Below are 230,686 nucleotides of genomic sequence, written 5' to 3' on the forward strand. Positions count from 1 at the left end.
GGATGACCCGCTTGACCACGCCGGTCTCGGTTCCCAGCACGATCGGCTGCTCCGAGGTCAGCGAGACGATCGCCAGCACGCGCTCATCGCGGTTCGGGAGCGAGAGGTACTCGCCCATCCGGACTCCGGCCGCGAGCTGGATGGAGGCCGCCGGCACCGCGGGGAGGTCGAGCGGGGTGAACCGGATGACGCGACCGAGACTCGTGACTGCACCGAGTTCGGTGCGGCTCGTGGTCTCGACGACGCTCAGGATCGCATCGTGCTTGCTCCGTCGACCGGGTCGTGGTGCGGGTGCGTCCTGCTCGAGGTCGACGCGGAGCGCCCGTCCGGTCGCGCTGAGGTAGACGCGGCACGGGGTGTCGGCGAGCTCGAGGACCGGGGCGCTCTTCCCTCGGCCCGTCGTCGCGACGCTCGGCTTCGCGTTCGTCAGCATGGTCCGGCGCGGTGTGCCGAACTGCTCGGCCGCCGAAGCGAGCTCTGCGGAGACCGCCGCGCGGATGAGTCGTTGGCTCCCGAGCAACCGCTCGAGTTCGGCGATCTCGGCCAGCAGCTTGTCGCGCTCGGCCTGGAGCTCGATCCGCGAGAACTTGGTGAGTCGTCGGAGACGGAGTTCGAGGATGTACTCGGCCTGGAGCTGCGAGAGGTCGAAGACCTCGATGAGGCGCGCGCGGGCCTGTTCGGAGTCGTCGCTCGCGCGGATGACCTGGATGACCTCGTCGATGTCGAGGATGGCGATGAGGAGCCCCTCCACGAGGTGGAGGCGTTCCTTGCGTCTCGCCAACCGGAACCGGCTCCTGCGGGTGACCACGCTGATGCGGTGGTCGACGTACACCTGCAGCAGGTCCCGGAGGCCGAGCGTCTGCGGGCCACCGTCGACGAGCGCGACGTTGTTGATGCTGAAGGAGTCCTCGAGTGGTGTGTAGCGGTAGAGCTGCTCCAGGACGGCCTCGGGGGAGAATCCGGTCTTGATCCCGATCACGAGGCGGAGCCCGTGGATGCGGTCCGTCAGGTCGGTGACGTCGGAGATGCCGTTGAGCTTCTTGGAGCTGACGCCGTCCTTGATCTTCTCGATGATCTTCTCCGGACCGACCAGGTAGGGCAGTTCGGTGATGACCAGACCGGTCTTCCGCGCGGTGACCGCTTCGACGGAGACCTTGGCGCGGGTCTTGAAGGAGCCGCGACCGGTGGCGTAGGCGTCCTTGATGCCGTCCAGTCCGACGATCGTGCCGCCGGAGGGCAGGTCGGGACCCGGGACGAACTCCATCAGGTCCTCGAGGGTGGCCTGGGGGTGCGCGAGGAGGTGCCGTGCGGCGCCGATCACCTCGACGAGGTTGTGCGGCGCCATGTTGGTCGCCATACCGACCGCGATACCACTGGCGCCGTTCACGAGGAGGTTCGGGAACGCGGCCGGGAGGACCTCGGGCTGCATGAACTGGTTGTCGTAGTTCGGGACGAAGTCGACGACGTCCTCGTCGAGGTCGGCCGTCAGGGCGAGCGCGGCGGCGTCCAGCCGGGCCTCCGTGTACCGCGGCGCGGCGGGCCCGTCGTCGAGTGAGCCGAAGTTCCCGTGCCCGTCGATGAGCGGGACGCGGAGCGTGAAGGGTTGTGCGAGGCGGACGAGGGCGTCGTAGATCGCCGTGTCGCCGTGCGGGTGCAACTTCCCCATCACCTCGCCGACGACGCGGGCCGACTTCACGTGGCCACGATCCGGGCGCAGGCCCATCTCGGTCATCTGGTAGAGGATGCGGCGCTGCACCGGCTTCAGGCCGTCGCGCGCGTCGGGGAGGGCGCGGGCGTAGATGACCGAATAGGCGTACTCCAGGAAGGAGGTCTGCATCTCCGACGAGACATCGATGTCCTCGATGCGCTCGCCACTGGTCTCCGTCGGCGGGGTCTGCTGTTGGCGGGTCATTCCGTGTCTCTGCTGAGGGGAGTCGAGCCGGTGCTCGGTGAGGATGGCGGGGCGTGGTCGTCAGCGCGGTGTGCGAGACTGAGCCCGATGACCACCATGCTACCGACGGTCGATCCGGAGTCACGCAGCCTTGCCGGTGTCCTCCCGGATTGCCTCGCATCCCTGACGGTGGGCGGTGGATCGCTGCCCGCGGCCGATCATGCCGTCGTCGTCCTCGTCGACGGCCTCGGCGCCGCGAACCTCCGTGGAGCAGCCGCCCACGCTCGGTTCCTCGCGCCGCGCCTCGGTCCGCGCTCCACCACGACGTCGGCGTTCCCGTCGACGACCGCTGCCGGGATCGCGACGCTGACCACGGGGGCGTTGCCGGGTCGGCACGGCCTCGTCAGCTACCGAGCACGGGACGTGGCGGGCGACCGGGTCGTGAACCAGCTCAGCGGCTGGGACGCCGGCATGGTGCCCGAGACCTGGCAGCGCCTCCCGACCGTGTTCGAGCGGGCGAGAGCCGAGGGCGTCACGACGACGGTGATCGGTCAGGAGCGATACCGCAACTCGGGCTTCACCCGAGCCGTGCTCCGAGGGGCGGACTACCGGGCAGGACGCTCGATGGCGGACCGCCTCGACGCGGCCCGCGAGATCGCGTCCACGACCGCCGGACCCACACTCAGCTACGTGTACGTCCCCGAGCTCGATCAGGCGGCGCACGAGTACGGGTGGGAGTCGGGACGCTGGACGGCGCTCCTCGAGGAGCTCGACGGCGATCTCAAGCGGTGGTCGTCCCGTCTGCCCGCGTCGACCGGCGCGCTCGTCACCGCCGACCACGGGGTGATCGACGTCGCACCCCATCAGCACGTGCTCTTCGACCAGGTGCCCGAGCTGGTCGCCGGTGTCCGCCACATCGGCGGGGAGCCGCGGTGCCTCCACCTCTATCTCGACGCCGACGCGGGTCCAGCGGATCGGGAGCGCCTGGCTGAGGCCTGGCGAGCCGAGGAAGGCGGCCGCGCCTGGATCGCGACACGCGAGCAGGCGGTCGACCACGGCTGGTACGGGGAGGTCGACCCTGAGGTGCTGCCGCGCATCGGCGACGTCATCGTCGCCGCCCGCAAGCGCATCGCCTACTACGATTCACGTCCCGCCGATCAGACCGCGAGGGGCATGATCGGACAGCACGGCTCGCTCACTGACGACGAACGCCGGATACCGCTCCTCGGCCTCGGTCGTTACGAGCCCTGAAATCCTGACCGATCAGACCGGGTCGTCGTCGGACTTCGCACCGAACACGATCTCGTCCCAGGACGGCATCGACGCTCGGCCGCGGCGCGCCTTGGCCCCGGACGGCGCGCCACCATCGGAGGATTCGGTATCGCCCGCGCGTCGCTGCTGCGCCGCCTCGAACTCACCGGTGTCGAACACCGCCAGCGGCGTCTGCTGATCCGGGACGGCGTGCGGCGCACTGGGGCGCTCGGCAGGTTCGGGTTCGCTGGGGGCGGCCTCCCGCTCGCCACGGCGCTTGCGGAGCGCCTCCAACAGGTCGGCGGTCTGGTTGTGCTGCTCGGGGCTCGACGCCTCACGGTTGATCGCGGCCTGGGTCGCAGCCTTCGAGGACGGTGCACGGCCGAAGCCCGTGTCGGCCGCGAACGGCAACGGCTCGATCGGACGCGTCTCGGCGGGCCGGTCGGTCTCGGTCTGCTGCGGCGTCGACACCCGGTCCAGGGAGAACGCGCCGCTGTCGAAGCGTGAGGTGTCGGGGGAGTCGTCGGTGTCGACCGCACGCAACCGGGGGATCAGCGCGGCCGGCAGGTCGCCCTGACGCGAGAGGGTCGTGGCTTCACTCCCGATGGGCGTGAGGGCGAGCTTCTTCGGCTCGAACGCCCAGCGGGCGTCGTGGTCGACCTGGTCGGCCGTGAAGGACAGCTTGACGATCCAGCCGCCCTCGGGTTCCTTCCAGCTCGTCCACCGTTCGTCGGTCGCGCCGAGCTTCTCGAGTCGAGCCCGGATGACGTTCCCGAAGGTGGCCTCGATGTCGTCGGCCGACGTGTCGGTCGTCGGCAGGACGGCGACGCCGAGGGCGGTGCCGACGATGTGCTCGCGCTCCGCCATCACCGGACCCTCGAACCGCTGCACGTACTCCAGCGAGGCACCGGTGACCGCTGCGACGTCCTCGGCGGAGAGCCCGCTGCGGATGTGCGCCTGCACTTCCCTCGGAGAGATCTTGGTGTTCCCACCGATCGGCGCACCGGCCGGCTTCGCCCGCCGCAGGTGGACGTGGAACGAATCGTCGACGATGAGGCGGTATTCCTCCTCGTTCCGATCTGCAACGATCAGAGCGCCGAGCTCCGCTCCGACTACCTTCAATTCCTGCATGATGAATGCCTCTCAGCGTGCCACGTGATTGACCCACGTTCTCACGGATCGCGGGCGTATTCGGGGAATACGCCGGGCGTGCCGTCAGTTGCACGGGAAGGTTCCGCACACCCTCCCGAACACGGTTTGCAATTCATGCGGAACTGATGCAAACTGTGCCCGCCGATTTTGTTCCGACGGCATCGAGAAGTGGATAGGCATGGCAACTGATTACGACGCTCCCCGCAAGACCGACGACGATTCCGAGTCGATCGAGGCCCTGAAGGAGCGCGTTCCAGACAAGCTGTCCGGAGTCGTCGACTCCGAAGACGCTGACAACCCGGGTGACTACAACCTGGGTGGATCCGACCTCTCCGACCTCGACCTCGACGTCGTCGTGCTCCCGCCCCAGGCGGACGAGTTCACCTGCATGGAGTGCTTCCTGGTGAAGCACCGCTCGCAGCTCGACCACGAGGGCAAGTTCGGCCCGATCTGCGCGGAGTGCGCAGCCTGACAGCATCGCCGCGCGAGCGGCAGACAGAACCCCTCCGGATCACGATCCGGAGGGGTTCTGTCGTTGCGGATTCGAGCGGCGGCAGCCTCAGGCGTGCGTGCGCGCGCTGGCGATCGCGTCCGCGAGGGCCTGCGGGCGACGGGACGACAGCAGCCAGTACGGCGTCGGATCGGCCGGATCGACGATCTCCACCTTCACGAGGCTGTGCACCCACCCGCGGATCATGAGCCAGGCGCGTGCATCGAGCTTGGTGCGGAGCTGAGCGGTCGCGTCCGTCCCGGTGTACACCACGACCTCACCGATGAACCCGAGCGGGATCGACGCCTTCCCGACCGAGAGGCTCGACTCGGAGACCTGGATCCTCGGCGCCGTCCCGAACGCCAGCGCAAGGCATCCGCCGTACAGCACCACCGCCCCGACGACCCCCGCCGCGAGTGAAACGGGCGCGAGGACGAGCATGGTCGCCGGCACCACGAGGGCGAGGGCGATGATGACCCAGGGGCTGGGCCAGAGGGTTTCACGGTACGGCTGCATGTCTGCCTTGTCTCAGAGAACTGCACTACCCTCGATTCGTGACCGAAAGCGTTGACGTACTCATTATCGCGCCGGATCTGCCCGGCTATGCACACCCCGGCGATGCGGGTGCGGATCTCGTGTCCGCCGAGCACGTCGTGCTCGAACCGGGTGAGCGCGCCCTCGTCGGCACCGGCGTCTCGATCGCCCTGCCCGACGGCCATGCCGCGTTCGTCGTCCCGCGAAGCGGCCTCGCGGCGAAACACGGCATCACCGTCGTCAACTCACCCGGCACGGTCGACGCCGGATATCGCGGCGAGATCAAGGTCACGCTCCTCAACACCGACCGTCACACCTCCTTCACCGTCGAGCCGGGCGACCGCATCGCCCAGCTCATCGTGATGCCGGTGTCCCGGGCCAACTTCATCCCGGTGGAGCGATTGCCAGGCAGCGCTCGTGGAGCCGGAGGCTTCGGTTCGACCGGCGTCGGCTCGCTCGCCGCGTCACCGGCCGCCACCGACCCAACCATCAGCACCGACGGTGCCGCGCAGACAGGAACCCTCGCATGAGCGAACTCGAAGACCTCCCCGACCTCGACCTCGACGCGGAGCTGCCCGACGACGCGAAGTCCGCACCCGAGGACCGCGAGACCGCCGGCCCGTTCGACGAGAGCGAGGCCAACCCCGTCCGCCCCTACATCGACCTCGGTGGCGTCAAGGTGCTGCCGCGGGAAGGTCTGAACCTCCGCCTCGAGGTGGAGGAGGCGACGAAGCGCGTCGTCGCGGTCGGCCTCGACTACGCCGGTTCCACCCTGCAGGTCCAGCCGTTCGCCGCCCCGCGGTCGACCGGTCTGTGGAACGAGACCCGCGCGCAGATCGCCGAGCAGATCGCCCAGCAGGGCGGCACCGTGACCGAGCGCGAAGGCGAGTTCGGCCCGGAGCTCGTCGCCGAGGTGCCGACCGGTGGTGCCGCAGGCACCGACGCGACCCACCTGGCACGCTTCATCGGCGTCGATGGTCCGCGCTGGTTCCTCCGCGGCGTCGTCGCGGGGGAGGGCGCGTCGAAGCCGGACGCCGCAGCGCTCGTGGACGACCTCTTCCGCAGCCTCGTCGTCGTCCGGGGCAACTCGCCCATGCCGCCGCGCGACCTCATCCCGCTGCGCATGCCGACGGCCACGAGCGCGTAGTCGATGACGGACGCACGAGAACCGGAGTCCCGCGGAGTCGACCCGATCGAGCGCAGTGACGCGTCGGATTCCCCTGACGCCACGGGTGACGCGGATCGGCAGCGGCTCGGTGAATCGATGTCCGCCGCGTTCGGTGCCGCCGCACGCAAGTCCGGTCTGGGCGCGATGGCCGAGGGCGACGCCCCCACCGGCAAGGCACTGCTGCGCGCCATGGGCGGCGTGCGCGGCATCGTCGAGGCGATCCTGCCCGGACTCCTGTTCCTCGTCGTCTACACGCTGACCCTCGACCTGGTCCCGTCGATCATCGCTCCGGTCGCACTCGGGGTCCTCTTCTCCGTGGCACGCCTCGTCCAGCGGCAGCCGGTCACGCAGGCCGTCGGCGGCCTCCTCGGGATCGCACTCTCAGCGGCCCTGGCTCTGCTGTCCGGGCGCGCGGAGGACTTCTACGTCGTCGGGTTCTGGACCAACGGCGCCTACGCCGTGGCCCTCCTCGTCTCGGTGCTCGTCGGGTGGCCCGTCGTCGGGCTCGTGGCCGGCTACCTCATGGGCAGCGGCACGAGCTGGCGGTCCCACCCCGGACAACGACGCGCCATGCGGTGGCTCACGCTGGTGTGGGTGGCAATGTTCGCCGCACGACTCCTCGTGCAGCTGCCCCTCTACTTCAGTGGGAACGTCGAGCTCCTCGGGACGCTCCGGCTCCTCATGGGCATCCCGCTCTACGCGCCGCTACTCGTCCTCAGCTGGCTCGTCGTCCGCGCCGTGTTCCCGAAGGCGCCGCAGGCATCCACCGAGTGATCCGCCGAGAGCCCGGCCCGACGCGTCAGCGCGTCTCGGGCCGGGCTCTCGTCATGTCGGGAGGACCTCATCCTCGATGCTAGAATTGTCTCGACATCAAGATAGATGAGCGATGCCGAGATGACACGACGCGCCCGAGCCTGTAGTTAGGCAAGCCTTGCTAGCCGCGGAGCACCCGCCAGCAGCAAGATTGGTCGGAACGCACGTGAGTGAGCACTCGCCGCCGCCAACGAAGGAGAAGACGATATGTCCACCGTGAACAGCTTCGGGGCGAAAGACACCCTGACTGTCGGGACGACCGACTACGAGATCTATCGCATCGACACGGTGGAGGGTCACGAGAAGCTGCCGTTCAGCCTCAAGGTGCTCCTCGAGAACCTGCTGCGCACCGAAGACGGTGCCAACATCACCGAGGCGCACATCCGGGCTATCGGCGACTGGGTTCCGACCGCGGACCCCGACACCGAGATCCAGTTCACCCCGGCCCGTGTCGTCATGCAGGACTTCACCGGCGTGCCGTGCATCGTCGACCTCGCCACCATGCGCGAAGCGGTCGAGGCACTCGGCGGTTCCGCCGACAAGATCAACCCGCTCGCCCCGGCCGAGATGGTCATCGACCACTCGGTCATCGCCGACCTCTTCGGCAGCGAGAACGCGCTCGAGCGCAACGTCGAACTCGAGTACGAGCGCAACGGCGAGCGGTACCAGTTCCTCCGCTGGGGTCAGACGGCGTTCGACGACTTCAAGGTCGTTCCGCCGGGAACCGGCATCGTGCACCAGGTCAACATCGAGTACCTCGCTCGCGTCACCATGACGCGCGAGGTCGGCGGCGTCCTGCGCGCCTACCCCGACACCTGTGTCGGCACCGACTCGCACACGACCATGGTCAACGGCCTGGGCGTGCTCGGCTGGGGCGTCGGCGGCATCGAGGCGGAGGCCGCCATGCTCGGCCAGCCCGTCTCCATGCTCATCCCGAAGGTCGTCGGCTTCAAGCTGAACGGCTCCATCCCGACGGGCGTCACGGCGACGGACGTCGTCCTCACCATCACCCAGATGCTCCGCAAGCACGGGGTCGTCGGCAAGTTCGTCGAGTTCTACGGAGCAGGCGTCGCCGAGGTGCCGCTCGCGAACCGCGCCACCATCGGCAACATGAGCCCCGAGTTCGGCTCGACGGCCGCCATGTTCCCGATCGACGACGTCACGCTCGATTACCTGCGCCTCACCGGCCGCAGCGAGGAGCAGATCGCGCTGGTCGAGGCCTACGCCAAGACCCAGAAGCTCTGGCACGACGCGGACGTCGAGCCGGTCTTCAGCGAGTACCTCGAACTCGACCTCGCCACCGTCGTGCCGTCGATCGCTGGCCCGAAGCGCCCGCAGGACCGCATCGAGCTGAGCGACGCCAAGTCGCAGTTCGAGCGGGACCTCGTCGACTACGCCACGGTCGAGCACGACATCGTCGACCTCGTCGGCGCCGGTTCCTTCCCCGCCTCCGACCCGGCCGGCACCACGCCGCAGGACGAGGACGAGAACAACCACCACCACCACACGCACCGCAGCCACGCTCCGGCGTCCCTCTCGAAGCCGACCCAGGTCACCCTCGAGGAGAACGGGGTCGACTTCACCCTCGACCACGGCGCCGTCGCTATCGCCGCGATCACCTCGTGCACCAACACCTCGAACCCGTCGGTCATGCTGGCCGCAGGCCTCCTGGCCCGGAACGCGAGCAAGAAGGGCCTGAAGGCGAAGCCGTGGGTCAAGACCACGCTCGCTCCGGGGTCCAAGGTCGTCACCGACTACTACGCGAAGGCCGGTCTCACCGAGTACCTCGAGGACCTCGGCTTCTACACGGTCGGCTACGGCTGCACGACCTGCATCGGCAACTCCGGTCCGTTGCTCGACGAGATCTCGACCGCCGTCCAGGACAACGACCTCGCCGTCACCGCCGTCCTCTCGGGCAACCGCAACTTCGAGGGCCGGATCAACCCGGACGTCAAGATGAACTACCTGGCGAGCCCGCCGTTGGTCATCGCCTACGCCCTCGCGGGGTCGATGAACTTCGACTTCGAGGTCGACGCCCTGGGTGTCGACGCGGACGGCAACGACATCTTCCTGAAGGACATCTGGCCCGACGCGGCAGAGGTCCAGGACACGATCGACACCTCCATCAACAAGGAGATGTTCGACCACGAGTACAGCGGCGTCTTCGACGGCGACGAGCGCTGGCGTTCGCTCCAGACCCCCGAGGGCTCGACCTTCGAGTGGGACGAGGAGTCGACGTACGTGCGGAAGCCCCCGTACTTCGACGGCATGACCATGGAGACGACCCCCGTCTCCGACATCGTCGGTGCGCGCGTCCTCGCGAAGCTCGGCGACTCGGTCACGACCGACCACATCAGCCCGGCCGGCAACATCAAGGCCGACTCGCCCGCAGGCCGGTACCTCGACGAGCACGGTGTCGGTCGGAAGGACTACAACTCCTACGGCTCGCGCCGCGGCAACCACGAGGTCATGATCCGCGGCACGTTCGCGAACATCCGCCTGAAGAACCAGCTGCTCGACGGCGTGGAGGGCGGCTACACCCGCGACTTCACGCAGCCCGACGCACCGCAGTCGTTCATCTACGACGCGTCGCAGAACTACCAGGCCGAGGGCACGCCCCTCGTCATCTTCGGTGGCAAGGAGTACGGCTCCGGTTCCTCCCGCGACTGGGCGGCGAAGGGCACGAGCCTCCTCGGTGTCAAGGCGGTCATCACCGAGAGCTTCGAGCGCATCCACCGCTCGAACCTCATCGGTATGGGAGTCGTCCCACTGCAGTTCCCGGAAGGCGAGAGCTGGGCCTCCCTCGGACTCGACGGCACGGAGATCGTGTCGATCGCCGGTCTCGAGGAGCTCAACAACGGCACCACGCCGAAGACGGTCCGCGTGAGCGCCGTCCCGAGCGAGCACTCGGCTCCCGGCAAGGAGCCGGTCGAGTTCGACGCGGTCGTCCGCATCGACACGCCAGGTGAAGCCGACTACTACCGCAACGGCGGCATCCTGCAGTACGTGCTCCGCAGCCTCGTCTGACGACGAGGCTCTACCACCAGGCCGGTCCCGACAGCAACCGTCGGGGCCGGCCTGCGGCGTTCGCCGCCCACCCCGCCCACGACGCGTACACTCGAAAGACGGGCTCCGAGCGATCGGTCGGCCCACGGTGGAGGGACGACAGCGTGACAGTGCTCGATCAGGTGAACGGACCCCGGGACCTCGACGGCCTCTCCGAGGCGGAGCTCGTCGAACTCGCCGGCGACATCCGCGCCTTCCTCATCGCGAACGTCTCGAAGACCGGCGGACACCTCGGTCCGAACCTCGGCGTCGTCGAGCTCACGATCGCGATGCACCGGGTGTTCGACTCCCCGACGGATCCGATGGTGTTCGACACCGGTCACCAGTCCTACGTCCACAAACTCCTGACCGGCCGTCAGGAGTTCTCCGGGCTGCGGACCCGCGGCGGTCTCGCCGGCTACCCGCAGCGTTCCGAATCAGAGCACGACATCGTCGAGAGTTCGCACGCCTCGAGCTCGCTCAGCTGGGCGGACGGTATCTCCCGCGCCTTCCAGATGACCGGGCAGGACGAGCGCCATGTGGTGGCGGTCGTCGGCGACGGCGCGCTGACGGGCGGCATGACGTGGGAAGCGCTCAACAACATCAGCGACGACAACACCCGCCGGCTCGTCATCATCGTCAACGACAACGGCCGGTCCTACGCGCCGACCATCGGCGGTATGGCGCGGTTCCTGAGCGGCGTGCGGACCCGCCGGAGCTATCGCGACCTGCGCGAGCGCAGCCAGCGGGCCTTCAACCTCCTCGGCGGTCCGGGACGTGCGCTCTATCGGGGTGTCCGCGGAGGCGCCCACGGGTTCCTGTCCCGTCTCACGAACAACGAGGCGCTCTACTCCAACCTCGACATCAAGTACATCGGGCCGGTCGACGGACACGACATCCACGCGATGGAGGAGGCCCTGACCCAGGCGAAGCACTACGGCGCACCGGTGATCGTCCACGCGATCACCGAGAAGGGTCGTGGCTTCCAGCCGGCACGGGACGACGACGCCGATCAGTTCCACGCCGTCGGGGTGATCGACCCCGAGACCGGGGAGCCCGTCGGGGCGGCCGCCCGCCCGTCCTGGACGGCCGTGTTCAGCGAGGAGATGCTCGCGGTGGCCGAGGCCGACGACCGCCTCGTCGCCATCACCGCCGCCATGCTGCGACCGGTGGGGCTCCACGCCTTCGCCGAACGCTTCCCCGAGCGCGTGCACGACGTCGGCATCGCCGAGCAGCACGCCTTCACCTCGGCGGCCGGGCTCGCCTTCGGCGGGCTGCACCCGGTGGTGGCCGTGTACGCGACGTTCGTGAACCGCGCCTTCGACCAACTGCTCATGGACATCGCGCTGCACCGTGCGGGAGTCACGGTCGTCCTCGACCGCGCCGGCGTGACCGGCCCCGACGGACCGAGCCACCACGGCATCTGGGACCTCGCGATCCTGCAGGTCGTGCCGGGTATCCGGATCGCTGCACCGCGTGATGGCGAGCGGCTACGCGAGGAACTGCGTGAGGCCGTGTCGATCGACGACGCCCCGACCGTCATCCGGTTCCCGAAGGGCAGCGCCCCCGCCGAGCTCCCGGCCGTCGAGCGTCTCCACGACGGCGTCGACGTCCTCCGGACGACCGAGCAGCCGGACGTCCTCATCGTCGCCGTCGGCCCGATGGCGCCCATCGCGATCGACGTGTCGGACCGACTCGCCCAGCAGGGCATCGGCGCGACCGTCGTCGACCCCCGCTGGGTGGTCCCCGTCGCCGAATCGCTCGTCGAGCTCGCCGCGGCGCACCGGCTCGTGATCACGATCGAGGACGGCATCCGCGTCGGAGGCATCGGCACCCGCATCAGGCAGACCCTCCGCGAGGCCGGCGTCGACACGGCCGTCGACGAGCTCGGCGTGCCGGACGAGTTCATCGACCACGCGTCCCGCGAGCAGATCCTCGAGGATGCGGGCCTCACGGCGCAGCAGATCGCCCGCGACGTCGTGGCACAGGTCCTTGGCAGCCGGATCCCCGTAGCCCGCCCGCTGCCTGACGACCGCGTCGAGCAGGACCCGTCTTCGGAGCGGAGCACGACGAGGCCGCACGGCGCCTGACCGCGGGCTGTGGCGCGCTTGACTTCGAGTGCGCTCGAAGTCGTATCGTGTGGACATGACCACTCTCCACGAGGGCTACGCCATCTCCGACGTCGCCGAACGAACCGGGCTGAGCGTCCACACGCTCCGGTACTACGAGCGCGCAGGGCTCATGCCACGTCCGATCGGCCGCAGCTCATCGACGCACCGCCGCTACAGCGAGGGCGACGTGTCCTGGGTCGTGTTCCTGACGAGACTCCGATCGACGGGCATGCCGATCGCGACGCTCCGCGAGTACACGGAATTGGCGCAGCGTGGCGACGACACCGCCGAGGCGAGGCTCGAGCTGCTGCTGCGGCATCGGATCTCGTTCCTGGCCCGCCTCGAGGAGATGCAGCAGTCGCTGGAGGTCATCGATCGCAAGATCGAACTCTACACAGAACAGGTGGCAACACGATGAAGCACATCACACTCGGCACGGCGGGACCAGACATCGCCCGGATCGGCCTCGGCTGCATGGGGATGTCGGCGTTCTACACCGGTGCCGCCCTCGACGATTCGGCGTCGACCGCGACGATCCACCGTGCCCTGGACCTCGGCGTCACCTTCTTCGACACCGCCGAGATGTACGGTCCCTACCTCAACGAGGAACTCCTCGGCGCTGCACTCGGATCACGCCGGGACGAGGTGACCCTCGCGACCAAGTTCGGGACGATCCGCAATTCCAGTGACGGACAGTTCGGCGCCGACGGCAGCGCCGCGAACGTGCGCCTGTCGATCGAGGGATCGCTGCGCCGGCTCGGGACCGACGTCGTGGACCTCTACTACCTCCACCGCGTGGATCCGGGCGTGCCCATCGAGGAGACGGTGGGTGCACTCTCGGAGCTCGTCACCGAGGGCAAGATCCGGTACATCGGTCTGTCGGAGGCGGCTCCGGACACGATCCGGCGTGCACACGCGGTGCACCCGATCACGGCTCTGCAGACGGAGTACTCGCTCTGGAGCCGCGACCCCGAGGCGGAGATCCTGCCGACCGTCCGTGAGTTGGGCATCGGTTTCGTCCCGTACTCGCCGCTCGGTCGCGGGTTCCTCACCGGCACGATCCGATCGCTCGACGTGCTCGACGAAACCGACTTCCGTCGCGCCAACCCACGCTTCGCGGGGGACAACCTCGCTGCGAACATCGCGATCGTCGAAGAGGTCGACCGGATCGCCGCGTCCCTCGAAGCGACACCGGCCCAGGTGGCGCTCGCCTGGTTGCTCGCCCAGGGTGACGACATCGCACCGATCCCCGGCACGAAGCGGATCCCGTACCTCGAGGAGAACCTCGGCGCCGACGAGCTCTCCCTGTCGGCCGATGCGCTCGCTCGACTCGACGCACTCCGTCTCCCGGCCGGCGACCGGTATCCGGACATGAGCACCGTCGACCGCTGAGCTCTGGCATTCGCTGAGGGCCGGCGTCGCTCGAGGCTCGACGACGAGAGCGGGGTGCCGTCCACCGATGGTGGAGGACACCCCGCTCTCGCGACATCGCGCGGACTACGCCTGGACGCCCCGGATGGGCGGGTGGTGGAAGGTGTCGCCGAAGGCACGCTCGCTCGCACCGACACGATCCAGGTACGGCGTCGCTCCGCCGTCCTGGAAGGGCCAACCCGCACCGAGGATGAGCCCGAGGTCGATGTCCTGGGCGGCTGAGACGACGCCCTCGTCCAACATGAGCTTGATCTCCGACGCGAGGCCGTCCTCGACCCGTCGCAGGATCTCGTCCTCGCTGAGCGGGCTGTCGCCCGTGACGAGCACCTTCTGAGCCTGCTTCGTGAAGCCGGTCACCTTGCCGCCCTTGTCCTTCTCGACGACCGAGTCCAGGCCTGCGAGCCGGTGGAGGTTCTCCGACGCGAAGAACCGGTCGGGGAACTTCCCGACCATCGTGTCCTGCACGTGCGCGGCGACCTTCCAACCGACGAGGTCGATGAGCTGGAAGGGCGTCATCGGCAGGCCGATGGGCGCGAAGGCACGTTCGACCGTCAGCAGCGGGGTGCCGGCGTCCAGGGCGTGCGCCGCCTCACCCATGACCTTCGCCAGGAGTCGGTTGACGATGAAGCCGGGAGCGTCGGCGGTGAGGATGGCACTCTTCTTCAGCTTCGCCGCAGTGGCGAAGGCCGTCGCGAGCGTCTCGTCGTCGGTCTGGGGTGTGCGGACGACCTCGAGCAACGGCATGACGGCGACCGGGTTGAAGAAGTGGAAGCCGACGAGCCGCTCGGGGTGCGCGAGCTTCCCCCCGATCTCCTCGACGGAGAGCGAGGACGTGTTCGTCGCGAGGACCGCCTGCTCCGAGACGTACTGCTCGACCTCGGCGAAGACGCTCTGCTTGACGCCGACCTCTTCGAAGACGGCCTCGATGACCCAGTCGCAGTCCGCGAAGTCGGCCTTGTCCGTGGTTCCGGACAGGAGCGCCTTCAGACGGTTCGACTCGTCGGGGGAAATGCGGCCCTTCCCGCGGAGGGTGTCGATCTCGCCGTGGATCCGGGCGACGCCGGCGTCGACGTGGCCCTGGTCGAGGTCGGTGATGACCACCGGCACCTGGAGTCGCCGGAGGAAGAGCAGCGCGAATTGACTCGCCATGAGCCCGGCACCGATGATGCCGACCTTGGTGACCCGTCGGGCGAGCTGCTTGTCGGGCGCACCCGCAGGACGCTTGGCCCGCTTCTGCACGAGGTCGAACGCGTACATGCTGGCCTGGAACTGGTCGCCGACGATGAGCTCGGACAGCGCCCGGTCCTCCCGCTCGAACCCCTGCGCTTTCGTGCCGCTGCGGGCGGCCTCGAGCAGGTCGAGGGCCGCGTAGGGCGACTTCGCGACGGTGCCGATCTTGCTCTCGAGCACCTTGCGGGCGGTGCTGATGGCGAGCGGCCACTTGATCGTCCGCTCCACCTTGCCCGGCACGTTCTTGCGCTGCACGGTCACCGTGCCACCGAGCACCCCGTCGGCCCACCGCAAGGAGTCCTCGAGGAAGTTGGCGGCGGGGAACATGACGTCGGCGATGCCGTAGGCGAGCGCGTCCTGCGCCTTGAGCATCCGGTTGTTCTTGAGCGGGTTGGAGATGACGACGTTGAGCGCGTTCTCGATGCCGATCAGGTTCGGGAGCAGGTAGGCGCCGCCCCAGCCCGGGATGAGTCCGAGGAACACCTCGGGGAGCGCGATCGCGGGCGCCGAGGCGTCGACGGTCCGGTAGTTCGCGTTGAGGCCGATCTCGAGTCCGCCACCGAGCGCGAGTCCGTTGATGAAGACGAAGGTCGGTACACCGAGGTCCTCGAGCTTGCCGAAGACATGGTGGCCGAGCTGCGCGAGCTTGGTCGCGACCTCACGGGACGGGATGTCGCCGACCTTGCTCAGGTCGGCGCCGGCCGCCAGGATGAACGGCTTGCCCGTGATGGCGACGCCGTCGATCTCGCCCGATGCGGCACGGGTCCGTTGCGCCTCGAGGACGCCGTCGAGCTCGAGCAGCGTGACCGGGCCGAGCGTGTTCGGCCGGGTGTGATCGCGTCCGTTGTCGAGGGTGATGAGCGCGATCGTGCGTCCGCTCGCCAGGCGCACGTCCTTGACGTAGGAGCGCGTCACGACCTCGTCGTCGCCGCTGATCGCGACGAGCTCCGAGAAGTCGATGGTCGTGTAGTCGGTCATCTACTTGCGTCCCTTCTTGCCGGTGAAGTACGGGTTCTCCCAGATCACGGTGCCGCCCTGGCCGAGGCCGACGCACATCGCCGTGAGGCCGTAGCGCACCTCGGGGTGCTCGGCGAACTGCGCCGCGAGCTGGATCATAAGTCGGACGCCGGAGGCTGCGAGCGGGTGCCCGACCGCGATCGCGCCACCCCACGGGTTCACCCGCGGGTCCTCGTCGTCGATGCCGAAGTGGTCGAGGAATGAGAGCACCTGGACGGCGAAGGCCTCGTTCAGTTCGAACAGCCCGATGTCCTCGATCGACAGACCGGCCTTCCGCAGCGCCTTCTCCGTGGAGGGGACGGGACCGATACCCATGATCTCGGGCTCGACGCCCGCGAACGCGAAGCTGACGAGGCGCATCTTCGGCGTGAGACCGAGCTCCTTCGCCGTCGAGGCGCTGGCGAGCAGACTCACCGTGGCGCCGTCGGTCAGCGGCGAGGCGTTGCCTGCGGTGACACGGCCGTGGGGCCGGAACGGCGTCTTCAGTCCGGCCAGCCCCTCCATCGTGGTCTCGGGCCGGAGTCCTTCGTCGCCGGTGGCGAGACCCCATCCGCTGTCGCTCCGGAGCGCGACCGGGACGAGGTCGGGCTGGATCCGTCCGGCTTCGTAGGCGGCCGCGACCTTCTGCTGGCTGCGCATGCCGAAACGGTCGGAGCGTTCCTTCGTGAGCTGTGGGAACCGGTCGTGGATGCGCTCGGCCGTCTTGCCCATGTTGAGCGCGTCCTCACTGACGAGGCGCTCGGCGAGGAACCGCGGGTTCGGGTCGGCGTCCAGCCCCATGGGGTGACGCCCCATGTGTTCGACGCCACCGGCGAGGACGAGGTCGTAGGCACCGAATGCGATGCCGCTGCCGAGCGTCGTGACCGAGGTCATCGCTCCGGCGCACATGCGGTCGATCGCGAATCCGGGGACGGACTTCGGGAGGCCGGCGAGCAGCGCGGCGGTGCGGCCGAGCGTGAGCCCCTGGTCGCCCTGCTGGGTCGTCGCCGCGATGGCGACCTCGTCGATGCGGTCGAGCGGCAGACCGGGATGACGTTCGAGCAGCCCGATGATCGCCTTGACGATCAGGTCGTCAGCCCGGGTGTTCCAGTACATGCCCTTTTCGCCGGCTCGTCCGAACGGTGTCCGGACTCCATCAACGAATACGACGTCGGCTTGTTCGGCCACGTTGCCTCCTCATTCTCGGGGTACGCCCCGATCCTAGGCGGCAGACACGGGTGGACACCCGGGTGCAGCGCTTCCTACGAAGCGTCCGGGTCAGGCTCCACCGGGGATTGGGCCGACTCGACAAAGGCGTCGGTGATCGCCCGGGCGGTCGCGTCGATCTGCCAAGGGCGTGCCTCGTGCTCGGCGAGTGCTTCGGCGACCGTCTCGACGGTGAGTGGTTCGGGCGGCGTCCAGGCCAGTCGGCGCAGCGTCTCCGGCGTGAGCAGGTTCTCCACCGGCATCGTCAGGAACTCCGCCGTCGCGAGGATCTTCGTCCGTGCCGCGGTGTACCTGGCGTGCGCGTCAGGATTCTTGTCGGACCAGCTGCGCGGCGGTGGCAGCGTATCGCTCGCCGGTCGGGCACCGGGGAGGTCCTCGGTGGTCTGGCCGGTGTGGATCGCGTTCCACCAGAGGTCGAGTTCGGTGCGGCTCGCGCGCCCACGGAAGTCCGAAAGGGCTGCGAGGTCGCGCTTCGAGCTGGGGTTGGCCTTCGCGGCCGCGGTGATCGAGGCGTCGGGGATGAGCCGCCCGGGGGCGGTGTCGCGGCGCTGCGCGAGTTCGTCACGCGCGATCCAGAGCTCGCGAGCGACGGCGAGGTTGCGTTGTCCGCGCACGGCGTGGAGTCCGGAGAGGCGGCGCCAGGGCTCGGCGCGGGGTGCCTTCGCCTCCCGGGCCAGCGTCGCCTGGAACTCCTGGCGCGCGATGTCGCTCTTCCCGGCATCCTCGATGCGGCCTGCCAGCTCCTCCGCGGCGTCGACGAGCAGCTCGACGTCGAGCGCCGCGTATTCGAGCCAGGAGGCGGGGAGCGGGCGGGTCGACCAGTCGGCGGCGGAGTGCTCCTTCGCCAGATGGACGCCCAACAGTTCCTCGACCACGGCACCCAGCCCGACACGCGGCAGCCCGAGCAGACGGGCGCCCAGTTCGGTGTCGAAGAGCTCGCTCGGGTCGACGCCCACCTCGCGGAGGCAGGCGAGGTCCTGGCTGGCCGCGTGCAGGATCGAGCGTTCACCCTGGATCAGGGCACCGAGTTCGGCCATGGAGCCGATCGCTGGCGGGTCGTAGAGGAAGACCCCGGCACCGCGACGGTAGACCTGGATCAGGTAGGCCCGCTGCGAGTATCGGTAGCCCGACGCGCGTTCGGCGTCGAGCGCGAACGGCCCGTGACCGGCGGCGAGCACCTCGAGTGAGGCGAGGTAGGCCTCGCGGGTGTCGGTGACGACCCGTGGTGCGGTCGGTGCGGGCGGCGGGACGAGCGGCGCCGATCCGGGCGCCGCGTCACTCACGGTGAGCTCGTTTGACGGACAACAGGGAGACCCCTTCGGTGGTCGGAGGCAAGCCGGCGAGCATGCACAGCAGCTCTCCCCATCCTTCCACGTGCGCCGCGACGTCGCTTTCCAGCGGTGTCCACGACGCTCGGAGCTCGATCTGTGCGCCGTCGCCCTGGCGGGCGAGCTCCCCGAAGCCACTCGAGATGATCTTCGTCGCGGTGCCGGACGCCGCCTGGTAGGAGGCGCCACGGGTGTCGAGGGCGTCCACGAGCCAGGACCAGGCGACCTCGGCCAAGAACGGGTCGAGTCCGATCTCGGTCTCCAGGGGAGCCTGGGCGAAGCAGACGACGCGGAAGCGTCCGCCCCAGGCGTCGGAACCGTCGGGGTCGTAGAGGAGGACGAACCGCCCCGTACCGAGGTCGGAGTCGGCATCGTGGCGACTCGGCGAGACGTCCGCCGCGAGGGCGATGGCGAACGGCGCGAGATTGCTCGGCGCGGGGATCTCCGTGACTCTCAGATCGGGCCGGACGGCTGCAGCGCGAACAGCGTCCACCGCTCGGGCGAACTCTTCGGGAACCTTTGCCGTCGTCGGACTCTCTACCACGACTGAAGACTAGAGTTACATCCCGATGAATGGGCAGAGGCACGCCGGGCGGAGACGCGGACCCCGGTCGCAGGCAGGCGGTCGAGGAGTGGCGGGCCCCGGCATCCGACGACGGGGTTCGGCGACGGATGCGATCGTCATCGCCGGCGGAGCCGCTGCCGCCGTCGGCGCCCTCGGACTCGCCGTCGTCGCGACCATCGCCCGCAAGGTGGTGGTCCCGGCTCGGGACCGCCCGAGCGAGGCACGCATCGTCGGCTTGGACCGTGCCGGAGGGACGATCGAACTCGTCGCGTCCCCGGACACGATCGTCCCGGGCCGCTACGGCAGCTGGGTGACGAGACGTGCCGCCTACGTGCAGCTGGGCGACATCCTCGAGGTGCGGCAGCACACGGTGGTCCGGACGCTCCTCGGCGGCGACGTCGACGCGCTCCGCGTCGGCCAGGAGGCCGAGTTCAGCGGGTGGTTCTTCCGCCGCCCGGAGGAGCTGGGTCTCGCCCACGAGGACGTGCTCGTCCCGACCCCGCTCGGGCCGGCGCCGGCGTGGGCGATCCACCCGGAGGACGGACCGTCCACCCGCTGGGCCGTCCTGGTGCACGGCCGGGGGACCACGCGATCCGAAGCGCTCCGAGCGGTGCCGAGCTTCCGCAACGCCGGGTACTCGTGCCTGCTCGTCTCCTACCGCAACGACGGCGACGCTCCGCCCGCGCTGGACTTCCGCTACGCGCTCGGCGACGAGGAGTGGCGCGACGTGGACGCCGCGATCGGTTGGGTGCGCGAACAGGGCGCCGCAGACGTCGTGCTCATGGGCTGGTCCATGGGCGGAGCGATCGTGCTCCAGGCCTCACGGCGGACGACGCACCCCGAACTCCTCCGCGCCGTCGCGCTCGATTCGCCGGTCATCGACTGGGTGGACGTCCTGCAGCACCAGGCCCGCGAGAACCGGATCCCGAGCGTCGTGGGTCGGGTCGCCCTGCTCGCCATCAGCCGCCGGTGGGGACGCCTCCTGACCGGGCAGGCGACGAGCATCGATCTCGGACGGCTCGACTACGTCGCCAACGCCGCCGACCTCGCGCTGCCGATCCTGCTGATGCACAGTGACGACGACGGTTACGTCCCGGCAGGGCCGTCGCGGGCGCTCGCCCTCGCACGACCGGACATCGTGACCTTCGTCCCGTTCACCGTCGCCCGTCACACGAAGCTCTGGAACTACGACCCGGAGCGTTGGACCGCCGCGGTCTCGGACTGGCTCGACGAGCTCGTGCCGCTACCGCCCGGGCACTGACCGACGGACCGACGACTCAGGCGAGTTCGCGGAGGCGGCGCTTCGTCCTGCCGAGCAGCGCCGACATCCCGCGCAGTCGCAGGGGCGACACCGCCCGGGAGAGTCCGATCATCTGCGGGAAGTCGTCGGGAACGGCGAGGACCTCGTCGACGGTGAGTCCCGCGAGCCCCTGGACGAGGATGCTCGCGAACCCGCGAGTGGTCGGCGCTTCCTCGGGAGCCGTGGCGAACAGGTGCACGATGCCGTCCTCGTCGACCTCGACGAAGAAGAACACGGGCGCCTGGCACTCGAGCACCCGCTCCATGAGATCGGGGTGGTCGCGATAGCGCTCCGGGAGGTCCGGCAGCTCGTCGCTGAATTCGAGGAGCAGCTGCAGCCGTGAGCGTTCCTCGACGGCGAGGAACTCATCTCGGATCTCGGCGAGGTTCGGGGCGAGGAGGGAATCGGTCATGGTCACTCCAGTATCGCAGCCGGGAACAGCGGACCGCCCTCCCGCACCGTGACGCCGTGCGGAAGGGCGGTGGGTGGACGGGCTCAGCGCGTCGGTGCGTCGCCCGGCTCGGCGCCCTGCACGATCGGCACGCGCACGGCGCTGCCCCATTCCGTCCAGGACCCGTCGTAGTTGCGGACGTTGTCGAACCCGAGCAGGTGCTGCAGGACGAACCACGTGTGACTCGACCGCTCGCCGATGCGGCAGTAGGCGATCACCTCGTCACCTTCGGCGAGGCCCGCGCCGTCGCGGTAGATCGCGTCCAGCTCCTCCGCCGGCCGGAAGGTGCCGTCCTCGGCGACCGCCTTGCCCCACGGGACGCTCCGCGCACTCGGGATGTGACCGGCGCGGAGCGCACCCTCTTCGGGGTAGGCGGGCGCCGTGGTGCGTTCACCGCTGTACTCCTCGGGGGAGCGGACGTCGATGAGCGGCTTGCCGAGGTGGGCGAGCACATCGTCCTTGTAGGCGCGGAGGGCCGTGTCGTCGCGCTCCACCACGGGGTACTCGACGGCGTCGCGCTCCGTGGCGTCGCGGGTGACCGCCCGGCCGTCAGCGATCCACTTGTCGCGTCCACCGTCGAGCAGCCGGACGTCCTCGTGTCCGAAGAGGCTGAAGACCCACAGGGCGTAGGCGGCCCACCAGTTGTTCTTGTCGCCGTAGATGACCACGGTGTCGTCTCGCGAGATCCCCTTGGACCCCAGCAGCGCGGCGAAGGCGGCTCCGTCGATGTAGTCGCGCTCAACCGGGTCGTTGAGGTCGGTGTGCCAGTCGACCTTCACCGAGCCGGGGATGTGGCCGGTCTCGTAGAGGAGGACGTCCTCATCGGACTCGACGACGACGAGACCGGGTTCGCCCAGGTGCGCTTCGAGCCACTCCGCCGTGACGAGGCGCTCGGGGTGGGCGTAGGCGGTGAACTTGGTCGAGGTCGAATCGGCGTCGACGGTCATGGGTACCTCCGGTCGTGCAGCTGGCTGCGGTGTGGCTCGGGTGTCGTGCATCTAGGCTGGAAGCCTGTCCCTTCGACAGTACGCCGTCCGCGCCACCGAACCACACCGATGCGTCAGACGCCGTAACCCAGCACCCATGCAGAGCCAGAGGTTTGCCGTGACCACGCCTTCCGTCCCGACCGGATTCCGCAGCCTCGCCGACCGTGTCCCCACGGTCAGTGGCGCCGAGATCGTCGCGAGCCTGACGCCACCCCGGCAGTTCGAGCAGGCGAGCTTCGACTCGTACCGTCCGGATCCCGATTTCCCTGGCCAGGCGGCCGCGGTCGAGAAGCTCCGCGCCTTCTTCGCGCCCCAGGCCGGTGTCGGTGGCGGCTTCTTCGGACGGCGGAAGCCCAAGGTGTCGGCGGCCAAGCCGGGCATCTACCTGGACGGTGGCTTCGGCGTCGGCAAGACCCACCTCCTGGCCGCGCTCTGGCACGATGCGCCCGGTCGGAAGAAGTACTTCGGCACCTTCATCGAGTACACGGCCCTCGTCGGAGCGCTCGGCTACGCGGCGGCGGTCGCGCAGCTGACGGGCGCGACGCTCATCTGCATCGACGAGTTCGAGCTCGACGACCCGGGCGACACGATGGTCATGACCCGACTGCTCGGGGAACTCGTCGCGACCGGGACGAGGATCGCGGCGACCTCCAACACGCCGCCGAACGCCCTGGGGGAGGGCCGCTTCGCCGCAGCCGACTTCCTCCGCGAGATCCAGGCCATGAGCGCCAATTTCGAGACCCTCCGCATCGACGGCACCGACTACCGCCGTCGCAGCATCGAGGGGCACGCCGTGGTGAGCTCCGAGGAGCGGTTCGACGCCCGCACCGAGGAGGCGGCGGCCGCCGGCCGGAACGTCACGGTCGACACCTTCGACGGTCTCATCACGCACCTCGCCGCCGTCCACCCCTCACGGTTCATCGGACTCCTCGACGGCGTCGACCTGATCGCGCTCCGCGACGTCCACGAGTTGACCGACCAGGGCCAGGCGCTCCGGCTCGTCGCGTTCATCGACCGGGTGTACGACGCACAGATCCCCGTGGTCACCACCGGCACCGCCCTCGACGAGGTGTTCGGCGGCGACATGCTCAGCGGTGGGTACCGCAAGAAGTACCTGCGCGCGATGTCGCGCATGATCGCCCTCACCTCGATGGACTGACCGGTCCCGCCCGGTCACGAAACACGCTGTTTACCTGGGCGGCACTCGCGTAACACATCGGAAACACGCTGACAGTCGTGCGGAAACCTCCGTTCCCCAGACTGGTCGCTGTACCGAGTCGGACGGCGAGGCCGAGCTCAGCCGGTCCTCACCATCTCGGGCACCCGTTGCAAGACCACGATGTGTGAGGAAGATCCAATGGATACAGGCAGTATCGCTTGGGGAGTCACGGCAACCGCTCTGGTGCTGTTCATGACCCCCGGCGTCGCATTCTTCTACGGCGGCCTCGTGAAGGCGAAGAGCGTCGTCAGCATGATGATGATGAGCTTCGGCGCACTGGGCCTCATCAGCGTGCTGTGGATCCTCTACGGCTTCAACATGTCGGCCGTCGGCAGCCCGCTGGAGTTCGCGGGCAACCCCTTCTCCGACTTCGGGATGACCGCACTCGCGAGCGGCGAGACCGCGAACACCGACCTGGTGGGGGCGACCTACGGCGCCACCTTCGCGATCATCACGATCGCGCTGATCTCCGGCGCCATCGCCGACCGCGCGAAGTTCGGCTCCTGGATGATCTTCGCCGGTCTCTTCGCGACCATCGCGTACTTCCCGATCGCCGCGTGGGTCTGGGGCGGCGGCTGGATCATGAACCTCGGCACCACGCTGTTCGGTGAGGATGCCGGTATCGGTGTCATCGACTACGCGGGTGGCACCGCGGTGCACATCAACGCCGGAGCCGCAGCACTCGCCCTCGCGCTGGTGCTCGGCAAGCGCATCGGCTTCCAGAAGGGCATCACGAAGCCGCACAACGTGCCGCTCACCCTCCTGGGTGCCGCCATCCTGTGGTTCGGCTGGTTCGGTTTCAACGCCGGCGCCGAGTGGCTGAACGAGCTCGCGAACGTCGGACTCATCGTCGTCAACACCGTCGGGGCCACCGCTGCCGCCATCATCGGTTGGATCGTCGTCGAGAAGTTCAAGGACGGCAAGGCCACCTCGGTGGGCGCCGCTTCCGGTGCCGTCGCTGGTCTCGTCGCCATCACCCCGGCATGCGCGAACCTGACGCCTGGCTGGGCGCTGCTCCTCGGCATCGTCGCCGGCGCCGTCTGCGCCATCGCCGTCGAGCTCAAGTTCAAGCTCGGCTTCGACGACTCCCTCGACGTCGTCGGCATCCACCTCGTCGGTGGTCTCATCGGCACCCTGTACCTCGGCTTCTTCGCGACCGAGACCGGCCTCTTCGTCGGCGGCGGCATCGAGCAGCTCGCCGTCCAGGCCATCGCCGCCTTCGCCGTCCTCGTCTACTCCTTCATCGTGGCCTTCGTCATCGGCTTCGCGATCGAGAAGACCATCGGCTTCCGCGTCAAGAACGAGGATGAGATCGCCGGCGTCGACACCTCCGTGCACGGCGAAGAGGGGTACGCGCTCGTCGACTGACCTCGACCACCATCGATTCGCCGAACGGGCGTCGTCCATCAGGACGGCGCCCGTCCGTCGTTCGCTGGGGTGGCGGCCGCGGACGGTAGGGTGACGGCGTGTCAACCTTCACCTCGATCATCCGTCGCGTCGCGAACGCACTCCTGGGCCCCTCCACCCGCGCCGCCTCCAGTGCGGTGCGGACCGCCGGCCTCGCGACGCCACCGACCACCACCGCCGCTTCACCCGGACGCTCGGGCCGGACGGCGACGGTCGAGGTCGATCCGCGGACGGTGGGCGCCGTGTCGATCGACTACGCCCCGGCTGTCGACGGCGATCCCGACCCAGGCGAGATCGTCTGGACCTGGGTGCCGTACGAGGAGCGCGACGGACGTGGCAAGGACCGCCCGGTGCTCATCGTGGCGCGCTCGACCGGAGGCTGGGTGCTGGCGGTGCAGCTGACGAGCAAGGATCATTCGCAGGACGGTGAGTTCGTGCCGCTCGGCACCGGCGGATGGGACAGCGCCGGCCGTCCGAGTTGGGCGAACCTCGACCGCGTCTTCCGCGTGCACCCCGACGGCATGCGACGGGAAGCGGCTCAGGTCCCGCGGGATCGCTTCGCCCGAGTCGCCAACGGGCTCCGGTCGCGGTACGGGTGGCGCTGACCGAGCGGTGACCAGCCGCTCAGGCGTACCGGTCGCTCCGTCGCGGCGCTGCGTCCCACGGGACCTGCCCGTGCTCCCAGGCGTCCGCGGAGCTGGGAGTGGCCGGTGCGGCGGACCGGCGTCCACCCGGCACGGCGCGCTCCGCCTCGGCGAGCGTCGCGAACCGACCGATCAGTCGGCGGTCCTCTGACCGCGGAGCCCAGGTGACGCAGCGGAAGTAGGCCGGTGCGCCGCTCGGCGCGAAATACTTCACGAGACCGGCCGGCCGGTCGGGCACATCCCGCATCACGATCCACTCGGCCTCGCCGATGCGGATCGGCGGGGCGGCGGGCCGATCGGACATGGTTCGAACATATGTTCGAACACGCGTCGTGTCAAGTCACGCCGCGATCGATTGAGATCGACGGAACAGCGCTATCCGACGCGTTCGAGCGGCTCGGCCGGGGCCGACCGCTCGATCTCGGCGACCCAGGCGTGTCGGGTCTGCGGATCCTTCCGGATCGACAGGAGCCGGTCCATGTAGGGCTCGAGCGCCGTCACCTTGTCGAGCGGCGCACCGATGACGAGCTGGAAGCCGAGCCGCAGCCAGGCGACCACTGCGCGGCCGGCGAACTCCGAGTCCGCCTTGATGAAGCCCTCGTCCAGCAGCACCGGCGCGAACCTCGGACGTGGGCGGTCCTCGTCACCGAGCTGGTAGCGCAGGGCGGCGCCGACGATGAACGCGACGAGCTCCTGGGTCTCGCCACCGCTCTTGTCGCCGAGCGAGGAGTAGACGCTGACGTCCTGCCCCGACGTGTCGTACCGTACGGCGGTGATCTCGACGTGACGGCGCACGTCGAGCACCTGGTCGCGGGTCGACTGGGCGCCGGCGCCCGTGTCGCGCATCGACTCCATGAACCGGCGGAGCCGCTGGAACCGGGCCTCCAACTCGTCGTCGCCGAGGTTCGCGGTGACCTCGCTCGACAGGGCGCGCAGCTCGCGCCGGAAGGCGGAGGCCTCCTCGCGATGCACCCGGCGGAGGACGATCTTGAGACGATCGTGCGCCGGTCCGAACGGCAGGTCGCGCAGGATGTCGTTGACCGGGACCAGGCGGTCCTCGATCTCCTCGACGGCGCTGTCGAACGCGCTGCTGAGGGGGACCAGGTCCTCGCCGCTCCATTGGGACAGCCGGCGGCGCCACTCCTGGCGGCGCTCGGGGAGACCGGTGCCGAGGATGCCGTCGAGGATCGCCCGGTAGTCGCCGTAGGACTCGAGCGTCGTGCCGAGGTTGGGGTCGTGCCAGATCGACTGGTACTGCTCGAACACGTGCACCTGTGCGAGCGCGGCCTGCTCCGCCTGGCGGACGGCCGACGACAACTCGTCACCGAGCCGGGCGCGGAGCCGCTTCATCGCATCGCCGAACCCACCGAGTGACGGCACGCCTCCCACCGCTGCGAGGGCGGCTTCGATCCGCTCGACGTCGGCGGGGGAGACCTCCTCCACCTCGGAGCGCTCGAAGCGGTCGATGACCGTCGTCGCCGCGTCCTGCTGATCGACGAGCACCCCGTGCTCTTCGTCGAGGCGTCTGACACGGTCCTCGGCCGGGAACCGCTCCGCGTTGGCGGCGTCGAGTTCACGTTGGGCGGCCGCCACCGAGCCCTGAAGCTCCTGCAGGACGTCACTGGCGTCGAGTAGACGCTCCAGCTCGGCCGCGGCGGCGTCACGAAGCGCTGCTGCACCGGCGACGTCGATCCGGGCCCACTCGGTGTCGAGTCGGTACCGGTGGGCGGCCCGCTCGGCCTCACGACGCGACAGCCGCTGCTGGATCCCGGCCTGTCGACCGGCGATGACCTCGAGTCGCCCGCGGATGTCGGCCGTCTCCGCCTCGATCGACGCGATCCGCGCCTCATTGGTGAAGCCGAGGATCGGTGCGCCGCCCGTGTCGCCGTGAGAGCCGCGGCGGCCGTCACGCAGCTGGCCGTTCACGGTCACGCGGCGACCTCCGCCCGAGAGCTCCGACGGTGTCTCCACACACCGCGCGTCGATCCGGTCCGAGGTGACGCGCTGCTCGATCCACGTACTGAACGGGGAGGTGCGGTACGTGACGCGGCCGGAGATGAACGCGGGGTCGCCCGCGTCCGGGGAGGACGGCTCATGCAGCGGGACACCCTCGAACTGCAGGCGGACCGGGATCCGGACGGCGTCGATCGCGCGGCCGAACGCGTCGAGGTGTTCCTCGTCGACGAGGACGGTCCTCGCGAGACCGTGGAGGGTGACCTCGATCGCGGGACGCCAGGCGGCATAGGCGGGAGCGACGTCGATGAGCTCGGCCACGAACGGCAGCTGTTCGGGATCGAGTCCGGCCGCCTCGGCGAGGGCGAGCCTCGCCCGGTGGAGTCGATCGGGGACCGCGCCGTCACGGCCGCGAAGCGACTGCAGCTCACGGCGGAGCTCGGTGTTGCGCTCCTCGAGGGGGAACGCTTCGCGATGCAGCTGGGCGCGATCGGTCTCGATGGCGTCGAGCGCGGTGTCGTCGTCGGCGAGGAAGTCCTCACTGCGGCCCAGCGCACGCCGGAACGAGGCTTCATCCTCGATCGGATCGTCGAGGACCTCGGTGCGCTCGTCGAACAGCGACCTGGCTCGTGCCACCTCGGCGTGCGTCGCCTCCGCGGCCTCACGGCGTTCCTCGGCACGCCGCAGCGCGCTCCCGCCCTGCTCCGACACCTGACGCTCGAGCTCGCGGACGCGGACACCTGCGGCAGCAGCTCGTGCCCGCGCCGCTTCCAACGTGGCCCCGGCCTCGAGCTTCTCCCGCCGGTTCCTGGAGACCGCTTCGTCGAGCAATGCCTCGTGTGCGCGACTGCGCCAGACGGTGAAGGGGGTCGTGCCGTCCTCGGTGAAGCCGAGGCGCTCGAGGTCGGCCGCCGCCCGGTGCCCGTCCTCGTAGTCGCGACGCAGCTCACCGAGCCGCTCGAGCACCCGAGCCTTACGGCTCTCGGTCTCCATCGCGAGGTACGCCTCGTCGAGCGCTTCGAAGTGCGACAGCGCCCGGTCGGCCGCGTCGTACGTGCTCGGACGCTCCAGCACCATCGACTTGTACAGGCCGTCGACCGTCGGCAGGTGCTGGCCCGCCTGGATCCTGGCCAGCAGACGCATCGCCCGTCCACCGTCGCCACCGGCACCGATGCCGAGACGAGTGTGCAGCGTGTAGGACAGCTCCGCGTAGGTGTCGCGGACGACGAATCCGGGGATGCGACCCTGGAGCTCACCGGCGTCGAACCGTTTCGGCACGAACGCCTCGAGGTCCATGAGCTCGAACGGCCCGTCGACGGTCGCCATGGTCATCGACAGGTCACCGGTGCGCAGCGCACGTCGCGGGACGAGGTAGGCGCGCACGACGGTGAAGCGACGGTCGTCGTCGTTGAGGAACGTCACCGCCACGGCACCCCAGGTGAGCTGATCCGTGCCGCGCAGGTTGATGTCGCGCATCGCCCCGGTCTGCGGGTCCCGTGCCGAGTCGACCTTGCCGCGGAGATACGTGAGCAGGTTGCGCTGGTCGGGATTCCGCGCCCGTCCGACCGCCGCGTCGTTGGAGGCTCCGTTGAACGGCACGTCCGACGGCATCATGACCGCGAGATACGCGTCCATGAGCGAGCTCTTCCCGGTTCCGGAAGCGCCGGAGATGAGCGTCGCGCGGGAGGCGAAATCGACCGATCGGTACCCGTCGAACCCACCCCAGTTGATGACCTGCATCCGTTCGATGCGCCACTGCTCGACGAGGTCCAGCAGGGTGTCGGTGTCCGTGGAGCGGCTCATCGGTCGTCCTCTGCTGCTTGTGGCTGGGTCTGGTCGTCGGGGGAGTCCTGCGACTCGGCCACGGTGCCGTCGGGCTCGTCGTCCGAGTCCGCGTCGGCATCGGTTCGCGGCTGTTCGGAGGCCGGATCGACCGCTGCGGTCTGCGTCTCGAGCCACTCCAGGAGTTCCTGGAGGCGCTCGAGGGGGAGGAGCGTCTCCACCACCGACGCGATCCGGTGGCGGCGGGCGTCCTTGGTCCGCAGCAGGACGCGCGCGGTCAGCAGCTTGTCGATCGCGCGCTCGACGCGTCCGTCGTCGCGGGCGCGATCAGTGGCGTGCTCGGGCCGGAAACTCGCGACGAAGCCGAGGAGCTCGTCGTGTTCGACGATCGCGGCCCGTGCGCCGTTGGCCAGTTCGGTCCGGAGACGCGTCCGCAGGTAGACGAGCAGGATCGTCTCCTCGCGGCTGTAGCTGGTGTCGTGCAGCAGGGTCGGGAAGGGACGCCGCCCGCTCTCCGAGCCCGCCTGGCGCTTGAATGCGACCTCGGCCGAGCGGTCCACCTCGAGCTCCAGGAACAGCTCGTTGAGGCGGGACCGCAGCAGCGACTCGGACTCGAGGACCGTCCGCCACTCGGCAGGCTGGAGCGCGGGGCTGACGTAGCGGTGCTTCAGCAGAGCGACCAGCGCACGACGTTGAGCGGCGTCGAGGCGTCCCTCGTCCCCTTCGAAGAGGGCGAACGAGTCGTCATCCGGGTCGGCGACCGGCGCCTCGGCGGGTGCGAAGGCGTCGAGTCCGTCCGTCGTCAGGTCGACCGACGTCGAATCGGTCGTCGCCGTCACGGTGGGATCCGTCTCGGAGGTCATGTCATTCCGTTCCGCGCCCGGCCTGGTCGGCCGGAACAGTCGTCGTGGTCGTCGTGGCTCGCGTCAGCGCTGCGACACCGGCCTCACCCAGTGGGAAGGCCGGGAGTTCGAACCCGGTGGTCGTCCCGTCCGGACGGACCGTCTCGTAGCGACGGCGTGGTGCCTGCTCGTCGTACGTGCCCAGCTGGGTCATGAGGTGGACGAGGCCGAAGAGCTCCACAGGTCGTCGGAGTTCCGGATCGAGCGCCGAGAACGCCGCATGGGCGTCCTCGGCACCGGAGGTCACCGCATCGAGGAGTCCGGCCCGGAGCTCGTCGAGGAGCGGACCACCCTGCGACCGGAGGGTGTCGAGCGACATCGCCGCGCCGTCGATCCGTTCGACGGACGTCGCGATCGGCGGCGGTGCGACCTCGACGTCCGGATCGTAGAACCGCTCGCGCAGGTGCTCGATGTCGATGGTCTCGGGGAGGAGCGGCAGGTCGACGGAGGCGCGTGGTCCCGCGGTCCGCATCCAGATGCCGAGGCGCTGGTTCAATGCTCGCAGGGTCGTGTCGAGCTCGCGGTCCTGCACGACGTCGTGATGCACGATGTGGTCACGGAGCGTCGCGGTGAGCCGCCGACGCTGCGCGAGGACGTCGTCGATCCCCTGTCGGATGATCCCGACGGCACCCCGGAAGCCACGGAGCTCCGCGGGCCCGAGCCTGGCCGAGAAGGGGTGGTCGAGGATCGTGGAAAGGTCGCGCTTGAGGTCCTGGAGCAGATCGTCGTTGCGGAGGAGCTCGAAAGCGCCCTCGAAGGCCCGACCCTCTGCCGTCGCCGTCATCAGCTCGTCGGTGCGCCGGAGGTAGTCGTCGAGGATCTCGCCGATCGGTCGGGTGTCGTTCCGGAAGTCCTCGACGATCCGCCGGTGCATCGCGATGACCGACTCCTCGACCCGGCGGAAGTCGCTCGGGAGCTGACGGATGAGGTCGGCGATGTTGGCGTAGCCGTCCTGCATCCGGTCGTCGCTCGCCGCCACGACGGTGCCACCGGCCGCGACCCGTTCGCGTTCCGCCTGGAGCTCGGCGAGCTGCGCGTCGATACGACGCAGATGCTCGTCACGGTCCGGGTCGGCCTGCAGCGCCCATCGGCGCACCGAGTCGAGGATCATGGTCAGGCGCGACTCGCTGATGAGGGCGCGGTCGTGTGCGAGGCCGTCGACGAGCGAGACCGCTTCGAGCGCGTGCGAGGTGAGCGAGTACTGTTCCTCGCCGTCGTCGGTGCTCGTCCGGACGAGCCACTGGTCGTGCACCCACTCCCGGCAGAGGGACCGTCCGCCACCGCGTTCATCGCCGCCGGCCGGGATCCGAGCACCGCGAGCCGCGAGTTCGCCGAGGTACTCCTCGACCTGCAGATGGAAGCGGTCCGCTGCGACGAACTGGACGTCGCGGCCGAACGTGGTGCGGAAGATCGCGACCACCGCCGGTGCGGTCGGGCGACTCAGGAGCCGGATCGCGGGACGCTCCAGCGCGTCCCGGACGCGGCCGAACTCTCCGTCGATCTCTCCCACTGCACTCCTCGATCGTCCGGGCACACGAACACCCCGAGGCCACCGCAGCTGCCAGATTATCAGCGCACCGCACCCGTGGTGAGCCACGCCGAGCATCGTCGGTCCCGATCAGCCCGGGTCCGGTCCGGCCGCTGTCAAGGTCCAGGGTGAGGCCGGGTGGTCCGGTTACGGTGAGGACATGGGAACAGAGCGACGCCCCCAGGTCCTGCGGGGAGACGGTTGAGCCACGCGAACGGTGACCACCGGTGATCCGGTCCGCGCTGCGGACACTCGGCTGGTGGGCGCGCGACTACGCCTACGCGCTCGTCTGGCAGCTCCGGGCGTTCGTCAGCCGCACCGATCCGCATGAATTCCTGTCCGGCGACCGGTCGCCGATCGTGGTCCTCCCGGGCGTCTACGAGACCTGGCGGTTCCTCGAGCCGCTCATCCGCCGACTCCACGACGACGGGCACCCGGTGCACGTGATCGACCCGCTCGGGCGCAACGACCGCGCGGTCCCGGTGGCGGCACGACTCGTCGCCGACTACCTCGAGGCGAACGGGCTCGGCGACGTCGTCCTCCTCGCGCACAGCAAGGGCGGGCTCGTCGGCAAGTTCGTCATGTCGCTCGGCGGCGGCGGAGCCCGGATCTCGGGGATGCTCGCCGTCGCGGCGCCGTTCGCCGGATCGCGGTACGCGAGGCTCATGCTCCTCCCGAGCCTCCGCATCTTCACCCCCGACGACCCGACGATCCTCGCGCTCTCCCGCGAGGCGACCGTCAATCCGAGGATCGTCTCCGTCTACGGGCGCTTCGATCCGCACATCCCGGGCGGCAGCCGACTCGAGGGCGCCAAGAACGTGGAACTCGACACCGGCGGTCACTTCCGGATCCTCGCCCACCCGCGGGTGTTCGCGGAGGCACAACTGCTGGCGGATGGGCGAGACGCATGACGGTCGAGACGCACGAGACCGCAGTCCACCCGCCCATGACCGTGGACGTGGTCGTTCCGGTGAAGGACGACGCCGCGCTCCTGCGCCGCTGTCTGCGCTCCCTGCGCGCGCAGCACACCGGACCCGCATCGATCATCGTCGTCGACAACGGCAGCCGCGATCGTGCCGACGTCGCGGCCATCGCCGAGCGGTATTGCGCGGTCCTCATCGATGAGCCGATGCCCGGTATCCCCGCGGCGAACGCAGCCGGCTTCGACCACGCGACGGCGACGGTCGTCGCGAGACTCGACGCGGACTGCGTGCCGCCGCCGGACTGGTTGACCCGGATCACCGAGGCGTTCGCGACGGACCCGGAGCTGGAGGCGCTCACCGGCCCCGCCGTCTTCATCGACGGTCCCCGCCCGCTCCGAGCACCGCTCGCCGGCCTCTACCTCGGGGCGTACCGGCTCTTCGTCGGGGCCGCCCTCGCCCAGGTCCCGATCTTCGGGTCCAACTGTGCGATCCGACGCGAGACGTGGGAGCAGATCGCCGAGACGGTGCACCGCGAGGATGCGGAACTGCACGACGATCTGGACGTGTCGGCCCACCTGGGTCTGCACCGACGCGTGCGCTACGACCGGTCGCTCAAAATGGGGATCTCGATGCGCCCGTTCACCGATGCCGGTTCACTCGCCCTCCGGATGCGTCGCGGCTGGACCACCCTGCGTGTGCACTGGCCGGAGGATCTGCCCGCCGTCCGATGGCTCCAGCGCAGCACACGACTGCGCAGCGGTCCACCGGGTGCGATTCGTCGCTGACGAGTGACGCCCGGGCAGTGGCCGATGAGACGGCACTGTCCCGTCGACCGTTATGCGCCGGAGCCCGTCGCCATCGCGCTGGTGGTCGCGGTCGGCTGAACGCGGACCCAGTCCTCACCCACCCGCCGCACGGCGCCGGCCTGAGCGAACGCCTCCAGCCAACCGGTCATCGGCCAGGTTCCCCACCGGTCGGCGAACCGCGCGCCGTTCCGGAGGATGTCGTCGAAGTGCTGCCAGGGCGGGCGCTGCGTCTCGTGGTGTTGGTGGTAGGCGTGCGCGCCTCCGACCCACACGAGTGGTGTCCCCGCCGCGCTCAGGGCGAACGCGAAGTCTGTGTCCTCACCGCCGTAGCCTTCGTAGCCCTCGTCGAACCCTCCGGTCCGGGACCACGTCGACGCAGTCGTCGCGAACGACAAGGACCAGAACAGCGGGTACTCGTCCTCGGAGGCGACACGCTCCGCGCCGTCCTCCGGGTTCGGTCTCGCGGCATGTGGAGCCGTCGCCGCCGCCAACGCGTGGTGGTCGGCGACGTCCACGCCGGGCTGCAGATAGGTCACCGGTCCGCAGAGGATGGCCCCCGGATGGCGAGCTGACGCTTCGCGGTACCGGTCGAGCAGTGCGGGCCCGGGGACGCAGTCCGCGTCGAGGAACACGATGAGGTCGGCACCGCGCTCGACGGCCAGCGCGGCACCGAGGTTCCGACCTGCCGCGAGACGGAGCCCGTCGGGCCCCGGTGGGAGGTGGACCGTCAGCTCCGCCTCGAGAGCCGGTGGTGCGTCGTCGCCGATCCACACGACGAGTCGCTCCACCACGTCACCCGACGTCGGTATGAACGCCCTGACGGCCTCGAGCTGCCGTTCGAGGTGCCCGAGTCGTGGGCGCGAGCACAGGGTCACGATCGACGTCCTCATCGCCCACCCCTTGCATTATCGCCGGCCGCGACCGCCTCGATCGCCTCAGCCGCCCGTCGGGCGGCGCCCGCCACCTGCCAACGCGACCAGTCGGGGTCGAGCTCCGCAGCCCGGTCGAGGACGGCCGGCCAGTCGGCAGCGTCGGGCCAGGACGCCCGCACGACCGCCAGCTCGTTGGCTTCAAGTGCACGGGCGGTGGACACCTGCTCGTCGAACGGGCGTTCCTGTGGGACCACGACGGCCGTGACGCCGGCCGCGGCGAGATCGGCGATCGCGTTCTGACCGGCCCACGACACCACCACCTCCGCCCGGCAGAGCGCGTCCCACGGGTCGTCGGACCAGACAGACCCGGCACCGGTGCCGAGCGAGGTCCAATCGCGACCGCTGGCGCGTACGGCTTCCTCCACGGCATCCCGTGATACCGCGGAACCCCCGGCACCGGCGAGGAGGAGCACCCCGCTGCGCCCGGCTTCCGCGGACATCCGCTCCCGTCCCTCGAAGCGACTGATGCCGCCGGTGTACACCACCTTGTCCTGCACGGGACGCAGGTGCTCCAGCTGCAGCACACCCTGAGGCCATGGGGCGATGATCGTCGACGCCGCACGGAAGGCGAGCGCGTGCGGCTCGTCGTCGCGATGGCCCGGCTGTGCCATGACGACGGTGGGGACACCGAGCAGGCGTGCGAGGAGCACCACCTCGACGGAGACGTCCACCACCATCGTGTCCATCTGCTGCTGCGCGAGAGCGGCGGCGATGGTCGCAAGACGAGCACGGTGACCGGCATGGCCGAGTGGCGCCCAGTGCAGCAGCCCCTCCGCGGTCGGATCGCAGTCGTCCGGGGAGACGCGCCGTCCGGCACGTCGTCATCCCGGTCGAGCACCACCCAGGAACAGTTCGAGGGGAGTCCCACCGGAGCCGGGAACGAGCTGAAGCAGACGATGTCGGCGTCGAGGTGGGGTGCGACGGCGAGCAGACGCGTCACGTGCCCCCGTCCGTGGTGGTGCACGTACCAACCGATGCGCGGCCTCACGAGCTGAACTCGTCCACGCGACCGGAACCGAGCACGGGCGAGTCGCCGAGGAGCGCCGCGAAGTGCTCCTCGAGCCGGCCCACCCTGGCGTCGAGCGAGAACCGGGCGAGGGCGGATGCCCGGATCGAGGCGCGGAACCCTCGGTCCAGCTCCGACTGCCGGATCAACCCGTCCACGCGGTCCGCCATGGCGGCCAGGTCTCCTGGCTCGACGACCTGCATCCCGACGCTGGCCTGGGCGATTTCGGGCACACCTCCGACGGCGAAACTGACCACCGGTGTCCCGGTCATCAGCGCCTCCGGCGCGACGAGACCGAACGGCTCGGCCCACGCCGGCGTCGAGACCGCTGCCGCGCTCCGTCCGACGAGCGTGGCGAGTCGCGCCGGGTCGAGCGGCCCGACATGTCGGACGTCGCGTCCCAGCAGCGGCGACAGCACGCGCTCGGCGTACACCGGATCACCCACGCGACCGGCGATGACGAGCCGGCGACCGAGTCGGCGGGCGACGTCGACCGCGAGGTGCGGGGCCTTCTCCGCGACGACCCGTCCGAACCACACGAGGTCCTCGCCGCCTCGGCCGGCCCGCCAGGCATCCGGATCGATGCCGTTCAGGAGCACCTCGGATTCGACACCGGCCGCCGCCCAGGTGCGCTTCGTGAACTCGCTCACCGCCAGGAACCGGCTGCCGTCGGAACCGGCCAGGCTCGCGGCAGCGGCTACGGCCTCGTCGACCGGTGTGTGCAGGGTGGTGATCATGGGGACGCCCAGCTCGGGCGCCAGTTCCACCGGCAGCGCGTCCAGGCAGTGGTTGGAGACCACGTCGTATCGCCCTGGCCGAGCGGCGATCGCCTCGAGCGCACGGCGCAATGCCGGGACGGATCGGGTCATGTGGCCCGGGGGATACCGCTCGTCGTCGGGGGAGGACCAGCGCGGCCACCGTAGTTCCGGTAGTTCGAAGACGCTGCCGCGCTCGACGAAGTCGGACCCGCGGACGCCGATGAACGTCACCTCGTGGCCTCGTGCGCGGAGCGCGGTGACCTCCGACCACACGGCGGATTCGAGCCCGCCGGCGTGTGGACGACGGATGGGGAAGCGCAGCGGGGCGATGACGACGACGCGCAGTCGTGGACCGGCCGTCACGAGGCGTGCTCGGAGATGACTCGGCGGTACAGCCCGGCGTGCGCTGCTGCGCCGACGGCGTCGTCGACGACGCGACGGGCGCGGCGCTCGGCGACGGTGGCGCTCCGACCGGCGGAACCGGCTCGGGTCGCGCCATCCGCTTCGAGGAGCTCGCCGACGGCACGCTCGAGTGATGCTCCGTCCCCGAGGTCGTACGCGGAGACCGTGTCGTCGGGATGCTGCTCGAGGTACGCTCCGATCCCGGACGGGACGGCGACGGACACGCCGAGATCCCAGCAGAGTTCGAGCCAGCCGGAATGCGTGCCGTGCCGGTAGGGGAGCAGGCAGACGTCCAGGCGGCTGAGCGCGATGGCGAGTCCGAGGTCGTCGAGACGCTCGTGCTCGATGAGGAGCGCCGCTTCCGATCTGCCGACAAGCCGTCGGACGGTGTCGCGGGCCTCCGGATCGCGGACCACGTGGTGCATCCGGATCTCTGCGACGACGTCCGCTCCACGGCGACGCAGGCGTTCGACCGCGTCGATGAGGGTGGTGACGACACCGACCGCGTCCACATTGGGGCGCAGGTCCTTCAGATGCACGCCGACCCGAAACCCGGCCGACGGCAGCACGAGCGGGACGTCGACGTCGTCCGAGAGGAGTGACGGATGAGCGATGACCATCGCCTCGCGACCCCAGCGTTCCCGGATCCCCTCGGCGGCGCCGGGGTCAGCGTGACCAGCGCGTCGGCGCCGCGGACGAGCTCGTCGAGCTGCGCCCCGTACGCCCCCTGGTGCTCGAGCTGCGGGTGCTCGAGGTCGTGCACCGTGTAGACGACCGACCAGCCGACCTCGTGCGCGGCCTCGAGGCACGCGGTCACGTGTCCGGGTGGGAACGACTCCGTGCCGAAGTGGATGTGCAGGAGATCGGCATCGCCGGCGTGGTCGCGGATCCAGCTCGGATCGAGGGCCACGGGGGGCCACCAGACGCCCGATGGCGCTCCCTCGACCGGCGGATCGTCCAGGACGTCGATCTCGGGTGAGGCGGAGACCCGGCCGACGTAGGGGTGCGCGGCCGGGATCGAGACGACACGGATCGGGCGAGACGTCGGGTCGGCGACTCGAGCGGTGGGGTGCGTCGCGGTCGGCTGCATGGCGGGATCCCCTGTACGGATGCGGGCGCGAGACGCGCGGACGGGTCGGCGCGATGCGCGCGCCGTCCTCCGAACATAGGTCCGATGACGAGAGTGCCCGCGACCCTTGACGCAGGCCCCCCACTGCACCACCATGACGCAGGTGATCGCAGCCCCACCCCGTCTCCTCATGATCGGCCCACAGCACCACGGCGTCGTCCAGTACGCGATCGACGTCGCCGACGCCGTAATCACCACGGACCCTCGCGCGGAACGCTTGGACGCCCCGACCCCGTCCCACGCCGTGCACCTGCTCGACGGCGTGGGCCGAGCACACGTCCACGTCACCGACCGCCTGTTCGGCCGGTCGCCCGAGGAGGCGGCGGACGCCGTCGAGCGCCTCGCAGACGCCACCGAGTTGACGGTCACCCTCCACGACGTCCCGCAGACCTCGGACGGCAGGATGCTGGACCGCCGCATCGCCGCCTACGCACGGTTCATCGCAGCCGCCCACGCGACGGCCGTCAACAGCAGGCACGAGCAGGCGCTCGCCGAGGAGTTCCTCGGTGTCAGTGCCTCGGTCGTTCCATACGCCATCCCGCTCGGCTCCCGGATCGCATCCGCTCCGGCCACCGTGGACGATGCGTCGCAGCGCGGAGTGTCCCGTCCGCTCACTGTCCTCATCGCCGGGTTCATCTACCCGGGAAAGGGCCACGCAGCGGCGATCCAGGCGGCATCGAGAGCGGCGGAGGATCTCCGTGCCACCGGTCACCCGATCGCCGACGTCGTCGTCCGTGCCATCGGCGCCCCCTCGGCCGGCCATGAGGACGACGTGCTCGACCTCGAGGCGGAAGCACGCGCCGCCGAGGTCTCGTTCGAGGTGACCGGATACCTCGACGATGCGGCGTTCGCCGCGCAGATCTCGCTTCCTGGCATACCGCTCGCCGCGCACGGCCATGTCTCCGCGTCGCGCTCGATGCTCGACTGGGTCGAGGCAGGCCGCCGGCCGCTCGTCGTCGACTCGCGCTACGCGGCGGAGATGGAGCAGTTGCGGCCGGAGACGATGGTCCGCTACGACCCGTCGACGCTGCACACCGAGTTGGCCGCGGCCTGGCTGGATCCCTCCCGGACGCGCCTGCCCGCCGGTCGTAGCCTCCGCCCCGCGCTGCCGGACACCGCGAGCGCGTACCTCGACTGGTGGGGCGCGGCGGCCGGTACCGGTCGGCACCGCCCGCCGACGCTCTAGCACGCTCGCAGGAGCGACGCACCACCCTGGCCTCCGGTCGCTCGACCTGGGATCTTGGGACGATGACGCACAACGCACGGGACGGGTCGACGACGGACAGCTGGCGGCCTCGCGACACGAGCGAGCCGGTGTCCGAGCGGAGCATCGAACAGGTCGACGCCTGGTGGCGCGCCGCGAACTACCTGTCCGTCGGGCAGATCTACCTGCTCGACAACCCGCTCCTCCGCCGCCCGCTCGAAGCCGCTCATGTGAAGCGCCGACTCCTCGGCCACTGGGGGACCGCTCCGGGGTTGAATCTGACCTATGCGCATCTCAACCGCGTGATCACGGAGCGCCACCAGTCGGCGATGTTCATCGCCGGGCCCGGGCATGGCGGGCCGGCGATCCTGGCGAGCGCCTACCTGGACGGCACCTACGGCGAGATCTACCCTGACGTCGCCGAGACCGAAGCAGGGTTGACCCGGTTCTTCCGTCAGTTCAGCTTCCCCGGCGGGGTACCGAGTCACGCGGCTCCCGAGACGCCAGGCAGCATCCATGAGGGTGGCGAGCTGGGGTACGTCCTGAGCCACGCGTACGGCGCAGCCTTCGACAACCCCGATCTCCTCGTCGCGGCGGTCGTCGGCGACGGTGAAGCGGAGACCGGACCGCTCGCGACCAGCTGGCATTCCAACAAGTTCATCGACCCGGTCCAGGATGGCGTCGTCCTGCCCATCCTGCACCTGAACGGCTACAAGATCGCGAACCCGACGGTCCTGGCTCGCATCCCACGCTCCGAACTCGAGAGTCTCCTGCGTGGATACGGACACGAACCGTTCTTCGTCGAGGGCGGGTTCGACGGCGAGGATCCGATGGAGGTACACCGCAGGTTCGCCGAGGTCCTCGACGTCGTGTTCGACCGCATCGCGGCCATCAAGTCCCGGGCCGCCACTGGAGACACCGGACGGCCGGTATGGCCCATGATCGTGCTGCGCACACCGAAGGGCTGGACCTGCCCCGAGGTGATCGACGGCGTCCGGGTCGAGGGGACGTTCCACGCGCATCAGGTTCCGCTCGCCGACGCTCGGGACACCGAGGAGCACACCCGGATCCTGGAGTCCTGGATGCGGAGCTACCGGCCTGAGGAGCTATTCGACGAACAAGGCGCGGTGGTTCCGCTCGTGCGGGAACTCGCTCCGCGCGGGGAGGCCCGGATGAGCGCGACCCCGCACGCCAACGGAGGTCTGCTGCGCACGGAACTCGACCTCCCCGCGATCGACGACGCCGCCGTCGTGGTGGACGCCCCGGGTGGTCGCGACGCCGGGGCGACGGGAGTCCTGGGGTCGTGGCTCACGGAGGTGATCCGGCGTAACCCGACCACCTTCCGGATCTTCGCTCCCGACGAACTCGCCAGTAACCGACTCCAGGCGGTCTTCGAGGTGACCGAACGGCAGTGGAACGCCGAGACCGTCCCGGACGACGAGCATCTCGCCCGCGCCGGCCGGGTCATGGAGATGCTCAGCGAGCACCAGTGTCAGGGCTGGTTGGAGGGCTACCTGCTCACCGGTCGGCACGGCCTGTTCACCTGCTACGAAGCCTTCATCCACATCGTCGACTCCATGTTCAACCAGCATGCAAAGTGGCTGAACGGTTCACGTGAGTTGCCGTGGCGGCGCCCGGTGGCGAGCCTCAACTACCTCCTCACGAGTCACGTCTGGCGTCAGGACCACAACGGCTTCAGCCACCAGGACCCCGGGTTCATCGACCACGTCGTGAACAAGAAGCCCGATGTCATCCGGGTGTATCTGCCGTTCGATGCGAACACCCTCCTGGCCGTCTCGGAGCACTGCCTGCAGAGCACGGACGAGATCAACGTCATCGTCGCGGGTAAGGACCAGGAACCCGTGTGGCTCGGCGTCGACGAGGCCCGCGCACACTGCGCCCGCGGGCTCGGCATCCTGCCCTTCGCCGGTTCAGAGCGTGCGGGGGAGCGCCCGGACCTCGTCATGGCCTGTGCCGGGGATGTCCCCACGCTCGAGACGCTGGCCGCCGTGAGTATCCTGCGCGAACGCATCCCGGAGCTGTCGGTCCGAGTCGTGAACGTGGTCGACCTCATGCGACTCATGGGTGAGGATCAGCATCCGCACGGCCTCTCCGACGCCGAGTACGACAGCGTGTTCACGACGGACCGTCCAGTCGTCTTCGCCTACCACGGGTACCCGTGGCTCATCCATCGGCTGACGTACAAGCGCCACGGGCACGATCAGCTGCATGTCCGCGGGTACCTCGAGAACGGGACCACCACGACACCGTTCGACATGGTGATGCTCAACGAGATCGACCGGTTCTCGCTCGTGTGCGACGCGATCGACCGGACGCCGGGGCTCGGCGAGCGGTTCGCGGGTCTCCGTCAGGAGATGCAGGACGCCCGGCTCCGGGCCCGAGCGCACACCAGGGAGTTCGGCGAGGACGCACCCGAGATCACCGGCTGGCGCTGGCCCGCTGTCGGTTAGGACCGCCCCGTGACGGGTCGCCCGAGCTCTCGGAGGAGCGTCGGGAACTCGTCCGCGAACTCGCGGGCGAGGGCTCCGAGAGGGCCGATCCGGTCTGCGAGCCGATCGCCGGAGGCGGCGTGCAGCACGGTACCCCAGCAGCTCGCCGCGAGCGGGGAGAGTCCGCGTGCCGCGAGCCCGGCGATCGCTCCGGCCAGGACGTCACCGCTCCCCGCCGTCCCGAGGGCCGGACTCCCGCTGGGCACGATGAAGTCCCGCTCACCGTCGGAGACCCTGCCCTGACAGGTGACGACGGCGCCGTACCGTCGCGCCAGTTCGAGCGCCGCCGTGTCCGGGTCGGCCTCGTCCACGTCGAGGAGGATCGCGGCCTCGGCCACGTTCGGGGTGAACACGAGGCGACCTTCCAGCCCCTTCGAGAAGTCGGGAGCGTGTGACAGGGCACCGAGCGCGAAGGCGTCGAGCACCACGACGGTGTCGGCGCCCAGGAGCGGGCGCAGGCTGTGGAGGAGTGCCACGGCTTCGTCCACGTCGTCGAGGCCAGGACCGAGCAGCAGACAGTCGGCGTCCAGGACGTCCTCGAGGCGGCCGACCTCGTCACCCCGGACGGCTCCGGCGCTGGTTTCGGCCAACCCGATGACGCCTGCCTCAGGGAAGGCGATCGCGAGTGGCGACGATGCTGACGCACCGACCGCGAGCGTGATCCGACCCGCGCCGACCCTGAGGACGGCCAGGCCCGCCAAAGCGACCGCCCCTGGCGTCATCCGCGCGCCACCGACGACGAGCGTCGACCCACGATCGTCCTTCGACGATCCGGGATCGGGGAGCGGCCAGTCGGCGAGGACCTCAGGCGTGAGCATAGTGGGGTCAGCTCTGGACATCGGTCGCCCCCGAGTGCTCGGTGACCGCCACCTGCGCCTGCTGGAGGTGTGCGGTCGCATTCGCCGCGCGTGCTCTCCAGGCCCGTCCGTCGTGGACGAGGTGGGTGAAGGAGGCGTTCGGTGTCGGACGGAGTGCGGCCTCCTCCAGGACGCGACGCTCATCCCACCCCTCGCAGATGTAGCGGAAGAGCGAGATGACGGCGTCGTGACAGACCACCAGGGCCCGCGTGCGGTCGGCGTGCCGGTCCAGGTCGCCGATGAACGAGCGGAGGCGGAGGGCCACATCCGTCCACGCCTCACCTCCAGGCGGTCGGTAGTAGAACTTGCCGAGGGACCGTCGTCGAGCGGCCTCCTCCGGGAACTCCGCATCGACGCCGACCGAGGTGAAGGTGTCGAGAATCCCGAGTTCGCGATCGCGCAGCCGTTCGTCGACGACCGGCCGAAGCTCATCGGCGTCGAACGCGGCGGTCCGGAGCGCGACGACGGCCGTCTCGTGCGCTCGCCGATAGGGCGAGCTGAACACGATGTCAGGGCGGTCGGCGGGAGCGAGGGTGGCGAGTCGACCGCCCACCGCGGCTGCCTGCTCGACACCGAGGGCCGAGAGGGGTACGTCGGCGTCACGATCGGGGACGGCGATGCGGTGGGATCCGGCACGATCGGCTTCCAACGCGGCCAGGTTCCCGGTGCTTTCACCGTGGCGGACGAGGATCAGTTCCGTGATGGCCATGCGTCCACGGTAGCCAGCACGATTCGGTGCACGGGGAGCTTGACGATCCGGCGATGATCCTCCATAGGGCGTCGCCGCCAGCCGGCCCTCGACGGTGATGACACCGCTCGATGATTGCGACAAACCGACGATGCCCGGGCCGCGACGGCGTCCTGTCGTTCAACCATGTCTTCGCCCTCGGCAATCCCATCGTCGCAACCGTCGGCATGGACGCCGATCGCCATCACCGCTTTCAGGGTGCTCTGGTTCGCCCAGCTGGGGAGCAATATCGGCACGGCCTTCGGCGCCCCCGTCGTGTTCGGTGTCAACGCGCTGAGCTTCGTCGTGGCCGTGATCGCCCTCGTCTGGTGGAAGCGACCCTCGCAGACGGGTCTCGACGACCACGAGCGTTCGGGGCAGCGTTGCGAGCGGGGTCCGGTACGTCGTGTCCGCGCACCTCGTCCGCCGGATCCTGCTGCGTTCCGCGCTCTTCGCGCTGCAGCTCACCCTGCCGCAGTGGGTGCGGTCCCGCGGAGCCTCGACCTGCATCCTCATCTTCATGCGCGCGACGGCCACCGGCTCGATCGGCTGGGGCGTGGCTGCGCAGGGACTCGGCACGCCGCTCGCGTGCAGACACTGCTTCCCGAGCGATCCCCGCCGGACAGGGGCTGCCAGGGCGGAACGTCTTGATCTCGCGGAGTGAGTCGCCGCAGTGGAGGGTGGTACACCCCGGGCGATGGTGGATGATGTGGGCGATACCGGACTCGAACCGATGACCTCTTCCGTGTGAAGGAAGCGCGCTACCAACTGCGCCAATCGCCCGCAGGTCGTCCGCACCGGAGAGGTGCCGAACAGCCGCGAGTCACGATACTAGCCGATGGCGGGGGACGAACGCACATCGGCGGCGTTGTCGACACCGTACGCACGCCGGTTTGAACATCGGTCCCGGTTTCGGCTAGAGTCGTTCGAGCACGCAGTGATGCGGGCAATGCGGATGTGGCGCAGTGGTAGCGCATCACCTTGCCAAGGTGAGGGTCGCGAGTTCGAATCTCGTCATCCGCTCGAGTGTCAGTGGTGTTGTTCCGGCAGGAGCCCTACTCGGCAGTGTGTTCGGTCACACATGGTGGCGTGGCCGAGAGGCTAGGCAGCGGCCTGCAAAGCCGTCCACACGGGTTCGAATCCCGTCGCCACCTCACCTCAGCAACACAGTTCCACCAGCAACATCCCGGCGTCGTGTCCACACACGCCACCCGGGCGATTGGCGCAGCGGTAGCGCGCTTCCCTGACACGGAAGAGGTCACTGGTTCGATCCCAGTATCGCCCACCACAGAAAGCCTCCGGACACCGGGGGCTTTCGTCGTTCGCGTGCACCTTGGCCGCCCCGCGCCAAGCAGCCCGGTGACGTCGTATCTCCGCCTGTCGAAACGCCCGCGAGCACCCCTCGGGTCCCTGAGCCTGTCGAAGGGCACATGGAGAACCCCCACGAATCCGGCACCCTCCCTCCGGTCCCCGAGCCTGTCGAAGGGCACACGGATAACCTCACGAATCCAGCGCTCCTCCTCCCGGTCCCTGAGCCTGTCGAAGGACACACGGAGAACCTCACGAGTCCGGCGCCCGTCCTCAGGTCCCTGAGCCTGTCGAAGGGCACATGAGGAGACGTCCACAACCGCACTGACTCCGCATCTGGAATGTCAGTGGTCCATGGTGGACCTGTCCTATGACCGAGACCACCCTCACCGCGATCCGCGCGAGCGACGAGTACGCCGCGCAGCTCGCGGAGTTCTCGGACGAGTGGGCGGACCTCCACCGCCAGCAGGCTGTCCTCGACGCACGCAAGGCGCGCCTCCTCGCCCGCTCCGCCGCCTACGCGGACGCCTACGCCGACGCCACCGTCCCGGCGATCTTCCCGCCGGCGGAGCGCCAGGCGCTCTCGCGCCGCTCCACCTGCGCGGCCCTCGCGATGGCGACCCGGCATCGACCCCGAGACCGCAGCACGGATCGCGGTGAACGCGCCGAGCTTCACCCGGATCCTCGTCCAGCCGGAAACCGGTGCGGTCCTCTCCGTCGGCCGGAACCGGTACCGGGTGCCGGCCGATCTCCAACGTGCGGTGCGGCTTCGGGACGGCACCTGTCGCGCACCAGGCTGCGGCAGACGAGCCCGGGCCTGCGATCTCGATCATTCCGTCGCGTGGGACGACGGAGGCACCACAGATGTCGACAATCTCGCCTGCCTGTGTCGACATCACCACCGCATGAAGCACCTGCCGGGGTGGAACCTCGACCATCCGCCGGGCGGGGTCCTCGAGTGGACGACACCCGACGGCAAGCAGTATCGGACCGAGCCAGATCCCGCACCATTCTGACCCCGCCGACGAAGGCTCCTTCGTGGGCACTTCGACAGGCTCAGTGACCGGGAGAGGTGTGCCCGACCCGTCTCGGTCACTGAGCCTGTCGAAGGGTTGCTTGTGGGCACTTCGACAAGCTCAGTGACCAGGAACAAGCTCAGTGACCGGGGGAGGGCCACCGTGCTGCTCCGGTCCCTGAGCCTGTCGAAGGGTGGTTCGACCCTGGACGCCGACGCGCCGGGCGACATCGATTTTCAGCCCGATTTTCCGCGGAACATCAAGGGTTGGGCCGACTCGCCCGCACCGAGGTGTCAACGAGCGCCGTCAACATCGGCTAGAGTTTCCAAGCACCCGGAAACGGGATGCAATGCGGATGTGGCGCAGTGGTAGCGCATCACCTTGCCAAGGTGAGGGTCGCGAGTTCGAATCTCGTCATCCGCTCGAGTGTCAGTGAGAACGTGCAAGCGTTCCACTCGACAGTGTGTTTCATCACACGTGGTGGCGTGGCCGAGAGGCTAGGCAGCGGCCTGCAAAGCCGTCCACACGGGTTCGAATCCCGTCGCCACCTCGCTGGCAACACCACTCACCTGGGCGATTGGCGCAGCGGTAGCGCGCTTCCCTGACACGGAAGAGGTCACTGGTTCGATCCCAGTATCGCCCACAGGAACACGAAGGGCCCGAGCGAACAGCTCGGGCCCTTCGTCGTTGCACAGGCCACCTCTTGCGCAGACCACCCGTCGCACGCCCGGACGTCCGTTCAGACGGCGAGGACCGCCCGCTCCCGGCGACGCAGGACCTCCGCGACGCCCCACACGATGATGCATTGGCCCGCGGCGTATGTCGCCATGATGATCTCGTCTGCCGCCCAGATCGTCACTGCAGGCACGAAGCGGTCGAGCCCGATCAACGAGTCGGAGACCAGGAACAGCGCACCGCCCACGGCGATCGTCGGGGTCGTCATCGTGGAAGACGCCGCCATGGCCCCGATCACGACGGCATACAGGACGACCGCCGGATACAGCGCCCCCATGTCCTGCTGACTGAGGAGCGCGATACCGGCGACGAGCCACACCAGGAACACGAGCGCCCAGACCGGCGGGCGGTTCCTGGTGCGCAGATGCCGCACGAAGAGTAAGACATAACCGGCCTGAGCGAGCATGAAGAACAGGATCCCCACGCCGAACGCGAGTTCGCCCGGAACCATGAGGGCGACGTCGCCCAGCCAGCTGCACATGATCGCGACGAGCGCGGTGACCGCAGCGGCAGACAGCCGTCGGACCGACCACACGAGCGCCAGCGCGAGGACCAGCATGATGAACGGCTTGGTGAGGAGCGACAGCCACTCCTGACCGGAGGCGAGGGCGATGATGTGCACGAGTGCGACCACGGGCAGCGCGGCGAACAGCGCCGTCGCAGCCCCGCTTCTCTGCACAACCGTCATCAGCGCCACCCCCGTCACGTCGTAGGCCTTCACTCTAGCGATGCGCCCGAGCACGAACCATGGCCGCCGACCGCCGGCAGCGTCTCCTCGTCGTGGACGACGATAGGCTTGCACGGCCAAGGTTTCACCTGAGAAAGAGAGATCATCCGTGAGTGACGGGTTCGCACTGTTCACCGACCGATCCGTGGTCGCCATGCGCGTCAACGGCGAACTGAAGGACCTCGCCGCCACGGTGACGGAGACGGACACCGTCGAGCCGGTGCACCTCGACTCGCCCGACGGTCTCAACATCCTCCGCCACTCCGCAGCCCACGTGCTCGCGCAGGCCGTGCAGCAGGTCGACCCGCACGCGAACCTCGGCATCGGCCCGCCGGTCACCGACGGCTTCTACTACGACTTCGACGTCGCCGCACCGTTCACGCCTGAGGCGCTCAAGGTGCTGCAGAAGACGATGGACCGCATCATCCGCCAGGGCCAGCGCTTCGTGCGACGCGTCGTCACCGAAGACGAGGCTCGCGAGGAACTCGCGGGGGAGCCCTACAAGCTCGAGCTGATCGGCCTCAAGGGCGGATCGGCAGCCGACGACGAGAACGTCGAGGTGGGCGGCGCGGAGCTGACCATCTACGACAACGTCGACCCGAAGACGGGGGAGACGGTCTGGAAGGACCTCTGCCGCGGTCCGCACCTGCCGAACACGCGCATGATCGGTAACGGCTGGGCCTTGACGCGTCTCGCCGCGGCGTACTGGCGGGGGAGCGAGAAGAACCCGCAGCTGCAGCGGATCTACGGCACCGCTTGGGCGACCAAGGACGAGCTGCGCGCGTATCAGACTCGGATCGAGGAGGCGGCCAAGCGCGACCACCGCAAGCTCGGTGCCGAGCTCGACCTCTTCAGCTTCCCCGAGGAGATCGGCTCGGGTCTCGCGGTGTTCCACCCCAAGGGCGGCATCATCCGCAACGAGATCGAGAACTACATGCGCGAGCGCCTGCTCGCGTCCGGCTACGAGCTGGTGAACACCCCGCACATCACGAAGGGGCACCTGTTCGAGGTCAGCCAGCACCTGGCCTGGTACAAGGACGGCATGTTCCCGGCGATGCACCTCGACCAGGAGGTCGACGCCGACGGCCACGTCACCCGTCAGGGCCAGGACTACTACCTGAAGCCCATGAACTGCCCGATGCACAACCTGATCTACCGGGCCCGAGGGCGCAGCTACCGCGAACTGCCGCTCCGACTCGCCGAGTTCGGCACGGTCTACCGGTACGAGAAGAGCGGCACGCTCTCCGGGCTCACGCGCGTCCGTGGCCTCACGCAGGACGACGCCCACATCTACGTGACCGACGACCAGGTCAAGGACGAGGTCGGCCGCCAGCTGCAGTTCGTCCTGGAGACCCTCCGCGGATACGGTCTCGACGACTTCTACCTGGAGCTCTCGACGAAGGACCCCGACAAGTACGTCGGTACCGACGAGGTCTGGGACGAAGCGACCGAGACCCTCCGCCAGGTGGCGGTCGAGTCCGGTCTCGAACTCGTCCTCGACCCCGCCGGCGCAGCCTTCTACGGTCCGAAGATCTCGGTCCAGGCGCGCGACGCGATCGGCCGGACCTGGCAGCTGTCCACCGTGCAGCTCGACTTCAACCTCCCCGAGTTGTTCGAGCTGGAGTACACGGCTGCCGACGGCACGCGCAAGCGTCCGGCGATGATCCACCGCGCACTCCTCGGCTCGATCGAGCGCTTCTTCGCGATCCTGCTCGAGCACTACGCAGGTGCCTTCCCGGTGTGGCTCGCCCCCGTGCAGGTCGTCGGTATCCCCGTCTCCGAGCAGTACGAGGAGTTCCTCGGCGGAGTCGTCGCCGAGCTGCGCTCGTCCGGGGTCCGTGCGGAACTCGACGCCTCCGACGATCGGATGCAGAAGAAGATCCGGAACCACACCAAGGCGAAGACCCCCCTGCAGCTGATCGTCGGCGAGGAGGACCAGGCCAACGGCGCGGTGAGCTTCCGATTCCGCGACGGCACCCAGGAGAACGGTGTCCCGGTCGCCGACGCCGTGCGCCGAATCCGCGCCGCCATCGCTGCGAAACTGCAGGTGAACACCGCAGCGGATCTGCCGGCATGACCCCGGGCACCGAGCCGGAGTCGTTCGAATCGATCGACACCTCCCACCTGGTGGGCGTCCCGGACGCGTTCCAGCGTCTCTGGACGCCCCACCGGATGGTCTACATCAAGCAGGGCCAACCATCCGACGACGGTTGTCCGTTCTGCATCGCGCCGACGCTCGACGACGAGTCAGCGCTCATCGTGCATCGGGGCGAGCACGCCTTCGTGCTGCTGAACCTCTTCCCGTACAACTCCGGGCATCTGCTCGTCTGCCCGTACCGCCACGTCGCGATGTACGACGACGCGACGACGGAGGAGGTCGCCGAGATCGGCGCTCTGACGCAGACGGCGATGCGGGTCGTCCGGTCCGTCTCGAGGAACGACGGTTTCAACCTCGGCATGAACCAGGGTGCCGTGGCCGGCGCCGGGATCGCGGCGCACCTGCACCAGCACATCGTGCCGCGCTGGGCGACGGACGCCAACTTCTTCCCGATCATCGCCCAGACCAAGGCGCTCCCGCAGCTGCTCGGCGACGTCCGGCAGTCGATCGCGGACGCCTGGCCGACCTCGGCCTGATCCGGCGTGGGCCGGTCCAGGTGGACCGGCCCAGCCAAGTCCAATTTCCGGCCTGTGGACGGAGCACCGTCAGGCCACCCGGCGGTACGCTCGCCGTCATGACCGAGAGCAGCACGACCACTGGACAGCACGGCTCGAACCGCGTGAAGCGCGGACTCGCGGAGATGCTGAAGGGCGGCGTCATCATGGACGTCGTCACCGCCGAGCAGGCCCGTATCGCGGAGGACGCCGGAGCCGTCGCCGTGATGGCCCTCGAGCGCGTCCCGGCGGACATCCGGTCCCAGGGCGGCGTGGCTCGGATGAGCGATCCCGACCTCATCGAATCGATCATCGACGAGGTGTCCATCCCCGTCATGGCGAAGGCTCGCATCGGCCACTTCGTCGAAGCGCAGGTCCTCCAGGCGCTCGACGTCGACTACATCGACGAGTCCGAGGTCCTGAGCCCGGCCGACTACGTGAACCACATCGACAAGTGGGGCTTCGACGTCCCGTTCGTGTGCGGCGCCACCAACCTCGGAGAAGCACTGCGGCGCATCAACGAGGGTGCCGCCATGATCCGCTCGAAGGGCGAGGCCGGCACCGGCGACGTGTCCGAGGCGACGAAGCACATCCGCAAGATCCGCTCCGAGATCGCGCACCTGTCGTCGATGTCGAAGGACGAGCTGTACGTCGCGGCGAAGGACCTCCAGGCCCCATACGACCTCGTCGTCGAGATCGCCGAGACCGGCAAGCTCCCGGTCGTGTTGTTCACCGCCGGGGGTGTGGCGACGCCGGCCGACGCCGCGATGATGATGCAGCTGGGTGCCGACGGCGTGTTCGTCGGATCCGGCATCTTCAAGTCCGGCAATCCGGCTCAGCGGGCGGCGGCCGTCGTCAAGGCGACGACCTTCTTCGACGACCCTCAGGTCATCGCCGAGGTGTCCCGCGGTCTCGGTGAGGCGATGGTCGGCATCAACGTCGCCGACCTCGCCGCACCGCACCGCCTCGCCGAGCGTGGCTGGTAGCCCCGCGTCCGCCCTGAACCAGGTGACGTCGTGACCGGGGCGGCACGCGTCGGCGTCCTCGCCCTGCAAGGGGACTTCCGCGAGCATGCGGCCGTCCTCACCGGCCTCGGGGCGGACGTCAGCCTCATCAGGCGTCCCTCGGAACTGACCGGCATCGACGGACTCGTCCTGCCCGGCGGCGAGTCGAGCGTGATGGACAAGCTCGCTCGCTCCTTCGACCTCGCCGGACCGTTGCGCGAAGCGATCACCGCCGGGTTGCCCGTGTACGGCACCTGCGCCGGGCTCATCCTCCTAGCCGACCGGATCCTCGACGGGATCGCCGGCCAGCAGAGTCTCGGCGGGCTCGACGTCTCGGTCCGGCGCAACGCCTTCGGGTCGCAGCTCGACTCCTTCGAGACGGACCTGTCGATCCCGGTCCTCGGCGACCCGCCCGTGCACGCCGTGTTCATCCGCGCGCCGGTGGTCGAAGCCGCCGGTCCGTCGGTGACACCCCTCGCCTCGCTGCCCGACGGTCGGATGGTCGCCGTCGAGCAGGGTAGCCTCCTCGGCACGTCCTTCCATCCCGAGGTCACGGGAGACACCCGTTTCCACGCCTACTTCCTCGACAAGGTCGAGCGATCCCGCTGAGGCGCTGGCGCCCGATCCCGTGGCCCGTCGCGGCGTGATCGCGAGTTCCGGGTCGCTGGCCTAGACTGGTCAGGTTCTTTTCACGCAGTTAGGGAGCACATGTCCGGACACTCCAAGTGGGCGACGACCAAGCACAAGAAGGCGGTCATCGACGGCCGTCGCGCGAAGTCGTTCGCCAAGCTCATCAAGAACATCGAGGTCGCGGCCAAGATGGGCGGCGCAGACCTCGCGGGCAACCCGACGCTGCAGGACGCCATCCAGAAGGCGAAGAAGACCTCGGTCCCGAACGACAACATCGACCGCGCCGTCAAGCGCGGTGCCGGCCTCACCGGTGAGGTCGTCGACTACACCACGATCATGTACGAGGGCTACGGTCCGAACGGCGTCGCCCTGCTCGTCGAGTGCCTCACCGACAACAAGAACCGTGCAGCAGCCGATGTCCGGACGCTGATGTCCCGCAACGGCGGCACCATGGCCGATCCGGGCTCCGTCGCCTACAACTTCCAGCGCAAGGGCCTCATCGTCGTCCAGGCCGAGGGGACCACGGAGGACGACGTCCTCGGCGCCGTCCTCGATGCGGGCGCAGAAGAGGTGAACACCGAGGGCGAGACCTTCGAGGTCGTCACCGAGCCGAGCGACATGGTCGCGACCCGGACCGCCCTGCAAGAGGCCGGTATCGATTACGACTCCGCCGATGTCGCCTTCGTCCCGAACCTCAAGGTCGAGATCGACGCCGACACGGCGCGCAAGATCTTCAAGCTGATCGACGCTCTCGAGGACAACGACGACGTCCAGAACATCTACAGCAACTTCGACCTCACCCCCGAGGTGCAGGCCGAGCTGGAGGCCGACGACGAGTAGTCCGGCACCCGTGCCGCGCGAAGCCCGTTCGAACGGATGTACGACACTCCGCCCTCGCGGAGCGTCCGGCGCATCGCCCGCGCTTAGGGTCGGAACATGACTCTGCGTGTCCTCGGCATCGACCCCGGCCTGACCCGATGCGGGGTGGGGGTCGTCGACGTCCTGCCGGGACGGCAGGCCACGATGGTCGAGTACGGCGTCATCCGGACGGACGCGCACGCCCCACTCGAGCAGCGACTCCTCATGATCGCGCAGGGTATCGCCGCGGCGATCGAGCGCACTTCGCCGACCGCGATGGCCGTCGAGCGGGTGTTCGCGCAACACAACGTCCGGACGGTCATGGGCACCGCCCAGGCGAGTGGGCTCGCACTGCACGCTGCGGCCGCGAACGGGATCCCCGTCGGCCTGCACACCCCGAGTGAGGTCAAGGCCGCGGTGACCGGATACGGCCGGGCGGACAAGCTCCAGGTGCAGACCATGGTCGCCCGGATCCTCGGTCTCGACGAACTCCCGAAGCCGGCTGACGCCGCCGATGCGCTCGCACTCGCGATCTGCCACGCCTGGCGACCCGTCGTGTCGACGGCAGCGACAACCGTCGGCGCTCCGCCGCAGGGGAATGGAGCACTCACTCCGGCCCAGCGTGCGTGGGCGGCGGCGGAACGCGGCGGCGCTCCGCGCGAGGCGGCCGGCCGGGCCCGGGCAGCGCGGAGCCCTAGGCTGGAAGCATGATCTCCTCCCTCCGCGGCACCGTCCTGAGCGCGGTCGGCAACCTCGTCGTGATCGAGGTGGGCGGCGTCGGATTCGCCGTCCAGGTCACGCCGGCCCATGCCCTCTCCCTCCGGGTCGGCACGGAAGCGCTCCTCTCGACGACACTGATCGTGCGGGAGGACTCGCTCTCCCTGTTCGGGTTCCGATCCGCCGAGGAGCTGTCCGTGTTCGAGCTCCTGGTGAGCGTCACCGGGGTCGGCCCGAAATCGGCACTCGGCGTCCTGGAGGCGCTGACGCCGGAGCAGATCGCCGCCGCCATCTCCGCTGACGACGACGCCCCGTTCCGCAAGGTCTCCGGGATCGGGCCGAAGACGGCGAAGCTCATCACCGTCTCGCTCGCCGGCAAGCTCCGCGTCACCAGGACGACGCCTGAAGCTCCGGCGACCACCGTGAACGCCGCCGCGATCGCCGACCAGGTCGTCACGGCGCTCATCGGGCTCGGTTGGCCGGAGAAGACGGCGACGCAGGCGGTCGTCGAGGCCTCCGCCTCCGCGAGTGCGGCCGACCTCTCGACCGTGCCGTCGCTCATCCGCCTGGCCCTCGGCAGACTCGGCCCGGCGCACGCCGGAGGCCGTACCTCGTGACGGACGCTCCAGAAGACCTCACCAATCCAGCCGCCGAGTCCGACGCGGAACTGGCGTTCGAAGGGGCCCTCCGTCCGCGGTCGCTCTCCGAGTTCGTCGGTCAGTCCAAGGCACGCGGTCAGTTGCAACTCCTGATCACGGCCGCCGGGATGCAGAACCGCACCCCGGACCACATCCTGCTGGCCGGCCCTCCTGGACTCGGCAAGACGACCCTCGCGATGATCGTCGCGCACGAGACCGGGAAACCGCTCCGGCTCACGAGCGGTCCGGCCATCCAGCACGCCGGCGACCTCGCCGCGGTCCTGTCGTCGCTGACCCCGGGCGAGGTGCTCTTCATCGACGAGATCCACCGCATGGCCCGCCCTGCCGAGGAGATGTTGTACCTCGCCATGGAGGACTTCCGCATCGACATCATGGTGGGCAAGGGTGCCGGCGCGACGAGCATCCCACTCGAGCTGGCACCGTTCACCCTGGTCGGGGCGACCACCCGCTCCGGTCTGCTGCCGAACCCGCTCCGCGACCGCTTCGGGTTCACCGCGCACCTCGAGTTCTACGACGAGCCGGAACTGCAACAGGTGCTGCACCGTACCGCCGACATGCTCGGGCTCGACATCGACGCTCGGGCCGTCGCCGAGATCGCCGGGCGCTGTCGGGGTACGCCGCGCATCGCCAACCGCCTGCTCCGCCGCGTCAGGGACTACGCACTCGTGCACGGTGGCCGCGCGGACCTCGAGACCGTCCAGGCCGCGCTCGAGCTCTACGACGTCGACGCCCTCGGTCTCGACCGACTCGACCGATCGGTCATGGAAGGCATGCTCGACCGCTTCGCCGGAGGTCCGGTCGGGCTCAGCACGCTCGCGGTCTCGGTCGGCGAGGAAGCGGAGACGATCGAGTCCGTCGTCGAGCCGTTCCTCGTCCGGATCGGCCTCATCACGCGCACGCCACGAGGCCGCGTGGCGACCCCGGCCGCCTGGCGGCACTTCGGCAGAACACCTTCTCAGCATGGCTCGACCCTCGATGGCCTATAATTTCCCTTTGGCGGTGCGTTCCCAACGTCTCCCGCCCTCAATCTCCTCTGGAAGGTTCCCATCGTGGATGCAATGACCCTCGTCCTGTTCGGCCTCGCCGGCGTCATGATCGTGTTCATGATGGTGAGCAACAACAAGCGGAAGAAGCAGGCCGCGGAGACGGAGCAGAAGCTCGTCCCCGGCGCCGAGGTGCTCACCGGCTTCGGTGTCTACGGCACCCTCATCTCGATGGACCGCGACTCCCGCAAGGCCGATGTCGAGATCGCCCCCGGCGTCATCGTCACCATCGACCCCCGCTACGCGGGTGCGGTCGTCGCCCCGACGGTCGCCGAGACCGCGGAAGAGGCTCCGGTCGTCGAGTCCATCCCCGACGACGCCTCATCGCTCGACCTCTCCAAGCCCGAATTCGGCCAGCGCGTCGAGGACACCTCGAAGCCGCAGAAGAGCGACGACTAGTCCCAACCCCTTCCCGGGCGGTGGCCGTCGTGCCACCGCCGGCAGAGAAAGCTGAGTTCCGAGTTTGGCAAAGTCGACTCCGGTCAAGAAAGCGTGGCGTTCGCTCACCTGGCTTGGCGTAATCCTCATCGGTTTGTTCGCGATCAACGCGGCCGGGGTCCTCTGGGGGAACAGCTCATGGGCGCCCAAGCTGGCCCTCGACCTCGAGGGTGGCACCCAGATCATCCTCGCGCCGAAGCTGGAGTCCGGCCAGACGGTCTCCAACGAGCAGCTGAACCAGGCCGTGGCGATCATCCGCCAGCGCGTCGACGCGTCCGGCGTCTCGGAGGCGGAGATCACGACGCAGGGTCAGAACGTCGTCGTCTCGATCCCGGGAACCCCCGACGAAGCGACGCTGAACCGCATCGAGAGCTCCGCGAAGCTCGAGTTCCGTCCGGTCCTCACCTCGCAGCAGCTGACTCCCGGTCAGCCGTCCAACACCTTCATCGGTGAAGACGGCGCCTCGACCCCGTATCCGACGCCGGATCCGGGCCTCGAGAGCACGCCGACCGCGTCGCCGACCAACGCGAGCGACCTGTCGCAGGTGACGCCCGCGCTGTACGCCGCCTTCCAGGCCTACGACTGCGCCGCGAACGCGGATTCGCTCGACGCCACCGCAGCGCCCGCTGCCGACCCACTCATCACGTGCGACGTCGACGGCACCTTCAAGTACGTGCTCGGCCCGGTCGAGGTGTCCGGAGAAGACCTGTCCGACGCGAGCGCCGGCATCAAGACGACGTCGTCGGGTGCGAGCACGGGCGAGTGGGCGGTGTACCCGGTCTTCAACGAGAAGGGCACTGCGCTCTTCGCCGACGTCACCGGTCGTCTGACCTCGCTGCAGAGCCCGCAGAACCAGTTCGCGATCGTGCTCGACGGCAACGTCATCTCCGCACCCCAGTCGCTCGCCGTCATCTCCGACGGCAAGCCGGAGATCAGCGGCTCCTTCACCGAGGAGTCCGCCAAGACCCTCGCCGATCAGCTCAAATTCGGCGCACTGCCGATCAGCTTCGTCGTGCAGAGCCAGGACACCATCTCGGCGACCCTCGGCTCGACGCAGCTGGAGAGCGGCCTCATCGCCGGTCTCATCGGGCTCATCCTGGTCGTCATCTACACGCTGTTCCAGTACCGGCTCCTCGGCACCGTGACCATCGCCTCGCTCGTCGCGGCCGCGGTGCTCACCTATGTGGTGATCCTGCTCATGTCCTGGCGTCAGGGCTTCCGGCTCTCTCTCGCCGGCATAGCGGGCCTCATCGTCGCCATCGGTTTCACCGCGGACTCGTTCATCGTGTACTTCGAACGCATCAAGGACGAACTCCGCGACGGCCGGGGTCTGGAGTCCGCCGTCGAAGCCGGCTGGAAGCGCGCCAAGCGCACCATCTACGCGGCGAAGGGTGTCAACCTCCTGTCCGCCGTGGTGCTGTACGTCCTCGCGATCGGCAACGTCCGCGGCTTCGCCCTCACCCTCGGCGTGACCACGATCATCGACGTCATCGTCGTGCTCCTGTTCACGCACCCGATGATGCAGCTCCTCGGCCAGACGAAGCTCTTCAACAGCGGCAAGCCGTTCACCGGTCTCGACCCGTCGGCGCTCGGCGCCATCTACCGTGGTCGCGCGGAGTTCCGGAAGCCCGTCTCGGTGCCCGGCGCCAAGGCCGCATCCAGCAGCCGCGAGGCGGCCAAGCGCCAGACGATCGCCGAGCGCAAGCAGGCGGCCCTCGTCGGAGGCGGCTCCGACACCAGAGCAGACGATCTGCCGACCGATGGGAAGGACTCCTGATGGGTGCGTTCGCACGGTTCGGAAACGAGCTCTACACCGGGAAGCGCTCCTACGACTTCGTCGGCAAGCGCAAGATCTGGTACACGATCGCCATCGTCGCGGTCGTCCTCTCGGTGTTGATCCCGGTCGTCAAGGGCGGATTCAACTTCGGCATCGAGTTCCGCGGTGGTTCCCAGTTCCAGATCGCCGACGTCAAGAGCACCGATCAGACGTTGGCCGAAGACGCCGTCGCGTCCGTCGTCAGCGGCGCGACCACCCACGTGACCGTCGTGGGCGGCAACTCGGTCCGCGTGCAGACCGACCAGCTGAAGAACGACAAGGTCACCCAGCAGGTGTCGGCAGCCTTGGCCGAGGCCTACGGCGTCGAACAGTCCGACATCACGAGTTCGTTCATCGGCCCGTCATGGGGTCAGGACGTCTCCAAGCAGGCGATCGTCGGCCTCATCGTGTTCCTCGTGCTCGCGGCGATCCTCATGGCCCTGTACTTCCGCACCTGGAAGATGTCCGCGGCCGCGCTGCTCTCCCTCATGCACGACCTCATCATCACGGCCGGTGTCTACGCCGCGACGGGCTGGGAGATCACGCCGGCCGCCATGATCGGCTTCCTCACCATCCTCGGCTTCTCGCTGTACGACACCGTCGTGGTGTTCGACAAGATCCGCGAGAACACGACGCTCGACGCCGACGGCGCGGCCCGGACGTTCGGGGAGTCGGTCAACCTCGCGGTCAACCAGACCCTGGTGCGCTCGATCAACACCGGCGTCGTGGCGGCGCTCCCGGTCGCGGCGATCCTGTTCTTCGGTGCCTTCGTCCTCGGTGCCGACACGCTGCGCGACATCTCGCTCGCCCTGCTCGTCGGTATCCTCGTCGGCACGTACTCGACGATCTTCGTCGCCGCACCGCTCTACGCGAACTTCCGGCACAACGAGCCCCGCATCGCCAAGCACGACAAGCGCGTGCTGCAGGCGCGCGATCGCGCTCAGACCTCGGATGACGCCGAGGGCGAACGCACGGAAGCAGACGCGCCGCTGGCGCGTTGACCCTGACAGCGACCGACAACCGCGTGCACGAGCGCAGGGAGGCCTGAGATGGCGGACACCACGACATCCTCGACGGCCTCCCTGCGCCGTCTCGTCCCACGGATCTTCTCGAAGGCGCAGCCGGCCGGCGCCGTCGACACCCTGATGCGGACGGTGCGGCAGCACCATCCGAAGGCCGACCTGGCGCTCATCGAGCGTGCGTACACGGTCGCCGAGCGGGCCCACTCCGGCCAGAAACGCCAGAGCGGCGAGCCGTACATCACGCACCCGGTCGCCGTGTCCCAGATCCTCGCCGACCTCGGCATCGGACCGAAGACGATCGTCGCCGCCCTCCTCCACGACACCGTCGAGGACACCGACTACTCGCTCGACCAACTCCACGCCGACTTCGGTGACGAGGTCGCCATGCTCGTCGACGGCGTCACGAAGCTCGACAAGGTCAAGTACGGCGACAGCGCACAGGCCGAGACGGTCCGGAAGATGATCGTCGCGATGTCGAAGGACATCCGCGTCCTCATCATCAAGCTCGCCGATCGGCTGCACAACGCCCGGACCTGGGGATTCGTCCCGGCCGAGAAGGCGGCGAAGAAGGCCACGGAGACCCTCGAGATCTACGCACCGCTCGCGCACCGCCTCGGGATCCAGGCGATCAAGTGGGAGCTCGAAGACCTGTCCTTCGCTGTGTTGTACCCGAAGCTCTACGCCGAGATCGAGTCGCTCGTCAAGCAGCGCACACCGCAGCGCGAGGAGTACGTGCAGCACGTCATCGACGCGGTGAACGAGGACCTCAAGGCGCAGAAGATCCGCGGCAAGGTCGCCGGTCGCCCGAAGCAGTACTACTCGATCTACCAGAAGATGGTCGTCCGCGGCCGCGAGTTCGACGACATCTACGACCTCGTCGGCATCCGTGTCCTCGTGAACTCGCTGCGCGACTGCTACGCGGTCCTCGGGTCGATCCACGCACGGTGGACGCCCGTCCCAGGGCGTTTCAAGGACTACATCGCCACGCCGAAGTTCAACCTGTACCAGTCGCTGCACACCACCGTCGTCGGACCGGGCGGGAAGCCCGTCGAGATCCAGATCCGCACGAACGAGATGCACCAGCGGGCCGAGTTCGGCGTCGCCGCGCACTGGAAGTACAAGGAGCGGATGAACAGCGGGAAGGCCGCGTCCTCCGCTGAGCCCGACAGCTCGATGGCCTGGCTCGCCCACATCTCCGACTGGCAGGCGGAGACGGCGGACCCGGGGGAGTTCCTCGACTCGTTGCGGTTCGAGATCGGTGCGAAGGAGGTCTACGTCTTCACCCCGAAGGGGCGTGTCGTCGGCCTGCCCGCCGGCGCGACGCCGGTCGACTTCGCCTACGCCGTCCACACGGAGGTCGGCCACCGGACGATGGGCGCCCGGGTCAACGGGCGGCTCGTGCCGCTGGAGAGTTCACTCAACACCGGCGACGTGGTGGAGGTCTTCACCTCGAAGAACCCCGACTCCGGTCCGAGCCAGGACTGGTTGAACTTCGTCAAGAGCCCTCGGGCGCGGAACAAGATCCGCCAGTGGTTCACGAAGGAGCGTCGCGACGAGGCGATCGAGCAGGGGCGCGACGCGATCGCACGGGCGATGCGCAAGCAGAACCTGCCGCTCCAGAAGCTCATGAACCAGGACTCGTTCGCCGAGGTCGCGGCGCAGCTGCGCTACGAGGACGTCACGGCACTCTATGCGGCCGTCGGCGAGGGCCACGTCTCGACGCAGTCCGTGCTCGAGAAGGTGGTCGCGCTCCTGCAGAAGGACGCCGACAGCGAGCACGCCGAGTACACCGTCCCGGTGCGCGGGAGCCGCCGTGAGCGGCTGCAGAACAGCGACTCCGGGGTCCTCGTGCTCGGCGCTCCCGACATCCTGGTCAAGCTCGCGAAGTGCTGCACCCCGGTGCCTGGTGATGAGATCGTCGGGTTCGTCACGCGGGGCTCCGGCGTCTCCGTCCACCGTTCGGACTGCCACAACGTCCAAGGCCTCCTGCAGGAGCCCGAGCGCATGATCGATGTGGAGTGGGCGCCGTCGTCGAAGAGCGTGTTCCTCGTCCAGATCCAGGTCGAGGCACTCGATCGAGCTGGACTGTTGTCGGATGTGACGCGGGTGCTGTCCGAGTATCACGTCAACATCCTGTCGGCGACGGTGAACACCTCGAGCGACCGCCTGGCCATCAGCCGCTTCGTGTTCGAGATGGGCGACACCACCCACCTCGACCGAGTGCTGAACGCGGTCCGGCGGATCGACACCGTCTACGACGTCTACCGGGTCAACGGCGGCTGAGCGGGAGCGACCAAGACGCCAGTTCGCTCCGAGTCGGCTCGAGGCCGGGGAGCATCACCTCGGTGGCACTCGACACGACACGGACGATCCGTGTGCCGCCGAGGACCCGTGGGACGGAGCGGACCCATGCGACGACCTCCTCAGGGGTGGTGAGCCCGAGCAGGAAGTAGTTGCGGATCGTCGTCATGGCCTCCTCCGCGTCCGCCCCGGTGCGCCGTGCCAGATCCGCGACCGTGCGCGTGGGGGTCGTGACCCGCAGTGCGCCGCACCGCTCGCTGTCGTCGGCGCGGAGTGACACCTGACGCAGACGCAACCGGGGCGAACGCGCGCTTCGCCGTTCCATCGACACGAAGCCCGTGTGGACCCTCGGTGCGATGAGCGCCGCGCCGTGCAGCCAGGCGGCACTCGTCTCAGCGATGACCGCGCCGGCCAGCCCGGGCAGCTGTTCGAGGACCGCCGCGCGCAGCCGGACGGTGTCGGGTTCGTCGACACTGCAGTAGCCGTCTTCGAAGGCGAAGAGCTCGCCGTCGAGCCGCGCGGCGGCGAGCTCGGCGACGGAGAGCTCGGGTGGCTGGAGGTAGGCGGGGAGGCGGCTCGTGGAGGCCGATGGATCCGTCGCGCAGCCTGGCTCGATGGGGGAGGAGGTCTGGAGTGCCGTGGACATACGACGATCCTCCTGCAGCCGTCCGGCAGCAGGAGGATCGTCGACGGATCTGTGGAGAACCGCGACCGTCATGCGGTTGGTGGAGCGGATCCGCCTAGCGGATCGCCCCGAGCCACGCCTTGCGTGCATCCAGCGCCTCGATGGCCGCGGTGAGCCGGTCGGCGTCACCGGAGGCTCGCGCCGCCTCGACCTCGTCCTCGAGCTTGGCGATGGCGTCGGCGAGCTGGCTCGCGAGCCTCTCGGTGCGCGCCTTCGTCTCGGGGTTGTTGCGCTTCCAGTGCTCGTCCTCGAGCTGCTTGACGTGGGCCTCGATCTTGCGGAGACGGTCTTCGACGACGCGGACCTGCTCGCGCGGGACCTTGCCGATCTCGTCCCACCGACGCTGGATGTCGGTGAGCGCCTTGCGCGCCGAGTCCCGGTTCGTGTCGGCCAGGATCGGCTCGGCATCCGCCAACACCGCGAGCTTCAGATCCAGGTTGCCCTGGAACTCCTCGTTGTCGCGCGCGTCGATCTCGGCCTTCGCACCGTAGATCGCGTCGCCCGCGGCCTTGAACTTCGCCCAGAGCGCGTCATCCTGGCGCTTCCCGGCACGCGGGGAGGCCTTCCACTCGTCGAGCAGGCTGCGGTAGGCGGGGATGCCCTCGGCGCCCTTGGCGATGAGGGCCTCGGCGCGCTCGACGAGCTTCTGCTTGATCGCGCGTGCTTCCTTGTGGACAGAGTCGAGCTCCGTGTAGAACGCACGACGGTGCTGCTCGATCGTCGCGCGTGCCGTCCGGAACCGCTTCCAGAGGTCGTTGGCGTCGTTCTTCGCGAGACGAGGTCCGTCGTGCTGCTGGCGCTGCCACTCGGCGAAGAGTTCGTCGAGCCGCGCCGAGGTCTGCTTCCACTGCACCCGTGCCGGATCCTGCTGCGCGAGCTGCTCGGCCTCCTCGACGATCGCGAGACGCGCACGCGCCGCTTCCTCGAGGGCTGCCTTGGTCTCCTGGCTCTGCGCCTCGGTCAGCTCGCTCACGGTGCCGTCGAGCGCCGCGAGGCGGGTCAGGAGCGCCTGCAGGTTGCCGACCGCGTTGGCGGACTCGACCTGCTTGGTGATCGACTTCACGGCCTTCGCGACGTCCGTCGCCGGAGCACCGCGCTTCGCGCGCTGCTCGAGGAGCGTCACCTGTCCGGCGAGGTCCGTGAACTTGCGCTCGAAGTACGCGAGCGCCTCCTCCTTGGAACCGTCGGGGTACTGTCCGACCGCTCGTTCGCCGTCGGCCTCACGGACGTAGACGGTGCCGTCGTCGTCGACACGACCCCACGGTTCGATCTCTGGACTGGTCACGCGCATCACCCTTGCTGTGTGTTGACCGCCGTTCGTGGCGATCGTGATCGATCCACAAGCCTATTACCCCGAGTCCTGCTCGGGGCGACCGCTTGCGCCGGTCGGTTCCGTCTGGTGCAGGTTACTGCACGCGCTACTGGACCGTCACCGAGGTGATGGTGGCGGGGACCGCTGGAGCACCGTCACCGCTGCCGTCTGCGACACCGCCGGACACGACACCCGAGACGAGCTGGTCGAGACCGCTCGTGATCTGGCCGAGCACGGTGTAGCCGCCGGCGGCGTCGGACGGGATGGTCGAGTCCTGGTACACGAGGAAGAACTGCGAGCCGTTGCTGTAGCCGTTCCCTCCCTGGCGCGCCATGGCGATGGTGCCGGCCGGGTAGACGTCGTCCGTCGGTGCGTTCTCGACCGGGCCGTAGCTGTACCCGGGGCCGCCGGTGCCGGTGCCGTCGGGGTCGCCGCACTGGAGGACGTAGATGCCGCTCGTCGTGAGGCGGTGGCAGGTGACGCCGTCGTAGAAGCCGGACTGGGCGAGGGAGATGAAGGAGGAGACGCCCTGCGGCGCGCAGGCTCCGTCGAGGGTGAGGTTCATGACGACGTCGTTGATCGTCATCTCACCGCTCCAGTCGCGGTCCTCGGCGATCGTGCTCGCGGGGACTTCGCCGGTGTTCGCGCCGTCGGTGGCCCCGGTGACACCGCAGGCCCCGGCGTCGGCGGAGGCGGTGGGCGTCGCGACCGGGGTGCCCGGACCGCCGGCGAAGAAGAACACCTGCGCAGCCGTGGCACCGGCGAGGACGACGACGAGCGCCGCAGCGGCGATCACGTTGTCGCGGACGCGGCGCTTGGAGCGGTGCTCGTGCACGGTGCGCCGGGCGTTGTAGGCGCGCAGCCGTGCGCGTGCTGCGCGTGCCTCTTTGTCCGGACCCTTGCTCGTTGCCACGTCGTTCCCTCCAGGTGCCGTCGGCCGAGCGGCGGCATCGCGCTGTCATCTGGCACCACGCCCGCGGCGGACTGCCCAGGAGAACCTTACGGGGAGCGCTCCGCGCGGACCAAACGGCACACGACGGCGGCTACCCAGTTCTGCAGCGGGTCCGCGTGTCGCAGGCTGCGGCTAGCCTGGTGGAATGTTCAGTCGAGGACCCGGCATCGCCGGCGCACCGGTCCCGCTCGCGGTGCGCATGCGGCCCCGCAGCCTCGAGGAGGTCGCCGGCCAGCAGCACCTGCTCCGTCCCGGCTCGCCGCTCGTCCGCCTGGCGAGCGACAACGAGGGGACGCAGGCGGCCGTGTCCGTCATCCTCTGGGGCCCACCGGGCACCGGGAAGACGACGCTGGCGCAAGCCATCGCGCACAGCTCCGGTCGCCGGTTCGTGGAGCTCTCGGCCGTGACGGCGGGCGTCAAGGACGTCCGGCAGGTCATGGAGGAGGCGATGTCGAGCCGCGACCTCTACGGCAGCTCGACCGTCCTCTTCCTCGACGAGATCCACCGGTTCACGAAGGCCCAGCAGGACGCCCTGCTCCCCGGCGTGGAGAACGGCTGGGTCATCCTGGTCGCCGCGACGACCGAGAACCCGTCGTTCTCCGTCATCTCCCCGCTGCTGTCGCGTTCGCTGCTCCTCACGCTCGAGCAGCTGAGCGACGACGACCTCGGCATCCTCATCGACCGCGCCGTGACCGACCCGCGTGGCCTGGCCGGTCGCTTCACCGTGACGCCGGAGGCCCGCGCCGCGATCATCCAGTTGTCCTCCGGCGATGCCCGACGTGCCCTGACGGCGCTCGAGGCCGCCGCGATCGCCGCCGACTCCGATCTCGGCGCTCCGGTCGACCCCGACGAGCTCGATCTCGACGACGCAGGTCTCCTCGACGTCGGCGATGATGACGACGAAGACGACGAAGACGGGGTGGACGACGACTCCGACACCGCGACGCGGGCGCCCCGCGGCCCCGTCATCACCGACGAGCTCGTCTCGCAGGCGGTCGACCGAGCCCTGCTCCGATACGACCGCAACGGCGACGAGCACTACGACGTCATCAGCGCGTTCATCAAGAGCATCCGCGGATCCGACGTCGACGCCGCGCTGCACTACCTCGCTCGGATGATCGAGGCGGGGGAGGACCCGCGCTTCATCGCCCGCCGCATCATCATCTCCGCGGCCGAGGACATCGGCATCGCCGACCCGCAGGCGCTGCCCATCGCCGTGGCGGCCGCCGACGCCGTCCAGTTCATCGGCATGCCCGAGGGTCGCATCCCGCTCGCCGAGGCCGTGGTGTACCTGGCCACGGCCGCCAAGTCGAACGCGGCCTACGTCGCCATCGACCAGGCCATCGCCGACGTCAGGGCCGGAGCTTTCGGACGCGTACCGAAGCCGATGCGCGACGCCCACTACGCGGGCGCCAAGCGCCTCGGACACGGCAAGGGCTACCGCTACCCGCACGACCACCCGATCGGCGTCGTCGCCCAGCAGTACCTGCCCGACGAGCTGCGCGACGTCCGGTACTACCAGCCCACCGACCACGGCCACGAACGCGACATCTCGGCGCGGTTGGACAAACTCCGGAAGATCGTCCGGGGCGAGTGATCGTCTGGTCACGGCGGCCCGGCGACCGGGGCACATCGTGCTACTATTGATCCGCCTAGAACCGGTGTGACTGCGCGGCTGCTCGATCACCGTGTTCGACGGGCGTGTTCTGTAGCCGAACAGCCCCGGCGGACCCCTCTGACTTTGTCCGGTGTGATTCCGGATCACCGACGCGTCTTCGCGCCGGTCATTCATCGTTTGAGACTTCATCGAAAGGAAACCGTGTCTACCAAGTCACGTACCCGCAGCAAGACCCGCCTCTCGCGGGCACTCGGCATCGCCCTCACCCCGAAGGCCGCCAAGTACCTCGAGAAGCGTCCCTACGCTCCTGGTGAGCACGGCCGCACCAAGCGCAAGGCCGACAGCGACTACGCCGTCCGTCTGCGCGAGAAGCAGCGTCTGCGCGCCCAGTACGGCATCCGCGAGGCTCAGCTCAAGATCGCCTTCCAGGAGGCACGTCGCACCCAGGGCCTGACGGGTGAGAACCTCGTCGAGATCCTCGAGACCCGTCTCGACGCGCTCGTCCTCCGTGCCGGCTTCGCCCGCACCACGGCTCAGGCCCGCCAGATGGTCGTGCACCGCCACATCATGGTCGACGGCCAGCTCGTCGACCGCCCGTCCTTCCGCGTGAAGCCGGGTCAGCTCATCCACGTCAAGCCGCGCTCCGAGGGCACCGAGCCCTTCCAGGTCGCCGCTGCCGGCGGTCACGTCGACGTCCTGCCGAAGGTGCCCGCGTACCTCTCGGTCGAGCTCGACAAGCTCCAGGCACGTCTCGAGCGTCGCCCGAAGCGCGCCGAGGTCCCCGTGACCTGTGAAGTGCAGCTCGTCGTCGAGTACTACGCAGCCCGCTAGGACTGCGGCCCGGCTCCGGGCACCACACGAAGAGGCATCGGCTCCGGCCGGTGCCTCTTCGTCGTCGTACGACGCCATCGGTCCACCGCGCTCGACTACGATGGATGCTTGGTACGCCCGGCGACGCCCGGGTGGTCGCACCGCAGATGAGGAGTTCCCCATGAAGAACGTGTTCTGGCTGATCGTCGGCATCGGCGCCGGCTTCGTCGTCGCCCACGAGATCAACAAGACACAGTCCGGCAAGCGGTTCTTCTCCGAGCTGGACTCACGCGTCAGAGAGTTCACCGACACCGTCGGCGACGCCTACAAGGAGCGCGAGGCGCAACTGCGCGACACGGCGGAGTCCGTCGTCGCGCGCGTCGAGGACGCCGCAGAAGACCTCACCAAGCCGTAGCGGCACGCCCGGACGGGCATCGCCGCAGCGCACGAACATCGACACGCACACCCCTGACGTACGGACACCATGGACACCGCTGACATCCGCTCCCGCTGGCTCACCTTCTTCGGCGATCGGGGGCACACCGTCGTCCCCTCCGCCTCCCTCGTCAGCGACGACCCCTCGCTCCTCTTCACGGTCGCCGGCATGGTGCCGTTCGTGCCGTACCTCACCGGTGTGGTCCCCGCGCCGTTCGACCGCGCCACGAGCGTCCAGAAGTGCATCCGCACCAACGACATCGAAGAGGTGGGCAAGACGCCCCGGCACGGCACCTTCTTCCAGATGAACGGCAACTTCTCCTTCGGCGACTACTTCAAGGAGGGGGCGATCACCTACGCGTGGGAGCTCCTGACCGGCAGTGAGTCGAGCGGCGGCCTCGCCTTCGACGAGAAGGACCTCTGGGTCACCGTGTACAAGGACGACGACGAGGCGATCGACCTCTGGAAGCGCGTCGCAGGGCTCCCCGAGCACCGCATCCAGCGGCTCGACAAGGACACGAACTACTGGTCGACGGGTCAGCCAGGACCGGCCGGCCCGTGCTCGGAGATCTTCTTCGACCGCGGTCCCGCGTACGGCGCCGACGGCGGCCCGGCGACCGACGACGACCGGTACGTCGAGATCTGGAACCTCGTGTTCATGCAGTACCTGATCGAGAACGTCCGCGGCAAGGTCGACTTCGACATCGTCGGCGAACTCCCGAAGAAGAACATCGACACCGGCATGGGGCTCGAGCGGGTGGCCTTCCTCAAGCAGGGCGTCGAGAACATGTACGAGATCGACCAGGTGCGCCCGGTCCTCGATCGCGCCGCCGAGTTGAGCGGACGTCGCTACGGCGCCGACCACGACGACGACGTCCGGATGCGCGTCATCGCCGACCACGTGCGTTCCTCGCTCATGCTCATGAGCGACGGCATCACGCCGTCGAACGAGGGACGCGGGTACATCCTCCGCCGCCTCATGCGACGGACGGTCCGTGCGATGCGTCTCCTCGGCGTCGACACCGCGACGTTCCCCGAGCTGTTCTCCGCGTCCCGCGACGCCATGAAGGCCGCCTACCCCGAGGTCGAGACCGACTTCGGCCGGATCTCGCAGAGCGCCTACGCCGAGGAGGAGACCTTCCTCCGGACGCTGGCCAGCGGCACGACCATCCTCGACCTCGCGCTCGAGCAGACCAAGGGCACGGGCCGGACGGCCCTCGCCGGGGATTCCGCGTTCCTCCTGCACGACACCTACGGGTTCCCCATCGACCTGACCCTCGAGATCGCGGAGGAGGCCGGCCTCTCCGTCGACCGCGACGCGTTCGATTCGCTCATGACCGCGCAGCGCCAGCGCGCGAAGGCCGACGCGAAGGCGAAGAAGAGCGTCCTCGCCGACCTCTCGGTCTACAGCGACATCCGCGCCAAGGGGGAGACCGTGTTCACCGGCTACACCGAGCTCGAGACCGAGAGCCGTATCCTCGGCATCATCGTCGGCGGCCACCCGGTGCAGCGCGCGGTCGCCGGTGACATCGCCGAGGTGATCCTGGCGGAGACCTCGCTGTACGCCGAGTCCGGCGGGCAGGAGGCCGACCAGGGCGTCATCGTCGGACCCGGATACGAGCTCGAGGTGCTCGACGTCCAGAAGCCGGTGAAGGGTCTCATCGCGCACAAGGTGCAGGTGAGCCAGGGCGAGGTGGGCGTTGACGCACCGGCGACGACCATCGTCGACGCGAGCTACCGCCGCGGCGCCCAGCAGGCGCACTCCGGTACGCACATCATCCACGCCGCCCTGCGGCAGGTGCTGGGCGACAGCGCCCACCAGTCCGGTTCGTCGAACAAGGCCGGGTACCTGCGGCTCGACTTCACCTGGAACCAGCCGCTGTCGCCGGCGACGAAGTCGGAGATCGAGGAGATCTCCAACAACGCCATCCGCGACAACCTGCAGGTGACCACCCGCGAGATGGCGCTCGACGACGCGAAGGCACTCGGCGCCATGGCACTGTTCGGCGAGAAGTACGGCGAGACCGTCCGCGTCGTCGACATCGGCGGGCCGTGGTCGCGTGAGCTGTGTGCGGGCACCCACGTCACCTCCAGCGCCGAGATCGGGTTGATCAACCTCGTCAGCGAATCGTCTGTCGGCTCGACGAACCGTCGGGTGGAGTCGCTCGTCGGACTCGAGGCCTTCCGCGACCTCGCCGCCGAGCGCGCGCTCGTGTCACAGCTCTCCGGCAGCCTCAAGACGCCGAAGGAACAGCTGCCCGACCGCATCGCCGAACTCGTCGCGAACCTCAAGGCGGCTGAGAAGAAGATCGCCGCGTTCGAAGCCCGTGGGCTGAGCGAACGTCTCCCGGCACTGGCGCAGACCGCTCACCGCGTCGGCCCGGTGTCGCTCGTCGCCGAGCACCTGGGCGAGCTCGGGTCACCGAACGACGTCAGGACGCTCGTCACGCAGCTCCGCGAGCAGCTCGGCGCGAGCCCGGCGGTCATCGCCCTGGGCGCGGTCGTCGGTGGGAAGCCCGCGATCGTCGTCGCGACGAACCAGGGTGCCCGCGACGCCGGACTCAAGGCAGGCCTCCTCGTCCGGGTCGCGGCCGGCGTCCTCGGCGGCAACGGTGGTGGGAAGGACGACCTCGCACAGGGTGGCGGCGTCGACGCCACCGCGCTCGGCGACGCCCTCGCGGCGATCGCCCGCGAGATCGCCTGACATGACGGACGGGTTCCGTCGCGGTGTCCGACTCGGGATCGACGTCGGGAAGGCCAGGGTCGGGGTCGCGAGAAGCGATCCCGACGGCCTGTTGGCCACGCCGGTGGAGACGGTCACACGGGACCTGGGCGGCGACGCCGACATCCGGGCGATCGCGGTCATCGCCGAAGAACTCGGCGCCGTGGAGCTCGTCGTCGGTCTCCCGATCGCCCTGTCGGGGAAGGACACGGCGTCCACACAGGACGCCCGGGAGTTCGCCGCCCGGCTCAGGTCGATCACCGGTGTCCCGGCCCGTCTCGTCGACGAGCGGCTGACGACGGTGACCGCCCACGGCGCCTTGCGCTCCGCTGGGAAACGACAGAAGCAGACGCGCTCGATTGTCGATCAGGTGGCGGCCGTCATACTCTTGCAGTACGCCCTCGACGCCGAACGCGGTTCGGGGCGACCCCCCGGAAGCCCCGTCGACCCGTGAACAGGACGTGCCTGTGTCGAATCTGACACCTCAGAACAACCCAGCAGACGATCCGCTCGCCGACCTCTTCACGTCCGAACGGAACGCCGCGGGGGAGCAGCCGGTACCACTGTCCCGACGCGAGGCACGTCAGCGGCGGGAGGCCGCCGAAGCCGCCTCGACGCCGCCCGAGCCCGTCGATGAAGACGCGGCGAGCGACACGGCCGAACCGGCCCCGGCCGGCTCCAGATCGGTCGACGCCACGTCCGTCGACGCCCCCTCGACCGCCGCGTCGTCCGGTCACTCCAGCGTCGGCGAACCGGCCGCGAGCGCCACACCTTTGAGCGCGCCGACCTCGCGCGCACCTGAGTCGGACGACACCGACTCCTCGGTGTCCCGGGCCAGGACCATGACCATCCCCGCGTTCGAGGACCTGCTCGCTGAGGACGACACGGCGAACGACAGCGGGCCGCAGCCGATCCATCGGGGGCGCCGTCGTGCGCTGGCCGGTGGGGAACCGCCGAAGCGCCGTCGTGGTCGTCGCGGGCTCATCGCGCTCATCGTGTCCATCGTGGTCGTCGGGGGTCTCGTCGCGTGCGCCGCGGTCGTGTGGACGAGTTACGAGCCGCAGATCCGCAAGGTCCTCGGCTGGGAGGAACCGAACGACTACGAGGGTGCCGGCAGCGGCGAGGCCGTCGTCATGGTCAACGAGGGCGACATCGGCGAGGACATCGCGACGAGCCTGCACGACGCGGGGGTCACGAAGTCGTTCGACGCCTTCTACGACCTCCTCCTCGCACAGCCCACCCAGCCGGAGTTCTTCCCTGGTGCCTACAAGCTGAAGCTCAAGATGAGCGCCAAGTCCGCCCTTGCAGCCCTGACCGATGAGGCGAACCGCATGGAGGACACCTTCGTCATCCCCGAGGGCACCGCTGAGCAGGACGCCCTGCCGTCGATCGCGGAGGGCACCGGCATCCCGCTGGAGGAACTCCAGGCGGCGGCCGCCGACGTCGCGTCCTTCGGTCTCCCCGCCGAGGCGACCTCGCTCGAGGGGTTCCTCTTCCCGGCGACCTACAGCCTCCCCGACGGCGGCGATGCGCACGCGGTCCTCCAGACCCTCGTGAACCGGTCGTTCCAGGCGCTCGACGACGCCGGGGTGAAGCCCGAGGATCGCTGGAAGACCATCGTCCTGGCCTCGCTCATCCAGAAGGAGGCGGGCCTCCGCGACGACTACTACAAGGTGTCGCGGGTCTTCCTCAACCGGCTGGACCCGGCCCAGTGGGAGAGCGGTCTGCTGCAGTCCGACGCGACGGTCGCGTACGGGACGGGCAACACCCACCGGGTGTCAACCACGGACGCCGAGCGCGCCGACGCTTCGAACCCGTACAACACCTACGTCCATCCGGGCATGGTCGTGCGACCGATCTCGAACCCGGGCGACCTCGCGATCGATGCCGCGCTGCACCCGGCCGACGGCCCCTGGCTCTACTTCGTCACCTGGAACCTCGATTCCGGTGAGACGATCTTCTCCACCACCCAGGAGGAGCACGAGGCCGCGGTCGACAAGTGGCTGTCCTGGATGGACGAGCACCCCGAGTACCAGTAGCGGGAGCGTGGCGCACATGCGTGAAACGGGGCCGGGTCACGGCCAGGACGGGCAGCCGCGGCTCGCCGTGCTCGGCGCGCCCATCGCCCACTCCAAGTCGCCGGCACTGCATGAGGCCGCTTACCGGGTGCTGGGGCTCGACTGGGACTACGGTCGCCACGAACTCGAGGCGGCTGAGCTCTCGGCCTTCCTCGACGGCCTCGGCTCGGACTGGCGGGGGCTCTCGCTGACCATGCCACTGAAGCATCGCGCGCTCGAGCTGGCCGACGTGGCCGACCGCGCCGCAACCGAGACCGGGGCGGTCAACACGCTGCGTCTCCGACGAGCCGAGGACGGGTCCCGTCGGATCGAGGGGTTCAACACCGACGTCGGCGGCATCGTCCGCGCGATCGGGGCGGCCGGTGTCGACACGATCGCGTCCGCGATCGTCCTGGGCGGGGGAGCGACGGCTTCCTCGGCGATCATGGCGGCGGCGGACCTCGGTGCCGAGCACGTCCACGTGGCGCTCAGACGACCGGCCCAGGCGCGACCACTCGAGGACCTCGCCGGCAGGCTGGGGCTGCGGTTCGCCTCAGGGCCGTTCGACGGTGAGACGCCTGACGCACCACTCGTGATCAGCACCCTTCCGGGCGGCGCCCTCACTGAACCGGGTCCGGTCCTGTCCCATGCTCCAGGCGCGCTCCTCCTCGACGTCGCGTACGACCCGTGGCCGAGTGTGCTCGCGGAGGCGTGGTCGCAGGCCGGCGGGTCGGTCCTCAGCGGGCTGTCGATGCTCGTGCACCAGGCGTTGCTCCAGGTCCGGATCTTCGTCCTCGGCGATCCGCTCCTGCCGCTCGACGACGAGACGACGGTGCTCGGGGCGATGCTCGGAACGGTCCACCTCGATCACACCGGGGCGCCGGTCGCCTCGCACTGACCGCTCCGGACGCATCCGTCGCCCATCTGCACACCCGCCGGGCCGTCGACCGAAGGCGCACGGTCGCGTCCCGGCTCTATGGAAGGATAGGACCATGCTTCGTTGGCTCACTGCCGGAGAGTCTCACGGCCCGGAACTCATCGCCGTCCTCGAGGGACTCCCGTCCGGCGTCCCCATCTCCATGGACGGCGTCCGCGCCGACCTCGCCCGACGGAAGCTCGGCTACGGCCGAGGATCCCGAATGAAGTTCGAGGAGGACGAGCTCAACCTGTCCGGCGGCGTCCGCCACGGCTTCTCCATGGGCAGCCCGATCGCGATCCGCATCGGCAACACCGAGTGGCCGAAGTGGGCCGAGGTCATGAGCCCCGAGCCGACCGAGATCTCCGACAAGTCGCGTGGCCGCAGCGCCGCGCTCACCCGTCCGCGTCCCGGCCACGCCGACCTGACGGGCATGCAGAAGTACGGCTTCGACGAGGCGCGTCCCGTGCTCGAACGCGCCAGCGCACGCGAGACCGCTGCGCGCGTCGCCCTCGGCGCCGTCGCGCGCTCCTTCCTCGGCGAGCTGGGCATCACCCTCGTCAGCCACACGCTGTCGATCGGCCCGGTGCGCGTTCCCGAAGACAGCCCGCTGCCGGTCCCGGCCGACGTCGACGCGCTCGACGCCGATCCGCTGCGCTGCTTCGACAAGGCGACCTCGGAGCGCATGGTCGCCGAGGTCGACGCGGCCAAGAAGGACGGTGACACCCTCGGCGGCATCGTCGAGGTCCTGGCCTACGGACTCCCACCGGGACTCGGCTCCTACGTCCACTGGGACCGCCGACTCGACGCACGCCTCGCGGCAGCGCTCATGGGCATCCAGGCCATCAAGGGTGTGGAGGTCGGCGACGGCTTCCTCACGACGACGCGTCGCGGCTCCGCGGCCCACGACGAGCTCGTCCAGGAGAGCGACGGCATCGCCCGACAGAGCGATCGCGCCGGCGGCACCGAGGGTGGCATGACCACCGGTACCGTCCTCCGCGTGCGCGCCGGCATGAAGCCGATCGCGACCGTCCCGCACTCGCTCCGCACGGTCGACGTCGCGACGAGCGAGGCCGCCACCGCGCACCACCAGCGCTCGGACGTCTGCGCGGTCCCGGCCTCCGGTGTCGTGGCCGAGGCGATGGTGGCCCTGGTCCTCGCCGAAGCGGTGCTGGAGAAGTTCGGTGGCGACTCCGTCCCCGAGACGAAGCGCAACCTCGACGGATACCTGGCAGCGATCCCGTCGAACCTGCGCACGCGAGGCGACCACGCCTCCAGCGCCGATGCCTGAGCAGGCCGCCGATCTCCGACTCCCCGTCGTCCTCATCGGACCGATGGGGTCGGGGAAGAGCCGCGTCGGCAAGCAGCTGGCGAAGCGCCTGGGCCTGCCGTTCGTCGACACCGACAACGTCGTCTCCGGCGAGCACGGAGCGATCGCGCGCATCTTCGAGCGACACGGCGAGGCGCACTTCCGCGCCCTGGAGCGGGCGGCGGTCGCCGCCGCACTCGAGCAGCCGGCGATCGTGTCGCTCGGCGGGGGAGCGGTGCTCGACGAGGACACGCAGCGTCAGCTCGCCGATGCACGCGTCGTGCTGTTGACGGTGACCGAAGAGGCCGTGCTGGCACGAGCCAACCTCGACAAGCGTCCACTCCTCCGTGACGACCCCGGCGCGTGGTCGCGCATCGCCGCCGCCCGGCGTCCCGTGTACGAACGACTCGCGGATGTCACCTTCGACACCTCGCACCGACCCATCTCAGGCATCGTCGACGAGCTCGTCGCCTGGGTGAAGGAGCCTGCATGAGCACCGAACCGACCACCCCGACCGAGCGGACCGTCATCGAGGTGACGGGATCCTCCCCGTACCCCATCACGATCGGGAGAGGGCTGGAGGACGTGCTCGTCGACGCCCTCGGGACCGGCGTGCAGCGGGTCCTCATCGTCCACCCGGCGACGCTGGGCGAGAAGGCGGCCAAACTGCGCGAGACCCTGAGCGACCGGTACCAGGTGCTGCTCGCCGAGGTGCCGGACGCCGAGGCCGGGAAACGGGTCGAGGTCGCCGCGTTCTGCTGGGGAGTCCTCGGGCAGGCAGACTTCACGCGCTCCGACGCGGTCATCGGGTTCGGCGGTGGCGCCGTCACCGACCTTGCAGGCTTCGTCGCCGCCACCTGGCTGCGCGGCGTCCGACTCGTGCAGGTCCCCACGACGGTCCTCGGCATGGTCGACGCGGCCGTGGGCGGCAAGACGGGCATCAACACCGCGGAAGGCAAGAACCTCGTCGGCGCCTTCTACGCCCCGGCAGCCGTCGTCTGCGATCTCGACACGCTCGACACCCTCCCGAAGAACGAGATCCTCGCCGGGTTCGCCGAGGTGGCCAAGGCCGGGTTCATCCGCTACCCGGAGATCCTCGATCTCATCGAGGCCGACGTCGACGCCGCGACCGACCCCGAGACACCCGCCTTCCGCCGCTGCATCGAGCTCGCGATCCGGATGAAGGCCGACGTCGTCAGCGAGGACTTCACCGAGCAGGGCCTCCGCGAGATCCTCAACTACGGGCACACGCTCGGGCACGCCATCGAGCACGCCGAGCGGTATCAGTGGCGACACGGTGCCGCGGTGGCGATCGGCATGATGTACGTCGCCGAGCTCTCCCGCCTCGCCGGCCGGCTGTCGGACGAGGTCGTCGACCGCCACCGTCGCGTCCTGGAGCTCCTCAGCCTGCCGATCGCCTATCCGGTGGGCCGCTGGAACACGCTGCTCGCGACGATGCAGCGCGACAAGAAGACGCGCGGTTCGATGTTGCGGTTCATCGTGCTCGACGACCTCGCCAAGCCGACCGTCCTCCAAGGGCCCGAGACCTCGCTGCTCTTCGCCGCCTACCAGGAGATCGGCTCCTGACCGACGCCGGTGCGCTCCGCGAGCGCTCGTCCCGAACGGATACCCTCGACTCATGACCACCGTACTCGTCCTCAACGGACCGAACCTCGGGCGCCTCGGCAGCCGTGAACCCGACGTCTACGGCTCGGCCGACCTCGTTGCGCTGCGCACCGTGCTCGAGGCCGACGCGGGCGACGGGACGCGGATCGACCTGCGCCAGACGGACGACGAAGGCGAGCTGATCGGCTGGCTCCACGAGGCCGTCGACTCCGGCACGTCCGTGATCCTCAACCCCGCGGCGTTCACCCACTACAGCTACGGGCTCCGTGACGCGGCGGCCATGGTCACGAAGGCTGGCCTCCTGCTCGTCGAGGTGCACCTCTCGAATCCGCACGCCCGCGAGGCCTTCCGTCACACGAGCGTGATCTCCGGTGTCGCGACCGGCGTGATCGCCGGTTTCGGCTTCGACTCGTACCGCCTCGCCCTCGACCTCGTGGTGCGCCGCAGCGCCGAGTGACGTGCGCGGCGCCCTGGTCCACCACGGGTGCATTGGTCACGGGTCCTCGCAGCGGTTACACTCGTTCGTTGGGTCGTATCCGGCCGCACACTTTCCACGAACGGACATTCTCGCGCATGGCTTCTACCGCTGACATCAAGAACGGCATCGTCCTGAACATCGACGGGCAGCTCTGGACGGTGATCGAGTTCCAGCACGTCAAGCCGGGCAAGGGTGGCGCGTTCGTCCGCACCAAGATGAAGAACATCATGACCGGCAAGGTCGTCGACAAGACGTACAACGCCGGCACGAAGATCGACGTCGAGAACGTCGACCGCCGCGACTTCACCTACCTGTACGCGGACGGCGACTCCTTCGTCTTCATGGACAAGAGCGACTACGACCAGATCACCATCCCCGCCGTCGTCGTCGGCGACACCAAGAACTTCCTCCTCGAGAACCAGGACGTCACGGTCGCACTCAACAACGGCAACCCGCTCTACGTCGAGCTCCCCGCGTCGGTCATCCTCGAGGTCACCTACACGGAACCCGGGCTCCAGGGCGACCGCTCGACCGGCGGCACGAAGCCGGCGACCGTCGAGACCGGCTACGAGATCCAGGTCCCGCTCTTCCTCGAGACCGGCACCAAGGTCAAGGTCGACACCCGTACGGGTGACTACCTCGGTCGCGTCAACGAGTGAGCGCTCGCACCAAGGCGCGCAAGCGCGCCCTCGATCTGCTGTACCAGGCCGACGTCCGTCAGCAGACCCTCGCTGAAGTCCTGTCCGCGGAAGCGTCTCGCGCCGTCAGCGAGCCCGACCGCCAGGCCTCGTGGTTGTATGCGCGAGAGATCGTCGACGGCGTCGGTGACCACGCCGAGGAGATCGACGAGCAGATCGAGACGTACGCGCAGGGCTGGACGCTCGCGCGGATGCCCACGGTCGACCGGGCCATCCTCCGGATCGCGATCTGGGAGATCCTGTTCAACGACGAGGTGCCGCACGGCGTCGCCATCGACGAAGCGGTTGAGGCGGCCAAGACCCTGTCGACCGACGACTCGGCCGGCTTCATCAACGGCCTGCTCGGCAAGATCTCGCAGATCAACCCGCGGTGACGATGAGCGACGAGACCGGTGCAGCCCTGCCGCTGAAGCGCGTGCACCATATCGCGATCATCGCCAGCGACTACGAGCGCTCCAAGCGCTTCTACACCTCGGTGCTCGGCTGCGAGCTGCTCACCGAGGTGTACCGGGCCGAGCGCGACTCCTGGATGGGCGACCTCGCCCTGAACGGTGAGTACCTCATCGAGTTGTTCTCCTTCCCTGACCCGCCGGCGCGCGCATCCGGGCCCGAAGCGCTCGGGCTGCGGCACCTCGCCTTCGCCGTCGACGACGTCGACGCCGGCCACGCGCGGCTGGTCGAGCTGGGTGTCCGCGTCGAAGACGTCCGGATCGACCCGCACACCTCGCGCAAGATGCTGTTCTTCTTCGATCCCGACGGCCTCCCGTTGGAGCTCTACGAGGCCTGATCCGACTGCTAGGCTCGGGTGTTGACCAAGACAACCTTTAAGACCGTCCAGAGAGGCGGAGAAGGGAGTCGGCGATGAGCGCACGTACCGTGCTGCACGAAGCTGACATCGCGCGGGCGTTGACTCGGATCTCCCACGAGATCCTCGAGTCCAACCGCGGAGCAGACGACCTCGTGATCCTCGGCATCCCGACGCGCGGGGTCATCCTCGCGAAGCGGATCGCCGCGACGATCTCCTCGATCTCGGGCGCGACCATCGTCTCGGGTGCACTCGACGTCACGATGTACCGCGACGACCTGGCGAAGCACCCGACCCGTGCACCGCAGCCCACGACACTGCCGCCGCAGGGGATCGACGGGCGCACGGTCGTCCTCGTCGACGACGTCCTGTACTCGGGACGCACGATCCGCGCCGCACTCGACGCGTTGACCGACCTGGGCCGCCCGCGCGTCGTGCGGCTCGCCGCGCTCGTCGACCGCGGGCACCGCGAGCTCCCGATCCGGCCCGACTTCGTGGGGAAGAACCTGCCCTCCTCGCAGGCGGAGCGCATCTTCGTCCGGCTCACCGAGTTCGACGGCGACGACTCCGTGACGATCGAGGGGAGCGGCGAATGAGGCACCTGCTGTCGACGAAGACCCTCACCCGCGACGAGGCGATCGAGATCCTCGACGTCGCGGAGGACATGGCCGAGACGCAGTTCCGTGAGGTCCGCAAGCTCCCGACCCTCCGTGGGAAGACGGTCGTCAACCTCTTCTTCGAGGACTCGACCCGCACGCGCATCTCGTTCGAGGCTGCCGCCAAACGGCTGTCCGCAGACGTCATCACCTTCAGCGCGAAGGGGTCGAGCGTCTCGAAGGGCGAGAGCCTCAAGGACACCGCACAGACCCTCGCCGCGATGCACGCCGACGCCGTCGTGATCCGACACTCCGCCTCCGGTGCGCCGCAGACCCTCGCCGACAGCGGGTGGATCGACGCCGGCATCCTGAACGCGGGGGACGGGACGCACGAGCACCCGACGCAGGCCCTCCTGGACGCGTTCACGATGCGCAAGCGCCTCCACGGCGAGCGTTCCCGCGGTCGCGCGCTCGACGGGGTGGCGGTGACGATCGTCGGAGACATCCTGCATTCCCGGGTCGCCCGCTCGAACGTCTGGCTGCTCGACACGCTCGGCGCCGAGGTCACCCTCGTCGCCCCGCCGACACTGCTTCCGGTGGACCTCGGCCCCTGGCCGGCCACCGTCCGCTACGACCTGGACGACGCGATCGCCCAGCGTCCCGACGTGCTGATGATGCTCCGGATCCAGTCCGAACGCATGCACGCCGCCTTTTTCCCGAACAGCCGGGAGTATTCCAGGCGCTGGGGGCTCGACGACGAGCGGCTCGCCCGCCTCGATCCGGCTAGCATTGTCATGCACCCCGGGCCGATGAACCGCGGTCTGGAGATCTCGTCCGGGGCAGCCGACTCACCCCGGTCGACCGTCCTCGAACAGGTCGCCAACGGGGTGTCGGTCCGGATGGCCGCGTTGTACCTGCTGCTGTCCGGCGATCGAGAGGAATCCACCCGTGTCTGAGCCCACTTCGAACCACGACGTCACCCTGATCACCGGAGCGACGCTCGCCGACGGGACACGCACCGACCTCCTTCTACGCGACGGACGGATCGCGGAACGCGGCTCCGGGCTGAGCGCCGTCGGCGCGACCGTCGTCGACGCGGACGGCCTCCTCGCTCTCCCCGGGCTCGTCGACCTCCACACGCATCTCCGGGAACCCGGGTTCGAGCAGAGCGAGACGGTGCTCACCGGTACGCGTGCCGCAGCCGCCGGCGGCTTCACCGCGGTGTTCGCGATGGCCAACACCTCGCCGGTGGCCGACACGGCCGGGGTCGTCGAGCAGGAACAGTCGCTCGGTGAACGCGCCGGGTACGCGACGGTGCAGCCGATCGGTGCCGTGACGGTCGGCCTCGCCGGAGAGCGGCTCGCCGAACTCGGCGCCATGGCCTCCTCACGTGCCGAGGTCCGGGTCTTCTCGGACGACGGTCTCTGCGTGTCCGACCCGCTGCTCATGCGCCGCGCGCTGGAGTACGTGAAGGCCTTCGACGGCGTGATCGCCCAGCACGCGCAGGAACCCCGGCTCACCGTCGGTGCGCAGATGAACGAGGGCGCCCTCTCCGGCGAACTCGGGCTCACCGGGTGGCCGGCGGTCGCCGAGGAGTCGATCATCGCCCGCGACGTCCTCCTCGCCGAGCATGTGGGTTCCCGCCTCCACATCTGCCACGTCTCGACGGCAGGGTCCGTCGACGTCATCCGCTGGGCGAAGGCCCGAGGCATCCACGTCACGGCCGAGGTCACGCCGCACCACCTGCTGCTCACGGAGGAGCTGGTGGCGAGCTACGACGCCCGGTACAAGGTGAACCCGCCCCTGCGACGGGCGGAGGACGTCCAGGCGCTGCGCGAGGCACTCGCGGACGGCACGATCGACATCGTCGCGACGGACCACGCACCGCACCCGGTCGAGGCCAAGGACTGCGAGTGGGACGCCGCCGCGAACGGCATGGTGGGCCTCGAGTCCGCCCTCTCCGTCGTGCATGCGTCGATGGTCGCGACCGGGCTCCTGGACTGGAACGACGTCGCCCGGGTGCTCTCGGCGACGCCGGCGAGGATCGGACGGATCACCGGGCATGGGGCTTCGATCGAGGCCGGAGCTCCGGCGGAGGTCGTGCTCTACGACACCGCCGCCACCCGTCCGTTCGGCACGGCCGACCTTGCCGGCAAGGGCGTGAACTCGCCCTACCTCGGCCTGGAGCTGCCCGGCCGCGTCGTCGCCACCTTCCACCGTGGCTACGCGACCGTCCTGGAGGGCGCCGTGCTCCCGACGGAGCAGGTCGCGGCCGCAGCACGCCGCGCCGCGCGATCCGCGGAGGTCGAGCGCTGATGGACGGGCGGATCCTCGCGGCCGTCCTCGTCGTCCTCGTCCTCCTCGGCATCCTCGCCCTCATGGCCTTCGCCTGGCGACGCCGCGTCGCGCGCGACGCCCAGGTCGGTCCCCTCGCAGAGCTCCCCGACCCGCGGCCGGTCCCGTCACTGACGGTCGAGGTCCTCTACGTCGCGACGTCGAAGCACGACCAGCCGCTCGAACGGCTGGCGTTGCAGGGACTACGCTACCGATCCCGCGTCACGCTCGAACTGGGAGCCGCCGGAGTCGTCGTCGACGTCCCGGGGGAGCGGCCGACGTTCATCCCGGCGACGAGCATCGTCGGCGTCGACCAGACCAACCTCACGATCGACCGGGTCGTCGAGCCGGGCGGGCTCATCCGCCTGAGCTGGCGTCCCGTCCCGCCGGTGATCGCGGACAGCACTTTCCGCGTCCTCGAGCAGGCGGACCGCGCCCGCATCATCGACATCGTCACGAGCATCATCCCCGCCGCGGACGCCGGACTCCGGCCGACCGCCACCTCAGACACCGTCGCCGACGTCACCTCGGCCGACGACTCCACCCCACCGCCTCACGAGAGGGCTTGACCATGACCTCCTTCACCCCACCCAGTCCAGCGGTACTCGTCCTCGAGGACGGCAACCGCTACGTCGGGCACGCCTACGGCGCGACCGGCCGCACGCTCGGCGAGGTCGTCTTCGCCACCGGCATGACCGGCTACCAGGAGACGCTGACCGACCCGTCCTACGCCGGACAGATCGTCCTGATGACCGCGCCCCACATCGGCAACACCGGCGTCAACCGCGAGGACATGGAGTCCGCCCGTGTCTGGGTCGCCGGATACGTGGTGCGCGACGCGTCGCGCGTCGTCTCCAACTTCCGAGCGGACCGCTCGCTCGACGACGAACTCGTCCAGGACGGCGTCGTGGGCATCAGCGGCATCGACACCCGCGCGGTGACGAGGCACATCCGTTCCGCCGGTTCCATGCGCGGCGGCGTGTTCTCCGGTGAGGACTTCGAATTGTCCGGCGCCGAACAGCTCAGTCTCGTCCGCGCCGGCGCGCAGATGGCCGGTCTGAACCTGTCGAGCCAGGTCTCCACGACCGAGCAGTACACCGTGCCGGCGGTGGGGGAACGCGTCGGTTCCGTCGCGGTCCTCGACCTCGGCGTCAAGACGTCGACGCTCAACCACCTCGCCGCTCGCGGCTTCGACGTCGTGGTGCTGCCGCAGTCGGTGACCTCGGCCGAAGTCCTCGCGCTCGAACCGTCCGCCCTGTTCTTCTCCAACGGACCCGGCGACCCGGCTGCGAGCGACGCGCACGTCGCCCTCCTGCAGGACGTGCTCCGCGCGGGCGTCCCGTACTTCGGCATCTGCTTCGGCAACCAGCTGCTCGGCCGCGCGCTCGGCTTCGAGACCTACAAGCTGCCGTTCGGCCACCGCGGGATCAACCAGCCGGTCCTCGACAAGGCGACCGGTCGGGTGGAGATCACCTCGCAGAACCACGGCTTCGCGGTCGACCTGCCGATCGAGGGCCGCCACGAGACGCCCGCCGGGTTCGGCCTCGCGGAGGTCAGCCACTACAGCCTGAACGACGAGGTCGTCGAGGGCATCAACTGCGTCGACATCCCCGCGTTCTCGGTCCAGTACCACCCCGAATCCGCCTCGGGTCCGCACGACGCGGTCTACCTGTTCGACCGGTTCCGCGACCTCGTGACCGGCCACGCCACCACTTCCAGCACCAAGGAGAACAACTAGTGCCCAAGCGCGACGACATCAACAGCGTCCTCGTCATCGGCTCCGGGCCGATCGTCATCGGGCAGGCCGCCGAGTTCGACTACTCGGGCACCCAGGCATGCCGCGTGCTGCGCGAGGAGGGCGTCCGCGTCATCCTCGTCAACTCGAACCCGGCGACCATCATGACCGACCCCGACTTCGCCGACGCGACCTACGTGGAGCCGATCACCTGGCAGGTCATCGAGACGATCATCGCGAAGGAGAAGCCCGACGCGATCCTGCCGACCCTCGGCGGCCAGACGGCGTTGAACGCCGCGATCCAGCTGCACGAGCACGGCATCCTCGAGAAGTACGACGTCGAGCTCATCGGCGCGAACTTCGAGGCGATCAACAAGGGCGAGGACCGCCAGATCTTCAAGCAGCTCGTGCTCGACGCGGGCGCGGACGTGGCCCGCTCGTACATCGCCCACACGGTCGAGGAGGCCGTCGGCTACGCCGAGGACCTCGGCTACCCGCTGGTCGTCCGCCCCTCGTTCACCATGGGCGGTCTCGGCTCAGGCTTCGCGTACACCGAGGCGGAACTGCGCCGGATCGTCGGTGACGGCCTCCACCAGAGCCCGACCACCGAGGTGCTCCTCGAGGAGTCGATCCTCGGCTGGAAGGAGTACGAGCTCGAGCTCATGCGCGACACGGCCGACAACACCGTCGTCGTCTGCTCGATCGAGAACGTCGACCCGGTCGGCGTGCACACCGGCGACTCCATCACGGTGGCTCCCGCCCTGACGCTGACGGACCGCGAGTACCAGAAGCTCCGCGACATCGGCATCGACATCATCCGCGCGGTCGGCGTCGACACCGGCGGCTGCAACATCCAGTTCGCGGTCGACCCGGCCGACGGCCGCATCATCGTCATCGAGATGAACCCGCGCGTCTCTCGCTCGAGTGCCCTCGCCTCGAAGGCGACCGGCTTCCCGATCGCGAAGATCGCGGCGAAGCTGGCCATCGGGTACCGACTCGACGAGATCCCGAACGACATCACGAAGGTCACGCCCGCGAGCTTCGAGCCCACGCTCGACTACGTCGTCGTGAAGGTCCCGCGCTTCGCGTTCGAGAAGTTCCCCGCCGCCGACCCGACGCTCACGACCACCATGAAGTCGGTGGGTGAGGCGATGGCGATCGGACGCAACTACGCCACCGCCCTGCAGAAGGCGCTGCGGTCGCTCGAGAAGCGCGGTTCCAGCTTCCACTGGAGCGATGAGTCCCGCAGCGTCGAAGAGCTGCTCGAGGTCATGAAGACCCCGACCGACGGCCGCATCGTCGTCGTGCAGCAGGCGCTCCGCAAGGGTGCCACCGCCGAGCAGGTCTTCGAGGCCACCAAGATCGACCCGTGGTTCATCGACCAGATCGTCCTCATCAACGACGTCGCCGACTGGATCGCCGCGGCGGACCGCCTCGACACCGAGGTGCTCCGGACCGCGAAGAACCACGGCTTCTCGGACGCGCAGATCGGTCAGCTGCGCGGGTTCGGCGAGCAGGAGGTGCGTGAGGTCCGCCACATCCTGGGTGTCCGCCCGGTCTACAAGACGGTCGACACGTGCGCCGGCGAGTTCCCGGCCCTCACCCCGTACCACTACTCGAGCTACGACACGGAGACCGAGGTGGTCGCGAGCGACCGCCGCAAGGTGGTCATCCTCGGGTCCGGCCCGAACCGCATCGGTCAGGGCATCGAGTTCGACTACTCCTGCGTGCACGCGTCCTTCGCGCTGCAGGCCGCCGGTTTCGAGACGATCATGATCAACTGCAACCCGGAGACCGTCTCGACGGACTACGACACGAGCGACCGGCTCTACTTCGAGCCGCTCACGCTCGAGGACGTCCTCGAGGTCATCCACGCCGAGAGCGAGTCGGGCGAACTCGTCGGTGTCGTCGTCCAGCTCGGCGGCCAGACGGCGCTCGGGCTCGCGAAGGGTCTCGAGGCCGCAGGCGTCCCGATCCTCGGCACCACGCCGACCGCCATCGACCTCGCCGAGGAGCGCGGCCAGTTCCAGGAGATCCTGGACGCCGCCGGCCTCGTCGCACCGAAGAACGGCACCGCGGTGGAGATCGAGGGTGCGCTGCGTGTCGCCGAGGAGATCGGCTACCCGGTCCTCGTCCGCCCGAGCTTCGTGCTCGGCGGACGCGGCATGGAGATCATCTACGACAGCGCATCGCTCACGGACTACTTCGTGCGCATCGAGGACCAGGGCATCGTGGGCCCGGCCCAGCCGCTGCTCGTCGACCACTTCCTCGACGACGCGATCGAGATCGACGTCGACGCCCTGTTCGACGGCGAGGAGCTCTACATCGGCGGCGTCATGGAGCACATCGAGGAGGCCGGTATCCACTCGGGCGACTCGAGCTGCACCCTGCCGCCCGTCTCGCTCGGTCGCGCCGAGATCGACCGCGTGCGGAACGCGACGCTCGCGATCGCCCAGGGGATCGGCGTGCGTGGTCTCCTGAACGTCCAGTTCGCGATCGGCGCCGGCATCCTCTACGTCATCGAGGCGAACCCGCGTGCGTCCCGCACGGTGCCGTTCGTGTCGAAGGCGCTCGGCATCCCGCTGGCCAAGGCCGCTTCGCTCATCATGACCGGCGCGACGGTATCCGAGCTCAAGGACTCGGGGCTCCTGCCCCCGGTCGACGGATCCCGCGTCCCGATCGACTCCCCGGTGTCGGTCAAGGAGGCCGTGCTGCCCTTCAAGCGCTTCCGCACGAAGGACGGCCAGATCGTCGACAGCGTGCTCGGCCCTGAGATGCGCTCCACCGGCGAGGTGATGGGCATCGACAAGGACTTCCCGCGCGCGTTCGCGAAGAGCCAGGAGGCGGCCTACGGCGGCCTGCCATCGAGCGGAACGGTGTTCGTCTCGGTCTCCGACCGCGACAAGCGCTCGATCATCCTGCCGGTGCTGCGCCTCCAGCAGCTCGGGTTCGACATCCTCGCGACCGACGGCACGGCCGAAGTGCTGAACCGGAACGGCATCAGTGCCCGGACGGTGCGCAAGTACAGCGAGACCACGGCTGCGGGCGAGGACGACTCGATCGTCGACCTGATCAACCGCGACGAGGTCGACATGGTCATCAACACCCCGAGTGGCCGGTCGGCTCGCGCGGACGGCTACGAGATCCGCGCGGCCGCCGTCGCGGCCGACAAGCCGCTCTTCACGACGATCGCGCAGCTCACCGCCGCGGTCGGCTCCTTCGAGGCGCTCGGCGGTGGCTTCGAGGTCCGCTCCCTCCAGGAGTACGCACTCGATCGGGCTGCGCGCTCGTGACGGCTTCCTTCGGAACCCGACTGGACGAGGTCTTCGTCCGGTCGGGCCGACTCTGCGTCGGCATCGATCCGCACCGCTTCCTGCTCGAGGCGTGGGGACTGCCCGACACCGCCGCCGGCGCGGGGGCCTTCGGCCTCGCCGTCGTCGAAGCCGCAGCCGGACGCGCCGGTATCGTCAAGCCGCAGGTGGCGTTCTTCGAACGGTTCGGGTCGGCCGGGTACATCGCCCTCGAAGGGGTCCTCGGAGCGGCACGCGACGCCGGGCTCCTCGTGATCGGCGACGCCAAGCGCGGCGAGATCGGGACGAGCATGGAGGGCTATGCCGAGGCGTGGCTGACCCCCGGTTCACCGCTGGAGGTCGACGCCCTCACCGTGAACCCCTATCTCGGCTTCGGCTCACTGCACCCGGCACTCGAGCTCGCCGAGCAGCACGGCAAGGGCGTGTTCGTGCTGACGGCGACCTCGAACCCGGAGGGTCGCGACGTCCAGCTCGCCGAGGACAGCGCCGGCCTCACCGTCGCGGCGTCGATGCTCGACGAGATCGACCACTGGAACGCACGGCACCACCCCGGGTCGACCGGTTCGATCGGTGCGGTCATCGGTGCCACGCTCCGTCTCGAGGAGTTCGGCCTGACGGCGGTACCGCCGACGACCACGCTCCCGATCCTGGCACCCGGTTTCGGCCACCAGGGAGCCGCGGTCGCCGACCTCGGATCCATCTACGGCGACCTCGCGCCGGGCGTCATCGTCGCCGAGTCCCGGAGCATCCTCGCCGCCGGACCCTCGGGGATCGCGGACGCCGTCGAACGTTCCGTCGCAGCCGTGAGGAGCGCCCGTGGTTGACCAGGAGCAGGACCAGCCCAGCAGGAACATGCCGGAGGTCGACCGGGCCGCCGCGTCACGTGAGGCCGTTCGCAAACGTCGCGCCCGCGCGACCGTCAAGGCCTCCATCGCCTCCGGCGCCCGCACCCCGTTGGAGGTGCTCGACGCCGCGACCGCCGATCCGGACGGCATCGAGGGCGGCATCCGCATCACCGAATACCTCCTCAGCATCCCGAGTGTCGGCGTCACCAAACTCGGGCGGATCCTCGAATCGCTCGGTATCTCCTCGGTCAAGCGCCTCGGCGGTCTCGGTCGACTGCAGCGGGATCGCCTCCGCGCCTTCATCGCAGAGCGCTACCCGGGCACGGCGCGCAGCCGACTCGTCGTGCTCGCCGGTCCGACGGCCGTCGGCAAGGGGACGGTCGCCGCGTACATCCGCGACCACTACCCGGAGGTGCACCTCTCCGTCTCGGCCACGACGCGCAAGCCGCGGCCTGGGGAGCAGCACGAGGTGAACTATTACTTCGTGACCGACGACGAGTTCGACGGCCTCATCGAGGGCGACCGCCTGCTCGAGCACGCCACGGTCCACAACGCGTACCGCTACGGCACGCCACGCGAGCCGATCGAACGTGCGCTCGCAGCCGGCGACAGCGCGCTGCTCGAGATCGACATCCAGGGCGCCAGGCAGGTCCGGGAGGCGATGCCGGAGGCGACCCTGGTGTTCCTGCTGCCGCCGAGCTGGGACGAACTGGTCCGTCGACTCGTCGGACGGGGCACCGAGGACGAGGAGGAACGGGAGCGCCGACTGCGTACTGCGAAGGTCGAACTGGCCGCCGCGGACGAGTTCGACCACCGTGTCGTCAACGACGACGTGGCCCGCGCGGCCCAAGAGGTCGTAGACTTGATGAAGATTCACGGGGATTGACGTCCGACGCGCACCCCGCATCGATCCGATCTTCCCCGAACACAACCACACGAGGAGTGTGAACCTGCATGGCTGACAAGCTCAAGGGCATCATCGACCCGCCCATCGACTCCCTGCTCACCAAGGTCGAGTCCAAGTACGCACTCGTGATCTTCGCGTCCAAGCGCGCGCGCCAGATCAACGACTACTACGCCGACCTCCACGAGGGCAGCCTGTTCGACAACGTCGGGCCGCTGGTCGACTCGTCCGTCGAGGACAAGCCGCTCTCGATCGCGATGCACGAGATCAACGAGGACAAGCTCCAGATCAAGCCGATCGCCGAATAACGCTTCACCACGACGAATCCGCCGGGCGCCAGACGACCGGCGGATTCGTCATGTCGGGCCCGTTCCCACCACCGCGACGCCCTGCGTCACAGGCGGACGACGTGTCCGAGGCCTCGACTAGAGTGATCAACGGTCGGGCCCCGGAACACCACGACGGCCGATCCCTCCACCATCGCATCACCACTTCCGACGGGAGACCGCATGACCGAGCTGCGCCTGTTCACCTCCGAATCCGTGACCGAGGGGCATCCCGACAAGATCTGCGACCAGATCTCGGACAGCATCCTCGACGCGCTCCTCGAGGTGGATCCGCGCAGTCGAGTCGCCGTCGAGACGCTCGTCACCACCGGGCTCGTCCATGTCGCCGGTGAGGTCTCCACGAGCGGCTACGTCGACATCCCGACGATCGTCCGCGAGCGCATCCGGTCCATCGGCTACACCTCGTCCGACATCGGATTCGACGGCGACTCCTGCGGCGTGAGCGTGTCGATCGGCTCGCAGTCCGCCGACATCGCCGCCGGAGTCGACCACGCCTTCGAGTCCCGCGAGCAGTCCAGCGTCGACGCCTACGACCTCCAGGGCGCCGGCGACCAGGGCATCATGTTCGGATTCGCGACCACCGAGACGCCGCAGTACATGCCGCTGCCCAGCTGGATCGCGCACCGTCTCGCAGAGCGACTCGCCGAGGTACGCAAGTCCGGCCAGCTCGACTACCTGCGCCCGGACGGCAAGACCCAGGTCACCATCGGGTACGACGGCTTCCTCCCGAAGACCGTGGAGACGGTCGTGGTCTCCACGCAGCACAATCCGGGTGTCTCCACGGAGCAGCTGCGCCGCGACGTCCAGCGTCACGTCATCGAACCGGTCCTCGCGACGGTCGAGCTCGACAGCTCGAACGTGACGCACCTGATCAACCCGACCGGCATCTTCGTCGTCGGTGGCCCGATGGGCGACGCCGGGCTCACCGGACGCAAGATCATCATCGACACCTACGGCGGAGCGGCTCGACACGGCGGTGGGGCCTTCAGCGGGAAGGACCCGTCGAAGGTGGACCGCTCGGCCGCGTACGCCATGCGCTGGGTGGCGAAGAACGCGGTCGCCGCCGGATTCGCCGAACGTCTCGAGGTGCAGGTCGCCTACGCCATCGGCAAGGCCGCGCCGGTCGGACTCTACGTCGAGACCTTCGGGACTGCCCATGTGCCGGAGGCCGACATCACGCGCGCGATCCGCGACGTCTTCGACCTTCGTCCGGCCGCGATCATCGCCGACCTCGACCTGATCCGCCCCATCTACGCCGCCACGGCGGCGTACGGGCACTTCGGCCGCGAGCTCCCCGACTTCACGTGGGAGCGTCTCGACCGAGTGGAGGCGTTGCGGTCAGCAGCCGGGCTGTAGCCGTGGTCGGCGCGAGGGTCGCGAGGGTGGTGCTCGACTCCCCGTTGCCACAGCTCGACCACCTGTTCGACTACGCCATCCCCGACGAACTGGCCGACGACGCCGTGCTCGGCGCGCGCGTCTCGGTCCCGCTGCGCTCGGCGGGTCGGTCGGCGAACGGGTTCATCGTCGACCTCGCCGACTCGAGCGAGTTCGGCGGAGCGCTCAGCCCCTTGAGCTCGGTCGTCTCGTCGGTGCCGGTCCTGACCCCGAGCCTGTGGACGCTCGCACGCCGTGTCGCGGACCGCAGCGCCGGCAGCGCCATGGACGTCCTGCGTCTCGCCATCCCGCCGCGACAGGTCCGGGTCGAGAAGACCTGGACCGCCGCGACCCCGCCGGAACCTCCGTCGGTCGAGCGGCGCACCGTCCCGGGGTACGCCCCCGGCACCCTCGACCGTCTCGCGCCGGGGGAGCGGTACGCGATCAGCGCGATCCCCACCCTGACCGCGACGAGCGCGGGCGTGTGGCTCCCCGACTGGTCCTTCACGCTGGCGGCTCTCGCCGTGAACCAGCTGTCCGAGGGGAGGAGTGCGATCCTGTGCGTCCCCGACTACCGGGACGTCGAACACCTCCTGGCGGCGCTCGACGACCTCGGTGTCGGTGCCGCGGTCGCGAGGGCTGATGCGAAGCAGACCCCGGCTGCTCGCTACCGCGCCTACCTGGACGGCCTGCATCCGGTGCCCCGGATCGTCGTCGGCAATCGGTCGGCCGTCTATGCACCGGCGCACGACCTCGGACTCATCGCCCTCTGGGACGACGGCGACCCCCTCCACCAGGAGCAGCTCGCCCCCTATGTGCATGCGCGCGACGTCGCGTTGACCCGGCAGGAGATGAGCGGCTCCGCCCTCGTCTTCGCCGCGCACTCACGCAGTACCGAGACGCAGCGACTCGTCGAACTCGGCTGGCTGCGCGAGGTCGCACCGACCCCGCCGATACGACCGAGAGTCGTCGTGTCCCGGGCGAGTGGCGACGACGCCATGACGAGCCAGGCGAGGATCCCGTCGAGCGCCTGGCGCGCGGTCGACGAGGCACTGCATCACGGACCCGTGCTGGTCCAGGTCGCGCGGCCGGGGTACGCGCCGCACCTCGCCTGTCGCCGGTGCGGGACGAGGGCCCACTGCTCGGTGTGCCACGGTCCACTCCAACTCGTCACAGCCCGTTCGCAGCCCTCCTGCCGGTGGTGCGGTCACCTCGCGGCTGGGTGGTCGTGCGAGACCTGTCACGACACCGCGTTCCGTGTCACGGCCGCCGGCACCGGCCGGACCGCCGAGGAACTGGGCCGGGCGTTCCCCCGGTACCGGGTCGTGGTGTCGGACGGCGACGCCCCCAAGTTCGAGGTCGGCCCGGAGCCGGCGCTGGTGATCGCGACCCGAGGCGCGGAGCCCGTCGCTGCGGGCGGCTATGCCGCCGTCCTCCTGGTCGACGCCGACCGCATGCTGGCGCGGGAGTCGCTCCGTGTCGCCGAGGACTGCCTACGGTGGTGGTCGAACGCCGCAGCCCTGGCCGCTCCACGCGCGCCGGTGCTGCTGATCGGCGTCGAGGCCCCCGTGGCGAACGCCTTCGCCCTCTGGCAGCAACCGCGGTTCGCGAGCGAGGAGCTCGCCGAGCGCCGAGAGCTCGGGTTCCCTCCCGCGGTCCGGAGCGCGACCCTCACCGGCACCCGCGACGCCGTCGATGCCGCTCTCGCCGCGCTGCCCGCCGAATACCGGAGCCGCGTGCTCGGCCCGACCGTCGACGAGGCGGGCGACAGCGTCGCGATCCTGCGGGTCGACTACGGCCATGCCAGGGCGGTCGCCGAGCAGTTGCGGGCGACCGTCGTCGCGCAGGCGGCGAAGCGTCGACGGCCGACCCCCGGCAGGCGGGCGCCGAAAGCCCCGCCTACACTCAGAGTACGATTCGACGATCCGGAGATGCTGTCATGATCCACCCCGTCCACGAAGTCCGAACCGCATGAGGCTGGTCTTCGCCGGCACCCCCGCCGTCGCCGTCCCGACGCTCGACGCCCTCGTCTCGGCCGGGCACGAGATCGCGGCCGTCGTGACCCGACCCGACGCCCCGCTCGGCCGCAAGCGGGTCCTGACCCCGTCGCCGGTGGCAGCGGCCGCCGAACGGCTCGGGCTCCCGGTCATCCGCGCTGCACGTCTCGACGACGACGCGACGGCGCGGATCGTCGCGCTCCGTGCGGAACTCGGCGTGATCGTCGCGTACGGCGGGCTCGTCCGTGAACCCCTCCTGTCCGCGCCGGCACACGGTTGGATCAATCTGCACTTCTCGTTGCTGCCGGCCTGGCGCGGCGCGGCGCCCGTCCAGCGGTCCGTGATGGCCGGGGACGCGGTCACCGGCGCGTCGGTCTTCCAGCTCGTGCCGGCTCTTGACGCCGGAGACGTCTTCGCCACCGTGGAGACGCCGATCGGCGAGGGCGAGACGTCGGGGGAGCTCCTCGACCGGCTCGCCGAGCTCGGCGCACCGCTCACTGCCGAGGTCGTCGCCGCCATCGCCGCCGGCACCGCGGTAGCGGCCCCGCAGCAGGGCGAGGTGTCCCTCGCGCCGAAGCTCGACGGCCAGGACGGCCGGATCGTCTGGGACCGCCCCGTCGCCGACGTGTGGTCGCAGATCCGCGGGGTCACCCCCGAGCCGGGCGCGTTCACCGTCCTCGACGAGGCGCGGGTGAAGGTGCACCGCGCCGTCCCCGTGTCGACCCTGCCGACGGATCCGCCGGCGCCCGGGACGATCGTGTCCGTCGACGGCCTCGTCCTGGTCGGCACGGCGGACACCCCGTTGCAACTCCTGGAGGTGCAGCCGGCGGGACGGACGGCGATGCCGGCCGCCGACTGGTGGCGCGGTGCGTCCACGGGAACCGATCGGCTGGTCACCGCGTGAGCGGCCAGCAGCCCGAGGGCCAGCGACGCCGCGACCGACTGCCCCGCGACGTGGAACCCCGTCGAGGACGCCAGCGTCCCACGCGTCCGCGTGACTCGGCGACCGTGCAGCCGGCACGCCGAGTGGCCTTCGACGTCATCCACGCCGTCAGCACCTCGGACTCCTACGCGAACCTCCTCCTGCCGCACCGGCTGGCCGAGGCGAAGTTGAGTCCGGCGGACGCCGGCCTCGCGACCGAACTGACGTACGGCACCCTCCGCCGACGCGGGTACTACGACCGGGTCATCGCGCACGCCGCCAAGCGTCCCGTGACCGAGATCGACGACGCGATCCTCGACGTCCTGCGGCTCGGAGCCCATCAGCTGCTCTCCATGCGCGTCCCAGGCCACGCCGCCGTGAACGAGTCGGTCGAGCTCGCCCGCTCCGCGGGTTCACGGTCCGCAGCCGGCTTCACCAACGGCGTCCTCCGCACCATCTCGCGGACCGAACCCGCCGAGTGGGAGCGGATCCTGCTGGCTGAGGCCACGAACGACACCGATCGCCTGGCCGTGAGCACCGCACACCCGGCGTGGGTCGTTCGGGCCATCAGACAGGCGCTCGATCTGCAGGACCGCGGCGACGAACTCGAGGACGCGCTGGCCGCGGACAACCTCGCCCCGCAGGTGAACCTCATCGCACTCCCGGGGCTCGCCGACCGGCCCGAGGACGCCGAACCCAACCGGTTCTCGCCGTACGGCTTCCGCAGCGCCGGCGGCGACCCGGTGCAACTCGTCGGGACCGGCGGCGGGCGCCTCCGCGTCCAGGACGAGGGCTCGCAGCTCGCCGCGCTCGCGCTGACGCGGGCGGCACCGGTCCGGTCCGGCGAGCGATGGCTCGACCTCTGTGCGGGGCCTGGGGGCAAGGCGGCGCTGCTGGCCGCCGAGGCCCTCGCCGGGGAGGCACGCCTCGACGCGAACGAACTGGTCCCCGCGAGGGCCCGTCTCGTGGAGCGCGCCCTCGCAGGTGTCCCGCTCGACGTGTCGGTCTCGACCGCCGACGGCACGACGCTCGCGGCAGCGCATCCCGAGACCTACGACCGCATCCTCCTCGATGCCCCGTGCACCGGGCTCGGCGCGCTGCGACGACGACCGGAGGCGCGGTGGCGGAAGACGCCGAAGGACGTCTCCGAGCTGACCCGTCTGCAGGGCTCACTGCTCGATGCCGCCATCACCGCGCTCGCTCCCGGCGGGATCGTGGCGTACGTGACGTGTTCGCCGCACGTCGGCGAGACGGCACTGATCGTGGAGAGCGCCCTGCGAGCCCATCCCGGGATGGAGCGGCTCGACACCTCCGCGGTGCTCGACCAGGTCACGACCGAACCGCTCGACGCCGCGGCACCCGGTGGCGCGGTCCAGCTCTGGCCGCACCGCCAGGGCACCGACGCCATGTACATCGCCCTCCTTCGCAAGCCTGCGGAGTCGGCCGGACCCGCTGTCGATCGATAGGCTCGAGCACATGTCCGCGCGCATCAACCCGAGCATCCTGTCCGCCGATTTCGTGAACCTCCAGGCCGACCTGGAGCGGATCGCGAGCGCCGACCTCGTCCATGTCGACGTCATGGACAACCATTTCGTCCCGAACCTCACGTTCGGTCCGCAGATGGTCGGTCGCATCCAGGACGTGTCTCCGGTCCCGCTCGACGTCCACCTCATGATCTCGGACGTCGATCGATGGGCTCCCGGCTACGCCGAGCTCGGGGCGTACTCGGTGACGTTCCACGCCGAGGCCACCAGCGACCCCGTCGCCCTCGCCAGACGCCTGCGTTCCATCGGGGCACGCGCCGGGATCGCCGTGAAGCCCGGCACGCCCATCGAGCCGTACCTGGAACTCCTGCCGGAGTTCGACCAGGTGCTCGTCATGACGGTCGAGCCGGGGTTCGGCGGACAGTCGTTCATGCCGGAGACCATGCCGAAGCTGCAGGCGCTGTCGGCCGAGGTCGCGCGCACCGGTCTCGACGTCTGGCTCCAGGTCGACGGCGGGATTTCCGCGGACACGATCGGGATCGCTGCCACCGCCGGCGCGGACACCTTCGTCGCGGGGTCGGCGGTCTACAGCGGTTCCGATCCGGCGTCGAACATCGCGCTCCTCCGGGCCGCCGCCGAGGCGTCGACGCACACCCACTGACCCGGCGGGCCGGTCGAGCGCGTCCGCGGCGCGCACCGCCGCCCGGAACCGGTACCCTGGAGCACGTGAAAACCTTCGACGAGCTGTTCGACGAGCTGCGCCTGAAGGCCGAGACCCGGCCGGAGGGTTCCGGCACCGTCCGCGAACTGGACACGGGTGTGCACGGCATCGGGAAGAAGATCGTCGAGGAGGCCGCCGAGGTGTGGATGGCGGCCGAGTACCAGAGCGACACCGAGACGGCCGAGGAGATCTCCCAGCTGCTCTACCACGTGCAGGTGATGATGGTGGCGAAGGGGCTCACCCCCGCCGACGTCTACCGACATCTGTAGGAGCTCGTCGCGGCGCATCCGCCGCGCCTCCTGATCACCCTGTCGAGACACCGTCGCACAACACGAAAGTCACCCCATGCTGAGAGTCGCCGTGCCCAACAAGGGCTCGCTGTCCGAGACCGCCGTCGAGATGCTGCAGGAGGCCGGCTACGCGACCCGTCGCGACACCAAGGAGCTCCACGTCGTCGACGCACGGAACGACGTCGAGTTCTTCTACCTCCGTCCGCGCGACATCGCGACCTACGTCGGTTCCGGCGCCCTCGACATCGGCATCACGGGGCGCGATCTGCTCCTGGACTCACACTCCGCCGCCACCGAACTCGCCGAGCTGGGCTTCGGCGGCTCGACGTTCCGCTTCGCCGGTCCGGCCGACGAGTTCTCCGAGCTCTCCGATCTTGCGGGGAAGACCGTCGCCACCAGTTACCCCGGCCTCGTCGGCAACTTCCTCCGCGACGCCGGTGTGGATGCCACGCTCGTCCACCTCGACGGTGCGGTCGAGTCGGCGGTCCAGCTCGGGGTCGCGGACGCGGTGGCGGACGTCGTGTCCACCGGCACGACCCTCCGGAAGGCCGGCCTCGGCATCTTCGGCCCGGTGATCCTCGACTCCACCGCTGTGCTCATCGCGTCGCCGGAGACGAAGCCCACCACGGCGACGCTCATCCGCCGCCTGCAGGGCGTGCTCGTCGCGCGGCAGTACGTGCTCGTCGACTACGACCTCCCGGTCCGGCTGCTCGAGCAGGCGACCGCCGTCGCCGGTGGCATCGAGTCGCCGACGATCTCGCCGCTCCGCGACCCAGAGTGGGTGGCGGTCCGGGTCATGATCCCTCGCGGCGACGCGAACGACGTCATGGACCGCCTCTACGAGCTCGGCGCACGCGCCATCCTCGTCACGGCCATCCACGCCGCCCGACTCTGAGTCGCCCCTCCATCATCACCCGCCCCAGTCGCCTTGCGGAGGCTTCCGTGTCACTCGCCACCCGAGTCATCCCCTGTCTCGACGTCGCCGACGGGCGCGTCGTGAAGGGCGTCAACTTCCTCGACCTCCGCGATGCCGGCGATCCGGTCGAGCTCGCGAAGCGCTACGCCGAGCAGGGCGCCGATGAACTGACCTTCCTCGACGTCACGGCCACCGTGGCCGAACGCGACACCACCTACGACCTCGTCAGCCGCACCGCCGAGCAGGTCTTCATCCCGCTCACGGTCGGCGGCGGGGTCCGCTCGACCCAGGACGTCTCCCGGCTGCTGGCCAGCGGCGCGGACAAGGTCGGCGTGAACAGCGCCGCGATCGCCCGGCCCGAGTTGCTGGGGGAGATCGCCGACCGCTTCGGCGCTCAGGTCCTCGTCCTCTCCCTGGACGTGAAGCGACACGCCGGCAGCGCATCCGGATGGATCGTCACGACACACGGCGGCCGACGAGAGACCGAGCTCGACGCGCTCGCCTGGGCGACCGAGGCGATCGAACGCGGTGCGGGCGAGCTGTTGGTGAACTCGATCGACGCCGACGGCACCAAGGCCGGGTTCGACACCGAGCTCATCAGCGCCATGCGCGAGATCAGCCGGGTTCCCGTCATCGCGTCCGGGGGAGCAGGCCGCCTCGCCGACTTCCCACCCGCCATCGCCGCGGGTGCCGACGCCGTCCTCGCCGCGAGCGTCTTCCACAACGGCGAGTTGACGATCGGCCAGGTCAAACAGGAACTCGCCGACGCCGGTTGGACGGTGCGGGCATGAGCGCGGACATCACCATCCCGGTGGGCGCCGACCCGGAGACCGCGATCGGCCAGCTCACCTTCGACGCGCATGGCCTGCTTCCCGCGATCGTGCAGCAGTGGGACTCACGCGAGGTGCTCATGCTCGGGTGGATGGACGCCGAGGCCGTCCGCCGGACGATGACCGAGGGGCGGGTCACCTACTGGTCCCGGTCACGACAGGAGTACTGGCGCAAGGGGGACACCTCCGGCCACGTGCAGTTCGTCCGGGCGCTCGCCTACGACTGCGACGGGGATACCCTGTTGGTGGAGGTCGATCAGCACGGTGCCGCCTGCCACACGGGGACGCGCAGCTGTTTCGACGGCCGAAGCCTCGACGTCGTCGCAGCACCGACGCCGACACCATGAATCGAGTTGGAGCATGACCGAGAGCACTGCAGCACCCCAGTCCGGACCGGTGGAGCCGCCGAGGCCCGACGAACCGTCCGCCACTGACGAGCTCGAGTCACGAGCTCTGCGCAGTCGTCAGCGCCGCCTGAAGACCCTGCTCCTCGTCACCGCCGTCCTCGCCGACGCGCTCATCCTCGCGGCGTGGACCCAGACCTGGCTCTCGATCAGCCTCGTCGGCGTCGGCCCACACTCCGGCGCGCTCGACGTGGTCGGCTCCGTCGCTGCTCCCGCTCTGTCCGCACTCGCCCTGGCCGGTCTCGCCCTCGTCGCAGCGCTGGCGATCGCCGGGCCGGTGTTCCGCATCATCCTCGGCCTGCTGGAGGCCGTGATCGGCGCCTGCGTCATGATCTCGTCGATCGCGGTGCTCGCCTCGCCGGCGACCGCGGGCGCGGCCGCCGTCACCGAGGCCACGGGCGTGGCCGGAAGTCAGTCGACCATCGACCTCGTCGCGGCGACCACGCTCACCGCGTGGCCGGCGATCACCCTGGTGCTCGGCGTCGTGCTCGGTCTCGCCGGGCTCGCGACCGTGCTCACCCACCGCCGGTGGCCCGGTCCGTCGAAGAAGTACCAGGCGGTCCGGTTTACCCAGGTGGAGACGGCCCCGAGCGCTGACCCGGTGGGCGCCTGGGACGACCTCAGCCGCGGCGACGACCCGACGCGCTGACCGCTCCGCCGACCCACGACGGCACCCCGGGCCACCTGGGAACTCGTGGCCCACGCACGGAACCGCGCACCGCTTGCCGGTACACTGGAACCCGCACTCGCACAGAAGGAGAACCATGAGCACCGACCCCTCGGACCCCGGCCACGGACACTCGCCCGCCGCCTGGACGGCCGTGATCATCATGTTGGTCGCGTTCGCCGCCGGTACGGTCTTCTTCTGGCTCGACATGCCCGTCCTCGTGTGGGCGTCGGCCGGCCTCCTCCTCCTCGGGTGGATCACGGGCGGTGTCCTCGCCAAGGCGGGGTACGGCGTCGGTGGGTCCAAGACCGTGGCGAAAGAGCACTGAACATGCTCGCCGACCTGATGGCCGGCGCGAAGGAGGACGCCCTCGGGCGCCTCGCGGGCCGTCCGGCTGCAGTCGTCGAAGCCGCTGCCGTCGAGGCCCCTCCGGCCGTCGACGCCCTCGCTGCGCTCGCCCCGGCCGACCAGGTCAAGATCATCGCCGAGGTCAAGCGGTCCAGCCCGTCACGCGGCGCGTTGGCCGACATCCCCGACCCGGCGCTCCTCGCCTCGCTCTACGAGCAGGGTGGTGCCAGCGCGGTCAGTGTGCTGACCGAGGGCCGGAGGTTCGGCGGTTCGCTGCAGGACCTCGAGGCCGTCCGGGCCGCGATCCGCATCCCGGTCCTGCGCAAGGACTTCATCTCCTTGCCGTACCAGGTGTTCGAAGCCCGGGCATCCGGCGCCGACCTGGTCCTCCTGATCGTCGCCGGACTCGATCAGGCCACGCTGTCGTCGCTGCACGAGCTCGTCGTGCAGCTCGGCATGACGCCACTGGTCGAGACCCATTCAGCCGATGAGCTGTCGAGGGCGAGCGACATCGGCGCCCGGCTCATCGGCGTCAACGCGCGGAATCTCAGCACCTTCGAACTCGACCAACACCTCTTCGGCTCGTTGACCGACCGTTTCCCCGCCGACGCCGTCAAGGTGGCCGAGTCCGCCGTGCTCCGCGCCACCGACGTCGCCGCCTACCGACGTGACGGCGCCGACGTCGTCCTGGTCGGCGAGGCGCTCGTCACCGGCGACCCCGTCGCCACCCTCGAACAGTTCCTGGGAGCCACCGCATGACCATGTCACCAGCCACCCCCGCCCACGCGGAATCGACGCACCTCCGAGACGAGGCAGGCCCGTTCTTCGGCGACTTCGGCGGACGCTACATGCCTGAGGCGCTCATCGCCGCGGTCGACGAACTCGCGACGGCCTACGAGGCCGCCAAGGCCGACGAGAGCTTCCAGGCCGAGCTCACGACGCTGCTCCGCGACTACGCCGGCCGCCCGTCGATCATCACCGAGGTGCCCCGCTTCGCCGCATCGGCGGGCGGCGCGCGCATCTTCCTCAAGCGCGAGGACCTCAACCACACCGGCTCGCACAAGATCAACAACGTCCTGGGCCAGGCGCTCCTCACGAAGCGCATCGGCAAGACCCGCGTCATCGCCGAGACCGGAGCCGGCCAGCACGGTGTGGCCACGGCCACCGCGGCCGCACTCTTCGGCCTCGACTGCACGATCTACATGGGCGAGGTCGACACCGAACGCCAAGCGCTCAACGTCGCCCGGATGCGACTCCTCGGCGCGACTGTCATCCCCGTGACGACCGGATCGCGGACCCTCAAGGACGCCATCAACGAGGCGTACCGCGACTGGGTCGCCTCGGTCGAGACGACGAACTACATCTTCGGCACCGCAGCGGGCCCACACCCGTTCCCCGTGATGGTGCGCGACTTCCAGAAGATCATCGGCGAAGAGGCCCGCGCACAGCTCCTCGAGTTGAACGGTTCACTCCCGGACGCGGTCGTCGCCTGCGTCGGCGGCGGCTCCAACGCGATCGGGATCTTCCACGCCTTCCTCGACGATGCGGACGTCGCGCTCTACGGGGTCGAGGCGGCCGGCGACGGCGTCGACACCCCACGGCATGCCGCGTCCATCGGCCGCGGTCGTCCGGGCGTCCTCCACGGTGCCCGCACCTTCGTCCTGCAGGACGACGACGGCCAGACCGTCGAGTCCCACTCGATCTCCGCCGGGCTCGACTACCCGGGCGTCGGACCGGAGCACGCCTGGCTCGCCGACACCGGGCGGGCGACGTACGTCCCTGCGACGGACGCCGAGGCGATGGAGGCCTTCCGGCTCCTGAGCCGCACCGAGGGCATCATCCCCGCGATCGAGTCCGCACACGCGCTTGCCGGGGCAATCGTCCTCGGCAAGGAGCTCGGCCCCGAGGCGACCATCCTGATCAACCTCTCCGGGCGCGGAGACAAGGACGTCGAGACGGCTGCGACCTACTTCGGGCTCCTCGACGAAGCCGGGCGGAACGCATGACCGCGGCCACCGGTCACACGACGGTCTCACCGGTCGCTTCGGCGATCGACGCGGCCTCCATGGACCGCCGCGGCGCCCTCATCGGATACCTCCCCGTCGGGTTCCCCGACCTCCAGACGAGCATCGACGCCGCCATCGCGCTCGCGCAGAACGGCGTCGACGTCCTCGAGCTCGGCGTTCCCTACTCGGACCCCGTCATGGACGGAGCGGTCATCCAGGCCGCGACGATGACGGCTCTCGCGGAGGGGTTCCGGTTGCGCGACGTCTTCACGGCGATCAGCGCCATCCGCGCCGCCGTGGACGTCCCGGTCCTCGTCATGACGTACTGGAACCCGGTGCTGCAGTACGGCGTCGAACGGTTCGCCTCCGACCTCGCAGCGGCCGGGGGAGCCGGGCTCATCACGCCCGACATCACCCCCGACGCCGCGGCGGACTGGCTCGACGCCAGCGAACGACACGGCCTCGACCGGGTCTTCCTCGCAGCCCCGACGTCGAGCGACGAGCGCCTGTCGCTCGTGACCGAACACTCCCGCGGCTTCGTCTACACCGTCTCCACGATGGGCATCACCGGTGCCCGGCAGGACCTCGACGCCGCTGCGAAGACCCTCGTCGGTCGGCTCCGCACGGCCGGGGCACAGCACGCGTGCGTCGGCATCGGCATCTCGACCGCGGAGCAGGTCCGCTCGGTCCTCGAGTACGCCGACGGAGCCATCGTCGGATCCGTGTTCGTCAAGGCACTCGCCGACGGCGGTGTCCCGGCGATCACCGAGGTCGCCCGTTCACTCGCGGCCGGCACCGCCCGCTGAGGGTATCCTCAGCACGTCCGCGATGCTGAAAGCCCTACACTCGATCAGAGTTCGTAACGAAAGGCGACCACTGCAGTGATTGCACCCCTCAGCATCCCGAGCCCGAACCCGGACATCGCGACCTTCAGCGTGGGCCCGTTCACGGTGCACATGTACGCGCTCTGCATCATCGCCGGGATCATCGCCGCCACCATCCTCACTTCCCGGCGGCTGACGAAGCGCGGTGCCGAGCCGGGCATCGTGCTCGACATCATCCTGTGGGCCATCCCCTTGGGGATCATCGGTGCGCGGATCTTCCACGTCCTGACCCACCCCGGCGACTACTTCTACCCGGGTGCGGACCTCCTGCGGACGCTCTACATCTGGGAGGGCGGCATCGCGATCTTCGGTTCGCTCATCGGTGGAGCAGTCGGCGCCTACATCGGCTGCCGCATGACGGGGATCCGGTTCTGGACCTTCGCCGACGCCCTCGCGCCCGGCCTGCTGCTCGCCCAGGCGTTCGGACGCCTCGGCAACTACTTCAACCACGAGCTCTACGGGCTCCCCACGGACCTGCCCTGGGGCCTCGAGATCGAGGCCAGCAACCCCGCGTTCCCGATCGGTCTGCCCGCCGGCACGCTCTTCCACCCCACGTTCCTGTACGAGATCATCTGGAACCTGCTGGGGGTGGCCGTCATCCTCTGGATCGGACACCGCTTCAACCCGCAGTGGGGCCGCCTGTTCGGTGTCTACCTCATCTGGTACGGAGCCGGTCGCACGGTCTGGGAGACCATCCGGATCGACCCGAGCGAGTACCTCTTCGGCATCCGCGCCAACGTCTGGGCCGCGATCCTCGCGATCGTCGTCGGACTCGCGATCATCGTCATCCAGTCGCGTCGCCACACGGGTGCCGAGCCGTCGCCGTACGTCCCCGGCCGTTCCTGGGCCGATCCGAAGGCTGCGGTAGACTACTACGACACCGACGCGGAGAACCTGGGGCTGCGCAGTGCCTCCGCCGACGACGATGCCGACGGATCAGACCGCACTGCGTCATCCACTCCGTCGTCCGAAGCCACGGTCGCCACAAGCAAGACCGGCTCTCGCTCCTAGGCTGAACGCACCCTCGTCGGCCCGGTGGATCCCGGCTCAGCAGGGGATCCATCACCCGTTTCATCCCAGGGCCAGCGACGTCCCCTTCTGATCCCCTTTCGTGAGGACGGTAATTCCATGGCGCATGCACCGTACGCTTCGTTCAGCTCGGTTCCGCCCAAGCAGGGCATGTACGACCCGGCGAACGAGAAGGACGCCTGTGGCCTGGCGATGGTCGCGACCCTGACGGGCGAGGCCTCGCACAGCATCATCGACGCGGCGCTCGGTTCGCTCCGCAACCTGGAGCACCGCGGCGCGATCGGTTCCGACGCCGGGACCGGCGACGGCGCGGGCATCCTCACCCAGATGCCCGACGCCTTCCTGCGCGGCGTCGCCGGATTCGAGCTGCCGCCGCTCGGTGCGTACGCCGTGGGCATCGCCTTCCTGCCCACCGACGCCTCCGAGCGCGCACAGCTCCAGACGCGCATCGCCGCGATCGCCGCCGAGGAGGAACTCACCGTCCTCGGCTGGCGCGAGGTGCCGGTCGACCCCGACGAGTTGGGGAAGCTCGCCCGTGCGGCCATGCCGGCGTTCGAACAATTGTTCGTCACGGGGACCGGCGCGTCGACGCCGACCGGGATCGCCCTCGACCGACTCGCCTTCCGGCTCCGGAAGCGGGCGGAGCGCGAGCTCGGGGCGTACTTCATCTCCTTGTCGAGCCGCACGCTCGTCTACAAGGGCATGGTCACGACGCTCCAGCTCGAACCGTTCTACCCCGACCTGTCCGACGAGCGGTTCGCGACCAAGCTCGCCATCGTCCACTCGCGGTACTCCACCAACACGTTCCCGTCCTGGCCGCTGGCCCAGCCGCTGCGCATGATGGCGCACAACGGCGAGATCAACACGGTCGAGGGGAACCGCAACTGGATGCGCGCGCGGCAGTCGCAGCTCGAGTCCGAGCTCATCGGCGACATCCGCCCGCTGCTCCCCATCATCACGCCCGGAGCGAGCGACTCCGCCTCGTTCGACGAGGTCCTCGAGCTGTTGACGCTGACCGGACGGTCCCTCCCGCACGCCATGATGATGATGGTCCCCGAGGCCTGGGAGAAGCAGACCGGGCTGTCGCAGGAGCGACGCGACTTCTACGAGTTCAACTCCATGCAGATGGAGCCGTGGGACGGTCCGGCCGCCCTCACCTTCACGGACGGCTCACTCGTCGGCGCGACCCTGGACCGGAACGGCCTGCGCCCCGGTCGGTGGCTGGAGACGACCGACGGTCTCGTCGTCCTGGGTAGCGAGATCGGCGTCCTCGACGTCGACCCGAGCCGGGTCAAGCGCAAGGGCCGCCTGCGTCCCGGGAAGATGTTCCTCGTCGACACCGAGGCCGGGCGGATCATCGAGGACGACGAGATCAAGGACGAGCTCTCGGCTTCGGCACCCTGGGGCGACTGGCTCGACGCCGGACGCATCAACCTGAGCGACCTGCCGGAGCGCGAGCACATCGTGCACACGCCGGCATCCGTCACCCGCCGCCAGCGGACCTTCGGGTACACCGAGGAGGAGGTGCGCATCCTCCTGCAGCCCATGGGCCAGAACGGTGCGGAGCCGCTCGGCGCGATGGGCTCGGACACCCCGATCGCGGTGCTCTCCGACCGCCCTCGGCTGCTGTTCGACTACTTCGTGCAGCAGTTCGCCCAGGTCACCAACCCGCCGCTCGACTCGATCCGCGAGGAGGTCGTCACCTCGCTGAAGCTCGGGCTCGGCCCTGAGCGCAACCTCCTCTCGTGGGGCCCCGAGCACGCCAAGCAGGTCGTCCTCGACTTCCCGGTCATCGACAACGACGAGCTCGCCAAGATCCAGCACATCGACCCGAACCCGGCGAGCCCGCTGACGACGACCGTCAAGGCGCTCTACCGCGTCGAGGACGGCTCGGCCGGACTCGAGACGCGCCTGCGCGAGATGTGCGACGAGGTCGACCAGGCGATCCTCGCAGGCTCGGAGTTCATCGTCCTGAGCGACCGCGACTCGAACTCCGACCTCGCGCCGATCCCGTCGCTACTCTCGCTCGCCGCCGTGCACCACCACCTCATCCGCGCCGAGAACCGGATGAAGGTCGGGCTCGTCGTCGAGGCCGGCGACGTGCGCGAGGTCCACCACGTCGCGCTGCTCATCGGCTACGGCGCCTCCGCCATCAACCCGTACCTGGCCATGGAGAGCTGCGAGGACCTCGTCCGCAGCGGCCTCATCCAGGGCGTCACCCGCGAGCAGGCCGTCAAGAACGTCATCAAGGCGCTCGGCAAGGGCGTGCTCAAGATCATGTCGAAGATGGGCATCTCGACGGTGTCCTCCTACGCCGGAGCACAGGCCTTCGAGGCCGTCGGCCTGAGCCAGCAGCTCGTCGACAGCTATTTCACCGGCACGGAGACGAAGCTCGGCGGTGTCGGCATCGAGGTGATCGCCGAGGAGAACGCGAAGCGTCACCGGTACGCGTACCCCGAGGACGCCGCATCGACGGCCCACGAGCGCCTGCAGTCCGGCGGTGAGTACCAGTGGCGTCGCGACGGTTCGCCGCACCTCTTCAACCCGGAGACGGTCTTCAAGCTCCAGCACGCGACCAAGACGCGCCGGTACGACATCTTCCGCGAGTACACCCACATGGTCGACTCCCAGGCGGCACAGCTCATGACGCTCCGCGGGATGTTCACCCTCCGCACCGGTGCCCGCCCGCCCGTCCCGCTCGACGAGGTCGAGTCGGTCGCCTCGATCGTGAAGCGGTTCTCGACCGGCGCGATGAGCTACGGCTCCATCTCGCGCGAGGCGCACGAGACGCTGGCCATCGCGATGAACAGCATCGGTGCTAAGTCGAACACCGGTGAGGGTGGCGAGGACGTCGACCGGCTCCTCGACCCGACGCGCCGCAGCGCGATCAAGCAGGTCGCCTCCGGCCGGTTCGGCGTGACGAGCATGTACCTCACGCACGCCGACGACATCCAGATCAAGCTCGCCCAGGGCGCGAAGCCCGGTGAGGGCGGGCAGTTGCCGCCGACGAAGGTCTACCCGTGGGTGGCGCGGACGCGGCACGCCACGGCGGGCGTCGGCCTCATCTCGCCGCCACCGCACCACGACATCTACTCCATCGAAGACCTCAAGCAGCTCATCTTCGACCTGAAGCGTGCGAACCCGAAGGCCCGGATCCACACCAAGCTGGTCAGCCAGTCCGGCATCGGTGCGGTGGCCGCGGGCGTCGCGAAGGCGCTCTCGGACGTCATCCTCGTCTCCGGTCACGACGGCGGAACCGGCGCGAGCCCGTTGAACTCCCTGAAGCACGCGGGCACGCCCTGGGAGCTGGGTCTCGCTGAGACGCAGCAGACCCTCATGCTCAACAACATGCGCGACCGGGTCGTGGTGCAGGTCGACGGTCAGATGAAGACCGGACGCGACGTCGTCATCGGGGCCCTGCTCGGCGCCGAGGAGTTCGGCTTCGCGACGGCACCGCTCGTCGTCTCCGGGTGCGTCATGATGCGCGTGTGCCACCTCGACACCTGCCCGGTCGGCGTCGCGACGCAGAACCCGGTGCTGCGCGAGCGGTTCACCGGCAAGCCGGAGTTCGTCGTGAACTTCTTCGAGTTCATCGCCCAGGAGGTGCGCGAGTACCTCGCCGAGCTCGGGTTCCGGACGCTCGAGGAGGCGATCGGCCACAACGAACTGATCGACGCCGACCGGGCGATCGATCACTGGAAGGCGTCCGGGCTCGACCTGGCCCCGGTCCTCGTGGGTCCCGTCTTCGCCGACGACGAGCCGCGGATCAACCGCCGGCCGCAGGAGCACGAGCTCGAGAAGCACTTCGACCAGCAGCTCATCACGGCCGCCTCGGAGGTGCTCGAACACGGTGGCCACTTCTCGGTCGACCTGCCCATCCGCAACACGGAGCGGGCGGTCGGCACCATGCTCGGCCACGAGGTCACCAGGCGGCACGGCGAGAACGGGCTCCCGGCAGGGAGCATCGACATCACCCTGCGTGGCTCGGCCGGGCAGTCCTTCGGCGCGTTCCTCCCCGGCGGCATCGCGCTGCGGCTCATCGGCGACTCGAACGACTACGTCGGCAAGGGCCTGTCCGGCGGACAGATCGTCGTCCGGCCATCCGAGCGCGCAGCCTTCGCGCCCGAGGAGAACGTGATCGCCGGCAACGTCATCGGGTACGGCGCGACCCAGGGCACCATGTTCCTGAGCGGGATCGTCGGCGAGCGGTTCCTGGTGCGCAACTCCGGCGCCACGGCGGTCGTCGAAGGCGTCGGTGACCACGCGCTCGAGTACATGACGGGCGGTCTCGCCGTCATCCTGGGCCAGACCGGCCGGAACCTCGGCGCGGGCATGTCCGGCGGCACGGCCTACGTGTTCGACCTCGAACGCGACCAGGTCAACCGAGACTCCCTCGCCTCGGGGGAGCTCACCCTGTCCGAACTCGACAGTGCCGACGCCGAGATCGTCCGCGACCTCCTCGAACGGCACGTCGTGGAGACCGGTTCTCCGCTGGCCGGCCGGCTGCTCGCCGACATCGAGGACTCACTCGCCCGGTTCGTCAAGGTCCTCCCGCGTGACTACGCGGCGGTCCTGGCGACCCGACAGACCGCACTCGACGAGGGGCTCGACCCCGACGGCGACATCGTATGGAACCGAATCCTGGAGGTGACCGGTGGCTGATCCCAAGGGATTCCTGAAGGTACCGGAGCGCGAGCTCCCGAAGCGCCGGCCCGTGCCGGTCCGCATCATGGACTGGAAAGAGGTCTACGAGCAGAGCGACCCCGCGACCGTCCGCAAGCAGGCTGGTCGCTGCATGGACTGCGGCATCCCGTTCTGCCATCAGGGCTGCCCGCTGGGCAACCTCATCCCGGAGTGGAACGACCTGATGTGGCGAGGCGAGGGACGCTCGGCCATCGAGCGGCTGCACGCCACGAACAACTTCCCGGAGTTCACAGGCCGTCTCTGCCCGGCGCCGTGCGAGAGTTCGTGCGTGCTGGGCATCAACCAGCCCGCCGTGACCATCAAGCAGGTCGAGGTGTCGATCATCGACCAGGCGTTCGCCAACGGTTGGGTCGAGTCCCACCCGCCGGAGCGGCTGACCGGCAAGACGGTCGCCGTCGTCGGTTCCGGTCCGGCCGGTCTCGCCGCAGCCCAGCAGCTGACGCGTGCCGGGCACACGGTCGCGGTCTACGAGCGCGACGACCGCATCGGTGGTCTGCTGCGCTACGGCATCCCCGACTTCAAGATGGAGAAGAAGCACCTCGACATCCGGCTGAAGCAGATGCAGGACGAGGGCACCCGGTTCCGCGCCGGCGTGAACATCGGGGTCGACATCAGCTGGGACGAGCTCCGCGCCCGCTACGACGCCGTCGTCATCGCCACCGGCGCGATGGTGCCGCGCGACCTGCCGATCCCCGGTCGTGACCTCTCCGGGGTCCACTTCGCGATGGAGTACCTCGTGCAGGCGAACCGCGTCGGCGCCGGCGACACGGTCGCCGACCAGATCACGGCGGAGGACAAGCACGTGGTGGTCCTCGGCGGCGGCGACACCGGTGCCGACTGCATTGGCACGGCGCACCGTCAGGGTGCCGCCTCCGTCACGAACCTCGCCATCGGCACGCAGCCGGCGGGGGAGCGGCCCGAGCACCAGCCGTGGCCCATGATGCCGACGCTCTTCGAGGTCGCGAGCGCACACGAGGAGGGCGGCAACCGCGAGTACCTGGTGTCGACCGTCGAGTTCCTCGCCAACGAGGCCGGCGAGGTGCGGGCGATCCGCGTCGCCGAGACGGAGTTCATCGACGGCCGTCGCGTGCCGAAGAGTGGCACCGAGCGGGAGATCCCGGCCGACCTCGTCCTGCTCGCACTCGGATTCACGGGCCCGGAGGGCGAGACCCTCGAGTCGCAGTTCCAGCTCCCCTTCACCGGGCGTGGCAACGTGGCGCGGGAGCACGATTACCAGACCAACCAGCCCGGCGTGTTCGTCGCGGGTGACGCCGGTCGTGGCCAGTCCCTCATCGTGTGGGCGATCGCCGAGGGCCGCGCTGCGGCGGCGGCCGTCGACCAGTACCTCGAGGGCGAGACCCAGCTTCCCTTCCCGGTCCGTCCCACGGACCAGCCCATCTCCCTCTAGGCTTTCAAGCGGACGACAAGCGTCGGACGCATCATGCCGAGCAGTGAGTACCGAAGCGCCTCGCGCGCAGAAATCATGGAGAACACACACACATGAGACGAGCCAAGATCGTCGCAACGCTGGGGCCTGCAGTCTCCAGCTATGAGAACATCCGGGCCATCATCGATGCGGGGGTCGATGTCACCCGGATGAACCTGAGCCACGGCAGCTACGACGTGCACGAGGCCATCTACGCCAACGTGCGCAAGGCCACCGAGGACTCCGGCCGTGCCGTCGCCGTCCTGGTCGACCTGCAGGGCCCGAAGATCCGCCTCGGCAAGTTCGAGGGCGGCCCGTACGACCTCGCCGTCGGCGACATCTTCAAGATCACGACCGAGGACATCCTCGGCACCAAGGAGATCTCCTCGACGACGTTCAAGGGCCTGCCCCAGGACGTCAAGCCGGGCGACTTCCTCCTGATCGACGACGGCAAGGTCAAGGTCGAGGTCGTTGAAGCGGACGACACCGTCGTGACCACGCGCGTCATCGTCGCCGGCCCCGTGTCGAACAACAAGGGCATCAACCTCCCCGGCGTCGCCGTCAACGTGCCCGCGCTCAGCGAGAAGGACGAAGCGGACCTCCGCTGGGGACTGCGTCTCGGCGCCGACCTCATCGCCCTGTCGTTCGTGCGCGACGCAGCCGACATCGACCGTGTCCACGAGATCATGGCGGAGGAGGGCCGCAAGGTCCCCGTGATCGCCAAGATCGAGAAGCCGCAGGCCGTCGAGAACCTCGAGGGCATCGTCGAGGCGTTCGACGCGATCATGGTCGCCCGTGGCGACCTCGGTGTCGAGCTCCCGCTCGAGGCCGTCCCGATCGTGCAGAAGCGTGCGGTGGAGCTCGCTCGCCGCATGGCGAAGCCGGTCATCGTCGCGACGCAGATGCTCGAGTCGATGATCTCCAGCCCCATCCCGACCCGCGCGGAGACCTCCGATGTCGCGAACGCGGTGCTCGACGGTGCTGACGCGGTCATGCTCAGTGGCGAGACGAGTGTCGGCGCCTACCCGGTGATCACGGTCCAGACCATGGCCCGGATCGTCGAGTCGACCGAGATCCACGGTCTCGACCGCGTTCCGCCGCTCGGCACGAAGCCGCGCACCCAGGCCGGAGCGATCACGTTGGCGGCCGTCGAGGTGGCGGACTTCGTCGAGGCGAAGTTCCTCTGCGTCTTCACGGAGTCGGGGGAGTCGGTCCGCCGCATGGCCCGTCTCCGCAACCGGATCCCGATCCTGGCGTTCACGCCCGACCCGGCCATCCGTCGTCGGATGGCGCTGAACTGGGGCGTTGAGTCCTTCGTCGTCGAGCGCGTGACGCACACCGACCAGATGGTCGCCCAGGTGGACGAGGTCCTCGTCGCCACGGGCAAGGCCGCCGTCGGTGAGCCGGTCATCATCATCTCCGGTTCCCCTCCCGGCATCCCCGGGACGACGAACGACATCCGCGTCCACAAGGTGGGCGACGTCCTCTAGTCGTCGACAGCAGCGAAGGCCGTGGTCCTCCCGTACGGGGACCACGGCCTTCGTCGTCCGCCGGGTGTGCGGTGGCACCGCGATTCCGGACGCCGTGGGTCTAGCCTGATGTCCATGAACCGTTCCGTCCTCGTCGACGACACCCTCCGCAGCGCCGTGGGCCTGGAGCCGGGAGGCGTCGACCGTGAGGCGACCGGTGCGGCAGGACTCCTGGCCTCCCGATTCGCTGTCCTGGAGCTCGCCGCGGTCGCCGTCGGTGCCGTGGAGGATGCCGCCGACCGACTCCGCATCGCCCTCGGATACGAGCCGATGCACCCGGCTCTCGACCTCGAGCGGATCGCCGCGGCCTACCAGAGCGACCGCCTGTTGCGGATCGACGGAGCAGCCGTGGACGCGTTCGCGCCACTGTCCGGCTTCTTCGCCGCGGCCGACGGCTGGGTGCGCACGCACGCGAACTACCCCCACCATCGTCGCCGCCTGAGCGCCATGCTCGGGATCGGCGACGAGGCCACCCGCGCAGAGCTCGCCTCGGCGATCGCCTCCCGCTCGGCCCTCGACCTGGAATCGGAGGCCGCCGGAGTCGGCGCACTGCTCGTCGCCGTCCGGAGCGCTACCGAATGGTCGTCCACACCGCAGGCCTCGGTCGGTGACGGACCGCTCGTCAGGCGCCACGGTGGCTCCAGCGGCTCGAGGATCGCCTCGTGGGTGCGGCCCACGCGCCGGCAACCCTTGCGCGGCCTCCGCGTCCTCGACCTGACGCGGGTGATCGCCGGTCCCGTGTCCACGAGGACCCTCGCGCTCCTCGGCGCGGACGTCCTGCGCGTGGATCCACCCCAGGTCCCCGAGATCCCCTGGCAGCACACCGACAGCGGCCAGGGGAAGCGGACGGCCACCCTCGACGCGTCGACGCCGCGTGGCCTCGCGACACTGCAGACGCTGTGCGACGAGGCCGACATCCTGGTGACGGGGTACCGGCCACACGCCCTCGAACGCCTCGGTCTGCGAGGTCGCGACGGTCTGGTCACCGGCTCCGTCGACGCCTGGGGTACGACGGGGCCCTGGGGTGATCGACGCGGTTTCGACAGCCTGGTCCAGGCCGCCACGGGCATCGCGCTGGTCGAGGGCGATGACGGCGCCCCGGGTGCCCTGCCGGCTCAGGCGCTCGACCACAGCGCGGGATACCTGCTGGCGGCGGCCATCGTCGACGACGTGGCGGCGGTCGTCGGCGGCGGTGATGCCGGCCGGTCGTCGGTGTCGCTCGCGCGCGTCGGTGCGGCGCTCCAGCGACTGCCACGATCCGAGGAACGCCCGCCGTCCGATCTCCCGAGAGCGCGGTGCCTGGTGACCCACGGTGCGGTGACGACGGCCCGCCCCGCGCTCAGCGCCTTCGACGATCACGCATCCCCGGCGGCGGTCCTGGGGAGCGCCGAACCGCAGTGGACCCCGCGCAGCTGATCCCGACACACTCCGCACCGGGAGATGACCGCCCTCCGGTCGCTCGCCTACCCTGGAGGTATGCGCCTCATCCTCATCAGACACGGTCAGACCTCGTCCAACGTCGCCGGCCTGCTCGACACCGCGATCCCTGGGGCCGTCCTCACCGAACTCGGCGAGACGCAGGCGGCCGCCCTCCCCAAAGCGCTCGTGGGGGAGCGGATCGACGCGGTCTACGCCTCCACCGCGGTGCGGGCGCAACAGACCGCCGCACCCGTCGCCGACGTCAGCGGGCTTCCCGTGATCGTCCGTGACGGACTCCGGGAGATCAGCGCCGGCGACAACGAGATGCTCGGGTCGCCCGAGGCCGTCCAGGTCTACATCGACACCATCGTGGCGTGGGCGATGGGCGACCTCGACACCCGGATGCCGGGCGGCGAGAACGGCCACGAGGTGTTCGCGCGCTTCGACGCCGTGATCGAGGAGCTCGAGGGCTCCGGACTGGAGAGCGTGATGGTCGTGAGCCACGGAGCGATGCTCCGGTCCTGGCTCGGGCTGCGCGGGGCGAACGTCGACGGACACTTCATCGGCACGCACCCCATCACGAACACGGGCGTCATCATCGTCGACGGGGACACGACGACCGGTTGGCGGGTCGACACCTGGACGGGCGACGCCGTCGGCGGACCGGAGCTGACGACGGAGGCCGACGGTCCGGCCGCCGCCGTCGAGCGCGGCTTCTGATCAGTTCGCGTCGTCGGCCGAGGTCGCGCCGTCCGTGAGGAACGGTCCGGGCTCCTCGCCGGGCTGACCCGGCAGTGAGCCGACGAGACGGTCGAGCTCGGCGGCGTCGACGTCGATGCCCTGGTCGCTGAGACGGTCCGCCAGCGCTGCCCGGACGTCGAGGTCCGGGGTGAGGGACCGGTCTGCTGCGACCTGCACCAGGATGCCCTGGAGCCGGTCGTCGGTGCTGGCGTCGTGGACGTCCTGGCGCGGGTCGGTGTGCTCTGCGGTCATGGTGTCGGGTCCCATCGTGTCGGCAGGTCGAGTGCACCCGGTGGGCCATCAGCTCGTTCCTGGTACCGGTGGTGGGACTCGAACCCACACGTCTTTCGACAAAGCATTTTGAGTGCTCCGCGTCTGCCATTCCGCCACACCGGCGCGTCCGCCGCACGGCGAACAGCAACCTGCATCAGAGTACCGTAGGATTTGAGGGTGACCGAGCAAGAGACCCCTCCCGCAGCCCCACGGCGCGTCGTCGTCGCTGAGGACGAATCCCTCATCCGCCTCGACATCGTCGAGATCCTCCGCGACAACGGTTTCGAGGTCGTCGGCGAGGCCGGCGACGGCGAGACCGCTGTCGCCCTCGCGACGGAACTCCGTCCGGATCTCGTGATCATGGACGTCAAGATGCCTCAGCTCGACGGCATCTCCGCGGCCGAGCGCATCGGTAAGGCGCACATCGCCCCGGTGGTCCTCCTCACGGCCTTCAGCCAGAAGGAGCTCGTCGAGCGGGCGAGCGAGGCAGGCGCCCTCGCCTACGTCGTGAAGCCGTTCACGCCGAACGACCTCCTTCCCGCGATCGAGATCGCCCTCTCGCGCTACCAGCAGATCATCACCCTCGAAGCCGAGGTCGCCGACATGGTCGAGCGCTTCGAGACCCGCAAGCTCGTCGACCGGGCGAAGGGCCTCCTCAACGAGAAGATGGGCCTCACCGAGCCCGAGGCGTTCCGCTGGATCCAGAAGGCCTCCATGGACCGTCGCCTCACCATGCACGATGTCGCGCAGGCCATCATCGAGCAGCTCAGCGCCAAGAAGTAGCGCTCCTCCCTCGTCGCAAGAGCGGCCCGTCCCCTCGGGGCGGGCCGCTCCGCTGTGTTCGGTGCCGGGCTCGTCAGGCGGTCGGTGCGTCCTTGATGAGGTTCGTGATGCGGATCGTGGAGCACCGTCGTCCCTGCTCGTCGGTGACGGCGATCTCGTGCACGGTGAGCGAGCGGCCGAGGTGGATCGGGGTGCAGACACCCGTCACGAGGCCCTCGGTGGCGGACCTGGTGTGCGTCGCGTTGATGTCGATGCCGACGGCGAGCTTGCCCGGGCCCGCGAAGAGGTTGGCGGCCATCGAGCCGAGGGACTCGCCGAGCACGACGTACGCCCCGCCGTGCAGCAGCATCGCGGGTTGGGTGTTGCCCTCGACGGGCATGGTGGCGACGGATCGCTGCACCGTGAACTCGGTGAACTCGATGCCCATCTTGGCGGCGAGTGCGCCGCTGCCCCTCGTCCGCAGGAACTCGAGTGCGTCGTCGGTCTCGTTCGTCATGTCCACCTTCGGATCGGGCCTGAGCCGTGTCGGCACCGGCTTGTAGGCTGGGCGCGTGTCGGAATCAGAAAAGCCTACCCTCCTCGTCGTCGACGGCCACTCGCTCGCATTCCGGGCGTTCTACGCCCTGCCGGTCGACAGCTTCCAAACCCGCGACGGTCAGCACACGAACGCCATCCACGGCTTCATCTCCATGCTGATCAGCCTGCTCAAGAACGAGAACCCGAGCCACATCGCCGTGGCCTTCGACATCTCGCGCCGTTCCTTCCGCACCCGCGAGTACCCCGAGTACAAGGGCACGCGCGGTGAGACCCCGGCGGAGTTCAAGGGACAGGTGCCACTGCTCGAAGAGGCGCTCAAGGCGATGAACATCACGACGATCAGCAAAGAGGACTACGAGGCCGACGACATCCTCGCCACCCTCGCCAAGCAGGGCGCTGAGGACGGCTTCCGCGTGCTCGTCGTCTCCGGCGACCGCGACACCATCCAGCTCGTCACCGACGACGTCACCCTGCTGTACCCGTCGAGCCAGGGCGTCTCCGCGCTCACCCGGTACGACGGCGCCAAGGTCTTCGAGCGCTACGGCATCCGCCCTGAGCAGTACCCGGAGATCGCGGCGCTCGTCGGCGAGACGAGCGACAACCTCCCGGGCATCCCGAAGGTCGGCGAGAAGACCGCCGTGAAGTGGCTCAACCAGTTCGGCTCCCTCGAGCAGATCCTCGAGCGCGCCGACGAGATCACCGGCAAGGTGGGGGAGAGCCTCCGCGAGCACAAGGAGAACGCAGTCCGCAACCGCCGCCTCAACCGGCTCCTCACCGACGTCGAACTGTCCGTCGGACCGAAGGACCTCGAACGCCGACCGATCGACGCGGACGCGGTGGCGGCCGTCTTCGGGCGGCTCGAGTTCCGCACGCTGCTCGATCGGGTCCTCAAACTCGACGGACTCGAGGCCAACACGGATGTGTCCGCACCGCAGGCGGGCGGCGTGGTCATGCCACCGCAGAAGGAGCTGCTCGACGAAGAGCTCGAGGCGTGGATCACCCGTGCCGTCGCCGCACATCCCGCCGGGATCGGTCTCCACCTCGACCTCGACGGAGGCCTTCCGGTCGCAGCCGGCCTCGCGACCCCCACGGAGATCGTCTCGCTCGCCTGGCGTCCCGGTGAGGCCGACTACGCCCCGCTCGAGGCGTGGTTGGCGAGCGACGCCCCGAAGATCATGCACGACGCCAAGCCGCAGCTCCAGGCGGTCACGCGCGCCGGCCTGACGGTCGACGGTCTCGGCTACGACACCGCGGTCGCCGGCTGGCTCCTGCGTCCGAGCGGCGGCGACAAGACGATCGCCGACCTCATCACGCGCTATCTCGACGAGACGATGCCCGTCGCCGACCCGAACCAGCTCGTCCCCGAGACCGACCCCGTCGGTGCCGGCGGCACCGCCTGGTACGCCCTCCGGGTCGCCGAGGCCACTCGCACGGCGCTCGACGCCGGGTCGCTCGGCGTGCTGCTCGACATGGAACTGCCGGTCCTCCAGGTGCTGGCCCACATGGAGCTCACCGGGGTGACGGTCGACCACGACATCCTGAGCGGCCTGTCCGAGCAGCTCGGGAACCGGGCTGCGGAGCTCGCGAGCAACGCGTATGCGGAGATCGGCCGCGAGGTCAACCTCGGATCACCGAAGCAGCTGCAGGAGGTCCTCTTCGACCAGCTCGCCATGCCGAAGACACGCGCCAACAAGACGGGCTTTTCGACCGACGCCGGCGCCCTGGCCGATCTCCAGGAGAAGAGCCCGCACCCGTTCCTCGGGCTCCTCCTCGAGCACCGCGATGCGACGAAGCTCCGCCAGATCGTGGAGACCCTCGACAAGGCGATCACGCCCGACGGCCGCATCCACACGACGTACGTCCAGATCGGGACCAGCACCGGTCGGATCTCCTCGACCGACCCGAACCTGCAGAACATCCCCGTGCGCACCGAGGAGGGACGCCGCATCCGCGCCGCCTTCCAAGCCGGCTCCGGGTACGAGACCCTGCTGACCGCCGACTACTCGCAGATCGAGATGCGGATCATGGCGCACCTCTCCGGCGATGCCGGCCTCATCGAAGCGTTCAAGTCCGGCGAGGACCTCCACCGTTTCGTCGGCGCGCGCATCTTCGGCGTCGCCGCCGAGGACGTGACCCCCGCGATGCGCAACAAGGTCAAGGCGATGTCGTACGGACTCGCCTACGGCTTGAGTGCGTTCGGGCTCTCGAAGCAGCTGCGGATCTCGAGCGCTGAGGCGAAGCAGCTCATGATCGACTACTTCGAGCGCTTCGGTGCGGTCCGCGACTACCTGCGCAACGTCGTCGAGCAGGCCAAACTCGACGGCTACACCGAGACGATCTTCGGTCGTCGCAGGCTCTTCCCCGAGCTCTCGAGCCCCAACCGACTGGTCAGGGAGAACGCCGAACGCCAGGCGCTGAACGCCCCGATCCAGGGTTCGGCCGCCGACATCATGAAACGCGCCATGATCGGCATCGAGTCTGAGCTGCGCTCCGAATCCCTCAGCTCGCAGATGATGCTGCAGGTGCACGACGAACTGATCTTCGAGGTCGCCGAGGGGGAGTGGGACGCCCTGGAGCGCATCGTCCGAGCACAGATGGCCGGTGCCGCCGAACTGTCGGTACCGCTGGAGGTCCAGATCGGCCGCGGTCACGACTGGGACGCCGCAGCCCACTGAGCGCGCCCTGCGGGTCCGCACCCGGGCGGCGGACGGGTGCGGACTAGGCTCGTCGTCATGTCCCACGAAGAACTTCGTCAGAGCACACCGATCGACGCCATCGCCGAGAGCTGGGTGGAGACCCTCGTCCAGCTGAAGCCGGAGGTCGGCACCTACATCGGCCGCACGGACGTCGGCGGACGGTACGGCGACTACTCGCCGGCCGGGCACGAGGCGTACGTCGAAGCCGCGTCGCGCACGCTTCGCGAGCTGCGGTCCGCCGCACCGGTCGACGCCGTCGACCGCGTCACCCAGACCGACCTCTCGGCGGAACTGGAGCTCGACCTCGCCTCGTCGGACGCCGGTCTCCAGTACCGCGACCTCAACGTGATCGCGTCGCCGTCGCAGGAACTGCGCGACGTCTTCGACCTGATGCCGACCGCGACGGTCGAGGACTGGAGCACCATCCGGACCCGCCTCGGCGCGTTGCCGGACGCGGTCGACGGGTACATCGAGACCCTGCGCGAGGGCATCTCCCGTGGGATCACCCCGGCAGGCCGCCAGGTGGCCGAGGTGTACGAGCAGGTCCTCCGCACCGGCGCCGACGACGGGTTCTTCATCGGTTTCGCCGCCAACGCCGGACCGGCGGACGGGCAGCTCCCGGCATCCCTCGCCGCCGAACTCTCGACTGGTGCCGGCGCCGCAGCCGTCGCCTACAACCGCCTGGCGGACTTCCTCGCGCACGAACTGCTGCCTGCTGCGACCCAGGAGGACGCCATCGGCCGCGAGCTCTACGCGCTGCAGTCCCGCCGCTTCCTCGGCGCGACGGTCGACCTCGACGAGAGCTACGAGTGGGGCATCGAGGAACTGGCGCGCATGGTGTCGGAGCAGGAGGCGATCGCGAACGAGATCCTCCCCGGCGCGTCCGTCGAGGAGGCGGTCGCATTCCTCGAACAGGATCCGGCGCGCAAGCTGCACGGCACCGACGCGCTCCAGCGGTGGATGCAGGAGACGAGTGACCGTGCGGTCGAGGAGCTGGGGCGCACGCACTTCGACATCCCGCAGGAGATCCGCGCGCTCGAGTGCATGATCGCGCCGACGCAGGAGGGCGGGATCTACTACACCGGCCCGACGGACGACTTCTCACGCCCTGGCCGCATGTGGTGGTCCGTCCCCGCCGGCGTCACCGAGTTCGACACGTGGCGCGAGCTCACGACCGTCTACCACGAGGGTGTGCCAGGACATCACCTGCAGATCGGGCAGGCCGTCGTCAACCGGAAGACGCTCAACCTCTGGCGCCGACAGCTCGCCGGCACCTCCGGCCACGCCGAGGGATGGGCGCTCTACGCCGAGCGCCTGATGGAACAGCTCGGATACCTCGACGACCCGGCGGACCGCCTGGGCATGCTCGACGGTCAGCGGATGCGCGCGGCCCGCGTCGTCCTCGACATCGGCGTACACCTCGGCAAGCCGCTTCCGGACGGCAGCGGGACCTGGACCGCCGAGTACGCCTTCGACTTCATGGGTCGCAACGTCAACATGTCGCCGGAGTTCGTCCGGTTCGAGGTCAACCGGTACCTCGGTTGGCCCGGCCAGGCGCCCTCGTACAAGATCGGCCAGCGCATCTGGGAACAGCTCCGCGACGACGCGGCCGGCCGCGCCGGAGACGCCTTCGACATCAAGGACTTCCACCGTCGGGCACTGGACCTCGGTGGCGTCGGGCTCGACACGCTGCGGACGGCGATGCTCGGATGACGGCTGAACGGATCGTCGTCGCCGGCGCGTCCGGGTTCATCGGGCGTCGTCTGGTCGAGTCGTTCCGGGCCGACGGCGCCACCGTATCCGTCATCGGGCGTGGTGCCGCCGACGCGCGATGGGGTGACCACGCGGGCATCGCCCGGCTGGTCGACGGCGCGGACCTCCTGGTCAACCTCGCCGGGAAGAGCGTGAACTGTCGCTACACCCCGTCGAACCGCGCCGAGATCCTCCGATCCCGCGTGGACACGACGACGGAGCTGGCGCGGGCGGTGCGTGCAGCCGTTTCGCCTCCGCCGCTCTGGATCAATTCGTCGACCGCCACGATCTACCGCCATGCCGACGACCGCCCGATGACGGAGGCCGACGGTGAGATCGGTTCCGGGTTCTCCGTCGACGTCGCGACCGCCTGGGAGCAGGCGTTCTTCGCGGACGAGCTGCCCGGGACACGACGGGTCGCCCTCCGCATCGCGATCGTCCTGGGGGACGGCGGAGCACTCACCCCGCTCAGGTGGTTGGCGCGTCTCGGCCTCGGCGGACCCCAACTGGACGGTCACTGGCCCACTTCCCGATCGCGTCGTGCCGCCGGCACGGATCACCGGTTCGGGACGCCGGGCGGGCGGCAGCGGTTCAGCTGGATCCACCTGGACGACGTCATCGGGATCGTCCGGTTCCTCCGTGGCCATCCCGAACTCGACGGCGTCGTCAACGTGACGTCACCGAACCCCACCGACAACCGCGGATTCATGCGGACCGTGCGGTACGTGCTCGGGATGCCGGTCGGCCTCCCCGCACCCCGCTGGTTGCTGGAGATCGGGATGTCCGTCCTGCGGACCGAGAGCGAGCTGGTCCTGAAGAGTCGCTGGGCGATGCCGGAGCGGCTGCTGCAGGCGGGCTACCGGTTCGAGCACCCGACGCTCGATCCAGCGCTGCGGGACATCCTCTCCGACCGCGGCTTGCCTGCAGACCCGGAAAATCGCTAGACTGGACTGTCACAATTGTGACGTCCTATCCGCCTGCCCGTCTCGCAGAGCGACACCGATCCCCGGATCGGTTCACACAACAGCATCGCTTCGATCAACGTCCGTGGTCATCCACGGGTCCGGAGCCGTGCGCGAGGCCGGCCTGAATCATTGTCCACCTGGAGCAATTACTACATGACAAGCGCAACGACCGCCCCCAAGCAGGTCGCAATCAACGACATCGGATCTGCTGAGGACTTCCTCGCAGCGGTCGAAAAGACTCTGAAGTTCTTCAACGACGGCGACCTCATCGAGGGCACCGTCGTGAAGATCGACCGCGACGAGGTCCTCCTCGACGTCGGCTACAAGACCGAGGGTGTCATCCCCTCGCGTGAACTCTCCATCAAGCACGACGTCGACCCCTCCGAGGTCGTCAACGTCGGCGACACGATCGAGGCTCTCGTTCTCCAGAAGGAGGACAAGGAAGGCCGTCTGATCCTGTCGAAGAAGCGCGCGCAGTACGAGCGTGCTTGGGGCGACGTGGAGAAGATCAAGGAATCCGACGGCGTCGTCACCGGTTCGGTCATCGAGGTCGTCAAGGGCGGCCTCATCGTCGACATCGGCCTCCGTGGCTTCCTCCCGGCTTCGCTCATCGAGCTGCGCCGCGTCCGCGACCTCACGCCGTACCTCGGCCAGGAGATCGAGGCGAAGATCCTCGAGCTCGACAAGAACCGCAACAACGTGGTCCTGTCGCGCCGTGCGCTCCTCGAGCAGACGCAGTCCGAGAGCCGCACCACCTTCCTCAACAACCTCCAGAAGGGACAGGTCCGCAAGGGCGTCGTCTCCTCGATCGTCAACTTCGGCGCGTTCGTCGACCTCGGCGGCGTCGACGGTCTGGTCCACGTCTCCGAGCTCAGCTGGAAGCACATCGAGCACGCCAGCGAGGTCGTCGAGGTCGGTCAGGAAGTCACCGTCGAGATCCTCGAGGTCGACCTGGACCGCGAGCGCGTCTCGCTGTCGCTCAAGGCGACCCAGGAGGACCCGTGGCAGGTCTTCGCCCGCACCCACGCCATCGGCCAGGTTGCACCGGGTAAGGTCACCAAGCTCGTCCCGTTCGGTGCGTTCGTCCGCGTCGCAGACGGCATCGAGGGCCTCGTGCACATCTCGGAGCTCTCCGGCAAGCACGTCGAGCTCGCCGAGCAGGTCGTGTCGGTCGGCGAAGAGGTCTTCGTCAAGGTCATCGACATCGACCTCGAGCGTCGCCGTATCTCGCTGAGCCTCAAGCAGGCCAACGAGGGTGTCGACCCCGAGGGCACCGAGTTCGACCCGGCCCTCTACGGCATGCTCACGGAGTACGACGAGCTCGGGAACTACAAGTACCCCGAGGGCTTCGACGCCGAGACGCAGGAGTGGAAGGAAGGCTTCGACGCCGAGCGCGAGAAGTGGGAGCAGGACTACGCTGCCGCCCAGGCTCGTTGGGAAGCGCACAAGAAGCAGGTCGCTGCCGCAGCCGTCGAAGAGGCCAACCAGGCTTCCTCCTCGACCGCGTCCTCGTCGGCCGGTTCCTCGTTCTCGAGCGACTCCGCCGGCGGCGGCACGCTCGCTGACGACGAGTCCCTCGCGGCCCTCCGCGAGAAGCTCTCGAGCAACTAGTCCCATCAGCACCGACCAGCGTCGGTGTCCAGCAGGGGGTCGCCTTCGGGCGGCCCCCTGCTGCGTTGTGCGAGGGGCGCTCGTCGAAGGCGCTGCACGCTCCGCGGGTACGCTGGCTGATATGTACCTCATCGGCCTCACCGGCGGGATCGCCTCCGGCAAATCGACCATCGCGGCCCGGCTCGCTGAACACGGCGCCGTCGTCATCGACGCGGACGTCCTCTCACGAGAGGCCGTCGAGCCGGGGACCCCGGGACTGGCCGCCATCGCGGAGCGCTTCGGTGCCGACGTGATCGGGCCCGACGGAGCACTCGACCGCGCGGCGCTCGGCTCGATCGTCTTCGCCGACGACCAGGCGCGGGCCGACCTCAACGCCATCGTGCACCCGGAGGTCAAACGGCGTTCACAGGCCCGGATCGCCGAAGCCTCGAACGACCCCGGTGCCGTCGTCGTCTACGATGTCCCGCTGCTCGTCGAGACCGGCCGCGCCGACGAGTTCGACCTCGTGGTCGTCGCCGCAGCTCCGGAGGGGGAGCGTGCCCGTCGGCTCGTCGACCTCCGCGGGCTCGACCGGGGCGAGGCGGAACGACGCATCGCGGCCCAAGCGACCGAGGAGCAGCGCGCAGCCGTCGCCGACGTGGTGATCGACACTTCCGGCTCGCTCGAGCACACCCTCAGCCAGGTCGACGCGGTCTGGCACCGCGCCGCCGCGATGGCCGTACCGGCGCCCGACCGCCAGGACGGCGTCTGAGCGCGCCGCCCCGCTCCGCTGTGGGCGAAGCGGGGCGGCGGTGTCGGTGGTCCTCCGTAGACTCGGAGCATGGAACCAACACGCGCCGTCCGCCCCTTCGAGGTGATCAGCGAGTACGAGCCGAGCGGCGATCAGCCCGCCGCCATCGAGCAGCTGTCCGGGCGCATCAACGCCGGCGAGACCGATGTCGTCCTCCTGGGTGCCACCGGTACCGGTAAGTCCGCGACGACCGCCTGGCTCATCGAAGCCGTCCAGCGCCCGACGCTCGTCCTGGCGCACAACAAGACCCTCGCGGCCCAGCTGGCGAACGAGTTCCGCGAACTCATGCCGAACAACGCGGTCGAGTACTTCGTCTCCTACTACGACTACTACCAGCCCGAGGCGTACGTCCCACAGACCGACACCTTCATCGAGAAGGACTCGTCCATCAACGCCGAGGTCGAGCGGCTGCGGCACTCGACCACCAACTCGCTGCTGAGCCGTCGCGACGTCATCGTCGTGTCGACCGTGTCGTGCATCTACGGTCTCGGTGCGGCGGAGGAGTACCTGGAGGCGATGGCGGCGCTGCAGGTCGGGCAGAACATCGGGCGCGACCGCCTCATCCGCAAGTTCGTCGGCATGCAGTACAACCGCAACGACGTCGACTTCTCGCGCGGCAACTTCCGTGTGCGCGGCGACACCATCGAGATCATCCCGGTCTACGAGGAGCTCGCGATCCGCATCGAGTTCTTCGGCGACGAGATCGAGGCCCTCTACGCCCTGCACCCGCTCACCGGCGACGTCGTGAAGAGGCTCGACGCGGTGTCGGTGTTCCCGGCCTCCCACTACGCCGCCAGCCCGCAGACGATCCAGCGCGCCATCGGCACCATCCAGGAAGAACTGGCGGAGCGGCTCCAGTCGCTCGAACGCGAGGGCAAGCTCCTCGAGGCGCAGCGACTCCGCATGCGCACCACCTTCGACCTCGAGATGATGCAGCAGATCGGCTTCTGCTCCGGCATCGAGAACTACTCGCGCCACATCGACGGCCGCTCGGCCGGCGAGGCACCGAACTGCCTCCTCGACTACTTCCCAGACGACTTCCTCACCGTCATCGACGAGTCGCATGTCACCGTTCCGCAGATCGGCGCGATGTTCGAGGGCGACGCCTCCCGCAAGCGCACCCTGGTCGAGCACGGGTTCCGACTCCCGAGCGCGATGGACAACCGCCCGCTCCGGTGGGACGAGTTCAAGAACCGCGTCGGCCAGACGGTGTACCTCTCGGCGACGCCGGGCAAGTACGAGATGGGCATCGCGGACGGCATCGTCGAGCAGATCATCCGCCCGACCGGCCTCGTCGACCCGGCGATCATCGTGAAGCCCTCCAACGGCCAGATCGACGACCTCCTCGAGGAGATCCGGGTCCGCGCCGAACGCGACGAGCGCGTCCTCGTGACCACCCTCACCAAGAAGATGGCGGAGGAGCTCACCGACTTCCTGACGGAGGCCGGCGTGCGCGTCCGCTACCTGCACTCCGACGTCGACACCCTCCGGCGGGTCGAGCTGCTGAGCGAACTCCGGCAGGGCGTCTACGACGTCCTCATCGGCATCAACCTGCTGCGCGAGGGGCTCGACCTCCCGGAGGTCTCGCTCGTGGCGATCCTCGACGCCGACAAGGAGGGCTTCCTCCGCTCGTCGACCTCGCTCATCCAGACCATCGGTCGTGCCGCCCGCAACGTGTCCGGCGAGGTCCACATGTACGCCGACGTCCTGACCGACTCGATGAAGCGCGCGATCGAGGAGACGGACCGTCGCCGGGAGAAGCAGATCGCCTACAACGAGGAGCGCGGCATCGATCCGCAGCCGTTGCGCAAGCGCATCGCCGACATCACCGAGGCGCTCGCCCGAGAAGGTGCGGACACCGCGGCGTTGCTCGCCGGACGCGACAACGGCAAGAAGAAGAGTCCGACGCCGAACCTGCGTCGGGAGGGCATCGCCGCCGAGGGCGCGAACGACCTGGAGTCGATCATCGCCGACCTCAACGCCCAGATGCTGGCCGCCGCGGCCGAACTCAAGTTCGAACTCGCCGGCCGCCTCCGCGACGAGGTCTCCGAACTCAAGCAGGAACTCCGACAGATGGCCAAGGCCGGGCACATCTAGTCCGCCGCTTCGCTGAGAGCGCAGTACCACAGACACCGCTCGGGAGTCCGGTGTCGGTGGTGCTGCGTAGACTCGAAGGGTGTCAATTGCCAAGGTAGATCACCACTCCACGCTCAGCGTCCGCGGTGCCCGCGTCCACAATCTTCAGAACGTCGACCTCGAGATCCCACGCGACTCGCTCGTCGTCTTCACGGGTCTTTCGGGCTCGGGGAAGTCCTCGCTCGCCTTCGACACGATCTTCGCCGAGGGCCAGCGACGCTACGTCGAGTCGCTCTCGGCGTACGCCCGCCAGTTCCTCGGTCAGGTCGACCGCCCGGACGTCGACTTCATCGAGGGCCTGAGCCCTGCGGTCTCGATCGACCAGAAGTCCACGAACCGCAACCCGCGGTCGACCGTCGGGACGATCACCGAGGTCTACGACTACATGCGGCTGCTCTGGGCGCGCATCGGGGTCCCGCACTGCCCGGTCTGCGGCGAGGTCATCCAACGCCAGACGGTGCAGCAGATCGCCGACCAGCTGATGGAGCTCGAGGAGCGACGCCGGTACCAGATCGTCGCCCCCGTCGTGAGCCAGAAGAAGGGCGAGTTCGTCGACCTCTTCAAGGAGCTCTCGGCCAAGGGCTTCGCACGCGCCATCGTCGACGGCGAGGCGATCCAGCTGGCGGAGCCGCCGACGCTCAAGAAGCAGGTCAAGCACGACATCGCGGTCGTCGTCGACCGCCTCGTCGCCGGGCCCGAGATCCTCGGCCGCCTGACGGACTCCCTCGAGACGGCACTGCAGCTCACCGACGGCCTCGTGACGATCAACTTCGTCGACGAGGAGGGCGACGAAGCCTGGCGCACCTTCTCCGAGAAGCTCTCCTGCCCGAACAACCACCCGCTGCAGCTGACCGAGATCGAGCCGCGGACGTTCTCGTTCAACGCCCCGTTCGGTGCCTGCCCGGAGTGCTCCGGCCTCGGCACGCGCATGTCGGTCGACGCGGAGCTGCTCCTCGGCGACGAGGAACTCAGCATCAACGAGGGCGTCATCGTGCCCTGGACCACGCAGGGCAAGGGGCTCTACCAGTACTACGAGAAGCTGCTCGACGGGCTGGCCCGCGACCTCGACTTCTCGCTCGACACCCCCTGGCGCGACCTGCCCTCCAAGGTCCAGGAGGCGGTACTCCGCGGCGACAACTTCAAGGTCAAGGTCAAGTGGAAGAACCGCTTCGGCCGTGAGATGAGCTACTCCTCGGGCTTCGAGGGCGTCATCCCCTACATCGAGCGGCAGTACCTCCAGGCCGACACCGACAGCCAACGGGTGCGGTGGTCGGAGTACCTGCGCGAAGTCCCGTGCCAGGTCTGCGGCGGTCGTCGCCTGAAGCCCGAGGTGCTCTCGGTCCTGATCCACGATCACAGCATCGCGGAGGTCGCCGAGCTGAGCCTCTCCGACGCCCGGAAGTTCATGGACCGCCTCGAACTGAGCGACCGCGAGGCCCACATCGCGGCGCAGGTGCTCCGTGAGATCAAGGTGCGTCTCGACTTCCTCATCCAGGTCGGGCTCAACTACCTCGACCTGGCCAGGACCGCCGGCTCCCTCTCGGGTGGTGAGGCGCAGCGCATCCGCCTCGCGACGCAGATCGGCTCGGGCCTCACCGGCGTGCTCTACGTCCTCGACGAACCGAGCATCGGCCTGCACCAGCGCGACAACCGCCGACTCATCGAGACCCTCGTCGCCCTCCGCGACCTCGGCAACACGCTGATCGTCGTCGAGCACGACGAGGACACCATCCGCACCGCCGACTGGATCGTCGACATCGGTCCCGGCGCGGGCGTCAACGGCGGCCGTGTCGTGCACTCCGGATCGTACGAGGCGCTCGAGGCCAACACCGAGTCCCTCACCGGTGACTACCTCTCCGGCCGCAAGGCCATCGAGATCCCGGCGAAGCGTCGCCCGATCGACACGAAGCGTCAGATCCAGGTGATCGGAGCGCAGGCGAACAACCTGAAGAAGGTCAGCGCGGACTTCCCGCTCGGAGTCCTCACCGCCGTCACCGGCGTGAGCGGCTCCGGGAAGTCCTCGCTGGTCAACGACGTCCTGTACCGGGTCCTGGCGAACAAGCTGAACGGCGCGCGCAAGCTGCCCGGCAAGCACACCAGGGTCACGGGTCTGGAGCACCTCGACAAGGTGGTCCACGTCGACCAGGCGCCCATCGGCCGCACCCCTCGCTCGAACCCCGCCACGTACACCGGCGTCTTCGACAAGATCCGCAACCTCTTCGCGGAGACGCAGGAGGCCAAGGTCCGCGGCTACCTCGCCGGGCGGTTCAGCTTCAACGTCAAGGGCGGCCGCTGTGAGGCCTGCTCGGGCGACGGCACGATCAAGATCGAGATGAACTTCCTGCCCGACGTCTACGTCGCCTGCGAGGTGTGCGGGGGAGCGCGGTACAACCGCGACACCCTGACCATCCACTACAAGGGCAAGAACATCGCCGAGGTGCTTGACATGCCGATCGCCGAGGCTGCCGACTTCTTCGAGCCGATCTCCTCGATCCACCGGTTCCTCAAGACGCTCGTCGAGGTCGGCCTGGGCTATGTCCGTCTCGGCCAGAGCGCCACGACCCTGTCCGGCGGCGAAGCCCAACGCGTCAAGCTCGCGACGGAGCTGCAGCGGCGGAGCAACGGGCGCAGCGTCTACGTCCTCGACGAGCCGACCACGGGTCTGCACTTCGAAGACGTCCGGAAGCTGCTGCTCGTCCTCGGCGGGCTCGTCGACAAGGGCAACACGGTCATCGTGATCGAGCACAACCTCGACGTCATCAAGTCCGCCGACTGGCTCATCGACATGGGCCCCGAGGGTGGAGCCGGTGGCGGGACGGTCCTCGCCACCGGAACACCCGAGCACCTCGCGACGGTCCCCGGCAGCCACACGGGCTTCTTCCTGAACGAACTGTTCGAGGCAGAGGCCGGCGGCAGCCGCAAGGCGGGCTGACGTGGCGGCCGTCCGCGGCGGAAGTGGTCTGGCGTACCGGCCGAAGGCGGGGGAGATCCCCACCATGCCCGGCGTGTACCGCTTCAGCGACGACTCGGGCCGGGTGCTCTACGTCGGCAAGGCGATGAACCTCCGGGCGAGGCTCAGCAACTACTTCGCGCCCCTGCACACCCTCCACGAGCGCACGCGCCGCATGGTGACGACCGCGACCGGGGTCACCTGGACGACGGTCGGCAGCGACGTCGAGGCGCTGCAGCTCGAGTACACGTGGATCAAGGAGTACGACCCGCCGTTCAACGTGAAGTTCCGCGACGACAAGTCGTACCCATATCTCGCGGTCACCCTCGGTGACGAGGCGCCGCGCGTCATGGTCACCCGGAACACCCGGATCCCGGGGGCCAAGTACTTCGGCCCGTACCCGAAGATCTGGGCCGTCCACGACACGGTCGACCTCATGATCAAGGTCTTCCCGATCCGCACCTGCTCCGACTCGGCGTACAAGCGGGCCATGGCCTCGGGGAAGCCCTGTTTCCCCGGGCAGATCGGGCGGTGCGGAGGGCCGTGCTCCGGCAAGGTCACCATCGAGGAACACCGCGCGATCGTCGACGACTTCGTCTCGTTCATGGTCGGCAACGACCGCCGGTTCACGACGCGCATCACCGCCGACATGAAGGCCGCCGCGGCCCGCCAGGACTACGAGTCCGCGGCCGTCTACCGGGATCAGCTCCAGGCGCTCGACCAGGTGCTCGCGAAGAGCGCGGTCGTCCTGCGCGACGCCGTGGACGCCGACCTGTTCGGCATCGACCACGACGAGCTCGCCGCGTCGGTGCAGCAGTTCATCGTCCGTGGCGGCCGCATCCGCGGTGTGCGGTCGTGGACCGTCGACAAGGAGCTCGACATGTCGACCGCCGAGCTCGTCGACAGCGTCGTCCAACGGGTGTACGCCGCCGCAAGCGGGACCGAGGTCCCGAGAGAGGTGCTCGTTCCGGAACTGCCGGACGACGCCGAGAGCCTCGAGGACTGGCTGGCCGAACGCCGCGGCTCGAAGGTCGCCCTCCGCGTCGCCCAGCGCGGCGAGAAGGCGACGCTCATGGAGACCGCGGTCGTCAACGCCAAGCAGGCCCTCATGCTCTACAAGACCCGGCGCAGCTCCGACTTCGTGGCCAGGACGCAGGCGCTCGAGGACATCCGCGATGCGCTCGGGATGCCCGAGGCGCCGCTGCGGATCGAGTGCTTCGACGTGTCGCACCTGAGCGGTACCAACATCGTCGCGTCGATGGTGGTCTTCGAGGACGGGCTGTCCCGGAAAGACGAGTACCGCCGCTTCGGCGTCGCCGAGTCCACCGACGACACCGACTCGATCTACCAGGTCGTCTCCCGGCGACTCGCGCACCTCACGTCGTCCGAGCCCGTCGAGACGGTCGACGAGACCACGGGGGAACGCAAGCGCCGGAAGTTCACCTATCCGCCGCAGCTCCTCATCGTCGACGGCGGGCAACCGCAGGTCGCCGCCGCCGCGCGTGCGCTGGAGGAGTCCGGCCTGACCGGGATCACCCTGTGCGGACTGGCGAAGCGACTGGAGGAGATCTGGTTGCCCGAGGACCCGTATCCGGTGATCCTGCCGCGGGGGAGCGAAGCGCTGTTCCTCCTCCAGCGGGTCCGCGACGAGGCGCACCGGTTCGCCATCAGCTTCCAGCGCCAGAAGCGGAAGCGCGACATCTCGACCGTCCTCGGCGAGATCCCCGGGCTCGGTCCGGCGAAGGTCCGCGAGCTGCTCAAACACTTCGGATCCGTCGCCCGCTTGAAGACCGCGACGCCGGCCGAGATCACCGAGGTCAAGGGCATCGGCGACAAACTGGCGGCCACGGTGCACGAGGCGTTGACCTCCGGCTCCGCACAGCCCTCGCAGGCCTCGCGGAATGGGTAGGCTGGGACTTCAGACCTTCGAGGAAAGCGTGTCGATGACCCCGGGCCAGCCGCAGCACCAGCAGGAAGTCCTCATCGTCACGGGGATGTCCGGCGCCGGACGCTCCACCGTCGCGAACGCGCTCGAGGATCTCGGCTGGTACGTCGTCGACAACCTGCCCCCGCAGATGCTCCGTCCCCTCGTCGACCTCGCCGAGCGCGCCGGATCACGTCTGCCGCGGATCGCCGCGGTGGTCGACGTCCGGGGCCGCGACTTCTTCAGCGAGTTGCAGGAGATCGTGCCGGCGCTCCGGGGCGGGACGCACCTCCGCATGATCTTCCTGGAGGCGACCGACGCGGCGCTCGTCCGCCGGTTCGAAGCCGTCCGCAGGCCGCACCCGCTGCAGGGCGAGGGCACGATCCTCGACGGCATCGTGGCGGAGCGTCACCGACTGAGCGAGATCCGTGAGTCGAGTGACGTCATCATCGACACGAGCGACCTCAACATCCACCAGCTCGCCACGACCACGCGTGAGCTCTTCGCCGGCGCGGAGACACCGGGTGTCCAGGTCACCGTGCTGAGCTTCGGGTTCAAGTACGGCCTGCCGCCTGATGCGGACCTCGTCGCCGACATGCGGTTCCTCCCGAACCCGTTCTGGGTTCCGGAGCTGCGTGCGTTGAGCGGTCAGGACCCCGAGGTCAGCGAGTACGTGCTCTCGCAGACCGGAGCCGCCGAGTTCCTCGAGAGCTATGCCCACGCCCTCGAGCCCGTCCTCGCGGGGTACCAGCGTGAGAACAAGCGTCACGTCACCATCGCCGTCGGCTGCACGGGGGGCAAGCACCGCTCGGTCGCGGTCGCCCTCGAGCTCGCCGACCGACTGCGGAACCAGTCCGGCGTCGCCGTGCACGTCCGGCACCGAGACCTCGGGCGCGAATGACGCCCACGGGCCCGACGCAGCCGCGGCGGAGCCCGAACGGTCCGAGGCACCACGCCTCCGGATCGCGAACATGCAGGATCGACGCCGCACTCCGACGGCGCGATCACGACAGATAGGAACCACCGTGGCCCTCACCGCCGACGTCAAGAACGAACTGGCGCTCGTCCGCGAGACCCGCAACTCGGTCCGAGCGGCCGAGCTCGCGTCCCTGCTCCGCTTCTCCGGCGGACTCCACACGATCTCCGGACGCGTGGCGATCGAAGCCGAACTCGACAGTCCGACCCTCGCCCAGCGGGTGCGTCGCGACATCGGCGAGCTCTACGGGATCCGCAGCGAGATCCTGGTGCAGAACCCCGGCAGCTCGGGCAAACCGAGCCTGTTCGTGGTGCGCGTCATCGAGGGAGGCGAGACCCTCGCCCGACAGACCGGACTCCTCGACGCACGACGGCGTGCGGTCCGCGGGCTGCCGAACCGGCTGACCACCGGGTCGCGCGATGAACTCGCCGCCGTCTGGCGGGGGGCGTTCCTCGCCACCGGGTCCCTCACCGACCCCGGCCGATCTGCGTCGCTCGACGTCGTGTGCCCCGGCAACGAGTCCGCGATGGCGCTCGTCGGTGCCGCCGGCCGCATCGGTGTCTCCGCGAAGGCGCGGGAGGTCCGCGGCATCCACCGGGTCGTCATCCGCGAGGGCGACGCGATCAGCGGCATGCTGTCGCTCATGGGTGCCACCGGCACGGTCACCTCCTGGGAGGAGATGCGGCAGCGTAAGGAGGTCCGGGCGACCGCGAACCGCCTCGTCAACTTCGACGACGCCAACCTTCGCCGCTCCGCCCAGGCGGCCGTGGCGGCCTGCGCGCGCGTCGAGCGCGCCCTCGAGATCCTGGGCGACGAGGTCCCCGACCACCTGCAGTACGCCGGTGCCCTGCGCCTCGACCACCGTGAGGCCAGCCTCGACGAACTGGGCCACTTCGCCGACCCTCCGATGACGAAGGACGCCATCGCCGGCCGCATCCGGCGCCTGCTCGCCATGGCGGACAAGCACGCGAGCGATCTCGGCATCCCGGGCACCGACGCCAACCTTCCGGCGGATTACGAGGACTGAACCAGCTCGCGAATCCTCGCCGACCCGCCATCGTCGCGGTTCGTCATGCTGGGAACAAGCCCCGACTCCCGACGGTTGCCGCTCACTAGACTGGGTGATGACGCTCAGAGCCGTGTGCAGACAGCGCACGGGACAACACGAGGAGATCACGAAGAATGGCTGTTTACTCACTGCCCGAATTGCCGTACGACTACAGTGCGCTCGAGCCGCACATCAGTGCGACCATCACCGAGCTCCACCACGACAAGCACCACGCCACCTACGTGGCCGGCGCGAACACGGCCCTCGAGAAGCTCGCTGAGGCCCGCGACGCCAACGACTTCACGAACGTCAACAAGCTCGAGAAGGACCTCGCGTTCAACCTCGGCGGTCACGTCAACCACACCATCTGGTGGAACAACCTCTCCCCGGACGGCGGCGACAAGCCGACCGGCGAGCTCGAGTCGGCCGTCGACGAGTACTTCGGCAGCTTCGACAAGTTCCAGGCGCACTTCACCGCCGCGGCGCTCGGCGTGCAGGGTTCCGGATGGGCCGCGCTCACCTGGGACACCCTCGGTCAGCGCATCAACATCCAGCAGTTCTTCGACCAGCAGGGCAACTTCCCGGCCGGTACCGTCCCGCTGCTGCTGCTCGACGTCTGGGAGCACGCCTACTACCTCGACTACAAGAACGTCCGCGCCGACTACGTCAAGGCGTTCTGGAACATCGTCAACTGGGCCGACGTCCAGGCACGCTTCGAGGTCGCGCGCAAGCAGACCAACGGCCTGCTGGTACTGTCGTAGTTGACCGGTCCGTCCCGGTCCCACGGGCCGGGACGGACCACCTTCCTCCTCACTCGGGGAGGGCGCTCACTCCGAGCAGACCGTACAATCGCGCCGTCTGGCGCCTCAGTATCAGGAGTCATCTGTGTCCGTCAAGATCGGCATCAACGGCTTCGGCCGCATCGGCCGCAACTTCTTCCGCGCCGCCCTCGCCAAGGGCAGCGACCTCGAGATCGTCGCTGTCAACGACCTCACCGACAACAAGGCGCTCGCCCACCTCCTGAAGTACGACTCCATCACGGGTCGTCTGGACGCCACGGTCGAGCTCGACGGCGACAAGATCATCGTCAACGGCAAGCCCATCATCGTGCTCGCGGAGCGCGACCCCGCCGACCTCCCCTGGGGCGAGCTCGGCGTCGACATCGTCATCGAGTCGACCGGTCGCTTCACGAAGTCCGACGACGCCCGCAAGCACATCACCGCCGGCGCCAAGAAGGTCCTCGTGTCGGCTCCCGCCACGGGCAGCGACGTCGCCACGATCGTCCTCGGCGTCAACGAGGGCACCTACGACGCCGCGACGCACGACATCATCTCGAACGCGTCCTGCACGACGAACTGCCTCGCGCCGCTCGCCAAGGTCCTGCTCGACAACTTCGGCATCGAGCGTGGCCTCATGACCACGGTCCACGCCTACACCGCCGACCAGAACCTGCAGGACGGCCCGCACAGCGACCTCCGTCGCGCACGCGCCGCCGCCGTCAACATCATCCCGACCTCCACCGGTGCAGCCAAGGCACTCGGCCTGGTCATCCCGGAGCTCGTCGGCAAGCTCGACGGCTACGCCCTGCGCGTCCCGGTCCCGACCGGTTCGATCACCGACCTCACGGTCGAGCTGACCAACCCGGCAACGGTCGAGGAGATCAACGCCGCGTACAAGGCCGCCGCCGAGGGCCCCCTCAAGGGCATCCTGAAGTACACCGAGGACCCGATCGTCTCGAGCGACATCGTGACCGACCCGCACTCCTCGATCTTCGACGCCGGCCTCACCAAGGTCATCGGCTCGCAGGTCAAGGTCGCCTCGTGGTACGACAACGAGTGGGGCTACTCGAACCGCCTCGTCGACCTCACCGAGTACGTCGCGGACCGCCTCTAACCAACCGGCTGTCTGCCGCACTCCTCACCCGAGCAGCCAGACACCGCATGGTCCGAACGGGCGTCCTGAATCATCTTCAGGGCGCCCGTTCGGCTTCGTCGGTGGTCATGGCTCAGCGCAGAGAAAGACCCTCCTCATGACCCTCCGCACCCTCGACTCGCTGGGCGACCTCAGCGGTCGCAGAGCCGTCGTCCGCCTCGACCTCAACGTCCCGCTGAAGGACGGCGTCATCACCGACGACGGCCGCATCCGCGCGGCACTCCCCACCCTGAACGCGCTCATCAACCAGGGTGCGCGTGTCGTCATCGTCTCGCACCTCGGCCGGCCCGACGGTACACCTGACGCGAAGTACAGCCTTGCGCCCGTCGCGCAGCGGTTGTCCGAACTCCTCGGCAAGCCGGTGACCTTCGCCGCCGACACCGTCGGCAGTGCCGCGACCGACGCCGTCGCCGCACAGACCGACGGCGACGTCGTGCTGCTCGAGAACCTGCGCTTCAACTCCGCCGAGACCAGCAAGGACGCCGGCGAACGCGAGGCGTTCGCCGCCAAGCTCGCCGCGTTCGGCGACGTCGTCGTCTCCGACGGCTTCGGTGTCGTCCACCGGAAGCAGGCGAGCGTGTACGAGCTCGCCAAGCTGCTCCCGAGCGCTGCCGGACTGCTCATCGCCGCTGAGCTCGAGGTCCTCGACCGTCTCACCGAGACCCCGGAGCGCCCCTACACGGTCGTCCTCGGTGGTTCGAAGGTGTCCGACAAACTGGGCGTCATCGGCCATCTGCTGCCGCGCGTCGACTCGCTGCTCATCGGCGGTGGCATGCTGTTCACCTTCCTCGCCGCCCAGGGGCACGCCGTCGGTTCGAGCCTGCTCGAAGCGGACCAGATCGAGACCGTCCGCGGGTACCTCGCGAAGGCCGACGAGCTCGGCGTGACGATCGTCCTGCCGACCGACGTCGTCGTCGCCTCGGCGTTCGGCGCCGACGCCGAGCACGTCGTGCGCCCGGCCGACGCCATCGAGGACACCCCGTTCGGTGCCGCAGGACTCGGACTCGACATCGGACCGGACACGGCCGCAGCGTTCGCCGAGATCGTCGCCGCGTCCAAGACGGTGTTCTGGAACGGCCCGATGGGCGTGTTCGAACTCGCGCCCTTCGCCGCCGGCACGCGCGCGGTCGCTGAAGCACTCACCCGCACGGACGGCCTGAGCGTCGTCGGTGGCGGTGACTCGGCCGCAGCGGTTCGTGCGCTCGGCTTCGATGATGACCAGTTCGGTCACATCTCAACTGGTGGCGGCGCCAGCCTCGAGTTCCTCGAGGGCAAGCGTCTGCCTGGACTGGAGGTCCTCGGATGGCAGCAGTAACCCCCGGGCGCACGCGTGTGCCCCTGATCGCCGGCAACTGGAAGCTCAACCTGGACCACCTCCAGGCGATCGCGCTCGTCCAGAAGCTCGATTGGACACTCAAGGACGGCAAGCACGATTACGCCGACGCCGAGGTGGCCATCTTCCCGCCGTTCACGGACCTCCGCTCGGTCCAGACGATCGTCGCCGCCGACAAGCTCAAGCTGGCCTACGGCGCCCAGGACCTGTCGCAGCACGACGCCGGCGCCTACACCGGTGAGATCTCCGGAGCGTTCCTCGCGAAGCTCGACTGCCGCTACGTGCTCGTCGGACACTCCGAGCGCCGCACCCTGCACAACGAGACCGACGAGGTCGTCCAGGCGAAGACGGCCGCAGCCGTGCGACACGGCCTCGTCCCCGTCATCTGCATCGGTGAGACCGCCGAAGACCTCGAGGAACACGGCCCGTCGGCCGTCCCCGTGGCGCAGCTCAAGGCTGCCATCGACGGACTCGCACCGGACGCGGAAATCGTCGTCGCCTACGAGCCGGTGTGGGCCATCGGGTCCGGTCAGGCGGCGACGCCCGACCAGGCGCAGCAGGTCGCAGCCGCTCTCCGCAGCACGCTCGCCGAGGTCCTCGGCGATGAGGCGGCGCAGCGCACGCGGATCCTCTACGGCGGTTCGGTGAAGGCCTCGAACATCGCCGGCTTCATGCGCGAACCCGACGTCGACGGTGCCCTCGTCGGCGGTGCGAGCCTGCTCGCCGACGAGTTCGCCGGGATCGCCCGCTTCTCGCAGCACGTCGGACTCTGACCGACCTGCTGCACCAGCAGTACCGACACGGCTCGGCCCGCGGCACCAGCCGCGGGCCGAGCCGTGTCCGCTGAACCGTCGAGGTATACTGGACGGCGGTTCAGCCCCTCTGAACGCGAATGCGAAAGGTCTCACGTGGAGATTCTCCAGGTCATCCTGCAGGTGCTGCTCGGCATCACCAGCCTCCTGCTCACCTTCCTGATCCTGCTGCACAAGGGCCGCGGCGGCGGTCTGTCCGACATGTTCGGCGGCGGCTCCTCCAGCAACCTCGGTTCGTCAGGGGTCGCCGAGCGCAACCTCAACCGCTTCACCGTCATCCTCGGCCTGACCTGGGGCGCCTGCATCGTCGTGATCGGGCTCCTGACGAAGTTCGCCGCCGCCTAGACCGGCCGCGAAGCCCCGATCCCGGGGACGCAACTCGACGCACCACACCCGAACCACTCTCGACAGTACGAGAAAGAGGAAACACCATGGCATCAGGCGGAAGCGCTATCAGGGGATCACGCGTCGGCGCCGGTCCCATGGGCGAGCAGGACCACGGCTACCACGCGGACCGCATCGCCATCTCCTACTGGGACGCCCTCGGCAACGAGACGGTCCGCCACTTCGCGGCGAACGTCCCCGACGAGGAGATCCCCGAGACGATCGACTGCCCGACGTCCGGTCTGCCGGCCGGTCGCGACAAGGCGAACCCGCCGGAGGTCGCGAAGCTCGAGCCGTACAAGACCCACCTCGCCTACGTGAAGGAACGGCGCACGGAGGAAGAAGCCGAGCAGCTGCTCGAAGAAGCACTCCAGCAGCTCCGTGCACGCCGCGGTACGGCAGCGAAGTAGCCGGACAGCACCACATATGCGGAAAGGCCGTTCCCCTCGGGGAACGGCCTTTCTGCATGCTGGCACCGGCTCGGCGGCCGGCCTCCGCTAGTACTCCGGGAGGATCAACGAATCTGGGACCTCGGCGGCAGCATCCTGGTCGACGAAGAACACCGTCCGTTTGCGTCCCTTGGCCCCGGCGGCGGGGACCTCGTTGTAGCTGGCACCCGCGAGGGCGAGGCCGAGTGCCGACGCCTTGTCGGTGCCGGCGAGGACGAGCCAGACCCGCACGGAGGAGTTGATGGCCGGCCGGGTCAGGCTGAGTCGTTCCGACGGCGGCTTGGGGGAGTTCCGCACCGGCACGACGGAGGTGTCGGTGACCGAGACCTCGGCCCGCTCCGGGAAGAGCGACGCGACGTGACCGTCGGGGCCGACACCCAGGAACGTGATGTCGAACCGGGGGTGGTCCTCGCCGGGTCGCGCGAACCGACGGAGCTCGTCCGCGTACCGCACCGCGGCGGCGTCGAGATCGATGCCGTCCTCCGGCGCCGGGTATCCGTGCACGTGTTCGGCGACGAGGCCACGCTCCGGAAGCGCGAGCAGGGTCTCCAGCAATGCCTCGCGTGCCTGCAACTCGTTCCGATCGGCGTCGTCCCGAGCGACCCAGCGCTCGTCCCCCCACCAAAGGTGCACCCGGGACCAGTCCACCCGGTCGCGGTCCTTCGACGCGGCCACGGCGGCGAGCGTGCCCGTGCCGACCGACCCGCCGGTCAGGACGACGTGGACCGTCTCCTGCGACTCGAGCAGTTCACGGGTTCGGGACAGGAACCGCTTGGCGACCGAGGTCGTCAGCTGGTCGCGGTCCTGATAGACGAGGACGCGTCGCTCGGTCGGCATCAGCTGGTCCGAGCGCGGAGCGTGACCGGCTCGCCGAGGCCGGGGAGGCCCACGGTGATCACCTGTCCGTACAAGACGTCCGGGTCGAGCGTGCGGAGCTCCTCGGCGAGGCAGTCGCGCAGACTGCGACGGGGGAGCGAGAGGTCGTGCGTCGGCTGTCCGGGCTGGATCAGCGTGGCGATGTCGGGAACGGGTCGCTCGAGGACGACGTTGCCGGACGCCCGCGTGAGGCGGACACCGTGGATGCCGCTCGACCCGTGGGCCATGCTGAGCTCGTGGGTCACGTCGACCTGCAACTGCAGCTGGAGCCAGGCGGCGAGCAGCTCGGTCGACGGGGAGTCCGATGCTCCGGACACCTCGATCGCCGTGACGGGCTCGTACGGCGGCTGGTCGAGCACCGCAGCGAGCTGGGCACGCCAGAGTGTGAGCCTGGTCCACGCGAAGTCCGTGTCTCCGGGGGCGTAGTTCGCCGCGCGACCGCGGAGGGCGGCGTGGGTGTCCGCCGCCGCGGACGCGTCGGTGATGCGACGCTGGGCGATGCGGCCGATCGGTGACGTCGAGACGCGTTCGGGTGCCTCACCGGGCCACCAGGCGACGACGGGTGCGTCGGGCAGGAGCAGACCGGTCACGAGGCTCTCCTCGTTCTCGGCCACCGCACCGTAGGCGCGGAGGATGACCACCTCGCTCGCTCCGGCGTCGCCGCCGACGCGGATCTGGGCATCGAGCCGGTCGCCGATGGAGGACTGCTGGTCGTCGTGCTCCGTGGAGAGGACGATGACCCGCATGGGGTGCTCGCGGGAGGCCTCGTTGGCGGCCTCGATGGCCTCCTCCTCGGCTCCGAGCCGAGTCGAGATCACCAGGGTGAGCACGCGACCCAGGGCGACGGCGCCGCCGTCCTCGCGGATGGTCACGAGCGCCTTCGAGAGCTTGCTCGTGGTCGTGTCTGGCAGGTCTACGATCATGGTCGTCTCCAGGTGCGTCCGTCGCGGTTCATGAGGTCGTCGGCCGAGGAGGGGCCCCAGGTGCCGGGAGCGTACTGCTCGAGGGGCGTGTCCTGAGCGGCCCAGTACTCCTCGATCGGGTCGAGGATCTTCCAGGAGAGCTCGACCTCCTCGTGACGGGGGAAGAGGGGCGGGTCGCCCAGCAGGACGTCGAGGATGAGACGTTCGTACGCCTCGGGACTCGCCTCGGTGAAGGCGTGGCCGTAGCCGAAGTCCATGGTGACGTCGCGGACCTGGGTGCCGGCACCCGGGACCTTCGAACCGAAGCGGATGGTGACACCCTCGTCGGGCTGGACCCGGATGACCAAGGCGTTCTGGCCGAGCGCCGAGGTCTGGCTCTCCGCGAACAGGTACTGCGGAGCACGCTTGAAGACGACCGCGATCTCGGTGACGCGGCGTCCGAGGCGCTTCCCGGCACGCAGGTAGAACGGCACGCCGGCCCACCGACGCGTGTTGATGTCGAGCCGCATGGCCGCGTAGGTCTCGGTCGTCGACTCCGGGTTCATCCCGTCCTCGTCGAGGAAGCCCAGCACGTGCTCGCCACCCTGCCAACCACCGGCGTACTGCCCACGGGCCGTCGCGGCCCCGAGGTCGTCGGGGAGGCGGACGGCCGCGAGGACCTTCTCCTTCTCAGCGCGCAGGTCTGCCGCGTTGAAGGAGATCGGCTCCTCCATCGCCGTGAGGGCGAGGAGCTGCAGCAGGTGGTTCTGGATGACGTCGCGCGCCGCTCCGATGCCGTCGTAGTACCCGGCACGACCGCCGACGCCGATGTCCTCGGCCATGGTGATCTGCACGTGGTCGACGTAATTGGCGTTCCAGATGGGCTCGTACAGCTGGTTCGCGAACCGGAGCGCCAGGATGTTCTGGACGGTCTCCTTGCCGAGATAGTGGTCGATCCGGAAGATCGAGTCCGACGGGAAGACCGACTGCACGATGTCGTTCAGCTCGCGAGCCGTCTTGAGGTCGCTGCCGAACGGCTTCTCGATGACCACCCGGCGCCACTGACCGTCAGCGGGCTCCGCGAGTCCCGAGCGACGGAGCTGCTCGGTGACCTGCGGGAAGGCCTTCGGCGGGATCGAGAGGTAGAACGCGTGGTTGCCCATCGTCCCGCGATCCGCATCGAGCTCCTCGATGGTCTCTTTCAGCTTCTCGAACGCCGCGTCGTCACCGAATTCACCGGGGACGAACCGGATGCCCTGGGCGAGCTGGTTCCAGACGTCCTCGCGGAACTCGGTCCGGGCGTACTGCTTGACGGATTCGTGGACGACCTCCATGAAGTCCTGGTCCTCCCAGTCCCGTCGGGCGAACCCGACGAGTGAGAAGCCAGGGGGCAGGAGGCCCCGGTTCGCCAGGTCGTACACGGCCGGCATCAGCTTCTTGCGGGACAGGTCGCCTGTCACGCCGAAGATGATGAGGCCGCTCGGACCGGCGATCCGATTGAGGCGTCGGTCGGTGTCCACCCGCAGCGGGTTGGACTCCGGGGTGATTTCCACCGGGGACATGAAGCTCCTTGTGCAGTGACGCGCTAGTCGTTGACGGCGTCGAAGAGGGTGACGATGTTCTGGTCCGGCGACGTGAGGGTCAGCGTGAGGACCGGACGACCGTGCTCGGCGAGGACGCGGGCGTCGCCGCCCGCCTGGGCCTCGATGAGCTGGCCGAAGGTGAACGGGCGCTCGGGGATCTCCAGGTCGACGGGGGCCGTCTCGGTGATCTGCAGGAACACGCCGTTCGCGGGGCCGCCCTTGTGGTACTGACCCGTCGAGTGCAGGAAGCGGGGACCCCACCCGAAGGTCGTGGGTCGTGCCGCCTTCGCCGCGACGAGGTCGCGGATGCTCTCGAGCTGCGGGGAGGCGAGACGGTCGACGTAGCCCTGGATCGCGACGTAGCCATCGGAGGGCAGCTGCGCGAGCAGTGCCTCGACGGCGCCGGACAGGGTGGTCACGCCGTCGAGCAGACCGGCCGAGCCTCGGACCTCGACACCGTCGGCGACGAAGGCGGGTGCCTCGGGCTCCGGACGGTTGTCGAGCAGCCCACGGGTGGCGACCTTCGCGGACTCGACGTCCGGCTGGTCGAACGGGTCGATGCCGATGAGGCGCCCGGCGACGACGGTCGCGTACTCCCACACCAGCATCATCGCGCCGAGGCTGCCGCTGACGAGGATCTCGCCCTCGTGGCGGTCGTGGCGCAGCAGATGGAACTCGTGGGCGTCGTCGACGATGCGGACGATCTGGAGGTCGGCCGGCTTCGACTCGAGCTCGGGAGCGAGCGGGTTGAGCACGACGGGCAGCAGACCGCGACCGGACTTGCCGGTCGATTCGGCGATGAGCTGTTCGGCCCAGTCCGGGAATCCGACGATGTGCGTCCCGTCGGTGATGAGACCGACCTTGTCGCGCAGCGGAACGGTGCCGCCGATCGCCGCGCCCAGGATGAGACCCGGGTTCGAAGCGTCGTCGATCGCGAGTTCACCGAGTACCGCGTCGGCCTCGTCGAGCAGCGCGCCGATGTCGACACCGGCCAGACCGGACGGCACGAGACCGAAGGCGGTGAGCGCACTGTAGCGACCGCCGACGTTGGGGTCGGCGTTGAAGACCCGGTAGCCGGCCTCGTTCGCCGCCGCCTCGAGCGGGGAGCCCGGGTCGGTGACGATGACGATGCGGCCGGCGGGGTCGATCCCCGCAGCCGTGAACGCGGCCTCGTAGGCACGGCGCTGGCTGTCGGTCTCGACCGTGGAGCCGGACTTCGAGGAGACGACGAGCACCGAGGTCTCGAGGCGGTCCGCCAGGGCCGCGAGGACCTGACCGGGAGCGGTCGAGTCGAGGACGGTGAGGTTGCCGCCCAGCGTGTTCGTGATGACCTCGGGTGCGAGCGAGGAACCGCCCATGCCCGCGAGCACGATGTGGTCGATGCCCTCGTCGTTGAACTGCTCACGGAGCGCGAGGATCGGCTCGACCAGCGGGCGGGAGATGGAGACCGCCTGGACCCAGCCGAGGCGCTTGGACGCCTCGGCCTCGGCCGCAGGACCCCACAGCGTGGGGTCCTGGTCCGTGATGCGCGACGCGACGAGGTCGCTGACGAGCGTGGGGACCACCGATGCGACAGCGGCTTCCGCCGCGCCGCTCACGCGGATCTTGAAGCTCACTTGGAGGCCTCCAGAGCCGTCTTCACGGTCTCGAGCAGCTCGTCCCAGGACACGATGAACTTCTCGACGCCCTCACGCTCGAGCAGCGCCGTCACCTCGTCGTAGGACACGCCGAGAGCGGCGATGGCGTCGAGGACCTCGTTCGCAGCCGTGTAGGAGCCGGTGACGGTGTCGCCGGTGATGACGCCGTGGTCGAAGGTCGCCTCGAGGGTCTTCTCCGGCATGGTGTTGACCACGCCGTCGGCGACGAGCTCGGTCACGTAGAGCGTGTCGGGGAGGTCGGCGGACTTGACACCCGTCGACGCCCAGAGCGGACGCTGCTTGTTGGCGCCGGCCTCGAGGAGCGCGGTGGCACGCTCGCTCGCGAACTCCTGCTCGAAGACCTGGTAGGCGAGCTGGGCGTTCGCGACGCCGGCCTTGCTCTTCAGTGCGGTCGCCTCGGGGCTGCCGATCGCGTCGAGACGCTTGTCGATCTCGGTGTCGACCCGCGACACGAAGAACGAGGCGACCGAGTGGATCGTCGAGAGGTCGTGGCCCGCGGCCTTCGCCTGCTCGAGACCGGTGAGGAACGCGTTGATGACCTCGCGGTAGCGGGTGAGGCTGAAGATCAACGTGACGTTGACGCTGATGCCGGCGCCGATGACGGCGGTGATGGCCTCGAGGCCCTCGACCGTCGCGGGGATCTTGATCATCGCGTTGGGTTGGTTGACCTTGGCCCAGAGCTGCTTGGCCTGCTCGATCGTCGCGGCGGCGTCGTGCGCGAAGCCCGGCTCGACCTCGATCGACACGCGGCCGTCGTACCCGTTCGAGGAGTCGTAGACGCCACGGAAGATCTTCGATGCAGCAGCCACGTCGTCGGTGGTGATCTCGAAGACCGCCTCGGTGACGTCCTTGCCGTCGGCGGCGAGCTGGGCGACCTGCTCGGCGTAGACGTCGCCGTTGCTGAGCGCGGACGCGAAGATCGTCGGGTTCGTCGTGACACCGACGACGTTGCGGTCGGCGATGAGCTGCTCCAGCCCACCGGACTGGATGCGTCCGCGGGAGAGGTCGTCGAGCCAGATGCTGACGCCGGCGGCGGACAGCTGGGCGGTTGGGGTTTCAGTCATGTTCTTCTGTCTCCTTCGCCCGGGCTACTTGCCGAGCGTCTCGTGTGCTGCGGAGACGACTGCCTCCGTGGTGATGCCGAACTCGCGGAACAGCGTCTTGTAGTCGGCGGACGCACCGAAGTGCTCGATCGACACGGTCCGGCCGGCGTCGCCGACGATGCTCTTCCAGGTCAGCCCGAGACCCGCTTCGACGGAGACGCGTGCGGTGACGGCCTTCGGGAGGACGGACTCGCGGTACTCGGCGGACTGCTCCTCGAACCACTCCAGTGCGGGCACCGAGACGACGCGGGCGTTGACGCCCTCGCCGCGCAGGACCTCGCGGGCCTCGACGGCGAGCTGGAGCTCGGAGCCCGTCGCGATGAGGATGACGTCCGGCGTGCCGCCGGGCGCCTCGGCGAGGATGTACGCACCCTTGGCGACGTTCGACGCTGCAGCGAAGGTCTCGCCGGTGGCGTCGCCCGTGCCGCGCTCGAACACCGGGATGTTCTGACGGGTCAGGGCGATGCCGGTCGGGCCGCCGCGACGCTTGAGGATCTCCAGCCAGGCGTAGGCCACCTCGTTCGCGTCACCCGGTCGCACGACGGCGAGGTTCGGGATGGCACGGAGCGAGGCGAGCTGCTCGATCGGCTGGTGGGTGGGGCCGTCCTCACCGAGGGCGACGGAGTCGTGGGTCCATACGAAGATGGACGGCACGTTCATGAGTGCGGCGAGACGGACGGCCGGACGCATGTAGTCGCTGAAGATGAGGAAGGTGCCACCGAACGCGCGGGTCGGGCCGTGCAGGACGATGCCGTTGAGGATCGCGGCCATGGCGTGCTCGCGGATGCCGAAGTGCAGGACGCGACCGTAGGGGTTCCCGGTCCACTCGTGGGTGGAGTGCTCGCTCGGGATGAACGACGCACCGCCCTCGATCGTCGTGTTGTTCGACTCGGCGAGGTCGGCGGAGCCGCCCCACAGCTCGGGGATGACCGGGCCGAGGGCGTTGAGTACCTTGCCGGATGCGGCGCGGGTCGAGACGTCCTTGCCGGCCTCGAACACGGGCAGCGCCGACTCGACACCCTCGGGGAGTTCGCCGGCCTCGAGACGCTCGAGCAGCGCAGCGCGCTCCGGGTTGGCCGCGGCCCAGGCGTCGAACGTCTGCTGCCACTCGGCACGTGCCTCGGCACCGCGGTCGATCGCCTTGCGGGTGTGCTCGATGACCTCGTCGGCGACGAAGAAGTTCTGCTCGGGGTCGAAGCCGAGCACCTCCTTGACGGCCGCGAGCTCCTCGGCGCCCAGCGCCGAACCGTGGATCTTGCCGGAGTTCTGCTTCTTGGGAGCCGGCCATCCGATGATGGTCTTCAGGATGATGAGCGACGGCTTGTCGGTCTCGGCCTTCGCCGCCTCGATCGCGTCGTTCAGCGCGTGGACGTCCTCGACGTACTCGCCGGTCTTCTTCCAGTCGACGACCTGGACGTGCCAGTGGTAGGCCTCGTAGCGGGCCTTGACGTCCTCGGTGAAGGCGATGTTGGTGTCGTCCTCGATCGAGATCTGGTTGGAGTCGTAGATCGCGATGAGGTTGCCGAGCTGCTGGTGACCGGCGAGCGAGGAGGCCTCGCTCGTGACGCCTTCCTGCAGGTCGCCGTCGCCGGCGATGACGTAGACGAAGTGGTCGAACGGGCTCGTGCCGGCCTCGGCCTCGGGGTCGAACAGGCCACGCTCGAAGCGGGACGCGTACGCGAAGCCCACGGCGGAGGCGAGCCCCTGGCCGAGCGGACCGGTGGTGATCTCGACGCCGTCGGTGTGGCCGTACTCCGGGTGACCAGGCGTGAGCGAGCCCCAGGTGCGGAGCGCCTCGAGGTCGGAGAGTTCCAGACCGTAGCCGCCCAGGTAGAGCTGGACGTACTGGGTCAGCGAGCTGTGCCCCACCGACAGGACGAAGCGGTCGCGTCCGAGCCAGTCCTGGTCCTTCGGATCGCGTCGCATGACCTTCTGGAACAGCAGGTAGGCGGCGGGGGCGAGACTCATCGCCGTTCCCGGGTGGCCGTTGCCGACCTTCTCCACCGCGTCGGCGGCGAGGATGCGCGCCGTGTCGACTGCTTTGCTGTCAATGCTTTCCCACTGCAGATCTGCCACTGAATACTGACCCTTCTCATCGGAACAGGAGGCCGACGAGCGGTCGAGCCTTCTTCTGTGCGTTCGCGGCCCACGTCGTCTTCGGCGTCCGAGCACACGACACCGCTCTTCGAACTGGGTGAAGGGGGGCGCACGCGTGCACAGTGGCTGGCGAGCACTTCCCAGCATAGCGAACCCCTGCAGCCGGGGGTCGATGTTCGACGAGCGCGAACACGCGACGTCACGGATCGTTGCAGCGCTTGCACGTCGGGCGTCACCTGGTGAGGGACCGTGCGCCTGCGCACCGTGAGTAGGGAGCCGCCTGCGCGTGTCGTAGAATCGTCTGCGGACCGCGCACCGGGCGAGCAGTGCGTGGTGAACCGAACGTTAGAGGAGCAATGGACGTCGCTGTAGCAGAACGTGTGTCGAGCCCCAAGCTCGGTTTCCGACGCAAGGCGAAGGCGTACATCGCCCTGACCAAGCCGCGGGTCATGGAGCTGCTCCTCGTGACGACGATCCCCGTCATGATCCTCGCGAAGGGCGGTCTGCCCGACTGGTGGCTCGTCATCGCGACCGTCATCGGTGGGTCCTTGAGCGCCGGCTCCGCAGCGGCGTTCAACTGCTACATCGACCGCGACATCGACGCGGTCATGGACCGCACGAAGAAGCGCCCCCTGGTGACCGGCGAGCTCACGCCGCGCGAGGCGCTCGTGTTCGCGTGGACGCTCGGCGTCGTCTCGACGGTCTGGCTCCTCGCCACCACCAACTGGCTCGCGGCCGCACTGTCCGTCGGCGCGATCCTCTTCTACGTCTTCGTGTACACGCTGTGGCTGAAGCGACGCACCCAGCAGAACATCATCTGGGGTGGGATCGCGGGCTGCTTCCCCGTCGTCATCGGCTGGGCCGCCGTCACCGGTTCGCTCTCGTGGGCTCCGATCATCCTCTTCGCGGTCGTGTTCCTCTGGACGCCGCCGCACTACTGGCCGCTGTCCATGAAGTACCGCAGCGACTACCAGGCCGTCGGCGTGCCGATGCTCGCCGTCGTCCGCGGTCGCGCGCAGGTCGGCCTCCAGGTCATCCTGTACGCGTGGGCGACGGTCGTCTGCTCGCTCCTGCTCATCCCGGTGGCCGACATGGGGCTGCTGTACAGCACCGTCGCCCTCCTGTCCGGCGGCTGGTTCGTCTACGAGACCCACCGTCTCTACAACCTCGCGATCCGTCACGAGCACGTCTCGCCGATGCGCGTCTTCCACGGGTCGATCACCTACCTGACCCTCCTGTTCCTCGCCGTCGGCATCGACCCGCTGCTCCCGTTCTGACCCGGTGGCTGACGCAGCGGAACGCGGCCGGCTGATCGCTGCGACGGGGGAGAGCCCCGACATCGTCTTCGACCGGTTCGTCTCCTGGGCCGAGGCCGGCGGACTCAGCCTGTACCCGGCACAGGAGGAGGCGCTCATCGGCATCGTCGACGGCGCCAACGTCATCCTCTCCACCCCGACGGGCACCGGCAAGAGCCTCGTCGCCGCCGGCGCACACTTCGCGGCGCTGAGCTCCGGTCGCCGCAGCTACTACACGGCCCCGATCAAGGCGCTCGTCAGCGAGAAGTTCTTCGCACTCGTCGAGATGTTCGGCGCTGAGAACGTCGGGATGGTCACCGGGGACTCCTCGGTGAACGCCGACGCGCCGATCGTCTGCTGCACCGCGGAGATCGTCGCCAACCTGGCGCTCCGGCACGGCGAGGACGCCGGCATCGACCAGGTCGTGATGGACGAGTTCCACTTCTACGCCGACCCCGACCGCGGGTGGGCGTGGCAGGTGCCCCTCCTCACCCTCCCGGACACGCAGTTCGTCCTCATGTCCGCGACCCTCGGCGACGTCGGCGACCTCGCGCGCGACCTCGAGCGCCGGACCGGCCGTGAGACCGCCATCGTGACCGGCGTCGAACGACCTGTGCCGCTCCATTTCTCCTACGCGACCACGCCGATCCACGAGACCGTGGAGGACCTCCTCCACACGGGACAGGCTCCGATCTACATCGTCCACTTCGCGCAGGCGGCGGCGCTCGAGCGGGCACAGGCCTTGACCAGCCTCAAGGTCGTCACCCGCGAGCAACGCGACGAGATCGCCGACGCCATCGGCGACTTCCGGTTCAGCACCGCGTTCGGCACGACGCTGTCCCGGCTCGTCCGCAGCGGGATCGGCGTGCACCACGCCGGCATGCTGCCGAAGTACCGACGCCTCGTGGAGCAGCTGGCCCAACGTGGTCTCCTCCGCGTCATCTGCGGGACGGACACCCTCGGCGTCGGGATCAACGTCCCGATCCGCACGGTCCTGTTCACGGCGCTCACGAAGTACGACGGCACGAAGATGCGCCAGGTGAACGCCCGGGAGTTCCACCAGATCGCCGGTCGTGCGGGTCGGGCCGGCTACGACACCGCGGGCACCGTCGTCGTCCAGGCTCCCGAGCACGAGACCGAGAACCTCAAGCTCATCGAGAAGGCCGGCGACGACCCGAAGAAGCGCCGCAAGATCATCCGGAAGAAGGCGCCGGAGGGGTTCGTGTCCTGGGGGGAGCCGAGCTTCCAGCGCCTCGTCGCGGCCGAGCCTGAAACGCTGACCAGCCACATGCAGCTCACCCACGCGATGATGCTCAGCGTCATCGCACGCGGCGGCGACAGCTTCGGCACCATCCGCTCCCTCGTCTTCGACAACCACGAGCCTCGGGCGAGACGCTTCGCCCTGGCCAGGCGGGCGCTCGAGATCTACCGCACCCTCCGCACGGCAGGGGTGATCACCCAGACGATCGACCCCGAGACGGGTGAGGTCGTCATCGGTCTCACGGTCGAACTGCAGCCGAACTTCGCGCTCAACGCTCCGCTGTCACCGTTCGCCCTCGCCGCGTTCGAGCTGTTGGACCCCGCGGAGCCCGGCTTCGCCCTCGACGTCATCTCGGTGGTCGAATCGACGCTCGACGATCCGCGCCAGATCGTCATGGCCCAGCAGCACCTCGCCAGAGGCGAGGCGGTGCAGGCGATGAAGGCCGAGGGGATCGAGTACGACCAGCGCATGGAGCTCCTCGAGGCGGTCACCCATCCGAGACCGCTGGCCGAACTCCTCGAGGCGGCGTTCACGAGCTACACCGCCGCGCAGCCGTGGGCACTCGACCTCGAGCTCCGCCCGAAGGCGGTCGTGCGCGACTTCATCGAGCGTGCACTGAACTTCAGCGAGTTCGTCTCGTTCTACAGTCTCTCGAGGTCCGAGGGACTCGTTCTGCGGTACCTCTCCGACGCCTTCCGGGCGATCCGACAGAGCGTGCCGGACGAGTTCAAGGACGAGGAGCTCCAGGACCTCATCGAGTGGCTCGGCGAACTCGTCCGACAGGTCGACTCGAGTCTGCTCGACGAGTGGGAGGAACTGTCCCACCCGGACCCCGAACGCCATGCGGAGGCGAGTCGGTCACTCCCGCCCACGCCACGGAGCGTCCTCGCCAACCGCCGGGCGTTCACCGTCCTCGTCCGGAACGAACTCTTCCGCCGGGTCCAGCTCGCGTCGCTGGAGCACTACGACGCGCTCGGCGAGCTCGACGCGTCGGCCGGATTCGACGCCGACGCCTGGGCCGACGCCATGGATCCGTACTTCGAGGAGCACGGTGAACTCCCGACCGGTGCTGCAGCACGGAGCCCGGCGCTGCTGGTCGTCGACGACGAGGACGAGCGCCCCGTGGGCGACACGGGCGGTGTCTGGCGGGTGCGTCAGGTGTTCGCCGATCCGGCCGGCGACCACGACTGGGGGATCAGCGCCGTCATCGACCTCGACGCCTCCGACGAGACCGGGACCGCGGTCGTCCGGGTGACCGCGGTCGGGATGCTCTGAGTCATCAGCAGGCGCGCGGAGCCCTCAGCGGGAGAGCGTCTGAGCCATCAGCGGGAGACGCTGAGGGATGCCGACTCCTCGACGCGTGACGTGGTCCGGACCGGGATCCGCTGCTGCAGCACGACCCAGGTCATCGCGGCGACGAGCAACCCGGCGAGCACCATGTGCAGCCCCACGAGCACCTCGGGGAGTCCGAGGCGGGCCTGGGTGAGCCCCACGATGATCTGCACCACTTCGACCGCCAGCAGGGTCGAGACCGCGGTGCGCACCCCGCGCGACCCGCGGCGGGCGCCGAGCGCGATCACGCCGACGAGCAGCACGATGGTGCCGGCGAGCGTCGCGTAGGCGGGCCAGCTGTGGAGGTGCTGGAGGAACTCGGGGTCGAACCCGTTGCGCGGCGCCGGCACCTCCTTCGAGTTGTCGCCGGCGTGCGGGCCCGAGCCCGTCGTCAGGATGCCGAACACGACGGTGACGGCGACGAAGAGGCTCGTCAGGTGGACGACGCCGAGGTACCAGCCGGGCATGACCTTCACCGCGCCACGGGGACCGCGGTAGACCCGATGGACGAGCATCGTCGCGAGGGCGACCAGGACGATGGAGATGACGAAGTGCAGCCCGACCACGTACGGGTTCAGCCCGGTGAGGACCGTGATGCCGCCGAGGACCGCCTGCGCGGGGATCGACAGTCCCTGGAGCAGGGTCAGCCGGAAGAGGTCGGGGCGCTGCCGACGCATACGGATCACCGCGAGGAACGCGGCGATCACGATGGCCGCGAGGACGAAGGTGAGGAGGCGGTTGCCGAACTCGATGAACCCGTGGATGCCCATCTCCGGTGTGTTGACGAAGGAGTCGTCCGTGCAGCGCGGCCACGTCGGGCATCCGAGCCCGGAGGCCGTCAGGCGGACGGCGCCCCCGGTCCCGATGAGGACGAGCTGGAAGGCGAAGGAGAGCCAGGCGACGACACGCACGCGCTTGTCGATCGTCGTCGGCAACCACTGCCAGAACCGGGTGGCACGCACCCGGTCGGGAAGGGACGGTGCCGGCGTCGGTCGACCGGCGGTCTTGGAGTGGTGTGACACGGGTCGATCCTTCGGTTCGCGGTGGCCACGGCTGCGGTATCCACCGTCCTCACCCACAACCCACAGGAAGCTGTAGGATTATGAGGTTCACGGTGCGCGCGAGAAGCGCCATGGTTCATGAACATTGTAGGTTCGCGAAGAAGCCGCCCGCACATCCCCTCCCCAATCCGCTCCGATCAGGCGCGTGCCATGGGAGGGAATGACGACCTCCAGCCGGTGGTTGTCTCCAGGGAGGAAAGAGGGACACATGTCAGACATCCTGATCGATCGCCCGGAGCTCGCCGGACTCGGCCAATACGAGTTCGGATGGCACGACGGCGACGTCGCCGGCGCTTCAGCGCGCCGCGGCATCTCCACCGAGGTCGTGGCCGACATCTCCGCGCTGAAGAGCGAACCGGAGTGGATGCTGCAGCGCCGCCTCAAGGCCCTGCAGCTGTTCGAACGCAAGCCCATGCCGACGTGGGGCGCCGACCTCTCCGAGATCGACTTCGAGAACATCAAGTACTTCGTCCGGTCCACCGAGAAGCAGGCTCAGACCTGGGAGGACCTGCCGGACGACATCAAGAACACCTACGAGAAGCTCGGCATCCCCGAGGCGGAGCGCCAGCGCCTCGTCTCCGGCGTCGCCGCGCAGTACGAGTCCGAGGTGGTCTACCACCAGATCAACGAGGAGCTCGAGGCGCAGGGTGTCATCTTCATGGACACCGACACCGCGTTGCGCGAGCACCCCGAGTTCTTCGAGGAGTACTTCGGCACGGTCATCCCGTCCGGCGACAACAAGTTCGCCGCGCTGAACACCGCCGTATGGTCGGGTGGCTCCTTCGTCTACGTGCCGCCCGGCGTGCACGTCGAGATCCCGCTGCAGGCCTACTTCCGGATCAACACCGAGAACATGGGTCAGTTCGAGCGCACGCTGATCATCGCCGACGAGGGCAGCTACGTGCACTACATCGAGGGCTGCACCGCGCCGATCTACAAGTCGGACTCGCTGCACTCCGCGGTCGTCGAGATCATCGTCAAGAAGAACGCCCGCGTCCGCTACACGACGATCCAGAACTGGTCGAACAACGTCTACAACCTGGTCACGAAGCGCGCCACGGCCGCTGAAGGAGCGACCATGGAGTGGATCGACGGCAACATCGGATCCAAGGTCACGATGAAGTACCCGTCCATCTACCTCATGGGCGAGCACGCCAAGGGCGAGACCCTGTCCGTCGCCTTCGCCGGTCCCGGCCAGCACCAGGACGCCGGCGCGAAGATGATCCACATGGCTCCGTACACGCAGTCGTCAATCGTCTCCAAGTCGATCGCCCGAGGCGGCGGACGCGCGGGATACCGCGGCGAGGTCCGGGTGGACGCCAACGCCCATCACTCGGCCAACACCGTGCGCTGCGACGCGCTCCTGGTCGACACCATCTCCCGGAGCGACACGTACCCGGCGATCGACATCCGCGTGGACGACGTCCAGCTCGGACACGAGGCGACGGTGTCCAAGGTCAGCGAGGAGCAGCTCTTCTACCTCATGAGCCGCGGCATGCCGGAGGACGAGGCCATGGCGATGATCGTCCGCGGCTTCATCGAGCCGATCGCCCGCGAACTGCCCATGGAGTACGCACTCGAACTCAACAAGCTCATCGAGATGGGCATGGAAGGATCCGTCGGTTAATGACGACTGCAGCACCGACTCAGACCGAAGGACAGCACGGCATCACGGCACACAGCGACGGCGCAGGACGCGTCATCCCGGTGCAGACCCGTTCGGAGCGCTTCAGCTCCTATGATGTCGCCGACTTCTCAGCGGTGACGGGACGCGAGGCGGTCTGGAAGCTCAGCCCGGTCGCGCAGTTCACCGACCTCACCGCGGGGGAGCTCGACGGCTCGCCCACCCCGATCACGCACGACGACGTCGACGGATTCAGCGTCGAGTGGATCAGTCGCGACGACGCGCGCGTCGGCTCCGCCGGCGTGCCGGAGGAGCGCGCCTCCGCGAACGCCTGGTCGAGCTTCGACCAGGCACTGGCGATCTCGGTCACGGGTGAGGAGTCCAAGACCCTGCGCCTCGAGCGGAGCGGACTCGGCGACGGCGCCCGCGCTGCGCACACCGTCATCACCGCCGCGCCGTTCAGCCGCGGCCTCGTCATCATCGAGAACGCGGGCGCCGCCCGCCTCACCGAGAACGTCGAGATCGTCGTCGGCGAGCAGGCCGACGTGACCGTCGTGACCGTGCAGTGGTGGGACGACGACGCCGTGCACCTCGCCAGCCACTTCGCGTCCATCGGTCGCGACGCCCACCTCAAGCACGTCGTGGTGTCGCTCGGCGGCAAGGTCGTCCGGGTGAACCCGACCCTGCACCTCGCCGGTCAGGGCTCGGACCTCGACTCGCTCGGCGTGTACTTCTCCGACGCGGGTCAGCACCTCGAGCAGCAGGTCTACATGCACCACGACGCACCGAACACCCGCGGGCGCGTGACCTACAAGGGCGCACTGCAGGGCGAGGGTGCGCGGTCCGTGTGGATCGGCGACGTCCTCATCAGCAACCGTGCCGTCGGCACCGACAGCTACGAGCAGAACCGCAACCTGGTCCTCTCCGACGGCACCCGTGCCGACTCCGTGCCGAACCTCGAGATCGAGACCGGCGACATCGCCGGTGCCGGTCACGCGAGCGCGACCGGACGCTTCGACGACGAGCAGCTCTTCTACCTGCAGGCTCGAGGCATCCCTGAGGACGAGGCACGACGACTCGTCGTCCGCGGCTTCCTCGTGGAGATCATCCAGCAGATCGGTGACACCGAGCTGCAGGAGCGCCTCTCGGCGGCCATCGAGGCCGAACTGCTCGGCGCCGACGGACAGGGCACCGGCGGAGCGCAGCACTGATGGCGACGAAGGTGTGCTCGTTCGACGAGCTCGCCGTCAACCAGGCCAAGCGGGTCGTGGTGGACGGCGTGCCGATCGCCCTCGTGCGCGACGCGTCGGACGAACTGTTCGCGATCGGCGACGTCTGCACCCACGGCGACATCTCGCTGTCCGAAGGCTTCGTCGAGGACGGCAATCTCGAATGCTGGGCACACGGCTCACAGTTCTCGCTCACGACGGGCAAGCCGCTCACCCTTCCGGCCTACGAGCCGGTCCCCGTCTACACCGTCGAGCTCATCGACGGCGACATCTACATCGACCCGACCGCAACGAAAGAGATCTAGCACCATGTCAGTCCTCGAAATCCGCGACCTGCACGTCAGCGTCGAAACCGAGCAGGGCACCAAGCCGATCCTGCGTGGCGTCGACCTCACCATCCGGAAGGGCGAGACGCACGCGATCATGGGTCCGAACGGTTCGGGCAAGTCCACGCTCGCGTACACGATCGCCGGCCACCCGAAGTACACCGTCGACAGCGGATCCATCACGCTGGACGGCGAGGACGTCCTCGCGATGAGCGTCGACGAGCGCGCCCGTGCCGGACTCTTCCTCGCGATGCAGTACCCCGTCGAGATCCCCGGAGTCACGGTCACGAACTTCCTCCGCACGGCGAAGACCGCCGTCGACGGCGAGGCGCCCGCGATCCGCGGCTGGATCAAGGACGTCCGCGAGTCGATGAAGAACCTGCGCATGGAGCCTGCCTTCGCGGAACGCAACGTCAACGAGGGCTTCTCCGGTGGCGAGAAGAAGCGTCACGAGATCCTCCAGCTCGAGCTGCTGAAGCCGCAGTTCGCAGTCCTCGACGAGACCGACTCCGGCCTCGACGTCGACGCCCTCAAGATCGTGTCCGAGGGCGTCAACCGCGCCAAGGAGAACACGGGCCTCGGTGTCCTGCTCATCACGCACTACACGCGCATCCTCCGCTACATCAAGCCGGACTTCGTGCACGTCTTCGTCGCCGGCAAGATCGCTGAGCAGGGCGGTCCCGAGCTCGCCGACCGCCTCGAGAACGAAGGCTACGACCGTTTCCTCGTGGACGCCGTCGTCGCCCCGGAAGGTGCCTGAAGCCGCGCCAGCGGTCTAAGATAACGACATGGTAACAACGCTCAGTCCGCAACGATTCGACGAGGTCGAAGAGGCGCTCAAGGACGTCATGGACCCCGAGCTCGGGGTGAACGTGGTCGACCTCGGTCTCATCTACGACCTGGGTTGGGATGACGAGAACGACGCGCTCATCATCCACATGACCCTGACCTCCGCCGGATGTCCGCTCACGGACGTCCTCGAGGAGCAGACGGGTCAAGCGCTCGACGGCATCGTCGACGCCTTCCGCATCAACTGGGTGTGGATGCCGCCGTGGGGCCCGGAGCGCATCACGGACGACGGGCGCGACATGATGCGTGCCCTCGGCTTCTCGATCTGATCGATCCTCCACGACGACGGACGGCTGCAATGCAGCCGTCCGTCGTCCTGTTCCCGGCGGCGTCACCCGGCTGATCCCGGATAGGGTCGACGCATGACCGAGATCGTGTCCGCCGACCCCCTCGACGTCCTGCGCAGCCGGACGAGCGAGAAGTGGTCCGAGTACCCCGACGACGTCCTGCCCATGTTCGTGGCCGAGATGGACGTCCCGCTGTCACCCGTGGTCCGCGAGGTCCTACACGCGGCCATCGACCGCGGCGACGCCGGGTACGTCGCGAGCCGCACACGGCTCCCACAGACGTTCGCCGACTTCGCAGCGCGACGCTGGGGTTGGGATGTGGATCCCGGCTCCGTGTTCACCACCGCCGACGTCAGCATGGGCATCGTCGAGATCCTGCGTCGCGTCATCTCACCCGGCGAGGGCGTGGTGATCACCTCGCCGGTCTACCCGCCGTTCTTCGACCTCGTCACCGAGGCCGGGGGAGTCGTGGTGGACGTCCCCTTGCTCGGGTCCAGCCGCGCCGACGATCCCGCCGGAGACTGGCGGCTCGACCTGGACGGTGTCGAAGCCGCGTTCCGCGACGGAGCGAAGGCCTTCCTCCTCTGCAACCCGCACAACCCGATCGGTCGGCCGCACACGGTCGACGAACTCCGCTCGGTCGCAGCACTGGCAGCGCGCTACGGGGTCACGGTCGTGAGTGATGAGATCCACGCTCCGCTCACCCAACCGGGCGAGCGGTTCGTCCCCTACCTCAGCGTGTCCGACGAGGCCGCCGAACACGGGTACGCCGTCCTGTCGGCGAGCAAGGCCTGGAACCTCGCCGGCCTGAAGTGCGCGGTGATGGTCACCGCCGCACCCGGACCGCGGAGCGTGGTCGCGGGGATGCCGGTCGAGGTGTTCTGGCGGACGGGCCAGTTCGGAGTGCTGGCTTCGGTCGCCGCCTTCGAGTCGGGAGAGCCCTGGTTGGACGGGCTCCTCTCGTTGATCGACGGCAACCGGCGGCTGCTCGGTGAGCTGCTGGGTGCCGAGCTGCCCGAGGTCGGCTACCGACCGCCTGCCGCCGGGTACCTCGCCTGGCTGGACTGCACCGGGCTCGGTTGGACGGAGCCCCCGGCGCGGCGCATCCTGCGCGAGGCGCGCGTGGCCCTGCAGGAGGGAGCCCCGTTCGGGCCCGGAGGCGTCGGCCACGCACGGCTCAACCTGGCCTGCTCGCCCGAGCTCCTCACCGAGGCGGTCGGACGGATCTCCACCCTGCGTTGACGGACGTCCGGCCGCGCCGGGACCCTGCCGGAACGGCCGCGGTGCTGAGCATCGGATTCACGATTTATACTGGGAGGCTGACCCCCACCCTCCGCGTTGTCGAAACGCACCCGAAGAAATGGACTATGCCTGTGCTGAGTGTGCACGACCTCGAGATCCGCGTGGGGGCACGCGTGCTCATGGAGCACGTGAACTTCCGCGTGTCCGCCGGCGACAAGATCGGCCTCGTCGGCCGTAACGGTGCCGGGAAGACGACCCTGACCAAGACGCTGGCGGGGGAGACCCTCCCGACGAACGGCAAGATCGATCGCGGTGGCGAGATCGGGTACCTGCCGCAGGACCCACGCTCCGGCAACCCGGAGGACCTCGCCCGCACCCGCATCCTCGATGCGCGTGGTCTCGGCCAGCTCGCTCTCGGCATGCACGAGTCGAGCATGGCCATGGCGAGCGACGACCCGAAGGTGGCGGAAGCCGCCATGAAGAAGTACGGCAACCTCACCGACCGGTTCAACGCGCTCGGCGGGTACGCCGCAGAGGCCGAGGCGGCCTCGATCGCGTCGAACCTGAACCTGCCCGATCGCATCCTCGATCAGCAGCTGAAGACGCTGTCGGGCGGACAGCGCCGCCGCATCGAACTCGCGCGCATCCTCTTCTCCGACGCCGAGACGCTCATCCTCGACGAGCCGACCAACCACCTCGACGCCGACTCCGTCGTCTGGCTGCGTGAGTTCCTCAAGCAGTACAAGGGCGGGTTCATCGTGATCTCGCACGACATCGAGCTCGTCGGCGAGACCGTCAACCGGGTCTTCTACCTCGATGCGAACCGCACCGTCATCGACATCTACAACATGAACTGGAAGAACTACCAGCGTCAGCGCGAGGCCGACGAGGAGCGCCGGAAGAAGGAGCGCACCAACGTCGAGAAGAAGGCGACCGCGCTCCAGCTCCAGGCGGCCAAGTTCGGTGCGAAGGCCAGCAAGGCTGCTGCGGCCCACCAGATGGTGGCTCGCGCTGAACGGATGCTCTCCGGGCTCGAGGAGGTCCGCGCGCAAGACCGCGTGGCCAAGCTGCGGTTCCCGACCCCGGCGCCCTGTGGCCGGACGCCGCTCATGGCGAGCAACCTGTCGAAGAGCTACGGCTCGCTCGAGATCTTCACGGCCGTCGACCTCGCGATCGACCGTGGCTCGAAGGTCGTCATCCTCGGATTCAACGGTGCGGGCAAGACGACCCTGCTGCGGATCCTCGCCGGAGTGGACCAGCCCGACACCGGGCAGCTCGAGCCCGGGCACGGCCTGCGGATCGGCTACTACGCGCAGGAGCACGAGACGATCGACGTGAAGCGCAGCGTGCTCGAGAACATGGTCTCCTCGTCGCCGAACATCACCGAGATGGAAGCGCGCAAGGTCCTCGGCTCGTTCCTGTTCACCGGCGACGACTCCAACAAGCTCGCGGGCGTGCTGTCCGGCGGCGAGAAGACGAGACTCGCTCTCGCGATGATCGTCGTCTCGGGCGCGAACATGCTCCTCCTGGACGAACCGACCAACAACCTCGACCCGGCCAGCCGTCTGGAGATCCTCGACGCGCTCGCCCACTACGAGGGTGCCGTCGTGCTCGTGAGTCACGATGAGGGCGCCGTCGAGGCGCTCAACCCCGAGCGGGTGCTCATCCTGCCCGACGGCGTCGAGGACCACTGGAACAAGGACTACCAGGACCTCGTCAGCCTGGCCTAGCGCCAGCGGGCCAGCGCGCTCGGTCCGTGAGCATCACCGGCCGGGTACGCCCCGTCCGTCGACGGCTCGTCGCACTCGCGTCAGCGACTCGCTTCGAGGATCTCATCCTCGATGTCGGCGTCGGACCGTGCCTTCGCGGCGAGCCGTTCGGCGCGTGCAGCCGCACGCCGCTGCTCCTTCGGGTCGTCGGAATTCAGGATGCGGTACTCCTGACGGATGGCATAGGCGAGGAAGATGAAGCCCATCAGCGCGAAGACCACCCATTGCAGCGCGTACGAGAGGTGCATCCCCTCGTTCGGCTCGGGCTTGATCGGACCGAGCGGCGCCGCTTCGGCCGGCGCCGGGCTCTCCGAGAGGAGCATGCCGTACGCACCGGAGTAGAGCGTCTCGCCGCGGAGTTCGGCGATCTGCGGGAGGTTGATCGTGGCCACCTGCCCGTCGGCGGCCCCGCGGCCCGGGAGCGTCGGTTCGCCGGGTCGGATGCGGACGACGACCGAGACCTCTCCGCTCGGAGGCGCCGGGACCGACTCGGGTGCTTCGAGTGAATCGTTCGCGGCGACCCAGCCACGGTCGACGATGAACACGTCTCCGTCGGCGAGTCGGAGCGGCGTGAGGACGTTGAAGCCGGCCTGGTTGTTCCTGGGACGGTTCCGCACCAGCAGCTGCTCGTCAGGCAGGTAGGTGCCACTCATCGACACCGGGTGCCATTCGTCGGCCACGCTGAACGAGTCGAGCGACGGCAGCGCTTCGTCGAGCGGGATCGGGGTCGCGTCCCAGTTGGTCTCGATGCGCTGGACCTCCTCCTCCTTCTCGCTCGCCCGAGCGAGCTGCCAGTTGGAGAGCAGGACGCACACGATCGCGAACACGATCGCGACGCCGAGGTAGCCGAGCCAACGGCGGCTGAAGGCGAACCGCCAACCCGCGCTCATGAGCCGACCACCGATGTCAACGGACGCCGCTCGAGGGGGAAGGAGCGGGCTTCGAGGAAGGCCTCCAGGAAGTCGACGTGTTCGTCGCAGGCGGTCCAGACCTTCACGCGGTCCTCCGCGTGGATCTTCGGATTGCGCCACTCGATCCGACAGCTCGCCGCCGCGCGGCAGCCGGCCCGGGAGCAGATCACGCCGTCGGGCTCGGCACCGAACCCGATCATGCCTGGTCGGTGGGACGAGGCGGAACCGAGTCGTCGACGATGATCGGCCGCTGGGACACGACGACACCGGTGGGGCGCTCGATGGCCCCCTGCGACGGCAGCGATCCGGCGTTCGCGATGATGACGGCGACGTACGGCAGGAAGATGGCACCGGCCGCGACCGCGAACATCCAACCGCCCTGGACGAACGGGAGCGCAGCGAGGCAAAGCAACCGGACACCCATGGTGATCGAGTACTTGATGAACCGCTGCCGGCGCTCCTGTTCGGGAGCCGGTGGGAGGGAGGTGATGCTCTGCTGCTTCATGCCACGACCAGCCTACGCGCTCGGCGGGTGGGCGAAGCCCCCAAATCACCGGGAGAACCGGAGGACCCCCATATGCTGGTACGGGTCCGCGGCCGGAACGCCGTGCGCCCCGACGGCCGCCGCACGAGTCGGCCGGTATCGCCGCAGGAGAGGAATCGACCATGACCGCACCACGCACCGTACTCGTCACCGGAGGCAACCGGGGGATCGGCTTCGCCATCGCCGAGGAGTTCGTCGCGCAGGGTCACCGCGTCGCCGTCACCGCTCGATCCGGCGAGGGCCCAGCGGGCACGTTGACGGTCCGCGCGGACGTCACCGATGCAGCCTCCGTCGACGCGGCGTTCAGCGAGATCGAGTCGGAGCTCGGGCCGGTCGAGGTGCTCGTCGCGAATGCGGGCATCACGAAGGACACCCTGCTCATGCGGATGAGCGAGGACGACTTCGACCAGGTGGTCGACACGAACCTCGGCGGCTCCTTCCGCGTCGTCAAGCGCGCGTCCAAGGGCATGCTCAAGGCACGCTTCGGACGCATCGTGCTCATCTCCAGCGTCGTGGGCCTCTACGGGTCGGCCGGTCAGGTCAACTACGCGGCCTCGAAGAGCGGCCTCATCGGCATGGCGCGGTCCATCACCCGCGAGCTCGGTGCACGTGGGATCACGGCGAACGTGATCGCCCCGGGGTTCATCGAGACCGACATGACCGCCGAACTGCCCGCCGAGACCCAGGCCGAGTACAAGAAGAGCATCCCGGCAGCGCGTTTCGCGAGTGCGAACGAGGTCGCGAAGGTCGTCACGTGGATCGCCGGTGACGACGCGGGGTACATCTCCGGCGCCGTGATCCCGGTCGACGGCGGCCTCGGCATGGGTCACTGACCCGGGCAGCACCGCACCGAGCAGAACCCGACCTCGGGCGCTGACCCCCGACGCGCGGATCAGAGCCCGAGGAGCGGGAGGACGCCGGCGAGGTCGACCCGCCCGGCGACGACGTCGGCATGGCGGCGGACGATCGGCTTCGCGTTGAACGCGACCGAGAGCCCGGCGACGGCCATCATCTCGAGGTCGTTGGCTCCGTCGCCGATCGCGATCGTCCGTGCCAACGGCACGCCGTCCGCGTCGGCCCACTCCTGCAGTGCGGCCGCCTTCGCCGCCGCGTCGATGATGGGACCGCTGAGGCCTCCCGTCAACCGACCGTCGGCCGTCTCGAGGCGGTTCGCCCGCACATGGTCGAGGCCGAGTGCCTCGGCGAGCGGGTCGAGCAGTTCATGGAACCCGCCGGACACGACACCGATCCGTGACCCGTGCGCATGCAGCCGGCCGATCAGCGTCTCCAGGCCGGTCGTCGTCCGGATCCGTTCGGCGATCACCGGGATCCGGTCGACGGGCAGGCCCGCGAGCGTCGCGACCCGGGCCCGGAGGCTGTCGGCGAAGTCGAGGTCACCGCGCATGGCACGCTCGGTGATGGCGGCGACCTCGGGGAGGCTGCCGACCTCCTCGGCGAGGAGCTCGATCACCTCGTTCTCGATGAGCGTCGAGTCGGCGTCGAGGACCGCGAGGAACCGGACGCCTCGTCCGGCCTGTGGGGGGAGTGCTGCTTCTGGATCCGCCACTGCCGAACGCTCGGTACTCATGGAACGACGCGTACTCCCTTGCCAACCACGGTGAGACCGGATTCGGTGACGGTGAAGCCGCGAGCGCGGTCACGGTCGTGGTCGACACCGACGCTCGCGCCGGAGGTGACCACCACATCCTTGTCCAGGATAGCCCGCTTGACGACGGCGTCCGGTTCGATGTGGACCTTGTCGAACACGACCGAGTCGGAGACGTGGGCGCCGGATTCCACGAGCGCCCATGGCCCGAGGACACTGCGCTCGATGTGGGCACCGGACAGCAGCGAACCGAGGGAGACGATCGAGTCGATGGTCTGGCCGAGGTTGCCCTTCGCGTCCCGCACGAACTTCGCCGGCGGCGAGTTCAGCTGAGAACTGAAGATCGGCCAGTCCCGGTTGTACAGGTTGAAGATCGGGAGGGTCGAGATGAGGTCCTGGTGGGCTTCGTAGAACGACTCGATCGTCCCCACGTCGCGCCAGTAGTAGCGATCGCGATCCGTCGATCCGGGTACATCGTTCCGCTGGAGGTCGTAGACGCCCGCCTCGCCGCGATCGACGAAGTACGGGACGATGTCGCCACCCATGTCGTGGTTCGAGCTCGTCACCTCGCCGTCGTCGATGACCGCCTGCATGAGGGCGTCGGCGTCGAAGACGTAGTTGCCCATCGAGGCGAGCACTTCACCGGGGGAGTCGGGCAGGCCCGGCGCGTCGAGCGGCTTCTCGAGGAAGCGGGCGATGGTCGTCGGGTCGTCCGCGTCGACGTCGATGACGCCGAACTGGTCGGCGAGGGAGATGGGCTGACGGATCGCGGCGACCGTCGCCTTCTTGCCCGAGGCGATGTGCGCCTCGATCATCTGCGCGAAGTCCATGCGGTAGACGTGGTCGGCGCCGACGACCACGACGATGTCGGGCTTCTCGTCGCGGATCAGGTTGAGGCTCTGCAGGATCGCGTCGGCGGATCCGCTGAACCAGCGCTTCCCGAGACGCTGCTGCGCCGGCACGGACGCGACATAGGAGTCGAGCAGGCCGGACAACCGCCAGGTCTGCGAGACGTGGCGGTCGAGGCTGTGGGACTTGTACTGGGTGAGGACGACGATCTGGGTGAGTCCGGAGTTGATGAGGTTCGACAGCGCGAAATCGATCAGACGGTACTGCCCGCCGAACGGTACGGCCGGTTTCGCGCGGTCTGCGGTCAGCGGCATCAACCGCTTCCCTTCCCCACCAGCGAGGACGATTCCGAAGATCTTCTTTGAGGCGGCCATGGCTTCACAATAGATGCCGGACGAGACCTGTACTAGCGTCTAGACATGCGAGTTGATCTTGTGACAAAGGAGTACCCGCCGGAGATCTACGGCGGCGCAGGCGTCCACGTGTCGGAGCTGGTGAAATCCCTCCGTAGCGACATCGACGTGACCGTGCGCTGCTTCGGCGCTCCACGCGACGAGGCCGACACCGTCGCCTACGGTGTCCCGGCCGAGCTCCAGGGGGCGAACGGCGCCCTCACGACACTCGGGACGGACCTCCTGATCGCCCAGGACGTCGCCGGAGCCGACCTCGTGCACTCGCACACCTGGTACGCGAACGGTGCCGGTCACCTCGCGTCGCTGCTGCACGGCATCCCGCACGTCGTGACCGCGCACAGTCTGGAGCCGCTCCGGCCGTGGAAGGCCGAGCAGCTCGGCGGCGGGTACCGCGTGTCCAGTTGGATCGAGCAGTCCGCCTACGAAGGCGCCGCGGCCGTCGTGGCGGTCAGCGACGGCATGCGCCGCGACATCCTGCGGTCGTATCCGAGCCTCGACCCGGCCAAGGTGCAGGTCATCTACAACGGCATCGACCTGACCGACTGGCAGCCACGCGTGGACGACGAGCTGCTGCGGTCGCTCGGCATCGACCCGTCCCGTCCCTCCGTCGTCTTCGTCGGTCGGATCACCCGTCAGAAGGGGCTGCCGTACCTGCTCCGCGCGGCCCGCCTGCTGCCGCCCGACGTGCAGCTCATCCTGTGCGCCGGCGCTCCCGACACCCCCGAGATCCTCACCGAGGTCAAGGGGCTCGTCGAGGAGCTGCAGCGCGAGCGCACCGGGGTCGTGTGGATCGAACGGCTGCTCCCGCGTCACGAGCTGTGCACCGTCCTCACCGCCGCCACGACCTTCGTGTGCCCGTCGATCTACGAGCCGCTCGGCATCGTCAACCTCGAGGCGATGGCCTGCGGTGCCGCCGTGGTCGGGACGGGGACCGGCGGCATCCCTGAGGTCGTGCAGGACGGTGTGACCGGGAGGATCGTCCCCCTCGCGCAGGCGTCCGACGGCACCGGCACCCCGCTCGACCCGGAGCGTTTCGTCGCCGACCTCGCCGCCACCCTCACCGAGGTCGTCCAGGATCCCGCCCAGGCGAGGGCCTACGGGGCCGCTGGTCGCCGACGCGCGGAGTCCGACTTCAGCTGGTCGCGCATCGCCACCCAGACGGCGGAGCTGTACCGCAGCCTGGTCTGAACCACCTGCGGACGCCTCGGAGGACGGCGACGCGCGACGAGTCTTGGCGGATAGGCTAGGACCATGCCGAGCGTGTTGCAGTTCTCCGATGTGTCCGTCGTCCGCAATCTCAACCCCATCCTCGATGGCGTCGACTGGACGGTGACGGGCGACCAGCGATGGATCGTCCTCGGCCCGAACGGCGCAGGCAAGACGACGCTCCTGCAGCTCGCGGCGACGCTCATCCACCCCTCGAAGGGCACGGTCTCCGTGCTCGACGAGACGCTCGGCCGGGTCGACGTCTTCGAGCTGCGACCGCGCATCGGCTTCGCGTCCTCCGCCCTCGCGAAGCGGGTGCCGCCGGAGGAGACCGTCCTGGACGTCGTGCTCACGGCGGCCTACTCGGTCACCGGCCGCTGGGTCGAGCAGTACGAGGACATCGATGTGAAGCGGGCCTCGCGGGTCCTCGCCGAATGGAAGCTCGACCACCTCGCCGACCGCCGTTTCGGCACGCTCAGCGACGGCGAGCAGAAGCGCGTGCAGATCGCGCGGGCCATCATGACCGACCCCGAACTCCTCCTGCTCGACGAGCCGGCCGCGAGCCTCGACCTCGGCACGCGCGAGGAGCTCGTCGAGCTGCTCGGCGGCTACGCGAGCGCCGACGACTCACCGGCGATCATCATGGTGACCCACCACGTCGAGGAGATCCCCGTCGGCTTCACGCACGTCCTGCTCGTTCGCGACGGCGGCGTCGTCGCCGCCGGACCGATCGCCGAGACCCTCACGGCCGAGCACCTCAGTGAGACCTTCGACCTCCCGATCGAGCTGACCGAGGAGGACGGACGCTTCCACGCCCGCTCCGCCCGCGCCGGACGCTCGGCTGTCGCCCCCTCCTGACGGCCGTACCTCGGCGGGTCGACCTCGGCAGGCGAGCAGATGCGCGCCGAGTCTGGTAAAGTCGACCTTTGGCTCGCGGAGCCAAGAGCTTTCTGCCTCGTGCCTGGAGTTCCGAGCGCGGGTACTACCCACACCATCCACTCAACAAGGACTGCTGATGAAATCTGACATCCACCCCACGTACGAAGCCGTCGTCTTCCGCGACCTCGCCTCCGGCGCGACGTTCCTCACGCGCTCGACGGTCTCGTCGGGCAAGACGATCGACCTCGACGGCGTCACCTACCCGGTGATCGACGTGGAGATCTCGTCCGAGTCGCACCCGTTCTACACGGGCAAGCAGCGCATCATGGACTCCGCCGGTCGCGTCGAGAAGTTCAACCAGCGCTTCAAGGGCTTCGGCAAGTAGTCCTTCCGCTGTCATACACGAACGCCCCGATCCTCGGATCGGGGCGTTCGTCGTCGTGGGGAGTCCGTGCGACTCAGATACCGATGGGCAGCTGGTCCGCTGGGACGATGACCGGCGTCTCGGGTCGAGCGGCAGGGCGTCCGGTGCGAATGGGCCAAGCGCCTTCGGCGACGAATTCGGGGTCGCGCACGCGGCGCATGTAGGACTGGAAGCTCTCCGCCTGCTCGAGCGACCAGGTCCGCTGAGCCTCGTGCAGCTCGTCCACGCTCGTCGGCAATGCGTCGGCGTAGCGTCGGCCGATGGCCTGAGCGACGCGTCCGGCGGCGACGGCGTCCACGCCCGCGTCGTGCGCACCTTCCAGTGGAACGCCGTGCAGGGCGGCGACGACCTCGAGCGTCCGCTTGCCGCGGCGGAACGTGTCGAGCCGTCGGTCGAGGATCAGCGGGTCGACGACGGGGGACGGGGCGGTGATCGAGGTCACCCCGTGTCGCTCCGCCTCGAAGTGCAGGAGAGAGAAGTCGTAGGGCGCGTTGTAGGCGACCACCGGGGTCCGTGCGGCGAACAGTTCGGTGAGGACGGACACGATCTCTCCGACGACGGCCGGTGCCGGACGCCCCTCCGCCCGGGCACGCTCCGTCGTGACGCCGTGGATCTCGGCGGCGCGAGCAGGGATCTCGACCCCGGGGTCGGCCATCCACGACCACGAGCGTTCGACCGAACCGTCCGCGGTGATGACACCGACGAAGGCGGTCACGATGCGACTCGTCTCCACCTCGATGCCGGTCGTCTCGAGATCGAAGACCGCCAGGCGGTCCGTCCAGTGGGGGTTCGCGTCGACCGTGTTCACGCCTTCACCCTATGACGCACCTCCGACAGGGGCCTGTGCCACGCCGGGACGGCACGCTCCGCGTCGTCGGGTGAACGCGGAGCCGGACTGCCTAGACTGAGTGGATGCCCGTCGAATCACCGTACGCCGACCAGCTCGACCGCATCCCCGTCCGGGAGCGCTCGCTCATCGTGGACGGAGCCGAGACCCGGTTCTGGGACTACGGCGACCGAGAGGCATCGACGACGATCGTCATGGTGCACGGGTTCCGCGGCGACCACCACGGCCTCGAACCGGTCGTCGCGCAGCTCTCCGGATTCCGGATCATCGCTCCGGACCTCCCCGGCTTCGGCAGCTCCGCACCCTTCCCCGACGCCACCCACTCCGTCGAGGGGTACGCAGCCTGGCTGGGACGGTTCATCGAGGAGCTACACCTGACCGGCCGGGTCGTCCTGCTCGGGCACTCGTTCGGCTCGATCGTGTCGAGCGCCGCCGTCGCCGGGGGACTCCGACCGGACGACCTCGTCCTCGTGAACCCGATCGCCGCCCCGGCGCTCCAGGGCCCTCGAGGTGTCCTGACGAGGCTCGCGGTCTTCTACTACTGGTCGTCCGCGAAGCTCCCGAAACGCCTGGGCTTCGCCTTCCTCCGCAACAAGGGTGTCGTCCGCATCATGAGCGTCGCGATGGCGAAGACGAAGGACCCGACGCTCCGTCGGTGGATCCACGCCCAGCACGACCAGTACTTCAGCGCCTTCGCCGACCGGGAGGTCGTCCTCGAGTCGTTCACCGCCTCGGTCAGCCACGACGTCAGCGAGTACGCCGACCGCATCCCCAGCCGCACGCTGCTCATCGCCGCCGAGCGCGACGACATCACGCCCGTGGCCGCGCAGTACGCGCTCGCGAAGCGGTTCGCCGACGCGCAGCTGCACGTCATCCCGGGCGTCGGACACCTCATCCACTACGAGGAGCCGCACGACGCGGCGCAACGCCTCACCGCGTTCCTCGCGGACGACCACACCGACGCCTGAGGCGTCAGGCGTCGGTCGCCTCCTGCGAGACGACGCTCGTGAACGCGGACGGGACCAGGCGAGCGGCGATCCCGGTGAGCGTCTCACTGGCACCCGCGTCGAGCTTCACATCCGCACGGCCGTCCGCCTTCGTGACGCCACGGTTGATGACGACGATCGGCAACCGCTTCCGGCGGGCGAGTTCGAGGAGCCGGATCCCCGAGTTGACCACGAGCGACGACCCGGCGATCACGAGTGCGTCGGCGCCGCGCACGAGTGCCGCCGCCTCGGCGTACTTCTCCGTGGGGATGAACTCGCCGAAGAAGACCACGTCCGGCTTCAGCATGCCACCGCAGACCGTGCACACGGGGACGACGATCTCGTCCACGCGCCCGACCTCGGCATCGCCGTCCGGGTTGATCGTCACGTCCGTCTCGGTGTCGAGCCAGGGGTTCAGCGACGTCATGCGCTCCGCGATGCTCGACCTGGCGTAGCTCTGCCCGCAGGAGAGACAGCTGACGCGGTCCATCGACCCGTGCAGGTCGACGACGCGGCGCGAGCCGGCTCTGACGTGGAGGCCGTCGACGTTCTGCGTGATGACGCCGTCGGCGATGCCGGCCTCCTCGAGGAGCGCGATCGCCCGGTGGCCGGCGTTCGGTCGAGCGCCGTCGAACCGCTTCCACCCGAGGTGGCTGCCGGCCCAGTAGCGTTTGCGCGCGGCGTCGTCGTTGGACAGGAACTGGTCGACCGTCATGGGGGTCCGCACCGGAGCGCCCTGGCCCCGATAGTCGGGGATGCCGGAGTCCGTGCTGACGCCGGCCCCGGTGAGGAAGGCGACGCGTCGGTCCGCGAGCAGCTCGATCGCCCGTTCGAGCCCGGCCTCGGCCGTCTCGTCAGCGGGATCCCCTGCTGCGATCAGCGTGCTCATGCCTGCTCCGTCCATCCGTCCGCGATGATCGGAGTACTCCGGGCCATCGCTTCCCCTGAGTCTAAACGGCCTCGTTTTCGATCGTGTTCCCACTCTGGCAAGGTGGAGGTCGAACATCGCGTCGAGAGGACGTCTCCCATGCAGGTCATCCGGATCACCGATCTCGACGACGGACGACTCGACGACTACGCGCGGCTGACGGACGTCGCCCTCCGCCGGGTGTCCGAACCCGCGGGTGGCCTGTACATCGCCGAGTCCACGAAGGTCATGGAACGTGCGCTGCGCGCCGGGCACCGACCGCGATCGGTCCTGCTGCAGGAGAAGTGGCTCGACGACGTCTCGCCACTCCTCGAGGATCACGACGTCCCGGTCTTCGTCGGCGAGCCCGCACTCCTGGAGCAGCTGACGGGCTTCCACCTGCACCGGGGAGCGCTCGCGGCGATGCACCGCCCACCGCTCGCCGACCCCGCCGAACTCCTCGCCGACGCCCGCCGGGTGGTCATCCTCGAAGACATCGTCGACCACACCAACGTCGGCGCCATCTTCCGCTCCGTCGCCGGCCTCGGTGCCGACGCGGTCCTGATCACCCCGCGCTGCGCCGACCCGCTGTACCGTCGAAGCGTCCGCGTCAGCATGGGCACGGTCCTGCAGGTGCCGTGGACCCGCCTGCCGGAATGGGATGTCGCATCCGACGTCCTGCGGGATGCCGGCTTCGAGACGGCCGCCCTCGCTCTGGCCGACGACGCCGTGGACCTCGACACCTATGCTCGGACCGCCCCGGAACGGCTCGCCATCGTGCTCGGCGCTGAAGGTGACGGTCTGAGCGCCTCGGCCCTCGCCGCCGCCGACACGATCGTGACCATCCCGATGCTCCACGGCGTCGACTCGCTGAACGTCGCGTCGGCCAGTGCCGTCGCCCTCTGGGAGCTCCGGGTCCGCTGACCACGGTCCAACGCTGCTCGAAGACCACCGGCACGGCGGCAGGTCGCGACAGGGGACGCGCAGGAGCGCCGGGTAGCATGACCGGGTGCCACTCACGAGACGACAGATCTATCGCCGCCGCCGTCTCGCCGTCTTCGGCGTCCTCGCCCTCCTGATCGGGCTGTTCGGGTACAGCGCAGGCGCGCTGCTCCGACCGGTCCCGGCCGCGGCTGCGACGCTCGAAGCCGGCGACGCCCTCACGACCTCGCTCGTCCAGCAGACCACACCGGTCGCCTGGCCCGGATTCGGGCGGGGCGCCCTCGGTGCCGTCGGGTTCGACGGCGTCCTGAGTTCGAGTGGCGAACAGACGCCGTTCCCCATCGCGAGCATCACCAAGACGATCACCTCCCTCGTCGTGCTGGAGGCCAAGCCCCTCGCCGCGGGCGATCAGGGCCCGTCCATCACGCTGACCGACGCCGACGTCGGGTTCTACTACGACACCATCGCGGAGAACGGTTCAGCGGCACCCGTCGTCGCCGGGTCGGTGTTCACCCAGCGGCAGATGCTCGAAGCGCTCCTCCTCCCGTCGGCGAACAACTACAGCATCTCGCTCGCCGTCTGGGCCTTCGGTTCGGTCGACGCGTACCTCGACGCGGCGCGCGCCTGGCTCGACGCACACGGGCTGACCGGCACGACCGTCACGAACACGAGCGGCCTGGGCGAGACGAACGTCAGCACCCCGAGCGACCTGGTGACCATCGGCAAGCTCGTGCTCGCCGACCCGGTGCTCTCGTCGATCGTCAAGGAGCCCACGGCGGTACTGCCCGCCATCGGCGAGGTCGAGAACACGAACGCCCTCCTCGGCCAGTACGGGGTGACCGGCATGAAGACGGGGACCGACGACGCCTCGGGCGCCTGCCTGCTGTTCTCCGCCGACCTCCAGGTGGCGGGGCGGACGGTGACTGTCGTCGGCGTCATCCTCGGTGCCGACGACCACACCGTGCTCAACGAGGCCGTGGTCTCCCTGTTGCAGAGCGTGCCGGCCGGATTCCACCAGGTCCAGCTCGCCACCGCCGGGCAATCGGTCGGCTCCTACTCGACCGCGTGGGACGAGGCGGCGAAGGTCGTCGTGGCGTCCGACGCCTCCGTGCTGGTCTGGCAGGACACCCCGATCACTGTCGAGAGCCGCGCCAGAGCCATCGAGGCGGGTGCCGCCGGTTCGACGGTCGGGAAGCTCAGCTACACCGTGGGTGCCGGCGCGGAGGGCGGTGCGGCGACGATCGACGTCCCGCTGGCTCTCGACGCGGACATCGCCCCGGTCACGCCCTGGTGGCGCCTGACCAACCCGTGACCGCGCCAGACGCCGGAGCCCGGGTGATCGGCCGGACGATCAGACGTCGAGTTCCTGGTCCTGGGCTGTAACCGTCAGGAAGGGTCCGGCGATCGGTCGCTTGGCGGTGATGTGGTCGCCGGACGACTGGTGCCGCACCCGGCGGAGCACCCAGGGCACGAGGTACTCCCGCGCCCAGGCGAGGTCCTCGGTCCGGGCCTGACGCCAACGCCGCACGGGCAGCGGCTCCGGCTGCAGCGGCTTGAGGTCGTTCTCCACGTTCAGCGCGTGGAGGACGAGGCGGGCGACCTCGTGATGGCCGAGCGCGTTCAGATGCAGCCGGTCCGGGGCCCACATCCGCGGATCCTGGATCGCCTGGAGCGACCACTGATCGGCGATGATGCAGTCGTGTCGGGCGGCGATGGCCCGCAGGTTCTCGTTGTAGATCGCGACCTTACCGCGGATGCTCCGGAACACGGGGGAGAAGCCGACGTCCACGCCGGTGAACAGCACGACCGTCGCTCCGTCGCTCCGGAGCCGGATGATCGCCTGCTCGAGTCGTCTGGCGATGTCATCGGGGTCGGTGCCGGGCCGGATCACGTCGTTGCCGCCCGCGGAGATCGTGATGAGGTCCGGGTGCAGCTCCAGGGCCGGCTCCACCTGGTCGTCGAGGATCTGCTGTGCGAGCTTGCCGCGCACCGCGAGGTTGGCGTAGGCGAAGTCCGAATTCTGCGCGGCCAGCACCTCGGCGACCCGATCGGCCCACCCGCGGTGCCCGCCCGGCGCACCCGGCTCGGGATCGCCGATCCCCTCGGTGAACGAGTCGCCGATGGCGACGTACCGCGACCAGGGATGGTGCTGTTCGGTCATGGGTGGTTCCTCCTGCTGTGCATCCGGAACCTCCAGCGTACGCCCGCCCCTCGGCTGGCGGATCAGTCGCGAGTCGGACATCCGGACGGCTGTCGAGGCCGCACACGATGGTCGGCGGTGTCGGTTCGGCCGGGTACAGTGGTCTCCAGTGAACGCGGAAATCTCTTCGACCCAGCACCTGGGCGGGTCCGCAGCCGAACACCTCTCACCGGCCTTCCCGGAACGCGCAGCGTGGGGCACGGCGAGCAAGCTTCGAGCCTGGCAGGCCGAGGCGCTCGAGCAGTACTTCACCACCGAACCCCGTGACTTCCTCGCGGCGGCGACACCGGGCGCAGGCAAGACGACGTTCGCGCTGCGGCTCGCCTCCGAACTCCTCCATCGCGGCACGATCGACCGCATCACGGTCGTCGCCCCGACCGACCACCTGAAGCGTCAGTGGGCCGAGGCCGCGAGCCGGGTCGGCATCCGCCTCGACCCGAACTTCGCGAACCGCGACCAGGTCTTCGGCCGCCACTACCACGGCGTCGCCGTCACCTATGCCCAGGTCGCGGCGAACCCGCCCGTCCATCAGCGCACGACCGATTCGGGTCGCACCCTCGTCATCCTCGACGAGGTCCACCACGGCGGCGACGCCCTGAGCTGGGGCGACGGCATCCACGAGGCGTTCTCGCGGGCGACCCGCCGGCTGTCCCTGACCGGGACCCCGTTCCGGTCGGACACGGCACCGATCCCGTTCGTGGTCTACCAGCCTGATCACCAGGGCATCCGGACCTCCGTCACCGACTACAACTACGGATACGGTCGCGCGCTCCAGGACGGGGTCGTCCGTCCGGTGCTCTTCATGGTCTACGCCGGCCACATGCGCTGGCGGACCAAGGCCGGCGACGAGATGGAGGCCCGCCTCGGCGAGGGCAACACGAAGGACATCACCTCCGCTGCCTGGCGGACCGCACTCGACCCGCAGGGCGACTGGATCCCGGCGGTCCTGAAGTCCGCCGACCTCCGGCTGTCCGAGGTCCGTCAGGCGGTCCCGGACGCCGGCGGACTCGTGATCGCCACCGACCAGACGACCGCGCGCGCCTACGCGGCCATCCTGCACGAGCTGACGGGGGAGCAGCCCACCGTCGTCCTCTCCGACGAGAAGGAGGCCAGCGACCGGATCGCCGACTTCTCGGGGAACACCAAGCGCTGGATGGTCGCGGTCCGCATGGTGTCGGAAGGCGTGGACGTCCCACGACTCGCCGTCGGCGTCTACGCGACGTCGTCCGCCACGCCACTGTTCTTCGCGCAGGCGATCGGGCGATTCGTCCGGGCCAGACGACGCGGCGAGATCGCGAGCATCTTCCTCCCGAACGTGCCGAACCTGATGGCCCTCGCGGAGAAACTCGAGCTCGAACGCGATCACGCACTCGACCGCCCGAGCGACCCGGACGCGGAGGGCGACCTCTTCAATCCGGAGGACGCGATGATGGCGGCCGCGGAGCGCGAGGACAAGGCTTCCGATTCACTCCTCGAGGAGTTCACCTGGCAGGCCGTCTCCTCGGACGCGCACTTCGACCGGGTCGTGTTCGACGGCGACGAGTTCGGCGAGCTCGCCCAGCCCGGCACCGAGGAGGAGTTCGACTTCATCGGGTTCCCCGGGCTCCTCGAACCTGAACAGGTGCACGAGTTGCTCGTGCAACGCCAGAGCCGGCAGGCCAAGCGCGGGGCGTTCGTCGACAAGAACGCATCCTCGCCGAGTCCGCAGGCGGACATCCCCGCTCCGCTCTACCGCACGCTCAAGGAACAGCGCCAGGTGCTCAACACCCTGGTCGGTCTCTACGCGAAGCACACGAAGGAGCCGCACGGACTCGTGCACGCCGAACTGCGACGCGTCTGCGGCGGACCCGCGGTGGCACAGGCGAGCGTGACCCAGCTACAGGCCCGCATCGATCTGCTCCGTCGGCGCCTCGGCCACGGGCACTGAGGACGGCACCGCTCCTCACGCGCGTCCTCCTGCCCTTCGACAGGCTCAGGGACCGGCGTGTTCCGGGCGGGACTCTCCCGGTCACTGAGCTTGTCGAAGTGCCCACCAGGGACCACCAGCTCGGTCGACCCTTCGACAGGCTCAGGGTCCGGCGGAGGAGGGCCCGGTACCGGCGGAGCAGGGTCCAGAACCGGCGAAGGTGTGCGGGATCTCGCTCGAACCGACGATGATCTCGGGTGTCGGCGTGTCGTGGAGTGCGGCGGGAAAACAAGAACGGCCGGAGCTTTCGCTCCGGCCGTTCGCCGTCTCAACACGGTGTGCGCGAAGGGGGACTTGAACCCCCACGCCCGTAAGGGCACTAGCACCTCAAGCTAGCGCGTCTGCCATTTCCGCCACCCGCGCGTGTTGTGATCGTGTCCGGCTTTCGCTGGGCACGAGAAGAAACTCTAGCACGGATTTCGACAGCCGTTCACCACCTCGTTCCGCCGGAGGATCTGCTCGACGCCCTCCGGCCGTGCGTCGACCGCGCGATCGGGGGAGAGGTGCAGCGGTCAGGGCCGACGGGTACCGTGGAGCCATGACCTCCGGCTTAGACGCATCCGACCTCACGCTCGACGAGACCACGCGGATCGCGCGGGACCTCATCCGCATGGACACGACGAACTACGGCGAGGGCCGCTCCAACGGCGAGACGGAGGCCGCCGAATACGTCGAGGCGTACCTCCGCGACCTCGGTCTGGAGCCGGAGCTGATCGACGCTGCTCCGGGCCGGACCAGCGTGGTCGCACGGGTCGCCGGCGCGAACCCCGAGAAGCCGGCGCTCGTCGTGCACGGGCACCTCGACGTGGTGCCCGCCGATCCTGCGAACTGGTCGGTGGACCCCTTCGGCGGCGAGATCAAGGACGGCCTGCTGTGGGGACGCGGGGCCGTCGACATGAAGAACATGGACGCGATGATCCTCGCGTCACTCCGCGAGATCCTCGGCAGCGGCCGTCGGCCGGAACGCGACCTCGTGATCGCGATGTTCTCGGACGAGGAGAACGGCGGCGTGTTCGGCTCCCACCACCTCGTGACCGAACGACCGGAGCTCTTCGCCGGCGCGACCGAGGCGATCAGCGAGGTCGGCGGGTACTCGATCACCTTCGGCGGACGCCGCTCCTACCTCCTCCAGACCTCGGAGAAGGCCCTCGTCTGGATCAAACTGGTCGCGACCGGACGGGCGGCCCACGGATCCCGCTACGTGCAGGACAACGCCGTCACCCGCCTCGCGGAAGCGGTGGCGGCCATCGGACGCACCGAGTGGCCCGTCCGACTCACCGACACCACCGAGCAGCTGCTCCGTGAGATCGCCACCATCCTCGGCACCACGCCCGAACGGCTCGGCCCGGACGAGCTCGCCCTCGCGACGGGTACTGCCTCCGGCTTCATCCAGGCCTCGCTCCGCACGACGAGCAACCCGACCCTGCTGCAGGCCGGATACAAGCACAACGTGATCCCCGATCGCGCCGAGGCGCTCGTCGACATCCGCACCCTGCCCGGCGAGGAGGACGCCGTGCTCGCGCGCGTCGCGGAGATCGTCGGTGAGGACATCGAGATCGTCGTCATGCACCGCGACATCGGCCTCGAGACCCCGTTCTCGGGTCCGCTCGTCGACGCGGTCGTCGAGACCCTGGGGCGCCATGACCCCGGCGCCCCGGTGCTCCCGTACATGCTCTCCGGCGGTACCGACAACAAGGCGCTCTCGCTCCTCGGCATCACCGGGTACGGCTTCGCTCCGCTGCGCCTGCCGGAACACCTGGACTTCCCCGCGATGTTCCACGGAGTCGACGAGCGCGTGCCGCTCGACGCGCTAGGGTTTGGCAAGCAGGTCCTCACGGACCTCCTCCTCGACTACTGACTTCCCACGGTCCGTCTCCGCGCCCTCCGCGCCGCGAGACGCTCCAGGAGCCGCCCCGCCGACGACTGCCGGATCCGGCCGAACACCAGCCATCCGGCTGCAGAAAGGTGCCCTGTGGACCTCATCAACGCCATCATCCTCGGACTCGTCCAGGGACTCACCGAGTTCCTCCCGATCTCGTCGAGCGCACACCTGCGCATCCTCGGCGAGTTCCTCCCCGGAGCGAAGGACCCTGGCGCGGCGTTCACGGCGATCACCCAGATCGGTACCGAGGCCGCCGTCGTGGTGTTCTTCTGGCGCGACATCGTCCGCATCATCTCGTCCTGGTGCAAAGCCCTCGTCGGCAAGATCCCGAGGGATGACGCCGACGCCCGCATGGGGTGGCTGATCATCATCGGCAGCCTCCCCATCGTCGTGCTCGGCCTGTTGTTCCAGGACGAGATCGAGACGACCTTCCGGTCGCTGTGGATCGTCGCGATCATGCTCATCGTGTTCGGCATCCTGCTCGGTGTCGCCGACGCGGTCGGTGCGAAGAAGCGACGTCTGAAGAGCCTGACCTACCGCGACGGCGCGATCTTCGGAGGCGCCCAGGCCCTCGCTCTCATCCCCGGCGTCTCCCGCTCCGGCGGCACGATCACCGCCGGACTGTTCATGGGCTACGAGCGCCGTGCTGCGGCGCGGTACGCCTTCCTGCTCGCGATCCCCGCGGTGTTCGGCAGCGGCTTCTACCAGGTCTTCAAGAGCATCGGCGAGCCGAGCCCGTACGGACCGGTCGAGACGCTCGTCGCCACCGTCATCGCGTTCGTCGTCGGCCTCGCGGTCATCGCCTTCTTCATGAGTTACATCTCGAAGCGCAGCTTCCTGCCCTTCGTCGTCTACCGCATCGTGCTCGGCGTCGTCCTGCTGGTGCTGCTCGGCACGGGCGTGATCAACGCGTGAGGGCCTGGTCCGCCCCGGTCGTCCCGAAGCTGCCCGGCTCCGGCGCGGCCCCGTGTCTCTGGGACACCCCGAGCGCCGGGCTCATCGAAGCCTCCGCCGAACGCACGGCGCGGTTGTACGTCTGCGGCATCACGCCATACGACGCGACCCACCTCGGCCACGCGTCGAGCTACCTCGCCTACGACACCCTGCAGCGCGTCTGGCTGGACGCCGGCTACGAGGTGCACTACGCCCAGAACGTCACCGATGTGGACGACCCGCTGCTCGAGCGGGCCACCGCGACCGGCGTCGACTGGGTCGAACTCGCAGCGAGCCAGGTCGAACTCTTCCGGAGCGACATGGAACGCCTCAGCATCCTCCCACCCGAAGACTACGTCGCGGTCACCGAGGTCATCGGGCCGATCGCCGACGCCGTCGCGCTCCTGATCGAACGCGGCGTCGCCTACTCGGTCGACACCCCGGACAGTGCCGCCGGAGACGACGTCTACTTCGACGTGCGCGCCGCGGCCGACGACGTCTGGCACCTCGGCGCGGAGAGTGGGCTCGACGAGGCCACGATGGCCGCGTTCTTCGCCGAGCGCGGGGGAGACCCCGACCGCGCCGGGAAACGCGACGCCTTCGATCCACTGCTCTGGCGGGCGGCGCGCGACGGCGAGCCGAGCTGGGAGTCGCCCGTCGGCCGAGGGCGTCCCGGTTGGCACATCGAGTGCTCGGTCATCGCCCTCCAGCATCTCGGATCGGACTTCACGGTCCAGGGCGGCGGCTCCGACCTCGTCTTCCCACACCACGATCTGAGTGCCGGGCACGCCGCAGCACTGTCCGGCCGCACGCTCGCCAAGGTGTTCAGCCACGCCGGCATGGTCGCCTACGAGGGCACGAAGATGTCCAAGTCCCTCGGCAACCTCGTCCTCGTGTCACGCCTGGCCGCCGACGGAGCAGACCCCTCGGCCATCCGACTCGCGATCCTCGCGAACCACTACCGCAACGACTGGGAGTGGCACGACGAGCACCTCGTCCTGGCCGATCGCCGGCTCAGGACCTGGCGTTCGGCCTTCGCGACGGATGCCGCGAGTGGAGCGTCCGCCGTCGAGCTGCTGCAGGCGATGCGTGTCCGACTGGCGGACGACCTCGACACCCCGGGTGCCATCGCGCTCGTCGACGCCGCAGCGACGACCGGCGTCGACGACGCCGACCTCGCGCGGTCGGCTGTCGACGCGCTCCTCGGCGTGCGCTGAGCAGGACGGCGACTCACCGGAGTCACCCCACCGCGATGGGACCGGGCTACTCGCGGTCCTTCCGCCAGGGCTCGTCGCCCTTACCCTCGTCCCGACGGAGGTACCGCTCGAACTCCTTGGCGATGGCCTCGCCGCTCGCCTCGGGCGACTCGACGGTGTCGCGCGCCTGCTCCAGCTGCTGGATGTAGGCGGCCATGTCCTCGTCTTCGGCGGCGAGCGTGTCGATCCCGCTCTGCCACTCACCGGACTCCTCGACGAGGGCTCCGCGGGGGATGACGACGTCGATGAGTTCCTCGAGCTTGTCGATCAGCGCCAACACGGCTTTCGGGGAGGGCGCGCTGTGCACGTAGTGGGGGACCGAGGCCCAGACCGACAGACTCTGGACGCCCTGCCGCTCGGCGGCGTCGGCCAGCACGCTGAGGATGCCGACCGGTCCTTCGTAGGTGCTGCGTTCGAGCTGCAGCGCCTGCCGCAGCTCAGCGTTCTCGCTCGAGGCGAAGACCGAGATCGGTCGCGTGTGCGGGACGTCGGCGAGCATCGCACCGAGCATCACCATGCCGGTGATGCGCTGCTCGGTGATCACGGCGAGGATCTCGTCGACGAACGCCTTCCATCCGCGCGACGGCTCGGCACCGAGCAGCACGTAGACGTTGTCACCGCCGCCCTCGCTGACGCGGAGCGCGGCGTCCTCCGCCAAGGGGGTCGCGGGCTTCGCCGCCTCGGGGTCGGGCCCCGAGATCGTGGTACCGGGCCAGGTCAGGGACCGTTTGCCGTCCTCGTCGACGCCGACCGTCGGCCGGTTGAACTGGTAGTCGTAGTAGGGCTCCGGGTCGATCTCGAGCAGCGGGCGGAGGGCGAGCGAGTCGCGAAGCACGCGCACCGCGCCGCTCGCCGCCTCGCCGGCGTCGTTCCAACCCTCGAACGCCACGACGAGCAGGCGACCGCCCAGCGGCTCCTTGGTGTCTTCCGTCACGTCTCACTCCTCGGTGCACGGGGACCTTCCGCGACCATCCATCCAGGATAGGCGCTTCAGCACCCGGTAGCATGGCACCCCGTGACCACTCTCCTCCCTGCCGCAGTCCTCTGGGACATGGACGGCACCGTCGTCGACACCGAGCCCTACTGGATGGAGGCCGAGACCGAGCTGGTCGCGGCCCACTGCGGCACCTGGACCCATGAGGACGGCCTCCTGCTCGTCGGGAACGGCCTCTGGGACTCCGCCGCCGTCCTCCAGGGCCGCGGCGTCGCGCTGGACGCGGACACGATCGTCACCCATCTCACGGACCACGTCCGGCGCCTCATCCAGGAACGCGGCGTCCCGTTCCGTCCCGGTGCCCAGGAGCTGCTCCGCGAGCTCCGGGAGGCCGGCGTGCCGACCGCGCTCGTCACCATGTCGATCCGGTCCATGGCCGAGGACATCGCAGGCGGCATCCCGTTCGACGCGTTCGACCTCATCGTCGCCGGCGACGAGGTCGAGCAGCCCAAGCCCCATCCTGACCCCTACCTCAGAGCCGCAGCGGCACTCGGGGTCGACCCCCGCGAGTGCATCGCGATCGAGGACTCCGCCACCGGTCTCGCGTCCGCGCTCGCGGCGGGGACCATCGCCGTGTCCGTGCCGCACATCGTGCCGATCCCCGAGGGACCGCACCACACCACCTGGGACACCCTCGCCGGGCGCTCCGTCGCCGACCTCGCCGAGCTTCGCTCGGCCGCGAGCGGCACCACCCACCACCCCGAGACAGAGGCAGCACAGCGATGAGCGCGAACCACCAGCCGGCGAACAGCGGCCCCTTCCGCGAGGGCGACCGCGTGCAGCTGACCGGACCGAAGGGGCGGAAGAACACCATCACGCTGGAGGCCGGCAAGGTCTTCCACACGCACCGCGGGATGATCGAGCACACCTCGATCATCGGCCTGCCGGACGGCAGCGTCGTCGCCAACACCGAGGGCATCGAGCACCTCGCGCTCCGGCCGCTGCTGGTCGACTTCGTGATGTCGATGCCTCGCGGTGCCGCCATCATCTACCCGAAGGACGCGGCCGAGATCATCGGACAGGCGGACATCTTCCCCGGCGCGACGGTCGTCGAGGCCGGTGTCGGTTCCGGCGCGCTCTCCCTCTGGCTCCTCCGGGCCATCGGGCCGTCTGGCAGACTGGCCTCCTTCGAGCGTCGGGACGAGTTCGCCGACGTCGCGCGAGGCAACGTCGCGACCTTCTTCGGTTACGACCCGCAGAACTGGTCGGTCACGGTCGGCGACCTCCAGGAGACCCTGCCCGAGACGATGCCCGCCGAGTCCGTCGACCGCGTGGTGCTCGACATGCTCGCACCGTGGGAGTGCCTCGACGCCGCGTGGGAGGCGCTGAAGCCCGGCGGAGTGATCCTCTGCTACGTCGCCACGGTCACCCAGCTGTCGCGCGTCGCCGAGGCGATCCGAGGGACGGGCGGCTTCACGAACCCGCAGTCGAACGAGACGATGATGCGCGGGTGGCACGTCGAGGGGCTCGCCGTCCGACCGGACCACCGGATGATCGGGCACACGGGCTTCCTCATCACCGCACGGAAGCTCGCGCCCGGCACGGTCCTGCCCGAGCTCAAGCGACGCGCCTCGAAGAGCGACTTCAGCGCCGAGGACGTCGAGCTGTGGACGCCGGGCGCCCTCGGGGAACGTTCCGCGAGTGCGAAGATCCTGCGGAAGCGCGCCAGGAGCGCCGGGGCGAGCGCCGAGCTCTCCCGGGCACGGGGCCTCGACGGTGACAGCGCGGGGCCGGACGAGTCGATCGAACCGTCCGCCGCTGAGCCGGCTCTCGGCGACGATCGTTGACCCCGGTTCACGTCGACTAAACTGTGCGACGGCGACCTGCCGTCCCACCCGTACCACCGAAACGAGGATCCGTGCGCACTGCACCAGCTCTCATCGCCGCAGCAGGCCTCCTGCTCGTCTCCCTCACCGGGTGCACCGCGCCGGGCTCGGCGTCCTGCGACACCGCGGCGTCCGCCGGCGACGCGACGAAGCTCATCAGCGTGTCCGGTGACTTCGGATCCACCCCGAAGGTGGATGTCCCGACGCCGCTGTACACGAAGACGACGGAGCGCCAGGTCGTCATCCAGGGCGACGGCCAGCAGGTCTCGGCCGAAGGCACCGTCAACCTCAACCTGATGCTCCTCAACGGACGCACCGGAGACGTCCTGCAGCAGACGGACTTCAACGGGCCCGCGAGCACCCTCATCGCCCTGTCCGGGAGCCTCCCCGGCTTCGCGAAGGCGTTCGCCTGCACGACGGTCGGATCCCGTGTCGTCGCGGCGATCTCACCCGAGGACGCCTTCGGCCCGAGCGGTGGCAGCGAGGCGAACGGCATCAAGAAGGACGACGCGATCATCCTCGTCGCCGACATCCAGGGTGCGGCGCTGCCCAAGGCCGACGGCGCCGAGCGCCCGATCCCGTCGGGGTTCCCGTCCGTCGTGACCGCTCCGAGCGGCCAGCCCGGTATCACCATCCCGGCGGCCCCCGCCCCGACCGAGACGAAGCACACCCTGTCCCGCGTCGGCGACGGTGCCACGGTCAAGGCCGGCGACCAGGTCATCGTCAACTACACCGGTGTGCTGTGGGATCAGAAGAGCGTCTTCGACAGCAGCTGGGAGAAGGGTCAGCCCCTCGTCTTCCAGGCCGACGGCGGTCAGATGATCAAGGCCTTCAACGACGCGGTCGTCGGCCAGCAGGTCGGCTCGCAGATCATCCTCGTGGTGGCGCCGAAGGACGGCTACGGCGAGCAGGGGTCGGGCAGCGTCCCGGCCGGCGCGACGCTCGTGTTCGTCATCGACGTGCTCGGCACCCAGCGCGCGGCACAGTAACCGACACGCCTCGGAGACGGCCCGTCCAACGCCCGCGTCGCGGGTGGGGGACGGGCCGTCCGTCGGTAGACTGGACCGGTGTCCTCAGCCAGCGAGTCCCCGAAGCCGGTCCCGGTGGAGGAGCGACTCTTCAGCCTCGTGCTCGCGCTCCTCGCCACGCAGACCGGCCTGACGAAGAACGAGATCCTGTCGACCGTCCAGGGGTACCGCCAGCAGTATTCGAGTGGCGGCGGCAACGCCAGCCTCGAGCGACAGTTCGAGCGCGACAAGGACAACATCCGCGAACTCGGCGTCCCGCTCGAGACGATCGAACAGCCGGGTGAACCCGGCAACAACCAGTCGATGCGCTATCGGATCCCGAAGGGCGCCTACGAGCTTCCCACCGACGTCCGGTTCACCCCGGCGGAGCTGTCACTGCTGTCGCTCGCAGCCACGGTGTGGCGTGAGGGGTCGCTCTCCGGCCAGTCGCAGCGCGCGATGACGAAGTTGCGGTCGCTCGGCATCGAGCCCGACGAACCGATCATCGGATACGCGCCGAGACTCCGCACCCGGGAGTCCTCGTTCGAACCGCTCGACGCGGCGCTCGAACGTCGGTCCGTGGTCGCCTTCCCCTACCTGAAGCCCGGCGAGGCGCGGCCACGCGTCCGCACCGTCGCACCATTGGCGCTCGTCCAGCACGAGGGTCGTTGGCACCTCTACGCCACCGACCGGACGGTGGACGAGCCTCGGACGTTCCTCCTGTCGCGGATCGTCGGTCCGGTCAAGCCGACGGGGGAGTCGTTCCCAGCCGAGGACCGCGACCACGCCGCCGACGCGATCGACGGCCTGCGCCGCGTGTCCTCGTCGCAGCGCGCCCTCGTCCGTGTCCGGCCCGGGACCGACGCCGCGGCCCGCCTCGGCAACCGCTACGGCGTCAGCGACACGGAGCGCACTGAACTCACCATCCCGTACCTCGACCACCACATCCTCGCCGACGAGCTCGCCGGGTTCGGCCCGGAGGTCGTCGTCCTCGATCCTCCGGCACTCGTCGAGGCCGTGGCGTCCAGACTCGAGCTGGTCGTCGCCCGCCACCGCGCGACCGACGACGCACCCCACCCCGAGGAGGCCGCCCGTGGCTAAGCGACCGGCGGCGCCCCGCGCCCAGGACAAGCTGATCTTCCTCCTCTCGCTCGTGCCGTACCTCATCGACCGCGAGCGGGTAACGGTCGACGAGGCCGCGCGGCATTTCGGCCTGTCCCCGCGCCAGATCCGCGAAGCGGTCGAGCTCCTGACGGTGTCCGGCGTGCCGGGCGACACCCGGCAGTACCTCGCCGGCGACCTCTTCGACATCGACTGGGGCAGCTTCGAGGAGGACGACGAGATCGTCCTCACCCACCGGGTCGCGCTCGACGACAGTCCTCGCTTCTCAGCCCGCGAGGCCTCGGCCCTCATCGCCGGTCTGCAGTCGCTCCAGCGCCTCCCCGAGTTCGTCGACAGCGACGTCATCGGGGGCGTGATGGCGAAACTCGCCCGCGGGGCGTCGTCGGCTCCGGGCCAGCTCGCGGTCACCGAGTCCTACTCCGCGCACGCGGTGGGCATCATCCGGTCGGCTCTGGCCGCCGGCCACAGCGTCGCGTTCGACTACGTCGATGCGAGCGGGGCGACCGAGGCGAGACTGGTGGACCCACTGCGTCTCGAATCCCAGGACCAGGACTGGTACCTCTACGGGTGGTGCCACCTGCGCGAGGCGACGCGTCGCTTCCGGCTCGATCGGATGACCGAGCTGCGCGAGACCGATGCCGAGGTCGTGTTCCGCGAAGCGGACGTCGTCGTCCCGACCGCGTTGTTCGAGCCGAGCGACTCCGATCGCAACGTCACCGTGCTCGTCCGACGCTCGGTCCTCCCGCTCATCGACGACTACGTGGTCGCCGTCGACAGCGCGCCAGGTGGCCCCGCAGCCCGCGAAGACGCCGATGTCGAGGTCACCGCGACCCTGCGCCTCGCTCACCATCACGGCCTCAAACGACTGGTCGCCGCGCACCCCGGGCTCATCACGGTGCTCGGGCCGGCGGACGCGCGCGACGCGGTCGCCGATTGGGCGGCCGCCGGTCTCGCGCAGTACCGCACGACATCCGGTAGCTGACTCCCGAGACTCCCGGCGGTCGAACGGGAGATGCAGGGTAGAGTGAGTGGACCTCGACCTCGAAGATCAGGAACGAAGACTATGTTCGGCAACGCATTCACCGGGTGGCACCTCGTCATCATCCTCCTCATCGTCCTGCTGCTGTTCGGAGCACCGAAGCTCCCGGGTCTCGCCCGCAGCGTCGGTCAGTCGATGCGGATCTTCAAGAGCGAGGTCAAGAGCATGCGCGACGACGAGCCCGCCTCGCCCGACGCGACGGGCACGGTTCCGCCCGCGACTTCGGCACCCGCCGACCAGACCCCGGCCGCGACGGCCCCGCAGAAGCCGACCGACCCGCCGGTCAAGCCGTAACCCTGAGGACCACCCGAGCCCGATGACGCCAGCACCTGGCCCCCGACGAGTGCGCCTCGAACACGCCGCTCAGGAACGGACGATCTCGCCGTGGCCCTGACCGAGAAGCGTCCCAAGAAACAGAACCGCGAAGGGCGGATGTCGCTCGGCGAGCACCTCGTCGAGTTGCGGAAACGTCTGTTCTACTCCGCCATCGGCATCATCGTCGGCATGGTCGCGGGCTTCATCGCCTCCGAGTGGATCATCGAGGCGATGAGCGCCCCCATCCTCGTCATCGCCGACGATCGCGGGCAGGCGTTCCTGAACTTCACCAACGTCACGAGCGCGTTCGACCTGCGCATGAAGATCGCCCTCACCGCCGGCGTCGTCCTGTCCAGCCCGGTGTGGCTCTACCAGATCTGGGCGTTCCTCGTGCCCGGCCTGACCCGCAAGGAGCTGAAATACGCGATCGGCTTCTTCGCGACCGCGGTGCCGTTGTTCCTGGCGGGCTGCTACGCGGGCTGGTTCGTGTTGCCGCACATCGTCGAGCTCATGCTCGGCTTCACCCCGACGGCGGCGGCCAACTTCCTCGACGCCACCACCTACTACGACTTCGTCCTGAAGCTGGTGCTCGCGGTCGGTGTCGCCTTCGTGCTGCCGGTGTTCCTCGTCCTGTTGAACTTCGTCGGTGTGCTCTCCGCAGCGGCGATCATCAAGGCGTGGCGGGTCGCGATCCTCGTGATCGTGCTCTTCACGGCCATCGCCACGCCCGCCGCCGACATCGTGTCGATGTTCGTCCTCGCGATCCCGATGGTCCTGTTGTACTTCGCGGCGTACGGCGTCGCCGTCCTCCACGACCGCAGTGCGGCCAAGCGGCAGCGACGCATCGACGCCGAACTCGGTAGCGCGGGGCTCGCATGAGCGACACCGCTTCGCCTGCCGAGCGGTATCGGGCAGCGGCGGTCCGGAACGCGACACCGAGGCTCCAGGAGTTCCGCGCGAGGCAGCGTTTCGACCTTGACGCGTTCCAACTCGAGGCGTGCGAGCGGATCGAGAACGGCAGCAGCGTCCTCGTCGCCGCACCGACGGGGGCCGGTAAGACCATCGTCGCCGAGTTCGCGATCGCCCTCGCCATGCACGGCGACCGCGGCAAGGTCTTCTACACCACGCCGATGAAGGCGCTCAGCAACCAGAAGTTCCAGGAACTCACCGCCGAGTACGGGTCCGAGCACGTCGGCCTGCTCACGGGCGACACGAACGTGAACGGCAACGCCCGCATCGTCGTCATGACGACCGAGGTCCTCCGCAACATGCTGTACGCGGACTCCGACGCGCTGACCGATCTCGCCTTCGTCATCATGGACGAGGTGCACTACCTGGCGGACCGGTTCCGCGGAGCGGTGTGGGAGGAGGTCATCATCCACCTCCCGCAGGCCGTCCGGATGGTGTCGCTGAGCGCGACCGTGTCGAACGCCGAGGAGTTCGGCGACTGGCTGCAGGCCGTCCGCGGTGACACCGCCGTGATCGTGTCCGAGGATCGCCCGGTGCCGCTCACCCAGCACGTGCTGATGCGGAACAAGCTCATCGACCTGTTCGCCGCGCCGAGCCTCGCCGACACCCACCAGGTCAACCCGGAGCTCGTCCGTATGGCGCAGTTCGGTGGCCGTGCACCGAACAGTCGTCAGTACAAGGACATCAGCCGCTACAACCAGCGCCGAGCCCCGCATCGGGCCGAGAAGCTCGACCGCGGGCATTTCGTCCAGATGCTCGACGACCACCTCCTGCTCCCGGCGATCTTCTTCGTCTTCAGCCGCGTCGGGTGCGACCAGGCGGTGAAGCAGGTCCTCCGTTCCGGCATCAGGCTGACCGAGGCGCACGAACGCGACGAGATCCGTCAGATCGTCGACGAGCACTGTCGGACCCTGCTCGACGAGGACCTCGCCGTCCTCGGCTACTGGGAGTGGCTCGATGGTCTGGAGCGGGGCGTCGCCGCCCACCACGCCGGTCTCCTGCCGGCGTTCAAGGAGGTCGTCGAGGAGCTCTTCCGGCGGAAGCTCGTGAAGGTCGTCTTCGCGACCGAGACCCTCGCGCTCGGCATCAACATGCCGGCCAGGACGGTCGTCCTCGAGAAGCTCGAGAAGTTCAACGGTGAGGCACGCGTCCCGATCACCCCGGGGGAGTACACCCAGATCACCGGGCGCGCCGGACGCCGTGGCATCGACGTCGAGGGCCACGCCGTGATCCAGTGGACCGAGGGGCTGCACCCGCAGTCCGTCGCCTCGCTGGCCTCCCGACGCACCTACCCGCTCAACTCCAGCTTCCGCCCGACCTACAACATGGCGGTCAACCTGATCGACCAGTTCGGCCGTCAACGCACCCGGCAGATCCTCGAGTCGTCCTTCGCACAGTTCCAGGCGGACCGGGCCGTCGTCGGGATCGCCCGGAAGGTGCGCGAGCAGGAGTCCTCGCTCGCCGGCTACGAGAAGTCCATGTCGTGCCACCTCGGGATCTTCGTCGAGTACGCGGGAATCCGGCGCGAGCTCACGGACCTCGAACGCAAAGGCGAGCCGAACGGCTCGCGCGCGTCGAAGGACCGTCGCCAACGCAAGCTCGCCGAACTCCGCAAGCGCATGCGGGCTCACGCCTGCCACGTCTGCCCGCATCGCGAGGACCACGCTCGCTGGGCGGAACGATGGTTCAAGCTCAAGAAGCAGACCGACCAGCTGCGACAGCAGATCCAGACGCGGACGGGCGCGGTCGCGCGCGTGTTCGACCGGGTCGTCGACGTGCTGCTCGAGTACGAGTACCTGGCACGCGACGAGCACGGCGCGGTCGTCGTCGCGGCTCCCGGACGCACCTTGAAGCGCATCTACGGAGAACGGGACCTCCTCGTGGCGGAATGCCTGCGCACCGGTGCGTGGAACGACCTCGACGCCGCATCCCTCGCCGCGATGGCCGCCGCGATCGTGTACGAACCACGGCGCGAGGAGCAGAACACCCCGGAACGCTTCCTGCCCCGCGGCCCGTTCCGGTCCGCACTCGAACGGACGCAGGACCTCTGGAGTCGGCTCGACGACAGCGAACGGGAGCACCGCCTCCCGGGGAGCAACCCGATCTCGACCGGACTCTCGCTCGCCATGCACCAGTGGGCCAAGGGCGCGAACCTCGACACGGTGCTCATCGAGGCGGAACTCGCCGCCGGGGACTTCGTGCGGTGGTGCAAGCAGACCATCGACCTGCTCGATCAGCTCCGCGTCGTCGACGGACCGGTGGGCCGTCATTCGCGCGAGGCGCTCGACTCGATCCGACGCGGCATCGTCGCGTACAGCTCGCTGTGAGGTCCCCGCACCGTCGGAGCCGCCGGCTCCGACCGATCGACGCGCTGGTCGATCGTCGTCCACCGCTCCCGCTCTGGCTCGCGGCCGTCGTAGCCATCGCCGCCGGGCCGGTCCTCGACGCCGGATTCCCGGACCGCGGGGTCTGGCCCCTGACGTTCGTCGGCATCGCCCTCGTCCTCCTCACCCTCATGGGACGCAGCGTCGGCGGTGCGCTCCTAATCGGCTTCCTGGCGGGCGAGTCGTTCTACCTGATCCACATCGAGTGGGCGACCGCCTACCTGGGTCCCGTCCCCTGGGCGGCGCTGTCGACACTCGAGGCCATCTTCTTCGCGCTCGGAGCCGTGCTCATCACCCTGGCGTACCGCTGGGTACCGCGCGCCTTCCCAGGCGTCGGGGGACGGGTCTGGTTGACCGCCGCGGTGGTCGCCGCCCTGTGGACCGCGCGCGAGACGCTCGTGAGCACCTGGCCCTACGGCGGATTCCCGTGGGCGAGGATGGCGCTCAGCCAGTCCGAGAGCCCGTTCGCCCCGCTCGTCGCCTGGGTCGGGTTCTCGGGGCTGTCGTTCCTCATGGTGCTGCTCGTGGCACTCGCCCTGCAGCTCGCCGCGACCGCGGAGCTCCCGACGGTCAGCCGGGTCGGGACCGCGGTCCTGGCGGTCATCGCGGTACTCGTGGTGCCGGCATGGCCGACGGCGACGACCGGGAGCATGCGGGTGGCTGCCATCCAGGGCAACGGCCCCGCCGGCTACTTCGATGCCGCAGCACCCGGCACCGTCATGCAGACCCAGATCGACGAGACGCTGCCGGTGCTCGATGCGGACGTCGACGTCGTGGTCTGGCCCGAGGGCAGCGCAGACCTCGACCCGCAGCGGGTTCCCCAATCGGCTGCAGCCCTCGACGCGTTGAGCCGCCGCATGGACGCACCGTTCGTCGTCGGTGCGATCTCTCAGCGCGGCGATCGCTACTACAACTCGTCGCTCCTCTGGGACGCCTCGGACGGCGTCCGCGACGTCTACGACAAGAAGCACCCGGTCCCGTTCGGCGAATACGTCCCGGACCGGACGTTCTGGGAGCCGTTCGCACCCGACCTCATCGGCCTCATCCAGCGCGAGTACACCCCGGGTACGAAGGACAACGTCTTCGACATCGACGGGGTGCTCGCAGGGATCAGCATCTGCTTCGACATCGCCGACGACCGGCTCACCCGAGACGCGGTGGCGGGTGGCGCGCGCATCGTGTTCGCCCAGACCAACAACGCGGACTTCGGGCAGACGGACGAGAATCAACAGCAGCTGGCCATCGCTCGACTCCGGGCGATCGAGTCGGCACGATCGGTCGTGAACATCTCGACCGTGGGGACCAGTCAGATCATCGGCCCAGACGGATCGACGATCGACAGCATCCCGGCCTTCCGCCCCGGATCGATGGTCTCCGAGGTGCCGCTCGCGGACACGGTCACGCCGTCGATGGCCTTCGGTCACCAGCTCGAAATGTTCATCGGTGGCATGGGACTCGCCTCGCTGGTCCTCGCCGGGTTCGCGGCCAGGCCCAGGCGCATCTCGAACCGTCCCCGGACATGACGATCGGCTGATCCGATATCGGATCAGCCGATCGAGGGGAGGCCTGTCAGGGGCTCGGTGTCACGCGCTCTTCTGCTGGCCGCGCCGGGCCCGGAGATATGAGAGGCGCTCTTCGAGCAGCTCCTCGAGCTCATCGCGCGAGCGGCGCTCGAGCAGCATGTCCCAGTGGCTGCGGGGCGTCTTCACGTCACCGCGGTCGACGACGACGGGCTTCGAGTCGACGAGGAGGACGGCCTCCGCACCGCAGTGCCGGCACTCCCACAGTTCGGGGACTTCCGCGTCGGCGGCGAAGGTCATGGTGGTCTCGCGCTCGCAACTCTGACACCGGTAGATGTGGTTGCTCCGCGCCGAGAATATGACGCCCTCTTCCGTTTGTAGACTCTGGGCGCCCAGGCGCATTCCGCGCAAACTGCGATCTGCCATTGTGTGGTCTCCTCTCGCTCGGCATCCACAGTTATAAACCCACAAGCTGGGTAAACTGTTCCGTTCACCCATCTAGCTATCAGCTCATGCCCAGCTGGAGCCACGCCGGATGCGGAGAACTGAGCCGTCAGCGTGATCGGACCACGTCGAGCGCGAGATCACAGCGGTCGGTGACGAGGCCGTCGACGCCGAGATCCAGTAGGCGTCGCATGTCGGCGGGGTCGTTGACCGTCCACACGTGCACTTCGACGCCGAGGGCGTGCATCTGTGCAAGGAGGCGCTTCGTCACGACGGGCACGCCGCGGAACCGTTCGGGCACCTGGAGCGCCTGGACACCGGCGAGCGACCGACGGAGCGCTTCGGGGAGCCCGATGGCGGCTGCGGGGAGGACGCGGAGCAGGATCCGGGCCGACGCGGATGAGGCAACGGAGTCGGCACCGGCCTCCATCCCCACGGCCCGCACGATCGCGGAACGTCTGCCTTCGTCGAAGGAGGTCACGAGCACCCGATCGGCGGCGTCGGCGCCGATGATCGCGGCAGCTGCCGGAGCAGCCGCTGCAGCAGCCTTGATGTCGAGGTTGAAGCGCGCCCCGGGGAACTCGGCCAGCGCCTCCGACAACGTCGGGATGCGATCGCCGCCGAGGTCGATCCGCTGGAGATCCGCGAGTTCGAGGTCGGCGATCGGTCTCGGATCGCCCGTGATGCGGCGCAGGGACGGGTCGTGGAAGAGGACGGCGTGTCCGTCGCGCGTGCAGTGCGCATCGGTCTCGACGTACTCGGCGCCGGCGGCCAGGGCACGACGGAAGGACGACAGCGTGTTCTCGGGAACCCCCGGCCCGGCCAGCCCTCGATGGGCGAGGACCCGAGGGCGGGCGGGACGGAAGTAGGGGAGGACCGCTGTCGTCACCGCGTGCTCAGCCCTCGGGCTGGACGGGCGCCGTCGGCGCCGGTGGCGTCTGGGGCGACGCGGCCGGCGCCGTGGTGAAGGAGGGCGTCTGCGCGGCTGCGGCCGCCGCCCGTGCCGTGGCCGCAGGGTCGCGGGTGTTGCCCGGCCCGAAGGCGGAGCCGATGCCCTTGAGCGCCTCGGTCAGTTCGCTCGGGATGACCCAGAGCTTGTTCGCCTGGCCTTCCGCGAGCTTCGGGAGCATCTGCAGGTACTGGTAGCCCAGGAGCTTCTCGTCGGGGTCACCGTCGTGGATGGCCTTGAACACCGTCTGGATGGCGGACGCCTCACCCTGAGCACGGAGCACAGCCGCCTGGGCATCACCCTCGGCGCGGAGGATCTCGGCCTGCCGCGCACCCTCGGCGGTCAGGATCGCCGACTGCTTGGTGCCCTCGGCGGTGAGGATGAGCGCTCGACGGTCACGCTCGGCCCGCATCTGCTTCTCCATGGAGTCCTGGATGGAGAGCGGCGGGTCGATCGCCTTGAGCTCGACGCGTCCGACGCGGATACCCCACTTACCGGTCGCCTCGTCGAGCACGATGCGGAGCTTGCTGTTGATCTCGTCGCGGCTCGTCAGCGCCTCCTCGAGGTTCAGCCCACCGACGACGTTTCGAAGCGTCGTCGTGGTCAGCTGCTCGACGGCCCCCAGGTAGTTCGCGATCTCGTAGGTCGCGGCACGGGCGTCGGTCACCTGGAAGTAGACGACCGTGTCGATCGAGACGACGAGGTTGTCCTCGGTGATCACCGGCTGCGGCGGGAAGGAGACGACCTGCTCTCGGAGATCGATGAGCGGCCGGAGCCGGTCGATGAACGGGATGAGCAGGTTCAACCCGGGCATGAGGGTCTTGTGGTACTTGCCGAGCCGCTCGACCACGCCGGCGCTCGCCTGCGGGATGATGCGGATGGATCGGAACAGCACCACCAGCACGAAGACCACGACGATGGCCGCGATCACCCAGCCGATGATCGCTCCTGATGAGATGTCGTTCACGACTACTCCTTCTGCTCGCCCAGCGGTGCCGGGTGGGTCGGGACGGGGACGACGACGGCGGTGGCACCGTCGACGACGGACAGGACGATGCGCGTGCCGGGCTCGAGCGACGACGCGGGGGAGTCGTGCGGGGTCCTGGCGGTCCAGACCTCGCCGTTGCCGAGCTTGACCTGGCCAGCGTGCGGGGTCACCGTCGCGAGGACGATCCCCGGCATGCCGAGGAGTGCGTCGACGTTGCTCCTCGCCGGGTCCGCGCCGCGTTGCAGCGCTCGGAGCAGCGGCGGCCTGACGGCCAACAGGAGGAGGAGGGCGGCAGCGGCCGCGATGAGCAGCTGGAGCCACCATGGAGCGCCGAGGAGGCCGGAGAGCAGCCCGACGGTGCCACCGAGCGCGAGCATGAGGAAGGTGAACTCGAGTGACAGGATCTCGATGATGACGAACACGAGGATGAGGACCAACCAGGCGATCCAGGCGTACTCGGTGATGACGTCCATGGTGCGGATTCCTCCCGGATCGGCTCTCGCGTCTGCCGCCTCGCAGTCCGGGGGAGCGCGAGACGGTGCGCCGGTCGGGTTCAACGCTATCAGCTGGGCGGAGCGCCGAACCGGATCCGTCTCCCGGTTCTTGGTAAGGTCGTTGGCTGGAACCAGCCGCCGATGAGCGGCCCCAGATCTGAAGGAGCCCTCACGTGACGAACCCCCTGGCCGCCGGATCACTCTCCGGGAAGAACGTCCTCGTGACGGGCTCCTCCCGCGGCATCGGTGCCGACACCATCCGGTACTTCGCCGGTGCCGGCGCCAACGTCGTGATCAACTACCGGAACAAGGAGGCTCGCGCCGTCAAGCTCGCCGACGAGGTGCGAGCCCTCGGTGTGCAGGCCGTGGTGGTCGGAGCCGACCTCACCGACCCCGCGTCGGTCGCCGCGATGTTCGCGACGACGAAGGCCGAACTCGGCGACCTCGACGTCCTGGTGCTGAACGCCTCCGGTGGGATGGAGAGCGGCATGGCCGAGGACTACGCCATGCAGCTCAACCGCGACGCACAGGTGAGCGTCGTCGAACACGCCCTCCCGCTGCTCCGCCCCGGCTCGCGGATCGTGTTTGTCACGAGCCACCAGGCGCACTTCATCCGGACCACGCCGACGATGCCCGAGTACGTGCCGGTCGCGACCTCCAAGCGCGCGGGCGAGGACGCACTCCGGGCCAAGCAGGACCAGTTCGATGCCGCCGGTGTCGAGTTCGTGGTCGTCTCGGGCGACATGATCGAGGGGACCATCACCGCGACGCTCCTCGAACGTGCCAACCCCGGTGCGATCAGCTCCCGCAAGGAGTCGGCCGGTCGCCTCTACAACGTGGGCGAGTTCGCGGCCGAGGTCGCCTCGGCCGCCGTGGACCCGATCCCCGAGGACCACACCCGCTACGTGGGGGACACGAGCGACTTCATCGCCGAGTAGGCGACGATCCCGACGCGACGAACGCCCGGTCCTCGAGGGGCCGGGCGTTCGTCGTCCTGCCAAGCGGGGTCAGCCGGCGAGACCGGCCCGCTTCACCTGCTTACCGAACGTGATCGCCTGGATGATCTCGACGACGCCGGCCGCGATGAGGAAGAACGCGGTGACGAGCAGGAGGGTCACGGCGGCGAGCAGCGGGTTCGCGAGGACGAACACGCCGGCGACGACGCTGATGACGCCGTAGAGGATCGTGATCCACCGCGACACGTCCGGTGCCGAGTCGAACAGCGAAGCCACGCCCTCGACGATCCAGGAGACACCGATCACGAAGACGAGTGCGCCGATGCCGAGCAGCGGATCGATGAAGATGTAGACGCCGGCGGCCAACAGCAGCACACCGAACACGATCGTGAGGACCCGCCAGAGTCCGCCGTGCTCCCGGGCCACGACCCCACGCGCGATGCGGGCGATCCCGGCGATCAGGAAGTAGACGGCGAAGATCCACGCGACGGCGACCAGCGAGGCCTTCGGCGCGACCAGCAGGAAGACACCCAAGAGGATCGTGAGGATCCCTCCGACGGCGAAGGCCCATCGGACACCGGAGATCTGGCTCGCGGTCAGCTTGGCGGAGTTCAGCGTGTAGGTGGTGGTGGACGGTTCGGACATGGTCGGCTCCTGACGGTGTACAGTGCAGCGCTCCCGAGCAGACGGGGTGCGTTCCACCAGTGTGACGCATTCACACAGGTGTTTCACAGCATGACCTTCCATGTCGCGCGGATCCAGTGTCGATCAAGGCGAGACGCCGGCCGATGACGACGGATACGCTGATCGCCATGACCGAGACGCCGATGCACACCAGGGCCGCTGACAGCCACGACGTCATCCGGGTCAGGGGTGCCCGCGAGCACAATCTGCGCGACGTCGACGTCGACCTCCCCAAGCGCCGCCTCACCGTGTTCACGGGCGTGTCCGGCTCGGGGAAGAGCTCTCTCGTCTTCGGGACGATCGCCGCCGAGTCACAGCGGATGATCAACGAGACCTACAGTGCCTTCGTCCAGGGCTTCATGCCGTCGCAGGCACGGCCCGACGTCGACGTGCTCGAGGGACTCACCACGGCGATCATCGTGGACCAGGAGCGGATGGGCGCGAACTCGCGTTCGACGGTGGGCACGGCGACCGACGCGAACACCATGCTGCGCATCCTCTTCAGTCGGATCGGAGACCCGTCCATCGGCTCTCCACAGGCCTTCTCCTTCAACGTCGCCTCGATCAGCGGCGCCGGAGCGGTGACCATCGAACGTGGGGGACAGAGCACGAAGCAGCGGCGGAGCTTCTCGATCACCGGTGGCATGTGCCCGCGGTGCGAGGGGATGGGGACCGTGAACGACATCGACCGTTCCCAGCTCTACGACGCCACGAAGTCGCTCAACCAGGGCGCGCTCACGATCCCCGGCTACACACCCGACGGCTGGGGTGTGCGGATCTTCACCGGATCCGGATTCCTCGACGCGGACAAGCCCATCCAGGACTACACGGAGCGGGAACTCCATGACTTCCTCCACAAGGAGCCGGTGAAGGTCAAGGTCGGCGACATCAACATGACCTACGAGGGCCTGATCCCGAAGGTGCAGAAGTCGTTCCTCTCGAAGGACCGTGAGGCGATGCAGCCGCACATCCGCGCATTCGTCGACCGCGCCGTCACCTTCACCATGTGTCCGGCGTGTGAGGGGACCCGCCTGAGCGAGGGCGCACGGAGTTCGCGCATCGCCGGTCGGAACATCGCCGAACTGTGCACGATGCAGATCAGCGACCTCGCGGCGTGGACCCGGGCGCTCGACGAACCGTCGGTGCGCCCACTCCTGACGGTCCTCCAGGAGACGCTCGACTCCTTCGTCGCCATCGGGCTGGGGTACCTGTCACTCGACCGCACGACGGGCACCCTCTCCGGTGGGGAGGCGCAGCGCACGAAGATGATCCGCCACCTGGGGTCGTCGCTCACCGACGTGACCTACGTGTTCGACGAGCCGACCGTCGGACTGCACCCGCATGACATCCAGCGGATGAACGAACTGCTCCTGCGGCTCCGCGACAAGGGGAACACCGTCCTCGTCGTGGAACACAAGCCGGAGACGATCACGATCGCCGACCACGTCGTCGACCTCGGTCCCGGAGCCGGGACCGGCGGGGGACAGGTGACGTTCCAGGGGACGGTGGACGGCCTCCGAGCGAGCGACACGCTCACCGGACGCCACTTCGACGACCGCGCCACGCTCAAGACAGTGTTGCGTCGACCGACCGGTGTCATCGAGATCCGTGGCGCCGACCGGCACAACCTGCAGGGCGTCGACGTCGACGTGCCGCTCGGCGTCCTCGTGGTCGTCACGGGTGTCGCCGGCTCGGGCAAGAGTTCGCTCATCCACGGCTCGGTCGCCGGGCGTCCCGGTGTGGTGACGGTCGATCAGAGCCCGATCCGCGGCTCGCGTCGCAGTAACCCGGCGACGTACACGGGTCTGCTCGAGCCCATCCGCAAGGCGTTCGCGAAGGCCAACGGGGTCAAGCCGGCGCTGTTCAGCTCGAACTCGGCGGGAGCCTGCCCGAACTGCAACGGCGCAGGTGTCGTCTTCACCGATCTCGGCGTCATGGCGAGCGTCTCGACCGTCTGCGAGGTGTGCGAGGGCCGCCGGTTCGATGCTTCCGTTCTGGAATATCAGTTGGGGGAGCGGGACATCAGCGAGGTGCTCGCGATGTCGGTGACGGAGGCCGAGGCCTTCTTCGCCGACGGGCCGGCCCGGACGCCCGCCGCGCACCTCATCCTGGCGAGACTCGTGGACGTCGGGCTCGGTTACGTCAGCCTCGGACAGCCGTTGACGACCCTGTCAGGAGGCGAACGACAGCGACTCAAACTGGCGACGCAGATGGCCGACTCGGGCGAGGTCTACATCCTGGACGAGCCGACGACGGGCCTGCACCTCGCTGACGTGGAGAACCTGCTCGGACTCCTGGACCGACTGGTGGACTCCGGCAAGTCGGTCATCGTCATCGAGCATCATCAGGCGGTCATGGCGCATGCGGACTGGATCGTCGACCTCGGACCCGGCGCAGGTCACGACGGCGGACGTCTGGTGTTCACCGGGACGCCCGCAGCGCTCGTCGCCGATCGCTCGACGCTGACCGGAGAACATCTCGCTCGGTACATCGGCTCCTGACGCGCCCCGGTCATCGTCACGATCCTCAGGTCGGTGATGCATGCCGACGTGACCCGATCCGGCCCCGCTCGCGGCGGGCTAAAAGGAGCCGATAATGCACATTATGTCAACTTAGCTTCATCCGGCATGCCAAGCCGCCCGTTCCGGAGGTCCTGCCCCAGGGTCGTCACCGCGTGGATCCGATCGTGCAGGTGCGACTCGGCGAAGATGCTGTCGACGTGCATATCCACCGCGGGGGCGATGGTTGGAAGCGCCGGACATCACGCGATCCGACAGCCCGACGACGATGCACCCGTACACCTCGAGCTCACGCGGGCAGGGCGGGTCCGGCAGGTGGACTGTCCCGCCTGCTCCCCCATGATCGCCCGGCCGTCCACAGGACGGCGGAGTGCTCGATGAGAACCACCGGCGCTCCACACTCCGAGCTGCGCGCAACAATCGATCGGAACAGAAATCGCCTCTGATCTGGTCCGAATTCATAGAGTGCGTGCGCTAGAGTAGGCGCTCTAGGAATATGGGAGCAGACATGCCGAGGATCGTCGACCCACAGCGGTTCACCGCGCGCCAGACCGCGATCCTCGCTGCGGCCTACCGCTGTTTCGCGGCCGAGGGATATGAGACCACGTCGACGGCGGACATCTGCCGGGCGGCGGACATCTCCTCGGGGACCCTGTTCCACTACTTCCCCACCAAGCTCGACATCCTGGTCACCCTGTTGCGGGTGAGCGCCGCCTGGACCGAGGAGCAACTCCACCTCGCCGCACGGGCCGGGCCTGGGCGACCCGCCTTGGCCACCTACCTCGGCACACTCGACCGCCAGCGGGCTGCCGACCAGACGGCCGGTTTCGCTCGCGCGGTCCAGGGCATGGCGCACGTCCACGACGTGGCGGCCGTCCTCGACGTCGAGCGGGACATGGTCGACCGCTTCCTGCTCGACCACATCACCGAGGCGGTTCGCACCACCGCAGCCCGCTCCGACGCCACACCGGAGCAACTCGTCCGATGGGTGCGCTGGCTCATCGACGGCAGTGCTCTCCACGAGACGTCGGCGTCGCGCGAAACCGGTGTCAGTGTCGCCGTCCGGTCGTTGCTCCTCCTCGGATGACGGCTCAGGCCAGCGGGGTCGTCAGGCCGACGGAGCAGGTCGATCGGGGTCCTGGTCCCAGAGCGGCATCCCGAACTCGTTGACCGGGACGGCGGACTGCGCCGGGTCCGGAAGCCGCTCCCCCGTCGGGCAGGTCATGAAGTGATCGTGCCCGGAGGAACGGTCGAAGGTGTGCTCGGCGAGCGGATGGCCACAGACCGTGCACTGGCGGTCTTCGGTGTCCGACGTCTTCGTCTGCTCGTTCATGCGGGTCATGCTACGCCGACCGTCGGCGTCGACCACCCCGTTGCGCACGGGGCGCCGACCTGCTTCCGCCCCGAGCGCGACCCGTCAGACCTCTCCGAAGCCGGATTCGATGAGCGACGCCAGTGCCCCGATGGCATCCTCCGCATCCGGACCGTCCGCCTGCAGCTCCACGACCGCCCCTTTGACGAGGCCCAGTGACATGATCCCGAGCAGGCTCTTGGCGTCCTTCCCGTTCACGACCACCTTGGCCGCGAACGTGCTCGCCAGCTTCACGAACTCCGCAGCGGGTCGAGCGTGGAGCCCGTCCTTGTTCCGCAGGGTCACGGAGGCTGCGGCGTGGGGCGCCGTCGGGTCGTCGGACCCACCCGCCCGAGTCGCCTCGTCGGCGCCGTGCCGGGCAGGGTCACCGCCGGCTGCCGACCGCGCGGCGTCCACGACCTCGTCGAGCGTCGCGCCGGTCTGCGCGGCCACGGCTGCGGCGACCCCGCCTTCGACGAGCGGGGCGTCGACGATGCGTACCCGGCCTCGGACGTCGTCGTCGAGGAAGTCGAGTGCCGTCTCAGCGGTCAGGATCGCCGACCCCAGATCGCACAGCACCACCACCCCGGCCCCGGAGTCCACGGCTGCGATCCCGGCGGAGACCAGCTCGAAGCTCGTGCCGATCCCTCCGTCATCGGTACCACCGGCCGCGGCGAGGGCCGCGTCGGGCGCCATCTGCCGGGCCAGGGCGATGAGCCCCTCCGCGATCAGCGCGCTGTGCGAGACGAAGACGAGGCCGACGGCTCCCCCGCTCATGCAGCGCCCTCCTCAGCGGCCGCCGCCGCAGCTTGCAGGAGATAGGAGGTGGACTGCGCCCCAGGGTCGCGATGCCCGACGGCCCGTTCACCGAGGTAGCTGGCGCGACCCTTGCGGGCGACGAGCGGCTCGGTCGCCGCGGCGCCACCCCACGCGGCGTCTGCAGCGGCTGCCAGCACCCGTGCCGGCGACTCCCCCGCTGCCGCCGCAGCGGATGCAGCGTCGACGGCGGGCGTCCACGCGTCGACAATGGTCTTGTCGCCGACCTCGGCCTTGCCACGGAGCACGATCCCGTCGCGCGCCGCCGTCAGCAGGGCGACGACGCCATCGGCGTCGAGATCCTCCTGACCGGCCACGGCGATCGACGCCTTGAGCAGCGCGGTGCCGTACAACGGGCCGCTCGCTCCTCCGACGGTCGAGATGAGCGTCGTCGCGGCGAGCTTGAGGATGTCGGCGGGTGTCGCATCGTCAGGCTGCTCGTCGAGCTTCGGCAGGATCGCGGAGAACCCGCGGTCCAGGTTCTCGCCGTGGTCGCCGTCCCCGATGTCACGGTCGAGCCTGATCAGCTCCACGCGATGTTCCGCGACGACCGCCGCACTCCCCCGCATCCAGGCGATCGCCCAGGCTCCGTCCAACCCCATCCGTCTACCGTCCCCACCGGAGCGCCGCGGTCTGCACCGGGGCGTCCCACAATTCGATCAGTTCGTCGTCGAGTTTCAGGAGGGTGATCGACACACCCTGCATCTCGAGGCTGGTCGTGTAGTTCCCCACGAGCGACCGTGCCACCTCGATCCCGCGCTCCGCGAGCGCCTCGGCCACACGGCGGAAGACGATGAGCAACTCGACCTGCGGCGTCCCGCCCATCCCGTTCACCAGGACGAGGGCACGCTCGTCGGGTGCGTACGGAAGGTCCTCGAGGATGGCGGCGAGCAGCCGGTCGACGATCCGGTCGGCGGGCTCCAGGGGGATGCGTTCACGGCCGGGCTCACCGTGGATACCGATCCCGATCTCGATCTCGTCGTCGGCCAGGGTGAAACTCGGCTCGCCCGCGTGCGGGACGACGCACGGGGTGAGTGCCACGCCCATCGTGCGGGTGCGCTCGTTGACCTTCGTCGCGAGGTCGGCGACCTCGTCGAGGCCACCCCCGGCCTCGGCACGTGCGCCGGCGAGCTTCTCCACGAGGACGGTGCCGGCGACACCCCGACGCCCCGCCGTGTAGAGCGAATCCTTCACCGCGACGTCGTCGTCGACGATGACCGAGCGCACTTCGATGCCCTCGGCCAGCGCGAGATCGGCCGCGGTCTCGAAGTTGAGTACGTCGCCCGTGTAGTTCTTGACGATGTGCAGGACGCCGGCACCACCGTCGACGGCCTTCGTGGCGGCGAGGATGGGGTCCGGAGTCGGTGAGGTGAACACCGGGCCGGGTACGGCCGCGTCGAGCATGCCGAATCCGACGAACCCTCCGTGGAGCGGCTCGTGCCCGCTTCCGCCGCCGCTCACGATCCCCACCTTCCCTGCGACCGGCGCGTCCGCTCGGGCGATGAACACCGGGTCGAGCGACACGGTGACGAGGTCGGGGTGCGCGGCGCCGAATCCGGCCACCGCCTCGACGACGACGTCCTTGGGATCATTGATGAGCTTCTTCATTGAATCCTCCTGCAAGATCGGTTCGGGTCCGCCGACCGGGTACGCCGGCATCGGGTCTCAACCTACGCGCTGTGGCCCACCGCCGGTAGGGCCGGAGGACCCGGCCACCGCGCGGATCAGCGCGAGCCGAGCGCGCGGGTGGCGTCCACCCAGGCGTCGAGTGTCGCGGTCGCCGCACCCGAGTCGATGACGGCCGCGGCGGACACGAGCGCTGCGGCGAACCGCTCGAGGATCGGCCGCTGGGCCTGCGACGGATCCTCCGACAATTCGAACGCCACGATCCCGGCCGCCGCGTTCAGCAGGACGATGTCGCGGACTGGACCCTCCTCGCCGGCGAGCGTGGCGCGCACGACACCGGCATTGTGTTGGGCGTCACCGCCGATGAGATCGTCGATCGACGCACGTCGGATGCCGAGTTCCCGGGGATCCAGGTCGTGCTCGGTGACGGCTCCGCGGGTGATCTCCCAGAGGTGGCTGTGTCCAGTCGTCGTCAATTCGTCGAGTCCGTCGTCGCCCCGGAAGACGAGGGCGGTCGCCCCACGCGTCTGGAACACGCCCACGAACAGCGGGATGCGGTCGGCGTGCGCGACGCCGACCGCCGACGCCTCCGGGCGGGCCGGGTTGACGAGCGGACCGAGGAAGTTGAAGACCGTCGGCACGCCGAGCTCCGCGCGGACCGCTCCAGCGTGGCCGAAACCGGGGTGGAACGCCGCCGCGTACGCGAAGGTGATGCCCGTCGACGCCAACACCTCCCCCACCAGGTCCGTCGGCAGGGCGAGGTCGACGCCGAGCGCCGAGAGCACGTCACTCGATCCCGAGGCGGAGCTCGCCGCGCGATTGCCGTGCTTGATGACGGGGATGCCCGTCGCCGCCGCGACGATGGACGCGGTCGTCGAGATGTTGACGGTGCCGAAGCGGTCGCCGCCGGTGCCGACGATGTCGAGGGCCCGGGAGGGGGCGACGAGCGGCTTCGCGTGGTCGAGGATCGCATCGCGGAACCCGACGATCTCGTCGACCGTCTCCCCCTTGCGGCGCAACGCGATCAGGAAGCCGGCCAGCTGGGCGTCCGTCACCTGGCCGGTCATGATCCGTTCCATCGCCCACGTCGACTCCGACACACTGAGATCGGTTCCGGCGAGCAGGTCGCCGATGAGCGTCGGCCAGGTCGTGAGAGGCATGTCGACGATCTTACAAGCGCGACTCGCCGACGCCTCGAGCGGCCGGAGAAGGCGAAGATCACATGAATCCCGCAGCAGAACCGAAGATCCCGGTCAGGAAATAAGGCTAGCCTTACTGATCCGAGCGTGCTCGCCGCCGCCGAAATGCGAAAAACCGCTCCGGCTTTCGGCCATAATGGAGGGGTGACGAGCACCTCAATCAACCTTGCGCCGAGCGCGCCCCGGATCAACCGACCGAACACGGTCGCGGTTGGAACGATCGTCTGGCTGGGCAGCGAGGTCATGTTCTTCGCCGGCCTCTTCGCGATCTACTTCACGCTGCGATCGATGGCTCCCGAACTGTGGGCGGCCGAGGCCGGTCGCCTGAACGTCCCGTACTCGACGATCAACACGATCATCCTCGTGTCCTCGTCGTTCACGTGCCAGTTCGGCGTCTTCGCAGCGGAGCGCATGCAGCCCCGCATGACCGGCTGGAGCCCGCGCAAGTGGGGCATGGTCGAGTGGTTCTTCCTCACCTACGCCCTGGGTGCCGTGTTCGTCGCCGGGCAGATCCTCGAGTACGCGACGCTCGTCAGCGAGGGCATCTCCCTCAGCTCGAACGCGTACGGCTCGGCGTTCTACCTCACGACCGGCTTCCACGGCCTGCACGTGACCGGCGGCCTCATCGCCTTCCTCCTCGTGATCGGCCGTGCCTACGCCGTCAAACGATTCGGCCACAAGGAGGCGACGAGCGCCATCGTCGTCTCGTACTACTGGCACTTCGTCGACGTCGTGTGGATCGGCCTCTACTTCGTCATCTACATCCTGCGCTGACCCGGAATGACTGCCTCCATGAAGACTGACCCCACCCAGACGACGACCACCAAGGCGTCCAAGAAGGCCGCCCGTGCCACGCGCAAGAGCGGCCGCCGCAGCCCGTTCGCCTCGGCGGCACTGCTCGCGATCGGCCTCCTCGTGACCGGAGGCGCCTACGCAGCCGTCAGCGTCAGCACGGCCAGCGCCGAGCCCGTCGCCGCCGCCAAGTCGCAGGCCTCCGTCGACGAGGGCGAGAAGCTCTTCTCCGCGAACTGCGCCACCTGCCACGGCCTCGACATGCAGGGCACGACCGCCGGACCGAGCCTCCTCGGCGTCGGTGCCGCCGCCGTCGACTTCCAGGTCGGCACCGGCCGGATGCCGCTGCAGAACCAGGGCCCGCAGGCCCCGGAGAAGCCCGTGCAGTTCACCGAGGAGCAGATCTCCTCCCTCGCGGCCTACGTCGCCTCGGTCGCCCCCGGCCCGGAGATCCCCGAGGAGCAGTACCTCGACGGCGAGGGCGACGCCTCCAACGGCGCCCAGCTGTTCCGCATCAACTGCGCGATGTGCCACAACGTCGCAGCCGCCGGTGGCGCCCTGACCGAGGGCAAGTACGCTCCCTCGCTCGTCGGCGTCAGCGCCGCCCACATCTACGAGGCCATGATCACCGGCCCGCAGAACATGCCCGTCTTCAACGACATGAACCTCTCCCCCGAGGACAAGCGCGACATCATCACCGCGCTCAAGTTCATGGAGAAGAACCCGTCACCGGGCGGCAACGACCTCGGCTCGCTCGGCCCCGTCTCCGAGGGCCTGTTCCTCTGGATCTTCGGCCTCGGCTCGATCGTGGCCCTCACCGTCTGGATCACCGCGAAGTCGAACTGACCGACGCGGATCGACAACACGTAAGAAGGAGCACCATGGCTCACGACAACTCGAGCGGCTCGGGTCACCCAGCCGCCGACTCGTCTGCCGATCCGTCCGCCCACGGGCAGGAGCTGCAGGTCGCGACCGGTACCGGGGTCATCTCCCGCGATGCCGTCGTCGACCCCGGCCTGCCTCCGCACCGGAAGCGCGTCACGGACCTCGACCCCAAGAAGGACAAGCGGGCCGAGCGCGCCGTCTACACCCTCTTCTACCTGTCGATCGCCGGCAGCGTCTGGGCGGTCGCCGCCTACATGGCGTTCCCGATCGAGCCCGAGGACATCGCCTCGGTCCGTCTGAACAACCTGTTCATCGGTCTCGGCATGGCGTTGGCCCTGCTCGCGATCGGTATCGGTGCCGTGCACTGGGGCAAGGCCCTCATGCACGACGAGGAAGGCATCGACTACCGTCACAAGGTCGGCGGCAACCAGGTCAGCCGCGATCGCGCGGTGGAGATCATGCACCAGGCGAACGTCGAATCCGGCATCGGTCGACGCGCGCTCATCCGCAACAGCCTCATCGGTGCCCTCATCGTCTTCCCGCTCCCGGGCATCGCGCTGTTCCGCGGTCTCGCGCCCTACGACGAAGACCCCGTCGAGCTCATGCAGCACACGATGTGGAAGGAAGGCACGCGCCTCGCCCGTGACCCTTCCGGTACGCCCATCAAGGCGTCCGACGTGACGCTCGGCAGCGCGTTCCACGTGATCCCCGAGAACCTCCACGAGGCCGACCACGTCCTCAACGAGAAGGCGAAGGCGATCGTGCTGCTCATGCGGCTCAAGCCCGAAGACCTCGTCGAGGAGGAGTCCAAGAAGGACTGGTCCTACGACGGCATCGTCGCCTACTCCAAGGTGTGCACGCACGTCGGTTGCCCTGTCGCGCTCTACGAGCAGCAGACGCACCACCTCCTCTGCCCCTGCCACCAGTCGCAGTTCGACGTCACGAACCACTGCGCGGTCATCTTCGGACCGGCCGCCCGGCCGCTTCCGCAGCTGCCGATCACCGTCGACGACGAGGGCTACCTCGTCGCGCGGAGCGACTTCCACGAACCTGTCGGCCCGAGCTTCTGGGAGCGTCATTGAGCACCTCGACCGCAACACGCGCCCCTGAGCAGGCCAAGGCCGCTCCGGCGAAGAGCTCCGGTGGATTCACCGGCGCTGCAGCGAACTACCTCGAAGAGCGGACGTCCATCTCGGTCGCCGTCAAGGAGTTCGGCCGCAAGATCTTCCCCGACCACTGGTCGTTCCTCCTCGGCGAGGTCGCGCTCTACAGCTTCGTCATCATCCTGCTGTCGGGCTCCTTCCTCACCTTCTTCTTCCAGGCATCGATGGCGGAGGTCCACTACGACGGGTCCTTCGTCCCGCTGAAGAACATCGAGATGTCCGTCGCCATGGCGTCGACGCTCGACATCTCCTTCGACATCCGCGGCGGCCTCCTGATGCGTCAGGTGCACCACTGGGCTGCCCTGCTGTTCGTGGCGTCCATCGGCCTGCACATGCTGCGCATCTTCTTCACCGGTGCATTCCGCAAGCCGCGTGAGCTGAACTGGGTGATCGGTTTCGTCCTGTTCATCCTGGCCATGGCCGAGGGCTTCACCGGATACTCGCTGCCCGACGACCTGCTCTCCGGTAACGGTCTGCGGATCATCGACGGCATGGTCAAGGGTCTGCCCATCATCGGTACGTGGACGACCTTCCTGCTGTTCGGTGGAGAGTTCCCGGGCACCGACATCGTCGGCCGCCTCTACACGCTCCACATCCTGCTCCTGCCGGCGCTGGTGCTGCTCTTCATCGCCCTGCACCTGGTGTTCGTCGTCGTGCACAAGCACACGCAGTTCCCGGGCGCCGGTCGCACCGAGCAGAACGTGGTCGGATTCCCCGTCCTCCCCGTCTACGCGGCGAAGGCCGGTGGCTTCTTCTTCATCGTCTTCGGTGTCGTGATGCTCATCGCCTCGCTGTTCACGATCAACCCGATCTGGAACTACGGACCGTACGACCCCTCCCCGGTCTCGGCAGGTACGCAGCCTGACTGGTACATCGGGTTCGCCGACGGTGCGCTCCGGCTGGTTCCGCCACACCTCGAGTTCGTCCTCTGGGATCACACGTTCTCGTTCAACATCATCCTTCCCGTCCTCGTCCTGGGTCTGTTCATCGTCACGGTGTTCATCTACCCGTTCGTCGAGGCGTGGATCACGGGTGACAAGCGCGAGCACCACATCCTCGACCGTCCGCGCAACGCGCCGACCCGCACCGCGATCGGTGCTGCCGGTGTCACGTTCTACGCCGCCCTCTGGGCTGCTGCGAGCTCGGACATCATCGCCACCCACTTCAAGGTGACGATGGAGGGCGTGATCCACACGCTGCAGGCGATCCTCATCCTCGGACCGTTCATCGCCTACTTCATCGCGAAGCGCACCTGCCTGGCGCTGCAGAAGAAGGATCGCGAGATCCTCCTTCACGGCTACGAGACCGGGCGCATCGTCCGCCTCCCCGGTGGCGAGTTCATCGAGGTCCACGAGCCCGTCGACGAGTACGAGCGCTGGCGCCTCGCGAGCTACGACGACCACAAGCCGTTGATGATCCGTCCGAACGCCAAGGGCAAGATCACCGGTGTCCAGAAGGCTCGCGCCGCGATGTCCCGCTGGTTCTTCGAGGATCGGATCGCTCCCGTCACGAACACGGAGATCGAACGTTCCCACGGCGACCACCACTAGGCGGATCCCACTGGAAAGCCCCGCAGTCCTCACGGACTGCGGGGCTTTCGTCGTTCTCCGGCGGGGATCGTGGAACTGTGCTGCGACACGACGCGGCGACAATGGAGGTCCGTGCCGTCCCGCTCCCCCGCTCTCCGGGCGCGGAAGGCCGCTGCGGGCGGTATGAGCACGTCGACAAGCTTCGGAGACCTGTGATCGCTCACCGCGGTCCAGCGCCCTTCCTGCGCGACCGCAGACGATGTGAGCCTGTCGACCGGCTCCGGGTCCGACGTTCCCGTCCCAGGGTGATCGGGACCGTAGAGAGGAGACACCGGACGACGCCTGCCCTTCGACGGGCTCAGGACCGAGGGACGGCCTACGCCAGGTCTGTTCGCGCGCACGCTGAGTCCGCTGAGGGCGGCGTGTGCCTCTCGACAGCTTCAGGGACCGACGGGCGCTCGCCCGGTCTACAAGGCGTGAGGAGGTGTCACCTGAATACGGCTGCCACCGTGAAGTCTCGACGAAGCGAAGGGTGACGCTCATGACCTTCAGGGGCGGTCCCCGCACCTTGCCAGCTGCTTGTTCTCCACGTCTAGGCGCGCACAAGAACACGAAAGAGCCCCCGAGCGGTGGCTCGGGGGCTCTTCGATGACAGCTTGGGGGTCAGCCCAGCGGGAGGATCTTCTTGTAGAACTCCGCCGTCACGTTGTAGCCGAGACGACGGTAGAAGTCGCCGGCTCGAGAGGTGGACATCGTCAGCTGGCGCGCACCGCGCTCGACGGCATAGTGCTCGTTCGCCTCGACGAGGGCCGATCCGATGCCGGCGCCGCGGGCGGTCTCGTCGACGACGAGCTCCTGCAGGTGGGCGGTCAGGCCTGCCGCGTGCAGCAGCCGCGACACCGTCATCAGGGTGTATCCGACAACGCGGTTCGCCTCGTCGACCGCGACGTACAGCACGTTGGTCTCGTCTTCACGAGGGCGCATGACGTTGTTGTACGCGGCTATGAAGTCGTCCGCCGCAGGCGGGATGGACCCGGTGATCAGCTGGCCGGCCAGCGCGAAGACGGCTGAACGGTCGTCGGGCTGACCGCGACGGATGCTGAACGAGGCGACCATCAGCGTGCGAAGTATCCGCGGTAGTACTCGTAGTTCCAACCGACGACCGCGATGACGACCAGCGGGATGCCGATGATCGCGATCCAGAACCCGACCGCCAGACCGAGTACGAGCAGACCACACGCACCGGCGAGGATGATGGGCCACCAGCTCCACGGGCTGAAGTGCCCGATCTCCGGGTCGCCGTCGTCGATGTTCGCCGTCAGCGTGTCCTCGGGGAGCTCGGCGCCCTGGCTCTTGTGCACCCGGCTGAGATAGAAGCCGAGGAAGGCGCTCAGGATCGCGGCGAGAGCCAGGGTGACCGTGCCGACCCATTCGACCCGGCCGTGCAGCGGGTCGACGAGCGACCACACCGTGTAGACCCCACAGAGGAGGGCGCAGAACACCGTCAGGATCGTGAAGAGGATGATATTGGCGCGCATGGCGGCTACTTCACCTTTCCGGCGTCGATGTCGAGCGTGGGTGCGTCAGGTGCGTCCTTCGCGGGACCGACGCCGACCGGGATACCGACCTCGGGGTGGTGGAGGTCGAAGGCCGGGCGCTCCGAGCGGATGCGCGGGATGGAAACGAAGTTGTGACGCGGCGGGGGCGAGCTGGTCGCCCACTCGAGCGATCCACCGTACCCCCACGGGTCGTCCTCGGTGACTCGAGGAGCCTTCCGGATCGTGATGTACACGTTCAGGAAGAAGGGCAGCAGCGAGATGGCGAGGATGAACGAGCCCACGGTCGACAGCTGGTTCATCCAGGTGAAGCCGTCCTCAGGCGAGTACGTCGCGTAGCGGCGCGGGAACCCGATGACGCCCAGCCAGTGCTGGATGAGGAACGTCGTGTGGAAGCCGATGAAGAGCAGCCAGAAGTGCCAGTAGCCGAGCTTCTCGTTGAGCATCTTGCCCGTCCACTTCGGCCACCAGAAGTAGAAGCCGGCGAACATGGCGAACACGACCGTGCCGAACACGACGTAGTGGAAGTGCGCCACGACGAAGTAGGAGTCGGAGACGTGGAAGTCGAGCGGCGGCGAAGCGAGGATGACACCGGTGAGTCCACCGAAGACGAAGGTGATCAGGAAGCCGATCGACCAGAGCATCGGGGTCTCGAAGGTCACCGAACCGCGCCACATCGTGCCCAGCCAGTTGAAGATCTTCACGCCGGTCGGAACCGCGATGAGCATCGTCATGAGGGCGAAGAACGGCAGGAGCACCGATCCGGTGACGTACATGTGGTGTGCCCACACCGTCACGGAGAGGGCCGCGATCGCGATGGTCGCGTAGATCAGGGTCTTGTAGCCGAAGATCGGCTTGCGGCTGAACACCGGGAAGATCTCGGAGACGATGCCGAAGAACGGCAGCGCGATGATGTAGACCTCGGGGTGCCCGAAGAACCAGAACAGGTGCTGCCACAGGATGACGCCGCCGTTGGCCGCGTCGTAGATGTGGGCGTCGAACACGCGGTCCGCGGCAAGGCCGAAGAGGGCCGCTGCGAGCACCGGGAACGCCATCAGAACGAGGATGGACGTCACGAGGACGTTCCACGTGAAGATCGGCATGCGGAACATCGTCATGCCGGGGGCGCGCATCGTGATGATCGTGGTGATGAAGTTGACGCCACCGAGGATGGTGCCGAAGCCGCTGAGCGCCAGTCCGAGGACCCAGAGATTGCCTCCGAGCCCTGGCGAGAACGTCGTACTCGACAGTGGCGCATAGGCGAACCAGCCGAAGGCGGCTGCACCCTGCGGGGTGAGGAAGCCACCGACGGCAATGAGGCTACCGAAGGCGTAGAGCCAGAACGCGAAGGCGTTCAGTCGCGGGAAGGCGACGTCCGGTGCGCCGATCTGCAGCGGCATGAGCGCGTTCGCGAACCCTGCGAAGAGCGGCGTCGCGAACATGAGGAGCATGATCGTGCCGTGCATCGTGAAGAGCTGGTTGTACTGCTCCTTGGTCTCCACGATCGTGCCACCGGGCTCGAAGAGCTGGGCGCGGATGATGAGCGCCATCACGCCGCCGAGGCAGAAGAAGATGAACGAGGCGATCAGGTACATGTACCCGATGGTCTTGTGGTCGGTGGAGGTGATCCACTTGACCAGGATGTTGCCCTTGCGCTCGACCGAGGTGCGTCCGACGACGCTCGCCTGGCCTGCGGGAAGCGTGGTGGAGGTCATTCCCCGTCTCCGTGCTCTTCGAGACCTGCCGGCGCCTTGGTGCCGGGGAGGTTGCTGTTGCGGTCGTATGCCGTGCCGTAGTCGCCGATGTTGCCCGACTCGGCCAGGTCTTCGAGGTGCTTGTCGTACTCGGCCTGCGAGACGACCTTCACGTTGAAGAGCATGAGCGAGTGGTACTCGCCACAGAGCTCGGCGCACTTGCCGGCGTACGTGCCCTCGCGCTCAGGGGTGAAGGACATGTAGTTCGTCTTGCCCGGGATCATGTCCTTCTTGTAGAGGAAGTCGATGACCCAGAAGGAGTGGATGACGTCGCGCGACTGCAGCGCGATCTTCACCGTCTTGCCGACGGGCAGGTACAGCGTCGGGAGTGCGTCCTGGTCGATGACGCCACCGGGCTTCTCATCGGCCTGCACGCCTGCGGTCCAGACGTCCTGGCCGTCGACGGCCTCGTCGTACACGAAGTCCCACGCCCACTGCTTGGCGAAGACCTCGATGGCCACGTCGGGATCCTCGTACTGGGTCTCGATCGCGTTCTGGTCGCGCGCCGTGAAGGCGAAGAAGCCGAGCACCAGGATGAGCGGGACGATCGTGTAGAAGATCTCGATCGGCATGTTGTACCGCAGCTGGACCGGGAGACCGGTCTGCCCCTTGCGGCGTCGGTACACGATGACGGCCCAGATGATGAGCCCCCACGTGATGACGCCGACTGCGAGCAGCACCAGCCATGCCGTCACCCACAGGCCCGCGATGCGGTCCGTGTGGTTCGTGACGGGAGATTCGCCCTCGACGAATCCCGGCAGGTAACCATGCAGTTCCGCCTGCGTACAACCCGCCAGGACTATGGCGAGTGTGGCTGCGACCGGAATGGCAGCCCATCTGAGACGACGAGTCGAGCGCACCTCTGAAACCTTTCGAATACACACCTGTGGATCGCCCCCCAGTCTAGTGGGGATGGGCGGTGAACGCCGGACCATTCGCGTCCGCGGTGCGGGATCGTGACCGGAATGACGAAGGGGAAACCACCCGGGACCGGGCAATTTCCCCTTCAGGAAGAATCTGGCTCAGTGGAAGCTGTCGCCGCAAGCGCAGCTGCCCTCGGCGTTGGGGTTGTCGATGGTGAACCCCTGCTTCTGGATGGTGTCCTCGAAGTCGATCTTGGCGCCGTCGAGGTAGGGGACGCTCATCTTGTCGACGATGACCTCGACGCCGTCGAAGTCGACCGTGGCGTCGCCGTCGAGCATGCGCTCGTCGAAGTACAGCTGGTAGATGAGGCCCGAGCATCCACCCGGCTGCACGGCCACGCGGAGACGGAGGTCGTCGCGACCCTCCTGCTCGAGGAGGCTCTTGACCTTCTGCGCCGCCGTGTCGGACAGGCCGACGCCGTGAGCCGCGTCGATCTTGGTCTCGGTCAGGATGGTGTCGCTCATGATGCTCCTCGCGAGGTCTGGCGGCGCCGGGTCGACGCCTGTGTGAGATTCTACCGCCTGCCGCGACGGACGCACCCCTGGAAGTGCGGCGGCGCGTCCGTCGCGTCTACGCGTCCGAGGACGGACGGGGTGCGGCCGCCAGGCGAGCGAGGAGCACCGCCTCCGTGAGGATCGCCTTCTGGAAGACGCCGAGGTGCAGCGACTCGTTCGGACTGTGGGCGCGCGAGTGCGGGTCCTCGACACCGGTGACGAGGATCTGGGCGTCCGGGAAGACCCGGACCAGGTCGGCGATGAACGGGATCGATCCGCCGACACCCGTCTCCACGGGCTCGACCTCCCAGGCGTCGGCCATGGCGCGCTTCGCCTCGGCGACGGCCCAACCGCTCGTGTCCACGAGGAACGGGCTCCCCTGGTCGACCTCGTCGATCGTCAGCTGCGCGCCGAACGGGCTGTTGGCGAGGAGGTGGGCCTCGAGTGCACGGTAGGCCTCGGCCGGATCCTGCCCGGGGGCGATCCGCGCACTGATGCGAACCGACACCTCCGGGATGAGCGTGTTCGAGGCGTTGGCCACCGACGGTGCGTCGATGCCCGTGACGGTGATCGCGGGCTGCGACCAGATCCGGCTGAGGATCGAGCCGCGTCCGATCGGCGTGACCCCCTCGGACAGACCTGACTCGGCGCGGAGCTGTGCCTCGTCGAACTCCGGGGTGACGGCGTCGTGCGAGGTGAGTCCGGAGACCGCCACCGAACCGTCCGCGTCCCACAGTGTCGCGAGCAGGGTGACCGCGGCCAGCATCGCGTCCGGCACCGCTCCCCCGAGCATCCCGGAGTGGGAGGCGTGGTCGAGGGTCTTCACGCGCAGCCGGAACGTGACGTTGCCGCGCAGACCGATCGTCAGCGCCGGCGTCCGCTCGTCCCAGTTGTCGCTGTCGGCGACGACGATCACGTCCGCAGCGAGGGTGTCGCGGTGCTCCTCCAGGAAGGAACCGAAGGACCGCGAGCCGAACTCCTCCTCGCCCTCGATGAACAGCACGATACCGAGGTCGAGGTCGGAACCGAGGACCTCGGTGACGGCTCGGATCGCGGCGATGTGGGACATGACGCCGGCCTTGTCGTCAGCCGCGCCCCGTCCGTAGATGCGGCCGTCACGGACGGTCGGCTCGAACGGCGGCGAGTCCCACTTGTCGTCGCTTCCGGGGGGCTGGACGTCGTGGTGCGCGTAGAGCAGCACGGTCGGTCGGCCGTTCCGTGGTTCGCGGCGGGCCAGCACGGCGGGCTGCCCGAGCTCCGCTCCGCCGTCGATGGCGGACCGCCGCACCGAGACCTCGTCGAAGACACCGAGACCGCGTGCGAGCTCCGCGACCGCCTCGGCACTCCGCGCCACCTCGGCCGCGTCGAACGCCGACCACGACACCGAGGGGATACGGACGAGCGCCGACAGATCGGCGATCGACGACGGCAACGCACCGGCGACGGATTCGCGCAGTCGATCGAGGACTTCCTGGTCGTTGCGTGGGTCTTGGGTCGATTCCGTCGTGGTACCTGTCGTCATGCGAGTAATCTTAAGGGAATCCCCGAATCAAGGACGTTCCATCGTGGCCAAACAGCAGAGCACCCCGGCATCAGAGCCGATCGTCGAGACCGCAGCGCAGACGGCTGAGCGCCTCGCCCGCGGCGCCAAGGAGGCGAAGGGTCGACCGACCCCGTCCCGGGCGGAACGCGAGGCGCAGAACAAGCGTCCACTCGTCCCCTCCGACCGCAAGGAGGCCTCGAGGGCGGCGAAGGCGCAGCAGGCCGAGGCACGGAGGCGGGCGCAGGCCGGCATGGCCGCCGGCGACGACAAGTTCCTCCCGGCACGCGAGCGCGGCCCGCAGAAGAAGTTCGTCCGCGACTACGTCGACGCCCGGTTCAACATCGGTGAGTTCATGATCCCGGTGATGTTCCTCGTGATCATCCTCACCTTCATGCCGGTGCCCGAGATCCAGGTCTACGGCATGCTCACCCTCTGGGTGTTCTTCATCATCGCGATCGCCGACTGCTTCTTCCTCGGCTTCCGCGTCCGGAAGGCGCTGCGGGCGAAGTTCGGGCAGGACGAGCGGGGCGTGCGCTGGTACGCCGCCATGCGCGCGCTGCAGCTGCGCCCGCTCCGCCTGCCCAAGCCGCAGGTCAAGCGCGGCCAGTTCCCCAACAAGTAGTCCCACGAAACCGAACGCCCGCCGGTCCCAGACCGGCGGGCGTTCGTCGTCGACAGCGCGTGGTACCGCTCAGCGGCCGGTTCGAGCCAGTCGGTCGAGCCCGCGGTTGATGTGCCTCGCCCAGAGCGGCCCGCGGTAGAGGAACGCCGTGTACCCCTGCACCAGCGTGGCTCCCGCGGCCAGACGCTCCCGGACGTCTTCGGCGGTGTCGACGCCTCCGACCGAGATGACGCACAACTCCGGGGGCACGATGGCCCGGATGCGCCGCAGGACGACGAGCGAGCGGGCGGCCAGCGGTGCACCGGATAGTCCACCGGCCCCGGCCGCCTCGACGAGGGTGGGGTCGGTGGTCAGTCCGTCGCGCGAGATGGTCGTGTTCGTCGCGATGACGCCGTCCAGGCCGAGTTCCACGACCAGCTCCGCGATGCGGTCGACCTCCGCATCGCTGAGGTCGGGCGCGATCTTGACGAGCAACGGCGTCGAACCGGCGGCGGCGCGGACGGCCTCGAGCAGCGGCGCGAGCTGGTCGAGCTCCTGGAGGCCGCGGAGCCCAGGGGTGTTCGGCGAGCTGACGTTGACCACGAGGTAGTCGGCCACTGGCGCGAGGAGCGTCGCGCTCCGGACGTAGTCGGCCGTGGCGTCGGCGACGTCCACGACACGGCTCTTGCCGATGTTCACGCCGAGGACGGGTCGGCGGCTCACCCGCGCGGTCCGTTCGAGCCGACGCCTGGCCTGGTCGGCTCCCCCGTTGTTGAAGCCCATGCGGTTGACGACCGCCCGATCGGCGATGAGTCGGAACAGTCGGGGCTTGGGATTACCCGGCTGCGGGATCGCCGTGATCGTGCCCACCTCGACATGGCCGAACCCGAGCAGTCCGAGACCGAGGACGCCCTTGCCGTCCTTGTCGAAGCCGGCGGCGACACCGAACGGAGTCTCGAACCGCAGCCCCAGCGTCTCCACCGACTGGTCGAGTCGCGGCAGCGTCCAGCGCCTGATGGCGGGGCCGAGGCCGGTCGCGGGAAGCGCGCGGATGACGTCGAAAGCCAGGTGGTGTGCGCGTTCGGGATCGAGCTTGGACAGCACCTGGGCGAAGAGGAAGCGGTACACGGCTCAGAGCTCCTCGGACGGGACGGGGGCGGCGCCCGAAGCGTGCTCGACGCGCAGCAGCGCGATCGCGGACTCGAAGTCGTCGAGCGATTCGAAGGCCTGGTACACGCTAGCGAAGCGGAGGTACGCGACCTCGTCCAGCTCCCGCAGCGGTGCGAGGATCGCCAGTCCGATGTCGTTCGCGTCGATCTGCGACGCGCCGGTGGCGCGGATGGACTCCTCCACCCGCTGAGCCAGGACGGCGAGGTCCGAGTCCGTCACCGGGCGACCCTGGCAGGCCTTGCGGACACCGCTCACGACCTTCTCCCGGCTGAAGGGCTCAACCACGCCGGAACGCTTGATCACACCGAGACTCGAGGTCTCCATGGTGCTGAAGCGCCTCCCGCACTCGGGGCACTGCCGACGTCGGCGGATGGCGAGTCCGTCGTCGCTGGTGCGGGAGTCGATCACCCGGGAGTCCGGGTGGCGGCAGAACGGGCAGTACATCAGCGGGCTCCCTCGGGGGCGGTGGGGGCGGTGGTGTCGTCGGCCGCACGGATTTCGGCATCGACGAGCCCGAAGCGGGCCGTCACCGCCTCGCCGTGCGCCGGCAGGTCCTCCGAGCCCGAGAGGGCCACGATGTGGGCCGAGACCTGGCGGAGCGCCGGTTCGTCGTACCGGACGACCTGCTGCGGCCGGAGGAAGGTGAACGCTCCGAGGCCCGAGGAGAACCGCGCCTGGCCGCCCGTGGGGAGGACGTGGTTCGACCCGGCCAGGTAGTCTCCGAGGCTCACCGGGGTGTGATCACCGAGGAAGATCGCGCCGGCGTTCGTGATGGCGCCGAGAAGCGACTCCGGGTCGCGCGTCTGCACCTCGAGGTGCTCCGGCCCGTACGCGTTGCTGAACGCCACGGCCGCCTCCAAGTCGTCGACGAGCACGATCGCCGACTGCGGTCCGCCCAGGGCCTCGACGACGCGCGATCCGTGACGCGTGCCTGCGGCGTACCGCTGCAGCCACTCCTCCACCGCGGTCGCGAGCGGCGCGCTGTCGGTGACGAGCAGTGATGCCGCCGCCTCGTCGTGTTCCGCCTGGCTGACGAGGTCGGCCGCGACGAGCCGGGCATCGGCCCCGGCGTCCGCGATGACCAGGATCTCGGTCGTCCCGGCTTCGGCGTCGATCCCCACCTGCCCCTTCACGAGGCGCTTGGCGGCCGCCACGAAGATGTTGCCCGGGCCGGTCACGACATCGACCGGGTCGAGGGCGAGGTCGGGCACTCCGTAGGCGAACGCACCGATCGCTCCGGCGCCGCCCATGGCGTAGACCTCGGTCACCCCGAGCAGCCCGGCGGCGCCGAGGATCGTCGGGTGGACGCGCCCGCCGAACTCGCGCTGCGGGGGCGAAGCGAGCGCCACGGAGCCGACGCCGGCCTCCTGTGCCGGCACGACGTTCATGACGACGCTCGACGGGTAGACGGCCTTCCCACCCGGGACGTAGAGGCCGACACGGCCGACCGGGGCCCAGCGCTGCACGACAGTCGCGCCGTCGCCGAGCTCGGTCGTGCGCTCCGGCGGGACCTGCGCCCTGGTGGCCGTCCGGACCCGGTCGATGGCCTCGACGAGCGCGGCGCGCACGGCCGGCTCGAGTGCCGTGACGGCGGCGTCGATCTCGGCCTGTGGGACGCGGATCCGCTCGGGGCGTCCCCCGTCGAACCGGTCCGCCTGCGCCGAGAGGGCCTCGGACCCGTCCGCTCGGACGTCGTCGATCAGCGTCTGAGCGGCATGCGCTGCCGCGGTGATGTCGACGACGGGACGGGGCAGCATGTCCAGGAGCTCGGTGCGGCTCGGCCGCACTCCCCTGAGGTCAATGGTGGTGATCATGGCCGTCACAGCCTATCGTCCGCAGCGGACCGTCCCGGCTGCCGCCCGCGCCCGAGCGGGGTCAGCCGAGACAGTTCGGGCCGAGCAGGGACTTCAGCTCGCCGAAGAGTCCGGACGAGAGGCTGACGCGATGGGGCAGCTCGAACACCCGCGCGATCTCGCCTCGGATGAGCTTCAACCGGACCTCGGTCGACCCGGCGTGCCGCGTCAGGACGTCGCTGAGCGTGGTCACCGTCTCGGTCGTCGCCCGCGCGTCCGCCATCGACAGCTGGAGCATGCGGTCGGCACCGGCCTCTGGCAGTTCGGGCGAGAAGATGCTGTACGCGTGGAGGTTCATCCCGTCGTCTCGGACACTGACCCGCCCGCGGACCACCACGATCGAGTCGCCGACGAGTTCGGAGGCGAACTCCTGATACGCCTTGCCCATGAACATGGCGGTCATCTCGCCGCCGAAGTCCTCGACCTGGATCATGCCGTACTGGTTACCGGAGGCCTTGGCGATCCGATGCTGGACACTCGTGACGAGCCCCGAGATCACGACGGTCTCGCCGTCCATGCCCTCGGAGGTCATGAGGTCGGTGATGGTCGTCGTGGCGTGCTTCGCCAACTCGATCTCGAGTCCGGCCAGCGGGTGGTCCGAGACGTACAGCCCCAGCATCTCCCGCTCGAAGTTGAGTTTGTCGCGCTTGCTCCAGTCGGGACGCGCGGGGACGCTCGCGAGCGGCACCTCGCCGACCTCGGCGAACAGGCTGTCGAAGTCGAAGCCGATGCTCCCGGACGCCTCGGCACGCTTGTCCTTCACGACCGAGTCGACGGCGTCCTCGTGGATCTCGTAGAGCGCACGTCTGCTGTCGCCCATGGAGTCGAACGCGCCGGCTTTGATGAGCGACTCGATGGTCCGCTTGTTCGCCACCGGCAGCGGCACCTTGCGGAGGAAGTCGTGGAAGGAGGTGAACCGCCCCTCGCGCTCGCGTGCCTGCCGGATGAGCTCCACGACGTTCGAACCGACGTTGCGCACGGCACCCAGGCCGAACCGGATGTCCTCCCCGACTGCGGCGAAGAACCCGATGGACTCGTTGACGTCGGGCGGCAGGACCTGGATCCCCATGCGGCGGCACTCGTTGAGGTAGAGCGCCATCTTGTCCTTGGAGTCGCCGACACTCGTCAGCAGACCGGCCATGTACTCGGCCGGGTAGTGCGCCTTGAGGTACGCCGTCCAGTAGGAGATGACCCCGTAGGCGGCGGAGTGCGCTTTGTTGAAGGCGTAGTCCGAGAACGGGAGGAGGATCTCCCACAGCTTGTTGACGGCCTCCATCGAGAAGCCGTTCGCGACCATGCCGCCGGAGAAGCCCTCGAACTGCTTGTCCAGTTCGGACTTCTTCTTCTTGCCCATCGCACGACGGAGGATGTCGGCCTGTCCGAGGGAGAAGCCGGCGACCTTCTGCGCGATTGCCATCACCTGCTCCTGATAGATGATCAGGCCGTAGCTCGTCGACAGGATCTCGGAGAGCGGTTCCTCGAGCTGCGGATGGATCGGGGTGATCTCCTGCAGGCCGTTCTTCCGCAGCGCGTAGTTCGTGTGCGAGTTCGCGCCCATCGGCCCGGGCCGGTACAGGGCGATCAGCGCCGAGATGTCCTCGAAGTTGTCGGGCTTCATGAGGCGCAGCAGCGCGCGCATCGGTCCGCCGTCGAGTTGGAACACCCCGAGGGTGTCGCCTCGGGACAGGAGTTCGTAGGCGCCGCGGTCGTCGAGCTCGAGATCCTCGAGGACGAGGTCGAGATCGCGGTTGCTCTTGATGTTGTCGAGGGCGTCGTTGATGATCGTCAGGTTGCGCAACCCGAGGAAGTCCATCTTGATCAATCCGAGGGACTCGCACGCCGGGTAGTCGAACTGCGTGACGATCTGGCCGTCCTGCTCGCGCTTCATGATCGGGATGATGTCGATGAGCGGGTCACTCGACATGATCACGCCGGCCGCGTGGACGCCCCACTGGCGCTTCAGGTTCTCGATGCCGAGCGCGGTCTCGAAGACGGTCCGCGCCTCCGGGTCGGTGTCGAGGATCCCACGGAGGTCGACCGCCTCCTTGTACCGCGGGTGCTTGGTGTCGAGGATGCCCTCGAGCGGGATGTCCTTGCCCATGACCGCCGGCGGCATGGCCTTCGTCAGCTTGTCGCCCATGCCGAACGGGAAGCCGAGGACGCGCGACGAGTCCTTGAGCGCCTGCTTGGCCTTGATGGTGCCGTACGTGACGATCTGCGCGACGCGCTCGTCGCCGTACTTCTCGGTGACGTACTTGATGACCTCGCCGCGGCGGCGGTCGTCGAAGTCGACGTCGAAGTCGGGCATCGAGACGCGGTCGGGGTTGAGGAACCGCTCGAAGATGAGCCCGTGGCGGAGTGGGTCGAGATCGGTGATCTGCATCGCGTACGCCGCCATGGAACCCGCACCGGAACCACGACCGGGCCCGACGCGGATGCCGTTGCGCTTCGACCACTGGATGAAGTCGGCGACGACGAGGAAGTACCCGGGGAAGCCCATCTGCACGATGACGCGCGTCTCGTAGTTCGCACGCTCGCGGACGTCGGCGGGGATCCCGTTCGGGTACCGCAGGTTCAGCCCGGTCTCGACCTCCTTGATGAACCAGCTCTCCTCGTTCTCCCCCTCCGGCACGGGGAAGCGCGGCATGTAGTTGGCCGAGGTGTCGAAGGCGACGTCGCATCGCTCGGCGATCGCGAGGGTGTTGTCGCACGCCTCGGGGTACTCACGGAACAGCCGGCGCATCTCGTCCGCGGACTTCAGGTAGAACTCGTCGGCGTCGAACTTGAAGCGGTTCGGGTCGTTGAGCGTGGAACCGGACTGCACGCAGAGGAGGGCGGCGTGCGCTTTGGCGTCCGCAGCGTGCGTGTAGTGGAGGTCGTTCGTCGCGAGGAGCGGGAGACCGAGGTCTTTCGACAGCCTGATGAGGTCGGCCATGATCCGGCGCTCGATCCCGAGCCCGTGGTCCATGATCTCGCAGAAGTAGTTCTCCGCGCCGAAGATGTCGCGGAAGTCCGCAGCGGCCTTGACCGCCTCGTCGTACTGGCCGAGACGGAGTCTCGTCTGCACCTCGCCACTCGGGCAGCCGGTCGTCGCGATGAGGCCGGCGCTGTACTGACTCAGGATCTCCCGGTCCATGCGCGGCTTGAAGTAGTACCCCTCGATCGACGCCTTCGACGAGAGCCGGAAGAGGTTGTGCATCCCCTCGGTCGTCTCCGAGAGCAAGGTCATGTGTGTGTAGGCGCCGGCGCCGGAGACGTCGTCTCCCCCGCCGTCGCCCCACTTGATCCGCGTCCGGTCACCGCGCGCGGTCCCCGGGGTGATGTACGCCTCGGTCCCGATGATCGGCTTGATCCCGGCATCGGTCGCCGTGCGCCAGAAGTCGAATGCGCCGAACATGTTGCCGTGGTCGGTCACGGCGACGGCGGGCATACCCTGCTCGACCGCGGCCTGGATGAGCGGCTTCACGCGGGCTGCTCCGTCGAGCATCGAATACTCGCTGTGGACGTGCAGATGGACGAACGAATCGGTGGACGTGGGCACGGACGGCGCCTCCGGGGATCGTGCTGTGGGGTTCGGCGCGGACGCCGAGGTGGTCTGTGATCCAGCCTAACCGTCACCGCTGACGGTCGACTCCTGCGACGTCGTCACGCATGGCGACGGGAGGGCTGGGCGTCGGCTCAGTCGAGTTCGAGCACGGACAGGGCGTGCTGGAGGTCCGCCGGATAGGCAGCCTCGAACCGCACGAACTCCCCCGTGGCCGGGTGGGCGAACCCGAGCTTCGTGGCGTGGAGCCACTGGCGGGTGAGCCCCAGCCGAGCTGAGAGCGCAGCGTCGGCTCCGTACATCGTGTCGCCGACGCAGGGGTGCCGCTGGGCCGCCATGTGCACGCGGATCTGGTGGGTGCGGCCGGTCTCCAGGTGCACCTCGAGCAGCGAGGCGTACGGGAACGCCTCGAGCGTCTCGTAGTGGGTGATCGACGGCTTGCCGTCGGCTGTCACGGCGAACCGCCAGTCGTGACGCGGATGGCGGCCGATCGGTCCGTCGATGGTGCCCGCGAGTGGATCGGGGTGCCCCTGCACCACAGCGCGGTAGATCTTCTCGACCTCGCGGTCGTGGAAGGCCCGCTTGAGCCAGGTGTAGGCCCGCTCGGTCTTCGCGACGACCATGAGGCCGCTCGTCCCGGCGTCCAGCCGATGGACGATGCCTGCGCGCTCGGCGGCTCCCGAGGTCGAGATGCGGAAGCCCGCCGCCGCGAGGGCACCGAGCACCGTCGGTCCCTCCCAACCGACCGAAGGATGCGCCGCGACGCCCGCAGGCTTGTCGACGACGACGATCTCGTCGTCGTCGTGGACGATGCCGAGGTCGGGGACGGCGATCGGGACGATCACGGCCTCCCGTCGAGGCGTCCATTCGATCTCGAGCCAGGCGCCGCCGAGCAGGCGGTCGGACTTGTCGACCGACTTCCCGTTCATGGCGACTCCGCCGGCCACGGCCACCTCGGCCGCGTAGCTGCGCGAGAAGCCCAGGAGCTTGGCGAGTCCGGCGTCGACGCGCTCGCCGTCGAGTCCGTCGGGGACGTACAGGCTGCGGGACTCGTTCACGGGCGACCTGCGTCCGGGTTCGCGTCGCCGGGCTCCGCGGGATCGAGGGTGGCCGCGTCGGCTTCGGCCTCGCGGTCCTCCGCCTCCTGGGCGGCCCGTTCACTCGCTCGCGTCGTGCGCGTGCCGTCGAGGTTGACACCGAAGAGCGTCAGGAGGATGAACAGCGCCATGCTGACCACGATGCAGATGTCGGCCACGTTGTAGATCGCGGGGAGCATCCAGGGCGTCGAGATGAAGTCGACGACGTGGCCGAGGCCGAAGGACGGCTCTCGGAAGAGGCGGTCGGTCAGATTGCCGAGCACGCCGCCGAGGAGCAGACCGAAGACGATCGCCCACGCTCGCGAACGGATGCGGCGCGCGAACCAGACGATGACGACGACGACGACCGCGGCGAGGATCGAGAAGATCCAGGTGTAGCCGGCCCCCAGCGAGAAGGCGGCACCCGAATTCTTGACGAAGTACAGGACCAGCGCCTGCCCGAAGACGGGGACGGACTCACCGACCGTCAGGTTGGTGGTGACGAGGAACTTCGTGAACTGGTCGGCCGAATAGGCCACGACGGCAACCAGCGCCAGGACTGCAAGAGTCCTGGCGCTGGCCTTCGACGGTGATGCGGGAGACAACCGGGTGTCTGCGCTAGACCGCTGCGCTGTCGGCGGTGACGCCGGACTTCGCATCGGGAGCGGAGCTCGACGACGAGGCGTCGAGGTCCTTCAGCTGACCCTCGATGTAGCTGCGGAGCTGCGAGCGGTACTCACGCTCGAAGTTGCGCAGCTCGTCGATCTTGTGCTCCAGCACGGAGCGTTCCTGCTCGAGGATCTGCATCTGTGCGCGCTGCTTGGCCTCGGCCTCGGCGACGACACGTGCTGCGGTCGCGTGACCTTCGGCGATGAGTGCGTCGCGACGCTGAGCGCCCTCTGCGACGTGCTCGTCGTGCAGGCGGCGCGCCAGCTGCAGGAGGTTGTTGGAGCTCTCGGCCGTGTTGTCGGTCGACTCTGCGGCAGGAGCCGCTGCGGGTGCGACGACCGGAGCCGGTGCGGGAGCGGGCTCAGCCTTCGCGAGCGCGGCGGGAGCGGAGGAACCGCCCTTCTGCAGCTCGGCGACCTTGGCCTCGGCCGCGGTCAGCTTCTGCTGGACCTCGTCCTTCTCCTGGATGAGGCGACGCAGTTCGACGACGACCTCGTCGAGGAAGTCGTCCACCTCGTCCTGGTCGTAGCCTTCGCGGAACTTGGTCTGCTGAAACCGCTTCTGGACCACGTCTTCGGGAGTGAGCGCCATAGCGAACCACCTTCACTGTCGAATCGAAAATCTGTGTACAACGCCCCCACGCTAGCAAAGTCTGACCCAGTGGGTGAGACATGTTGTCAGCGTCGGAGCTTCCCGTCAGGTGACGGGCGTTCTATCGTAGCCGCACAATCGTCGTGAACCCTGCGCGTGCACCGACGTCGGCGGCTACAGGAGCTGGACGAGCGTCATCGCGATGATGCAACACAGCATCGTCAGCGTCCAACCGAAGTCGAGCGCGACGGGACCGACCGCGACGCGCGGCAGGACGCGGCGGAAGAACCGGATCGGCGGGTCGGTGACCGTGAAACTCAGCTCGGCGAGGACCAGGCCGACGCCCGACGGTCGCCACTGCGGGCGGAGCACCCGAGCCAGGTCGAGGATGAACCGCGCCCAGAGGACGAAGAAGTACAGGAGCAGCGCGAGATAGAGGATCGTGCCGATCACGGAGATGAGAGAAGCCACCCCTCGATTATGACTGAGCGAAGAAGGTCGCCTCGGTCGCTTCCGGTGCACCCTGCCCGTTGTCGCCGGAAACGGCGACGTGCTCGGGCGAGAGCAGGAACACCTTGCTCGTCACTCGCTCGATCTTCCCGTAGAGGCCCTGTGAGAGGCCACTGGCGAAGTCGATGAGGCGTCGGGCGTCGCCGTCGCTCATCTGGGAGAGGTTGATGATGACCGGCACACCGTCGCGGAAGCTCTCGGCGATGATCTGAGCGTCGCGGTACTGCTTGGGGTGCACCGTGAGGATCTCGTTGAGGTCGGAGCTCGGGGCGACCGGCTGACGGACCGGGACCGGCTTGCGCAGCGGGGTCACGGGAGCGGCCTTCTCGACGCGCTCGACCCGCTCTGCGCGCTCAGGACGTTCTGCCCGGCGAGGCTCGGCCTGCTGCGTGGGCTCGGCCTGAGCAGCGTGCTGCTGCTCGTACTCGAGATCATCGTCGGCGAGCCCGAGGTACACCATGGTCTTCTTCAGTGGGTTCGACATCGTTTCCTCCGTGATCTGCGGTCCTTGCACCTTCGAGATTAACGTCACACCGGACGATTCCCGGTGATTGCCGTGCCGATGCGTAGGTGTGTCGCGCCCGCTTCGATCGCCTCGACGTAGTCGTGGCTCATCCCGATCGACAGACCGTCGGCCTGCGGAGCGAGGGATCGCACCCGCGCGGACGCCGCGACGACGCGCGCGAACGCATCGGCCGGCGGCTCGTCGAGCGGCGCGACGGCCATGACGCCCCGCAGGACGACACCCTCGGCCTCGAGCGTCTCCGTGGCGAGCGCTTCCAGCGCCGCATCGCCGACCACGCCACCCCGACCCGGGTCGTCGGTCAGGTTCACCTGGAGGAAGACCTCGAGGAGGCGGTCCGGTGATGAGAGCGCCCGCAGGAGTTCGGGTCGGTCCACCGAGTGCACGGCGTCGACGTATCGGCGCACCTGCTTGGCCTTATTCGTCTGCAACTGGCCGACGAAGTGCCACCGCAACCCGAGTCCGGACGCAGCCTCGGCCTTGTCACGGGCCTCCGGGTGTCGGTTCTCCCCCACGTCGGTCACCCCGGCGGCCGCGAGCTGCTGCACGAGTGCGACCGGATGGAACTTCGTCACGACGATGAGCGTCGGCTCATCGGCTCGACCGGCTGCACGGGCGGCGTCTGCGACGCGGCCGCGGATCGCCGCGAGGCGATCGACCAGAGCCGGATCGGGCTCCGAAGAGCCCGATCCGGCCGGGGTGATCGAGTCGCCGCCCACTACTTCAGGAAGTCGGGGATGTCCAGCTCGCCCTCGTCGTCGAACGAGGGGTCGACGACGGCGGTCTCGACGACCGCTTCAGGCTGGCGGTGCGTCGCACCGGAGAAGGGCGAGGACGCGTTCTGCCTGGAGCCCCAGTCACCGCCGGAGGCGACCGGCGCCGCAGCAGGTGCCGAGCGGTGCTCGGACGACTCGGAGGCCGGATTGGCCGAGGTGCTGATCGGAGCACTGGGCGCCTCGTCAGAGGTGCTCATGACGCCGCCCGAGATGACCGCGTCGGCCGGCGAGGCCGCCGTCCTGGTGAGGGGCTCGCCACCGTCGAATCCGGCGGCGATGACGGTGACGCGCACCTCGTCGCCGAGGGTGTCGTCGACGACCGCACCGAAGATGATGTTCGCCTCGGGGTGCACGGCCTCCTGGACGAGCTTGGCTGCGTCGTTGATCTCGAAGATGCCGAGGTTCGAGCCACCCTGGATGGACAGCAGGACACCGTGGGCGCCCTCGATGCTCGCTTCGAGGAGCGGGGAGGCGACGGCGAGTTCAGCCGCCTTGATGGCACGGTCCGCGCCACGCGAGGAGCCGATACCCATGAGGGCGGAGCCGGCTCCCTGCATGACCGACTTGACGTCGGCGAAGTCGAGGTTGATGAGGCCGGGGGTGGTGATGAGGTCGGTGATGCCCTGGACACCGGCGAGGAGTACCTGGTCGGCGGTCGCGAACGCCTCGAGCATGCTGATGCCGCGGTCGCTGATCTCCAGCAGGCGGTCGTTCGGCACGACGATGAGCGTGTCGACCTCCTCCTTCAGGCGGGCGACGCCGAGCTCGGCCTGGGCCTGACGGCGACGACCCTCGAAGCCGAAGGGCTTCGTGACGACACCGATGGTCAGCGCACCGATCGACTTCGCGATCCGTGCCACGACGGGTGCGCCACCGGTTCCGGTGCCGCCACCCTCGCCGGCGGTGACGAACACCATGTCGGCGCCGGCGATCGCCTCTTCGATCTCCTCGGCGTGATCCTCCGCCGCACGGCGTCCGACCTCGGGGTCGGCACCGGCGCCGAGGCCGCGGGTGATCTCGCGGCCGACGTCGAGCTTGACGTCGGCATCGCTCATCAGCAGCGCTTGCGCGTCCGTGTTGATGGCGATGAATTCCACGCCTCGGAGGCCGAGCTCGATCATGCGGTTGACCGCGTTGACACCGCCGCCGCCGATACCGACGACCTTGATGACGGCGAGGTAGTTCTGGTTTGTAGTCACTTCAGGCCTCCGTGAGAACTCTCAACCTCTAGTTAAGGTTTAAAGTTATGCTGCGTATGCATTTTCTGTCCTGAGCACGACGTTAGGGCCCAGCCCCGACCGTGTCGGGACGCTTCCGGGCGTGTCGGCACATCGACGGGAATATCCCGGTGCGCTTCCTCAGCGGACGATGGCGGCGGACGGCGACGACACGTCGTACTGGTTCACCTGGGACGGGTCGGTGGCCGCCATCGTGGTCGCGAGGATCCGCGCTTTGAGGACCGAGTCCTCCGCACTCCCCCACACGACCTCGGCGGGCGAGTCCACGAGCGTGAGGGTGACGTCGTCCGCGGTCGACGCCGAAACGGACGCCACGCGGGCACGCAGATCCGTCGGCAACGCCCGGATCACCGCGGCCGCGGCGACGAAGCCTTTGGAGGTCGGGCCACCGGTGACCATGAGCGTCGGATACCCGGCGATCGGCTGGTCGCTGCGCTCGATCGTGACCCCGGCGGCGTCGACCAGGGTGTACACCGATCCGGACTGCAGCACGCCCACCGGCTCGCGTTCGACGATCCGCACGACGAGTGTGCTCGGAGGCTGGGATTCGAGGGAGTAACTCGCGATGAGCGGGTATCCGACGAGCACCGCCTTGACGGCTCCCGCGTCGACCAGTGCGAGTGGGCGACCCAGCTGGTCACTGAGCGCCTCGGTGATCTCGGCCTGGTTCACCCGGCTCGCGCCGACGACCTCGATGGACCGGACTGCCAGCAGCGGCGAATAGGCTCCGGCGACCGAGACGACGATCAGGACGCCGAGGATCGCGGCCGCGATCACCCAAGGACGGTGGCGGCCACGCTTGCGGGCCGTGAACCGACGGATCTCCTGGCGTTCGTGACGACGTCGCAGCTTGGCGGCCTCACGCGGGGTGAGGAAGGCATCGTCAGCAGGTTCGTCCGGGCGCTCCAGGGTCACCGTCGCGGAGGTGGAGGACGTCGCCGCCGGTTTCGCATCGACCTTCGACGACGGGGACGGCGTCGCTGAGGGTGAAGCCGACCTCGATGTCGACCTCGGGCCCGACGGCCGGGCGGATGCGCCGGCACCCGACCGCTTCGGCCGGAGCCGAGCGGCGTCGAGCTCGATGACGTCCGTCTCCTGATCGGCGACGGGCTCGGCGGTCACGCCGTCGCGGTCGACCGGGGCCGACACCGCCGGCCGTGTCTGACGCTCGGAGCGCGGACTGGCCGCGGGGTCGAAGCCGTCCGGGCGCTTCACCGGACGCCCATCAGACGGACTCGCGACCGGCGATGGCCTCGAGGAGCTGCGGAACGATCCGGTAGACGTCGCCGCATCCGAGCGTGATGACGAAGTCGCCTGGTCGCACGACCGTCGCCGTGTAGTCCGCGGCGCGCTGCCAGTCGTCGATGTACGCGACGCGGTCCGCGTCGGAGAACCGGGTCGACACGGTCGCACCGGTCACGCCGGGCTCGGGGTCCTCGCGCGCACCGTAGACCTCGAGCACGACCGTGTGGTCGGCGTACCGTTCGAGGGCGTCGGCGAACTCCTGGGCGAACAGTCGGGTCCGGCTGTACAGGTGCGGTTGGTGGACGGCGATGATGCGTCCGTCGCCGACCACGGTGCGCGCTGCGGCGAGGGCTGCGGCGACCTCGGTGGGGTGGTGCGCGTAGTCGTCGTAGACGCTCACACCGTCGACGACACCGTGCAGTTCGAATCGGCGCTGCGTCCCGCCGAAGGCGGTGATGCCTCGGAGCGCGTCCGCCGGGTCGAATCCGACACCGACGAGGACCGCGAAGGCGCCGGCCGCGTTGACGGCGTTGTGGCGCCCGGGCACGCGGAGGGTAGCCGCGTAGCTGGTGCCCTCGTAGCTGAGTTGGAAGGAGACCGGACCGGTGGAGCCGACGTCGTGCAGTCGGACGTCCGCGTCGGCGGCCTCTCCGAAGGTCAACACACGCTTGCCGTCCGCGGCCTCGCGGAGCGCCGGGGTGATCCGGACCGCACCGGCGTCGTCCGAGGAGATGACGACGAGTTCGCGTGCCTGCTGGGCGAAGGTCACGAACGCCTGCTCGAACGCTTCGAGCGAGCCGTAGTGGTCCAAGTGGTCCGGGTCGATGTTCGTGATGAGCGCGACCGCCGTGTCGTAGAGCAGGAACGAACCGTCCGACTCGTCCGCCTCGACGACGAACAGCTCTCCGGCGCCTCTGGCCGAGCTCAGCCCGAGGGACTCGATCACGCCACCGTTGACGAAGCTGGGGTCGGCACCGAGCTCCAGGAGCGCCGTGATGATCATGCCGGTCGACGTCGTCTTCCCGTGGGCCCCCGCGACGGAGATGAGTCGCTTCCCTGAGGTCAGCCACGCGAGCGCCTGCGACCGGTGCAGGATCGTGAGACCCCGTTCCTTCGCGAGCAGGTACTCGGGATTGTCAGCCCAGAGCGCTCCGGTCACGACGAGGGTGTCAGCGTCGCCGACGTTCCGTGCATCGTGCCCGATGGCGACCGGGATGCCGAGCTCGCGCAGTGCGTCGATGTTCTTCGACTCGCGCACGTCCGAGCCGGTCACACGCGATCCGGCGCTCACGAACAACCGTGCGATGCCGCTCATCCCGCTGCCGCCGATGCCGACGAAGTGCACGACGCCGAGGTCGGCGGGGATCTCGACGGTGGGGTCTGGCTTGATCACGGTGTCACGCTTTCTGGGAAGACTGGATCACCGGCCGCGCACGCGCTGCACCGATGGTTGGAGCGCCTCATCGATGAGGGCGATGACGCGAGCCGTGCCGTCGGAGACACCGACGCTCTTGGATTGGGCGGCCAGGTCGTCGACCCGGTGCCGATCGCTCAGCAACGGGACGAGGTGCTCATGCACCCAGGCCGGCACGAACTGCGCGTCATCTACCATAACCGCTCCCCCGGCCCGCACGACGTCGGCGGCGTTGAAGCGCTGCTCACCGTTGCCGACCGGATAGGGCACGTAGACGGCCGGCAGCCCGACCGCACACAGCTCGCTGACCGTGGCGCTGCCCGCACGCGACACCGCGAAGTCGGCTGCGGCGATGGCGAGCTCCATCCGGGAGCAGTACTCGAGCAGGTGGTAGTGGTCGACACCCGGATCCGAGATCTCGCTCTTCGCACCCGTGATGTGGAGCACCTGCCAGCCTGCCGCGACGACGTCTTCGGCGCTCTGGCTCATCGTCGCGTTGATCCGTCTCGCGCCGAGCGAACCGCCGGTGACGAGCAGCAGCGGTCGGTCCGACACGAGGCCGAACTCGGCGAGGGCCGCCGACCGGAGCGTCTCGCGGTCCAACCCCTCGATCTCGCGACGCAGCGGCATGCCGACGAAGCGTGCGTTGCGGATGGGCGTGTGGTGGAAGGCGACACCGACGTAGGGCGTGTACCTCGCACCGAGTCGGTTCGCGAGGCCTGGACGCGCGTTCGCCTCGTGGATGACCAGCGGGACGCCGGCGCGCCTGGCCGCCGTGTACGCCGGCGCGGCCGCGTAGCCGCCGAAACCGATCACGACGTCCACGCGGTGCTCTCGGATCATCGCGACGACGGCTGCGACCGCCCGGCGGAGGCGACCGGGGAAGCGGAGTGCGTCGATGTTCGGCCGGCGGGGGAAGGGCAGTTTGGGGATCGTGAGCAACTCGTAACCGCGTTCCGGGACGAGTCGAGCCTCGAGGCCCTCCGCCGTGCCGACGACGAGGATCGTCGCTTCAGGGTCTCTGGCGCGGAGTCCGTCGGCTACCGCCAACAGCGGATTGACATGGCCGGCGGTGCCGCCGCCGGCGAGGAGGTAGGTGGTCATCGGGTGACTCCGGAGGATTGGGGACGTCGAGCGGGTGACCGGCGGGACTGCTGGGGCGTGGGACGCCCCCGCTCCCGGGCGAACGACAGGACGATCCCGATCGCGACGAGCGTGGTGAGCAGCGCCGTGCCGCCCGAGGACAGGAGCGGTAACGGCACGCCGAGCACCGGGAGGACTCCGAGGACGACGCCGATGTTCACGAGTGCCTGGCCGATGATCCAGGCCATGATGGCGCCGGTGGTGATCCGGACGAAGGAGTCGTCGCTGGTACGGATCACCCGGATGAACATGACGGCGAGGAAGACGAACAGTCCGAGGACGAGGACGGCGCCGATGAGGCCCAGCTCCTCGCCGATCGCCGCGAAGATGAAGTCGTTCGAGATCGCCGGCAGCCACCCGTACTTCGCGCGCGAGTTGCCGAGACCGACGCCCCAGAGGCCGCCGTTCGCCAGGGCCCACGTGCCGTGGGTCGACTGCCAGTCGGCGTTCTCGTAGTCGCCCTTGCCGTCGCCGAAGAACGCCATGATGCGCTGCATGCGGTTGGCGCTCGTGACGGCCATGATGAGGAACAGCACGGCCCCGGCGACCACCGGGATCGCGATGTAGCGCAGTCGCACTCCCGCGAAGTACAGCGCCGAGAACACGATGAGTGCCATGATCACGACGGTACCGAGGTCGCCACCGAGCAGGACGAGGCCGATGGAGAGACCGGCGAAGGGGATGACCGGGATCAGGGCGTGCTTCCACTCGAGGAGACGCGGCTGCTTGATCGTCAGCACGAGCCCGAGCCACACGACCAGCGCGAGCTTGACCGCTTCCGAGGGCTGCGCGGTGAAGCCGCCGATCTCGATCCAGTTGCGGTTGCCGCCGATCTCGTAGCCGAGCGGTGTGAAGACGAGCAGTTGCAAGCCCATGGCGACGAGGAGGAACACCCACGCCCACTTCTTCCAGAACCGTGCCGGGAAGCGGCTCACGATCAGCATGAGCGGGACACCGATCATCGCGAACGTCGCCTGGCGCCAGAACAGCCCGAAATACCCGTCGCCGGCCTCGTAGGACTCGACGGAGGACGAGGACAGCACCATGACGAGCCCGAGCCCGACGAGGAAGAGGGTGACGCCCAGCAGGAGGAAGTAGTTCTTCGACTCCGGACGCAGCACCTTGCCCAGCGAGATCCGCGCACTCGACATGCCTCTCGGCGACGTCGGCGCGTCGGGTGTCCCACTGCCTGAGGCGGTCGCCGTCATCCGGGACGACGACGACCGCACGCGGCGCGGGTCAGCGCGAGGCGGATCGATCATCCGCCTCACCTCCCAGCTCTGCTTCGACGGCGGCCTGGAACAGGCGACCACGGTGCCCGTAGTCCGTGAACTGGTCCATCGAGGCGGCTGCAGGAGCGAGGAGCACGGTGTCCCCTGCCTGCGCGACCTCGGCGGCCCGGCGAACGGCCTCCGGCATGACGTGTTCAGTCTCCGCTGCGTCGACCTCGATGACGGTCAGCGTCGGCGCGTGTCGCGCGAATGCCGCGAGGACCTCCGAGCGGTCGGCGCCGATCACGACGGCCGCGCGCAGGTGGTCGGCGTGCCGCTCCACCAGACGATCGATCGAGACGCCCTTCAACAGGCCTCCGACGATCCACACCACCGAGCGGTAGGCGGCGAGCGAGGCGTCGGCGGCGTGCGGGTTGGTGGCCTTCGAGTCGTCGATCCAGTCCACCTCGAGCCTTCGCGCGATGAGCTGGATCCGGTGCGCGTCCAGGCCGAACGACAGCAGGGTGTCGCGCACCGCCTCGACCGTGATGCCGGCGGCCCGGGCGAGTGCCGCGGCCGCCAGGATGTTGGCGACGATGTGCGGAGCGGCGAGTCCGCGCTGGGCGAGCGCTTCGACCGTCGTGATCTCGAGGGCGCTCGTCCGACGGTCGTCGAGGAACGCGCGGTCGACCAGAATGCCGTCGACGACGCCGAAGTCGCTCGGTCCGGGGACGTCGAGGCCGAACCCGACGGCGCGCGCGCCGTCGACGACCTCGGCCTCCTCGACCATCGACATCGTCGCCGCGTCAGCGCGGTTGTAGACGCACGCGACCTTCGTGTTCTCGTACACCACGGCCTTCGCCGCCCGGTACGCCTCGGCGGAGCCGTGCCAGTCGAGGTGGTCGTCGGCGAGGTTCAGGCAGACGCTGGCGAGCGGTGAGACGATGCTCCGACCGCCCTGCAGGCCGAGGGTGTGCAACTGGTAACTCGAGAGCTCGACGACGAAGAAGTCGAAGCCCTGCGGATCACGGACGGCGTCCAGGACCGGGACACCGATGTTGCCGCAGGGCGCCGCGCGGAAACCCGCCTCGACGAGCATCGACGCCGTCAGCTGAACGGTGGTGGTCTTGCCGTTCGTGCCGGTGACGCAGATCCACTCGGCCGGCGTGCCGACCTTGTCTCGGACCCGCCAGGCGAGCTCGATGTCGCCCCAGACGGCGACCCCCGCCGCCTGCGCCCAGGTGACCACGGCGTGGTCGGGGTGGAATCCGGGTGAGACGACGACGAGCTCCGGAGCGAACTCCACGAGCTCGGACGGCACGGTCGACAGGTCCCGCTGGATGAGCCTCGCACCGATGACGCCGACGAGTTCGGCGCGTTCGTCCGCCGCCTCGCCTGCCAGGACCAGTACCTCCGAGCCGAGCTCGGCGAGGGTGTCAGCGACGGAGAACCCGGTCATCCCGAGTCCCAGGACGGCGACCCGCAGACCACGCCAGTCGGCGTGCCAGCTGCGGAGCCCGTCGAGGCGCTCAGCGCTCATCGGCTCAGCCACTCGAGGTAGAAGGAACCCACACCCGCGGCGACGAGCAGACCGCCGATGATCCAGAAGCGGACGACGACGGTGACCTCGGCCCAACCCTTGAGCTCGAAGTGGTGGTGGATGGGGCTCATGAGGAAGATGCGCTTGCCGTGGGTCGCCTTGAAGTAGACCCGCTGGACGATCACGGAACCGGCCTCGATGACGAAGAGACCACCGACGAGCACCAGGAGGAGCTCGGTCTTGCTGAGGATGGCCAGAGCAGCGAGCGCTCCACCGAGCGCCAACGACCCGCTGTCACCCATGAAGATCTGCGCCGGCGAGGTGTTCCACCAGAGGAACCCGATGAGCGCACCCACGATCGCCGCTGCGACCACGGCGAGGTCGAGTGGGTCCCTGACGTCGTAACACTTGTAGGCGACGTCGGAGGCGAGCGAGGAGCTGAAGCACGACTGGTTGAACTGCCAGAAGCCGATGATGATGTACGAGCCGATCGCGAGGATCGAGGCGCCGGTGGCGAGCCCGTCGAGCCCGTCGGTGACGTTCACGCCGTTCGACGTCGCGGCCACGATCACCGAGGTCCAGAGGATGTACAGCAGGATGCCGATCACCGGGATGCCGATCGCCATGAAGTTGATCGGGATGTCGCGGATGATCGAGATGTTCGTCGACGCCGGGGTGAACCCCTCGGTGTTCGGGAAGTTGATCGCGAGGACGGCGAAGACCGTCGCGACGATGAGTTGCCCGGCGACCTTCGCCCACCCGCCGAGGCCGAGGCTCTGCTTCTTCCGGACCTTCAGGAAGTCGTCGATGAATCCGACGATGCCGAGGCCGACCATCATGAGCAGGACCAGGAGCGCCGAGACGCCGACCTGCTCCTGGAAGATCAGATAGCTCGCGAAGAAACCGACGAGGGTGCCGACGATGATGATGACGCCGCCCATCGTCGCGGTCCCGCGCTTCGTGTGGTGGCTCTGCGGCCCGTCGTCACGGATGAACTGGCCCCAGGCCAGCTTGCGGAACGCTCTGATGAACAGCGGGGTCAGGAAGAGGGAGAACGCCAGCGAGATCGCTCCCGCAGCCAACAGGACTCTCATGCGTACAACTCCCCCAGTCGATCGCCCAACAACCGGAGTCCGGCCGCGTTGGACGATTTGACGAGCACGGTGTCGCCCGGGGCGATCTCCGCGCTCAAGTACGCGAACGCCTCGTCCGCGGTCGCGAAGTACACCGACTCCCCGTCCCAGGACCCTTCGTTGATCGCGGTGATGTGCATGCGGCGGGCCTCGGGGCCGACCACGACGAGGCGGCCGATACCGAGCCGGACGACCTGGAGCCCGATCCGGTCGTGTTCCTCGCCCGCCCAGTCGCCCAGTTCGCTCATGGCGCCGAGGACCGCGATGGTCCGGCCACGTTCAGCACCGATCTGGGCGAGGGTCCGGATGGCGGCCGACATCGAGTCGGGGCTGGCGTTGTAGGCGTCGTTGATGATGGACACGTCGTCGCGTCCGCCGAGGGGCTCCATCCGCCAGCGCTCCGCCCGGCTCACGCTCTCGAGGGCGTCGACGATGAGGTCGATCTCCACACCGAGTTCGTGGGCGGCTGCGGCCGCGGCGAGGGCGTTCATGACGTGGTGCTCACCGAGCACCTTGAACCGGACGGGCGCAGAGGAACCGTCGGGCAGGTGCAGCGTGAACGCGGTTCCGGACGCCGTCGCGATGATGTCGCTCGCGCGAACGGCGGCGCGGTCGTCGAGGCCGAACCACAGCACGCGTGCCTGGGTGGCATGCGCCATACCGGCCACCCGTGGATCGTCGAGGTTGAGGACGGCGACGTCCTCCGGGAGCAGCTCGGACACCATCTCGGTCTTCGCCGTGACGGTGGCCTCGATCCCGCCGAACTCCCCCGCGTGCGCGAGTCCGACCTTGAGGACCACGCCGATGTCGGGCTTCGCCATGCGGATGAGTCTGGCGATCTCGCCGATGCCGCTGGCACCCATCTCCGCGACGAGGAACCGCGTCTCGTTCGTCACGCGCAGCATGGTGATCGGCGCTCCGACCTCGTTGTTGAAGGAGGCCTTGGGGCTGACCGTCTCCCCGACGCGCTCGAGGACCGCGGCGAGGAGGTTCTTGGTCGTGGTCTTGCCGTTGGAGCCGGTGATACCGACGATCCGGAGTCGTCCGAGCGCGCGCACCCTCGTGATGACCTCGGTGGCGAGGGCACCGAGCGCGGTCACGGAGTTCTCGACGACGACCTGCGGCACGGCGACGGCCAGCTCCCGTTCGACGATGAGCAGGGCGGCGCCGTTGGCGACCGCCGCATCTGCGAACAGGTGTCCATCGGTCTCCTCGCCGGGCTTCGCGACGAAGATGTCGCCGGGCGTGATGAGTCGGGAGTCGGTGTCGGCGACGCCGGACACGACGAGGCCGGGGTCCGCCGGACCGGGGATCAGTCGGCCGTCGGTCGCCGCGGCGATCTCGGTGAGGGTCAGGTCGATCATCAGAGCCACCCTGCCTCACGCAGCGCGTCGCGCGAGTCGTCGCGCGCCGAGTACGGGAGCTTCACGCCGGCCACCTCGTGGTAGTCCTCGTGCCCGGGTCCGGCGTAGAGGATGGTGTCGCCCTGACCGGCCAGCGCCAGCGCCGTGCGGAACGCGGTCGCCGGGTCGGCGACCTCGTGCAGCTCGCCGTCCGGTGCGGCTTCGCGGGCGGCCTCGAGGAGCACGCGTCGGATCGACGCCGGGTCCTCGCTCCGGGGATGGAAGTCGGTGACCACCACGACGTCGGCGCCCCGGGCCGCGATCGCGCCCATGTCGCGACGCTTCGTCGTGTCGCGGTCTCCGTCGGCGCCGAACACCATGATGACGCGGCCCGGCGTGACGGCGCGGATGGCCGCGAGGGTGTTGAGGAACGCGTCGGGGCTGTGCCCGTAGTCGATGTACACGACCGGGCCGCGGTCGCCGCTGATCCGCTCGGCACGCCCGGGGATGTAGGCGTCGATCCCACCGTCCCGTTCGAGGGCCTGGGCGATCATGTCGAACTCCACACCGGACTCGACGAGCATCACGATCGCGAGCGCGGCGTTCGCCGCCATGAACCAGCCGAGCAGCGGCACGCTCGTCACGAGCACCTGGTCGCCGGGGCCGTCGAGGCGGAACGTCGTGGAACCGGCGGTCTCCTCGAGGATCGTCATGCGCCAGTCGGCGTCGACCTCCGGGCGGGTCGTCAGGGTCGTCACCGGGATCCGGCTCTGCTCGACGAGTCGGCCGCCCCACTCGGAATCGATCGTGACGACACCACGTCGTGCGCGATCGGGTTCGAACAGCTCCCGCTTGGCCGCGAAGTACTCGTCGAAGTCGCCGTAGTCGTCGAAGTGGTCGTGACTGAGATTGGTGAAGCCGACGACGTCGAAGACGATGCCGTCGACGCGGTGCCTGGTCAGCGCCTGGGCGGAGACCTCGATGGCGACCGCGCGCACTTCGGACTCGCGCATGCGTGCGAGTAGCGCGTGCAGCTCACTGGCCTCCGGCGTGGTGAGGGAGCTCGTCACCGCGAGGTCGCCGATGCGCCGCTCCGCAGTGGAGCTCAGCCCGGCGACGATCCCGAGTTGCGCGAGCATGCCGCTCAGGAGGTAGACCACGCTCGTCTTGCCGTTGGTGCCGGTCACGCCGAACAGCGTCGGCGGCTCCTCGGCGGTGCGGTAGACCCAGGCTGCGAGGTGCCCGAGCGCGGCACGCGGCTCGGGCACGACGATGATCGGCAAGCCGGCCGCTGCGGCCAGGTCTCGTCCGGTGTCGTCGGTGAGCACGGCGACCGCGCCGCGTTCCTTCGCCTGCTCGGCGTATGCGGCACCGTGGGCGCGGACACCCGGCATGCCGATGTAGAGGTCACCGGGCTCGACGGCACCGGAGCTCAGACTGACACCGCTGATCTCCACGCCGTCGGCTGATCCGTGCAGGTCGAGGTCGAATTCGGTCACCAGCTGCGAGAGCGCCCGCCGTTGCGGATGTTCCGGCCTGAGGCTGATCGGGCCCTGATTGTTCACGCTGAGCCCATCCTTCATGAGGTCGTTCAAAAACTGAGCGGCAGGTTCGGTGCCGGCTCCGTGGACGGCTGCACTCCCCTGCTCTTCAGCACCTGGGTGGTCACATCCCGGAAGATGGGAGCGACTGCAGCCGATGAATTCATCTTAACCGGGTCGGCCAGGTTCACCGAAACGACGAACTGCGGCGCCTCTGCTGGAGCGAAACCGGCCATCGAGACGAGGTAGCTCGAGCTGTAGCCACCGTCGCCGTCGGGCTGCTGTGCGGTACCGGTCTTCATGGCCACCCGGTAGCCGGGGACGTCGACGTTCTTGGCGACCCAGCTCTCCTGGTCGACCATCTCGAGCATGTCGCTGACCTGCTTCGCCGCGTCGGCGGAGACGACCTGGGTTCCGGTCGCGTCGGGGACCTCGGTCATGGTGCCGTCGGCGTTCCGGCACCCCTCGACCAACTGGACGGGCATGCGGACACCGCCGTTCGCGATCGTCTGGTACAGGCTGGCGCCCTGGATCGCGGTCGTCGAGAAGCCCTGGCCGAACATGGTCGCGTAATCGGTCTGGTTGTCCCAGTCCGCGGCGTCCGCCATGAGTCCACCGGACTCGCTCGGGAAGCCGACCTCGGTCTTCTGCAGCTGACCGAACTTCTGGAAGTACGCGTAGCGGGTGTCGGCGCTCATCTTCTCGCCGAACTGCGAGATCCCCGTGTTCGACGACTGCACCATGACGCCCGCGAGCGTGAGGTTCATGTCCTCGTGGAACTCGCTGTCGTTGATGTCGGCACCGTTCGAGGGCTTGTACCGGAACGGAGCGACCACCTGCGAGTTGGGGCTCGCGACACCCTGGTCGATGAGCGCCGCGGCGGTCAGCGACTTGTACGTCGATCCCGGTTCGAACGGCGCGGCGAAGGCCCGTGAGCCTCGGTCTTCGGACGGCGTCGCGCTGACGTTGCCGGGGTCGACGGCCGGGTACTCGGCGACGGCGAGGAGCTTGCCGGTCTTGACCTCCATCACCGTGACGACGCCCCAGCTCGCACCGACCGCTTCGGCCTGCGCGGCGAGCGACTGCTGCGAGAACCACTGGATGTCCTTGTCGAGCGTGAGCACGACGTCGCCGCCGTCCTTCGCCGGCTTCGTCACCGTGGTGCCGGGGAGCGGGAGACCGCCACTGCCCTTCTCGTACGTCGTGCGACCGTCCTTGCCGGCGAGGCAGGAGTTCTCCATGAGTTCGACGCCCGCCTGGGCCTCGCCCTCCTCGCCCACGAAGCCGACGATGTTGCCGGCGACAGCACCGTTCGGGTACACCCGGTACGGCTCCTCCTTGAAGGTCGTCCACGGGA

205 protein-coding genes, 9 tRNA genes and 1 pseudogene (2 of these 215 cut by a window edge) are annotated in these 230,686 nt (G+C 68.9%); 134 read left to right on the plus strand and 81 right to left on the minus strand.

Features of this window, described 5'->3' with window-relative positions:
- Positions 1-1,912, minus strand: partial view of a DNA gyrase/topoisomerase IV subunit A gene (locus tag BWO91_RS09800; protein ID WP_079002464.1) — the 5' portion only. It extends 596 nt beyond the left edge of the window; only the first 1,912 of its 2,508 coding nucleotides appear in the window; the start codon lies at positions 1,910-1,912; its stop codon lies off the left edge, out of view.
- Between the two features lie 87 nt (positions 1,913-1,999).
- Between BWO91_RS09800 and BWO91_RS09805 the strand changes: the two genes are divergently transcribed.
- A complete protein-coding gene (locus tag BWO91_RS09805; RefSeq protein ID WP_240555777.1) occupies positions 2,000-3,142 on the plus strand; it encodes an alkaline phosphatase family protein in 1,143 nt (380 codons plus the stop codon).
- 12 nt (positions 3,143-3,154) lie between these two features.
- Here BWO91_RS09805 and sepH read toward each other — a convergent pair whose 3' ends face one another.
- Complete coding sequence (sepH, locus tag BWO91_RS09810; protein ID WP_079002465.1) at positions 3,155-4,273, minus strand: septation protein SepH; 1,119 nt, start codon at positions 4,271-4,273, stop codon at positions 3,155-3,157.
- 199 nt (positions 4,274-4,472) lie between these two features.
- On the opposite strand from sepH, the gene BWO91_RS09815 reads away from it, so the two are divergent.
- On the plus strand, positions 4,473-4,766 hold the full coding sequence (locus tag BWO91_RS09815; RefSeq protein WP_056005937.1) for a DUF4193 domain-containing protein: 294 nt from the start codon (positions 4,473-4,475) through the stop codon (positions 4,764-4,766).
- Between the two features lie 87 nt (positions 4,767-4,853).
- Here the strand turns inward: BWO91_RS09815 and BWO91_RS09820 are convergent, their stop codons facing one another.
- The gene (locus tag BWO91_RS09820; protein WP_079002466.1) at positions 4,854-5,300 is read right to left on the minus strand and encodes a DUF3093 domain-containing protein; all 447 of its coding nucleotides are present in this window, start codon (positions 5,298-5,300) and stop codon (positions 4,854-4,856) included.
- Positions 5,301-5,338: 38 nt separating this feature from the next.
- On the opposite strand from BWO91_RS09820, the gene dut reads away from it, so the two are divergent.
- From dut to BWO91_RS09855, 7 genes are all read left to right on the plus strand, one after another.
- Complete coding sequence (gene dut / locus BWO91_RS09825) at positions 5,339-5,848, plus strand: dUTP diphosphatase (protein WP_079002467.1); 510 nt, start codon at positions 5,339-5,341, stop codon at positions 5,846-5,848.
- Positions 5,845-6,465, plus strand: a complete 621-nt coding sequence (locus BWO91_RS09830; protein ID WP_071260074.1) for a DUF3710 domain-containing protein — start codon at positions 5,845-5,847, stop codon at positions 6,463-6,465. The genes dut and BWO91_RS09830 overlap by 4 nt, the downstream gene beginning before the upstream one ends.
- Positions 6,466-6,468: 3 nt before the next feature.
- Entirely contained in the window at positions 6,469-7,260 is a 792-nt protein-coding gene (locus tag BWO91_RS09835; RefSeq protein WP_079002468.1) for a DUF3159 domain-containing protein, read from the plus strand.
- A gap of 246 nt (positions 7,261-7,506) precedes the next feature.
- On the plus strand, positions 7,507-10,326 hold the full coding sequence (locus tag BWO91_RS09840; RefSeq protein ID WP_071260076.1) for an aconitate hydratase: 2,820 nt from the start codon (positions 7,507-7,509) through the stop codon (positions 10,324-10,326).
- A gap of 143 nt (positions 10,327-10,469) precedes the next feature.
- Positions 10,470-12,434, plus strand: coding sequence for a 1-deoxy-D-xylulose-5-phosphate synthase (dxs, locus tag BWO91_RS09845; RefSeq protein ID WP_079002469.1), 1,965 nt, complete (start codon positions 10,470-10,472; stop codon positions 12,432-12,434).
- 55 nt (positions 12,435-12,489) lie between these two features.
- The gene (locus BWO91_RS09850; protein WP_056011194.1) at positions 12,490-12,873 is read left to right on the plus strand and encodes a MerR family transcriptional regulator; all 384 of its coding nucleotides are present in this window, start codon (positions 12,490-12,492) and stop codon (positions 12,871-12,873) included.
- Positions 12,870-13,847: an aldo/keto reductase gene (locus tag BWO91_RS09855; protein WP_079002470.1), complete on the plus strand. Its 978-nt coding sequence runs from the start codon at positions 12,870-12,872 to the stop codon at positions 13,845-13,847. Before BWO91_RS09850 ends, BWO91_RS09855 begins: the two co-directional genes overlap by 4 nt.
- Positions 13,848-13,952: 105 nt before the next feature.
- On the opposite strand, the gene BWO91_RS09860 is transcribed toward BWO91_RS09855, so the two are convergent.
- From BWO91_RS09860 to BWO91_RS09875, 4 genes are all read right to left on the minus strand, one after another.
- Positions 13,953-16,094, minus strand: a complete 2,142-nt coding sequence (locus tag BWO91_RS09860) for a 3-hydroxyacyl-CoA dehydrogenase NAD-binding domain-containing protein (RefSeq protein WP_079002471.1) — start codon at positions 16,092-16,094, stop codon at positions 13,953-13,955.
- On the minus strand, positions 16,095-17,300 hold the full coding sequence (locus BWO91_RS09865) for a thiolase family protein (protein ID WP_064293790.1): 1,206 nt from the start codon (positions 17,298-17,300) through the stop codon (positions 16,095-16,097).
- A gap of 74 nt (positions 17,301-17,374) precedes the next feature.
- Entirely contained in the window at positions 17,375-18,622 is a 1,248-nt protein-coding gene (locus BWO91_RS09870) for an HRDC domain-containing protein (RefSeq protein ID WP_079002472.1), read from the minus strand.
- Positions 18,615-19,211 (minus strand): DUF3000 domain-containing protein, encoded by a 597-nt coding sequence (locus tag BWO91_RS09875; protein ID WP_079002473.1) that lies wholly within the window; start codon positions 19,209-19,211, stop codon positions 18,615-18,617. The genes BWO91_RS09870 and BWO91_RS09875 overlap by 8 nt, the downstream gene beginning before the upstream one ends.
- An 88-nt stretch (positions 19,212-19,299) precedes the next feature.
- Here BWO91_RS09875 and BWO91_RS09880 point away from each other — a divergent pair, with 88 nt between their 5' ends.
- Entirely contained in the window at positions 19,300-20,493 is a 1,194-nt protein-coding gene (locus BWO91_RS09880) for an alpha/beta hydrolase family protein (protein WP_082915822.1), read from the plus strand.
- A 16-nt stretch (positions 20,494-20,509) separates the two neighbouring features.
- On the opposite strand, the gene BWO91_RS09885 is transcribed toward BWO91_RS09880, so the two are convergent.
- Positions 20,510-20,944 carry a SufE family protein gene (locus tag BWO91_RS09885; RefSeq protein WP_071260092.1) on the minus strand — a complete coding sequence of 145 codons (435 nt, stop codon included), beginning with the start codon at positions 20,942-20,944 and terminating at the stop codon, positions 20,510-20,512.
- 83 nt (positions 20,945-21,027) lie between these two features.
- Entirely contained in the window at positions 21,028-21,930 is a 903-nt protein-coding gene (locus BWO91_RS09890) for a sulfurtransferase (RefSeq protein WP_079002475.1), read from the minus strand.
- A 136-nt stretch (positions 21,931-22,066) separates the two neighbouring features.
- Between BWO91_RS09890 and zapE the strand changes: the two genes are divergently transcribed.
- The 3 genes from zapE to BWO91_RS09905 all read left to right on the plus strand — a co-directional run bounded on the left by zapE (position 22,067) and on the right by BWO91_RS09905 (position 25,200).
- A complete protein-coding gene (gene zapE / locus BWO91_RS09895; RefSeq protein WP_079002476.1) occupies positions 22,067-23,128 on the plus strand; it encodes a cell division protein ZapE in 1,062 nt (353 codons plus the stop codon).
- 198 nt (positions 23,129-23,326) lie between these two features.
- On the plus strand, positions 23,327-24,556 hold the full coding sequence (locus tag BWO91_RS09900; RefSeq protein ID WP_064293796.1) for an ammonium transporter: 1,230 nt from the start codon (positions 23,327-23,329) through the stop codon (positions 24,554-24,556).
- 98 nt (positions 24,557-24,654) lie between these two features.
- Complete coding sequence (locus tag BWO91_RS09905) at positions 24,655-25,200, plus strand: type II toxin-antitoxin system PemK/MazF family toxin (protein ID WP_240555436.1); 546 nt, start codon at positions 24,655-24,657, stop codon at positions 25,198-25,200.
- Between the two features lie 19 nt (positions 25,201-25,219).
- On the opposite strand, the gene BWO91_RS09910 is transcribed toward BWO91_RS09905, so the two are convergent.
- The 4 genes from BWO91_RS09910 to BWO91_RS09925 form a co-directional block, all read right to left on the minus strand.
- Positions 25,220-25,543, minus strand: coding sequence for a hypothetical protein (locus BWO91_RS09910; protein WP_064293797.1), 324 nt, complete (start codon positions 25,541-25,543; stop codon positions 25,220-25,222).
- 71 nt (positions 25,544-25,614) lie between these two features.
- On the minus strand, positions 25,615-28,995 hold the full coding sequence (locus BWO91_RS09915; protein WP_079002477.1) for an ATP-binding protein: 3,381 nt from the start codon (positions 28,993-28,995) through the stop codon (positions 25,615-25,617).
- Positions 28,992-29,837 carry a DUF4194 domain-containing protein gene (locus BWO91_RS09920; protein WP_079002478.1) on the minus strand — a complete coding sequence of 282 codons (846 nt, stop codon included), beginning with the start codon at positions 29,835-29,837 and terminating at the stop codon, positions 28,992-28,994. Before BWO91_RS09920 ends, BWO91_RS09915 begins: the two co-directional genes overlap by 4 nt.
- 1 nt (position 29,838) lies before the next feature.
- A complete protein-coding gene (locus BWO91_RS09925; RefSeq protein WP_167620465.1) occupies positions 29,839-31,386 on the minus strand; it encodes a DUF3375 domain-containing protein in 1,548 nt (515 codons plus the stop codon).
- Between the two features lie 245 nt (positions 31,387-31,631).
- Here BWO91_RS09925 and BWO91_RS09930 point away from each other — a divergent pair, with 245 nt between their 5' ends.
- Both BWO91_RS09930 and BWO91_RS09935 read left to right on the plus strand, forming a co-directional pair.
- The gene (locus BWO91_RS09930) at positions 31,632-32,315 is read left to right on the plus strand and encodes an esterase/lipase family protein (protein ID WP_240555437.1); all 684 of its coding nucleotides are present in this window, start codon (positions 31,632-31,634) and stop codon (positions 32,313-32,315) included.
- Positions 32,312-33,112, plus strand: coding sequence for a glycosyltransferase family 2 protein (locus tag BWO91_RS09935; protein ID WP_240555438.1), 801 nt, complete (start codon positions 32,312-32,314; stop codon positions 33,110-33,112). The genes BWO91_RS09930 and BWO91_RS09935 overlap by 4 nt, the downstream gene beginning before the upstream one ends.
- Positions 33,113-33,162: 50 nt before the next feature.
- Here the strand turns inward: BWO91_RS09935 and BWO91_RS09940 are convergent, their stop codons facing one another.
- From BWO91_RS09940 to BWO91_RS20230, 5 genes are all read right to left on the minus strand, one after another.
- Positions 33,163-34,023 carry a glycosyltransferase family 2 protein gene (locus BWO91_RS09940; RefSeq protein ID WP_079002480.1) on the minus strand — a complete coding sequence of 287 codons (861 nt, stop codon included), beginning with the start codon at positions 34,021-34,023 and terminating at the stop codon, positions 33,163-33,165.
- The gene (locus BWO91_RS09945; RefSeq protein WP_240555440.1) at positions 34,020-34,751 is read right to left on the minus strand and encodes a glycosyltransferase; all 732 of its coding nucleotides are present in this window, start codon (positions 34,749-34,751) and stop codon (positions 34,020-34,022) included. The genes BWO91_RS09940 and BWO91_RS09945 overlap by 4 nt, the downstream gene beginning before the upstream one ends.
- Before the next feature lie 298 nt (positions 34,752-35,049).
- A complete protein-coding gene (locus tag BWO91_RS09950; RefSeq protein ID WP_079002481.1) occupies positions 35,050-36,192 on the minus strand; it encodes a glycosyltransferase in 1,143 nt (380 codons plus the stop codon).
- Positions 36,189-36,770, minus strand: a complete 582-nt coding sequence (locus BWO91_RS20225; RefSeq protein WP_240555441.1) for a hypothetical protein — start codon at positions 36,768-36,770, stop codon at positions 36,189-36,191. The genes BWO91_RS09950 and BWO91_RS20225 overlap by 4 nt, the downstream gene beginning before the upstream one ends.
- Positions 36,761-37,321, minus strand: a complete 561-nt coding sequence (locus BWO91_RS20230; RefSeq protein WP_240555443.1) for a hypothetical protein — start codon at positions 37,319-37,321, stop codon at positions 36,761-36,763. The genes BWO91_RS20225 and BWO91_RS20230 overlap by 10 nt, the downstream gene beginning before the upstream one ends.
- Positions 37,322-37,463: 142 nt before the next feature.
- Here BWO91_RS20230 and BWO91_RS09960 point away from each other — a divergent pair, with 142 nt between their 5' ends.
- Both BWO91_RS09960 and BWO91_RS09965 read left to right on the plus strand, forming a co-directional pair.
- Positions 37,464-38,546, plus strand: coding sequence for a hypothetical protein (locus BWO91_RS09960; protein ID WP_079003927.1), 1,083 nt, complete (start codon positions 37,464-37,466; stop codon positions 38,544-38,546).
- A gap of 62 nt (positions 38,547-38,608) precedes the next feature.
- A complete protein-coding gene (locus BWO91_RS09965) occupies positions 38,609-41,035 on the plus strand; it encodes a phosphoketolase family protein (RefSeq protein ID WP_079003928.1) in 2,427 nt (808 codons plus the stop codon).
- Here the strand turns inward: BWO91_RS09965 and BWO91_RS09970 are convergent.
- Positions 41,032-41,892: an ADP-dependent NAD(P)H-hydrate dehydratase gene (locus BWO91_RS09970; protein WP_240555445.1), complete on the minus strand. Its 861-nt coding sequence runs from the start codon at positions 41,890-41,892 to the stop codon at positions 41,032-41,034. The genes BWO91_RS09965 and BWO91_RS09970 overlap by 4 nt on opposite strands.
- Positions 41,893-41,899: 7 nt before the next feature.
- A complete protein-coding gene (locus tag BWO91_RS09975) occupies positions 41,900-42,640 on the minus strand; it encodes a histidine phosphatase family protein (protein WP_079002483.1) in 741 nt (246 codons plus the stop codon).
- A 424-nt stretch (positions 42,641-43,064) separates the two neighbouring features.
- Between BWO91_RS09975 and BWO91_RS20235 the strand changes: the two genes are divergently transcribed.
- Entirely contained in the window at positions 43,065-43,322 is a 258-nt protein-coding gene (locus tag BWO91_RS20235; RefSeq protein WP_079002484.1) for an MFS transporter, read from the plus strand.
- 46 nt (positions 43,323-43,368) lie between these two features.
- Here BWO91_RS20235 and BWO91_RS09985 read toward each other — a convergent pair.
- Positions 43,369-43,441 (minus strand) — tRNA-Val (locus BWO91_RS09985).
- Between the two features lie 168 nt (positions 43,442-43,609).
- Between BWO91_RS09985 and BWO91_RS09990 the strand changes: the two genes are divergently transcribed.
- The 7 genes from BWO91_RS09990 to BWO91_RS10025 all read left to right on the plus strand — a co-directional run bounded on the left by BWO91_RS09990 (position 43,610) and on the right by BWO91_RS10025 (position 45,625).
- Positions 43,610-43,681: transfer RNA gene (locus BWO91_RS09990), tRNA-Gly, on the plus strand.
- Between the two features lie 60 nt (positions 43,682-43,741).
- A tRNA-Cys gene (locus BWO91_RS09995) sits at positions 43,742-43,812 on the plus strand.
- A gap of 59 nt (positions 43,813-43,871) precedes the next feature.
- A tRNA-Val gene (locus tag BWO91_RS10000) sits at positions 43,872-43,946 on the plus strand.
- A gap of 676 nt (positions 43,947-44,622) precedes the next feature.
- Positions 44,623-44,982, plus strand: coding sequence for an HNH endonuclease signature motif containing protein (locus BWO91_RS10010; RefSeq protein WP_346425802.1), 360 nt, complete (start codon positions 44,623-44,625; stop codon positions 44,980-44,982).
- 351 nt (positions 44,983-45,333) lie between these two features.
- Positions 45,334-45,405 (plus strand) — tRNA-Gly (locus BWO91_RS10015).
- Between the two features lie 56 nt (positions 45,406-45,461).
- Positions 45,462-45,532: transfer RNA gene (locus BWO91_RS10020), tRNA-Cys, on the plus strand.
- Positions 45,533-45,553: 21 nt separating this feature from the next.
- Positions 45,554-45,625, plus strand: a tRNA-Val gene (locus BWO91_RS10025).
- Positions 45,626-45,721: 96 nt separating this feature from the next.
- Here the strand turns inward: BWO91_RS10025 and BWO91_RS10030 are convergent.
- On the minus strand, positions 45,722-46,579 hold the full coding sequence (locus BWO91_RS10030) for a lysoplasmalogenase (RefSeq protein ID WP_167620466.1): 858 nt from the start codon (positions 46,577-46,579) through the stop codon (positions 45,722-45,724).
- Between the two features lie 19 nt (positions 46,580-46,598).
- Here BWO91_RS10030 and thrS point away from each other — a divergent pair, with 19 nt between their 5' ends.
- From thrS to BWO91_RS10090, 12 genes are all read left to right on the plus strand, one after another.
- Positions 46,599-48,521, plus strand: a complete 1,923-nt coding sequence (gene thrS, locus BWO91_RS10035) for a threonine--tRNA ligase (RefSeq protein ID WP_197977518.1) — start codon at positions 46,599-46,601, stop codon at positions 48,519-48,521.
- Positions 48,518-49,078: an HIT family protein gene (locus BWO91_RS10040; protein WP_079002488.1), complete on the plus strand. Its 561-nt coding sequence runs from the start codon at positions 48,518-48,520 to the stop codon at positions 49,076-49,078. The genes thrS and BWO91_RS10040 overlap by 4 nt, the downstream gene beginning before the upstream one ends.
- Before the next feature lie 98 nt (positions 49,079-49,176).
- A complete protein-coding gene (gene pdxS / locus BWO91_RS10045; RefSeq protein ID WP_079002489.1) occupies positions 49,177-50,082 on the plus strand; it encodes a pyridoxal 5'-phosphate synthase lyase subunit PdxS in 906 nt (301 codons plus the stop codon).
- 30 nt (positions 50,083-50,112) lie between these two features.
- The gene (pdxT, locus tag BWO91_RS10050; protein ID WP_079002490.1) at positions 50,113-50,709 is read left to right on the plus strand and encodes a pyridoxal 5'-phosphate synthase glutaminase subunit PdxT; all 597 of its coding nucleotides are present in this window, start codon (positions 50,113-50,115) and stop codon (positions 50,707-50,709) included.
- 99 nt (positions 50,710-50,808) lie between these two features.
- Positions 50,809-51,570 (plus strand): YebC/PmpR family DNA-binding transcriptional regulator, encoded by a 762-nt coding sequence (locus BWO91_RS10055; RefSeq protein WP_064293814.1) that lies wholly within the window; start codon positions 50,809-50,811, stop codon positions 51,568-51,570.
- A gap of 96 nt (positions 51,571-51,666) precedes the next feature.
- On the plus strand, positions 51,667-52,299 hold the full coding sequence (gene ruvC / locus BWO91_RS10060; protein ID WP_079002491.1) for a crossover junction endodeoxyribonuclease RuvC: 633 nt from the start codon (positions 51,667-51,669) through the stop codon (positions 52,297-52,299).
- Positions 52,296-52,922, plus strand: a complete 627-nt coding sequence (ruvA, locus tag BWO91_RS10065; protein WP_079002492.1) for a Holliday junction branch migration protein RuvA — start codon at positions 52,296-52,298, stop codon at positions 52,920-52,922. Before ruvC ends, ruvA begins: the two co-directional genes overlap by 4 nt.
- Complete coding sequence (ruvB, locus tag BWO91_RS10070) at positions 52,919-53,950, plus strand: Holliday junction branch migration DNA helicase RuvB (protein ID WP_079002493.1); 1,032 nt, start codon at positions 52,919-52,921, stop codon at positions 53,948-53,950. The genes ruvA and ruvB overlap by 4 nt, the downstream gene beginning before the upstream one ends.
- Before the next feature lie 72 nt (positions 53,951-54,022).
- Positions 54,023-54,406, plus strand: coding sequence for a preprotein translocase subunit YajC (locus tag BWO91_RS10075; protein WP_064293818.1), 384 nt, complete (start codon positions 54,023-54,025; stop codon positions 54,404-54,406).
- Between the two features lie 64 nt (positions 54,407-54,470).
- On the plus strand, positions 54,471-56,222 hold the full coding sequence (secD, locus tag BWO91_RS10080) for a protein translocase subunit SecD (protein ID WP_064293819.1): 1,752 nt from the start codon (positions 54,471-54,473) through the stop codon (positions 56,220-56,222).
- On the plus strand, positions 56,222-57,262 hold the full coding sequence (secF, locus tag BWO91_RS10085) for a protein translocase subunit SecF (RefSeq protein WP_064293820.1): 1,041 nt from the start codon (positions 56,222-56,224) through the stop codon (positions 57,260-57,262). The genes secD and secF overlap by 1 nt, the downstream gene beginning before the upstream one ends.
- Before the next feature lie 48 nt (positions 57,263-57,310).
- Positions 57,311-59,566 (plus strand): RelA/SpoT family protein, encoded by a 2,256-nt coding sequence (locus tag BWO91_RS10090; protein WP_064293821.1) that lies wholly within the window; start codon positions 57,311-57,313, stop codon positions 59,564-59,566.
- Here the strand turns inward: BWO91_RS10090 and BWO91_RS10095 are convergent.
- The 3 genes from BWO91_RS10095 to BWO91_RS10105 form a co-directional block, all read right to left on the minus strand.
- Complete coding sequence (locus BWO91_RS10095; protein ID WP_079002494.1) at positions 59,553-60,230, minus strand: hypothetical protein; 678 nt, start codon at positions 60,228-60,230, stop codon at positions 59,553-59,555. The genes BWO91_RS10090 and BWO91_RS10095 overlap by 14 nt on opposite strands.
- Before the next feature lie 94 nt (positions 60,231-60,324).
- Complete coding sequence (locus BWO91_RS10100; protein ID WP_430929492.1) at positions 60,325-61,554, minus strand: DUF349 domain-containing protein; 1,230 nt, start codon at positions 61,552-61,554, stop codon at positions 60,325-60,327.
- Positions 61,555-61,687: 133 nt separating this feature from the next.
- Positions 61,688-62,494: a peptidylprolyl isomerase gene (locus BWO91_RS10105; protein ID WP_079002496.1), complete on the minus strand. Its 807-nt coding sequence runs from the start codon at positions 62,492-62,494 to the stop codon at positions 61,688-61,690.
- Positions 62,495-62,678: 184 nt separating this feature from the next.
- On the opposite strand from BWO91_RS10105, the gene BWO91_RS10110 reads away from it, so the two are divergent.
- The 43 genes and pseudogenes from BWO91_RS10110 to BWO91_RS10320 all read left to right on the plus strand — a co-directional run bounded on the left by BWO91_RS10110 (position 62,679) and on the right by BWO91_RS10320 (position 109,749).
- A complete protein-coding gene (locus BWO91_RS10110) occupies positions 62,679-64,130 on the plus strand; it encodes a replication-associated recombination protein A (protein WP_079002497.1) in 1,452 nt (483 codons plus the stop codon).
- A gap of 222 nt (positions 64,131-64,352) precedes the next feature.
- Complete coding sequence (gene rpsD / locus BWO91_RS10115; RefSeq protein WP_064293825.1) at positions 64,353-64,982, plus strand: 30S ribosomal protein S4; 630 nt, start codon at positions 64,353-64,355, stop codon at positions 64,980-64,982.
- 160 nt (positions 64,983-65,142) lie between these two features.
- Positions 65,143-65,376 (plus strand): hypothetical protein, encoded by a 234-nt coding sequence (locus tag BWO91_RS10120; protein ID WP_079002498.1) that lies wholly within the window; start codon positions 65,143-65,145, stop codon positions 65,374-65,376.
- Positions 65,377-65,445: 69 nt separating this feature from the next.
- Positions 65,446-68,100, plus strand: coding sequence for an alanine--tRNA ligase (alaS, locus tag BWO91_RS10125; RefSeq protein WP_079002499.1), 2,655 nt, complete (start codon positions 65,446-65,448; stop codon positions 68,098-68,100).
- 1 nt (position 68,101) lies between these two features.
- On the plus strand, positions 68,102-68,572 hold the full coding sequence (ruvX, locus tag BWO91_RS10130) for a Holliday junction resolvase RuvX (protein ID WP_079002500.1): 471 nt from the start codon (positions 68,102-68,104) through the stop codon (positions 68,570-68,572).
- Between the two features lie 13 nt (positions 68,573-68,585).
- Positions 68,586-70,157, plus strand: coding sequence for an endolytic transglycosylase MltG (gene mltG / locus BWO91_RS10135; protein ID WP_240555447.1), 1,572 nt, complete (start codon positions 68,586-68,588; stop codon positions 70,155-70,157).
- Between the two features lie 16 nt (positions 70,158-70,173).
- Positions 70,174-71,073 (plus strand): shikimate dehydrogenase, encoded by a 900-nt coding sequence (locus BWO91_RS10140; protein ID WP_079002501.1) that lies wholly within the window; start codon positions 70,174-70,176, stop codon positions 71,071-71,073.
- 94 nt (positions 71,074-71,167) lie between these two features.
- Positions 71,168-72,382: a chorismate synthase gene (gene aroC, locus BWO91_RS10145; RefSeq protein ID WP_064293830.1), complete on the plus strand. Its 1,215-nt coding sequence runs from the start codon at positions 71,168-71,170 to the stop codon at positions 72,380-72,382.
- Positions 72,375-72,893 carry a shikimate kinase gene (locus BWO91_RS10150; protein WP_064293831.1) on the plus strand — a complete coding sequence of 173 codons (519 nt, stop codon included), beginning with the start codon at positions 72,375-72,377 and terminating at the stop codon, positions 72,891-72,893. Before aroC ends, BWO91_RS10150 begins: the two co-directional genes overlap by 8 nt.
- Positions 72,890-73,987 carry a 3-dehydroquinate synthase gene (aroB, locus tag BWO91_RS10155; RefSeq protein ID WP_079002502.1) on the plus strand — a complete coding sequence of 366 codons (1,098 nt, stop codon included), beginning with the start codon at positions 72,890-72,892 and terminating at the stop codon, positions 73,985-73,987. Before BWO91_RS10150 ends, aroB begins: the two co-directional genes overlap by 4 nt.
- A gap of 52 nt (positions 73,988-74,039) precedes the next feature.
- Entirely contained in the window at positions 74,040-74,483 is a 444-nt protein-coding gene (locus BWO91_RS10160) for a type II 3-dehydroquinate dehydratase (protein WP_079002503.1), read from the plus strand.
- Between the two features lie 116 nt (positions 74,484-74,599).
- Positions 74,600-75,163, plus strand: a complete 564-nt coding sequence (gene efp / locus BWO91_RS10165; protein ID WP_056005785.1) for an elongation factor P — start codon at positions 74,600-74,602, stop codon at positions 75,161-75,163.
- Positions 75,160-75,576 carry a transcription antitermination factor NusB gene (gene nusB / locus BWO91_RS10170; RefSeq protein ID WP_064293834.1) on the plus strand — a complete coding sequence of 139 codons (417 nt, stop codon included), beginning with the start codon at positions 75,160-75,162 and terminating at the stop codon, positions 75,574-75,576. Before efp ends, nusB begins: the two co-directional genes overlap by 4 nt.
- 2 nt (positions 75,577-75,578) lie before the next feature.
- Entirely contained in the window at positions 75,579-75,989 is a 411-nt protein-coding gene (locus BWO91_RS10175) for a VOC family protein (protein WP_071260157.1), read from the plus strand.
- 68 nt (positions 75,990-76,057) lie between these two features.
- Positions 76,058-76,603, plus strand: a pseudogene (gene pyrR, locus BWO91_RS10180) (bifunctional pyr operon transcriptional regulator/uracil phosphoribosyltransferase PyrR); the annotation flags it as partial.
- Positions 76,600-77,559 carry an aspartate carbamoyltransferase catalytic subunit gene (locus tag BWO91_RS10185; RefSeq protein ID WP_071260160.1) on the plus strand — a complete coding sequence of 320 codons (960 nt, stop codon included), beginning with the start codon at positions 76,600-76,602 and terminating at the stop codon, positions 77,557-77,559. The pseudogene pyrR and the gene BWO91_RS10185, both read left to right, overlap by 4 nt.
- Positions 77,552-78,919 carry a dihydroorotase gene (locus BWO91_RS10190; protein WP_079002504.1) on the plus strand — a complete coding sequence of 456 codons (1,368 nt, stop codon included), beginning with the start codon at positions 77,552-77,554 and terminating at the stop codon, positions 78,917-78,919. The genes BWO91_RS10185 and BWO91_RS10190 overlap by 8 nt, the downstream gene beginning before the upstream one ends.
- Positions 78,919-79,506 carry a hypothetical protein gene (locus tag BWO91_RS10195; protein WP_079002505.1) on the plus strand — a complete coding sequence of 196 codons (588 nt, stop codon included), beginning with the start codon at positions 78,919-78,921 and terminating at the stop codon, positions 79,504-79,506. Before BWO91_RS10190 ends, BWO91_RS10195 begins: the two co-directional genes overlap by 1 nt.
- A gap of 2 nt (positions 79,507-79,508) precedes the next feature.
- The gene (gene carA, locus BWO91_RS10200; protein ID WP_079002506.1) at positions 79,509-80,675 is read left to right on the plus strand and encodes a glutamine-hydrolyzing carbamoyl-phosphate synthase small subunit; all 1,167 of its coding nucleotides are present in this window, start codon (positions 79,509-79,511) and stop codon (positions 80,673-80,675) included.
- Positions 80,675-83,965, plus strand: coding sequence for a carbamoyl-phosphate synthase large subunit (gene carB / locus BWO91_RS10205; protein ID WP_079002507.1), 3,291 nt, complete (start codon positions 80,675-80,677; stop codon positions 83,963-83,965). The genes carA and carB overlap by 1 nt, the downstream gene beginning before the upstream one ends.
- Positions 83,962-84,807, plus strand: a complete 846-nt coding sequence (gene pyrF / locus BWO91_RS10210) for an orotidine-5'-phosphate decarboxylase (protein WP_079002508.1) — start codon at positions 83,962-83,964, stop codon at positions 84,805-84,807. Before carB ends, pyrF begins: the two co-directional genes overlap by 4 nt.
- Before the next feature lie 28 nt (positions 84,808-84,835).
- Complete coding sequence (gmk, locus tag BWO91_RS10215) at positions 84,836-85,714, plus strand: guanylate kinase (RefSeq protein WP_064293842.1); 879 nt, start codon at positions 84,836-84,838, stop codon at positions 85,712-85,714.
- A gap of 68 nt (positions 85,715-85,782) precedes the next feature.
- Positions 85,783-86,040, plus strand: coding sequence for a DNA-directed RNA polymerase subunit omega (gene rpoZ / locus BWO91_RS10220; protein ID WP_056005756.1), 258 nt, complete (start codon positions 85,783-85,785; stop codon positions 86,038-86,040).
- Between the two features lie 201 nt (positions 86,041-86,241).
- Entirely contained in the window at positions 86,242-87,435 is a 1,194-nt protein-coding gene (gene metK, locus BWO91_RS10225; protein ID WP_064293843.1) for a methionine adenosyltransferase, read from the plus strand.
- A gap of 26 nt (positions 87,436-87,461) precedes the next feature.
- Entirely contained in the window at positions 87,462-89,396 is a 1,935-nt protein-coding gene (locus BWO91_RS10230) for a primosomal protein N' (RefSeq protein ID WP_240555449.1), read from the plus strand.
- Positions 89,397-89,424: 28 nt separating this feature from the next.
- Positions 89,425-90,354 carry a methionyl-tRNA formyltransferase gene (fmt, locus tag BWO91_RS10235; protein WP_079002510.1) on the plus strand — a complete coding sequence of 310 codons (930 nt, stop codon included), beginning with the start codon at positions 89,425-89,427 and terminating at the stop codon, positions 90,352-90,354.
- Complete coding sequence (locus BWO91_RS10240; RefSeq protein WP_079002511.1) at positions 90,351-91,838, plus strand: transcription antitermination factor NusB; 1,488 nt, start codon at positions 90,351-90,353, stop codon at positions 91,836-91,838. The genes fmt and BWO91_RS10240 overlap by 4 nt, the downstream gene beginning before the upstream one ends.
- A gap of 10 nt (positions 91,839-91,848) precedes the next feature.
- Positions 91,849-92,517, plus strand: coding sequence for a ribulose-phosphate 3-epimerase (gene rpe, locus BWO91_RS10245; RefSeq protein ID WP_079002512.1), 669 nt, complete (start codon positions 91,849-91,851; stop codon positions 92,515-92,517).
- A 65-nt stretch (positions 92,518-92,582) separates the two neighbouring features.
- Positions 92,583-92,846 (plus strand): phosphoribosyl-ATP diphosphatase, encoded by a 264-nt coding sequence (locus BWO91_RS10250; RefSeq protein WP_064293847.1) that lies wholly within the window; start codon positions 92,583-92,585, stop codon positions 92,844-92,846.
- Positions 92,847-92,922: 76 nt separating this feature from the next.
- Positions 92,923-93,762 carry an ATP phosphoribosyltransferase gene (gene hisG / locus BWO91_RS10255; protein ID WP_064293848.1) on the plus strand — a complete coding sequence of 280 codons (840 nt, stop codon included), beginning with the start codon at positions 92,923-92,925 and terminating at the stop codon, positions 93,760-93,762.
- A gap of 47 nt (positions 93,763-93,809) precedes the next feature.
- Complete coding sequence (hisF, locus tag BWO91_RS10260; protein WP_079002513.1) at positions 93,810-94,574, plus strand: imidazole glycerol phosphate synthase subunit HisF; 765 nt, start codon at positions 93,810-93,812, stop codon at positions 94,572-94,574.
- Positions 94,571-94,960, plus strand: coding sequence for a phosphoribosyl-AMP cyclohydrolase (gene hisI / locus BWO91_RS10265; RefSeq protein ID WP_064293850.1), 390 nt, complete (start codon positions 94,571-94,573; stop codon positions 94,958-94,960). Before hisF ends, hisI begins: the two co-directional genes overlap by 4 nt.
- Before the next feature lie 13 nt (positions 94,961-94,973).
- Positions 94,974-95,666, plus strand: a complete 693-nt coding sequence (locus BWO91_RS10270; RefSeq protein WP_079002514.1) for a Trp biosynthesis-associated membrane protein — start codon at positions 94,974-94,976, stop codon at positions 95,664-95,666.
- 115 nt (positions 95,667-95,781) lie between these two features.
- Positions 95,782-96,012 carry a DUF6704 family protein gene (locus BWO91_RS10275; protein ID WP_064293851.1) on the plus strand — a complete coding sequence of 77 codons (231 nt, stop codon included), beginning with the start codon at positions 95,782-95,784 and terminating at the stop codon, positions 96,010-96,012.
- A gap of 2 nt (positions 96,013-96,014) precedes the next feature.
- Positions 96,015-96,791 (plus strand): indole-3-glycerol phosphate synthase TrpC, encoded by a 777-nt coding sequence (gene trpC / locus BWO91_RS10280; protein WP_079002515.1) that lies wholly within the window; start codon positions 96,015-96,017, stop codon positions 96,789-96,791.
- Positions 96,788-98,038: a tryptophan synthase subunit beta gene (gene trpB, locus BWO91_RS10285; RefSeq protein ID WP_369808438.1), complete on the plus strand. Its 1,251-nt coding sequence runs from the start codon at positions 96,788-96,790 to the stop codon at positions 98,036-98,038. The genes trpC and trpB overlap by 4 nt, the downstream gene beginning before the upstream one ends.
- Positions 98,035-98,844, plus strand: a complete 810-nt coding sequence (trpA, locus tag BWO91_RS10290; RefSeq protein ID WP_079002516.1) for a tryptophan synthase subunit alpha — start codon at positions 98,035-98,037, stop codon at positions 98,842-98,844. The genes trpB and trpA overlap by 4 nt, the downstream gene beginning before the upstream one ends.
- A 75-nt stretch (positions 98,845-98,919) precedes the next feature.
- Complete coding sequence (gene lgt, locus BWO91_RS10295) at positions 98,920-99,933, plus strand: prolipoprotein diacylglyceryl transferase (RefSeq protein ID WP_079002517.1); 1,014 nt, start codon at positions 98,920-98,922, stop codon at positions 99,931-99,933.
- A 117-nt stretch (positions 99,934-100,050) separates the two neighbouring features.
- The gene (gene gltB, locus BWO91_RS10300) at positions 100,051-104,613 is read left to right on the plus strand and encodes a glutamate synthase large subunit (RefSeq protein ID WP_079002518.1); all 4,563 of its coding nucleotides are present in this window, start codon (positions 100,051-100,053) and stop codon (positions 104,611-104,613) included.
- Positions 104,606-106,063: a glutamate synthase subunit beta gene (locus BWO91_RS10305; RefSeq protein ID WP_079002519.1), complete on the plus strand. Its 1,458-nt coding sequence runs from the start codon at positions 104,606-104,608 to the stop codon at positions 106,061-106,063. Before gltB ends, BWO91_RS10305 begins: the two co-directional genes overlap by 8 nt.
- Before the next feature lie 92 nt (positions 106,064-106,155).
- Positions 106,156-107,571: a pyruvate kinase gene (gene pyk / locus BWO91_RS10310; protein WP_064296910.1), complete on the plus strand. Its 1,416-nt coding sequence runs from the start codon at positions 106,156-106,158 to the stop codon at positions 107,569-107,571.
- Positions 107,572-107,685: 114 nt separating this feature from the next.
- On the plus strand, positions 107,686-109,026 hold the full coding sequence (locus BWO91_RS10315) for a CoA transferase (protein WP_079003930.1): 1,341 nt from the start codon (positions 107,686-107,688) through the stop codon (positions 109,024-109,026).
- A 60-nt stretch (positions 109,027-109,086) separates the two neighbouring features.
- Positions 109,087-109,749 carry a histidine phosphatase family protein gene (locus BWO91_RS10320; protein WP_079002520.1) on the plus strand — a complete coding sequence of 221 codons (663 nt, stop codon included), beginning with the start codon at positions 109,087-109,089 and terminating at the stop codon, positions 109,747-109,749.
- Here the strand turns inward: BWO91_RS10320 and BWO91_RS10325 are convergent, their stop codons facing one another.
- Both BWO91_RS10325 and BWO91_RS10330 read right to left on the minus strand, forming a co-directional pair.
- Positions 109,750-110,022 carry a hypothetical protein gene (locus tag BWO91_RS10325; protein ID WP_124769355.1) on the minus strand — a complete coding sequence of 91 codons (273 nt, stop codon included), beginning with the start codon at positions 110,020-110,022 and terminating at the stop codon, positions 109,750-109,752.
- A 60-nt stretch (positions 110,023-110,082) separates the two neighbouring features.
- A tRNA-Leu gene (locus BWO91_RS10330) sits at positions 110,083-110,166 on the minus strand.
- A 54-nt stretch (positions 110,167-110,220) separates the two neighbouring features.
- On the opposite strand from BWO91_RS10330, the gene BWO91_RS10335 reads away from it, so the two are divergent.
- A complete protein-coding gene (locus BWO91_RS10335) occupies positions 110,221-110,826 on the plus strand; it encodes an ANTAR domain-containing response regulator (RefSeq protein ID WP_064296913.1) in 606 nt (201 codons plus the stop codon).
- A 73-nt stretch (positions 110,827-110,899) separates the two neighbouring features.
- On the opposite strand, the gene BWO91_RS10340 is transcribed toward BWO91_RS10335, so the two are convergent.
- Positions 110,900-111,322: a hotdog fold thioesterase gene (locus BWO91_RS10340; protein ID WP_079002521.1), complete on the minus strand. Its 423-nt coding sequence runs from the start codon at positions 111,320-111,322 to the stop codon at positions 110,900-110,902.
- A 55-nt stretch (positions 111,323-111,377) separates the two neighbouring features.
- Here BWO91_RS10340 and polA point away from each other — a divergent pair, with 55 nt between their 5' ends.
- From polA to BWO91_RS10420, 16 genes are all read left to right on the plus strand, one after another.
- Positions 111,378-114,038: a DNA polymerase I gene (gene polA, locus BWO91_RS10345; protein WP_079002522.1), complete on the plus strand. Its 2,661-nt coding sequence runs from the start codon at positions 111,378-111,380 to the stop codon at positions 114,036-114,038.
- A 57-nt stretch (positions 114,039-114,095) separates the two neighbouring features.
- Positions 114,096-115,772: a DUF885 domain-containing protein gene (locus BWO91_RS10350; protein ID WP_079002523.1), complete on the plus strand. Its 1,677-nt coding sequence runs from the start codon at positions 114,096-114,098 to the stop codon at positions 115,770-115,772.
- Positions 115,769-116,755 carry an epimerase gene (locus BWO91_RS10355; protein WP_079002524.1) on the plus strand — a complete coding sequence of 329 codons (987 nt, stop codon included), beginning with the start codon at positions 115,769-115,771 and terminating at the stop codon, positions 116,753-116,755. Before BWO91_RS10350 ends, BWO91_RS10355 begins: the two co-directional genes overlap by 4 nt.
- Before the next feature lie 174 nt (positions 116,756-116,929).
- The gene (gene rpsA, locus BWO91_RS10360; RefSeq protein ID WP_056005690.1) at positions 116,930-118,387 is read left to right on the plus strand and encodes a 30S ribosomal protein S1; all 1,458 of its coding nucleotides are present in this window, start codon (positions 116,930-116,932) and stop codon (positions 118,385-118,387) included.
- 121 nt (positions 118,388-118,508) lie between these two features.
- The gene (gene coaE, locus BWO91_RS10365) at positions 118,509-119,138 is read left to right on the plus strand and encodes a dephospho-CoA kinase (RefSeq protein WP_071260194.1); all 630 of its coding nucleotides are present in this window, start codon (positions 118,509-118,511) and stop codon (positions 119,136-119,138) included.
- A 69-nt stretch (positions 119,139-119,207) separates the two neighbouring features.
- A complete protein-coding gene (uvrB, locus tag BWO91_RS10370; protein ID WP_064296918.1) occupies positions 119,208-121,274 on the plus strand; it encodes an excinuclease ABC subunit UvrB in 2,067 nt (688 codons plus the stop codon).
- A gap of 79 nt (positions 121,275-121,353) precedes the next feature.
- Positions 121,354-124,245, plus strand: coding sequence for an excinuclease ABC subunit UvrA (gene uvrA, locus BWO91_RS10375; RefSeq protein WP_064296919.1), 2,892 nt, complete (start codon positions 121,354-121,356; stop codon positions 124,243-124,245).
- 1 nt (position 124,246) lies between these two features.
- Complete coding sequence (gene uvrC, locus BWO91_RS10380) at positions 124,247-126,172, plus strand: excinuclease ABC subunit UvrC (RefSeq protein WP_079002525.1); 1,926 nt, start codon at positions 124,247-124,249, stop codon at positions 126,170-126,172.
- Between the two features lie 34 nt (positions 126,173-126,206).
- The gene (gene rapZ / locus BWO91_RS10385) at positions 126,207-127,088 is read left to right on the plus strand and encodes an RNase adapter RapZ (protein WP_064296920.1); all 882 of its coding nucleotides are present in this window, start codon (positions 126,207-126,209) and stop codon (positions 127,086-127,088) included.
- A 124-nt stretch (positions 127,089-127,212) separates the two neighbouring features.
- Positions 127,213-128,190, plus strand: a complete 978-nt coding sequence (whiA, locus tag BWO91_RS10390) for a DNA-binding protein WhiA (protein ID WP_064296921.1) — start codon at positions 127,213-127,215, stop codon at positions 128,188-128,190.
- Between the two features lie 155 nt (positions 128,191-128,345).
- Entirely contained in the window at positions 128,346-128,972 is a 627-nt protein-coding gene (locus BWO91_RS10395; protein WP_064296922.1) for a superoxide dismutase, read from the plus strand.
- A gap of 124 nt (positions 128,973-129,096) precedes the next feature.
- Positions 129,097-130,104, plus strand: a complete 1,008-nt coding sequence (gene gap / locus BWO91_RS10400; RefSeq protein ID WP_064296923.1) for a type I glyceraldehyde-3-phosphate dehydrogenase — start codon at positions 129,097-129,099, stop codon at positions 130,102-130,104.
- A gap of 136 nt (positions 130,105-130,240) precedes the next feature.
- Positions 130,241-131,458, plus strand: coding sequence for a phosphoglycerate kinase (locus BWO91_RS10405; protein WP_064296924.1), 1,218 nt, complete (start codon positions 130,241-130,243; stop codon positions 131,456-131,458).
- Positions 131,446-132,249 (plus strand): triose-phosphate isomerase, encoded by an 804-nt coding sequence (gene tpiA, locus BWO91_RS10410; RefSeq protein WP_079002526.1) that lies wholly within the window; start codon positions 131,446-131,448, stop codon positions 132,247-132,249. The genes BWO91_RS10405 and tpiA overlap by 13 nt, the downstream gene beginning before the upstream one ends.
- A 135-nt stretch (positions 132,250-132,384) precedes the next feature.
- The gene (gene secG, locus BWO91_RS10415) at positions 132,385-132,633 is read left to right on the plus strand and encodes a preprotein translocase subunit SecG (protein WP_056005661.1); all 249 of its coding nucleotides are present in this window, start codon (positions 132,385-132,387) and stop codon (positions 132,631-132,633) included.
- Between the two features lie 86 nt (positions 132,634-132,719).
- Complete coding sequence (locus BWO91_RS10420) at positions 132,720-133,082, plus strand: RNA polymerase-binding protein RbpA (protein ID WP_064296926.1); 363 nt, start codon at positions 132,720-132,722, stop codon at positions 133,080-133,082.
- Between the two features lie 87 nt (positions 133,083-133,169).
- Here the strand turns inward: BWO91_RS10420 and pgl are convergent, their stop codons facing one another.
- From pgl to tkt, 6 genes are read right to left on the minus strand one after another with little or no spacing between them, the layout of a single operon-like run.
- Entirely contained in the window at positions 133,170-133,958 is a 789-nt protein-coding gene (pgl, locus tag BWO91_RS10425; RefSeq protein ID WP_079002527.1) for a 6-phosphogluconolactonase, read from the minus strand.
- Positions 133,958-134,920 (minus strand): glucose-6-phosphate dehydrogenase assembly protein OpcA, encoded by a 963-nt coding sequence (locus BWO91_RS10430; protein ID WP_064296928.1) that lies wholly within the window; start codon positions 134,918-134,920, stop codon positions 133,958-133,960. Before BWO91_RS10430 ends, pgl begins: the two co-directional genes overlap by 1 nt.
- Complete coding sequence (gene zwf / locus BWO91_RS10435; protein ID WP_064296929.1) at positions 134,917-136,461, minus strand: glucose-6-phosphate dehydrogenase; 1,545 nt, start codon at positions 136,459-136,461, stop codon at positions 134,917-134,919. Before zwf ends, BWO91_RS10430 begins: the two co-directional genes overlap by 4 nt.
- Before the next feature lie 23 nt (positions 136,462-136,484).
- Positions 136,485-138,098 (minus strand): glucose-6-phosphate isomerase, encoded by a 1,614-nt coding sequence (locus BWO91_RS10440; RefSeq protein WP_064296930.1) that lies wholly within the window; start codon positions 138,096-138,098, stop codon positions 136,485-136,487.
- Positions 138,095-139,204 (minus strand): transaldolase, encoded by a 1,110-nt coding sequence (gene tal, locus BWO91_RS10445; protein ID WP_071260200.1) that lies wholly within the window; start codon positions 139,202-139,204, stop codon positions 138,095-138,097. Before tal ends, BWO91_RS10440 begins: the two co-directional genes overlap by 4 nt.
- A gap of 24 nt (positions 139,205-139,228) precedes the next feature.
- Positions 139,229-141,319 (minus strand): transketolase, encoded by a 2,091-nt coding sequence (gene tkt, locus BWO91_RS10450; RefSeq protein WP_064296932.1) that lies wholly within the window; start codon positions 141,317-141,319, stop codon positions 139,229-139,231.
- Between the two features lie 377 nt (positions 141,320-141,696).
- On the opposite strand from tkt, the gene BWO91_RS10455 reads away from it, so the two are divergent.
- Positions 141,697-142,617: a heme o synthase gene (locus BWO91_RS10455; RefSeq protein WP_079002528.1), complete on the plus strand. Its 921-nt coding sequence runs from the start codon at positions 141,697-141,699 to the stop codon at positions 142,615-142,617.
- A 4-nt stretch (positions 142,618-142,621) separates the two neighbouring features.
- Positions 142,622-145,171 (plus strand): DEAD/DEAH box helicase, encoded by a 2,550-nt coding sequence (locus BWO91_RS10460; protein WP_079002529.1) that lies wholly within the window; start codon positions 142,622-142,624, stop codon positions 145,169-145,171.
- A gap of 47 nt (positions 145,172-145,218) precedes the next feature.
- Here BWO91_RS10460 and BWO91_RS10465 read toward each other — a convergent pair whose 3' ends face one another.
- Positions 145,219-146,190, minus strand: a complete 972-nt coding sequence (locus tag BWO91_RS10465; protein WP_079003931.1) for a COX15/CtaA family protein — start codon at positions 146,188-146,190, stop codon at positions 145,219-145,221.
- Positions 146,191-146,497: 307 nt separating this feature from the next.
- On the opposite strand from BWO91_RS10465, the gene sufB reads away from it, so the two are divergent.
- The 7 genes from sufB (at position 146,498) to abc-f (ending at position 153,576) form a co-directional block, all read left to right on the plus strand.
- A complete protein-coding gene (gene sufB, locus BWO91_RS10470) occupies positions 146,498-147,916 on the plus strand; it encodes a Fe-S cluster assembly protein SufB (RefSeq protein ID WP_064296935.1) in 1,419 nt (472 codons plus the stop codon).
- Positions 147,916-149,124, plus strand: a complete 1,209-nt coding sequence (gene sufD / locus BWO91_RS10475) for a Fe-S cluster assembly protein SufD (RefSeq protein WP_079002530.1) — start codon at positions 147,916-147,918, stop codon at positions 149,122-149,124. The genes sufB and sufD overlap by 1 nt, the downstream gene beginning before the upstream one ends.
- Positions 149,124-149,447: a non-heme iron oxygenase ferredoxin subunit gene (locus BWO91_RS10480; RefSeq protein ID WP_064296937.1), complete on the plus strand. Its 324-nt coding sequence runs from the start codon at positions 149,124-149,126 to the stop codon at positions 149,445-149,447. Before sufD ends, BWO91_RS10480 begins: the two co-directional genes overlap by 1 nt.
- Positions 149,448-149,451: 4 nt before the next feature.
- On the plus strand, positions 149,452-150,228 hold the full coding sequence (gene sufC / locus BWO91_RS10485) for a Fe-S cluster assembly ATPase SufC (protein ID WP_079002531.1): 777 nt from the start codon (positions 149,452-149,454) through the stop codon (positions 150,226-150,228).
- Positions 150,229-150,256: 28 nt separating this feature from the next.
- Entirely contained in the window at positions 150,257-150,586 is a 330-nt protein-coding gene (locus tag BWO91_RS10490; RefSeq protein WP_056005622.1) for a metal-sulfur cluster assembly factor, read from the plus strand.
- Positions 150,587-150,679: 93 nt separating this feature from the next.
- Positions 150,680-151,846, plus strand: coding sequence for a MalY/PatB family protein (locus BWO91_RS10495; protein WP_079002532.1), 1,167 nt, complete (start codon positions 150,680-150,682; stop codon positions 151,844-151,846).
- 131 nt (positions 151,847-151,977) lie between these two features.
- Positions 151,978-153,576: a ribosomal protection-like ABC-F family protein gene (gene abc-f / locus BWO91_RS10500; RefSeq protein WP_056005615.1), complete on the plus strand. Its 1,599-nt coding sequence runs from the start codon at positions 151,978-151,980 to the stop codon at positions 153,574-153,576.
- Between the two features lie 80 nt (positions 153,577-153,656).
- On the opposite strand, the gene BWO91_RS10505 is transcribed toward abc-f, so the two are convergent.
- The 3 genes from BWO91_RS10505 to BWO91_RS10515 are packed head-to-tail and all read right to left on the minus strand — an operon-like array spanning position 153,657 to position 155,031.
- The gene (locus tag BWO91_RS10505; protein WP_071260209.1) at positions 153,657-154,505 is read right to left on the minus strand and encodes an SURF1 family cytochrome oxidase biogenesis protein; all 849 of its coding nucleotides are present in this window, start codon (positions 154,503-154,505) and stop codon (positions 153,657-153,659) included.
- Complete coding sequence (locus tag BWO91_RS10510; protein ID WP_079002533.1) at positions 154,502-154,726, minus strand: hypothetical protein; 225 nt, start codon at positions 154,724-154,726, stop codon at positions 154,502-154,504. Before BWO91_RS10510 ends, BWO91_RS10505 begins: the two co-directional genes overlap by 4 nt.
- On the minus strand, positions 154,723-155,031 hold the full coding sequence (locus BWO91_RS10515) for a DUF3099 domain-containing protein (protein WP_064296943.1): 309 nt from the start codon (positions 155,029-155,031) through the stop codon (positions 154,723-154,725). Before BWO91_RS10515 ends, BWO91_RS10510 begins: the two co-directional genes overlap by 4 nt.
- Before the next feature lie 161 nt (positions 155,032-155,192).
- On the opposite strand from BWO91_RS10515, the gene fabG reads away from it, so the two are divergent.
- Positions 155,193-155,903, plus strand: a complete 711-nt coding sequence (gene fabG, locus BWO91_RS10520; RefSeq protein ID WP_064296944.1) for a 3-oxoacyl-ACP reductase FabG — start codon at positions 155,193-155,195, stop codon at positions 155,901-155,903.
- A 59-nt stretch (positions 155,904-155,962) separates the two neighbouring features.
- On the opposite strand, the gene serB is transcribed toward fabG, so the two are convergent.
- Both serB and BWO91_RS10530 read right to left on the minus strand, forming a co-directional pair.
- Complete coding sequence (serB, locus tag BWO91_RS10525; protein WP_071260211.1) at positions 155,963-156,637, minus strand: phosphoserine phosphatase SerB; 675 nt, start codon at positions 156,635-156,637, stop codon at positions 155,963-155,965.
- 17 nt (positions 156,638-156,654) lie between these two features.
- Positions 156,655-157,899 carry a glucose-1-phosphate adenylyltransferase gene (locus BWO91_RS10530; RefSeq protein ID WP_064296946.1) on the minus strand — a complete coding sequence of 415 codons (1,245 nt, stop codon included), beginning with the start codon at positions 157,897-157,899 and terminating at the stop codon, positions 156,655-156,657.
- Positions 157,900-157,944: 45 nt separating this feature from the next.
- Here BWO91_RS10530 and glgA point away from each other — a divergent pair, with 45 nt between their 5' ends.
- The 3 genes from glgA to BWO91_RS10545 all read left to right on the plus strand — a co-directional run bounded on the left by glgA (position 157,945) and on the right by BWO91_RS10545 (position 160,408).
- A complete protein-coding gene (gene glgA, locus BWO91_RS10535; RefSeq protein WP_071260213.1) occupies positions 157,945-159,126 on the plus strand; it encodes a glycogen synthase in 1,182 nt (393 codons plus the stop codon).
- A gap of 63 nt (positions 159,127-159,189) precedes the next feature.
- Positions 159,190-160,002, plus strand: coding sequence for an ABC transporter ATP-binding protein (locus BWO91_RS10540; protein ID WP_071260215.1), 813 nt, complete (start codon positions 159,190-159,192; stop codon positions 160,000-160,002).
- A gap of 157 nt (positions 160,003-160,159) precedes the next feature.
- The gene (locus BWO91_RS10545) at positions 160,160-160,408 is read left to right on the plus strand and encodes a type B 50S ribosomal protein L31 (RefSeq protein WP_056005588.1); all 249 of its coding nucleotides are present in this window, start codon (positions 160,160-160,162) and stop codon (positions 160,406-160,408) included.
- Positions 160,409-160,481: 73 nt separating this feature from the next.
- Here BWO91_RS10545 and BWO91_RS10550 read toward each other — a convergent pair whose 3' ends face one another.
- Positions 160,482-161,255 (minus strand): 3'-5' exonuclease, encoded by a 774-nt coding sequence (locus tag BWO91_RS10550; protein ID WP_240555451.1) that lies wholly within the window; start codon positions 161,253-161,255, stop codon positions 160,482-160,484.
- 104 nt (positions 161,256-161,359) lie between these two features.
- Between BWO91_RS10550 and BWO91_RS10555 the strand changes: the two genes are divergently transcribed.
- Positions 161,360-162,262: an alpha/beta fold hydrolase gene (locus BWO91_RS10555; protein ID WP_079002535.1), complete on the plus strand. Its 903-nt coding sequence runs from the start codon at positions 161,360-161,362 to the stop codon at positions 162,260-162,262.
- A 4-nt stretch (positions 162,263-162,266) separates the two neighbouring features.
- Here BWO91_RS10555 and BWO91_RS10560 read toward each other — a convergent pair whose 3' ends face one another.
- Entirely contained in the window at positions 162,267-163,169 is a 903-nt protein-coding gene (locus tag BWO91_RS10560) for a Sir2 family NAD-dependent protein deacetylase (RefSeq protein ID WP_064296951.1), read from the minus strand.
- 138 nt (positions 163,170-163,307) lie between these two features.
- Here BWO91_RS10560 and BWO91_RS10565 point away from each other — a divergent pair, with 138 nt between their 5' ends.
- Both BWO91_RS10565 and BWO91_RS10570 read left to right on the plus strand, forming a co-directional pair.
- Positions 163,308-164,111: a TrmH family RNA methyltransferase gene (locus tag BWO91_RS10565; protein ID WP_064296952.1), complete on the plus strand. Its 804-nt coding sequence runs from the start codon at positions 163,308-163,310 to the stop codon at positions 164,109-164,111.
- 85 nt (positions 164,112-164,196) lie between these two features.
- Complete coding sequence (locus tag BWO91_RS10570; RefSeq protein WP_153303434.1) at positions 164,197-165,441, plus strand: D-alanyl-D-alanine carboxypeptidase family protein; 1,245 nt, start codon at positions 164,197-164,199, stop codon at positions 165,439-165,441.
- A gap of 39 nt (positions 165,442-165,480) precedes the next feature.
- On the opposite strand, the gene BWO91_RS10575 is transcribed toward BWO91_RS10570, so the two are convergent.
- Positions 165,481-166,290 carry an SGNH/GDSL hydrolase family protein gene (locus BWO91_RS10575; RefSeq protein ID WP_079002536.1) on the minus strand — a complete coding sequence of 270 codons (810 nt, stop codon included), beginning with the start codon at positions 166,288-166,290 and terminating at the stop codon, positions 165,481-165,483.
- Between the two features lie 148 nt (positions 166,291-166,438).
- On the opposite strand from BWO91_RS10575, the gene BWO91_RS10580 reads away from it, so the two are divergent.
- On the plus strand, positions 166,439-168,256 hold the full coding sequence (locus tag BWO91_RS10580; protein ID WP_240555453.1) for a DEAD/DEAH box helicase: 1,818 nt from the start codon (positions 166,439-166,441) through the stop codon (positions 168,254-168,256).
- A 318-nt stretch (positions 168,257-168,574) separates the two neighbouring features.
- Here BWO91_RS10580 and BWO91_RS10585 read toward each other — a convergent pair.
- A tRNA-Leu gene (locus BWO91_RS10585) sits at positions 168,575-168,658 on the minus strand.
- A gap of 175 nt (positions 168,659-168,833) precedes the next feature.
- On the opposite strand from BWO91_RS10585, the gene BWO91_RS10590 reads away from it, so the two are divergent.
- The 3 genes from BWO91_RS10590 (at position 168,834) to mshC (ending at position 172,327) form a co-directional block, all read left to right on the plus strand.
- The gene (locus BWO91_RS10590) at positions 168,834-170,153 is read left to right on the plus strand and encodes a M20/M25/M40 family metallo-hydrolase (protein ID WP_079002538.1); all 1,320 of its coding nucleotides are present in this window, start codon (positions 168,834-168,836) and stop codon (positions 170,151-170,153) included.
- A gap of 114 nt (positions 170,154-170,267) precedes the next feature.
- The gene (locus tag BWO91_RS10595; protein ID WP_071260226.1) at positions 170,268-171,092 is read left to right on the plus strand and encodes an undecaprenyl-diphosphate phosphatase; all 825 of its coding nucleotides are present in this window, start codon (positions 170,268-170,270) and stop codon (positions 171,090-171,092) included.
- The gene (gene mshC / locus BWO91_RS10600) at positions 171,089-172,327 is read left to right on the plus strand and encodes a cysteine--1-D-myo-inosityl 2-amino-2-deoxy-alpha-D-glucopyranoside ligase (protein WP_079002539.1); all 1,239 of its coding nucleotides are present in this window, start codon (positions 171,089-171,091) and stop codon (positions 172,325-172,327) included. The genes BWO91_RS10595 and mshC overlap by 4 nt, the downstream gene beginning before the upstream one ends.
- Positions 172,328-172,373: 46 nt before the next feature.
- Here mshC and BWO91_RS10605 read toward each other — a convergent pair whose 3' ends face one another.
- Positions 172,374-173,300 carry a PAC2 family protein gene (locus BWO91_RS10605; protein WP_064296958.1) on the minus strand — a complete coding sequence of 309 codons (927 nt, stop codon included), beginning with the start codon at positions 173,298-173,300 and terminating at the stop codon, positions 172,374-172,376.
- Between the two features lie 81 nt (positions 173,301-173,381).
- On the opposite strand from BWO91_RS10605, the gene BWO91_RS10610 reads away from it, so the two are divergent.
- From BWO91_RS10610 to lnt, 9 genes are all read left to right on the plus strand, one after another.
- Positions 173,382-174,086, plus strand: coding sequence for an HAD family hydrolase (locus tag BWO91_RS10610; protein ID WP_240555455.1), 705 nt, complete (start codon positions 173,382-173,384; stop codon positions 174,084-174,086).
- Positions 174,083-175,147 (plus strand): tRNA (adenine-N1)-methyltransferase, encoded by a 1,065-nt coding sequence (locus BWO91_RS10615; protein WP_071260233.1) that lies wholly within the window; start codon positions 174,083-174,085, stop codon positions 175,145-175,147. Before BWO91_RS10610 ends, BWO91_RS10615 begins: the two co-directional genes overlap by 4 nt.
- Before the next feature lie 71 nt (positions 175,148-175,218).
- Positions 175,219-176,175: an FKBP-type peptidyl-prolyl cis-trans isomerase gene (locus BWO91_RS10620; protein ID WP_079002540.1), complete on the plus strand. Its 957-nt coding sequence runs from the start codon at positions 175,219-175,221 to the stop codon at positions 176,173-176,175.
- Between the two features lie 78 nt (positions 176,176-176,253).
- Entirely contained in the window at positions 176,254-177,294 is a 1,041-nt protein-coding gene (locus tag BWO91_RS10625; protein ID WP_079002541.1) for a helix-turn-helix transcriptional regulator, read from the plus strand.
- Positions 177,287-178,297 carry a helix-turn-helix transcriptional regulator gene (locus BWO91_RS10630; RefSeq protein WP_079002542.1) on the plus strand — a complete coding sequence of 337 codons (1,011 nt, stop codon included), beginning with the start codon at positions 177,287-177,289 and terminating at the stop codon, positions 178,295-178,297. The genes BWO91_RS10625 and BWO91_RS10630 overlap by 8 nt, the downstream gene beginning before the upstream one ends.
- Positions 178,298-178,378: 81 nt before the next feature.
- The gene (gene tatA, locus BWO91_RS10635) at positions 178,379-178,648 is read left to right on the plus strand and encodes a Sec-independent protein translocase subunit TatA (RefSeq protein WP_079002543.1); all 270 of its coding nucleotides are present in this window, start codon (positions 178,379-178,381) and stop codon (positions 178,646-178,648) included.
- Between the two features lie 138 nt (positions 178,649-178,786).
- Complete coding sequence (gene tatC, locus BWO91_RS10640) at positions 178,787-179,548, plus strand: twin-arginine translocase subunit TatC (protein ID WP_071260381.1); 762 nt, start codon at positions 178,787-178,789, stop codon at positions 179,546-179,548.
- Complete coding sequence (locus tag BWO91_RS10645; protein WP_079002544.1) at positions 179,545-181,965, plus strand: DEAD/DEAH box helicase; 2,421 nt, start codon at positions 179,545-179,547, stop codon at positions 181,963-181,965. The genes tatC and BWO91_RS10645 overlap by 4 nt, the downstream gene beginning before the upstream one ends.
- Entirely contained in the window at positions 181,962-183,545 is a 1,584-nt protein-coding gene (gene lnt, locus BWO91_RS10650) for an apolipoprotein N-acyltransferase (protein ID WP_240555457.1), read from the plus strand. Before BWO91_RS10645 ends, lnt begins: the two co-directional genes overlap by 4 nt.
- Positions 183,546-183,605: 60 nt before the next feature.
- On the opposite strand, the gene BWO91_RS10655 is transcribed toward lnt, so the two are convergent.
- From BWO91_RS10655 to BWO91_RS10670, 4 genes are all read right to left on the minus strand, one after another.
- Positions 183,606-183,968 (minus strand): RNA polymerase-binding protein RbpA, encoded by a 363-nt coding sequence (locus tag BWO91_RS10655; protein WP_064296965.1) that lies wholly within the window; start codon positions 183,966-183,968, stop codon positions 183,606-183,608.
- Between the two features lie 127 nt (positions 183,969-184,095).
- Positions 184,096-184,875, minus strand: a complete 780-nt coding sequence (locus tag BWO91_RS10660; protein ID WP_079002545.1) for a glycerophosphodiester phosphodiesterase family protein — start codon at positions 184,873-184,875, stop codon at positions 184,096-184,098.
- 7 nt (positions 184,876-184,882) lie between these two features.
- Complete coding sequence (locus BWO91_RS10665; protein WP_079002546.1) at positions 184,883-185,902, minus strand: SPFH domain-containing protein; 1,020 nt, start codon at positions 185,900-185,902, stop codon at positions 184,883-184,885.
- Positions 185,903-185,904: 2 nt separating this feature from the next.
- Positions 185,905-186,396, minus strand: coding sequence for an NfeD family protein (locus BWO91_RS10670; RefSeq protein WP_079002547.1), 492 nt, complete (start codon positions 186,394-186,396; stop codon positions 185,905-185,907).
- A 194-nt stretch (positions 186,397-186,590) separates the two neighbouring features.
- On the opposite strand from BWO91_RS10670, the gene BWO91_RS10675 reads away from it, so the two are divergent.
- Entirely contained in the window at positions 186,591-187,355 is a 765-nt protein-coding gene (locus BWO91_RS10675) for an SDR family oxidoreductase (RefSeq protein ID WP_079002548.1), read from the plus strand.
- A 69-nt stretch (positions 187,356-187,424) separates the two neighbouring features.
- On the opposite strand, the gene BWO91_RS10680 is transcribed toward BWO91_RS10675, so the two are convergent.
- The gene (locus tag BWO91_RS10680) at positions 187,425-188,018 is read right to left on the minus strand and encodes an HdeD family acid-resistance protein (protein ID WP_167620467.1); all 594 of its coding nucleotides are present in this window, start codon (positions 188,016-188,018) and stop codon (positions 187,425-187,427) included.
- 167 nt (positions 188,019-188,185) lie between these two features.
- On the opposite strand from BWO91_RS10680, the gene BWO91_RS10685 reads away from it, so the two are divergent.
- Positions 188,186-190,558 (plus strand): ATP-binding cassette domain-containing protein, encoded by a 2,373-nt coding sequence (locus BWO91_RS10685; RefSeq protein WP_079003934.1) that lies wholly within the window; start codon positions 188,186-188,188, stop codon positions 190,556-190,558.
- A gap of 526 nt (positions 190,559-191,084) precedes the next feature.
- Positions 191,085-191,663, plus strand: a complete 579-nt coding sequence (locus tag BWO91_RS10690) for a TetR/AcrR family transcriptional regulator (RefSeq protein WP_071260255.1) — start codon at positions 191,085-191,087, stop codon at positions 191,661-191,663.
- Positions 191,664-191,684: 21 nt separating this feature from the next.
- On the opposite strand, the gene BWO91_RS19660 is transcribed toward BWO91_RS10690, so the two are convergent.
- From BWO91_RS19660 to trpD, 5 genes are all read right to left on the minus strand, one after another.
- Complete coding sequence (locus BWO91_RS19660) at positions 191,685-191,909, minus strand: hypothetical protein (protein WP_133059937.1); 225 nt, start codon at positions 191,907-191,909, stop codon at positions 191,685-191,687.
- 84 nt (positions 191,910-191,993) lie between these two features.
- Positions 191,994-192,704: a dihydroxyacetone kinase phosphoryl donor subunit DhaM gene (dhaM, locus tag BWO91_RS10695; protein WP_079002550.1), complete on the minus strand. Its 711-nt coding sequence runs from the start codon at positions 192,702-192,704 to the stop codon at positions 191,994-191,996.
- Positions 192,701-193,345 carry a dihydroxyacetone kinase subunit DhaL gene (dhaL, locus tag BWO91_RS10700; protein WP_079002551.1) on the minus strand — a complete coding sequence of 215 codons (645 nt, stop codon included), beginning with the start codon at positions 193,343-193,345 and terminating at the stop codon, positions 192,701-192,703. The genes dhaM and dhaL overlap by 4 nt, the downstream gene beginning before the upstream one ends.
- Before the next feature lie 4 nt (positions 193,346-193,349).
- Positions 193,350-194,351: a dihydroxyacetone kinase subunit DhaK gene (dhaK, locus tag BWO91_RS10705; protein ID WP_079003935.1), complete on the minus strand. Its 1,002-nt coding sequence runs from the start codon at positions 194,349-194,351 to the stop codon at positions 193,350-193,352.
- 116 nt (positions 194,352-194,467) lie between these two features.
- The gene (trpD, locus tag BWO91_RS10710; RefSeq protein ID WP_079002552.1) at positions 194,468-195,529 is read right to left on the minus strand and encodes an anthranilate phosphoribosyltransferase; all 1,062 of its coding nucleotides are present in this window, start codon (positions 195,527-195,529) and stop codon (positions 194,468-194,470) included.
- 183 nt (positions 195,530-195,712) lie between these two features.
- On the opposite strand from trpD, the gene ctaE reads away from it, so the two are divergent.
- The 4 genes from ctaE to qcrB are packed head-to-tail and all read left to right on the plus strand — an operon-like array spanning position 195,713 to position 199,958.
- On the plus strand, positions 195,713-196,342 hold the full coding sequence (gene ctaE, locus BWO91_RS10715) for an aa3-type cytochrome oxidase subunit III (protein WP_285039634.1): 630 nt from the start codon (positions 195,713-195,715) through the stop codon (positions 196,340-196,342).
- 18 nt (positions 196,343-196,360) lie between these two features.
- Positions 196,361-197,206 carry a cytochrome bc1 complex diheme cytochrome c subunit gene (qcrC, locus tag BWO91_RS10720; RefSeq protein ID WP_064296976.1) on the plus strand — a complete coding sequence of 282 codons (846 nt, stop codon included), beginning with the start codon at positions 196,361-196,363 and terminating at the stop codon, positions 197,204-197,206.
- A 35-nt stretch (positions 197,207-197,241) separates the two neighbouring features.
- A complete protein-coding gene (gene qcrA / locus BWO91_RS10725) occupies positions 197,242-198,327 on the plus strand; it encodes a cytochrome bc1 complex Rieske iron-sulfur subunit (protein ID WP_079002553.1) in 1,086 nt (361 codons plus the stop codon).
- Positions 198,324-199,958 carry a cytochrome bc1 complex cytochrome b subunit gene (gene qcrB / locus BWO91_RS10730; protein WP_064296978.1) on the plus strand — a complete coding sequence of 545 codons (1,635 nt, stop codon included), beginning with the start codon at positions 198,324-198,326 and terminating at the stop codon, positions 199,956-199,958. The genes qcrA and qcrB overlap by 4 nt, the downstream gene beginning before the upstream one ends.
- Before the next feature lie 642 nt (positions 199,959-200,600).
- On the opposite strand, the gene BWO91_RS10735 is transcribed toward qcrB, so the two are convergent.
- From BWO91_RS10735 to BWO91_RS10760, 6 genes are all read right to left on the minus strand, one after another.
- On the minus strand, positions 200,601-201,053 hold the full coding sequence (locus BWO91_RS10735) for a GNAT family N-acetyltransferase (RefSeq protein ID WP_079002554.1): 453 nt from the start codon (positions 201,051-201,053) through the stop codon (positions 200,601-200,603).
- On the minus strand, positions 201,053-201,475 hold the full coding sequence (locus tag BWO91_RS10740) for a cytochrome c oxidase subunit 4 (protein ID WP_079002555.1): 423 nt from the start codon (positions 201,473-201,475) through the stop codon (positions 201,053-201,055). The genes BWO91_RS10735 and BWO91_RS10740 overlap by 1 nt, the downstream gene beginning before the upstream one ends.
- 5 nt (positions 201,476-201,480) lie before the next feature.
- The gene (ctaD, locus tag BWO91_RS10745) at positions 201,481-203,208 is read right to left on the minus strand and encodes an aa3-type cytochrome oxidase subunit I (RefSeq protein ID WP_064296981.1); all 1,728 of its coding nucleotides are present in this window, start codon (positions 203,206-203,208) and stop codon (positions 201,481-201,483) included.
- Complete coding sequence (gene ctaC, locus BWO91_RS10750; protein ID WP_064296982.1) at positions 203,205-204,107, minus strand: aa3-type cytochrome oxidase subunit II; 903 nt, start codon at positions 204,105-204,107, stop codon at positions 203,205-203,207. Before ctaC ends, ctaD begins: the two co-directional genes overlap by 4 nt.
- A 162-nt stretch (positions 204,108-204,269) precedes the next feature.
- Positions 204,270-204,635, minus strand: a complete 366-nt coding sequence (gene erpA / locus BWO91_RS10755; RefSeq protein WP_064296983.1) for an iron-sulfur cluster insertion protein ErpA — start codon at positions 204,633-204,635, stop codon at positions 204,270-204,272.
- Positions 204,636-204,741: 106 nt separating this feature from the next.
- On the minus strand, positions 204,742-206,187 hold the full coding sequence (locus BWO91_RS10760) for a dipeptidase (RefSeq protein ID WP_079002556.1): 1,446 nt from the start codon (positions 206,185-206,187) through the stop codon (positions 204,742-204,744).
- Positions 206,188-206,230: 43 nt separating this feature from the next.
- On the opposite strand from BWO91_RS10760, the gene BWO91_RS10765 reads away from it, so the two are divergent.
- A complete protein-coding gene (locus BWO91_RS10765) occupies positions 206,231-206,830 on the plus strand; it encodes a DUF3043 domain-containing protein (RefSeq protein WP_079002557.1) in 600 nt (199 codons plus the stop codon).
- Between the two features lie 69 nt (positions 206,831-206,899).
- Here the strand turns inward: BWO91_RS10765 and BWO91_RS10770 are convergent, their stop codons facing one another.
- The 20 genes from BWO91_RS10770 to BWO91_RS10865 form a co-directional block, all read right to left on the minus strand.
- Positions 206,900-207,937 carry a quinone-dependent dihydroorotate dehydrogenase gene (locus BWO91_RS10770; protein WP_079002558.1) on the minus strand — a complete coding sequence of 346 codons (1,038 nt, stop codon included), beginning with the start codon at positions 207,935-207,937 and terminating at the stop codon, positions 206,900-206,902.
- 3 nt (positions 207,938-207,940) lie between these two features.
- Complete coding sequence (gene nrdR, locus BWO91_RS10775) at positions 207,941-208,423, minus strand: transcriptional regulator NrdR (RefSeq protein WP_064296987.1); 483 nt, start codon at positions 208,421-208,423, stop codon at positions 207,941-207,943.
- Positions 208,423-209,793, minus strand: a complete 1,371-nt coding sequence (gene hisD, locus BWO91_RS10780; RefSeq protein ID WP_079002559.1) for a histidinol dehydrogenase — start codon at positions 209,791-209,793, stop codon at positions 208,423-208,425. The genes nrdR and hisD overlap by 1 nt, the downstream gene beginning before the upstream one ends.
- Positions 209,794-209,854: 61 nt before the next feature.
- Positions 209,855-213,319 (minus strand): DNA polymerase III subunit alpha, encoded by a 3,465-nt coding sequence (gene dnaE, locus BWO91_RS10785; protein ID WP_064297037.1) that lies wholly within the window; start codon positions 213,317-213,319, stop codon positions 209,855-209,857.
- Between the two features lie 191 nt (positions 213,320-213,510).
- Positions 213,511-214,434, minus strand: coding sequence for an RluA family pseudouridine synthase (locus tag BWO91_RS10790; protein ID WP_064296988.1), 924 nt, complete (start codon positions 214,432-214,434; stop codon positions 213,511-213,513).
- Positions 214,431-215,111, minus strand: coding sequence for a signal peptidase II (lspA, locus tag BWO91_RS10795; RefSeq protein WP_079002561.1), 681 nt, complete (start codon positions 215,109-215,111; stop codon positions 214,431-214,433). Before lspA ends, BWO91_RS10790 begins: the two co-directional genes overlap by 4 nt.
- Positions 215,071-215,712: a DivIVA domain-containing protein gene (locus BWO91_RS10800; RefSeq protein WP_064296990.1), complete on the minus strand. Its 642-nt coding sequence runs from the start codon at positions 215,710-215,712 to the stop codon at positions 215,071-215,073. The genes lspA and BWO91_RS10800 overlap by 41 nt, the downstream gene beginning before the upstream one ends.
- A 174-nt stretch (positions 215,713-215,886) precedes the next feature.
- Positions 215,887-216,183 carry a YggT family protein gene (locus BWO91_RS10805; protein WP_064296991.1) on the minus strand — a complete coding sequence of 99 codons (297 nt, stop codon included), beginning with the start codon at positions 216,181-216,183 and terminating at the stop codon, positions 215,887-215,889.
- 7 nt (positions 216,184-216,190) lie between these two features.
- On the minus strand, positions 216,191-216,706 hold the full coding sequence (locus BWO91_RS10810; RefSeq protein WP_064296992.1) for a cell division protein SepF: 516 nt from the start codon (positions 216,704-216,706) through the stop codon (positions 216,191-216,193).
- Positions 216,707-216,750: 44 nt separating this feature from the next.
- Complete coding sequence (locus tag BWO91_RS10815) at positions 216,751-217,464, minus strand: YggS family pyridoxal phosphate-dependent enzyme (RefSeq protein ID WP_240555461.1); 714 nt, start codon at positions 217,462-217,464, stop codon at positions 216,751-216,753.
- Positions 217,464-218,720, minus strand: coding sequence for a cell division protein FtsZ (gene ftsZ, locus BWO91_RS10820; protein WP_079002562.1), 1,257 nt, complete (start codon positions 218,718-218,720; stop codon positions 217,464-217,466). Before ftsZ ends, BWO91_RS10815 begins: the two co-directional genes overlap by 1 nt.
- 159 nt (positions 218,721-218,879) lie before the next feature.
- A complete protein-coding gene (locus BWO91_RS10825) occupies positions 218,880-219,974 on the minus strand; it encodes an FtsQ-type POTRA domain-containing protein (RefSeq protein ID WP_153303436.1) in 1,095 nt (364 codons plus the stop codon).
- 10 nt (positions 219,975-219,984) lie between these two features.
- Positions 219,985-221,397, minus strand: a complete 1,413-nt coding sequence (gene murC / locus BWO91_RS10830; RefSeq protein WP_079002563.1) for a UDP-N-acetylmuramate--L-alanine ligase — start codon at positions 221,395-221,397, stop codon at positions 219,985-219,987.
- A gap of 27 nt (positions 221,398-221,424) precedes the next feature.
- A complete protein-coding gene (locus BWO91_RS10835; protein ID WP_079002564.1) occupies positions 221,425-222,522 on the minus strand; it encodes a UDP-N-acetylglucosamine--N-acetylmuramyl-(pentapeptide) pyrophosphoryl-undecaprenol N-acetylglucosamine transferase in 1,098 nt (365 codons plus the stop codon).
- Positions 222,519-223,823, minus strand: coding sequence for a putative lipid II flippase FtsW (ftsW, locus tag BWO91_RS10840; RefSeq protein WP_079002565.1), 1,305 nt, complete (start codon positions 223,821-223,823; stop codon positions 222,519-222,521). Before ftsW ends, BWO91_RS10835 begins: the two co-directional genes overlap by 4 nt.
- Positions 223,801-225,312 carry a UDP-N-acetylmuramoyl-L-alanine--D-glutamate ligase gene (gene murD, locus BWO91_RS10845; protein ID WP_079002566.1) on the minus strand — a complete coding sequence of 504 codons (1,512 nt, stop codon included), beginning with the start codon at positions 225,310-225,312 and terminating at the stop codon, positions 223,801-223,803. The genes ftsW and murD overlap by 23 nt, the downstream gene beginning before the upstream one ends.
- Positions 225,309-226,406 (minus strand): phospho-N-acetylmuramoyl-pentapeptide-transferase, encoded by a 1,098-nt coding sequence (gene mraY / locus BWO91_RS10850; RefSeq protein WP_064296998.1) that lies wholly within the window; start codon positions 226,404-226,406, stop codon positions 225,309-225,311. The genes murD and mraY overlap by 4 nt, the downstream gene beginning before the upstream one ends.
- Complete coding sequence (locus BWO91_RS10855) at positions 226,403-227,809, minus strand: UDP-N-acetylmuramoyl-tripeptide--D-alanyl-D-alanine ligase (RefSeq protein WP_079002567.1); 1,407 nt, start codon at positions 227,807-227,809, stop codon at positions 226,403-226,405. Before BWO91_RS10855 ends, mraY begins: the two co-directional genes overlap by 4 nt.
- A complete protein-coding gene (locus BWO91_RS10860; protein ID WP_240555463.1) occupies positions 227,809-229,353 on the minus strand; it encodes a Mur ligase family protein in 1,545 nt (514 codons plus the stop codon). The genes BWO91_RS10855 and BWO91_RS10860 overlap by 1 nt, the downstream gene beginning before the upstream one ends.
- A 26-nt stretch (positions 229,354-229,379) precedes the next feature.
- Positions 229,380-230,686 carry the 3' portion of a peptidoglycan D,D-transpeptidase FtsI family protein gene (locus BWO91_RS10865; protein WP_079002569.1) on the minus strand. 466 nt of this gene lie beyond the right edge of the window, so 1,307 of the gene's 1,773 nt are visible here — the last part of the coding sequence; its start codon lies off the right edge, out of view; it ends in the stop codon at positions 229,380-229,382.

This window comes from Plantibacter flavus, assembly GCF_002024505.1.
Lineage (GTDB): Bacteria > Actinomycetota > Actinomycetes > Actinomycetales > Microbacteriaceae > Plantibacter > Plantibacter flavus_A.

Excerpts from the sequence above, each read along its gene's own strand:
- BWO91_RS09805 (WP_240555777.1), top strand. The coding sequence starts at position 2,000 with ATGACCACCATGCTACCGACGGTCGATCCGGAGTCACGCAGCCTTGCC.
- sepH (WP_079002465.1), bottom strand. The coding sequence starts at position 4,273 with ATGCAGGAATTGAAGGTAGTCGGAGCGGAGCTCGGCGCTCTGATCGTT.
- BWO91_RS09815 (WP_056005937.1), top strand. The coding sequence starts at position 4,473 with ATGGCAACTGATTACGACGCTCCCCGCAAGACCGACGACGATTCCGAG.
- BWO91_RS09820 (WP_079002466.1), bottom strand. The coding sequence starts at position 5,300 with ATGCAGCCGTACCGTGAAACCCTCTGGCCCAGCCCCTGGGTCATCATC.
- BWO91_RS09830 (WP_071260074.1), top strand. The coding sequence starts at position 5,845 with ATGAGCGAACTCGAAGACCTCCCCGACCTCGACCTCGACGCGGAGCTG.
- BWO91_RS09835 (WP_079002468.1), top strand. The coding sequence starts at position 6,469 with ATGACGGACGCACGAGAACCGGAGTCCCGCGGAGTCGACCCGATCGAG.
- BWO91_RS09840 (WP_071260076.1), top strand. The coding sequence starts at position 7,507 with ATGTCCACCGTGAACAGCTTCGGGGCGAAAGACACCCTGACTGTCGGG.
- BWO91_RS09850 (WP_056011194.1), top strand. The coding sequence starts at position 12,490 with ATGACCACTCTCCACGAGGGCTACGCCATCTCCGACGTCGCCGAACGA.
- BWO91_RS09855 (WP_079002470.1), top strand. The coding sequence starts at position 12,870 with ATGAAGCACATCACACTCGGCACGGCGGGACCAGACATCGCCCGGATC.
- BWO91_RS09860 (WP_079002471.1), bottom strand. The coding sequence starts at position 16,094 with ATGACCGACTACACGACCATCGACTTCTCGGAGCTCGTCGCGATCAGC.
- BWO91_RS09885 (WP_071260092.1), bottom strand. The coding sequence starts at position 20,944 with ATGACCGATTCCCTCCTCGCCCCGAACCTCGCCGAGATCCGAGATGAG.
- BWO91_RS09890 (WP_079002475.1), bottom strand. The coding sequence starts at position 21,930 with ATGACCGTCGACGCCGATTCGACCTCGACCAAGTTCACCGCCTACGCC.
- zapE (WP_079002476.1), top strand. The coding sequence starts at position 22,067 with ATGCAGAGCCAGAGGTTTGCCGTGACCACGCCTTCCGTCCCGACCGGA.
- BWO91_RS09900 (WP_064293796.1), top strand. The coding sequence starts at position 23,327 with ATGGATACAGGCAGTATCGCTTGGGGAGTCACGGCAACCGCTCTGGTG.
- BWO91_RS09910 (WP_064293797.1), bottom strand. The coding sequence starts at position 25,543 with ATGTCCGATCGGCCCGCCGCCCCGCCGATCCGCATCGGCGAGGCCGAG.
- BWO91_RS09915 (WP_079002477.1), bottom strand. The coding sequence starts at position 28,995 with ATGAGCCGCTCCACGGACACCGACACCCTGCTGGACCTCGTCGAGCAG.
- BWO91_RS09920 (WP_079002478.1), bottom strand. The coding sequence starts at position 29,837 with ATGACCTCCGAGACGGATCCCACCGTGACGGCGACGACCGATTCGACG.
- BWO91_RS09935 (WP_240555438.1), top strand. The coding sequence starts at position 32,312 with ATGACGGTCGAGACGCACGAGACCGCAGTCCACCCGCCCATGACCGTG.
- BWO91_RS09940 (WP_079002480.1), bottom strand. The coding sequence starts at position 34,023 with ATGAGGACGTCGATCGTGACCCTGTGCTCGCGCCCACGACTCGGGCAC.
- BWO91_RS09945 (WP_240555440.1), bottom strand. The coding sequence starts at position 34,751 with ATGGACACGATGGTGGTGGACGTCTCCGTCGAGGTGGTGCTCCTCGCA.
- BWO91_RS20230 (WP_240555443.1), bottom strand. The coding sequence starts at position 37,321 with ATGCAGCCGACCGCGACGCACCCCACCGCTCGAGTCGCCGACCCGACG.
- BWO91_RS09965 (WP_079003928.1), top strand. The coding sequence starts at position 38,609 with ATGACGCACAACGCACGGGACGGGTCGACGACGGACAGCTGGCGGCCT.
- BWO91_RS09970 (WP_240555445.1), bottom strand. The coding sequence starts at position 41,892 with ATGCTCACGCCTGAGGTCCTCGCCGACTGGCCGCTCCCCGATCCCGGA.
- BWO91_RS09975 (WP_079002483.1), bottom strand. The coding sequence starts at position 42,640 with ATGGCCATCACGGAACTGATCCTCGTCCGCCACGGTGAAAGCACCGGG.
- thrS (WP_197977518.1), top strand. The coding sequence starts at position 46,599 with ATGCGCGTCAACGGCGAACTGAAGGACCTCGCCGCCACGGTGACGGAG.
- BWO91_RS10040 (WP_079002488.1), top strand. The coding sequence starts at position 48,518 with ATGACCCCGGGCACCGAGCCGGAGTCGTTCGAATCGATCGACACCTCC.
- pdxS (WP_079002489.1), top strand. The coding sequence starts at position 49,177 with ATGACCGAGAGCAGCACGACCACTGGACAGCACGGCTCGAACCGCGTG.
- BWO91_RS10055 (WP_064293814.1), top strand. The coding sequence starts at position 50,809 with ATGTCCGGACACTCCAAGTGGGCGACGACCAAGCACAAGAAGGCGGTC.
- ruvC (WP_079002491.1), top strand. The coding sequence starts at position 51,667 with ATGACTCTGCGTGTCCTCGGCATCGACCCCGGCCTGACCCGATGCGGG.
- ruvA (WP_079002492.1), top strand. The coding sequence starts at position 52,296 with ATGATCTCCTCCCTCCGCGGCACCGTCCTGAGCGCGGTCGGCAACCTC.
- BWO91_RS10075 (WP_064293818.1), top strand. The coding sequence starts at position 54,023 with ATGACCCTCGTCCTGTTCGGCCTCGCCGGCGTCATGATCGTGTTCATG.
- secF (WP_064293820.1), top strand. The coding sequence starts at position 56,222 with ATGGGTGCGTTCGCACGGTTCGGAAACGAGCTCTACACCGGGAAGCGC.
- BWO91_RS10090 (WP_064293821.1), top strand. The coding sequence starts at position 57,311 with ATGGCGGACACCACGACATCCTCGACGGCCTCCCTGCGCCGTCTCGTC.
- BWO91_RS10095 (WP_079002494.1), bottom strand. The coding sequence starts at position 60,230 with ATGTCCACGGCACTCCAGACCTCCTCCCCCATCGAGCCAGGCTGCGCG.
- BWO91_RS10110 (WP_079002497.1), top strand. The coding sequence starts at position 62,679 with ATGTTCAGTCGAGGACCCGGCATCGCCGGCGCACCGGTCCCGCTCGCG.
- BWO91_RS10120 (WP_079002498.1), top strand. The coding sequence starts at position 65,143 with ATGAAGAACGTGTTCTGGCTGATCGTCGGCATCGGCGCCGGCTTCGTC.
- alaS (WP_079002499.1), top strand. The coding sequence starts at position 65,446 with ATGGACACCGCTGACATCCGCTCCCGCTGGCTCACCTTCTTCGGCGAT.
- ruvX (WP_079002500.1), top strand. The coding sequence starts at position 68,102 with ATGACGGACGGGTTCCGTCGCGGTGTCCGACTCGGGATCGACGTCGGG.
- BWO91_RS10140 (WP_079002501.1), top strand. The coding sequence starts at position 70,174 with ATGCGTGAAACGGGGCCGGGTCACGGCCAGGACGGGCAGCCGCGGCTC.
- aroC (WP_064293830.1), top strand. The coding sequence starts at position 71,168 with ATGCTTCGTTGGCTCACTGCCGGAGAGTCTCACGGCCCGGAACTCATC.
- BWO91_RS10150 (WP_064293831.1), top strand. The coding sequence starts at position 72,375 with ATGCCTGAGCAGGCCGCCGATCTCCGACTCCCCGTCGTCCTCATCGGA.
- aroB (WP_079002502.1), top strand. The coding sequence starts at position 72,890 with ATGAGCACCGAACCGACCACCCCGACCGAGCGGACCGTCATCGAGGTG.
- BWO91_RS10160 (WP_079002503.1), top strand. The coding sequence starts at position 74,040 with ATGACCACCGTACTCGTCCTCAACGGACCGAACCTCGGGCGCCTCGGC.
- efp (WP_056005785.1), top strand. The coding sequence starts at position 74,600 with ATGGCTTCTACCGCTGACATCAAGAACGGCATCGTCCTGAACATCGAC.
- BWO91_RS10175 (WP_071260157.1), top strand. The coding sequence starts at position 75,579 with ATGAGCGACGAGACCGGTGCAGCCCTGCCGCTGAAGCGCGTGCACCAT.
- BWO91_RS10185 (WP_071260160.1), top strand. The coding sequence starts at position 76,600 with ATGAGGCACCTGCTGTCGACGAAGACCCTCACCCGCGACGAGGCGATC.
- BWO91_RS10195 (WP_079002505.1), top strand. The coding sequence starts at position 78,919 with ATGGACGGGCGGATCCTCGCGGCCGTCCTCGTCGTCCTCGTCCTCCTC.
- carA (WP_079002506.1), top strand. The coding sequence starts at position 79,509 with ATGACCTCCTTCACCCCACCCAGTCCAGCGGTACTCGTCCTCGAGGAC.
- gmk (WP_064293842.1), top strand. The coding sequence starts at position 84,836 with ATGCCGGAGGTCGACCGGGCCGCCGCGTCACGTGAGGCCGTTCGCAAA.
- rpoZ (WP_056005756.1), top strand. The coding sequence starts at position 85,783 with ATGGCTGACAAGCTCAAGGGCATCATCGACCCGCCCATCGACTCCCTG.
- metK (WP_064293843.1), top strand. The coding sequence starts at position 86,242 with ATGACCGAGCTGCGCCTGTTCACCTCCGAATCCGTGACCGAGGGGCAT.
- fmt (WP_079002510.1), top strand. The coding sequence starts at position 89,425 with ATGAGGCTGGTCTTCGCCGGCACCCCCGCCGTCGCCGTCCCGACGCTC.
- rpe (WP_079002512.1), top strand. The coding sequence starts at position 91,849 with ATGTCCGCGCGCATCAACCCGAGCATCCTGTCCGCCGATTTCGTGAAC.
- hisG (WP_064293848.1), top strand. The coding sequence starts at position 92,923 with ATGCTGAGAGTCGCCGTGCCCAACAAGGGCTCGCTGTCCGAGACCGCC.
- hisI (WP_064293850.1), top strand. The coding sequence starts at position 94,571 with ATGAGCGCGGACATCACCATCCCGGTGGGCGCCGACCCGGAGACCGCG.
- BWO91_RS10270 (WP_079002514.1), top strand. The coding sequence starts at position 94,974 with ATGACCGAGAGCACTGCAGCACCCCAGTCCGGACCGGTGGAGCCGCCG.
- BWO91_RS10275 (WP_064293851.1), top strand. The coding sequence starts at position 95,782 with ATGAGCACCGACCCCTCGGACCCCGGCCACGGACACTCGCCCGCCGCC.
- trpC (WP_079002515.1), top strand. The coding sequence starts at position 96,015 with ATGCTCGCCGACCTGATGGCCGGCGCGAAGGAGGACGCCCTCGGGCGC.
- trpB (WP_369808438.1), top strand. The coding sequence starts at position 96,788 with ATGACCATGTCACCAGCCACCCCCGCCCACGCGGAATCGACGCACCTC.
- trpA (WP_079002516.1), top strand. The coding sequence starts at position 98,035 with ATGACCGCGGCCACCGGTCACACGACGGTCTCACCGGTCGCTTCGGCG.
- gltB (WP_079002518.1), top strand. The coding sequence starts at position 100,051 with ATGGCGCATGCACCGTACGCTTCGTTCAGCTCGGTTCCGCCCAAGCAG.
- pyk (WP_064296910.1), top strand. The coding sequence starts at position 106,156 with ATGAGACGAGCCAAGATCGTCGCAACGCTGGGGCCTGCAGTCTCCAGC.
- BWO91_RS10315 (WP_079003930.1), top strand. The coding sequence starts at position 107,686 with ATGAACCGTTCCGTCCTCGTCGACGACACCCTCCGCAGCGCCGTGGGC.
- BWO91_RS10320 (WP_079002520.1), top strand. The coding sequence starts at position 109,087 with ATGCGCCTCATCCTCATCAGACACGGTCAGACCTCGTCCAACGTCGCC.
- BWO91_RS10325 (WP_124769355.1), bottom strand. The coding sequence starts at position 110,022 with ATGACCGCAGAGCACACCGACCCGCGCCAGGACGTCCACGACGCCAGC.
- BWO91_RS10340 (WP_079002521.1), bottom strand. The coding sequence starts at position 111,322 with ATGACGAACGAGACCGACGACGCACTCGAGTTCCTGCGGACGAGGGGC.
- BWO91_RS10350 (WP_079002523.1), top strand. The coding sequence starts at position 114,096 with ATGTCCCACGAAGAACTTCGTCAGAGCACACCGATCGACGCCATCGCC.
- BWO91_RS10355 (WP_079002524.1), top strand. The coding sequence starts at position 115,769 with ATGACGGCTGAACGGATCGTCGTCGCCGGCGCGTCCGGGTTCATCGGG.
- rpsA (WP_056005690.1), top strand. The coding sequence starts at position 116,930 with ATGACAAGCGCAACGACCGCCCCCAAGCAGGTCGCAATCAACGACATC.
- coaE (WP_071260194.1), top strand. The coding sequence starts at position 118,509 with ATGTACCTCATCGGCCTCACCGGCGGGATCGCCTCCGGCAAATCGACC.
- uvrB (WP_064296918.1), top strand. The coding sequence starts at position 119,208 with ATGGAACCAACACGCGCCGTCCGCCCCTTCGAGGTGATCAGCGAGTAC.
- rapZ (WP_064296920.1), top strand. The coding sequence starts at position 126,207 with ATGACCCCGGGCCAGCCGCAGCACCAGCAGGAAGTCCTCATCGTCACG.
- BWO91_RS10395 (WP_064296922.1), top strand. The coding sequence starts at position 128,346 with ATGGCTGTTTACTCACTGCCCGAATTGCCGTACGACTACAGTGCGCTC.
- BWO91_RS10405 (WP_064296924.1), top strand. The coding sequence starts at position 130,241 with ATGACCCTCCGCACCCTCGACTCGCTGGGCGACCTCAGCGGTCGCAGA.
- tpiA (WP_079002526.1), top strand. The coding sequence starts at position 131,446 with ATGGCAGCAGTAACCCCCGGGCGCACGCGTGTGCCCCTGATCGCCGGC.
- BWO91_RS10420 (WP_064296926.1), top strand. The coding sequence starts at position 132,720 with ATGGCATCAGGCGGAAGCGCTATCAGGGGATCACGCGTCGGCGCCGGT.
- pgl (WP_079002527.1), bottom strand. The coding sequence starts at position 133,958 with ATGCCGACCGAGCGACGCGTCCTCGTCTATCAGGACCGCGACCAGCTG.
- BWO91_RS10430 (WP_064296928.1), bottom strand. The coding sequence starts at position 134,920 with ATGATCGTAGACCTGCCAGACACGACCACGAGCAAGCTCTCGAAGGCG.
- zwf (WP_064296929.1), bottom strand. The coding sequence starts at position 136,461 with ATGTCCCCGGTGGAAATCACCCCGGAGTCCAACCCGCTGCGGGTGGAC.
- tal (WP_071260200.1), bottom strand. The coding sequence starts at position 139,204 with ATGACTGAAACCCCAACCGCCCAGCTGTCCGCCGCCGGCGTCAGCATC.
- BWO91_RS10455 (WP_079002528.1), top strand. The coding sequence starts at position 141,697 with ATGGACGTCGCTGTAGCAGAACGTGTGTCGAGCCCCAAGCTCGGTTTC.
- sufB (WP_064296935.1), top strand. The coding sequence starts at position 146,498 with ATGTCAGACATCCTGATCGATCGCCCGGAGCTCGCCGGACTCGGCCAA.
- sufD (WP_079002530.1), top strand. The coding sequence starts at position 147,916 with ATGACGACTGCAGCACCGACTCAGACCGAAGGACAGCACGGCATCACG.
- BWO91_RS10480 (WP_064296937.1), top strand. The coding sequence starts at position 149,124 with ATGGCGACGAAGGTGTGCTCGTTCGACGAGCTCGCCGTCAACCAGGCC.
- sufC (WP_079002531.1), top strand. The coding sequence starts at position 149,452 with ATGTCAGTCCTCGAAATCCGCGACCTGCACGTCAGCGTCGAAACCGAG.
- BWO91_RS10490 (WP_056005622.1), top strand. The coding sequence starts at position 150,257 with ATGGTAACAACGCTCAGTCCGCAACGATTCGACGAGGTCGAAGAGGCG.
- BWO91_RS10495 (WP_079002532.1), top strand. The coding sequence starts at position 150,680 with ATGACCGAGATCGTGTCCGCCGACCCCCTCGACGTCCTGCGCAGCCGG.
- BWO91_RS10505 (WP_071260209.1), bottom strand. The coding sequence starts at position 154,505 with ATGAGCGCGGGTTGGCGGTTCGCCTTCAGCCGCCGTTGGCTCGGCTAC.
- BWO91_RS10510 (WP_079002533.1), bottom strand. The coding sequence starts at position 154,726 with ATGATCGGGTTCGGTGCCGAGCCCGACGGCGTGATCTGCTCCCGGGCC.
- BWO91_RS10515 (WP_064296943.1), bottom strand. The coding sequence starts at position 155,031 with ATGAAGCAGCAGAGCATCACCTCCCTCCCACCGGCTCCCGAACAGGAG.
- fabG (WP_064296944.1), top strand. The coding sequence starts at position 155,193 with ATGACCGCACCACGCACCGTACTCGTCACCGGAGGCAACCGGGGGATC.
- BWO91_RS10530 (WP_064296946.1), bottom strand. The coding sequence starts at position 157,899 with ATGGCCGCCTCAAAGAAGATCTTCGGAATCGTCCTCGCTGGTGGGGAA.
- glgA (WP_071260213.1), top strand. The coding sequence starts at position 157,945 with ATGCGAGTTGATCTTGTGACAAAGGAGTACCCGCCGGAGATCTACGGC.
- BWO91_RS10540 (WP_071260215.1), top strand. The coding sequence starts at position 159,190 with ATGCCGAGCGTGTTGCAGTTCTCCGATGTGTCCGTCGTCCGCAATCTC.
- BWO91_RS10545 (WP_056005588.1), top strand. The coding sequence starts at position 160,160 with ATGAAATCTGACATCCACCCCACGTACGAAGCCGTCGTCTTCCGCGAC.
- BWO91_RS10555 (WP_079002535.1), top strand. The coding sequence starts at position 161,360 with ATGCCCGTCGAATCACCGTACGCCGACCAGCTCGACCGCATCCCCGTC.
- BWO91_RS10560 (WP_064296951.1), bottom strand. The coding sequence starts at position 163,169 with ATGAGCACGCTGATCGCAGCAGGGGATCCCGCTGACGAGACGGCCGAG.
- BWO91_RS10565 (WP_064296952.1), top strand. The coding sequence starts at position 163,308 with ATGCAGGTCATCCGGATCACCGATCTCGACGACGGACGACTCGACGAC.
- BWO91_RS10575 (WP_079002536.1), bottom strand. The coding sequence starts at position 166,290 with ATGACCGAACAGCACCATCCCTGGTCGCGGTACGTCGCCATCGGCGAC.
- BWO91_RS10590 (WP_079002538.1), top strand. The coding sequence starts at position 168,834 with ATGACCTCCGGCTTAGACGCATCCGACCTCACGCTCGACGAGACCACG.
- BWO91_RS10615 (WP_071260233.1), top strand. The coding sequence starts at position 174,083 with ATGAGCGCGAACCACCAGCCGGCGAACAGCGGCCCCTTCCGCGAGGGC.
- tatA (WP_079002543.1), top strand. The coding sequence starts at position 178,379 with ATGTTCGGCAACGCATTCACCGGGTGGCACCTCGTCATCATCCTCCTC.
- tatC (WP_071260381.1), top strand. The coding sequence starts at position 178,787 with ATGTCGCTCGGCGAGCACCTCGTCGAGTTGCGGAAACGTCTGTTCTAC.
- BWO91_RS10645 (WP_079002544.1), top strand. The coding sequence starts at position 179,545 with ATGAGCGACACCGCTTCGCCTGCCGAGCGGTATCGGGCAGCGGCGGTC.
- BWO91_RS10655 (WP_064296965.1), bottom strand. The coding sequence starts at position 183,968 with ATGGCAGATCGCAGTTTGCGCGGAATGCGCCTGGGCGCCCAGAGTCTA.
- BWO91_RS10670 (WP_079002547.1), bottom strand. The coding sequence starts at position 186,396 with ATGGACGTCATCACCGAGTACGCCTGGATCGCCTGGTTGGTCCTCATC.
- BWO91_RS10680 (WP_167620467.1), bottom strand. The coding sequence starts at position 188,018 with ATGTCCGAACCGTCCACCACCACCTACACGCTGAACTCCGCCAAGCTG.
- BWO91_RS10685 (WP_079003934.1), top strand. The coding sequence starts at position 188,186 with ATGACCGAGACGCCGATGCACACCAGGGCCGCTGACAGCCACGACGTC.
- BWO91_RS10690 (WP_071260255.1), top strand. The coding sequence starts at position 191,085 with ATGCCGAGGATCGTCGACCCACAGCGGTTCACCGCGCGCCAGACCGCG.
- BWO91_RS19660 (WP_133059937.1), bottom strand. The coding sequence starts at position 191,909 with ATGAACGAGCAGACGAAGACGTCGGACACCGAAGACCGCCAGTGCACG.
- dhaM (WP_079002550.1), bottom strand. The coding sequence starts at position 192,704 with ATGAGCGGGGGAGCCGTCGGCCTCGTCTTCGTCTCGCACAGCGCGCTG.
- dhaL (WP_079002551.1), bottom strand. The coding sequence starts at position 193,345 with ATGGGGTTGGACGGAGCCTGGGCGATCGCCTGGATGCGGGGGAGTGCG.
- dhaK (WP_079003935.1), bottom strand. The coding sequence starts at position 194,351 with ATGAAGAAGCTCATCAATGATCCCAAGGACGTCGTCGTCGAGGCGGTG.
- trpD (WP_079002552.1), bottom strand. The coding sequence starts at position 195,529 with ATGCCTCTCACGACCTGGCCGACGCTCATCGGCGACCTGCTCGCCGGA.
- qcrC (WP_064296976.1), top strand. The coding sequence starts at position 196,361 with ATGAAGACTGACCCCACCCAGACGACGACCACCAAGGCGTCCAAGAAG.
- qcrA (WP_079002553.1), top strand. The coding sequence starts at position 197,242 with ATGGCTCACGACAACTCGAGCGGCTCGGGTCACCCAGCCGCCGACTCG.
- BWO91_RS10735 (WP_079002554.1), bottom strand. The coding sequence starts at position 201,053 with ATGGTCGCCTCGTTCAGCATCCGTCGCGGTCAGCCCGACGACCGTTCA.
- BWO91_RS10740 (WP_079002555.1), bottom strand. The coding sequence starts at position 201,475 with ATGCGCGCCAATATCATCCTCTTCACGATCCTGACGGTGTTCTGCGCC.
- ctaD (WP_064296981.1), bottom strand. The coding sequence starts at position 203,208 with ATGACCTCCACCACGCTTCCCGCAGGCCAGGCGAGCGTCGTCGGACGC.
- erpA (WP_064296983.1), bottom strand. The coding sequence starts at position 204,635 with ATGAGCGACACCATCCTGACCGAGACCAAGATCGACGCGGCTCACGGC.
- BWO91_RS10760 (WP_079002556.1), bottom strand. The coding sequence starts at position 206,187 with ATGACGACAGGTACCACGACGGAATCGACCCAAGACCCACGCAACGAC.
- nrdR (WP_064296987.1), bottom strand. The coding sequence starts at position 208,423 with ATGTACTGCCCGTTCTGCCGCCACCCGGACTCCCGGGTGATCGACTCC.
- hisD (WP_079002559.1), bottom strand. The coding sequence starts at position 209,793 with ATGATCACCACCATTGACCTCAGGGGAGTGCGGCCGAGCCGCACCGAG.
- dnaE (WP_064297037.1), bottom strand. The coding sequence starts at position 213,319 with ATGCTCGACGGAGCAGCCCGCGTGAAGCCGCTCATCCAGGCCGCGGTC.
- lspA (WP_079002561.1), bottom strand. The coding sequence starts at position 215,111 with ATGCGAAGTCCGGCGTCACCGCCGACAGCGCAGCGGTCTAGCGCAGAC.
- BWO91_RS10800 (WP_064296990.1), bottom strand. The coding sequence starts at position 215,712 with ATGGCGCTCACTCCCGAAGACGTGGTCCAGAAGCGGTTTCAGCAGACC.
- BWO91_RS10810 (WP_064296992.1), bottom strand. The coding sequence starts at position 216,706 with ATGTCGAACCCACTGAAGAAGACCATGGTGTACCTCGGGCTCGCCGAC.
- BWO91_RS10835 (WP_079002564.1), bottom strand. The coding sequence starts at position 222,522 with ATGACCACCTACCTCCTCGCCGGCGGCGGCACCGCCGGCCATGTCAAT.
- ftsW (WP_079002565.1), bottom strand. The coding sequence starts at position 223,823 with ATGATCGATCCGCCTCGCGCTGACCCGCGCCGCGTGCGGTCGTCGTCG.
- murD (WP_079002566.1), bottom strand. The coding sequence starts at position 225,312 with ATGAGCGCTGAGCGCCTCGACGGGCTCCGCAGCTGGCACGCCGACTGG.
- mraY (WP_064296998.1), bottom strand. The coding sequence starts at position 226,406 with ATGAGAGTCCTGTTGGCTGCGGGAGCGATCTCGCTGGCGTTCTCCCTC.
- BWO91_RS10855 (WP_079002567.1), bottom strand. The coding sequence starts at position 227,809 with ATGATCGACCTGACCCTCACCGAGATCGCCGCGGCGACCGACGGCCGA.